204 protein-coding genes, 2 tRNA genes and 2 riboswitches (2 of these 208 cut by a window edge) are annotated in these 230,686 nt (G+C 51.3%); of the genes, 122 read left to right on the top strand and 84 right to left on the bottom strand.

The window, feature by feature from the left end; all coding sequences use genetic code 11:
• The 3 genes from argF to QUF18_RS04045 form a co-directional block, all read left to right on the top strand.
• Positions 1–483: the 3' portion of an ornithine carbamoyltransferase gene (argF, locus tag QUF18_RS04035; protein WP_289385449.1), read on the top strand. Its footprint begins 444 nt before the window's first position; 483 of the gene's 927 nt are visible here — the last part of the coding sequence; the start codon falls outside the window, past its left edge; the stop codon is at positions 481–483.
• A 274-nt stretch (positions 484–757) separates the two neighbouring features.
• Positions 758–1,756, top strand: coding sequence for an Hsp33 family molecular chaperone (locus QUF18_RS04040; protein ID WP_289386129.1), 999 nt, complete (start codon positions 758–760; stop codon positions 1,754–1,756).
• The gene (locus QUF18_RS04045) at positions 1,753–2,292 is read left to right on the top strand and encodes a GNAT family N-acetyltransferase (protein ID WP_289385451.1); all 540 of its coding nucleotides are present in this window, start codon (positions 1,753–1,755) and stop codon (positions 2,290–2,292) included. Before QUF18_RS04040 ends, QUF18_RS04045 begins: the two co-directional genes overlap by 4 nt.
• Here QUF18_RS04045 and apaG read toward each other — a convergent pair whose 3' ends face one another.
• Positions 2,293–2,703 carry a Co2+/Mg2+ efflux protein ApaG gene (apaG, locus tag QUF18_RS04050; RefSeq protein ID WP_289386130.1) on the bottom strand — a complete coding sequence of 137 codons (411 nt, stop codon included), beginning with the start codon at positions 2,701–2,703 and terminating at the stop codon, positions 2,293–2,295.
• A gap of 77 nt (positions 2,704–2,780) precedes the next feature.
• Positions 2,781–3,977 (bottom strand): O-succinylhomoserine sulfhydrylase, encoded by a 1,197-nt coding sequence (locus QUF18_RS04055; RefSeq protein ID WP_289385453.1) that lies wholly within the window; start codon positions 3,975–3,977, stop codon positions 2,781–2,783.
• 89 nt (positions 3,978–4,066) lie between these two features.
• A riboswitch (SAM riboswitch) is annotated at positions 4,067–4,145 on the bottom strand.
• 153 nt (positions 4,146–4,298) lie between these two features.
• Here QUF18_RS04055 and QUF18_RS04060 point away from each other — a divergent pair.
• From QUF18_RS04060 to QUF18_RS04110, 11 genes are all read left to right on the top strand, one after another.
• Positions 4,299–5,390 carry a 2'-deoxycytidine 5'-triphosphate deaminase gene (locus QUF18_RS04060; RefSeq protein WP_289386131.1) on the top strand — a complete coding sequence of 364 codons (1,092 nt, stop codon included), beginning with the start codon at positions 4,299–4,301 and terminating at the stop codon, positions 5,388–5,390.
• 138 nt (positions 5,391–5,528) lie between these two features.
• Positions 5,529–6,521 carry a GlxA family transcriptional regulator gene (locus QUF18_RS04065; RefSeq protein WP_289386132.1) on the top strand — a complete coding sequence of 331 codons (993 nt, stop codon included), beginning with the start codon at positions 5,529–5,531 and terminating at the stop codon, positions 6,519–6,521.
• Positions 6,522–6,600: 79 nt separating this feature from the next.
• Positions 6,601–6,867 carry a DUF6460 domain-containing protein gene (locus tag QUF18_RS04070; RefSeq protein ID WP_289385455.1) on the top strand — a complete coding sequence of 89 codons (267 nt, stop codon included), beginning with the start codon at positions 6,601–6,603 and terminating at the stop codon, positions 6,865–6,867.
• 28 nt (positions 6,868–6,895) lie between these two features.
• Entirely contained in the window at positions 6,896–7,390 is a 495-nt protein-coding gene (locus QUF18_RS04075; RefSeq protein ID WP_289385457.1) for a CAP domain-containing protein, read from the top strand.
• 187 nt (positions 7,391–7,577) lie between these two features.
• The gene (locus QUF18_RS04080) at positions 7,578–8,939 is read left to right on the top strand and encodes an MATE family efflux transporter (RefSeq protein WP_289385459.1); all 1,362 of its coding nucleotides are present in this window, start codon (positions 7,578–7,580) and stop codon (positions 8,937–8,939) included.
• A gap of 396 nt (positions 8,940–9,335) precedes the next feature.
• On the top strand, positions 9,336–10,634 hold the full coding sequence (locus QUF18_RS04085; RefSeq protein WP_289385461.1) for a cell wall hydrolase: 1,299 nt from the start codon (positions 9,336–9,338) through the stop codon (positions 10,632–10,634).
• Positions 10,635–10,845: 211 nt separating this feature from the next.
• Complete coding sequence (locus tag QUF18_RS04090; RefSeq protein ID WP_289385463.1) at positions 10,846–11,271, top strand: AtpZ/AtpI family protein; 426 nt, start codon at positions 10,846–10,848, stop codon at positions 11,269–11,271.
• A gap of 209 nt (positions 11,272–11,480) precedes the next feature.
• Positions 11,481–12,233: a F0F1 ATP synthase subunit A gene (locus QUF18_RS04095; RefSeq protein WP_289386133.1), complete on the top strand. Its 753-nt coding sequence runs from the start codon at positions 11,481–11,483 to the stop codon at positions 12,231–12,233.
• A 170-nt stretch (positions 12,234–12,403) separates the two neighbouring features.
• A complete protein-coding gene (locus QUF18_RS04100; protein ID WP_113942441.1) occupies positions 12,404–12,631 on the top strand; it encodes a F0F1 ATP synthase subunit C in 228 nt (75 codons plus the stop codon).
• A gap of 110 nt (positions 12,632–12,741) precedes the next feature.
• On the top strand, positions 12,742–13,353 hold the full coding sequence (locus QUF18_RS04105; protein ID WP_289385468.1) for a F0F1 ATP synthase subunit B: 612 nt from the start codon (positions 12,742–12,744) through the stop codon (positions 13,351–13,353).
• 11 nt (positions 13,354–13,364) lie between these two features.
• Positions 13,365–13,844 carry a F0F1 ATP synthase subunit B gene (locus QUF18_RS04110; protein ID WP_289385470.1) on the top strand — a complete coding sequence of 160 codons (480 nt, stop codon included), beginning with the start codon at positions 13,365–13,367 and terminating at the stop codon, positions 13,842–13,844.
• Positions 13,845–13,991: 147 nt separating this feature from the next.
• Here QUF18_RS04110 and rnhB read toward each other — a convergent pair whose 3' ends face one another.
• The 8 genes from rnhB to QUF18_RS04150 all read right to left on the bottom strand — a co-directional run bounded on the left by rnhB (position 13,992) and on the right by QUF18_RS04150 (position 21,354).
• On the bottom strand, positions 13,992–14,702 hold the full coding sequence (gene rnhB / locus QUF18_RS04115) for a ribonuclease HII (protein ID WP_289386134.1): 711 nt from the start codon (positions 14,700–14,702) through the stop codon (positions 13,992–13,994).
• Positions 14,703–14,899: 197 nt separating this feature from the next.
• Positions 14,900–16,084 carry a PA0069 family radical SAM protein gene (locus tag QUF18_RS04120; protein ID WP_289385472.1) on the bottom strand — a complete coding sequence of 395 codons (1,185 nt, stop codon included), beginning with the start codon at positions 16,082–16,084 and terminating at the stop codon, positions 14,900–14,902.
• 244 nt (positions 16,085–16,328) lie between these two features.
• Positions 16,329–16,877: a molybdenum cofactor biosynthesis protein B gene (gene moaB / locus QUF18_RS04125; protein WP_289385473.1), complete on the bottom strand. Its 549-nt coding sequence runs from the start codon at positions 16,875–16,877 to the stop codon at positions 16,329–16,331.
• Positions 16,878–16,889: 12 nt separating this feature from the next.
• A complete protein-coding gene (locus tag QUF18_RS04130) occupies positions 16,890–17,792 on the bottom strand; it encodes a 4-(cytidine 5'-diphospho)-2-C-methyl-D-erythritol kinase (RefSeq protein WP_289385475.1) in 903 nt (300 codons plus the stop codon).
• Between the two features lie 9 nt (positions 17,793–17,801).
• Positions 17,802–17,990, bottom strand: a complete 189-nt coding sequence (locus QUF18_RS04135) for a hypothetical protein (RefSeq protein ID WP_289385477.1) — start codon at positions 17,988–17,990, stop codon at positions 17,802–17,804.
• A gap of 312 nt (positions 17,991–18,302) precedes the next feature.
• Positions 18,303–19,157, bottom strand: a complete 855-nt coding sequence (locus tag QUF18_RS04140) for a S49 family peptidase (protein WP_289385480.1) — start codon at positions 19,155–19,157, stop codon at positions 18,303–18,305.
• A gap of 81 nt (positions 19,158–19,238) precedes the next feature.
• Positions 19,239–20,420, bottom strand: a complete 1,182-nt coding sequence (gene nhaA, locus QUF18_RS04145; protein WP_289385481.1) for a Na+/H+ antiporter NhaA — start codon at positions 20,418–20,420, stop codon at positions 19,239–19,241.
• Between the two features lie 151 nt (positions 20,421–20,571).
• A complete protein-coding gene (locus tag QUF18_RS04150) occupies positions 20,572–21,354 on the bottom strand; it encodes a tRNA1(Val) (adenine(37)-N6)-methyltransferase (protein WP_289386135.1) in 783 nt (260 codons plus the stop codon).
• A gap of 278 nt (positions 21,355–21,632) precedes the next feature.
• On the opposite strand from QUF18_RS04150, the gene QUF18_RS04155 reads away from it, so the two are divergent.
• The 4 genes from QUF18_RS04155 (at position 21,633) to glyS (ending at position 28,027) form a co-directional block, all read left to right on the top strand.
• Entirely contained in the window at positions 21,633–22,649 is a 1,017-nt protein-coding gene (locus QUF18_RS04155) for a polyprenyl synthetase family protein (RefSeq protein ID WP_289386136.1), read from the top strand.
• Positions 22,650–22,794: 145 nt separating this feature from the next.
• Positions 22,795–24,654 carry a tetratricopeptide repeat protein gene (locus tag QUF18_RS04160; protein WP_353074480.1) on the top strand — a complete coding sequence of 620 codons (1,860 nt, stop codon included), beginning with the start codon at positions 22,795–22,797 and terminating at the stop codon, positions 24,652–24,654.
• Between the two features lie 245 nt (positions 24,655–24,899).
• Complete coding sequence (locus tag QUF18_RS04165) at positions 24,900–25,856, top strand: glycine--tRNA ligase subunit alpha (protein WP_289386138.1); 957 nt, start codon at positions 24,900–24,902, stop codon at positions 25,854–25,856.
• Complete coding sequence (glyS, locus tag QUF18_RS04170; RefSeq protein ID WP_289385483.1) at positions 25,856–28,027, top strand: glycine--tRNA ligase subunit beta; 2,172 nt, start codon at positions 25,856–25,858, stop codon at positions 28,025–28,027. The genes QUF18_RS04165 and glyS overlap by 1 nt, the downstream gene beginning before the upstream one ends.
• 74 nt (positions 28,028–28,101) lie before the next feature.
• Here the strand turns inward: glyS and QUF18_RS04175 are convergent, their stop codons facing one another.
• Positions 28,102–29,202 (bottom strand): quinone-dependent dihydroorotate dehydrogenase, encoded by a 1,101-nt coding sequence (locus QUF18_RS04175; protein ID WP_289385485.1) that lies wholly within the window; start codon positions 29,200–29,202, stop codon positions 28,102–28,104.
• Complete coding sequence (locus QUF18_RS04180; protein WP_289385487.1) at positions 29,199–29,564, bottom strand: DUF952 domain-containing protein; 366 nt, start codon at positions 29,562–29,564, stop codon at positions 29,199–29,201. Before QUF18_RS04180 ends, QUF18_RS04175 begins: the two co-directional genes overlap by 4 nt.
• 258 nt (positions 29,565–29,822) lie before the next feature.
• Here QUF18_RS04180 and QUF18_RS04185 point away from each other — a divergent pair, with 258 nt between their 5' ends.
• Positions 29,823–30,299: a hypothetical protein gene (locus tag QUF18_RS04185; RefSeq protein ID WP_289385489.1), complete on the top strand. Its 477-nt coding sequence runs from the start codon at positions 29,823–29,825 to the stop codon at positions 30,297–30,299.
• A gap of 47 nt (positions 30,300–30,346) precedes the next feature.
• Here the strand turns inward: QUF18_RS04185 and pip are convergent, their stop codons facing one another.
• On the bottom strand, positions 30,347–31,303 hold the full coding sequence (gene pip, locus QUF18_RS04190) for a prolyl aminopeptidase (RefSeq protein WP_289385491.1): 957 nt from the start codon (positions 31,301–31,303) through the stop codon (positions 30,347–30,349).
• Between the two features lie 438 nt (positions 31,304–31,741).
• On the opposite strand from pip, the gene QUF18_RS04195 reads away from it, so the two are divergent.
• The gene (locus QUF18_RS04195; protein WP_374806430.1) at positions 31,742–32,392 is read left to right on the top strand and encodes a response regulator; all 651 of its coding nucleotides are present in this window, start codon (positions 31,742–31,744) and stop codon (positions 32,390–32,392) included.
• 269 nt (positions 32,393–32,661) lie between these two features.
• Here the strand turns inward: QUF18_RS04195 and QUF18_RS04200 are convergent, their stop codons facing one another.
• The gene (locus QUF18_RS04200) at positions 32,662–36,159 is read right to left on the bottom strand and encodes a PAS domain-containing hybrid sensor histidine kinase/response regulator (protein ID WP_289385492.1); all 3,498 of its coding nucleotides are present in this window, start codon (positions 36,157–36,159) and stop codon (positions 32,662–32,664) included.
• Positions 36,160–36,402: 243 nt separating this feature from the next.
• On the opposite strand from QUF18_RS04200, the gene mscL reads away from it, so the two are divergent.
• A complete protein-coding gene (mscL, locus tag QUF18_RS04205) occupies positions 36,403–36,819 on the top strand; it encodes a large conductance mechanosensitive channel protein MscL (RefSeq protein ID WP_289385494.1) in 417 nt (138 codons plus the stop codon).
• Between the two features lie 190 nt (positions 36,820–37,009).
• On the top strand, positions 37,010–38,095 hold the full coding sequence (locus tag QUF18_RS04210) for an AbrB family transcriptional regulator (protein WP_289385495.1): 1,086 nt from the start codon (positions 37,010–37,012) through the stop codon (positions 38,093–38,095).
• Between the two features lie 78 nt (positions 38,096–38,173).
• On the opposite strand, the gene hemA is transcribed toward QUF18_RS04210, so the two are convergent.
• The gene (gene hemA / locus QUF18_RS04215) at positions 38,174–39,418 is read right to left on the bottom strand and encodes a 5-aminolevulinate synthase (protein WP_289385498.1); all 1,245 of its coding nucleotides are present in this window, start codon (positions 39,416–39,418) and stop codon (positions 38,174–38,176) included.
• 307 nt (positions 39,419–39,725) lie between these two features.
• On the opposite strand from hemA, the gene QUF18_RS04220 reads away from it, so the two are divergent.
• On the top strand, positions 39,726–40,439 hold the full coding sequence (locus tag QUF18_RS04220; RefSeq protein WP_289385500.1) for a hypothetical protein: 714 nt from the start codon (positions 39,726–39,728) through the stop codon (positions 40,437–40,439).
• Between the two features lie 9 nt (positions 40,440–40,448).
• On the opposite strand, the gene QUF18_RS04225 is transcribed toward QUF18_RS04220, so the two are convergent.
• The 6 genes from QUF18_RS04225 to proC all read right to left on the bottom strand — a co-directional run bounded on the left by QUF18_RS04225 (position 40,449) and on the right by proC (position 46,100).
• Complete coding sequence (locus QUF18_RS04225) at positions 40,449–41,960, bottom strand: FAD/NAD(P)-binding protein (protein WP_289385503.1); 1,512 nt, start codon at positions 41,958–41,960, stop codon at positions 40,449–40,451.
• A gap of 132 nt (positions 41,961–42,092) precedes the next feature.
• Positions 42,093–42,803, bottom strand: coding sequence for a polysaccharide deacetylase family protein (locus tag QUF18_RS04230; protein WP_289385505.1), 711 nt, complete (start codon positions 42,801–42,803; stop codon positions 42,093–42,095).
• A gap of 81 nt (positions 42,804–42,884) precedes the next feature.
• Complete coding sequence (locus QUF18_RS04235; RefSeq protein ID WP_289385507.1) at positions 42,885–43,595, bottom strand: polysaccharide deacetylase family protein; 711 nt, start codon at positions 43,593–43,595, stop codon at positions 42,885–42,887.
• The gene (locus QUF18_RS04240) at positions 43,592–44,326 is read right to left on the bottom strand and encodes a glycosyltransferase family 25 protein (RefSeq protein WP_353074485.1); all 735 of its coding nucleotides are present in this window, start codon (positions 44,324–44,326) and stop codon (positions 43,592–43,594) included. Before QUF18_RS04240 ends, QUF18_RS04235 begins: the two co-directional genes overlap by 4 nt.
• Positions 44,327–44,559: 233 nt before the next feature.
• Positions 44,560–44,907 (bottom strand): BRA0787 family protein, encoded by a 348-nt coding sequence (locus QUF18_RS04245; RefSeq protein WP_289385511.1) that lies wholly within the window; start codon positions 44,905–44,907, stop codon positions 44,560–44,562.
• A 380-nt stretch (positions 44,908–45,287) separates the two neighbouring features.
• The gene (gene proC / locus QUF18_RS04250; RefSeq protein ID WP_289385513.1) at positions 45,288–46,100 is read right to left on the bottom strand and encodes a pyrroline-5-carboxylate reductase; all 813 of its coding nucleotides are present in this window, start codon (positions 46,098–46,100) and stop codon (positions 45,288–45,290) included.
• A 506-nt stretch (positions 46,101–46,606) separates the two neighbouring features.
• Here proC and QUF18_RS04255 point away from each other — a divergent pair.
• The 3 genes from QUF18_RS04255 (at position 46,607) to QUF18_RS04265 (ending at position 48,819) form a co-directional block, all read left to right on the top strand.
• Positions 46,607–47,233, top strand: a complete 627-nt coding sequence (locus QUF18_RS04255) for a hypothetical protein (protein ID WP_289385515.1) — start codon at positions 46,607–46,609, stop codon at positions 47,231–47,233.
• A gap of 138 nt (positions 47,234–47,371) precedes the next feature.
• Positions 47,372–48,289, top strand: a complete 918-nt coding sequence (folD, locus tag QUF18_RS04260; protein ID WP_289385517.1) for a bifunctional methylenetetrahydrofolate dehydrogenase/methenyltetrahydrofolate cyclohydrolase FolD — start codon at positions 47,372–47,374, stop codon at positions 48,287–48,289.
• A gap of 92 nt (positions 48,290–48,381) precedes the next feature.
• Positions 48,382–48,819, top strand: coding sequence for a GNAT family N-acetyltransferase (locus tag QUF18_RS04265; protein ID WP_289385519.1), 438 nt, complete (start codon positions 48,382–48,384; stop codon positions 48,817–48,819).
• On the opposite strand, the gene edd is transcribed toward QUF18_RS04265, so the two are convergent.
• From edd to zwf, 3 genes are all read right to left on the bottom strand, one after another.
• Entirely contained in the window at positions 48,820–50,634 is a 1,815-nt protein-coding gene (gene edd / locus QUF18_RS04270; protein ID WP_289385521.1) for a phosphogluconate dehydratase, read from the bottom strand.
• 397 nt (positions 50,635–51,031) lie between these two features.
• Positions 51,032–51,757 (bottom strand): 6-phosphogluconolactonase, encoded by a 726-nt coding sequence (pgl, locus tag QUF18_RS04275; RefSeq protein ID WP_289385523.1) that lies wholly within the window; start codon positions 51,755–51,757, stop codon positions 51,032–51,034.
• Between the two features lie 310 nt (positions 51,758–52,067).
• The gene (gene zwf, locus QUF18_RS04280; protein WP_289385525.1) at positions 52,068–53,543 is read right to left on the bottom strand and encodes a glucose-6-phosphate dehydrogenase; all 1,476 of its coding nucleotides are present in this window, start codon (positions 53,541–53,543) and stop codon (positions 52,068–52,070) included.
• 349 nt (positions 53,544–53,892) lie between these two features.
• On the opposite strand from zwf, the gene QUF18_RS04285 reads away from it, so the two are divergent.
• Complete coding sequence (locus QUF18_RS04285; RefSeq protein WP_289385527.1) at positions 53,893–54,642, top strand: glucose 1-dehydrogenase; 750 nt, start codon at positions 53,893–53,895, stop codon at positions 54,640–54,642.
• Positions 54,643–54,662: 20 nt separating this feature from the next.
• Here the strand turns inward: QUF18_RS04285 and QUF18_RS04290 are convergent, their stop codons facing one another.
• The 4 genes from QUF18_RS04290 to aceA form a co-directional block, all read right to left on the bottom strand.
• Positions 54,663–55,961 (bottom strand): NAD(P)/FAD-dependent oxidoreductase, encoded by a 1,299-nt coding sequence (locus QUF18_RS04290; protein ID WP_289385529.1) that lies wholly within the window; start codon positions 55,959–55,961, stop codon positions 54,663–54,665.
• A gap of 95 nt (positions 55,962–56,056) precedes the next feature.
• Positions 56,057–57,490 carry a glutamine synthetase family protein gene (locus QUF18_RS04295; RefSeq protein WP_289385531.1) on the bottom strand — a complete coding sequence of 478 codons (1,434 nt, stop codon included), beginning with the start codon at positions 57,488–57,490 and terminating at the stop codon, positions 56,057–56,059.
• Positions 57,491–58,027: 537 nt separating this feature from the next.
• Positions 58,028–58,261: an SMc00767 family acetate metabolism repressor gene (locus QUF18_RS04300; RefSeq protein WP_289385534.1), complete on the bottom strand. Its 234-nt coding sequence runs from the start codon at positions 58,259–58,261 to the stop codon at positions 58,028–58,030.
• A gap of 164 nt (positions 58,262–58,425) precedes the next feature.
• On the bottom strand, positions 58,426–59,715 hold the full coding sequence (gene aceA / locus QUF18_RS04305) for an isocitrate lyase (protein WP_289385536.1): 1,290 nt from the start codon (positions 59,713–59,715) through the stop codon (positions 58,426–58,428).
• A gap of 255 nt (positions 59,716–59,970) precedes the next feature.
• Between aceA and QUF18_RS04310 the strand changes: the two genes are divergently transcribed.
• The 5 genes from QUF18_RS04310 to QUF18_RS04330 all read left to right on the top strand — a co-directional run bounded on the left by QUF18_RS04310 (position 59,971) and on the right by QUF18_RS04330 (position 65,943).
• Entirely contained in the window at positions 59,971–61,398 is a 1,428-nt protein-coding gene (locus QUF18_RS04310; protein ID WP_289385537.1) for a helix-turn-helix domain-containing protein, read from the top strand.
• Positions 61,399–61,733: 335 nt separating this feature from the next.
• Positions 61,734–62,846, top strand: a complete 1,113-nt coding sequence (locus tag QUF18_RS04315; RefSeq protein WP_289385538.1) for a polyamine ABC transporter substrate-binding protein — start codon at positions 61,734–61,736, stop codon at positions 62,844–62,846.
• Between the two features lie 138 nt (positions 62,847–62,984).
• A complete protein-coding gene (locus QUF18_RS04320; protein ID WP_289385540.1) occupies positions 62,985–64,130 on the top strand; it encodes an ABC transporter ATP-binding protein in 1,146 nt (381 codons plus the stop codon).
• Between the two features lie 77 nt (positions 64,131–64,207).
• Complete coding sequence (locus QUF18_RS04325; protein WP_289385541.1) at positions 64,208–65,119, top strand: ABC transporter permease subunit; 912 nt, start codon at positions 64,208–64,210, stop codon at positions 65,117–65,119.
• Positions 65,119–65,943, top strand: a complete 825-nt coding sequence (locus QUF18_RS04330; RefSeq protein ID WP_289385543.1) for an ABC transporter permease — start codon at positions 65,119–65,121, stop codon at positions 65,941–65,943. The genes QUF18_RS04325 and QUF18_RS04330 overlap by 1 nt, the downstream gene beginning before the upstream one ends.
• Before the next feature lie 59 nt (positions 65,944–66,002).
• Here QUF18_RS04330 and QUF18_RS04335 read toward each other — a convergent pair whose 3' ends face one another.
• On the bottom strand, positions 66,003–67,982 hold the full coding sequence (locus QUF18_RS04335; RefSeq protein WP_289385546.1) for an AsmA family protein: 1,980 nt from the start codon (positions 67,980–67,982) through the stop codon (positions 66,003–66,005).
• 121 nt (positions 67,983–68,103) lie between these two features.
• Positions 68,104–71,304, bottom strand: a complete 3,201-nt coding sequence (locus QUF18_RS04340) for a PAS domain S-box protein (protein WP_289385548.1) — start codon at positions 71,302–71,304, stop codon at positions 68,104–68,106.
• 459 nt (positions 71,305–71,763) lie between these two features.
• Here QUF18_RS04340 and QUF18_RS04345 point away from each other — a divergent pair.
• Positions 71,764–71,840 (top strand) — tRNA-His (locus QUF18_RS04345).
• Positions 71,841–71,982: 142 nt separating this feature from the next.
• On the opposite strand, the gene xseA is transcribed toward QUF18_RS04345, so the two are convergent.
• From xseA to QUF18_RS04365, 4 genes are all read right to left on the bottom strand, one after another.
• Positions 71,983–73,578, bottom strand: coding sequence for an exodeoxyribonuclease VII large subunit (xseA, locus tag QUF18_RS04350; protein ID WP_289386140.1), 1,596 nt, complete (start codon positions 73,576–73,578; stop codon positions 71,983–71,985).
• 206 nt (positions 73,579–73,784) lie between these two features.
• Complete coding sequence (locus QUF18_RS04355; protein WP_289385550.1) at positions 73,785–74,657, bottom strand: LysR family transcriptional regulator; 873 nt, start codon at positions 74,655–74,657, stop codon at positions 73,785–73,787.
• A gap of 266 nt (positions 74,658–74,923) precedes the next feature.
• Positions 74,924–76,300 (bottom strand): glutamate--cysteine ligase, encoded by a 1,377-nt coding sequence (locus QUF18_RS04360; protein ID WP_289385552.1) that lies wholly within the window; start codon positions 76,298–76,300, stop codon positions 74,924–74,926.
• A gap of 194 nt (positions 76,301–76,494) precedes the next feature.
• Positions 76,495–77,229, bottom strand: coding sequence for a 16S rRNA (uracil(1498)-N(3))-methyltransferase (locus tag QUF18_RS04365; RefSeq protein WP_353074481.1), 735 nt, complete (start codon positions 77,227–77,229; stop codon positions 76,495–76,497).
• Positions 77,230–77,763: 534 nt separating this feature from the next.
• On the opposite strand from QUF18_RS04365, the gene QUF18_RS04370 reads away from it, so the two are divergent.
• Complete coding sequence (locus QUF18_RS04370; RefSeq protein ID WP_170137411.1) at positions 77,764–77,904, top strand: hypothetical protein; 141 nt, start codon at positions 77,764–77,766, stop codon at positions 77,902–77,904.
• A gap of 96 nt (positions 77,905–78,000) precedes the next feature.
• Here the strand turns inward: QUF18_RS04370 and QUF18_RS04375 are convergent, their stop codons facing one another.
• From QUF18_RS04375 to QUF18_RS04385, 3 genes are all read right to left on the bottom strand, one after another.
• Complete coding sequence (locus tag QUF18_RS04375; RefSeq protein WP_289385560.1) at positions 78,001–78,222, bottom strand: helix-turn-helix domain-containing protein; 222 nt, start codon at positions 78,220–78,222, stop codon at positions 78,001–78,003.
• Positions 78,223–78,745: 523 nt separating this feature from the next.
• Positions 78,746–79,570: an aldo/keto reductase gene (locus QUF18_RS04380; protein ID WP_289385562.1), complete on the bottom strand. Its 825-nt coding sequence runs from the start codon at positions 79,568–79,570 to the stop codon at positions 78,746–78,748.
• Positions 79,571–79,816: 246 nt separating this feature from the next.
• Entirely contained in the window at positions 79,817–80,653 is an 837-nt protein-coding gene (locus QUF18_RS04385) for a L,D-transpeptidase (RefSeq protein WP_289385565.1), read from the bottom strand.
• A gap of 302 nt (positions 80,654–80,955) precedes the next feature.
• Between QUF18_RS04385 and QUF18_RS04390 the strand changes: the two genes are divergently transcribed.
• The 4 genes from QUF18_RS04390 (at position 80,956) to hisG (ending at position 85,192) form a co-directional block, all read left to right on the top strand.
• Positions 80,956–81,606, top strand: a complete 651-nt coding sequence (locus tag QUF18_RS04390; RefSeq protein WP_289385566.1) for a DNA-3-methyladenine glycosylase I — start codon at positions 80,956–80,958, stop codon at positions 81,604–81,606.
• Between the two features lie 229 nt (positions 81,607–81,835).
• Positions 81,836–83,359, top strand: a complete 1,524-nt coding sequence (gene hisS / locus QUF18_RS04395) for a histidine--tRNA ligase (RefSeq protein ID WP_289385568.1) — start codon at positions 81,836–81,838, stop codon at positions 83,357–83,359.
• Between the two features lies 1 nt (position 83,360).
• The gene (locus tag QUF18_RS04400) at positions 83,361–84,503 is read left to right on the top strand and encodes an ATP phosphoribosyltransferase regulatory subunit (RefSeq protein ID WP_289385571.1); all 1,143 of its coding nucleotides are present in this window, start codon (positions 83,361–83,363) and stop codon (positions 84,501–84,503) included.
• Positions 84,500–85,192, top strand: a complete 693-nt coding sequence (gene hisG, locus QUF18_RS04405; protein WP_289385573.1) for an ATP phosphoribosyltransferase — start codon at positions 84,500–84,502, stop codon at positions 85,190–85,192. The genes QUF18_RS04400 and hisG overlap by 4 nt, the downstream gene beginning before the upstream one ends.
• A gap of 184 nt (positions 85,193–85,376) precedes the next feature.
• On the opposite strand, the gene QUF18_RS04410 is transcribed toward hisG, so the two are convergent.
• The 6 genes from QUF18_RS04410 to QUF18_RS04435 form a co-directional block, all read right to left on the bottom strand.
• Positions 85,377–85,778, bottom strand: a complete 402-nt coding sequence (locus QUF18_RS04410) for a DoxX family protein (RefSeq protein ID WP_289385574.1) — start codon at positions 85,776–85,778, stop codon at positions 85,377–85,379.
• A 357-nt stretch (positions 85,779–86,135) separates the two neighbouring features.
• Complete coding sequence (fumC, locus tag QUF18_RS04415; RefSeq protein WP_289385576.1) at positions 86,136–87,527, bottom strand: class II fumarate hydratase; 1,392 nt, start codon at positions 87,525–87,527, stop codon at positions 86,136–86,138.
• Positions 87,528–87,611: 84 nt separating this feature from the next.
• Positions 87,612–87,863, bottom strand: coding sequence for a hypothetical protein (locus tag QUF18_RS04420; RefSeq protein ID WP_289385578.1), 252 nt, complete (start codon positions 87,861–87,863; stop codon positions 87,612–87,614).
• 817 nt (positions 87,864–88,680) lie between these two features.
• Positions 88,681–90,324, bottom strand: coding sequence for a chaperonin GroEL (gene groL, locus QUF18_RS04425; protein WP_289385580.1), 1,644 nt, complete (start codon positions 90,322–90,324; stop codon positions 88,681–88,683).
• A gap of 108 nt (positions 90,325–90,432) precedes the next feature.
• The gene (groES, locus tag QUF18_RS04430) at positions 90,433–90,729 is read right to left on the bottom strand and encodes a co-chaperone GroES (RefSeq protein WP_289385582.1); all 297 of its coding nucleotides are present in this window, start codon (positions 90,727–90,729) and stop codon (positions 90,433–90,435) included.
• A 405-nt stretch (positions 90,730–91,134) separates the two neighbouring features.
• Positions 91,135–93,057 (bottom strand): TadE/TadG family type IV pilus assembly protein, encoded by a 1,923-nt coding sequence (locus tag QUF18_RS04435; RefSeq protein ID WP_289385584.1) that lies wholly within the window; start codon positions 93,055–93,057, stop codon positions 91,135–91,137.
• Positions 93,058–93,482: 425 nt separating this feature from the next.
• On the opposite strand from QUF18_RS04435, the gene QUF18_RS04440 reads away from it, so the two are divergent.
• From QUF18_RS04440 to QUF18_RS04460, 5 genes are all read left to right on the top strand, one after another.
• Positions 93,483–94,331 carry a TIGR01459 family HAD-type hydrolase gene (locus tag QUF18_RS04440; protein WP_289385585.1) on the top strand — a complete coding sequence of 283 codons (849 nt, stop codon included), beginning with the start codon at positions 93,483–93,485 and terminating at the stop codon, positions 94,329–94,331.
• A 60-nt stretch (positions 94,332–94,391) separates the two neighbouring features.
• Positions 94,392–95,426: a bifunctional riboflavin kinase/FAD synthetase gene (locus QUF18_RS04445; RefSeq protein ID WP_289386141.1), complete on the top strand. Its 1,035-nt coding sequence runs from the start codon at positions 94,392–94,394 to the stop codon at positions 95,424–95,426.
• Between the two features lie 190 nt (positions 95,427–95,616).
• Positions 95,617–96,447 (top strand): MipA/OmpV family protein, encoded by an 831-nt coding sequence (locus QUF18_RS04450; RefSeq protein WP_374806429.1) that lies wholly within the window; start codon positions 95,617–95,619, stop codon positions 96,445–96,447.
• A 467-nt stretch (positions 96,448–96,914) separates the two neighbouring features.
• A complete protein-coding gene (gene ileS / locus QUF18_RS04455) occupies positions 96,915–99,821 on the top strand; it encodes an isoleucine--tRNA ligase (RefSeq protein WP_289385587.1) in 2,907 nt (968 codons plus the stop codon).
• Between the two features lie 318 nt (positions 99,822–100,139).
• Positions 100,140–100,808, top strand: coding sequence for a hypothetical protein (locus QUF18_RS04460; protein WP_289385589.1), 669 nt, complete (start codon positions 100,140–100,142; stop codon positions 100,806–100,808).
• A gap of 48 nt (positions 100,809–100,856) precedes the next feature.
• On the opposite strand, the gene QUF18_RS04465 is transcribed toward QUF18_RS04460, so the two are convergent.
• Positions 100,857–101,351, bottom strand: coding sequence for a nucleoside deaminase (locus QUF18_RS04465; RefSeq protein ID WP_289385592.1), 495 nt, complete (start codon positions 101,349–101,351; stop codon positions 100,857–100,859).
• A gap of 332 nt (positions 101,352–101,683) precedes the next feature.
• On the opposite strand from QUF18_RS04465, the gene QUF18_RS04470 reads away from it, so the two are divergent.
• The 4 genes from QUF18_RS04470 to QUF18_RS04485 all read left to right on the top strand — a co-directional run bounded on the left by QUF18_RS04470 (position 101,684) and on the right by QUF18_RS04485 (position 107,458).
• On the top strand, positions 101,684–103,783 hold the full coding sequence (locus QUF18_RS04470; RefSeq protein ID WP_289385594.1) for a pseudouridine synthase: 2,100 nt from the start codon (positions 101,684–101,686) through the stop codon (positions 103,781–103,783).
• On the top strand, positions 103,783–104,337 hold the full coding sequence (gene rsmD / locus QUF18_RS04475) for a 16S rRNA (guanine(966)-N(2))-methyltransferase RsmD (protein WP_289385597.1): 555 nt from the start codon (positions 103,783–103,785) through the stop codon (positions 104,335–104,337). Before QUF18_RS04470 ends, rsmD begins: the two co-directional genes overlap by 1 nt.
• A 218-nt stretch (positions 104,338–104,555) precedes the next feature.
• Positions 104,556–106,097 (top strand): M16 family metallopeptidase, encoded by a 1,542-nt coding sequence (locus tag QUF18_RS04480; protein ID WP_289386143.1) that lies wholly within the window; start codon positions 104,556–104,558, stop codon positions 106,095–106,097.
• The gene (locus QUF18_RS04485; RefSeq protein ID WP_289385600.1) at positions 106,097–107,458 is read left to right on the top strand and encodes a M16 family metallopeptidase; all 1,362 of its coding nucleotides are present in this window, start codon (positions 106,097–106,099) and stop codon (positions 107,456–107,458) included. Before QUF18_RS04480 ends, QUF18_RS04485 begins: the two co-directional genes overlap by 1 nt.
• 74 nt (positions 107,459–107,532) lie before the next feature.
• Here the strand turns inward: QUF18_RS04485 and QUF18_RS04490 are convergent, their stop codons facing one another.
• A complete protein-coding gene (locus tag QUF18_RS04490) occupies positions 107,533–109,392 on the bottom strand; it encodes a monovalent cation:proton antiporter-2 (CPA2) family protein (protein WP_289385602.1) in 1,860 nt (619 codons plus the stop codon).
• A gap of 473 nt (positions 109,393–109,865) precedes the next feature.
• Here QUF18_RS04490 and QUF18_RS04495 point away from each other — a divergent pair, with 473 nt between their 5' ends.
• The 6 genes from QUF18_RS04495 (at position 109,866) to lpxK (ending at position 115,919) form a co-directional block, all read left to right on the top strand.
• Positions 109,866–111,215: a TldD/PmbA family protein gene (locus QUF18_RS04495; protein ID WP_289386144.1), complete on the top strand. Its 1,350-nt coding sequence runs from the start codon at positions 109,866–109,868 to the stop codon at positions 111,213–111,215.
• On the top strand, positions 111,202–112,050 hold the full coding sequence (locus tag QUF18_RS04500; RefSeq protein ID WP_289385605.1) for a 3'(2'),5'-bisphosphate nucleotidase CysQ: 849 nt from the start codon (positions 111,202–111,204) through the stop codon (positions 112,048–112,050). Before QUF18_RS04495 ends, QUF18_RS04500 begins: the two co-directional genes overlap by 14 nt.
• Before the next feature lie 168 nt (positions 112,051–112,218).
• A complete protein-coding gene (locus QUF18_RS04505; protein ID WP_289385608.1) occupies positions 112,219–112,488 on the top strand; it encodes a DUF4170 domain-containing protein in 270 nt (89 codons plus the stop codon).
• 9 nt (positions 112,489–112,497) lie between these two features.
• Positions 112,498–113,268, top strand: a complete 771-nt coding sequence (locus QUF18_RS04510; RefSeq protein ID WP_374806428.1) for a lysophospholipid acyltransferase family protein — start codon at positions 112,498–112,500, stop codon at positions 113,266–113,268.
• A gap of 240 nt (positions 113,269–113,508) precedes the next feature.
• Entirely contained in the window at positions 113,509–114,858 is a 1,350-nt protein-coding gene (gene waaA, locus QUF18_RS04515; protein ID WP_289385612.1) for a lipid IV(A) 3-deoxy-D-manno-octulosonic acid transferase, read from the top strand.
• Positions 114,858–115,919: a tetraacyldisaccharide 4'-kinase gene (gene lpxK, locus QUF18_RS04520; RefSeq protein WP_289385614.1), complete on the top strand. Its 1,062-nt coding sequence runs from the start codon at positions 114,858–114,860 to the stop codon at positions 115,917–115,919. Before waaA ends, lpxK begins: the two co-directional genes overlap by 1 nt.
• 88 nt (positions 115,920–116,007) lie before the next feature.
• On the opposite strand, the gene QUF18_RS04525 is transcribed toward lpxK, so the two are convergent.
• The 4 genes from QUF18_RS04525 to QUF18_RS04540 form a co-directional block, all read right to left on the bottom strand.
• Complete coding sequence (locus QUF18_RS04525) at positions 116,008–116,484, bottom strand: GNAT family N-acetyltransferase (RefSeq protein WP_289385616.1); 477 nt, start codon at positions 116,482–116,484, stop codon at positions 116,008–116,010.
• A gap of 11 nt (positions 116,485–116,495) precedes the next feature.
• Positions 116,496–116,732: a DUF2093 domain-containing protein gene (locus QUF18_RS04530; protein WP_122004971.1), complete on the bottom strand. Its 237-nt coding sequence runs from the start codon at positions 116,730–116,732 to the stop codon at positions 116,496–116,498.
• 35 nt (positions 116,733–116,767) lie between these two features.
• A complete protein-coding gene (mutL, locus tag QUF18_RS04535) occupies positions 116,768–118,687 on the bottom strand; it encodes a DNA mismatch repair endonuclease MutL (RefSeq protein ID WP_289385622.1) in 1,920 nt (639 codons plus the stop codon).
• Between the two features lie 69 nt (positions 118,688–118,756).
• Complete coding sequence (locus tag QUF18_RS04540; RefSeq protein WP_289385623.1) at positions 118,757–119,098, bottom strand: protein tyrosine phosphatase family protein; 342 nt, start codon at positions 119,096–119,098, stop codon at positions 118,757–118,759.
• Between the two features lie 209 nt (positions 119,099–119,307).
• Here QUF18_RS04540 and fdhD point away from each other — a divergent pair, with 209 nt between their 5' ends.
• Positions 119,308–120,171 carry a formate dehydrogenase accessory sulfurtransferase FdhD gene (fdhD, locus tag QUF18_RS04545; protein ID WP_289385626.1) on the top strand — a complete coding sequence of 288 codons (864 nt, stop codon included), beginning with the start codon at positions 119,308–119,310 and terminating at the stop codon, positions 120,169–120,171.
• Between the two features lie 36 nt (positions 120,172–120,207).
• Here fdhD and QUF18_RS04550 read toward each other — a convergent pair whose 3' ends face one another.
• Entirely contained in the window at positions 120,208–120,678 is a 471-nt protein-coding gene (locus tag QUF18_RS04550) for a 6,7-dimethyl-8-ribityllumazine synthase (protein ID WP_289385627.1), read from the bottom strand.
• 85 nt (positions 120,679–120,763) lie between these two features.
• Positions 120,764–120,916, bottom strand: a riboswitch (FMN riboswitch).
• A 264-nt stretch (positions 120,917–121,180) separates the two neighbouring features.
• On the opposite strand from QUF18_RS04550, the gene QUF18_RS04555 reads away from it, so the two are divergent.
• Together QUF18_RS04555 and QUF18_RS04560 are read left to right on the top strand one after the other, a co-directional pair.
• Positions 121,181–121,630 carry a GNAT family N-acetyltransferase gene (locus QUF18_RS04555; RefSeq protein WP_289385629.1) on the top strand — a complete coding sequence of 150 codons (450 nt, stop codon included), beginning with the start codon at positions 121,181–121,183 and terminating at the stop codon, positions 121,628–121,630.
• A gap of 733 nt (positions 121,631–122,363) precedes the next feature.
• Complete coding sequence (locus tag QUF18_RS04560; RefSeq protein WP_289385631.1) at positions 122,364–123,782, top strand: DHA2 family efflux MFS transporter permease subunit; 1,419 nt, start codon at positions 122,364–122,366, stop codon at positions 123,780–123,782.
• 52 nt (positions 123,783–123,834) lie between these two features.
• On the opposite strand, the gene QUF18_RS04565 is transcribed toward QUF18_RS04560, so the two are convergent.
• Entirely contained in the window at positions 123,835–124,593 is a 759-nt protein-coding gene (locus QUF18_RS04565; RefSeq protein ID WP_289385633.1) for an RlmE family RNA methyltransferase, read from the bottom strand.
• Positions 124,590–126,290 (bottom strand): Ppx/GppA phosphatase family protein, encoded by a 1,701-nt coding sequence (locus QUF18_RS04570; protein ID WP_289385635.1) that lies wholly within the window; start codon positions 126,288–126,290, stop codon positions 124,590–124,592. Before QUF18_RS04570 ends, QUF18_RS04565 begins: the two co-directional genes overlap by 4 nt.
• 260 nt (positions 126,291–126,550) lie before the next feature.
• On the opposite strand from QUF18_RS04570, the gene QUF18_RS04575 reads away from it, so the two are divergent.
• Positions 126,551–126,624, top strand: a tRNA-Gln gene (locus QUF18_RS04575).
• Positions 126,625–126,860: 236 nt separating this feature from the next.
• Here the strand turns inward: QUF18_RS04575 and QUF18_RS04580 are convergent.
• Positions 126,861–127,412 (bottom strand): invasion associated locus B family protein, encoded by a 552-nt coding sequence (locus QUF18_RS04580; RefSeq protein WP_289385637.1) that lies wholly within the window; start codon positions 127,410–127,412, stop codon positions 126,861–126,863.
• A 380-nt stretch (positions 127,413–127,792) separates the two neighbouring features.
• Between QUF18_RS04580 and QUF18_RS04585 the strand changes: the two genes are divergently transcribed.
• From QUF18_RS04585 to QUF18_RS04605, 5 genes are all read left to right on the top strand, one after another.
• On the top strand, positions 127,793–128,935 hold the full coding sequence (locus QUF18_RS04585) for an ABC transporter substrate-binding protein (RefSeq protein ID WP_289385639.1): 1,143 nt from the start codon (positions 127,793–127,795) through the stop codon (positions 128,933–128,935).
• 62 nt (positions 128,936–128,997) lie between these two features.
• The gene (locus QUF18_RS04590; RefSeq protein WP_289385641.1) at positions 128,998–129,876 is read left to right on the top strand and encodes a branched-chain amino acid ABC transporter permease; all 879 of its coding nucleotides are present in this window, start codon (positions 128,998–129,000) and stop codon (positions 129,874–129,876) included.
• Entirely contained in the window at positions 129,873–130,874 is a 1,002-nt protein-coding gene (locus QUF18_RS04595) for a branched-chain amino acid ABC transporter permease (RefSeq protein ID WP_289385643.1), read from the top strand. Before QUF18_RS04590 ends, QUF18_RS04595 begins: the two co-directional genes overlap by 4 nt.
• Positions 130,871–131,614, top strand: coding sequence for an ABC transporter ATP-binding protein (locus tag QUF18_RS04600; RefSeq protein WP_289385645.1), 744 nt, complete (start codon positions 130,871–130,873; stop codon positions 131,612–131,614). The genes QUF18_RS04595 and QUF18_RS04600 overlap by 4 nt, the downstream gene beginning before the upstream one ends.
• 2 nt (positions 131,615–131,616) lie before the next feature.
• Positions 131,617–132,336 carry an ABC transporter ATP-binding protein gene (locus QUF18_RS04605; RefSeq protein WP_289385647.1) on the top strand — a complete coding sequence of 240 codons (720 nt, stop codon included), beginning with the start codon at positions 131,617–131,619 and terminating at the stop codon, positions 132,334–132,336.
• 105 nt (positions 132,337–132,441) lie between these two features.
• Here QUF18_RS04605 and fdhA read toward each other — a convergent pair whose 3' ends face one another.
• Both fdhA and QUF18_RS04615 read right to left on the bottom strand, forming a co-directional pair.
• Positions 132,442–133,632 carry a formaldehyde dehydrogenase, glutathione-independent gene (fdhA, locus tag QUF18_RS04610; RefSeq protein ID WP_289385649.1) on the bottom strand — a complete coding sequence of 397 codons (1,191 nt, stop codon included), beginning with the start codon at positions 133,630–133,632 and terminating at the stop codon, positions 132,442–132,444.
• Positions 133,633–133,787: 155 nt separating this feature from the next.
• Complete coding sequence (locus QUF18_RS04615) at positions 133,788–134,147, bottom strand: antibiotic biosynthesis monooxygenase family protein (protein WP_289385650.1); 360 nt, start codon at positions 134,145–134,147, stop codon at positions 133,788–133,790.
• Between the two features lie 76 nt (positions 134,148–134,223).
• Here QUF18_RS04615 and QUF18_RS04620 point away from each other — a divergent pair, with 76 nt between their 5' ends.
• The 3 genes from QUF18_RS04620 (at position 134,224) to QUF18_RS04630 (ending at position 136,866) form a co-directional block, all read left to right on the top strand.
• Complete coding sequence (locus tag QUF18_RS04620) at positions 134,224–134,907, top strand: ArsR/SmtB family transcription factor (RefSeq protein ID WP_289385651.1); 684 nt, start codon at positions 134,224–134,226, stop codon at positions 134,905–134,907.
• Positions 134,908–135,092: 185 nt separating this feature from the next.
• Entirely contained in the window at positions 135,093–136,586 is a 1,494-nt protein-coding gene (gene guaB, locus QUF18_RS04625; RefSeq protein WP_289385654.1) for an IMP dehydrogenase, read from the top strand.
• A gap of 61 nt (positions 136,587–136,647) precedes the next feature.
• Entirely contained in the window at positions 136,648–136,866 is a 219-nt protein-coding gene (locus QUF18_RS04630; RefSeq protein ID WP_289385655.1) for a hypothetical protein, read from the top strand.
• 5 nt (positions 136,867–136,871) lie between these two features.
• Here the strand turns inward: QUF18_RS04630 and QUF18_RS04635 are convergent, their stop codons facing one another.
• On the bottom strand, positions 136,872–137,819 hold the full coding sequence (locus tag QUF18_RS04635) for a hydrogen peroxide-inducible genes activator (protein ID WP_289385658.1): 948 nt from the start codon (positions 137,817–137,819) through the stop codon (positions 136,872–136,874).
• A 269-nt stretch (positions 137,820–138,088) separates the two neighbouring features.
• Between QUF18_RS04635 and katA the strand changes: the two genes are divergently transcribed.
• From katA to QUF18_RS04675, 8 genes are all read left to right on the top strand, one after another.
• Positions 138,089–139,588 (top strand): catalase KatA, encoded by a 1,500-nt coding sequence (gene katA, locus QUF18_RS04640; RefSeq protein ID WP_289385660.1) that lies wholly within the window; start codon positions 138,089–138,091, stop codon positions 139,586–139,588.
• A gap of 127 nt (positions 139,589–139,715) precedes the next feature.
• A complete protein-coding gene (locus QUF18_RS04645) occupies positions 139,716–139,889 on the top strand; it encodes a hypothetical protein (RefSeq protein WP_289385663.1) in 174 nt (57 codons plus the stop codon).
• Positions 139,890–139,980: 91 nt separating this feature from the next.
• A complete protein-coding gene (locus tag QUF18_RS04650; protein ID WP_374806461.1) occupies positions 139,981–140,532 on the top strand; it encodes a disulfide bond formation protein B in 552 nt (183 codons plus the stop codon).
• A gap of 113 nt (positions 140,533–140,645) precedes the next feature.
• The gene (locus QUF18_RS04655; protein WP_289385668.1) at positions 140,646–141,938 is read left to right on the top strand and encodes an RsmB/NOP family class I SAM-dependent RNA methyltransferase; all 1,293 of its coding nucleotides are present in this window, start codon (positions 140,646–140,648) and stop codon (positions 141,936–141,938) included.
• A gap of 295 nt (positions 141,939–142,233) precedes the next feature.
• On the top strand, positions 142,234–142,689 hold the full coding sequence (locus QUF18_RS04660; protein WP_289385670.1) for a PaaI family thioesterase: 456 nt from the start codon (positions 142,234–142,236) through the stop codon (positions 142,687–142,689).
• A 214-nt stretch (positions 142,690–142,903) separates the two neighbouring features.
• Positions 142,904–143,620 carry a 5'-methylthioadenosine/S-adenosylhomocysteine nucleosidase gene (locus QUF18_RS04665; RefSeq protein ID WP_289386145.1) on the top strand — a complete coding sequence of 239 codons (717 nt, stop codon included), beginning with the start codon at positions 142,904–142,906 and terminating at the stop codon, positions 143,618–143,620.
• A gap of 88 nt (positions 143,621–143,708) precedes the next feature.
• Entirely contained in the window at positions 143,709–145,268 is a 1,560-nt protein-coding gene (gene guaA / locus QUF18_RS04670; protein WP_289385672.1) for a glutamine-hydrolyzing GMP synthase, read from the top strand.
• A gap of 181 nt (positions 145,269–145,449) precedes the next feature.
• Positions 145,450–146,160 carry a phosphoribosylaminoimidazolesuccinocarboxamide synthase gene (locus QUF18_RS04675; RefSeq protein ID WP_289385673.1) on the top strand — a complete coding sequence of 237 codons (711 nt, stop codon included), beginning with the start codon at positions 145,450–145,452 and terminating at the stop codon, positions 146,158–146,160.
• A gap of 158 nt (positions 146,161–146,318) precedes the next feature.
• Here the strand turns inward: QUF18_RS04675 and QUF18_RS04680 are convergent, their stop codons facing one another.
• Both QUF18_RS04680 and QUF18_RS04685 read right to left on the bottom strand, forming a co-directional pair.
• Positions 146,319–147,065, bottom strand: a complete 747-nt coding sequence (locus QUF18_RS04680; RefSeq protein ID WP_289385675.1) for a L,D-transpeptidase — start codon at positions 147,063–147,065, stop codon at positions 146,319–146,321.
• Positions 147,066–147,306: 241 nt separating this feature from the next.
• On the bottom strand, positions 147,307–148,875 hold the full coding sequence (locus QUF18_RS04685; RefSeq protein ID WP_289385677.1) for an EAL domain-containing protein: 1,569 nt from the start codon (positions 148,873–148,875) through the stop codon (positions 147,307–147,309).
• A 740-nt stretch (positions 148,876–149,615) separates the two neighbouring features.
• On the opposite strand from QUF18_RS04685, the gene ureB reads away from it, so the two are divergent.
• The 4 genes from ureB (at position 149,616) to QUF18_RS04705 (ending at position 155,487) form a co-directional block, all read left to right on the top strand.
• On the top strand, positions 149,616–150,377 hold the full coding sequence (ureB, locus tag QUF18_RS04690) for an urease subunit beta (RefSeq protein WP_289385680.1): 762 nt from the start codon (positions 149,616–149,618) through the stop codon (positions 150,375–150,377).
• Positions 150,378–150,467: 90 nt separating this feature from the next.
• Positions 150,468–152,183 (top strand): urease subunit alpha, encoded by a 1,716-nt coding sequence (gene ureC / locus QUF18_RS04695; protein ID WP_289385682.1) that lies wholly within the window; start codon positions 150,468–150,470, stop codon positions 152,181–152,183.
• 349 nt (positions 152,184–152,532) lie between these two features.
• Positions 152,533–153,822, top strand: coding sequence for an NCS2 family permease (locus QUF18_RS04700; RefSeq protein ID WP_289385684.1), 1,290 nt, complete (start codon positions 152,533–152,535; stop codon positions 153,820–153,822).
• A gap of 282 nt (positions 153,823–154,104) precedes the next feature.
• Entirely contained in the window at positions 154,105–155,487 is a 1,383-nt protein-coding gene (locus QUF18_RS04705; protein ID WP_289386147.1) for an MATE family efflux transporter, read from the top strand.
• Positions 155,488–155,537: 50 nt separating this feature from the next.
• Here the strand turns inward: QUF18_RS04705 and QUF18_RS04710 are convergent, their stop codons facing one another.
• Together QUF18_RS04710 and QUF18_RS04715 are read right to left on the bottom strand one after the other, a co-directional pair.
• Positions 155,538–156,227, bottom strand: coding sequence for a hydrolase (locus tag QUF18_RS04710; protein WP_289385686.1), 690 nt, complete (start codon positions 156,225–156,227; stop codon positions 155,538–155,540).
• Between the two features lie 101 nt (positions 156,228–156,328).
• Positions 156,329–157,210, bottom strand: coding sequence for a pirin family protein (locus tag QUF18_RS04715; RefSeq protein ID WP_289385688.1), 882 nt, complete (start codon positions 157,208–157,210; stop codon positions 156,329–156,331).
• 188 nt (positions 157,211–157,398) lie between these two features.
• On the opposite strand from QUF18_RS04715, the gene QUF18_RS04720 reads away from it, so the two are divergent.
• The gene (locus tag QUF18_RS04720) at positions 157,399–158,325 is read left to right on the top strand and encodes a LysR family transcriptional regulator (RefSeq protein WP_289385690.1); all 927 of its coding nucleotides are present in this window, start codon (positions 157,399–157,401) and stop codon (positions 158,323–158,325) included.
• Positions 158,326–158,383: 58 nt separating this feature from the next.
• Here QUF18_RS04720 and QUF18_RS04725 read toward each other — a convergent pair whose 3' ends face one another.
• Together QUF18_RS04725 and QUF18_RS04730 are read right to left on the bottom strand one after the other, a co-directional pair.
• Complete coding sequence (locus tag QUF18_RS04725) at positions 158,384–158,935, bottom strand: hypothetical protein (RefSeq protein ID WP_289385692.1); 552 nt, start codon at positions 158,933–158,935, stop codon at positions 158,384–158,386.
• A 233-nt stretch (positions 158,936–159,168) separates the two neighbouring features.
• Positions 159,169–161,478 (bottom strand): heavy metal translocating P-type ATPase, encoded by a 2,310-nt coding sequence (locus tag QUF18_RS04730; protein ID WP_289385693.1) that lies wholly within the window; start codon positions 161,476–161,478, stop codon positions 159,169–159,171.
• Between the two features lie 75 nt (positions 161,479–161,553).
• Here QUF18_RS04730 and QUF18_RS04735 point away from each other — a divergent pair, with 75 nt between their 5' ends.
• Both QUF18_RS04735 and QUF18_RS04740 read left to right on the top strand, forming a co-directional pair.
• The gene (locus QUF18_RS04735; protein ID WP_289385695.1) at positions 161,554–162,003 is read left to right on the top strand and encodes a MerR family transcriptional regulator; all 450 of its coding nucleotides are present in this window, start codon (positions 161,554–161,556) and stop codon (positions 162,001–162,003) included.
• Between the two features lie 25 nt (positions 162,004–162,028).
• Positions 162,029–162,376, top strand: a complete 348-nt coding sequence (locus QUF18_RS04740; protein WP_289386148.1) for an ArsC family reductase — start codon at positions 162,029–162,031, stop codon at positions 162,374–162,376.
• Positions 162,377–162,535: 159 nt separating this feature from the next.
• Here the strand turns inward: QUF18_RS04740 and QUF18_RS04745 are convergent, their stop codons facing one another.
• A complete protein-coding gene (locus QUF18_RS04745) occupies positions 162,536–163,555 on the bottom strand; it encodes a polysaccharide deacetylase family protein (RefSeq protein ID WP_289385698.1) in 1,020 nt (339 codons plus the stop codon).
• A 409-nt stretch (positions 163,556–163,964) separates the two neighbouring features.
• Between QUF18_RS04745 and QUF18_RS04750 the strand changes: the two genes are divergently transcribed.
• From QUF18_RS04750 to QUF18_RS04775, 6 genes are all read left to right on the top strand, one after another.
• Entirely contained in the window at positions 163,965–164,636 is a 672-nt protein-coding gene (locus QUF18_RS04750) for a tetratricopeptide repeat protein (RefSeq protein ID WP_289385699.1), read from the top strand.
• A gap of 87 nt (positions 164,637–164,723) precedes the next feature.
• Positions 164,724–166,163, top strand: a complete 1,440-nt coding sequence (gene der / locus QUF18_RS04755; protein WP_289385701.1) for a ribosome biogenesis GTPase Der — start codon at positions 164,724–164,726, stop codon at positions 166,161–166,163.
• Positions 166,164–166,298: 135 nt separating this feature from the next.
• Positions 166,299–166,826, top strand: a complete 528-nt coding sequence (locus QUF18_RS04760; RefSeq protein WP_289385703.1) for a histidine phosphatase family protein — start codon at positions 166,299–166,301, stop codon at positions 166,824–166,826.
• Between the two features lie 102 nt (positions 166,827–166,928).
• Positions 166,929–167,891, top strand: a complete 963-nt coding sequence (locus QUF18_RS04765; protein WP_289385706.1) for an L-threonylcarbamoyladenylate synthase — start codon at positions 166,929–166,931, stop codon at positions 167,889–167,891.
• Positions 167,892–167,948: 57 nt separating this feature from the next.
• The gene (locus QUF18_RS04770) at positions 167,949–169,358 is read left to right on the top strand and encodes an FAD-binding oxidoreductase (protein ID WP_374806460.1); all 1,410 of its coding nucleotides are present in this window, start codon (positions 167,949–167,951) and stop codon (positions 169,356–169,358) included.
• 588 nt (positions 169,359–169,946) lie between these two features.
• Positions 169,947–170,513: a DUF6101 family protein gene (locus QUF18_RS04775; protein ID WP_289386150.1), complete on the top strand. Its 567-nt coding sequence runs from the start codon at positions 169,947–169,949 to the stop codon at positions 170,511–170,513.
• 246 nt (positions 170,514–170,759) lie between these two features.
• Here QUF18_RS04775 and QUF18_RS04780 read toward each other — a convergent pair whose 3' ends face one another.
• The 5 genes from QUF18_RS04780 to purD all read right to left on the bottom strand — a co-directional run bounded on the left by QUF18_RS04780 (position 170,760) and on the right by purD (position 175,660).
• The gene (locus QUF18_RS04780; protein ID WP_289385708.1) at positions 170,760–171,512 is read right to left on the bottom strand and encodes a crotonase/enoyl-CoA hydratase family protein; all 753 of its coding nucleotides are present in this window, start codon (positions 171,510–171,512) and stop codon (positions 170,760–170,762) included.
• A 2-nt stretch (positions 171,513–171,514) separates the two neighbouring features.
• Complete coding sequence (locus QUF18_RS04785; protein WP_289385710.1) at positions 171,515–173,281, bottom strand: acyl-CoA dehydrogenase family protein; 1,767 nt, start codon at positions 173,279–173,281, stop codon at positions 171,515–171,517.
• Positions 173,282–173,389: 108 nt separating this feature from the next.
• The gene (locus QUF18_RS04790) at positions 173,390–173,824 is read right to left on the bottom strand and encodes a tautomerase family protein (RefSeq protein ID WP_289385713.1); all 435 of its coding nucleotides are present in this window, start codon (positions 173,822–173,824) and stop codon (positions 173,390–173,392) included.
• A 42-nt stretch (positions 173,825–173,866) separates the two neighbouring features.
• The gene (locus tag QUF18_RS04795) at positions 173,867–174,283 is read right to left on the bottom strand and encodes a MarR family winged helix-turn-helix transcriptional regulator (protein ID WP_289385715.1); all 417 of its coding nucleotides are present in this window, start codon (positions 174,281–174,283) and stop codon (positions 173,867–173,869) included.
• A 75-nt stretch (positions 174,284–174,358) separates the two neighbouring features.
• Positions 174,359–175,660, bottom strand: coding sequence for a phosphoribosylamine--glycine ligase (gene purD / locus QUF18_RS04800; RefSeq protein WP_289385717.1), 1,302 nt, complete (start codon positions 175,658–175,660; stop codon positions 174,359–174,361).
• 120 nt (positions 175,661–175,780) lie between these two features.
• Between purD and ubiA the strand changes: the two genes are divergently transcribed.
• Complete coding sequence (gene ubiA, locus QUF18_RS04805; RefSeq protein ID WP_289385719.1) at positions 175,781–176,764, top strand: 4-hydroxybenzoate octaprenyltransferase; 984 nt, start codon at positions 175,781–175,783, stop codon at positions 176,762–176,764.
• 56 nt (positions 176,765–176,820) lie between these two features.
• On the opposite strand, the gene pdxH is transcribed toward ubiA, so the two are convergent.
• On the bottom strand, positions 176,821–177,432 hold the full coding sequence (pdxH, locus tag QUF18_RS04810) for a pyridoxamine 5'-phosphate oxidase (protein WP_289385721.1): 612 nt from the start codon (positions 177,430–177,432) through the stop codon (positions 176,821–176,823).
• A gap of 460 nt (positions 177,433–177,892) precedes the next feature.
• On the opposite strand from pdxH, the gene QUF18_RS04815 reads away from it, so the two are divergent.
• The 4 genes from QUF18_RS04815 to QUF18_RS04830 all read left to right on the top strand — a co-directional run bounded on the left by QUF18_RS04815 (position 177,893) and on the right by QUF18_RS04830 (position 181,226).
• Positions 177,893–178,321 carry an RT0821/Lpp0805 family surface protein gene (locus QUF18_RS04815; protein WP_353074486.1) on the top strand — a complete coding sequence of 143 codons (429 nt, stop codon included), beginning with the start codon at positions 177,893–177,895 and terminating at the stop codon, positions 178,319–178,321.
• Positions 178,322–178,574: 253 nt separating this feature from the next.
• Positions 178,575–179,516, top strand: coding sequence for a DnaJ C-terminal domain-containing protein (locus QUF18_RS04820; RefSeq protein WP_289385725.1), 942 nt, complete (start codon positions 178,575–178,577; stop codon positions 179,514–179,516).
• A gap of 281 nt (positions 179,517–179,797) precedes the next feature.
• Positions 179,798–180,616: an enoyl-ACP reductase FabI gene (gene fabI / locus QUF18_RS04825; protein ID WP_289385728.1), complete on the top strand. Its 819-nt coding sequence runs from the start codon at positions 179,798–179,800 to the stop codon at positions 180,614–180,616.
• A gap of 10 nt (positions 180,617–180,626) precedes the next feature.
• Complete coding sequence (locus QUF18_RS04830; protein ID WP_289385730.1) at positions 180,627–181,226, top strand: histidine phosphatase family protein; 600 nt, start codon at positions 180,627–180,629, stop codon at positions 181,224–181,226.
• A 160-nt stretch (positions 181,227–181,386) separates the two neighbouring features.
• Here QUF18_RS04830 and QUF18_RS04835 read toward each other — a convergent pair whose 3' ends face one another.
• On the bottom strand, positions 181,387–181,644 hold the full coding sequence (locus tag QUF18_RS04835; protein WP_289385732.1) for a DUF1344 domain-containing protein: 258 nt from the start codon (positions 181,642–181,644) through the stop codon (positions 181,387–181,389).
• Between the two features lie 394 nt (positions 181,645–182,038).
• On the opposite strand from QUF18_RS04835, the gene aroC reads away from it, so the two are divergent.
• The 4 genes from aroC (at position 182,039) to QUF18_RS04855 (ending at position 185,630) form a co-directional block, all read left to right on the top strand.
• Entirely contained in the window at positions 182,039–183,130 is a 1,092-nt protein-coding gene (aroC, locus tag QUF18_RS04840) for a chorismate synthase (RefSeq protein ID WP_289385734.1), read from the top strand.
• A 118-nt stretch (positions 183,131–183,248) separates the two neighbouring features.
• The gene (gene ribB / locus QUF18_RS04845) at positions 183,249–184,355 is read left to right on the top strand and encodes a 3,4-dihydroxy-2-butanone-4-phosphate synthase (RefSeq protein WP_289385737.1); all 1,107 of its coding nucleotides are present in this window, start codon (positions 183,249–183,251) and stop codon (positions 184,353–184,355) included.
• Positions 184,356–184,394: 39 nt separating this feature from the next.
• Complete coding sequence (locus tag QUF18_RS04850; protein ID WP_289385739.1) at positions 184,395–185,357, top strand: histone deacetylase family protein; 963 nt, start codon at positions 184,395–184,397, stop codon at positions 185,355–185,357.
• A 3-nt stretch (positions 185,358–185,360) separates the two neighbouring features.
• On the top strand, positions 185,361–185,630 hold the full coding sequence (locus QUF18_RS04855) for an exodeoxyribonuclease VII small subunit (RefSeq protein ID WP_289385741.1): 270 nt from the start codon (positions 185,361–185,363) through the stop codon (positions 185,628–185,630).
• A gap of 59 nt (positions 185,631–185,689) precedes the next feature.
• Here QUF18_RS04855 and QUF18_RS04860 read toward each other — a convergent pair whose 3' ends face one another.
• The 3 genes from QUF18_RS04860 to QUF18_RS04870 are packed head-to-tail and all read right to left on the bottom strand — an operon-like array spanning position 185,690 to position 186,815.
• A complete protein-coding gene (locus tag QUF18_RS04860; RefSeq protein ID WP_289385742.1) occupies positions 185,690–186,028 on the bottom strand; it encodes an SH3 domain-containing protein in 339 nt (112 codons plus the stop codon).
• A gap of 10 nt (positions 186,029–186,038) precedes the next feature.
• Positions 186,039–186,536 carry a DedA family protein gene (locus QUF18_RS04865; protein ID WP_289385744.1) on the bottom strand — a complete coding sequence of 166 codons (498 nt, stop codon included), beginning with the start codon at positions 186,534–186,536 and terminating at the stop codon, positions 186,039–186,041.
• Between the two features lie 18 nt (positions 186,537–186,554).
• On the bottom strand, positions 186,555–186,815 hold the full coding sequence (locus QUF18_RS04870; protein WP_289385746.1) for a GlsB/YeaQ/YmgE family stress response membrane protein: 261 nt from the start codon (positions 186,813–186,815) through the stop codon (positions 186,555–186,557).
• A gap of 242 nt (positions 186,816–187,057) precedes the next feature.
• Here QUF18_RS04870 and QUF18_RS04875 point away from each other — a divergent pair, with 242 nt between their 5' ends.
• The 5 genes from QUF18_RS04875 (at position 187,058) to QUF18_RS04895 (ending at position 192,946) form a co-directional block, all read left to right on the top strand.
• Complete coding sequence (locus QUF18_RS04875) at positions 187,058–187,690, top strand: YidB family protein (RefSeq protein WP_289385748.1); 633 nt, start codon at positions 187,058–187,060, stop codon at positions 187,688–187,690.
• Positions 187,691–187,848: 158 nt separating this feature from the next.
• Entirely contained in the window at positions 187,849–188,784 is a 936-nt protein-coding gene (locus QUF18_RS04880; RefSeq protein ID WP_289385749.1) for a pirin family protein, read from the top strand.
• A 105-nt stretch (positions 188,785–188,889) separates the two neighbouring features.
• Positions 188,890–190,830, top strand: coding sequence for a 1-deoxy-D-xylulose-5-phosphate synthase (gene dxs / locus QUF18_RS04885; protein WP_289385750.1), 1,941 nt, complete (start codon positions 188,890–188,892; stop codon positions 190,828–190,830).
• A gap of 107 nt (positions 190,831–190,937) precedes the next feature.
• Positions 190,938–191,717, top strand: a complete 780-nt coding sequence (locus QUF18_RS04890) for a TlyA family RNA methyltransferase (RefSeq protein ID WP_289385751.1) — start codon at positions 190,938–190,940, stop codon at positions 191,715–191,717.
• The gene (locus tag QUF18_RS04895; RefSeq protein ID WP_289385753.1) at positions 191,717–192,946 is read left to right on the top strand and encodes a class I SAM-dependent RNA methyltransferase; all 1,230 of its coding nucleotides are present in this window, start codon (positions 191,717–191,719) and stop codon (positions 192,944–192,946) included. Before QUF18_RS04890 ends, QUF18_RS04895 begins: the two co-directional genes overlap by 1 nt.
• A gap of 18 nt (positions 192,947–192,964) precedes the next feature.
• Here the strand turns inward: QUF18_RS04895 and QUF18_RS04900 are convergent, their stop codons facing one another.
• The 3 genes from QUF18_RS04900 to QUF18_RS04910 all read right to left on the bottom strand — a co-directional run bounded on the left by QUF18_RS04900 (position 192,965) and on the right by QUF18_RS04910 (position 195,859).
• Positions 192,965–193,714 carry an SDR family oxidoreductase gene (locus QUF18_RS04900; RefSeq protein ID WP_289385755.1) on the bottom strand — a complete coding sequence of 250 codons (750 nt, stop codon included), beginning with the start codon at positions 193,712–193,714 and terminating at the stop codon, positions 192,965–192,967.
• A gap of 2 nt (positions 193,715–193,716) precedes the next feature.
• On the bottom strand, positions 193,717–195,144 hold the full coding sequence (tldD, locus tag QUF18_RS04905) for a metalloprotease TldD (protein WP_289385758.1): 1,428 nt from the start codon (positions 195,142–195,144) through the stop codon (positions 193,717–193,719).
• Positions 195,145–195,301: 157 nt separating this feature from the next.
• Positions 195,302–195,859: an invasion associated locus B family protein gene (locus tag QUF18_RS04910; protein WP_289385759.1), complete on the bottom strand. Its 558-nt coding sequence runs from the start codon at positions 195,857–195,859 to the stop codon at positions 195,302–195,304.
• An 829-nt stretch (positions 195,860–196,688) separates the two neighbouring features.
• On the opposite strand from QUF18_RS04910, the gene coxB reads away from it, so the two are divergent.
• The 12 genes from coxB to QUF18_RS04970 all read left to right on the top strand — a co-directional run bounded on the left by coxB (position 196,689) and on the right by QUF18_RS04970 (position 207,049).
• Positions 196,689–197,558, top strand: coding sequence for a cytochrome c oxidase subunit II (coxB, locus tag QUF18_RS04915; RefSeq protein WP_374806459.1), 870 nt, complete (start codon positions 196,689–196,691; stop codon positions 197,556–197,558).
• A 188-nt stretch (positions 197,559–197,746) separates the two neighbouring features.
• Positions 197,747–199,429: a cytochrome c oxidase subunit I gene (ctaD, locus tag QUF18_RS04920; protein WP_289385762.1), complete on the top strand. Its 1,683-nt coding sequence runs from the start codon at positions 197,747–197,749 to the stop codon at positions 199,427–199,429.
• Positions 199,430–199,772: 343 nt separating this feature from the next.
• Positions 199,773–200,726, top strand: coding sequence for a heme o synthase (locus QUF18_RS04925; RefSeq protein ID WP_289385764.1), 954 nt, complete (start codon positions 199,773–199,775; stop codon positions 200,724–200,726).
• A 14-nt stretch (positions 200,727–200,740) separates the two neighbouring features.
• A complete protein-coding gene (locus QUF18_RS04930) occupies positions 200,741–200,905 on the top strand; it encodes a cytochrome c oxidase system small membrane protein (protein WP_289385766.1) in 165 nt (54 codons plus the stop codon).
• A gap of 46 nt (positions 200,906–200,951) precedes the next feature.
• Positions 200,952–201,629 carry a cytochrome c oxidase assembly protein gene (locus tag QUF18_RS04935; RefSeq protein ID WP_289385769.1) on the top strand — a complete coding sequence of 226 codons (678 nt, stop codon included), beginning with the start codon at positions 200,952–200,954 and terminating at the stop codon, positions 201,627–201,629.
• Positions 201,630–201,851: 222 nt separating this feature from the next.
• Entirely contained in the window at positions 201,852–202,730 is an 879-nt protein-coding gene (locus tag QUF18_RS04940; RefSeq protein ID WP_289385772.1) for a cytochrome c oxidase subunit 3, read from the top strand.
• 134 nt (positions 202,731–202,864) lie between these two features.
• Positions 202,865–203,257 (top strand): DUF983 domain-containing protein, encoded by a 393-nt coding sequence (locus tag QUF18_RS04945; protein ID WP_289385774.1) that lies wholly within the window; start codon positions 202,865–202,867, stop codon positions 203,255–203,257.
• Positions 203,254–204,018, top strand: a complete 765-nt coding sequence (locus tag QUF18_RS04950) for an SURF1 family protein (protein WP_289385776.1) — start codon at positions 203,254–203,256, stop codon at positions 204,016–204,018. The genes QUF18_RS04945 and QUF18_RS04950 overlap by 4 nt, the downstream gene beginning before the upstream one ends.
• 111 nt (positions 204,019–204,129) lie before the next feature.
• Positions 204,130–205,131, top strand: coding sequence for a 4-hydroxy-3-methylbut-2-enyl diphosphate reductase (ispH, locus tag QUF18_RS04955; protein ID WP_289385779.1), 1,002 nt, complete (start codon positions 204,130–204,132; stop codon positions 205,129–205,131).
• Positions 205,132–205,188: 57 nt separating this feature from the next.
• A complete protein-coding gene (locus QUF18_RS04960; RefSeq protein ID WP_289385781.1) occupies positions 205,189–206,148 on the top strand; it encodes a homoserine kinase in 960 nt (319 codons plus the stop codon).
• A 47-nt stretch (positions 206,149–206,195) separates the two neighbouring features.
• A complete protein-coding gene (gene rnhA / locus QUF18_RS04965) occupies positions 206,196–206,636 on the top strand; it encodes a ribonuclease HI (RefSeq protein WP_289385783.1) in 441 nt (146 codons plus the stop codon).
• 11 nt (positions 206,637–206,647) lie between these two features.
• Positions 206,648–207,049 (top strand): DUF3995 domain-containing protein, encoded by a 402-nt coding sequence (locus QUF18_RS04970; protein WP_289385785.1) that lies wholly within the window; start codon positions 206,648–206,650, stop codon positions 207,047–207,049.
• Positions 207,050–207,097: 48 nt separating this feature from the next.
• Here the strand turns inward: QUF18_RS04970 and QUF18_RS04975 are convergent, their stop codons facing one another.
• Positions 207,098–207,583, bottom strand: a complete 486-nt coding sequence (locus tag QUF18_RS04975; RefSeq protein ID WP_289385786.1) for a peroxiredoxin — start codon at positions 207,581–207,583, stop codon at positions 207,098–207,100.
• A 394-nt stretch (positions 207,584–207,977) separates the two neighbouring features.
• Here QUF18_RS04975 and QUF18_RS04980 point away from each other — a divergent pair, with 394 nt between their 5' ends.
• The gene (locus QUF18_RS04980) at positions 207,978–208,559 is read left to right on the top strand and encodes a YqgE/AlgH family protein (protein ID WP_289385787.1); all 582 of its coding nucleotides are present in this window, start codon (positions 207,978–207,980) and stop codon (positions 208,557–208,559) included.
• Positions 208,560–208,670: 111 nt separating this feature from the next.
• On the opposite strand, the gene QUF18_RS04985 is transcribed toward QUF18_RS04980, so the two are convergent.
• From QUF18_RS04985 to thrC, 4 genes are all read right to left on the bottom strand, one after another.
• Positions 208,671–211,535, bottom strand: coding sequence for an EAL domain-containing protein (locus QUF18_RS04985; protein WP_289385790.1), 2,865 nt, complete (start codon positions 211,533–211,535; stop codon positions 208,671–208,673).
• A gap of 48 nt (positions 211,536–211,583) precedes the next feature.
• A complete protein-coding gene (locus QUF18_RS04990; RefSeq protein WP_289385791.1) occupies positions 211,584–212,219 on the bottom strand; it encodes a GNAT family N-acetyltransferase in 636 nt (211 codons plus the stop codon).
• Between the two features lie 137 nt (positions 212,220–212,356).
• Positions 212,357–213,655: a M16 family metallopeptidase gene (locus QUF18_RS04995; protein WP_289385792.1), complete on the bottom strand. Its 1,299-nt coding sequence runs from the start codon at positions 213,653–213,655 to the stop codon at positions 212,357–212,359.
• A 219-nt stretch (positions 213,656–213,874) separates the two neighbouring features.
• Positions 213,875–215,272: a threonine synthase gene (thrC, locus tag QUF18_RS05000; RefSeq protein ID WP_289385793.1), complete on the bottom strand. Its 1,398-nt coding sequence runs from the start codon at positions 215,270–215,272 to the stop codon at positions 213,875–213,877.
• A gap of 392 nt (positions 215,273–215,664) precedes the next feature.
• Here thrC and QUF18_RS05005 point away from each other — a divergent pair, with 392 nt between their 5' ends.
• Positions 215,665–216,237 (top strand): hypothetical protein, encoded by a 573-nt coding sequence (locus tag QUF18_RS05005; protein WP_289385794.1) that lies wholly within the window; start codon positions 215,665–215,667, stop codon positions 216,235–216,237.
• Positions 216,238–216,591: 354 nt separating this feature from the next.
• The gene (locus tag QUF18_RS05010; protein ID WP_289385795.1) at positions 216,592–216,774 is read left to right on the top strand and encodes a hypothetical protein; all 183 of its coding nucleotides are present in this window, start codon (positions 216,592–216,594) and stop codon (positions 216,772–216,774) included.
• Between the two features lie 126 nt (positions 216,775–216,900).
• Here the strand turns inward: QUF18_RS05010 and QUF18_RS05015 are convergent, their stop codons facing one another.
• Positions 216,901–217,590: an HAD family hydrolase gene (locus tag QUF18_RS05015; RefSeq protein ID WP_289385797.1), complete on the bottom strand. Its 690-nt coding sequence runs from the start codon at positions 217,588–217,590 to the stop codon at positions 216,901–216,903.
• Between the two features lie 393 nt (positions 217,591–217,983).
• Here QUF18_RS05015 and QUF18_RS05020 point away from each other — a divergent pair, with 393 nt between their 5' ends.
• Complete coding sequence (locus QUF18_RS05020; protein ID WP_289385800.1) at positions 217,984–219,117, top strand: site-specific DNA-methyltransferase; 1,134 nt, start codon at positions 217,984–217,986, stop codon at positions 219,115–219,117.
• 191 nt (positions 219,118–219,308) lie between these two features.
• Here the strand turns inward: QUF18_RS05020 and mutY are convergent, their stop codons facing one another.
• Positions 219,309–220,427 carry an A/G-specific adenine glycosylase gene (gene mutY, locus QUF18_RS05025; RefSeq protein ID WP_289385803.1) on the bottom strand — a complete coding sequence of 373 codons (1,119 nt, stop codon included), beginning with the start codon at positions 220,425–220,427 and terminating at the stop codon, positions 219,309–219,311.
• 275 nt (positions 220,428–220,702) lie between these two features.
• On the opposite strand from mutY, the gene QUF18_RS05030 reads away from it, so the two are divergent.
• The 5 genes from QUF18_RS05030 to QUF18_RS05050 all read left to right on the top strand — a co-directional run bounded on the left by QUF18_RS05030 (position 220,703) and on the right by QUF18_RS05050 (position 227,203).
• A complete protein-coding gene (locus QUF18_RS05030) occupies positions 220,703–221,470 on the top strand; it encodes a glycosyltransferase family 25 protein (RefSeq protein ID WP_289385805.1) in 768 nt (255 codons plus the stop codon).
• A gap of 43 nt (positions 221,471–221,513) precedes the next feature.
• Positions 221,514–222,023, top strand: a complete 510-nt coding sequence (locus QUF18_RS05035; protein ID WP_289385806.1) for a DUF721 domain-containing protein — start codon at positions 221,514–221,516, stop codon at positions 222,021–222,023.
• A 247-nt stretch (positions 222,024–222,270) separates the two neighbouring features.
• Entirely contained in the window at positions 222,271–222,933 is a 663-nt protein-coding gene (locus tag QUF18_RS05040; RefSeq protein WP_289385808.1) for a DsbA family protein, read from the top strand.
• A 147-nt stretch (positions 222,934–223,080) separates the two neighbouring features.
• Positions 223,081–226,545, top strand: a complete 3,465-nt coding sequence (smc, locus tag QUF18_RS05045; RefSeq protein ID WP_289385810.1) for a chromosome segregation protein SMC — start codon at positions 223,081–223,083, stop codon at positions 226,543–226,545.
• 19 nt (positions 226,546–226,564) lie between these two features.
• Positions 226,565–227,203 carry a chloramphenicol phosphotransferase CPT family protein gene (locus tag QUF18_RS05050; RefSeq protein WP_289385812.1) on the top strand — a complete coding sequence of 213 codons (639 nt, stop codon included), beginning with the start codon at positions 226,565–226,567 and terminating at the stop codon, positions 227,201–227,203.
• Between the two features lie 34 nt (positions 227,204–227,237).
• Here the strand turns inward: QUF18_RS05050 and QUF18_RS05055 are convergent, their stop codons facing one another.
• Complete coding sequence (locus tag QUF18_RS05055; protein ID WP_289385814.1) at positions 227,238–227,582, bottom strand: VOC family protein; 345 nt, start codon at positions 227,580–227,582, stop codon at positions 227,238–227,240.
• Between the two features lie 439 nt (positions 227,583–228,021).
• Between QUF18_RS05055 and ppdK the strand changes: the two genes are divergently transcribed.
• Positions 228,022–230,686, top strand: partial view of a pyruvate, phosphate dikinase gene (gene ppdK, locus QUF18_RS05060; protein ID WP_289385816.1) — the 5' portion only. The gene runs 2 nt beyond the window's last position; 2,665 of the gene's 2,667 nt are visible here — the first part of the coding sequence; its start codon is at positions 228,022–228,024; its stop codon straddles the right edge of the window (only 1 of its three bases is visible, at position 230,686).

Raw genomic sequence — 230,686 nt, forward strand, 5'->3', positions numbered from 1 at the left:
CATCGCGGGCCGATCAAAGGCCGCACGGTCACATGGAGCGGTGACGGCAATAATGTGCTGCATTCCTTCATCGAGGCCGCAGCACAGTTCGATTTCCGTCTGAATATTGCAACACCTTCAGGCAGTGAGCCACTGCCGCGTTTTCTCGACTGGGCAAACAAACACGGTGGTAAAATTTTCTCGACCACCAGTGCGGAAAAGGCTGTGGCCGGTTCTGACTGTATCGTGACCGATACCTGGGTTTCGATGGGGCAGGAAGATAATGCACGCGGCAATAATGTATTTATGCCGTATCAGGTGAATGCTGATCTGATGGCGAAAGCCAATAAAGATGCGCTGTTCATGCACTGTCTGCCGGCACATCGCGGTGAAGAAGTGACCGATGAAGTGATCGACGGCCCGCAATCGGTGGTCTTTGATGAAGCCGAAAACCGTATGCATGCGCAAAAGGCGATTTTGACCTGGTGCCTTGAAGGACGCTGATCGCTTCTTATCTATAGAGCAGAGCATTTCCAGCAAAAGTGTATAGCGGTTTTGCGTAGGATAATGCGACAAGCTAAAAAATAGAGAGCTTCCACTTAGGAAGCTCTCGGACTTCAGGATTGGTTTTCCGCTGATCCTGCCTTAAATATACATTTACGGCTTGCAGGTTTGTCAACAGCTTGCAGGCCGTATCTGATTTGTGGCGCAGTAATGCAGCCTCCGTGGCAGCCAATGAAAAGAGATCGTTATGAATAATCAGACCAGTACCGACCAGATGATCACCAATAGCCCGATGCTGGACCATATTCCTCTGTCCGGTGATGATGTTGTTGTGCCGTTTCAGGTTGAAGGTCTGGACGTGCGCGGCCGTACAGTGCAGCTCGGCGCGGCGCTCGATGCTATTTTGAAACGCCATAACTATCCGGAAGCCGTATCACGGCTGCTGGGTGAGGCGGCTGTGTTGACCGTGCTGCTTGGAACCTCGCTGAAATTCGATGGTAAATTCATTTTTCAGACTAAGTCTGACGGGCCGGTAGATATGCTGGTCGTGGATTTCCGCACGCCGGATGCAATCCGCGCCTATGCCCGTTTTGATGAAGAGCGTGTGGCTGAATTTGTGGCGAGCGGTAAGACCAAACCGGAAGAACTGCTTGGGCAGGGCACTTTGGCGCTGACCGTCGATCAGGGCGAATTCACCCAGCGCTATCAGGGTATTGTCGCATTGGACGGTTCTTCGCTGGAAGATATTGCGCGTAACTACTTCATGCAGTCTGAACAGATTGCAACAGAAGTGCAGCTGGCCGTGGCTCGTCTTTTTGAGCGCGGTGCCGATGGCAAGCCAACCGAACAATGGCGTGCCGGTGGTCTGATGGTGCAGTTTCTGCCGCAGTCCGAATTGCGTGCCCGCCATCGCGATCTGCACGGCGGTGATAATCCGAATGGTGCTGAAGCCGAACAAGCTCCGGTTGAGGATGAATGGCAGGAAGCCCGTTCATTGGTTTCGACCATTGACGATTCCGAACTGACTGATCCGCAGGTGCCGTCTGAGCGTCTGCTGTATCGTCTGTTCCATGAGCGCGGCGTCCGCGTTTATGAAGGCACCAAAGTGGTTGATCATTGCGCCTGTTCACGCGACAAGATTTTTGGTGTGCTGAAAGGTTTCTCGGCTGAGGAACTGGAACACAGTACTGAAAACGGCAAAATCTCCGTGACCTGTGAGTTCTGCTCCAGCCATTATGATTTTGATCCGTCTGAACTCGCCGCAGCGCAATGATTGCTAAGGCTGATAAATGTGCCTGCCTGATCCGGCAGGCACGCATCGCTGATGCAGATTTGCTGCCGGAGATTGAACGCTCGGCAGTGCAGACCTTTGTGGCTGATCCGTCTTTGCATTTTATTCTGGATATGCCGGTGATGTCTGCTGAACAGCATCGTGACTTTATGCAAAAAGGTCATGTGCTGGTGGCGGAGTGCGGTGATGTGCTGGGTGGATTTCTGGTGGCAGAAGCCATGCCGGATGAAAACCGCCTGCATTTCTGGGAACTGTCAGTCCATCAGGATTTTCAGCGCCGTGGTCTCGGTCGCAAATTGCTGGATGCGGCAGCTGATATTGCCAGAGCGCAGGGCTACGCAAGCCTCAGCCTGACAACATTTGGCGACGTGCCATGGAACCGGCCGTTTTATGAAAGCTGCGATTATCAGGTATTGCCGATATCCGAGTATAATGCACGCTTCCGCTCGATTGCCGAGCTGGAAGAGTCCATTGGCTTGCCGATTGAGCGCCGCGTGGCGATGATTAAAGCTTTATAATTAGTTCAGAACCGGTCTGTGCCCTGGTATGTCGAGCGAAAATGCCGGTATGGTAATGGCAAATAATTTGCCCTCATCAGGGCTGCCACTCTCATGATTTTGCATCATATAGCTGCCGGACATCATGCCGGATGAGGTTGTGAGCGGACAGCCGGATGAATACTGATAGCTGTCACCGGGGCTTAAAAATGGTTCTTCGCCCACGACGCCGGGGCCGCGCACTTCTTCAGTCCGTCCATGCGCATCGGTGATTTTCCATGTCCGCGATCGTAATTGCACCGGAATATCCGAGTGATTGATAATCGTTACCCGATAAGCCCAGACATAGCGGGATTCATCAGGAGCGGATTGCTCTTCCAGATAAAACGGCTCAACGGTGACTTCGATATTCTCGGTAATTGCACGATACATAGAGGCTACTCTGAAAAGCCATGGGAGCTGGCAGGACATGACGGCTGCTGACAAATCAACAGCCGTCTGATGTCAGTTTAGCCTTGAGCGGCTTTCAGTGCAAAGCCAATATCATCGATAAGATCATCCGCATCTTCCAGACCGATGGAAAGGCGCAGCAAGCTGTCGGTAATGCCGAGTTCCGCTTTGGCTTCATCGCTGAGGTTTTTATGCGTTGAGGTCGCCGGATGGGTAATCAGGCTCTTTGCATCGCCGAGATTGTTGGAAATGCTGATGACTTCCAGCGCATTTTCAAATGCAAAAGCTGCTTTCTTGCCGCCTTTGAGTTCCAGTGCGATCATGGTTGAACCGCCGGTCATCTGCTTGGCGATAATATCGGCCTGCGGGTGATCTTTACGACCCGGATAAATCACGCGGGCAATCCCATTCTGCTCGGCCAGAAAATCGGCGATCTTAGCGGCAGAACGGGTTTGCGCTTCCACACGCACGGCCAGCGTTTCCAGGCCTTTGAGCATTGTCCATGCATTAAACGGGCTAAGACCCGGGCCGGTATGGCGGAAATAATCCTGCAGAACGTCTGTAATCCACTCGCGATCAGACAGAACAACGCCGCCGAGGCAACGTCCCTGACCGTCAATATGTTTGGTGGCGGAATAGACGACAATATGGGCACCAAGCTCTAACGGGCGCTGATAAAGCGGGGTGGCGAATACGTTATCGACGATCAGTTTAGCGCCGATAGAGTTTGCAAGTCCCGCAATTCTGGCAATATCCATCACTTCGAGTGTCGGATTGGTCGGGCTTTCCAGAAACATCACTTTGGTATTCGGGCGAACGGCATTTTCCCAGTTTTCAAAATTCACACCGTCAATCAGGGTGAATTCTACGCCGTATTTCGGCAGCAGAGTTTCAATAATGTATCGACAGGAGCCAAACATTGCTTTGGCCGCCAGCACATGGTCACCGGCATGCACCTGACAGAGAATTGCAGCGGCAACTGCAGCCATGCCGGAGGCGGTAGCGCGTGCTTCTTCTGCACCCTCAATCGCGCACATGCGCTTTTCAAACATATCCGTCGTCGGATTGGCATAGCGGGAATAAATGAAACCCGGATCTTCGCCGGTAAAGCGTGCTTCGCAGGCTTCCGCACTGTCATAAACAAAGCCCTGCGTCAGAAACAGTGCTTCGGATGTTTCTCCATAAGGCGTGCGGGTTGTGCCGCTATGCACCAACTGTGTTGCGGGGCGAAGGGTACGGGTATGTATCTTTGTCATCGGTCCAACCTATATAAAAGGATGGTCGGCAGGGTTCGGGCCACACCGGCCAATAAAAAACCGGCCTATGCATGAAGACGCAAAAAGGCCGGTTCGGAACCGCGGCCATATTTAGCAACTTCTTTAACGTGGCTGCAAGCCGGCCGGCAAATCACCACGAGTGTTTTTTGTAGGACTGTTATCATCGCGCTGTCAAGGGCGGGATTTCACGGGACTTGACAGGAAGGAGTGAAATCTATCTGTAAAAGCACCCATTACAGTAGCCCTCTTTTAACCGTTAATGGTTAGGGTGCGGCAAAATATAATTTTATGACTGGACATATAATGACCCGAGATAGCGGAATTTTGGCAGACAGCGATATTGCGGCTCTGTTTGAAACCGGCGCGCTGATGTCAGCGCGCGCCTTGGATCATGATCAGATACAGCCGGCCAGTCTGGATTTGCGTTTGAGCAGCAAGGCCTATCGTGTGCGCGCCTCTTTTATGCCGGGGCCAAATACACCGGTTGCCAAGAAGCTTGAACGCCTGAAGCTCCATGAAATTGACCTGAGTGAAGGTGCGGTATTGGAAACCGGCTGTGTTTATATCGTGCCACTGCTGGAAGCTTTGGCGCTGCCGCAGGAATTATCGGCTTCCGCTAATCCGAAAAGCTCGACAGGTCGTCTGGATATTTTCACCCGTGTCATCACAGATAGTGCGCAGGAATTTGACAAGGTGCCTGCCGGTTATCACGGCCCGCTTTATCTGGAAGTCAGTCCGCGCACATTCCCGATTGTTGCCCGTACCGGTTCGCGCCTGTCGCAAATCCGTTTCCGCAAAGGTGGCGCGCAACTCAATGAAGCTGAACTCAGTGCATTGCACACGGCTGAAACACTGGTAGCTTCCGCAACGCCGAATGTTTCCAATGGTGGTATTGCGCTGTCGATTGATCTGAGCGGTGGTGAAAACGGCCTGATCGGCTATCGCGGTAAACATCATACATCCGTTGTCGATGTGGATAAGCGCGCGCAGCATGATGTGCTGGATTTCTGGGAGCCGATTTATGATCGCGGCCACCGTGAACTGGTGCTGGATCCGGATGAGTTCTACATTCTGGTTTCGCAGGAAGCCGTGCATGTGCCGCCGCTTTATGCTGCGGAAATGACCCCGTTTGATCCGCTGGTCGGTGAGTTCCGCGTGCATTATGCCGGTTTCTTTGATCCGGGCTTTGGCAATGTGTCTGCGGGCGGGCAGGGCAGCCGTGCGGTGCTCGAAGTGCGTAGCCATGAAGTGCCGTTTATTCTTGAACACGGACAGATCGTTGGTCGTCTGATTTACGAACATATGCTCAAACGTCCAAAAGCACTCTATGGCAGCGATCTCGGCTCGCATTATCAGGCGCAGGGTCTGAAGCTTTCTAAACATTTTCGCTGATTGAATGACACATATATAATACTCTAAGGCCGCAATATTTATATTGCGGCCTTTTTATATGGATTGTCCTGATGGTGTTTGACTGCGGCAGTTCTGCGCTCTAATTTCAGGTGAAGCTGGGGGAGAGCGTAATTGGACATGACGACAAAACAGGATGGGGCAAAATCTGACGGTTCACAGACACAGCGTCTGACGCTGGGGATTGTTGTTTTGCCCGGCTTTACGCTGTCGGCTCTCAGCCTGTTTCTCGATCCGTTTCGCCTCGCTGCTGATGATAAGGACAAGAGTCGTCAAATTCGCTGCGGCTGGAAAATTTGCACATTGAACGGCCTGCCGGTTGAATCCAGTTCCGGTATGACCGTGACGCCTACTGCACCAATCGGCGCACTGGACGATTGCGATTATATCGCCGTTGTCGGTGGTGTACTGCCGCATTACCGCCCGGGGCAGAGCGCATTAATTGAAGTGCTGAAACGTGCAGACCGGCAGAAAAAGAATGTTATCGGTCTGTGTACCGCTGCCTTTATTGTCGCTGAGGCAGGACTACTGGAAGATCGTAATTGCTGTGTGAACTGGTTCCATAAAGAAGATTTTCTCCAGCTTTTTGACGGTTTCACAGCGGATACAACCAGTCTGTTTCACCGTAGCGGCAGGCATTTTACCTGCGCGGGCGGGTTGGGGGCTGCATCACTGGCGCTCTCTATCATACAGGCGGAAATTTCCGAGGAACTGGCGCGTAAAAGCGCATCCATTCTGATGTTCCCTTATGAATTGCTTTCATCAGAGCAGCCTGCATTGAGCTTCAATGGTGTGCGGTCGCCGATGATCCGCAAAGCTATTCGTATTTTTGAAGAAACGCTGGAAGACCCGCTGGCAATGGCAGAAGTGGCGCGGCGTCTTGGTATTTCCACCCGCCAGATGGAGCGGGGCTTTCAGCTCGGGCTTGGCAAAACTGCTTTTCAGGTGCGCGAGGAGTTGCGGGTACAGCGCGCTAAAGAGTTGCTGACAACCAGCAATGCATCCTTGCTTGAGGTGGCGGTTGCGAGCGGTTTCACCGATACACGGAGCATGAATCGTTCTTTTATGCGTCAGAACCAGAACCTACCGCGCAGTTACAGAAATAATCGCTGAAAGATGAAGCGAAAATCGTGAAGGCTTGTCACGCCGGATATTCGCGCTTATTTGTCTGTCTCAACAAAGGAGTGCTTTTATGTCTGACCGTGCTACCCGTTTTCTGGGCGATACACCGGCTCGTGTGATCGTTAAATTGATTTTGGTGTCGCTGGTTGTCGGCGTTGTTATGCATGCCTTTAACTGGACGCCTTATGATATTCTCTGGAACATCCGCGATTTCTTTGTAAGAATCTGGAATATGGGCTTTTCGGCATTGTCGCGCTTTACTGATTATCTGCTGTTGGGTGCCGCAGTTGTAATCCCTGCCTTTATTTTGCTCAGAATTATCAATTACAGAAAATAACAGCGCTCATTTTTAAATTGTGGTTTTGATGATTGATACATTGCTGATTTCACGCCGCCGGTTGCTGGTTGCCGGTGGGGCACTCTTGTTAAGCCCTGCACTCATTCCGGTTGCTGATGCTTTTGCAGAGGATGATGTTGTGGAGATGGTCAATAAGGTGCGTCGCCAATATGGCGTGCCGCCGATGCAGCCGGAGGCAAGGCTTGAAAAAGCGGCGCTTCATCAGGCAAAGCTGATGGCTAATGCCGGTAAGATCGGCCATAGTATCGGCTGGGGCAATACATTTACCGGCCGCTTAAAACAGGCTGGCATTCGTGGACCTGCGGCAGAAAATGTTGCCTCCGGCCAGAAAGATGTGCCAGCAGCGCTGAATGCATGGCTGAATTCGGCAGGACATCGGAAAAACCTGCTTGATCCGATTTTCACCCGTTATGGTCTTGCTTATGCGGCACGGGCAGACAAGCCGCATTACCTTTATTGGGCGATGCTCTATGGCATTGAAGTGCCGCAAGTCATGCCATGAGCAGGCGCGACAAATTGCTGTGATGGTGCAGAATTATACTGACCATCATTGCAAAACAGGATATGTCTTTGCAGGAACTTCTGCACTGACCGATAAAAATATCCACGACTACTCATGAGTTAAGAGTAGTCAGCACGGCTGACAGCAGAGTCTTTTTATTTCTGCCTGCTTTCTATCGTGTGGTATTATGTTCAAGCCAGATAATGACGCGCTCGAAACGTCGCTCGTTCGTCCGTTTAACGTCACGCATCGTATGGTGCTGACGATTGCTATTCCTATGACGCTGGCCGGTATGACCACGCCTCTGCTGGGGCTGGTGGATACGGGTGTAATCGGACAGCTCGGCAATGCCGGTATGCTCGGTGGTCTGGCTATGGGCGCGCTGGTCTTCGATTGTCTGTTTTCGGTATTCGGCTTTTTGCGTTCCGGCACCACCGGACTGGTGGCGCAGGCGATGGGACGTGGTGACCAGAGCGAAGAAATCATGGTATTCTGGCGTGCGATCATTGTTGCGCTGGTGGCCGGTCTCTTGATGATCGCCATTCTGCCGCTGACCCTCTATGCGGCCAATGATATTCTTAAGCCTACATCCGATACAGCCAAGGCGCTGAACGAATATGTGTCGATCCGTATGCTCTCGGCACCGATGGCACTGGTCAATTTCTCGGTTTTGGGTTTGTTACTCGGGCGAGGCAAAGGCCTTTTTGGTCTGGCACTGCAATTCCTGCTCAATGGCATCAATATCATTTTGGCATTGGTGCTTGGTTTGGGATTAGGCTGGGAAGTCTATGGTGTGGCATGGGCGACCGTGACGGGTGAAACTGTCGCTGCAATCACTGGTATGAGTATTCTGATCTGGCGTGGCGGCGCATTGCGCAAGCTGGATATCAACCGCCTTTTCGACAAGGCCGGTATGTGGCGCATGATTGTCATCAGCCGTGATATTATGATCCGTTCATTATTGCTGATGTCGACTTATGTGTTCTTTGCCCGTGTCGGTAATGAAATGGGCACCATCACACTGGCCGCCAATGCTGTGTTGATGAACTTCTATCTGGTGGTCGGTTTCTTTCTGGAAGGTGTGACGATAGCTGCCGAGCAGCTGGCAGGACGTGCGGTCGGTGCGCGTTATAGTCCGGCTTTCCGCCGCTCCATCCAGTTGACCTTTTTCTGGGGAATGCTGATGGCGGTGGTTATGGGGCTGATCTTCCTCGCTTTTGGCGATCGTCTGGTCAATATTCTGACCACCGAGCCGGATGTACGCCAGATGGCGGTTTATTATCTGCCTTGGGTGTCGCTCACAGCACTAACCGGCCTTTATGCCTTCCAGATGGACAGCATTTTCATAGGCGCTTCCTGGTCAAAAGACATGCGCAATATGATGTTCCTGTCGCTGTTTGTCTTCTTCGGTGTGCTGTATGGCACGCGTGAATGGCTGGGCAATCACAGCCTGTGGTTGGCGCTGAATATGTTCCTGTTTATTCGCGGGGTGACTTTATCAGTGATGCTGCCACGGCGCTATCGTGGTGAATTTCCGGCGGGCTTATAAAGCAAATATGTTTTCAAAGAACCGGATGCGGCAGCGCATCCGGTTCATTTTTGTTGGATTTAAAGCATTTCCAGCAAAAGTGCGAAGCGGTTTTGCGTAGGATAATGCGTAACAACAAATGCTTAGAGCGGTTGCAACTATTCATTTCTGTAACCGCTTTAAGCATATTTTTTATAAAATCGCTTTGCGCATTGTTGGTGTGATTTTCGGATTTACATGGACTTGCGGCAGAATAATTTCAAGAAAACCAACCGCTTATGTTGTGTGCCAAGACAAACATTAATTAAAAATTAATAAATAAAATCAATAGCTAAACAGCTCCGCGTTAACGAAGCATCAAGGTTAATAGATCATTATCTGACTATAGTCGTCTTGTTGAGTGAGTGGAGTGTTCCGGTGCGTAGTAAAGCTTTGCAGGCCCTGTTTGGCCGATCCGGCAATGAGCCAGCACAAGCCTGGTATTATCCTTCAGAAGGTTATTGCCCTCAGGACGGCCGCTATTATCCGGTCGCCGTAACCGTTAAACAAAAACGCCGTTCCGCAACGCTGCCAAAGCTTCTGGCAGGGGTAGGGCTGTTTTTCTATTCCAGCAATGTCATCGCCTATCAGGATATGGCCAGTATGCTGAGCCTCAGTGAGCAGTCCGGCAATCGCTGGGCAACCTACATGGTCGATGCTCCTGCCGGTTCCATTCACAAGGCCGAAATGCCATTTGTTGATTCGTCTGTCGTGCCAGGCAGCCTGAGTGCTGCTGCGGATATTGAAGGCATCGGTCGCGTTGTGTTGAGCGGTCGTGTAGCCGGTGGCAAGCTTGGTATTGAAGATCCGAACCCGGATGAAAAACGTGTCAGCCGTTCCGACAAGCAGGCACGACTGGTGTCTGTGCAGACGAAGGCACCGGCACGCATGTTTAATGCAGGCTCATTGGCTGCTCAGGTTTCTCAGGTGAGTCCCAGGCTGATGCAGCCGGTTGCCGGCAAAAAAGAAGTTAAATCCACTTTTGTCAAAGGCCCTTTGCGCGGCAAAGAAATTGACATTGCACTCGCTTTTCATCGCCCTGAGATCAAGCAGACCATAGCTGTGCCGACGGCGTTGGCTTCCTTGATTACCAATGACACGCCGGATGTTCTGGCGCTGGGTTACGCGCCAGCCAAGCCGGATTATGCCAAGACGTCACCTTTTGAAAGCATTCTGGTGCCGGAAAAAGAAAGTGGCCGATTTATTCCGCCGATCAGTGCGAGAGATCATAATTGGGCGGCAACACCTTTGCCGCCACTCGTATTCAGTGCATCAGAGCAGAAATGTCTGGCTGAAGGTATTTATTTTGAGGCGCGTGGTGAGCCGGTCAAAGGGCAGGCGGCGGTTGGTCAGGTTATTCTCAATCGCGTGCGCAATCCGGCCTATCCGTCAACAATCTGCGGTGTTGTCTATCAGAATAAAGATTGGCACAACGCCTGCCAGTTTTCCTTTGCCTGTGACGGGCAAAAGCATCGTGTGACAGAGGCCGGTCATTGGCGCATGGCGCAGCAGGTTGCAAAAGCTGTTACCGACGGGCAAATCTGGTTGCCGGAAGTGGGCTCAGCCACGCATTATCACGCCACTTATGTGCGTCCTCGTTGGGCCTCAACGATGGAAAAAGTTAAGAAAATCGGCCTGCATGTTTTCTACCGTACTTACGGCGGCGGCTGGAGCTGATCTATCAGGGATTCGGTGCCCAAAAACGTGGCGTGAAGCGGGATTCGTAACCTGCTTCATGCTGAAACCTGTTAAGTATATGATTTAATAGTACAAAAAACCTTCAACTTCTATGCAGACAGTGCCTTGACGAATGACTTGGCTGTTAATATGTTGCGGCCGACTTCACAGTGGGGTGAAAACCTCGGTTTTCTTGCCAAAGGAGGCATGAATGGCAGTCGGGAATACACCCGAAAAGCCTCAGCATTCCGATGATGCGGCAAGCAAAGCTGATGCTCCGGCGCAGGCCGGAATTCAGCCCGATACTGACGGAAGTTTGGATGACCGTCTGCGCAAGCTTGAAAGCCATTTGGCTGCCAAAGGTGTGGGTGAAAAATCTAAAAAAGACGAACAGGCTGAGAAAAACGCAACATCTATGGCGCAAGCCATGAAATTATCCAGCGAATTTATTGCTGGTATCGTGGTTGGTGCGGTTTTAGGTTGGTTTTTTGATCGTATGTTAGGTACGAACCCGTGGGGATTGATTATCTTTCTCTTTTTGGGATTCGGAGCCGGTACCCTGAATGTTTTACGTGCCGCAGGATATGTTGCAGAAAGCGGCATTAATGTGGAGAGAAAGCAACAGGACAAAAAATAATGTGCATAAAGGCTATGCCGGATGTGCACAATAGTGAATAAGCCTGTAAAGGCAACGGTACGGCTCAAACACATTTGTTTGATTGTACTGAAAAAGCTGTGAGCTAGTGCTCACGGTTGAATGTTTTGTGAGCCGGTCGCTCACGGTTGAAAAAACGCCCTCGGGCATGAATGAAACGCCTTCGGGCATGGGTTACAGGTGAGGTTAAGGTGGCAAACGATCCGATCCATCAGTTTCAGGTTTCCAGATGGATTCCTATCGATGTCGGCGGTGTTGATCTGTCGTTCACGAACGTGTCCGCCTTTATGGTGCTGACTGTCGTATCCGCTTCCGCTTTTCTGTTTCTGACATCTGCTGGGCGTGGTCTTGTGCCAACAAGATTGCAGTCGGTTTCCGAAATGGCTTATGAATTTGTTGCATCCTCATTGCGGGATTCAGCCGGTTCTAAGGGAATGAAGTTTTTCCCGTTTGTGTTCTCACTGTTCACATTCATTCTTGTAGCAAACTTCATTGGCCTCTTCCCGTATTTCTATACAGTTACCAGTCAGATTATTGTTACTTTTGCGCTGGCGCTGCTGGTGATCGGTACCGTGATTATCTATGGTTTCTTCAAACACGGTGTGCGCTTCCTCAAGTTGTTCGTACCAAATGGTGTCCCGCTGGCCATCATCCCACTTGTGTCCGCGATCGAAATCATTTCTTTCCTGTCCCGTCCGATCAGCCTCTCTGTGCGTCTTTTCGCTAGTATGTTGGCTGGTCACATCACCGTAAAGATTTTCGCAGGCTTCGTGGTATCCATGGCTGCTCTGGGTCCGATCGGTGTGGGTGGCGCAATTCTGCCTCTGTTTATGACCGTTGCTATCACCGGTCTGGAATTCCTGGTCGCATTCCTGCAGGCCTACGTCTTCACCGTTCTGACCTGCATGTATATTAATGATGCAGTTCATCCGGACGGTCACTAACTGAAATTGCTACTGTCCGTTTCGCGGACAGTAGCCTTGTCTATCCAGAAATCAGGCTCTGTATTTCATTGTAATGAGTATCAATGTTCTATAGGTCGCTCTGAAATATCGCCGGCGGGTTTCCGCCAGAACTGAAATCCGCATTTATATCAATCCAGAAGGAGCTTAACATGGAAGCGGAAGCAGCAAAGTACATCGGCGCAGGTCTCGCCTGTTTCGGTCTGGCCGGTACGGCTCTCGGCCTCGGCAACATTTTCGGTAGCTTTCTTTCGGGCGCACTGCGCAATCCGTCTGCCGCTGACAGCCAGTTCGGCCGTCTGGTATTCGGCTTCGCCGTAACTGAAGCTCTGGGCATCTTCTCGCTGCTCATCGCGCTTCTGCTCCTGTTCGCAGTTTAATATTTAAGCTGCCGGATTAAATCGGCCGCATATGCAAATCTCCTTTAAAGGGCTAAAAGCATATGCGGCTGGTTATCTTTTATTAAGCCTGAGTGATAAGGGGAAAATGGATGTTCGTGTCCACGGCGTTTGCCCAAACCGCAACTGACTCTCAGCCGGCACCAGTGTCGGGAGCTGACAGTGGCAACTCTGTTGTGCACACTGAAACAGGTGTGGCGCATGATGCCGGTAAAGGCGTGTTTCCACCATTTGATTCCACCCATTATGCATCGCAGCTGCTTTGGCTCGCGATTACCTTCGGGCTGTTTTATCTGTTCATGTCGCGCGTTGTACTGCCACGTATCGGTGGTGTGATTGAAACGCGTCGTGACCGTATTGCACAGGACCTGGAACAGGCTGCACGTCTGAAAACTGATGCTGACAATGCGATTGCTGCTTACGAGCAGGAACTGGCTGAAGCCCGCAAGAGCGCGGCTGTGATTGGTCAGGAAGCCCGTGATAAGGCTAAAAATGATATTGATGCCGAGCGTAAAGCTATTGAAGCATCACTTGAAAAGAAATTAGCTGAAGCTGAAGACCGTATCGCTGCGATTAAAGCAAAAGCGATGAGCGATCTTGGTTCGATTGCTGAAGAAACAACCGCAGAAATCGTTGAGAAGCTGCTTGGCGGTAAGTCCGATAAAGCTGATATTGCTGCTGCTGTAAAAGCTGTTAGCGCTTAAGGGAGACCGTCATGGATGCAACGTTTTGGGCCCTCATTGGTCTGATCATTTTCCTCGCGATTTTGGCTTATCTTAAAGTTCCGGCTATGATGGGTCGTTCGCTTGATGAACGTGCTGCCAACATTGCCAAGGAACTGGACGAAGCACGTACACTGCGTGAAGAAGCTCAGGCTCTGCTTGCTGAATATCACCGCAAGCGCAAAGAAGCAGAAAAAGAAGCTGGCGAAATCGTCGCGAGCGCTCAGCGCGAAGCAGCCGCTCTGCTGACCGAAGCTAAAGAAAAGTCTGAAGAATATATCGTTCGTCGCAATAAGCTGGCTGAACAGAAGATTACACAGGCTGAAACTGATGCTGTTAATCAGGTTCGTGCATCTGCAGTGGAAATCGCTGTTGCTGCTGCAGGTACTCTGATTGCGAATAAGATGGATGCTAAAACCGCTGGTGAGATGTTCAAGTCTTCACTGGAACAGGTTAAAAGCAACCTGAACTAAGCATCATAATTGATGAATTGAAAAACGCCGCTTTATGCGGCGTTTTTTATTTGTCTTGAGATATGGAATTTGTGGTTGAGTGCAAAATTCTGAGGGAAAAGCAGGAGTATGAGCTCCCGCTCGGGCATGCTGTAAATGCGTTTGTGATTACTGGCCGGACTCCCAGCGCCCTTTAATCGGTGCGAAGCTGTAACGATGTAAACCTGATACGGGTCCTTGCTCTTCTATAGCCTGCCGGTGTGCTGCTGTGCCGTAACCTGCATGTTTTTCTAGCCCATAGGCAGGGTAAATGAGGCTAGTGCGCTCCATCATGCGGTCACGGGTCACTTTGGCAACAATAGAGGCAGCAGCAATGGTCAGAGAGCGCTGATCGCCTTTGACCAGCGTCATCGCTGGGCAGGGGAGACCGGCTGGCGTTTTGTTGCCGTCGATCAGAGCATAATCAGGCCGGATGGTCAGTGCATCGACACAGCGCTTCATCGCCAGCAGCGATGCCGCCAGAATGTTGCTCCGGTCAATCGTCTCTGCACTAAGGCTGCACAGGCTGATAGCCACTGCTTTATCCATGATATTATCAAAAAGCAGGTTGCGTTTTGCAGCGGTCAGCCTTTTGGAGTCATCAAGTCCCTCCGGCAGATTGTCCGGATCAAGAATAACGCAGGCAGCGACAACAGGGCCTGCGAGCGGGCCGCGCCCGACTTCATCAAGGCCGGCAATCAGATGAAAGCCTTGCGCTTGCAATTGTTGCTCATGACTGTAGTCAGGCGTGAAGACTACAGGTTTATCAGACGCAGATTTGGTTGAGGATTTGGGCTGCTTTTTAGAAAAAAGCGGAGAATCAGATGGTGCTTTGCTCATAGACTGAGATTGCATCCAATCTGAAACTCCGCAAGACCACATCGCAAGAGGGGGCGAACGATGTGGAAAGCTGCCGGCAAAAGGACGGGCAGCCTATATCTGCTGAAGCATTTCCGACGCATACGAAAATGCGTGAAAACAAAGAAAAAGAGCGGTTCCAACGTATCGATATTGATTGGAGTCGCTCTGAGGGCAGATCAGAAAAGCGAGAGCTGAACACCATTTGTTTGTGGGGGTGTGAAGAGATCGCTACGCAGGCGGAATTTATGCACGTTCAGTCCGTGCTTTTTACAGGCAATTTCAAAACGGCGGCCAATCTGCCATGCATAAGGGCCTTCGCCGCGCATGCGTTTGCCCCATTCGGCATCGTAGTCCTTACCGCCGCGCATCGAGCGCAGCAAAGACATGACATGGCGGTAGCGGTCGGGGAAATGCTGCAACAGCCAGTCCTTGAACAAGGGCGCTACTTCATAAGGCAGCCGCAGCAGCACATAACCGGCTTCACGCGCACCCATTGCATAGGCAGAATCGAGGATGCGCTCAATCTCATGATCATTGATACCGGGGATCACAGGGCCAAGTAGGACGGACACCGGAATCCCTGCTTCGGTGAGCTGACGTATAGCTTGCAGACGCAGTGTCGGTGTTGAGGCGCGTGGCTCCATATTGCGCGCCAGCTTGGCATCCAGAGTGGTGACGGAGACCGCGACTTTGACCAGACCGCGCTTAGCCATCGAGCTGAGAATATCAATGTCACGGGTTACAAGGGCGGATTTGGTGATAATACCGGCGGGATGATTGGCGGCATCCAGCACGCCGAGAATATCGCGCATGATGCGCCATTTCTTCTCAACGGGCTGATAAGGGTCTGTATTGCTGCCAATGGCAATGGTTTTCGGTACATAGCCGGATTTGGAAAGTTCTTTTTCCAAGAGACGTGCGGCATCCGGTTTGGCAAACAGCTTGGTTTCAAAATCCAGACCGGCGGACAGCCCCATATAGCTGTGCGACGGGCGGGCGAAACAATAGATGCAACCATGTTCGCAACCGCGATACGGATTAACGGAGCGGTCAAAACCAATATCCGGTGAGTCATTGCGCGTAATGATAGTGCGCGGTTTTTCGATCTGTACTTCGGTCTTGAAAGCTTCCAGTTCTTCAAGCGAGTTCCAGCCGTCGTCTTCAACGCTTCGGCTTTGGCTTTCAAAGCGACCGGATGGGTTAATCCCTGCACCACGCCCACGCCGGCGACTGTGGTCGATGCGCAAACCTGTACCGTCAATGATGGCATTGGCATGATCTGTACGCTCGGAACCGAAGACTGCTTTGCCGGAGAAAACAGCCTGATCAGCCGGTTCGAAAACCTCCTGTAAAATTGCCATAGCTTTCTCCTTGCCGGAAATGCAGGGGCATAACCGGAGCAAAATAATCGGGATCTAAGCATGTCGCGCTCAAATGGATTCATTTGAGCTATCGCGAACATGCGACAATGAAAAGAAACTAGAGCTAGCGCAGTGGACACGATTAAACGTGACACGCTCTAGGAATTTTATGCGACTCTGTTGCGCCGTTTGTGCTTTAAAATTTAATCCGAATTAAGGAACAAAGCAAGAACTTATTTGTGAGTCAGTTTTTTCGCTTCAGGTGTTCATCAAGGCGTGGCATGATTTCAACGAAATTACACGGGCGATGGCGATAATCGAGTTGCTGGGCAAGAATGCCCTCCCATGCATCGCGGCAGGCGCCGCCAGAACCCGGCAGTACAAACACAAAGGTCTGATTAATCAGACCGGCAGTGGCGCGTGACTGGATCGTTGATGTGCCGATTTTGGCATAGGACATCTGGTGAAAGATCACGGAGAACCCGTCCATCTTTTTGTCAAAGACCGGCTCCAGAGCATCGGGCGTCACATCGCGGCCGGTAAAGCCTGTGCCGCCGGTGGTGATCACCACATCAATCTCCGGATTTTTCGACCACTGCACAACCAACTCGCGGATTTGCTCTGCATCATCGACCACAATCTGACGGTCGCGCAGCTTATGACCTGCTTCCGTGATGCGGGATGCCAGATAGGCACCGGATGTATCAGTTGCCAGCGTGCGGCTGTCAGAGACTGTGAGAACGGCAATACCCACCGGAATAAACGGGCGCTCAAGTTTAACAGTATCAGACATAGCTGGCTCCTTCTAAGCTTTTAGAGTCACTGTCGTGCTGGCGCAGATAAACCAATGCGGCTTTTGGCGCTGAAGCTGTTCAGCGGCCTGTTGTGCTTCGGATAACGTGGCATAAATTCCAAAACAAGTCGCGCCTGATCCGGACATTTGCGCATATTGCGCTCCGCTATCCCGCAGCAGGCGCAGGATTTGTGATAATTGCGGTGCGATTTCTGCGGCAGGCTGAAACAGGTCATTACGGGTGGTTTTCAGATAATCGCACAATTCAGTATGACTGTGAGAGTCGCTAATTTCCGGCAAGACAGGATTATCGCGCTTATGAAGATGTTTAAAAATCTGCGGCGTTGAAATCGCTGTGCCGTCATTGATCAGAACCAGTGGCAGAACCGGCAGGTTCGGCAGAGTTTGTAACTCTTCGCCAATGCCTTTGGCGATTAATGCGCCGCCGTGCAGCTGACCATGCAGGCACATCGGTACATCGGCACCGAGTTGCAGGCAAATCTGCTCAAGCAATGATTGTTCCGGCTGGATATTCCATAATTTGATCAGCAGCGCCAAGACCGTGGCTGCATCGCTGGAACCGCCGCCGATGCCGGATGCGACAGGCAGTTTCTTTTTCAGATGGAGTGCAACAGGGGTGCTATGTTGCGGAAAGCGGGCGCGGAGCAGATCACGGGCTTTTAAGACAAGGTTATCACTACTGGCAGGCAGGCAGGCACCAAACCGACCCGAGAGTGTGAAACTGTCTTCCTGTACGTGCGAGACGCTGATTTCATCGCCGTAATCAGCAAAAGCGACCAAGGTATCCAGCAGATGATAACCGTCCGCTCGCTGACCGGTGACATGCAGCGCAAGATTGAGTTTGGCATAAGCCGTGGCTGTCAAAGCACTGTGCAAATTTGAAGTATCGGGCATACTCTGAAATCAGTCTTTATCTGCCGGACGATAAACACCGGTTTTCGGGTCACGCACCAACGTGCCGCTTGCACCCGTACGGGCTTCCTGCTCGGCTTGGCGGACTTTCTTGGAGACACGGGCGGCTTCCCGTTTAAAGGAGCGATAGCCATAGATTGCAGCTGCAACCAGAAGGATCAGAAAAATCAGCTGTGGCATACCGGCTCCTTTCAGGAGTGAGTTCAGAGTCCTGCTGATTTAAGCAGGATGTTTATATGTTTCAAGATAACACAGCACCATGATGTAATTATGATTGCACTAGAGCGTGTTGCGTTTAATCGTACCCACTGCGCTCGCTCTAGGTTCTTTAATTATCGCATGTTCGCGGTAGCTCAAATGAATACATTTGAGCGCGACATGCTTTAGAGCGCATTCCGAAAAGTGTGAAGCGGTTTTCGGTATAAAATGCGCGTAAAACAAAAAAATAGGGCGGTTTTAATGGTTAAACATTAACTAAAACCGCTCTAGCTATCAAAGGCCGTAGCGTGACCACAGGCTTTTTTCTTCCAGCACATTGATCAGACCTTCACCCGCCGCGCCAAGCAAATGGCCGTGAGAAATGCCGCCGGTATTCTTGCGCCCCAGCAAGCCGCGCGATGGCTGTATCAGATTGAGTTTGGTTTTATCGCCATAAACAGTACGTAAATGCGAGCGCATATCGCCTAAGCCGTCAACCAGCCCCAGTTGCAGACCGGTGATCGCTGTCCAGAACTGGCCGGTAAACAGATCGTCATTATCCTGTAATTTGGCACCGCGACGTGCTTTCACCATATCAATAAAGGTCTGGTGAATTTCCAGCTGCAGCGCTTTGATGTGGTCAATATCGGATGCTTTTTCCGGCTGAAACGGATCCATGGTGGCTTTGTTTTTGCCTGCCGTATGGACGCGGCGCTCCACGCCGATTTTCTTGATTAGCTCGGTAAAGCCGAAAGAGGCTGAGACAACACCGATAGAGCCGACAATCGAAGACGGATCAGCGATGATTTCATCTCCGGCAACGGCAATCATATAGCCGCCGGATGCGGCCACATCCTCAACGAAAACATGGACTTTCTTGTTGTTTTCTTCGGCGAGATCACGGATGCGCTTATAGATCAGCCGTGACTGCACAGGTGAGCCGCCGGGAGAATTAATGCTCAGCGCTACTGCAGGACTGTGTTTTGTCGTGAAGGCTTTTTCCAGCTGGTTAGCAATGCCTTCGAGAGACAGGTTTTGCCGTAACGGGCTGCCTCCGGTCATGATGGCGCCGCTAAGCCGGACAACCGGAATTTCAACGCTGGAAGATTTAAAACGGCGCGGAATAATACGGCTGATAAGTGACGGCACAGATAGTCTCCGGAGCAGAAAAGCAAATGAATGAGATATTTCACCCGCTGTTATAACGACAGCGGGTGAAAACAGAACCTGTTATTTCGCAATGCGATTGCGTGTGGTGATACGCAGTAACACATAGCCGCAAATTGCCGAGGCAACGGAGCCGAGCAAGACGCCAATTTTAGTTTCGCTGTGCAGCAGATCATTGTCGAAGGACAGCAGGCCGATAAACAGGCTCATGGTGAAGCCGATACCGCAAAGCAGAGCCACACCATAGAGATGAGCCCAGCTTGCCCCCATTGGCTTAGTGGCAATACCTGCACGGATTGCAAGCCATGCTGCGCCGAACACGCCAAGCTGTTTGCCGAGGAACAGACCAAGCGCAATGCCCAGTGTGAGAGTGTCGCCAAGGATCGACGGGCTCATACCGGCAAAGGAAACGCCCGCATTGGCAAAGCCGAAAATCGGCACGATGACAAAGCCGACCCATTTCGCCAGCGCATGTTCAAGTGTGTGCAGGGGCGAACTCATATCGTCCGGACGGCCAAAGGCAGGCTTGATCGGAATGGTCAGCGCCGCCAGTACACCGGCAACAGTTGCATGAACACCTGAACGCAGCACAAAGAACCACAGCACCACGGCGAGGATCAGATAAGGGGTCAGACGCATGACGCCCATCTTGTTGAGGATGAACATCAGCACAAACACACCGGCTGCACCGGCAAGATACAGAGTGGCAATATCAGACGTATAAAACACTGCAATAATTGCGACTGCAGCAAGGTCATCAAGAATGGCGAGTGTTGCCAGAAACACTTTCAGACTGGTCGGAACGCGAGGACCGAGCAACGACAATACACCGAGTGCAAAAGCAATATCGGTGGCAGAAGGAATAGCCCAGCCGCGAATGGTTTCAGGGTTTGACCAGTTGAAACCGGCAAAAATCAATGCTGGTACAATCACACCGCCAGCAGCGGCAATGCCCGGTAAAGCGCGGTTTGACCAGCTGGCAAGCTGGCCATCGAGAAACTCACGCTTGATCTCCAGTCCGACGAGCAGGAAGAAGATCGCCATCAGCGCATCATTGATCCAGTGCAATACGCTCATCGGGCCGATTTTGGTTTCCAGTAGCTGAAAATATCCGGCAGATAGCGGTGAATTAGCAACGAGCAGCGCCAGTGCTGCCGCGAACATCAGGGCGATACCGCTGGCGGATTCACTGTCGAGCCAATGGCGGAGCGTTGAGAAGGGGCGCTTGGTCTGGCTTTGTGTCATCCGGTATTGGCCTTTTTCTTTGCGGGCAGCGCTTGTACAGCGCTTACCCCTTATCTGTCCCTTGGGCTTCGCGTTTTAAATGACGCGTAAGGCCGTTGCAGACAATATTCGTTTGCGGGGAAATGCGTTCCGGCCTCCTGAGCACCAGCCTTTACAGGCTGTCGCAACCGTTAATGAGGCTTTCTGCGCGCGGCGTGAATTCATGACCGGAACTTTTATGCAAAATTATTGCTGGCGCAAGAAAAACCGGAGCGCGGCTGCCCTTTATGCCCGTAATCACGACACGAATGGCCGCTTCCTCAGGTCTCGCATGGATTGGCGTGATAGAAATACTGCCAAAACGGCGTTCCAGTGCGCTTAGCATTTCACTCAAATTGGCAGGACGCGCGATAATCGCAATCTGCCCGCGTGGGCGCAATATGCCGGAGGCGGTGCGTATCCAGCTTTCGAACATGCCTTCATGCATCACATGGGCTTGCGCTTTCAAAGCGTCAGGCGTGGCGCGGTCATGGCTCTGGTTGAAAGGCGGATTCATAATCACATAGTCAAAACTGTTATCGCTTAAGCCCGCTTCATGACGGGCAGGGCCTGCCATAGTCACGTCCGCCTGCAGACAAGTGAGGCGGCCATGCATATGGGCGTTTTCAGGCAAGGTGCTGGATTTATCCGCGTAGAGCAGCATTTCAGCTGAGCGTTCAATCAGTGTTACCTGAGCATTTACACAGCGCGAGGCAACGGCCAGTCCTGCCGCACCGGCACCGGCACCAAGATCAGCCACATTGCCTTGGAAACCGGCAGGCACGACACTTGCCAAAATCATGGCGTCAATTCCCGACCGGTGACCTTTCATGGAGGGCTGCACCAGATGGAACGCGCCGCGATGAAAAGCGTCCAGTGTTTCGCCGTAAGGCAGGGAATGAAGCGAGGAAGACATAGAGGCAGTGGTTTCCTGTCTGGCTGATATTGAGCTCATCAAACCGGCTTTAACCGATTCTGTATATGGGGCGTTCGGGACACAAATAGGTTTGCTGACAGTAATTTGACATCTTATATCAGCGGAATGTGCTTTATTGTGCTGTGTGGCAATAGGCAACTCTTGCCTTTGGCAGGGCTTTTAGTGCATTTGACTCTTGAGCATAAAGGCAGCGTTGAATAATGTGCTGCTATAAAAACGGGTCTCATTATCAGGCCGCGTGAACTGGAGATATGGCATTGGGTGTGGTTCTCAATCTCGATGAGAAAAAAAATCAGCAGGCGTCCATTCAGAAGCTGGTTGATCTGACGAAAGCGGATATGGGACGTGTCAATGCGCTTATCCTGTCCAAGGCCGGTTCTGATGTTGAGATGATACCGGAAGTGGCCAATCATCTGATCTCATCCGGTGGTAAGCGGTTGCGTCCGATGATGACGCTGGCTGCCGCAGCCATGTTTGGCTATGAGGGCGAAGGTCACGTGCAGCTCGCAACAAGCGTGGAATTCATGCATACGGCTACCCTGCTGCATGATGATGTGGTGGATGAGAGCGATCTGCGTCGCGGTAAAAGCACTGCACGCATGATCTGGGGCAATCAGGCCAGCGTTCTGGTTGGTGATTATCTGCTCGGTCAGGCTTTCAAAATGATGGTTGATGTCGGCTCGCTCGACGCGCTTGATGTGCTGGCAACCTCGGCTTCCGTGATTGCGGAAGGTGAAGTGATGCAGCTCGCCGCCGCCAAAAATATGGAAACCACGGAAGATGAATATCTGGCCGTGATCAAAGCCAAGACTGCTGCGCTGTTTTCGGCTGCAGCGGAAGTCGGCCCGATCATTGCTGATGCACCGCGTGCGCATCGTCTGGCACTGCGTTCCTATGGTCTCAATCTCGGTCTTGCTTTCCAGCTGATTGATGATGCGCTGGATTACGGCGGTTCGGCCGCTGATCTTGGCAAAAATGTCGGTGATGATTTCCGCGAAGGTAAAATCACCATGCCATTGCTGCTCAGCTATCGTCGTGGTTCTGAGAGCGAGCGTGTTTTCTGGAAATTATCCATTGAGCAGGGCAATAATGATGATGAGGCTTTGCAAAAAGCGATCGGCCTGATGACCAAGCATGGCTCCATTGCTGACACTGTGCAGCGTGCCCGTCATTTTGGTGAGATTGCCCGTGATGCATTAGCGCCATTGCCGCAGACAACACAAAAAGATGCTCTGATTGATGTTATTGATTTCTGCATCAGCCGCGTAAACTGATTATTGACTATTACCGGAACATGTTTCCGGTAATGGTGTTTTTTGAGAATACCCTCTTTTCCGGTCACATAAAAACCATGCCAGCGCCGGATAGTCTCTCTGTTTTAAAACAGGCCGGAAATTAAGAATTTAAGGGGAAGTGCCGATGCGGCGGAATACAGTTAAAGCTCGTGCTCTGGTTCTCGCACTGATGGCAGGCGTGGCTTTCGCCTCCGGTATGTCAGGAGCTGCCCGGGCTGCGACACCGGCAAAAGCGCCGGAACAGAATGAGCCGCTGATTATATCGCGTGCCGGTTCTTTCCCTGGTGCTTATCTGGCTGGCCGCATTGCCGAGATCGACAATAATCTTCCCGTCGCCATTGCCTATTATCGTCAGGCGCTGGTGTTTGATCCGTCAAACCAGCCGATGAAACGCGATCTGTTGCTCTCCTATCTGACTGATGGTCAGCTGGATGAGGCGCTGCCATTTGCCCGCGCATTGAAAAACGAGCCGGAAGTTGAACGCTTTTCCCGTGTTGTTCTGGCGATCAAAGCGTTTAACGATAAGCATTATCGCACAGCGCGTACCAATCTGAAACTGACCCAGCAGTCAGAAATGGATCGCTTGGCAACCGGCCTGATGAGTGCATGGACATTCGTCGGTGAAGGTCGCCCGAAAGATGCGCTGGCTGCTGTTTCCAAACTTGACGGGCCGGTCTGGTATGATCTGTTCAAGACATATACTTCGGCATTGATTGCCGATAATGCCGGTCAGACAAAGGAAGCGGATAAATTTTACGCGCAGGCCGTTGCCGACAAAGAAGGCGGTAGTGCTGCACCTGATACCTATGAGCGTATCATTTATTCCTATGCGGATTTCAAACAGCGTCAGGGCGATAAAGCCGGGGCCATCAAACTGGTGGAAGATGCCGAGCAGATTCTCAGCGGTCGCGTGATCCTGCGCGAAGTCCGCCAGAAGCTGGAAGACGGCGAGAAGCTTGATCCTCAGGTGCGTACGCCGCAGCACGGTGCTGCCGAGGTGCTCTATTCTCTGGGAACTGCGATCAATCGCGGTGGTGCCGAGGCTTTTGCGACGATCTATCTGCAAATGTCGAATGAGTTGCGCGCTAATAATGATGCTACATTATTCCAGCTCGGTGACATTGCTGCCAAATTGCGCCAACCGGAAAAAGCCATTAAATATTATGGGCGTGTGGCTGAAAAATCACCTTACAAGCGTGATGCGGAAATGCAGCAGGCGCTCAATCTGGCAGATACCGGCAAGCCGGATGAAGCGATTGAGCATCTGAAAAACAACCTGCGCAGCAATGATAAGGATAACCGTTCTTATCTCGCACTTGGCGGTGTTTATGCGCAGAAAGAAGACTGGGCGAATGCTGCAAAGACCTATGATCAGGCGGTTGCCGAGCTGAAAGAGCCTGGTCGTCAGGATTGGCCGTTATTCTATCAGCGCGGCATTGCCTATGAGCGTCTGAAAGAGTGGGATAAGGCAGAGCCGAATTTCCGCAAGGCGCTGGAACTGTTTCCAAACCAGCCGCAGGTGATGAATTATCTTGGTTATTCCTGGATTGATCGCGGTGAAAATCTCGAAGAAGCCATGCTGATGATCCGCAAAGCTGTCGAGATGCGTCCGCAGGACGGCTACATCGTCGATTCTCTCGGCTGGGCCTATTACAAGCTTGGTCGCTATAATGAGGCGGTTGTCGAGCTTGAGAAAGCTGTCAAGCTGCGTCCTGAAGACCCGACGATTAACGATCATCTGGGGGATGCCTATTGGCAGGCAGGGCGCGGGCTGGAAGCGACCTTCCAGTGGAACCACGCCATTGCCGGTAAACCGGAACCGGTTGAACTTGCCAAGATCGAGAAAAAGCTGAAACATGGTCTGACACAGACAGCAGAGGCAGATGTTAAAGATATTACGCCAGTAAAATCTGATGCTGTGCCGGATGCCAAGATTGAACCCAAAGTTGATGCCAAACCTGCAGACCCTGCTGCTAAACCGTAATCTCAGCGGATCTTTCAAAAAGGTCATAATTATTGAGATCAGGCTTTAAGTCTTGACCGTTTAACGCGGAATAATTAGGACAAACTATCTGTTTTTCGGCGGGGCTGAGCTGTCATGGCTCAGCTTTCACCGTTTTCACCACGCATGATTTGCAAGAAGATCAGTTTTGACAGCTGATCTCGCCAAGAATGCTCCAATGAGGCCTTCCCGTGACTCGTATCGTGACCAGCACATTGCCTGAACACCTGCATCCGACCCGCTCTTTTCAGGGCTTTATCATGGCGCTCCAGCATTATTGGGCGCAGCATGGCTGCACAATTTTGCAGCCTTACGATATGGAAGTCGGGGCGGGTACGCTGCATCCGTCCACCACTTTGCGCGCTCTGGGGCCAAAGCCGTGGAATGTTGCCTATGTGCAGCCGTCACGTCGACCGAAAGATGGCCGTTATGGTGAAAATCCGAACCGCATGCAGCATTATTACCAGTATCAGGTATTGCTGAAGCCAAGCCCGCCGAACCTGCAAGAGCTGTATCTCGGTTCCTTGAAGGCAATCGGCATCGACACTGAATTGCATGATATCCGCTTTGTTGAGGACGACTGGGAAAACCCGACTACCGGCTCTTGGGGCTTGGGTTGGGAATGCTGGTGCGATGGTATGGAAATCTCGCAGTTCACTTATTTCCAGCAGGTTTGTGGTATTGAATGTTCACCGGTTGCCGGTGAGCTGACCTATGGTCTGGAACGTCTCGCTATGTATGTGCAGGGCGTGGACAATGTTTATGACCTGAACTTCAATGGTCTCGAAGGCGAGGACAAAGTTACTTACGGTGACGTGTTCCTTCAGACCGAACAGGAATATTCGCGCTACAATTTCGAGATCGCCAATACCGATATGCTGCACCAGCATTTCATTGATGCGGAAGCTGAATGTAAAGCTGTACTAGCGGCTGGTGCTAAAGATATACAAGAGGCGGGGAGTGCCGGAGGCACGACAGGGAACTTACATAAGTGCGTTTTCCCTGCTTATGACCAAGCGATTAAAGCCTCGCATATTTTCAATCTGATGGATGCCCGCGGTGTTATCTCGGTAACCGAGCGCCAGAGCTATATCCTGCGTGTGCGCAATCTTGCGCGCCAATGCGGTGAAGCCTTCCTTCAGACCGATGCCGGTGGCGTCAACTACAAGAACGAGACACGCTGATGCCTGATTTACTGTTAGAATTGTTCTCTGAAGAGATTCCAGCCCGCATGCAGCGTAAAGCTGCCGGTGATTTGAAGAAAATGATCACTGATGGTCTGGTTGAAGCCGGTCTGACCTATGAGGCAGCAACGCCTTACTGGACACCGCGTCGTCTCACGCTGGATATTCGCGGTCTGACTGTGCGTTCAAAAGATGTGCATGAAGATATCAAAGGCCCGTCAATTTCTGCGCCTGAGGCCGCAATTCAGGGCTTTCTGCGTAAAGCTGGCTTGAGCGATATTGCGCAGGCACATTTGCATTCCGATCCGAAGAAGGGTGACTTCTACGTCGCGCATATCACCAAATCCGGCCGTGCTGCGGAAGAAATTATCGCGGAACTGGTGCCGAATGTGGTGCAGAACTTCCCGTGGCCGAAATCCATGCGTTGGGGCAAGGCTTCGGCACAGTCAGGTGCAATGCGCTGGGTACGTCCGCTGCAGTCGATTATTTGCCTGTTTGGTCCTGAAACCGAAGAAACCGTTGTGGTGGATTTTGAAGTCGGCGGCGTGCGCTCCGGTAACACCACTCATGGTCACCGTTTTATGAGCGATGGTCAGCCGATCACCGTGCGCCGGTTTGACGATTATGTCGAAAAGCTGGAAAAAGCGCATGTGGTGCTTGATGCTGAACGCCGCAAAGAAATTATTCTCACCGATGCCCGCAATCTGGCTTTTGCGTCCGGTCTGGAACTGGTTGAGGACGAAGGTCTGCTGGAAGAAGTTTCCGGTCTGGTTGAATGGCCGGTGGTGCTGATGGGCGAATTTGAGGAAGAATTCCTCTCCATTCCGCCGGAAGTGATCCGCCTGACCATCCGTGCCAATCAGAAATGCTTTGTCACCCGCAAGCAGGGCGAGACAGATGCACTTTCCAACAAGTTCATTCTGATCTCCAATATTGCTGCTCGTGACGGCGGCAAGGAGATCGCTTTCGGTAACGGCAAGGTCGTTCGTGCACGCCTGTCCGATGCGTTGTATTTCTGGCATACCGATCAGGCAGATATGCCGGATATGGACAAGCTGAAAGCTTCCGCTGCGAAATTCGCACTTGATTTGGCCAAGCCTTTAGATCAGCGCATGGCGCGTCTGGATGCACTGAATGTGACCTTCCATGCCAAGCTCGGCACACAGGGTGCGCGCGTGGCGCGTATCAAGGCGCTTGCAGAAGCAATTGCACCGCTGGTCGGCGCAGACGTTGCATTGACTGCCCGCGCAGCAGTGCTGGCGAAAGCAGATTTGCAGACTGAAGTTGTCGGCGAGTTCCCTGAACTACAGGGCGCAATGGGGCATAAATACGCTTTGCTTCAGGGCGAAGATGCTGCTGTCGCAACTGCGCTTGAAGATCATTACAAGCCGCAGGGCCCGTCAGACCGCGTTCCACGCGATCCGGTATCGGTTGCCGTTGCATTGGCTGATAAGATCGACACCCTTGTCGGTTTCTGGGCGATTGATGAAAAGCCGACAGGTTCTAAAGATCCTTATGCACTGCGTCGTGCAGCGCTTGGCGTTATTCGTCTGATTTTGGACAATGATATCCGTGCGGAACTGAAAGCGCTGATTGCACAGGCAGAAAAGCCGATGGCTTCGATTGAAGGCCTGGCATCAAAAGATGTTGGTGCTGATCTGCTGTCCTTCTTCCATGATCGTTTCAAAGTCTATCTGAAAGACGAAGGTGCGCGTCACGATGCGATTGATGCAGTCTTGTCAGCTGATGCCGACAATCTGCTGCTAGTTGCCCGTCGTCTTGAAGCACTGATTGTTTTCATCAATGAAGAAGATGGCAAGAACCTGCTGGCAGGCACCAAACGTGCAGCCAATATTCTCGGCGCAGAAGAGAAAAAAGGCACTGTCATTGCTGATAGCGTAGATGCCGCACTCTTCAACAATGAAGAGGAAAAGGCATTGTTCGCTGCGGTGCAGTCGGCAGAAACTAAAGCTGCTGCGGCCATTGCTAAAGAAGATTTCTCGGCAGCTATGTCAGCAATGGCTGAGCTGCGTGCGCCGGTTGATGCCTTCTTTGACAAGGTGATGGTCAATGATGAGGATGAAGCTATCCGCGCTAATCGCTTGGCATTGCTGGCTAAAATTCGTGTCGTAACCGGTCAGGTTGCTGATTTCTCAAAGATCAGCGGCTAATTAAAATAATCAATAAAAAAGCCGGAGTGGTTCTTGCCACTCCGGCTTTTTTGTATTCAGCTTTTTAAAAAAGATCAGGCCGGAATATCTTTGGCTGCCCAAACTGCCGTTTCCAGATCACGCAGCTCGGAGATATTGGCGACACCCGCCTGCTTCACCAATGCGGAAAGCTCTTTAACGATCTCTTTCGGCACGGTCGGGCCACGATAGATCATACCGGTATAAAGCTGTACCAGATCGGCACCGGCTTTAATTTTGGTGAGTGCGGTTGCGCCGCTGTCTACACCGCCCACGCCGATAAGCGGCATGGTTTTACCAATGTGCTGACGCATTTTGGCAAGCACAATAGTCGAGCGTTCAAAAATCGGAGCACCGGAAAGGCCTCCGGCCTCTTTTGCTTCCACCTGATTGACCAGATCGGTGCGTGACAAGGTTGTATTCGCAATGATCAGGCCATCCAGCGGATGAGCAAGTGCCACTTCGGCAATATCATCCAAGCCTTCCTCTGTCAGATCAGGTGCGATTTTCAGGAAAACAGGGCGTTTCAGGGTGCATTTTTCAGCTTCCTGATCGCGTGCTTCCAGCACTTTTTCCAGCAGAATATGCAGGCTGTCTTTGGCTTGCAGATCACGCAGACCCGGTGTGTTCGGGGAAGAGATATTCGCAGTGAAATATTTGGCAACGCTATAGAAACGATGAATACCAGCCACATAATCGGCCACGCGGTCTTCACTGTCTTTATTCGCGCCGATATTCACGCCTACAATGCCGCATGTGGTGCAGCTGTTGCGCTGACTGAGGCGCTTATAAGCGGCTTCATGACCTTCATTGTTGAAGCCGAGACGGTTGATCACCGCACGATCTTCAACAAGGCGGAAAATACGAGGCTTCGGATTGCCAGCCTGTGCGCGCGGCGTAATGGTGCCGACTTCTGCAAAACCAAAACCGAGTTTCAAAAGTGCGTCCGGCACTTCCGCATTCTTGTCAAAGCCAGCGGCCATGCCCAGCGGATTGGTAAACTTGAGACCGGCTACACATTGCTGCAATGCAGGATCAAGCGGGGCAGGGCTGGAGAGAACGCCGGTTTTCAGCGCTGCAATTGAAAGACCATGCGCCTGTTCCCCGTCCATCGCAAAAAGTGCACGACGGGCAATATTTTCAAAGAAACCGCTCATTGTTCAAGCTCCGGAAACTGATGCTTGCCGTCGCTGTCGAGCGGCAGGTCTTTCACCCAGCGCACGGCAGTGAGCTGGAGATTGGCATAAAGATGCGGGAAGGCTTTGCCGCCGCGGGAAATTTCATAGCGCAGATTATCATCCAGCGCTGAGGCATCAACCGCGACCAGCAGCAGATCGCTCTGACCGGCGAAATGCTTGGCCGCAGTTTCAGTAACCGTGTCAGCGGTAGAAAAATGGATATACCCATCCTGAAGATCGACAGGAGCGCCGGTAAAATATCCGGTCTGTTCTGCGGCTGCCCATTGAGCGCGCGTGGCTATCTTGTAGATGGTGGTATGTGACAGATCACTGTGTGACATGAAAAACGCTATTGTTGTGAACGGAAATGTTGTTCAGACATCATTATGTGTCTGGATATATCTGGCCGGTTTGGCGCATCCGGCAGCTTTTAGGACAAAATTAAGTCACAAGCTACTACTAAATTTTAATAAAGAGTTAACATCACTTTTGCAAAATTTCAAATGCAAGCAGGAGGATGTCTGTTTTTTGCGCTTTTGGTCTGGAAAATGGCGTTAAATCCACCATATTAGGACTATAATTTCCAAAGGAGATGGCAGATGAAAAACCGTTCCGGTCGTGCGATTGCTGTGGCGAGAGAGAATAAATCAAAACTCATCATGCGCAGTGCGATAATCTCCGCTCTTACAGGTTTGGCTTTGGTCTGGGGAATGAGTCCTTCTCCGGCGCAGGATATGCAGCGCTATTCGATGGAGAAAATAGAAGCCGGTATTATTCGGCTTGATCGCCAGACCGGTGAATTTGCTTTATGTAAAGAACAGGCCGGTAAGGTTGAATGCGCGGAGGCGAAACCTGCACAGCTGAGCAATGATGAGCGCACAATCTTGTTGGAAAAACAGGTCGCTGATTTGACCGCACGTATTGCCAAGCTTGAAAAAACAGGCGTTGCGAACAGCACATTGCCGAGTGAGGAAGAGTTTGAAAAAGGTTTGGGCTATATGGAACGCTTTATGCGCTCTTTTATGGGAGTGGCAAAGACCCTTGATGAGCCTGCCACAACACCAAATCGTACTTAAAGAAAAAGCGCCGGAGACGGCGCTTTTTTTATGGCTGTAAACCGAGTTTAGTGAATATTGGCAAAGCGGCGGGTTGCCTCAACCAGTTCATGTGTAATGCCCGGTTCTGAAACTGCATGTCCGGCATCTTCCACAATGCGCAGATCAGCTTCTGGCCAGACTTTTTTCAAGTGCCATGCGTTGATGAACGGTGTGCACATATCGTAGCGGCCGTGAATGATAACGCCCGGAATATGACGAATACGGTCAGCAAGACGCAGCAGCTGATCGTCGGTGTCGAAGAAGCCGCGGTTCTGGAAATAATGGCATTCGATACGGGCAAATGCGATGGCGAAATGATCCTGCCCGAAAGCGGCTTCACGTTCAGGATCGGGTAGCAGAGAAATCGCAGAGCCTTCCCAGCGTGCCCAGCGACGGGCAGCTTCAATCTGCACCTGCGGGTTAGGGTCAGTCAGGCGGCGGTAATAGGCGGCAACCATGTCGCCACGCTCGGCTTCCGGAATATGCAGCTGATAGGCTTCAAAACGATCCGGATAAATAATGCTGGCACCATTGCTGTAGAGCCAGTCGATTTCGAAACGGCGTGCCATGAAGATGCCGCGCAGAACCAGTTCGCTCACGCGCTCCGGATGGGTCTGGGCATAAGCGAGGCCAAGGGTGGAACCCCATGAGCCGCCGAAGACCTGCCATTTCTCAACGCCGAGATGGGTGCGCAGACGTTCCATATCCGCAACCAGATCCCATGTGGTGTTTTCACGCAATTCCGCATGCGGTGTGGAACGGCCGCAACCACGCTGATCAAACAGGATAATACGATAAACGGACGGATCATGCAGACGGCGCATGGTCGGTGAAATACCACCGCCCGGGCCGCCGTGAATCATAATGACCGGCTTGCCGTTCGGATTCCCGCATTCCTCAAAATAAATCCGGTGCAGGGCTGAGACCTGCAACATTTCTTCCCGATAGGGTTTAATGTCCGGATAGAGGCTGTGGCGTTTCATGGGTCGTCCTTTTTCATTATTTTATCTGCGATCAGATCCGTCCGCTGATTGTCCGGATTTTCTCTTACCTATAAAGCAGGCCTCACCCTAGCTGACAATACGGCACCATCACGGCAAGAGCACAAAACAGGCAGTAAAATCTTTCTTTCGGGGGCAAATTTATAACAAGGGAAACGTAATGTCCGTGACAAAGACGGTTTTCATATAGTCCGGTTTTGTCTTTTCTCGCTTTTCAACCGTGATATAGCTTGTAAAAAGGCGTAAGCAACTGATAGAGCGGCAAGTAGCGGGAAATGAAAGATAAGACATTTCGCATGTAAAGCATGATGAATGCATGTAATTTCGAACTTTATCTTTGGCTATATAAAGAGATAAGGTGCATTCGGGAGAATAGTTGCGGGGACTCTGCTGAGGGGGCAGGCAAGGGGTAAGAAATTTATGAATTTGAATTTTATCATTGCAGATGACCATCCGTTATTTCGCGGCGCATTGCGACAGATTTTACAGGATGGGTTCCGACCGGATAGTGTAACTGAGGCTGAAAATTATCAACAACTGGAACAGGTCGCAGAAGACGCACAGGATGTTGATTTGTTGTTTCTGGATCTGACTATGCCCGGCGTCAGCGGTTTGTCGGGTCTGATTAATCTTAAAGCACAATATCCGCAATTACCGGTCATGATTGTTTCTGCCACCGATGATGTGGCAACGATCCGTCGTGCCATGGAGCTTGGCGCTTCTGGTTTTGTTTCTAAATCGGCGGGTCTGGAAGAGATCGGCGAAGCCGTACGCACAGTCCTGGATGGCGGAGAATGGGTTTCCGGTGATATGGAACTCGGCGCTGAGAATGATGCCGAAATTGCTGATCTGATTGCCCGAATCCGCGCACTCACGCCGCAGCAGACACGCGTGCTTTCCATGCTCGGGCAGGGATTGTTGAATAAACAACTGGCCTATGAGCTGAAAATCTCCGAGGCAACGGTTAAAGCGCATGTTTCTGCAGTGTTGCAAAAGCTGGGTGTGGACAGCCGCACACAGGCGGTGATTTTGCTGTCCAAACTCGGACCCGGTTTTACACTGCTTGACTAAGATGCGTTGAGCACATTCCGAAAATTGTAAAACGGTTTTCGCAATGTGCTTCAAAACGGTTTCAGAGCATTTCACAGTCAAGTTGAATCAACTTGGACAGCCCGGGATAATGCGACAAACTAAGGAATTGAGATGCGAGCGCTGCGATCCAACATGAACGTAAACCGCTCTAAAGCATGTCGCAGCTAAATGTATTCATTTAGCTGCGACATGCGATAATGAAAAGAATCTAGAGCGAGCGCAGTGGGTACGATTAAACGCAACACGCTCTAGCGCAAATGATAATGTGCCAGCAGAGCCCGCAAAGCTGCGGGTTTCAGCGGCTTGTTCAGCACATGCACATTCTCTTCTTTTGCCTGTAGTTTGACTTCTTTGGAACGGTCTGCAGTGACCAAGACCGCAGGGATGCTGTGTCCCAATGTCTCGCGAATATAGCCGATCATATCCAGACCGTTTTCGCGGTTGAGGTGATAATCGGCCAGAATAATATCCGGCAATATCCGCACAGTGTCTTGCTTATGGGCAATCTGATGACACCAGTTTTTCAGTTGTGCACCGTTGCGTATTAGCGTCATGTCACAGCCCCAGCCACCGAGCAGCGTGTGCATACCGTCAAGGATCAGCGGATCATTATCAATGCAGAGGACGCGCATACCTTGCAGTGCATGACTGCGGCGTCTGGCTGGTACGTAATCATTTGCAGTCTCGGTCGCAGGTTCCTGCGATTGCGGAATGATGACACTGAAACAGGTGCCTTTGCCATGTTCTGAGCGCAGATGGATCGACAAATGCAGCACTCTGACAATCCGGTCGACGATAGACAAACCAAGTCCCAGCCCGTCTGCCTGGCTCATGCCTTCATCCAGCCGATAGAACTCACGGAAGACCAGTTCCTGTTTTTCCGGTGCAATGCCGATGCCGGTATCAGCAACTTTGATTTCGAGATTGCCGCCACGACGGCGCACCCCAATGAGAATTTTGCCCGAGCGGCTGTATTTGATGGAATTGGAAACCAGATTTTGTAGCAGGCGGCGCAGCAGAGTGCGGTCGCTGTAAACACTGAGCGAGCAGGGGACGATCCGCAGTTTCAAGCCCTTATCGGCTGCGAGCGGGGTAAAGTCTGTTGCCACTTGTTGCAGCAGGCGATCTAAACGGAACAGAGAGAGTTCCGGCTTGAGGGAGCCGGTATCAAGGCGCGAAATATCCAGCAAAGCGCTGAGAATACCTTCAACAGCTTCAAGCGAGGAATCAATATTGCGCGCGAGTTGCGCTTCCGATTCCCGCAATCTTTCACTGAGTGCCGTGCTGTAGAGGCGGGCAGCATTGAGTGGTTGCAGAATATCGTGCCCCGCTGCGGCCAAAAAACGGGTCTTGCCGAAATTAGCTTCCTCGGCCAGCTTCTGCGCCTGAACCAATTGCTGGTTCACTTCCAGCAATTCTGTGGTGCGGTCAGCCACACGCTGCTCCAGCGATTCATTGAGGCGCTTCATGGCATTGTCCGCTTCAACCGAGGCGGTGATGTCGGTATAACTGGCAACAATGCCGCCATCAGGCATCGGATTGGCGGCAATCTCAATAATTTTGCCTGTTGAATATAGCAAGATACGGCTCGGCTCATGGGTGCGCTCCAACGTGCGCATCAGCTTCGTAGCGTCGCCCTCGTGAATTTCCGCATTTTGCAACAGGCGGTCTAGCACTTCAGAAATGGGCTTGCCGACCTGCGCCAAGCCGTCCGGCAATTGCAGTAAATGACGGAAACGCCGGTTCCAGCAGGTCAGGCGGAAATCCTTGTCGAGAACCGTAATGCCTTGTTCCATTTGATCCAGCGCGGTTTGCAGCAGATCGCGATTGTGCTGCAAGGCTTCCGAGGCGTCATCCAGCAGCCGCAATGTGTCTGGTGCTTTATTATCTTTGCGTTGCAGCAGGAGTGACAGCACCAGCCGCGCAGAGGAGGAGCCAATGGCGCTGCCCAATATTTGCTCGGCAAAGCGGATCAGCGCTACGTCAGCAATGGCTTTATCATCGAGTGGCAGGTCGCCACCGTGATCGTAGCGACTGAAAGCGAGGGCAACGCGGTCTTCACCTAAATAACGGGCGATGGTGTTTTTAATCTCTCCGACGGTGACGCTGGTACGGAAACGGCGCAAGACCGGCACGGTTTTCAGGTTGCGCGGCATGAATGTGCTGGCCTGAATTCGCTCCAGCGGTGTGGATTGGCGGGAGAGTGAGCCAAGCACGAAGAACAGCGTATTAATCGCAAGGCTCCACAGCGCGCCATGGGTGAGGGGTAGCGCCTCGGTGCCGAACAGCGCTTGTGGGCGCAGATAAGACAGCCCCCATAAACCGTTTTGCAGAATGGGTGCATCGGAACTGGCGAGCGTTGGCAATAACAGGGTATAGCCCCAGACCGCAAAGCCGCAGACCATGCCTAAAACTGCGCCACGGGCATTGGCATTACGCCAGACCAAACCACCGATCAGTGGTGGTGCGAATTGGGCAATTGCAGCAAAAGACACCAGGCCGATGGAGGCCAGACCGAAAGTGCTGGAGCTGGCGCGGTAATAGCTGAAGGTAACCGCCAGAATAATCACGATGGTTGCGCGGCGGGTATAAAGAATAAGTCGTGTCAAATCCTTCTGCTGATATTTGCTACGCCGGTAAACATAGCGGATCAGCAATGGCAACAGCAAATGGTTGGAGATCATAATTGACAGGGCAACACAGGCCACAATGACCATAGCCGTTGCGGCAGACAGCCCGCCGACAAAGGCCAGCAAGGTTAGAAGATGGGAGCCTGCGGCGAGCGGCAAAGCCAGCACATAGAGATCGGCATTGGTTGACGGATCGAGATTGACCAGTCCTTGCAGCGCAATCGGCAACACAAATAGGTTGATCAGGATCAGATAGACCGGAAACAGCCAGCGGGCGGTGCGTAATTCCCGCTCGCTGCGATTTTCAACGACAGTAACGTGAAACTGGCGCGGCAACATCAGCACGGCTGCAGCACTTAGCATCGTATGCACAAGCCATGTGCTAACGCTGGTTTTGGAAAACATGCCCCAAAAATCGATATTCCGTTCCTGCAATTGCTGCGGCAGATCGAAAGGCGAGCCAAACAGAAAGAATGTGGTGGCAATACCCACAATCAAAAAGGCTGTAATCTTGATCGCGGATTCGAGTGCTACCGCGAGGATCAGCCCGTCCTGATGCTCTGTGGCATCTGTATGTCTGGTGCCGAAGAGAATGGCGAAAATTGCAAGCAATGCGGTGACGAATAAAGAAATATCGCCAAAGACATAGACAATCGGGTCATAGGAAGCCTGATATTGCGCCAGCACCATATCCACGCTGCCGGAAACGGCTTTTAGTTGCAGGGCGATATAAGGCATGGAGCCAACCACGGCGATACAGGTGCCAATCGTAGCAACACTGGTGCTTTTTCCGTAACGGGCTGCAAGAAAGTCGGCGATCGAGGTGATGCGTTCTGCTTTCGCCAGACGGACGATTTGCCGTAAAAATTTGTTGCCGAAAGTAAAGACCAGTATCGGGCCGATATAGATGCCTAAAAATTCAAGGCCACGGTCTGCCGCCAGCCCGACAGAGCCGAAAAATGTCCAGGAAGTACAATAGACTGCAAGGCTGAAAGCATAAATATAGGGTCTTGGCTTGGCACCGCGGCGTGATGCTTTACGATCGCCGATACTTGCAACAGCAAACAGCAGAATCAGGTAGAGAAATGCTATGCCGATAATGATCCAACCGTGCATTTTCCCCCCAATCTGAGCAATTAATTATAGCGTTACATAAAAAATACGGACATAGATACTGTATAGGGCAGCAAATCTTTGCCTTTTTGAAGCCGTGGCGGCTTTGTTCTTGGCTGCTATAGGCAAGAATTAACGATATTCAAGGGAATAGCAGAATTATTATCTTTAAAAGGTAATATTATTCTTTATTTTGAGTATTCATAATATATTAGAAATTAGCCCCCGTATTGAAAAGGACAGTCTATGTTAAAAGAGTTTCGCGAGTTCGCCCTGAAGGGCAACATGGTTGATTTGGCTATCGGTGTTATCATCGGTGGTGCATTTGGTGGTCTGGTGAATTCCATTGTGAATGACATCATCATGCCAATTATCGGTCTTGTCACCGGTGGTATCGACTTCTCGAACATGTACATCCAGCTGGCCGGTGAGCCAAAGGGTACGCTTGCTGCTGCGCGTGAAGCCGGTGCGACAATTGCTTATGGTAACTTCGTGACCTTGCTGATCAACTTCATGATTATTGCATGGGTTCTGTTTCTTGTTGTTAAGGGCATGAACCAGATGAAGAAAAAAGAAGAAGCTGCGCCAGCCGCAGTAGCAGAAATTCCTGCGGATCAGGCTTTGTTGACTGAAATCCGTGATCTTCTGGCTAAAAAAGCCTGATTTATACGATTGTGTATAACAAGCCCGGTAGCAGCAATGCTACCGGGCTTTTTTTATAAGCATAGTTTGGAAATCGGTTGCCGATAAAGAAAAAGTGAGGCGCTTTACATAGCTTGGTTTGTGGCTAAAATGCGGCCGCAGTTGCTTGTATATCCGGCATTATGCCGCCCTTCAGAATAAGAATAATCACATGCCCCGCCCGCGTTTTCTGAATAATCTTTCTGCATTTTTATTGACATTTTTGATTGCGGGGAGCGGAGCCGGCATTGCTTGGTTTATCGGGCTGCCAATTCCTTTCCTGCTTGGCTCCATGTGCAGTGTGATGATTGCTTCTTTGAGCGGTGTGAACATTTATTTGCCGGTGTGGCTGCGCAATCTGGTGTTTATTATGCTGGGTGTGCAGGCCGGTTCCGGCGTGCGTCCTGAGACCCTGAACCAGATTGGTGAATGGCCGCTCAGTTTTTTACTGCTTTTTGTTATGCTGGTTTCGGTCACCGGTTTCACATTTATGTTGCTGCGTTATGTATTCCGCTGGGATGCGCAGACAGCTTTTTTCTCTTCACTACCGGGTGCGCTCTCTTTTGTTATGGCAGTGGCGAGTGAGACCCGCGCCGATCTGGTGCGCATCAGCATGATCCAGACAGTGCGCTTGTTGCTGCTGATCGGTTTGCTGGCGCCGGTGTTGAATGTCTTGGGGCAGTCTGCGCCGCATATTGATTTGACAGCACTATCCGCAGCCCAGCCACAGGAATGGTTATGGCTGTTCGTAGCCGGTGCTATCGGTGCTTTGCTTGGTCATTACAGCCGTTTACCAGGCGGCATGATGCTCGGCGCATTGCTGGCTAGCGCGCTGGTCTATGTGACGGGCGTGGTGAGTGTGCGGGTGCCGCCGGAAATGGCCGATTTTGGCATGGTCATTCTCGGTGTGCTGATCGGCTCGCGCGTGAATAAACAACATCGCGGCATTATTATTGAATTGCTGCCAGTGGCTTTGATGGCCTTCATCATCGGAACCGGCAGTGCCGCTCTTGTTTGTGCTTTGGTCTGGCTGGTGACGGGGTTGCATCCGGCGCAAATCGCGCTGGCTTTTGCTCCGGGCGCATTGGAGGCGCTAACAGTGATTGCTTTCTCGCTAGGTGTCGATCCGGCCTATGTTGCCTCGCACCATGTCGTCCGTTTTATGTTGATCGCGCTGGTTGTGCCGTTTCTTGCGCGATCTCTGCGTCGGATGGATGCAAAACAAACAGCCGCTCAGGCAGAACCTGAACGGCTGTAAATACTATTCTCTGATTATTTGTTTCTACGCATGTCTTTGCCCCAAAACCGGTGTCCGCTTTTGGGAGACATGCTGTAATCAGGCAGTCTGTTTCAGCGGTTTGCCGTTGAAGTCAGTCGCATAGGGAATATTCAGTGTCTGCCAGACTTCAAGCAGCGCTTCTTTCAAACCGGCAATCAGATCTTCACCATGAACCGGTGTCGGCGTAATACGCAGGCGCTCGGTGCCGCGCGGCACGGTCGGGAAGTTGATCGGCTGAATATAAATGCTATGCACTTCCAGCAAGCGGTCGCAGGCCTTTTTGCAAAGATCAGCATCACCGACAAACAGCGGCACAATATGTGTCTCTGTCGGCATAACCGGCAGGCCAGCCCGTTTCAGCATGTCTTTGGTCAGCTGAGCATTTTTTTGCTGCAGCTCACGCTCGGTATTTGAGGTTTTGAGATGGCGGATGGCCGCGACTGTCGCATTGGCAATTGCCGGTGGTAAAGCGGATGTGAAGATAAAGCCCGGCGCATAGGAGCGCACGGCATCAACCACCAGTTTCGAGCCGGTAATATAGCCGCCGAGTGTACCAAAAGATTTGGCCAGCGTGCCTTCGATAATATCAATGCGATGGCTCAGACCTTCGCGCTCAGAAATGCCGCCGCCATGTGCGCCATACATGCCAACCGCATGGACTTCATCCAAGTAAGTCATGGCATTGTATTTTTCTGCCAGTTCCACGATCTCTTTAAGCGGAGCCACATCGCCGTCCATGGAATAGACGGATTCAAACACGATCAGCTTGGCGCGGTCTTTACCAGCTGCTTTCAGCAGCTCTTCAAGGTGACGGACATCATTGTGAAGGAAAATCTGCTTGTCAGCACCGGAATGACGGATACCGGCAATCATCGATGCATGATTAAGCTCATCGGACAGGATGAGACAATCCGGCAGCAATTTGGCAATTGTCGAGATAGAGGCATCGTTAGACACAAAGCCGGAGGTGAATACCAGACCGGCTTCCTGTCCGTGCAGACCGGCAAGCTCATGTTCCAGTTCAACCAGCGGATGATTGTTGCCGGAGATATTGCGCGTGCCGCCAGCACCTGACCCCTGCGTGATTGCGGCGTCAGTCATAGCCTTCAGAACATCGGGGTGTTGCCCCATGCCGAGATAATCGTTGGAACACCATACAGTGATTTCACGTGCCTGACCGTCATGGCGCCAGATTGCCTGCGGAAAGCGACCGACAATGCGCTCCAGATCAGCAAATACGCGGTAACGTTTTTCATTGTGAAGGCGGTCAATGGCCGCCTCAAAAAACTGGCTATAGTCCATGAGGCATGTTCCTTTTCTTCACAGTTACCTAATCCTTTAGGCGCGTGTCGTCTATAAGCATATGTGCGGTAAATAGACCTAGACCAGTTTGACGGCATTGATCTCAGTCAATCAGACCAGTGTTGTGCCGTTGATTTTCTCATGAAATTAACCCCGTTTGATCGAAAAGCGGTTGATAAGAGAATATTGCTTTCTTTTATTTAGTTACAGGATGTTGCAAATTAATTTCGCGTGGCCTAAATGACTTTGCAACAGATTGTTTCCATTCCATCTCTTTGAGGCGGAATGAGTGCAGGCGGGGACGGTAATGAAAAAAGATCTGACGGCTAAAAAATCGATTACAGTCGGTGCCCGTATCGGCCGCCCGGCCCGGACTTCTCATGAAGAAATTGCCCGCATTGCGCTGAAAATCGGTCTTGATGATGTGACGATGATTGCTGTCGGGCAGGCGCTGGGCGTCGATCATTCTTCGCTCTATCGCTATGTTAAAGGTCGCAAGGATTTGCTGCTGGCCGCTGCTGATCTGGCGATTGCGGAACTGGACTGGCGCGGCAATCCTGCCAATTGGTATGAATTCGCGCAGAATGTTGCCAATTCTTCATGGCTGCTGTTCGATCGCTATCCCGGGTTGGCAGATGCCATGCGTGAGCTTGAAGTTTCGCCGCCATCAGGTATCCGTGCTTTCGGTGAAATTGCCAACCGCTTTGTTGAATATGGTTTCTCGGCTGAAGAGGCTGTAGTTATTCTCGATAGTATATTCGATATGACTATGGATTGTTTTACCGGCTGGCGCAGGGCTTATAAGCCAGCACGCATTGGTGACTACAGCATTGAAAAGGTTGTGAAATCTTGGGAAGCTGAAGCAGCCCGTAATCCGGATACCGCGCGGCCAATCCTGATTATGAGCCGCATGATGAGTGATCCGCCGAAGGAATGGTGGAACAGAAAGCTGCACCTGATTTTGGAAGGTGCAGAAGCTGTTTTCACCAAACGTCAGTTGATTTATGAGGCAGCAGAATAAAACCTTACCTCAGACAAGTGGCTGTTGTACTGCCTGCCTGATAACCTCTGCCAATCTCTGCGTATAGCGTGCGACTTCTGGCGCACCCATCAATTCGCCGAAAGTGCCGCGTGCCAAAGGCCCCGCAATAAACAGATTATCGGTGATTGAGCCATCCTTGCTGATCGCACGCATGGTCTCAAGCACCTGTTCGTTTCGGCTGGTATGCAGGCCGAGACCTGTCGGGTCCATTTCAATCAGCCCATCCTGATGCAACATCGCCAATGGCGCGCATTGGCCGATAATATCGCCATGCGCAGGGCCGGTAGTGATAATAATGGCATCGAAATGCTGCTCGATGGTCATACTCTCACCACGCCGACGATAAGTGATCATGAAGCCTTTGCCATTATCCGCATAGCTTGCGCCGGTAACATGGGCGCTGAGAAAATCCAGCGTGTTGGCACGGCTACGCTGTTCCAACACATCGTCTGTCTGGGTCGCAAGACGAAAACGATGAGCATCCCAATAGGTGCGTAAATGCCGGACAATACGCTGGCGCTCGCTTAGCGGCAGGACATGCCAGATTGCATCGCCCTGATCGCGCAAGGCATCGATCACCGATTGCCACGGTATGGATTGCAGTGCTGCGTCACGGATTGTCTTGCGGATTTTACGCAATAATTGCGTTGCGGATGTTTCCGGCGGATTGAGAAAATCACCGAACAGCCGTGGTGGTTTCAGCTCGCCTGTTTTCAGGCGCAGATTAGGTCGCGAGCGCAGGCCATGACGGGACAGAACGGTAATCTTGCCGCTATGACCGTGCTGGGATAATCCGGCAACCATATCTGCAGAGGTCAGACCTGCGCCAATAATCAGCACAGAGCTGTCTGTTCCGGTTTCTTCAATCAGTTGTTTGAGTGCGTCACCTTGATACGGATTGGCGGTCAGTCCTGCTATGTGGCTTTGTCCTGAAGGGACAAGTGCGCGCAAAGGGGCGGGGAGTGCTGGCAGGGGATGGGAAGCCGCGATCACCAGAAAATCAGCCTCCAGTGTCGTGCCGTTATTCATGCTGACCGTGTAAGTGCCATCGCTGTTGCGGTTGGCGCCGGTGGCACTTGCAATCAGGTGTTGCACTTGTCCGCTGGCAAGCAGGGGCGCAAGCTGATCGGCCATATAGCTGCCAAACAGACTGCGGCGGGCATAGGTCTGACCATTTTCCGTTGTTGCTTCCGGATCGCTGTTCAGACTATGTGTTTCTTCTATCCAGCGGGCAAAATGCGGTTTATCGTCATAAAAAATGCTCATCCGGTCGGAGAGTACATTCAGACGAAACGCTTCTTCTTCTGTGGAATAAGCCAGTCCCGCACCCAGATGCTGGCGGGGTTCAATGATGGTGATTTTAAGCTTTGCCGGATCGGTGGTTGTGGCCAGATGATAGGCCAGTGTAGCACCGGAAAAGCCCCCTCCGATAATGATGACGGATTTTTGCGGGGCATGGTTATGCGAGTGGTCAGTGCTGGCAGAAGGCAATACAGTCAAAACATATATCCGGCTTCAGATAAGCGTGCCGTGATTGGGCACAAGACCGCACATGTATAGCAATAAAATCTTCGACTGCCAGTAATATGATAAAATAATTCTCTGCTTCGGGTGTTGTGCAGGTGTGTTTTATCAGAGACCAAAGAGCTTTTTCAGGAAGAGCAAACCGCCATCGGTGCGGCGGATATAGCGCCGTGGCAAGCCAAACGGATCATCCGATGCCCTTGCATGACCGCGTTTTGTGGTCGTTGCATATACGTAACCGGCTTGTTTGGTAATATCGCGGACGGCCTGTGTTTCGCCACCATATGGATAGCAAAAATTGGTGACTTCACTGCCCAGAATGTCTTCAAGAATTTTTTTGGAACCGGCAATCTGGCGCTCTGCCTCTGTTGAATCGGCATCTGGCAGATAGATGTGGTCAAGCGTATGGGCGCCGACTTCATGACCCTGTGCTGCCCAGTCGCGCAGCTGTTCGGCATTCATGCACGGAATCTCAATAGCGCCTTTAGGGATATCCCATTCATTGCGGCCGCCGATCTGATTGGCAACAAAGTAATTGGTGGCAGTAAAGCCGAGTTCGTTCAACACCGGCATGGCATGTTGGTAGACGTTGAGAAAGCCGTCATCGAAGGTAATAACAGCGACCTTGCCCTGCTTCTTGCCTTCGAGATAAGGCTGGGCATCACGCATGGACAGCCCTTGATAACCCAGTCGCTTCAGCCAGCGCATCTGAGAACGAAACCGATCCGGATGGACGTGCAGGCTGCGGAACGGTTTGTAACGCGCAGGCGGTACATCAATCGAATGATAAAGCAGGATCGGAATGGCAGAAGATTTCATTGGTTTTGTCCGGTTTGCAGGCATAGATCAGGCCTTCCACGCTATCGAGCGCAGATATTCAGTTCTTTATGCCATAATTATTCAGAAGCCGAAGAGCTTTTTTACAAAGAGCAGGCTGTTATCTGTCCTGCGGATAAACCGGCGCGGTAAGCCAAAAGGATCATCACTCGGACGGGCAAAACCGCGTTGTGTGGTGGTCGCGTGAACAAAACCGGCTTTCTCGGCGATTTTACGCAGTTCCGCACCTTCGCCACCATGAGGATAGCAGAAATTACTGACTTCAGTGCCGGTGATCGCTTCCAGTGCAGTTTTTGAACCGGCAATCTGTCTCTCTGCTTCTGCAGGGGATGCATCCGGTAAGAAGATATGGTCGAGTGTATGTGCGCCGACTTCATGACCATGGGCAGCCCAGTCCAACAGCTGCTCTTTGTTCATGCATTTGATTTCGACCGAGCCTTTCGGCAGATCCCAAGCATTGCAGCCGCCGATTTGGTTGGCAACAAAATAATTGGTGGCGGTAAAACCCAGCCTGTCGAGTACTGGCATGGCATGTTGGTAGACATTGAGATAACCGTCATCAAAAGTAATGACAGCAACTTTGCCTTGTTTTTTCCCCTCCAGATAAGGACGGGCATCGCGCATGGATAGTCCCTGATAGCCCAGTCGTTTCAGCCATTGCATCTGTTTTGCAAAGCGGTCGGGATGAACATGCAGGCTGCGGAAAGGCTTGTCACGCGGCGGCGCAACATCAATCGAGTGATAGGTGAAAATGGGTATTGCGGGAGATTTCATCGACCAGTTTCACTTTTACGAGAATAAGCAACAACGCTGCGCCGGTATAATGGGCGCATCAGTTCACGATGTAGCTTATGCCGCAAATTGCGTGGTGGTTTCAATGTGCTTCCGCCAAGGCTCGCGGAAATTTCATCAACACCGCCCGGAATAACAGCCAGCGGGGTGAGGCCCGTGATCCAGTTCATCTGCTCAAAAGTATCAACCGGACGGTCGAACTGAACGGTAATATCCAACAGCATTTGTGCGGCTTCTTTGCTGATGAGCTGTCCGATAGTGCCAAGACCAACCGGACAAGGGCGGATCACTTTTGCGCCTTCGCATTCCATAACGAGTGTCCCATGCTCTTTTTCAGGGCGGAACGGCAGGCGAATGAAGCTTTGTTTGCCAAGCACTTTGCAAGCCGCCGCAAAAGCTGCGGGGAAGTCGGGTGTCAGAGCCACATCATCTTCGAGTACGAGTGCAGCATCCAGATTTTGATCAATGATAGCCTGCCATGTTTTGCGATGCGACAGGAAACAAGCAACTTCATTGCGGCTTAAACGGAACGGGTAATAAGGTTTGTGCAGCCGTGGCTGATAGACCTGCGCGACTTGTTGATCACTCAGCTGCTTTGAATCAACTGCAACAATGATCTCAGACGGTATCGGTAGTTGTGCTATCAGTTCTGCCACTTGCGCACGGCGCTCAGTGGCGCGTTCAAGGTGGACGATGAAGGCTTTAATTTGCAGGTTTTCCATAAATAACCTTTTACCGGAACTGATAATCTGCAGGCCGATCACAACCTCGTGACCTGACATAAGCGATTTCTATAACAGCAAAAAGGTCATGTTGAAAATTGTTAAATATTTTGGTGGTAAATTGACAAAAAATCACAAAATACTGACTTTTCTTATAGTAATAGCAGAAGGCGTACAGATCAGCTGATCTGTACGCCTTCGGTCATGGATTGTGCAATCCGCATTTAATTGTAGATTGTTCCTGCAATTGGGCGCCGCACATAATTGCTTAGTGCCTGACGCAATAAGCCTGAAGCATCAGCATAGGTTGCCGGAAAATCCAATGGCTGATGTTGCATAATATGCGGTATTGCGGCTCTCAGAGATTGCAGAACATGCTGCGGGAGCTTGTCGGAACATTGTGTTAACCGGCGAAAAATCACACTGATGCGCACTGATTTTCCATAAACCGCAACTTGTGGTTCCTGATCGGTCATGTCCCAGTCTTCATAGGCGTGAACCGCTTCATGGAAGCCGTTCAGTAAATAAATTGAAGCATGTCCGTTATGGAGCGGTGGCAGCAAACTTGACATTCCTGTCTCCTTTTTCGGGCTGCTTACTGCGAAAAATCCTTGCATGGGGCTTCGCAGTAATCTTGTAAAGTTATTCGTATTTCCGTGTATGCCTGCCCGTTGAGGCAGGAATTGATGAGAACTGTTGTGAGGCAAGTATCGCCTGAATGTGTGACAGTTCTATAATGCCGGATAATTTTGCCAATGGGTTTGGCAGCAATTTAATTCGTTGATACAGCCATAAAACACGGCTGATGATATAAGATTAACTAAAAAGCAGCGCGGGTAAATCCCGATTTTATTGTACTTTCGGATAGGCCAGTAAAAAAGAAATATCTTTTAAAATCAGAAAAGGGAGAGGGTTGTTCGTCCTCTCCCTTGCGTTATTATAGTAATTTGTTTCAGCTTTTGCCGAGTTCGACAGAGCGTTTGTGTGCTGCTTCAACAGCCTCTGTAATAAGATTTTGCAACCGGTTATCGCCCATCAGAACATCAAGTGCTGCGGCTGTGGTGCCGTTCGGGCTGGTCACAATGATGCGCAATTGCGACGGGGTGTCGGTACTCGCTGCCGCCAGTGCTCCGGCACCATAGACGGTTTGCATTGCCAGCATGCCGGCAATATCCTGCGGCAGCCCGGCGGTCATGCCTGCTTGCGTCAGACATTCGATAAAGTGGAAAATATAAGCAGGCCCGGAACCGGAAACTGCGGTAACGGCATCCATCAGGCTTTCATCACTGACCTGCGCAACCTGACCGCTGGTTGCCAGCAGCTCCTCGGTAAAGTGCAGCATTTCCGGTCGCACATTGCTATTGGCGAAGCTGACCATCATGCCTTTACCAATCGCTGCCGGTGTATTGGGCATGCAGCGGATGACGGCGCTCTGGCTTCCTAAAATCTGCTCAAACAATGCAACAGGGGTTCCGGCGGCAACACTGAGAAATGTCGCTTCGGCGGCATAGGGTTTATATTCAGGCAAAATATCCTGAATAACCTGCGGTTTGACGGCAATGATCACGAGGCGTGGTGCATCTGAAATCTCTGCACTGCTTTTGACGGCTTTAACACCGAGTTTTGCAGCACGTTCACGCAAACTGTCCGCAGGCTCAACAACGGTTACGTCTGAAGGCTGCAACTTTCCGCTGGCGAGCCAGCCCTGCAGCATCGCGAAACCCATATTTCCGCAGCCAACCAAAACAGTATTATTATTTGTCATCAGTGCCTCTCCCGTCCGGCAGCATTTGCGTAGGCCAAATACTTTTGTGATTTGTTTGATAGATAGACCATTCAGCAGGGGGAGGGAAATAGCCGGTTGCGGATTATATCAATCATAAGTCATTGCCTGTTGAGGTGGTGGCGTGAGAGACTCTCGTCGACAAAAATCATAAAAATATGAAATTTATTCCTCAGAGTGGTTGCCAGAGACGTTAAGGTTTTGTTAACCATAGGGCAGAGTGATTTGCACCGGTTTCACCGTGCTGCAAAAGCGTAACGGGTACACGTGATTTACATCGTAAAATGCGTTGCTTCTGGCGTGTCGCTTTTCTGCGAACAGTTTTGAAGAATTCAATGATCATCCGGAATGGTGCCGTTTGATCAATTTCGGACGAGTCTCTTTGTCTGAAAGAAGATATTTCAAAGGCTGTATTTTCGGAAGCATTTGCATGTTTTCGGCCACATTATGAATTGCTGTGTAAATAAATTTTAAAACGGGGCGGCATTATGGATCGTGATAACAAATTTTCCGGCACATTACCGCTTTTGGCCTATGCACCTCGTGATTTCGGCCTGAACGCGCAACGTTCCCGTGCTTACCGCGCACGTGCTGCAATGGGGCGCACTGGTGTGCAGCCTTTACGCAGCCATGCACAGGCACCAGCCATGACCGTAAAAGCTGCGCCCGTTGAACAGAGTGATCCGGAGCCTTCATCGTCTCTGTTTAAAAAATTATGGCAGCGGGTTTCCGGCCGTCTGAAATCTGCAAAATCGGCCGAAAATACTGTTGAGCAACCTGCGGTACCGGTCTCAGTGCAGCAGAAAGTAACTACACGATCATTGCCTGTGCGCGACGTGGTTGCTGAAGTTCCGCCTGTTGTGTCCCGCGAAGTGCAGGCGGAAGTCACCGCTCACACAGTATCAGTGTCTGAAGATGTTGTGGTTGCCGAAGCCCGGCAGGCTGTTTCAAAAACCTATGCTGCAATGCGTAAAAGTCATTTAAATACTGCGGCGGACGACCAGTCTATTCCGCAGGCGCCTGATCTTTCCCATGCTCTGGCAGAAATCCGGCAGGCGCTGCGCGAACATGAAAAATTGGCTAATGCCAGACAAAGCGGAAATTCGCCGCTCTGATGCCGTTATTCAGATAGCGGAACCGTTTTTTGATTGTCATCATCTCTCAGGCAGATTATGCGAAGGCAGGATGTAAGCGCGGCTTGTAATCTCAGGTCTCAGTGCTTGCGTTATTTTTTGGTCTGACGGAGTTGTGAGATGACGACTGAAGCGAGCGGCGCAAAAGTAATCGACGGTAAATTATTGGCGGAAGATGTAGTGGCTGCGGTTAAAACTGCAACCGGCGAATTGGTGTCCGCTACCGGTGTGCAGCCGGGAATTGCTGTGGTTATTGTCGGGGAAGATCCGGCCAGTCAGGTCTATGTTGCCTCCAAAGGCCGCAAGGCGCGCGAATGCGGCTTTCACTCCGTTCAGCACACATTGACTGATGATACATCTGAAGCGGAGTTGCTGGCTGTGATTGACAGCCTGAATAATGATCCTGCTATTCATGGTATTCTCGTGCAGTTGCCGCTGCCGAAGCATATTGATGAAGGCCGCGTCATTCAGACTATCGCGCCGGACAAAGATGTGGACGGCTTTCATTATATTAATGTGGGTAAACTCGGCACCGGTGCTGTAGACAGTGCTTTTGTGCCATGCACGCCCGCTGGCAGCATGATTATGATTGAGCGCCAGCTTGGCCGCGATCTGTCCGGTCTGAACGCTGTTGTAATCGGTCGCTCCAATATTGTCGGCAAACCGATGGCCAATTTGCTGCTTGCTGCCAATGCGACTGTAACTATTGCCCATAGCCGTACTAAAGATTTGCCAGCCTTGGCACGAACCGCCGATATTCTGGTGGCCGCAGTTGGTCGCCCGCAGATGGTGAAGGGTGACTGGATCAAGCCGGGTGCCACAGTGATTGATGTGGGTATCAACCGCATTGATGCGCCGGAAAAAGGCGAGGGAAAAACCCGTCTGGTTGGCGATGTGGATTATGCAGAGGCTGCAAAAGTCGCTGGTGCGATTACGCCGGTTCCGGGCGGTGTTGGCCCGATGACGATTGCCATGCTGATGGCCAATACATTGGTTGCAGCTTGCCGTTCTGCCGGTACGAAAGCACCGAAATTCTGATTTGTGCGAAAGCACCGAAGTCTGATTAGCCATATGACTATAGCGGGCGTAGCAAAATGTTGTTGCGCCCGTAATTATGAGGAGTACCTGGAATGCTGAAAATCCTGCCTTTTACTCCGTTTCATGATGATTACACTGCTTTGCTTGATGAGAGTGTGACACAGGGGCAGCGCATGTTGCAACGCCTGCGTGATAACTGGGAAAGCGGCGCGAACCGGTTTGATCAGAATGGTGAAATCTTAATTGCCGGATTTATCAATGGTGAACTGGCTGGTGTGTGCGGCCGTAATATTGACCCGTATGGTGTTGATGCGGCGCAGGGACGTGTCCGCCATCTCTATGTAGCGCAGCGTTTCCGCAGGAACGGTGTTGGCTCTGCTCTTGTCCGTTCTATCTTGGATGGCGCCTCAGAGTATTTTTCCTGTCTGAACACGAATGCACCGGAAAGTGCTTATGTGTTTTATCAGGAGCTTGGTTTTGCGCGGGTCACAGACAATGCAACTGTGACCCATTGTTATCGCTTCTGTTAATCAGAATACGGATGCGCCCTGATCCGCATGACCGGCAATATGCCGGAAGGCGGAGAACAATTCGCGCCCCATACCAAATTGATTATGGGTAAGGTCAGGAGTTTGAACGCTGCGGGATTGTAGCTCTGCGTCACTCATCAAAACAGACAATGTACCTTGCGTTGCATCTACGCGGATGATGTCACCTTCCTGAATTCTAGCAATCATGCCATTGTCCAGCGCTTCCGGCGTGACATGAATGGCAGACGGCACTTTACCTGAGGCGCCGGAGAGGCGGCCATCGGTCACGAGAGCCACACGCTGTCCGCGATCCTGCAGAATGCCAAGCACAGTCATCAGCTTGTGCAGCTCCGGCATGCCATTGGCTTTCGGCCCCTGATAGCGGACAACGGCAATGAAATCGCCTTCGAGTTTACCTGCCTTAAAAGCATCCTGCATTTCTGCCTGATCGTGGAAGATTTTTGCCGGTGCTTCAATCACATGGCGATCTGGCTTGACAGCCGATACTTTGATGATCGCACTGCCGATATTGCCGCTCAGCACTTTGATACCGCCGTCAGGCTGGAAAGGTGCTTCAGCTTTTGCCAGAACTTTGGCATCTGCGCTTAACGCAGGCGCAGGGGTGCGGGCAATTGTACCATCTGCATTGAGCGCCGGTTCAATGGTATAATCGCGTAAGGTTTCACCCCAGACAGTACGCACATCTTCATGGAGCAGTCCGGCATCCAGCAATTCGCGGATCAGATAGCCCATGCCGCCTGCGGCGTGGAAATGGTTCACATCGGCCAGACCATTCGGATAAACGCGGGCAAGCAGCGGCACAGTTGCCGAAATATCGGAGATGTCCTGCCATGTCAGTTTGATGCCTGCCGCCGCAGCCATGGCGATAAGGTGGATCGTGTGATTGGTCGAGCCGCCGGTGGCATTCAGGCCGACAATACCGTTAACAAAAGAACGCTCATCCAGCATCGCGCCGACCGGCGTGTAATTATTGCCGCAGGCCGTAATTTCCAGAGCGCGTTTGGCTGCCTCTTTAGTCATGGCATCACGCAAAGGCGTGTTCGGGTTGATGAAAGATGAACCCGGTATATGCAGCCCCATAATCTCCATCAGCATCTGATTGGAATTGGCGGTGCCGTAGAAGGTGCAGGTGCCGGGGCCATGATAGGATTTGGACTCGGATTCCAAGAGTTCGTCACGGCCGACTTTACCTTCGGCATAAAGCTGACGGATGCGGGCTTTCTCATCATTTGGCAGGCCGGAGGTCATCGGACCAGCCGGAATGAAAATCGCAGGCAAATGACCGAAAGTGAGCGCGCCGATTACCAGACCCGGCACAATTTTATCGCACACACCGAGATAGACTGCGGCATCAAACATATCATGAGACAGGCCGACAGCGGTGGCCATGGCAATAACATCGCGGGAGAATAGCGACAGCTCCATACCGGCAAAGCCTTGGGTAACGCCGTCACACATCGCTGGTACGCCGCCTGCAACCTGTGCAACGCCACCTGCCTCACGCGCTGCCTGCTTGATCAGATGGGGAAAGGTTTCAAATGGCTGATGAGCTGACAACATATCATTATAGGCAGTGATAATGCCGATATTGAGCAATTGGTCGCCGGCAAGACCTGCTTTGTCGGACGGGCCGCAGGCGGCGAAACCATGAGCAAGATTGGCACAGCCCAGCGCTGAGCGCATTGGCTTGCGGCTGGCTGCTGCATTGATCCGTGCCAGATAGGCTTCGCGGGTCGGACGCGAACGCTCGATAATCCGGTTGGTAATGGCCTGCAGGGTGTGGTTCACGGTCATCTCAGTCTCCCATGGCTGCAAATGCAGCGCATATCACTTGCCTTTAAACCGATTTAATATACGGAAAAATAGTATAACGAAAGAGTGGAGTGCAGCTGATGCGTCTATAGAACGCAGAGCTTATGAAGCCGGATAAAATACTGTTCTGCCTTGGTGTTTTATAACAGAGCCAAGGCAGAAAATGCGTACTGAAATTGTAGCGCATCCCGAAAAGTGTGAAGCGGTTTTCGGAATAAGATGCGCGTAAAAACAAAGAAATAGAGCGGTTTCAATGATTCAGTATTAGAGCGCCGTGTGCCAGACTTGGCACACAAAGGTCGCTCTAACATTTTAAAATCAGAGCATAATTCCTTAAACTGATCCAAGTTTAAGGAATTATGCTCTAACTGGAACCGCTCTATGGTGCCCAGTAAAGCTGTACCGGATGTTTTGCATGGGCGAAAATGGCGCGAACCGGCATTAGATTGATGTCTTCATCGTTGAAATCGCTGGCCAGAGCTTCTTCAAGCACAGCCAGTTTTTTCTCTCCTTCAATATGGAGGATCAGCAGGTCAGCATTAGCAAGAACTGGCAAAGTGAGCGTCAGGCGCGGTTCACCGGCTCCTTCAGCCTGCATTGGCACAACAACGGCACGGGTTTGCGGGTCAAGTGCCTGATCCAGTCTGCTGCCGCCACGGAAAAATGATGCCGTATGCCCGTCATTGCCCATGCCGAGCACAACCACATCAAAAGGCTTTGGCAGGGCATCAATGCGATTGGCGGCCGTAACCGCGGCAACGCTTGCGGTTTGCGCAGGGCCATACAGACTCACAAATTGCGCGCCGGATGCTTTGTTTTGCAGCAGATGATCGCGTGCCAGCTTTTCGTTGGAACGCTCATTATCCGGCGCTACAAAACGTTCATCGACGAGAGTGATCGTAACCTGTTTCCATGTCACATCCTGCATGGAAAGCGCCTCAAACAATTGTACCGGCGTTGTACCGCCGGATACAGCAAGTACGGCATGTCCTTTGGCCGTGACTGCTTTATTCAGTTGATCCGCGATTGTTCCGGCTAATTGCAGCACCAAAGCGGATGGCTCTGCAAAATCATGCCTTTCAATATTGGTTATGTCAGTCTCCATCAATGTTCCTGCGCTTGAACGCCGGTTGAGAGCGTGCTGCGCAGGTATTTTGTATCTTTATACAGAATACCATATCAGATGGGTATTCTTGCTATGCCTTTTGAGAGGGCACACCTTTGTTTTGTTTAGGGCGATGATGTTCTGTCTCATCAGAGACTATCGTGCCCCGTCTCGTAAGAGACAAAGTGTATACGATGTCTCGTTAGTGACTATCGTGCCCCCGTCTCGTAAGAGACAAAGTGTACACGATGTCTCGTCAGAGACTATCGTGCCCCCGTCTCGTAAGAGACAAAGTGTACACGATGTCTCGTCAGAGACTATCGTGCCAAGTGCGGCCATCACGCTCGATCAGGGCAATTGAGCCGGAAGGGCCCCATGTGCCGGATGTATAGCCCTGAACTTTCTGTTCATTGCTTTCCCAGCCCTCAAGGATCGGATCAACCCAGCGCCATGCGGCTTCCACTTCGTCGCGGCGCATAAACAGGGTCTGGTTACCGCGCACAACATCCATAATCAGACGCTCATAGGCATCAGGATTACGCTCGTCAAATGAGGCGGCAAAGCTCATATCCAGCGGAATTTGGCGCAGACGCATACCACCCGGACCCGGATCTTTAATCATGATCCATTGCTTCACACCTTCATCCGGCTGCAAGCGAATGACCAGCTGATTGGCTGTGATGTGACCGGCGCTGCTCTCAAAAATCGAATGGGGAATGGGTTTGAAGGTCACCACAATTTCTGAAACGCGCTCAGCCAGTCTTTTGCCGGTACGTAAATAAAACGGTACATTCGCCCAGCGCCAATTGCCGATTTCGGCTTTGAGCGCCACGAAAGTCTCTGTGTTGCTGGTGCTGCTTCCGAGATCATCGGCATAGGATTTTACCGGCCCGCCCGCAGAAGCACCAGCGCGATATTGGCCGCGCACGGTATTTTCTTGTACATTCTCTGCGGTAATCGGCACGAGCGAACGTAGGACTTTGACCTTCTCATCATGGACAGCATCGGCTTCCAGCGATGCGGGAGCTTCCATAGCCACAAGGCAGAGCAATTGCAGCATATGGTTCTGCACCATATCGCGCAGTGCGCCAGCCGTGTCGTAATAGCCTGCACGACCTTCAAGACCGACAGATTCCGCAACCGTAATCTGCACATGATCAATATGGGCGGAGTTCCACAGCGGCTCATAAAGCGCATTGGCAAAGCGCAGTGCCATCAGGTTCTGCACGGTCTCTTTGCCGAGATAATGATCAATACGGAAAATCTGATCTTCGCGGAAAACACTGCCAATGGTGTCGTTGAGAATTTGTGCGGAAGCGAGATCGCGGCCGATCGGTTTTTCAACGACAATGCGGGTCTGGTCGGTAATCAGATCATTGCTTTTCAGCTGTTTCGCAATATCGCCAAACAGGCTCGGGCTGACAGCCAGATAGAAGGCACGAATATCTGCAGGCTTGTTTTTAATCAGCTTTTTAAGCTCAGCCCAACCCTGATCGGACTTGGCATCGACGGCCACATAGGAGATGCGCTGTAAAAACTCTTCGATTTGCTCTTCGTCAATCTCGTCTTTTTTGACGTGTTCATGAATCGCATTGCGGGCAAAGGTTTTATAATCCTCAACGCTCATTTCACTGCGCGAAGCACCTATAATGCGGGTTGGTTCGCTGAACTGTCCGGCACGCTGACGCTGGTAAAGGGCAGGGATCAGTTTGCGTTCGGCAAGGTCGCCCGAGCCGCCGAAAACGATGCAGTCAAAGGGCTCTACCGGAATTGTCTGGCTGGTCATGAACCTGTCTCTTTATTCGCTTGTGTCTGGACGCCTACGAGGGCGCCGTCAGGATATGGAGAGAAAGTGGTGGGATTGGGTCGGGTCGCGGTTTTCAACGAAGCAGTGATTTGTATTATAATCTAGCGAAATATCACAGTTGACAATAGCGGTTTTTTAAATCGATTTAAAAATCATGTAGAATACTGCTGTGTGGTGCGAGGCGTAAACATATCTGTGAGCAGGCTCAAGATTCCCTTCATCGTCGAAATGCTTTATGCATGGGAGTAACTGATTTGCATAGCAGCGTCAGGGGAACTGGAAGCCGGTTCTAAGTCTGAAGCTGCTTGATGAAGGCTTGGAGAGAATTATGGCACGTTTGAAGGATAAGGTTGCAATTGTTACCGGCGCCGGTTCAGGTTTTGGTGAGGCAATTGCCCGCCGCTTTGCGCAGGAAGGTGCAAAAGTTACCGTTGCCGATATTAATCCGAAACGCGCCAATGATGTTGCAAGCTCGATCGGTAAAAATGCTGTGCCGCTGGCCGTGGACGTGTCGCGTAAAGATGATGTTGAGCGGCTGATCGGTGTGACGCTGCAGCAATTTGGCCGACTGGATATTATGGTCAATAATGCCGGTTTTGCTTATAAAAATATGCTGCTGACCGATGTGCCGGAAGACAGTTTCGACCTCATCACCGCAGTAAATATGAAGGCGCTGTATCACTCCACACTGGCCGTGGTGCCTGTGATGCGTAAATTCGGCGGCGGCTCAATCATCAACACCGCGTCGATCAGTGCGAAACATCCGCGTAAAGGACTAACCTGGTACAATGCCTCAAAGGGCTGGGTGCTGAGCGCGACCAAATCAATGGCACTTGAGCTGGCCGAGTATAAAATCCGTGTCAATGCTATCTGTCCTGCAGAAAGCGAGACGGATACTTTGAAAATGATCCTCGGTATGGATAGTGATGAAGTCCGCGAGGAAATGAGAGCTTCGATCCCGCTTGGTCGTTTCTCCTTGCCGGAAGATATTGCCAATGCCGCGCTGTGGCTGGGCAGTGATGAGGCTTCGTTTGTCACCGGAACATCTGTTGATGTGGATGGCGGCTACAGCCTGTAAAACAGAAATGATGGATCGGATCAAATCCGATCCATCATGGCGAACCATGAGAGTGCGAGAAACAGCAGCGGTGCGCGAAAGGTGCGGCCACCCGGAAATGCTGGTACTTTGAGCGTTTCAAACCTGCGCAGGCGCTCGCGATTGCCGGTAACAGTCTCAGCATAGAGCTTGCCCATGAAATTGGCGAGCATAACGCCATGGCCGGAATAGCCACCGGCGCTGATCACATTGGGCATCACTTCGCGCACAAAGGGTTGCCGTGGCATGGTGATCCCAACCGAACCGCCCCAGCTATGCGTGATTTCAATATCTTTGAGCTGCGGATAGATTTCTGCAATCTGGCGGCGGATATGCGTAGCAATGTCGCGCGGATTATCTGCCGTATAAGCTTCCCGCCCGCCAAACAGCAGGCGACCATCTTTGGAACGGCGGAAATAGCGCACAACAAAACGGGAGTCGTCGACAGATTCACCACCGGATAACACACCATAAGAGGTATCCAGCGGAACCGTTGCGCCGATGAATGAGCGGATCGGCATGACATGCGCTGCGCTGACCGGTTCCAGATTACCGCCATAGGCGTTGACCGCAATCAGCGCTTTTTCCGCATTGATGATACCGCGCTCAGTTTTGACAATCACACGACCATTGGATGAGGTGATGCTGGTGGCTTTGCTGTTTTCATAGAGTTTCGCACCAGCCTGTGCTGCGGTTTTAGCCAGTCCGATCAGCAGTTTCATCGGGTGAATATGGCCGGTGCCGCTGTCATAGGTGCCGCCGAAATAACGCTTGGAGCCAAGCTTTTCCGCAACTTCATCGCGCTCCATGTAGCGTAAATGCGGATAGTTATAGCGCGTCGCCATAATTTCGCTATGAGCCTGATACTGTTTTTCATAGCGTTGTTTATGCGTCACGGACATATGTCCCTGCACATATTCCATATCGATATTATGCCGGACAGCGAAACTTAAGAGATGGTGCTTGGCTTCTTCAGCCAGATCAAAAAGCGCTTTAGCATGGTCAAAGCCGTATTGCTTTTCCAGATCTTCCGCACCGCAACGCTGGCCGGTATTCAACTGTCCGCCATTGCGGCCTGAGGCGCCGTCACCAAAACGGGCTTCATCAAGCAGCACGAGATCAACGCCGTGAGCCGCCAGATGATAAGCGGCAGACAGGCCGGTATAGCCGCCGCCGATAATCACGACATCAGTTTGTTGCGAGCCGTCAAATTGCGGATATTGCTGTCGCTCGCTGATACTTGCCTCATACCATGACAGTCCGGGAGAAATCGGGCTCTGGTATTGCTGTGACTGATGCATGGGATGCCTGTGCGTCGGAGGGCAAAATGATAAATGTATAGTCCGGCAAAAATTGCTCCGGCACATTGATCGAAAACAATATGCCGGAGAGGTATTTATACGTTAAGCAGCAGATATTCCCGCTCCCACGGGCTGATCACTTCCATGAAAGTTTCAAACTCTGCACGTTTAATCGCAGCGAAGGTGGTGGCGAAACTCTCGCCAAGCAATGCTTTGAGCTCATCATCCTGTTCAAACAGGTTCACAGCTTCAATCAGACCGCGCGGTAATTCAACCTCATTGCGGTTGACCGATGTGGTGACCGGTGCGTCCGGCATGATTTTATTTTTCAGCCCGAGCAGACCACAAGCGAGCGATGCAGCAAGCGCCAGATAGGGATTGGCATCCGATGACGGAATGCGATTTTCCACACGACGCGCCTGCGGGTCAGAACGCGGTACACGCAGAGCGGTGGTGCGGTTGTCGTAACCCCATTTCACATTGACAGGTGCTGATGCATCCGGTGTCAGGCGGCGATAGGAGTTCACATAAGGAGCGAACATCACCAGTGCATTCGGCACATGCTTCTGCATACCGCCGATGAAATGGTAGAAAGCCTCGCTCTCGGTGCCGTCTTCATTGCTGAAGATATTCTTGCCGGTCTTTTTATCAACGATCGACTGATGAATATGCATGGCTGAACCCGGCTGCCCCTGAATAGGCTTGGCCATAAAGGTCGCATACATATCATGCTTGAGTGCGGCTTCGCGGATGGTACGCTTGAACATGAAAGCCTGATCGGCAAGTTCAATCGGATCGCCGTGACGCAGGTTGATTTCCAGCTGACCTGCACCTTCTTCGTGGATCAGCGTATCAATCTCCAGTCCCTGCGCTTCGGAGAAATGATAAATATCATCGATCAGTTCGTCGAATTCGTTGACACCGGCAATGGAATAGCCCTGACCGCCGCCAATGGCGCGACCTGAACGGCCGACCGGTGGTGTCAGCGGATAATCCGGATCCGGGTTTTTGCGCACCAGATAAAATTCGATTTCAGGGGCAACAACCGGTTTGAGGCCGAGTTTGGCATATTCATCAACCACGCGTTTCAACACATTGCGCGGGGTGAATTCTGCAATGCGACCATCCTGATAAACGAGGTCGCAGAGAACCTGCGCGGTCGGATCCGTTTCCCACGGCACAACAGTGAGGGTGGAAAGATCAGCAACAAGACGCAGATCGCCGTCATCTTCCGGATAGACAAAGCCGTGGCCGTCATCAGGATAATCACCGGAAATAGTGACCATGAAGACAGCGGACGGCAATGCCAGCGTGGAATTGGAAATGAACTTCTTAGACGGCATCATCTTGCCGCGTGCAACCCCCGCCTGATCGGGGGTGATGCATTCAATATCTTCGATATCGCGCCATGCCAGCCATTCAGAAGCTTCTTTCCAGTTTTTGACGCCGCGCAGCGACTTGACATAGGCTGGTGTACCGCGACGTACAGCTTTGCGCGGTTTTTTCTTCTCAGTAGGTGTGACAGGCATTGTTCACCGGATATCTGTTTACGATTTGGCCACCATAGCTTTTGCAGTGACCTTTGACAAACAGAGTAGCATTTGTGCGCAGAAGCGTAAGTCCTGCTGTTAAAATATTTTTTGCCAATGAGCGTGGTGGAGGACGCAGGCTGCCCGAAACTGTCCGGTATGATTTGAGGATAATACAAGACAGTTAGTCATGATATCCGGACAGCCTGCGATTGTGCGGCTTCACAATAAATAACTGCCCCGAGAATGCGGGAGGGGGGGGTGTGGGGATGGAAGCCGAACCTGAGGAAATCGTGCTGCCCTGCTTTGAGAAAATGGCAGGACAGCAGGGAGGATGCTTGGTTTTAATTGTGGGTGACACTGATTGATGTCAGCCAATCGCCGGTAGTTGTGAAGTTTAGTTTCGTGTCAGAACAACTGGTGTCAGCAGATCACCCCACTGGCCTTCGCCTTCCCGCATTGCGTAGCATGCAAACCAAAAAGTACATTGCGTAGCATGCAAACAAAAAAAGCATGGTGGTGCAGGCCAGTGGAAACTTAGTTTCGTGTCAGGACTACCGGTGTCAGCAGATCACCCCACTGGCCTTCGCCGCCATGATGACGGGCAGAGCGCACCAGTTCAACGGATACGCCGGCTTCAACTGCTTTCATAACAGCATGGTTGAGGCGGTGAAGATCATTGGCCAGCATACGGATCGCAGCCTTCTGGTCTTCTGTCATAGCCGAAGCTTGTTCTTCGGCTCGTTCTTTAACCTGTGGTTTGGTCATCATGGTCTTTGTCCTTGGGTTAGAGCGAGATGGTGAGCTGAAGTTGGGGTTGAGATAAAATCCGTAACCGGAAGAGAGCCATATGGCCGGGTGAAGGAGAGTATCCGGTTACGGATGGCTATATGCAGAGTGTGACTGGAGTCCGGCTCTGCTGATCCGCCTTTTGCTTATTCGGCAGCAGGACGGAACTGGTCATGTTCGGTCGATTCACTCATGGCCGTTGTTGAAGACTGGCCGCCGGTGATCGCCATGGAGACGGCATCGAAATAGCCGGTGCCAACCTCGCGCTGATGTTTGGTTGCTGTGTAGCCGTTAATTTCAGCTGCAAATTCAGCTTCCTGCAATTCCGAATAGGCCGCCATCTGACGATCTTTGTAGCCGCGAGCCAGTTCGAACATGCCGAAATTGAGCTGGTGGAAACCGGCCAGCGTGATGAACTGGAACTTGTAGCCCATTGCCCCAAGCTCGCGCTGGAACTTGGCAATGGTGGCGTCGTCGAGATTCTTCTTCCAGTTGAACGACGGTGAGCAATTATAGGCCAGCAGTTTACCCGGATGCGCTTTATGTACGCCTTCGGCAAATTTACGCGCCTGTTCCAGATCGGGTTTCGAGGTTTCGCACCAGATCAGATCGCAATGCGGAGCATAGGCCACAGCGCGGGCAATACATGGCTCGAGACCGTTTTTCACATGGTAGAAACCTTCAACGGTGCGTCCCTTGTCATAATCAACAAATGGCTGATCGCGCTCATCAATATCCGAAGTCAGCAGCTTGGCGGCTTCAGCGTCAGTACGGGCGATAACTAATGTCGGCGTGCCCATAATGTCGGCTGCAAGACGCGCGGCATTCAGATTGCGGATATGGGCAGCCGTCGGGATCAGAACTTTGCCGCCGAGGTGGCCGCATTTCTTTTCCGAAGCCAGCTGGTCTTCAAAATGAACACCGGCGGCGCCAGCCTCAATGAAAGCCTTCATGATTTCAAAAGCATTCAGCGGGCCGCCGAAACCTGCTTCCGCATCGGCAACAATCGGCGCAAACCATGTATCTACGGAAAGGCCATTGCCTTCTGCAGTTTCAATCTGGTCGGCGCGCTGCAAAGTGCGGTTGATGCGCTTGGCCAGTTCCGGTGCTGCATTGGCCGGATAGAGTGACTGGTCCGGATACATCGCAGAAGCCGTATTGGCATCGGCTGCAACCTGCCATCCGGAGAGGTAAATGGCCTGCAAGCCTGCACGAACCATCTGCATCGCCTGATTGCCGGAGAGGGCACCCAGTGCATTGACGAAGTTTTCTTCATGAATGAGTTTCCACAGGCGGTTGGCACCCATTTCAGCCAGACTGTAGCGGATTTCAACCGAACCGCGCAGGCGCTTTACATCTTCAGCAGTATGTGAGCGCTGCAAGCCGTCGAAGCGGCCTTTTGGTGCGGATGGTACCAGATTGTAAAAATCAGTCATGATCAGATATCCTGTAAAACTATATCATCAGATTTTGTGTTGAGTGGTTGTTTTGTCTGTGACCAGATTTACAGATGCTGAGTTCTGTGGCTAGAAAAATGCATTATTTCAGCATTTTATTCGGGTTATGCTGTGTGTGTTTTGACAGGGTGGGTTTGTAAATTTGTAAATTTTGTAAATTTGACAAATCGCAAGAATTAGTCACATTCTTTACAGATCGGATAAATCCGGATGTTTCTTGAAGAGGGCAGGCCTGTGGCAGAACGTAAAATATTTGCCGGTGCGCGCATCCGGCGTATTCGCAATGAGCGGGCGCTGACACAGGTTGCGATGGCTGAGGATTTAGGGATCTCGCCGTCTTATCTTAATCTGATTGAGCGTAATCAGCGGCCGTTAACAGTGCAGCTGCTGCTGAAACTGGCCTCTGTTTATAAAGTTGATCTGGATCAGCTGCAGGAAGAAACCGGCTCGGTGCTGGCCGGATTAAAAGAAGTGTTTTCCGAGCCGCTTTTGGCCGGTGAATTACCGGGCGATCAGGAGCTGATTGATATTTGCGAAGCGGCACCGAATGCGGCGGCGGGGGTGCTGAAATTATTCCGCGCCTATCGTGAGCAGCAAAAGCGACTCACAGACTTGTCCGATATGATGGTGCGTGAGGGGAAGGCGCTGACACTCGCACCGACGCGCTTGCCACTGGATGAAGTGCGTGAAGTTCTGGCGCGCAGACCCAATTATTTTGACCGCATTGAAGCGGAGGCCGACAGTTTCAGCCGCCTGCTGAAGTCGGATGACGGGCTGGCTGTCGCGCTGAAGCAATGGCTGAAACGCGAGCAGTCAATTACTGTGCGCACATTGCCTGCCGCAACTATGCCGAATTGGCGGCGGCGTTATGACCGGCACTCATTGCGTTTGTTTATCTCCGAGCGCCTGTCTGTTTTCGATCAGTTGCGCGAGATTGCGATGGAGGCTGTTTCCATTCGCATGCAGGTGGTGATCGGCGCCGAGCTGGAAGACCTGAAATTAAGTTCAGCGGAGGCAAAGCGCATCGCGCGGTTTGAACTGTTGCGCTATGCAGCCCATGCTTTGATGATGCCCTATACGCCGTTTCGCGAGGCGGCTCAGCGCGCAAAATATGACATTGATGTGCTGCGATCGCGTTTCAACGTCTCTTTCGAGCAGGTGGCTTGCCGGTTGACGACGCTACAAAAACAAGGCGCTTCCGGTATTCCGTTCTTTTTACAGGAGATTGATCAGGCGGGTAATCGCTTGCGTCATTTCGGGGCACAAGGCTTTCCGCAAGCGCGATTTGGTGGTGCCTGTCCGAAGCTGCAGATTTACAATGCCTTTTCTCAACCACAGCATTATCTGGCTGAGCAGGTCGAAATGCCGGATAGATTGCAATATCTGACAATCAGCCGGACCGTTGAGGGGCCGATGACCGGTTTTGGCGAGCAACCGCGACGAACCGCGCTGATGCTGGGCTGTGAGGCATCTTTTGCTCTGGAAACAGTTTATGCGGCTTATCTGGCTGGTATGTCGTCCGGCAGTGCTGTCAGTCCGGTTGGAACCGCCTGCCGCCTGTGTGAGAGGCAGGCTTGTCTTGCGCGTGCCGAACCACCGCTAACACGCCCGCTGGCGCTGGATGAGATGGTCTCCGGTTTCTCTGCCTATGACTTTCAGTAAAGGACATTAAAAGCGGGGGAGATTCGGGCATTTTGTCAGTTATAGTTTCTGTGTGGCATATCTTTGAAAGATAAGGCTTATATCCGTATTGGTATGCCCCCGTCTGGAAGGTAAAAATCACCCCTTTGTGCGCCCTGAAGGACACACAAAGTTTAAAATTGTGTTCATTAAATTCAAATATATCCCGCTTTGGGCTTTAAGTGTCATCTTTCCGTTGACGAAAGCAAATTAATCTCAAAAGGTAACGGAGAATGCACATTGAAGGGCAATGTGCGGGGGACATTCTCGGCCTGAAGGGTTGTTTGTTCCGTGAAGCTTTCTGGACGGAGTGACTGATGAAGATCAAAGCCCATTTGCTTTCCTATGTATCGGCCAGTTGCGTGGCGCTTGCTGCACTGCTGCCGGCACTTCCTGCGGCTGCACAAGAGCGGGTGCTGAACATCTATAATTGGTCGGATTATATTGATGATTCCATCCTGAAAGACTTCACCAAGGAAACCGGCATTAAGATCGTCTATGACGTTTATGATTCCAACGAAATTCTTGAGACCAAATTGCTGGCCGGCGGTAGCGGCTACGATATCGTTGTACCTTCAGCTGAATTTATGGGACGTCAGATTCCGGCGGGTGTTTTCCAGAAACTGGATAAAGACAAACTGCCAAATCTGAAAAATATGTGGGACGAGATTTCAAGCCGCACCACTGTTTATGATCCGGGCAACGAATATTCGATCAACTATATGTGGGGCACCACAGGGATCGGCTACAACAAAGCGAAGATCAAAGCCGCTCTTGGCGTTGACGAGATCGATAGCTGGGATATTTTGTTCAAGCCCGAAAATTCTGCCAAGCTGAAAGATTGCGGCATTTACCTGCTGGATTCTGGCAGTGAAATGCTGCGTCCGGCGCTGCATTATCTGGGCTTCGATACCAATAATCCTACCGCTGAAAGCTTTGCCAAGGCAGAAGAGCTTTACCTGAGCATTCGTCCGAATATCCGTAAATTCCATTCTTCAGAATATATCAATGCGCTGGCCAATGGCGATATCTGTATGGCTGTCGGTTATTCCGGTGATATTTTTCAGGCGCGTGACCGTGCAGATGAAGCTAAGAACGGTGTAGAAATCGGCTATTCGATCCCGAAAGAAGGCGCTCTGATGTGGTTTGACCAGATGGTCATTCCGGCTGATGCCAAGCATGTGGAAGAAGCGCACGAGTTCATCAATTACATCATGCGCCCTGAAGTGATCGCCAAGGCTTCGGACTATGTGTTCTATGCCAATGGTAACAAGGCGTCTCAGGAATTCATCGATAAAGAACTGCTGAATGATCCGGCAGTTTATCCGAGCGAAGAAGTGATGAAACAACTTTTCGTGCCGATGCCTTACCCGCCAAAAATCAATCAGATGGCAACACGCACCTGGACCAAGATTGTGACAGGGCACTAAAATTGAGGAACAAACGGGGCATTTGCCCCGTTTGTTTTATTGTCTGAGAAACGGAACGGCAGATCGTTTCCGATACTTTCTTTTTGATGTTTAAAATTAGCTTCGAGACCGTTAAGCCCCGCAATAAGAGGGAACAGCATGAAATCTTTTGGTAGTTTTCGCCGTAAGTTCGCACCATGGAACGATCCGGCTGCCAAACCCTATATTTCCTTCGAGAATATCGTCAAAAAGTTTGATGATGTGACAGTGATTGATGATCTGTCGCTGAATATTTTTAATCGCGAATTTTTCGCTCTGCTCGGGGCTTCCGGTAGCGGTAAATCGACTTTGATGCGTATGCTGGCAGGTTTTGAAGAGCCGACTTCCGGCCGTATCATGCTGGACGGGCAGGATTTGCGTGGTATTCCGCCCTATAAGCGTCCTGTGAATATGATGTTCCAGTCCTATGCTTTGTTTCCGCATATGACCGTTGAGCAGAATATTGCTTTCGGCTTGAAGCAGGATGGCATGGCCAAGTCTGACATGGCCGATCGTGTGAATGATATGCTGAAGCTGGTGAAGCTGGAAAAATTCTCCAAGCGCAAGCCGCATCAGCTTTCCGGTGGTCAGCGACAGCGTGTGGCTTTGGCGCGCGCGGTTGCCAAGCGCCCGAAAGTCTTGCTGCTGGATGAGCCTTTGGGTGCGCTGGATAAAAAACTGCGTGAAGAAACTCAGTTCGAGCTGATGGATTTGCAGATGAATCTCGGCCTGACCTTTTTGATCGTGACACACGATCAGGAGGAGGCGATGACTATGGCGGATCGTATTGCGGTGCTGGACAAGGGGCAGATCATGCAGGTTGCGACACCGGCAGAAGTCTATGAAGCGCCAAGCAGCAAATTCGTTGCCGACTTCATCGGTAATATCAATATTATTGAGGGCGAAGTCAGCCATTTTGCCAATGGAGTGGCAGATATTGAAAGTGCTGTGAATAATGTGGCGATCCGCACCAAAACTGCCAAGCAGCTGACTACGGGGCAAAAGGTCTGGTATGCGATCCGTCCTGAAAAAATTACGCTCAGCCGTGAAAAGCCGGAAGACGCATCCGTCAATGCCTTACAGGGTGAGTTGTGGGATATCGCTTATTTCGGCGATATGAATGTGTTCCATGTTCGCCTTGCCAATGGCCGTACCATCAAAGCATCGAGTATGAACTCTGTACGCCGCACCGATGATCCGCTGGGTTATGACGAACAGGTCTGGGTGTCGTTTGAAGATGACGCCGGTATGGTTCTGGTTTCCTGATCACCCAAAGCGCATTCCGAAAAATGTGAACGGTTTTGGGATAAAATGCGCGTCATCAAAGAGTTAAGGAGTAGTCCATGCAAAAAATAATTGCAGCTATTGCTTCCAGAGCGGTGATCGCCGTGCCTTATATCTGGCTCGGTCTGTTTTTTCTGATCCCGTTCTTCATTGTCTTTAAGATTTCGCTGTCACAGGTAGCGATGGCGATACCGGCCTATGATCCGCGCTTCTTCTGGAGCGATGAATTAAGTGTCATGTGGCAGAAATTCCAGCAATTCTCTTTCGAGAATTATATCTGGCTGACGCAGGATTCGCTTTATTATAAGGCTTATTTGTCGAGCGTTAAGATCGCTGGCGTGTCGACCTTTTTGGCGCTGCTGATTGGTTTTCCACTGGCCTATGGCATGGCGCGTGCACCGCTGACACTGCGCCCGACATTGCTGATGCTGGTGATCCTGCCATTCTGGACATCATTCCTTATCCGCGTTTATGCGTGGATTGCTATTCTCAAGCCGGAAGGCCTGCTCAATCAGTTTCTGATGGGGCTGAATATTATTGATACACCGCTGACGATCCTGAACACCGATACAGCAATCTATATCGGGATTGTTTATTCTTATCTGCCATTCATGGTGCTGCCGATTTATTCCGCATTGGAAAAGATGGATCACTCGCTGATTGAAGCGGCGCAGGATTTGGGCTGCACACCGCTGAAAGCTTTCTGGAAAATTACATTCCCGCTGGCTTTGCCGGGTGTAATTGCCGGTTCGATGCTGGTATTTATTCCGGCAATCGGTGAATTCGTGATCCCTGACCTGCTTGGTGGTTCCAGCACTCTGATGATCGGCAAAACCTTGTGGAGCGAGTTCTTCTCCAACCGTGACTGGCCGGTATCGGCTGCTGTGGCGGTGGTGCTGCTGGTTATTCTGGTCATTCCCATTGTGCTGTTCCAGAAAATGCAGACCCGCGCCGAGGGAGGAGACAAATAATGAGTGCTACATCCTGGTCACGTTTTAATATTGTCTCCGTCGTGCTTGGCTTTGCCTTTCTCTATCTGCCGATTGTGTTGCTAGTGGTGTATTCTTTCAATGAATCGCGTCTGGTGACTGTATGGTCCGGCTTCTCGGTCAAATGGTATGTCGAGCTTTTCAAAAATCAGGGTCTGAAAGATGCCGCGTGGGTTACCTTGCGCGTTGGTGTGCTGTCAGCCACAATTGCTACGGTACTCGGCACTTTGGGTGCGCTTGCATTGACGCGCTATACGCGTTTTCGCGGGCGCACTCTGTTCTCCGGTATGATCTACGCACCACTGGTAATGCCGGAAGTGATTACCGGTCTGTCGCTGTTGCTGTTATTCGTGGCTGTCGGTTTTGATCGTGGCTTCTGGACAGTGACATTGGCACATATCACCTTTGCCATGTGTTTTGTTGCCGTTGTTGTGCAGTCGCGTCTGGTGAGCTTTGACCGCTCGTTGGAAGAAGCGGCGATGGATCTTGGCGCGCCGCCGGTGACAACTTTTATGAAGATCACGCTGCCGATTATCCTGCCTGCGGTTGTTTCTGGCTGGATGCTGGCTTTCACGCTGTCACTGGATGATCTGGTGATTGCGAGCTTCACATCAGGGCCGGGTGCGACCACATTGCCGATGAAAATCTATAGTCAGGTGCGTCTGGGTGTAACGCCGGAAATCAATGCGGTTTGTACGCTGCTGATCGCTCTGGTCGCTACCGGCGTGATTATAGCATCTGTGGTCAATAAGCGTCGCGTGGTACAGCGCCAGCGCGATGAACAGGCGGCGTTCCGCCTCGGCTGATATGCTTGCAAGCTGGGTTCAGCTGAAAAAGCCGGTGCATCAAATGCACCGGCTTTTGTTTATTTGGATGGTGAGATAAACGGTCTGTCCCAAGAGCCGCCGACGAAGAAATGCAAATTCTCTGTTTCGGGCTTTTGTGGTTCTGTGGGTGCCGGATCAGGTGTCTGCGCTTCGCCTGTCTGGTCGGCCGCTTCACCATTCTCTGCCGGTTTCTCCGCAGGCTCTTTTTCTGGTAGCGGCAGCGAGAGTGTGCCTGAGAGGGCAAGGCTGCGGTCGGTCAGCGGAATAATACCGGTCAGTGATAATGCACCCTGCATGGTTTCAACTTTGGTGGTTTCCAGTGTGGCCACACCATCACCCAGTGAGGCTTTAACATCCAGGCGCTTGAAATCAAGGCTGACTTTGTCGCGCCGTTGCAGGGCAAAAAAGCCCTCGCTCTTCATCTTGGCAATAAAATCATTGAGATCAAAACCCAGCATCCGGCCGTTATTCAACGTAAAGCTGATTTGGCCGCGGGCATTCTGCAACATGCTTTGCAGGTTTTGCGGTGAGGTTTCGGCTGTCACAGAGAGATTACCCTGACCGCTCAGAATAGGATCGCTTAAACCGAGGGCTGTCAGGAAAGCGGCACTGTCGATATTCGCGGCATTCAGGCGAATGCCGATCGTGTCTTGCCCGTTTTCCGTTTGCGCGAGTTTGATGCTGGTCTGGATCGAGCCTTTAAACGCTTTGGCATCACCAATATCGAAAATCGCCTGACCATCGCGGATCTGCAAGGCAGCGGCAAGGCCGGTCATTTGTGCGGCACCAATCGTGGCGTTTTGTGCAGAGAGGCGGATATCGAGATCGGCACTGTTGAGCAGGCGGGTGTCAATCATACGCGGCGGGGCATAATACCGATAATCGTCATAAAGCTTGCTCTGTTCATCCTCACTGACTTTGGTGACCAGTGTCGTCACAGTATGAAAGAACGAGACAGCATTGAGGGTCTGGAAAGCCAGCGTACCGGTAACGATTGGCCGTTGTTTGCCAAGGCCGATTTCTGCAGCACCTTTGGCAGGCATATTGTTCAGGTTCAGCGCAATGTCAGCGAGTTTAATACGCTGCGGGGTGGCGCTGATATTGGTCTCAATGCTGAAAGCATCTTCCGCCGTGGTGCGCAGTGAATAGCTGGCATCCGAGGACAGGCCAAGCCAATGCAGGCTTTCACTCAGCGAAGGGCTGGCGAGGCTGAAGGCGCCTTCGGTAAAGATATTCTCAGAAATATTGCTGCGCCCGTCAAAGCTGAGCGTCAGCGGCTTGCTGGAAACTTGTGCTGTAATCTGGCTCATGCCACGCGCCAGCAGCAGCAAAGGCTGGGCAACACTCAGATTATATTCGGCTGTTTCTTTTTGCCAGACCGCTTTGCCCTTTACTGTTGCCGCGCTGGTAGTTTGCGGCCAGTTGATTGTGGCATTGATCTCGGTGATTTCTTTTGGTTGCTCGGTATTGCGGGTGGTAAAACCAATGCTGCTATTTTCCAGAACCAGCCTGCCAAAAGGCATTGTCTGTAACTGACTATCAGCATTCTGGCCATTCTCAGATTTTTTGGCAGCGAGATTACGCGCCTGACGGATGGCAAGGCCAAGGCGACCGGAGGATGAAGCCAGTGTGTTGACGAATTGCGGCAGGTCTTCCACCGGTTCGCTTAAATTGAAGTGGGCATTAATCAGACGAGTTTCGGAAAATGCCACGCGTCCAAACAGGGCGTCGAGCGGCGACATTTCCACTTCGATACGCTCAGCCGCCATGAATGGTGCATTGGCATCGTTCATTTTGCTCAAGGTGACGTCGCTCAAAGACGCACGGAAAACCGGAAAGAAACTCATACGCGGCGGCTGGCGGATTTCTACACTATAGCCGGTCCATGCGCTGATATTTTGTGCCAGATGCAAGCGAATTGAATCGGAGGAGACTATGTAAGGCAAGGCGGCCAGCGCCCCGACAACCAAGAGTGCCAACAGAGTGATAACAGCCAGAACGGGGCGTATCAGTTTCATTGTGTTCCGATCACGTAACAAATTATATCAGGCTGTTTTGATTTAAACCAGGTGCAGCCTGTTGCAAAGAGCGGAGACATAAGAAAGCACGGCAGCATGGATAATACTGCCGTTTCACAACCTATTCAGCCAGTACACGGGTTGGCGGAAAAGTGATTTCCACAGTTGTGCCCTGTTCCGGAATGGATTCAATGGTGAACTGCGCACGATTGGCTTCTACCATTGCTTTGGTGAGCGGCAGGCCAAGGCCGGTTCCCTGCTGGCGCCAGTCTTTGGTGTCAGGATTTTTGACCTGCGTCTGGCTGTTGTGATTGCTGACCTGACGGAACGGTTTGAGTGCCTGCTCAAGTTCGCTCGGATTCATGCCAATGCCTGTATCACGCACACGCATCACCACATGGCCATCCGGTTCATAACTGGTTGAAACAATCACCTGACCGCCCTGACCGGTAAAGCGGATCGCATTGGACAGGAGATTGAGCGCAACCTGACGAATGGAACGCGCATCAGCAACAATATCCGGCAGGAAGGCCGAGAAACTGGAGCGAATGATCACGCGTTCACGGTTGGCCTGCGGCTGCATCAGCGCCACAGCCTCCGCCAATGCATCATTAAGAGCGACGGCCTCAAACTCCAGATCCAGCGCACCGGCCTCAATCTTGGAAATATCCAGCAGGTCATTCACGAGTGCCAGCACGTGGTTGCCGGAGCGGTGAATATCGCGCAGATATTCACGATAGCGTTCATTACCGATAGGGCCGAATTTTTCTTCGGCCATCAGTTCGGAAAAGCCGATAATCGCATTCAACGGTGTGCGGATTTCGTGGCTGATCCGCGCCAGAAATTCGGTTTTATGGGTTGAGGCGCGTTCGGCTTCTTGACGCGCTGAGGTCAGTTCTTCCTCCGCACGTTTCCACTGGGTAATATCGCGCAGCACAGCGCAATAACCTTTGGACGCAGGTAGTTTACCGATTGTCATAAATAGCGGAATAAAACGCCCCTGCGCCTCGCGACCGATGACTTCACGCCCGTCATTGAGCAGGCTGGCAACGCCGTCACCGGCCAGCCCCTGAATATAATCAATCGCAGCGCGCTGGCTCTCAATCGCAAACAGCACTGCAAAAGACTTGCCCGACAGTTCATTGGCGTCATAACCGAACAGCGCTGCGGCAGACTGGTTAAGCGAGCGGATTTTTCCGTCCTGACCGATAATAACCACGCCGTCTGTTGCAGTATCCAGAATGGAAGTCAGTTCATCAATCTGGGTCTGCATAGCCTGAAAATCAGGCTGAGCACGATAATCTGTAACTGGTGCTGCTTCATTCGGTGCTGGTTTTTCAGCGGACTGGAGAGCCAGTTCAGATTGCATCTGATGCACGGGATTGTCCTGCGAAGCAGCGTCAATATCGGTATTGGTTACAAGCTTTGGCCGGTTTGGCTGTGTGTCGATCTTGTCGTCATTGTCGGCTTTGAGCACCAGTTCCGGCAACAGGCTGAGCATTAATGCACGGGCACCCTGCCATGGAACAGATTGCAAATGCGCCTCAACAATTTTATGGCCGCCATCGGCAAGGCACAGGATCATGCCACTGAGATTGCTGTCATCGGATTGGGCAAACAGCGCGTCAATGCCACCGGCATGACGCAAATCATCCAATGACCCGTAGCCGGTCATGTCGAAAAAGGCCTGATTGGCAAAATGCAACCGGTCAGCACTATGGATCAGTACCGGCACTGGCAGGCCGCTCAGCACATGCAAATCTTCATCTTCCTGCGCTTTTGTCTCAACCGGTGCTGCGGATTTCTCCGCATGTTCATTGAAATTCGCTGGTTGCACATCATGCGGATAGGGAATTTCTGCCATTTTTTCCGGTGGCGCAGTCACTGCCTGTTCATTTGCAGATTCGGGTGTTTGCGCCGCAGGTTGCGTCTTCGGCGTTTTTTGCAAAACCTCACGACGCAAACGGTCAGCAATTTCTCGGAATGCGCTGCGTTCTGTCGGCGATAGACCGTTTTCGGAACGGGCAGGGCGAATTTCTGTAATATTATTGCTTGCCGGCAGTTCCGGTTCGGCTGGCTTTTGTTCCGCTTCGCTTGCAGCAGGATGTTGGCGTGACTGTGTGGCACGCAGTGCTTCCATCAGGATGATTTTCTCACTGACAGGTGCAGCAGGTGTGTCTTCGGTTACTGGTGTTGCGGGCTGGTTTTCATGTTTTGCAACAGGGCCGGAGACCAAAGCAATGCCGATCGCTTCCGGGTCTTTCTCAGCCAGAGACGGGTACAATACGCCAAAGCCGCTAAAACCGGAAAAAGCTTTGTCACGGCCAAAAGCAGGCAGGGCTGCAAGATCAACCGGAATGCGCTGATCTGTACCCTGCACAGGCCAGAAAATGCGTTTTCCTGACCATGTTTCCTGTTGTTTGAGCAGGGCGGTAATCACACCGTCATGATCGAAGCCAAAGACTTGTGCGACATCCGAGAATTTGCGCCCGATAATATCGGCAGCATTTTGGCCAACAATTTCGGCAAATTCCGGTGAGATTTCAGTGAAAACCGTGTCAGCATCCACTTTCCAGATAAACCGTGCCGGAGGTGTTTCCTCTGCAATAGTTGTTACAACATCATCTGTCAGGGCGCTTTCTTCAGCGACAGCGCTTTCAACCGAACGCACTGTTTCGACAGGCGCATTATTATCCTGCGCTTTTTGCACGATGAACAGATAAGGCGTTTGCGGATCGTCGAGACGGATCATCATGGCAGGCAACGTGACTTGACCGGCACGCACGCGCCGTCGCACGATGCCATCTGCTTCATCCTGCGTTTCAATAATCAGATCAGCTAAAGTGTTGCTGTTGATTTGCAGAGCATCAAATTGTGCATTGCTATTGAGCACTGTGCCGTCTGTTAAAAGCTGCATCGCATGATGATGCGGCAAAAATGGTGCTGCGCTGGCGGTCGCGGATTGATGCGGCGCATTAATCAGAAGAACCGGCTTTTCTGCACTATTTAATAACAGTGGTGTGACTGTGCATTGTTGAAGAGCACTACGCAACCCGCCACCAAGACGCAACATAACCGGTTGCGCAATCTCGTGCTGCAAATCGAGAGCTAAAATCTGGCGGCGTATTTGCGGGCTCAGATCAGCATTTTTGCCGATTGCTGAGGTCGCATTGTCTTCACCGAGAAGCTGCGCGCCGCTATCATTGGCCCATAATATGTTTTGCAGATCATCGGATAGCACCAGCATTGCATCTCCCTTGGCGAGAGCCGCACGGATGCCGGAAAGAGGGATCAGCTCCATGAAATCCAGATGCTGTTGCATATATTTTGGTCCGTACCCGATCACTGACGAAAGTCTGATCTGTCTTAAGCTGTTGTCTGTTATCGGAAATTGATTGTTCCGATATGAAATATCCAATCATTATCACCATAAAAGAGGCTGTCCTGACAAACACTTTCTTAACACTTAGTTAATGTCCCCAGCCTTGGATGTTCATCTGGACTCATAGTGATGAAATTCAGAATTTGATGCAGCAGAGTTTGTGGTCACTATGGTTAACCAGTGGTAAATACACAGTTTCCATGGCATAATCATGTCAGGCAGATAGGTTCTCTGCATGGAATTCCGGCTATTTCGCAGGGTGGGATGCGAATTCCGTGCATTAATCCGCTAAAGCATCATATTTTCACAAAGTTTTTTTGATATGTGCTTGCAATATGCGGGGAATTTCCGTATCTGACCCCTATCGGCGGTTTGATTGATTCATCGCCGGATTGGTACGCGGTCGTAGCTCAGTTGGTTAGAGCGCAGGATTGTGGCTCCTGAGGTCGGTGGTTCAACTCCACTCGACCGTACCATTCTTTCCATTCTCATAACAATATTGAATATTGTGCGGTTTCAGTTTTAATCCGCTGAAAACGATATGCTTTTTATGCTCTTACGGGCAGGAATATACGCGTGGTTCAGACGCAGCTATTCTGGCTTGCTGTCGGGATGTGTCTAAAATAGCGTTCCCTGATTATCTGTTTTAGGATTTGATGATTTGTTTTTCTTTTTAACCGCTGGGGCTTGTAAATTTTCGCCTGTAGCAATCGCAAAAACATCGCCGTCATTGAAACGCAGCGTCAGATTTTCTCCCGATTGTACCGCTGCGGCTGCCTTAACCGGTAACCCCTGATCGTTGAGAACAATTGCAAAACCGCGCTTGAGCACGCTGGTATGAGACAGAGTTTCCATCAAGCGAGCCAGTTCCTGAGCGCGATTGTGGTATTTCTCAAGCCTGTGGCGCATGGCCTGATCGCCACGCCGTTGCAGGAGCGCAAGATTAACCGTCCATTGGTGTGAGCGGCGTAAAATCAGATCACCATTCAGCCGCGCTGACATTTGCTGTAGCAGATTACGGCTGTGACGCGCTTTGAGAGCCAGTCCCCTTGGCAGGCGCTGATTGAGTTGCTGCAATTGCAATTTGCGCTCTCTGGTCTGCTGGTTGAGCAGACGCGGGGAGAGGTGGCGTTTGAGGCCGTCAAAGCGTGCGCGTTTTTGCACTGTGCTGGTGAGCAATGCCCGGCCTAATCTTGAAGACGCTTCATCAAAACGTCGTCTTGGCAAAGCAAGCAGCTGATCTGTGGATGGTAGCGCGCGTTGTAATCCACGGTATGCTTCACGCCGTCTGTCGATCAGGCGTGTCATGGCAGCGCTTAACCTTGCGCCATGCGAAGCGATTTGCGCTTGCAAATCCGCCCGTACCGGCACAGCCATTTCTGCCGCACCAGTCGGCGTTGGGGCGCGAATATCGGCTGCCAGATCAATCAGTGTCCAGTCTGTTTCATGGCCGACTGCGGAGATAACCGGAATATGGGAACCAGCCACCGCTCTGACGACGCTTTCATCATTAAAGCCCCAAAGGTCTTCCAGACTGCCGCCACCTCGGGCAACAATTATGACATCAGGCCTCGGTAAGTGCTGGCCAAAATAGTCTGAATTAAAGCCGTTAACTGCACGGGAGACTTCCTCGCCGGTCGTTTCACCCTGTACCCGCACCGGCCAGACCAGCACATGCAGCGGGAAGCGGTCGGTAATCCGGTGAATAATATCGCGAATAACAGCGCCGGTTGGTGAGGTCACAACACCGATGGTGCGCGGCATGAATGGCAGCAGTTGTTTGCGATCTGCATCAAACAGCCCTTCACGCCCAAGTCGTTGCTTGCGTTCTTCAAGCAAGGCCATCAGAGCGCCGGCACCGGCAGGCTCCATCTGCTCAATCACGATCTGATATTTGGATGAGCCAGGATAGGTGGTGAGTTTACCGGTGGCGATGACTTCCATGCCTTCTTCGGGGCGGAATTTAATCCGGCTCATAGAGCCGCGCCAGATCACTGCTTCGATGCGCGCACGCTCGTCTTTCAGTGCGAAATAGGCATGGCCGGAGGAGTGCGGGCCGCGATAGCCGGAGATTTCACCGCGCACGCGCACATGGCTGAACGTATCCTCAACGGTACGTTTCAGCGCGCCGGATATTTCCGAGACAGAATATTCCGCAACATTGGATGCGGTGTTTTCTGTCGAATGTGCGGGCGAATCTGAAAAAAAACTCATGGCTCTATTGGCCATTTTATGGGCTTGGCGGTCAAGCATCTTTGACGCCTCATCAGGTGAAGCGGCAGAATTGCAAAGGATTCTTGCCGGTAATGCCAAAACCCTATGAGTATGACTCATGGGGGTTTGGTTAAGCCCGAGTGGCGATTGAACTTTTCAAGACGTGATGCGTCAGCATCTTGAGCGTCTTGGTATAAGCAGTACCGTTAAATTGAAATTCGTATAGTTTTCCGGAAGCTTGCCTTGATCGCCGCCGCAATCAGATCAATCGCTGGTGCATGGATGCCCTGCGCTCGAATAAGAGAAAGCGAGCAGGCGGGCAGTTTTGGAAAACCATCCTCTTCCGTTAAGATGCGCATACCGCTCCCAACCATGTTTTCCGGTAATATGGTGATAGCGCTGCCTGAACGCACGGCCATAGCGATCGAGCGGGTTGAGGTCGTTGAGAGAGCAATGCGATATTCACGTTGCAGCGTGTTTAGAGCATCTGTGAGAATTTTACGCCAGCTACAATTCGGACGGTTCATCGCCAGTGGCAAAACAGCTTCCTCATGAGGAGAGTTTTCGGCTGAGGTGACCCATACAAAGCGGCTTGAATTCAACACTTCGGAACGTTTTTGACCCGCAGGCTGCACGATAAGCGCCAGATCAAGCGCACCACGCCGGATATGGTCAATCAGCGCATCAGTCGGCTCGCACTGGATGATTGTCTCAACCGCCGGATAATCACGGAAAATCGGATGTAGCGCATCTTCCACCATATGCTCCAGATACAGATCGGGAAGGCCAACGCGAATATTGGCCTGTAGTTTATCTGTACGGAACGAGGTTATCGTCTCATGGTTCAGTTCCAGCAGGCGACGCGCATAAGTTAATAATTTTTCACCATGCGGTGTCAGCTGAAGGGTGCGGCCATCGCGCGAAAAAAGCGGATTGCCGATACGCTCTTCAAGACGCCGGATTTGCATGGAAATAGCAGACTGGGTTCTGAAGACACTATCGGCTGTTTTGGTGAAGCTTCCGGTTTCGGCAATCAGCAGAAAAGTACGCAACTGATCCAGGTCAAGAAGTGTCTGCATGCCATGCTCCGGTTGAACTTTGATAAATATATGAATTATGCCGATGAAGGTAAATGACTATATTGTATATATTTATATGTTTCTACTAGGTGAAATGTGCAATTAGCAAACAATAATTTGTCAATACTGATGCATAAGTTTCTCTGCGGACAGATAGACATGTCAGTGAAGAAAAAACGCTTCACAGCCTGAGGGGCGTGAAGCGCTCAATTATTCTAATTTGTCCCAACTGCTTTCATGATGCTGGCTGGCATCACCGGTGCAGTTTATTTATAAGCATAGGCCTCAAAAACCGGCTCAACGGACTTGTTCCAGTCACTGTTGAATTGCGCCAGCATGGTTTCCGCCAAAGGTTTGCCGGACTTCACAATGGCTTCCAGTGGCTCCAGATAGATGCTTTCATCGCGACCATTTTCATCGGTCTGCTTGCGGTTTTTCAGACCCTGCACTGCAATCTCTACAGCCTGTGCAGCGATATCAGCAACTTTGCCCTTGCCGAATGGCGTATTGAAGCCCTGAGCCGGAACCGCATTACGCATATCCGCGACTTGTTCAAAGCTCCAGTCCTTGGTCAGATCAAGCGCTGCATTCAGTGCATCTTTGTCATAGAGCAGGCCGACCCAGAAAGCAGAAAGTGCTGCAATATGCTCCAGCGGGCCACCATCTGCACCACGCATTTCAAGAAAGCGCTTGAGGCGCACTTCCGGAAACAGTGTGGAAATATGATTTGCCCAATCGCCCATATTCGGCTGTCCGGCGGTTGGGTGATCTTTCATCGCGCCATTGAGGAACTGGCGGAATGTAATATGAGTGCAATCAATATAGTGGCCGTCGCGCATGATGAAATACATCGGCACATCCAGCGCCCAGTCAACATAATCCGCAAAGCCGAAGCGTTCTGAAAACACAAATGGCAGCACGCCAGAGCGACGATTATCCGTATCGCGCCAGATATCGGAGCGCCATGATTGCAGGCCGTTCAGCTTACCTTCAGTGAAAGGGGACGAGGCGAACAGAGCGGTTGCAATGGATTGCAGCTTCATGCTGACCTGCATTTTATGGCGCATATCGGTCTCTGAGCCGAAGTCCAGATTAACCTGAATGGTTGATGTGCGATACATCATATCCAATCCCTGAGTGCCGACTTTCGGCATATAGGCGGTCATAATGGCATAGCGGGACTTTGGCATCACCGGCGTCTCAGCGCGTGTCCATTTCGGACTGCCGCCCATGCCGAGAAAACGGATGCCCATTGGCGTGCTGATTGCCTGCACATCTTTAAGATGCTGGCTCGCTTCCGCAAAAGTCTGATGGATGGTTTGCAGCGGCGCACCGGACAGCTCGAACTGGCCACCGGGCTCCAGAGAAATCGCACCCTGTCCCTGCGGGCTGACGAGGCCGATCAGCTTGCCTTCGTCAACAATCGGATCCCAGCTCAGGCGCTGTTGCATCGCTTCCAGAATGGCGCGGATGCCCTGTGCGCCCTCATAGGGAACCGGACTATGATCTTTGGTGAAATAGGGGAATTTCTCATGCTCAGTGCCGATACGCCACTGATCTTGTGGCTTACAGCCTTCTGCGAGATATTCAGCCAGTTCCTCAATGCCGGAAATGACTGTTTCGTCTGTTGTATCCCGAGCCATGCTCTGCATTACCCTATTTTGTAGTTGTCACTATTCATATATGTGATTGGCGTTTTTTTATCCAACACGCAAGCAGAATTATTTCTTATAATAATAAGATATAGCAGTGTGTCTTGTCCTGTTGCGAAGAACACAGCGAAAAATACGCTATAAATGCAATAATCAGCTTTGTGTAACGCAAAGAGCGCAGATTATCACCAGTCGCCAATTGTAGCTTGTATCACAGCCATTGCGGCAACGGCTGCCGTATCGGCCCGCAAAATTCTGGGGCCTAACGGAATCACTGTGACAAAAGATTGCTGGCGCAAAGTGCTGCGTTCATCTTCCGAAAAGCCGCCTTCGGGTCCGATAAAGACACCGGCGGGTTTGCCTTTCAGTGGCGTTAGAAGAGGAAGCGGGTTGTTGCTTTCCGCTGCTTCATCACAAAAGATCAAAGTGCGGGAATGATCCCATTGTTCCATGAATTTATCAAAACGCAACGGTTCTCTATATTCCGGCAATGACAGAATTCCGCATTGTTCCGCGGCTTCGCGCAGATTGGCTTGCATACGCTCGCTGTTGAGCTTTGGCATCTGGCAATGCTGGGTGATAACCGGTTGCAGAACGGATGCCCCCATCTCGACAGCTTTTTGGATGATATAGTCCATTCGACCCGTTTTGAGCGGCGCAAAGCAGTAATGGAAGTTTGATGGTACCGGTTGTGGTCTAACCTGTTCAACAGGATGAAGCGTGGCGCGTTTTTTGCCGATTTGCTCAATCCTGGCCAGCCATTCACCATCCTGTCCGTTAAATAGCAAAATTTGGTCGCCATCACGCATCCGCAGCACATTGAGCAGATAATGTGCGGTTTCAGCTGGCGCCTCAACGGGGTGATCCGGTTGCAGGGGAAGCTCGGTCAGTAATCTTTGCATTCTGTAATTTGCGCGCATTGCCAACGGATGGCAGAGGGGAGGGCGGCAGGTCAAGCGAAAAGCAGCATCTCGCGGATGCCGGTAGCCGGATTACAGCATAGTTCCTTAAACTTGAATCAGTTTAAGGTAAAATTATGCTGTAAATATAAAGTGTTAGAGCGACCTTTGTGCGCCAAAGAGGGCGCACGGCGCTCTAAAAGAAACGGCCTTATCTTTGTGTGAAACCGGAGAGACTCACCTCGTGTGTTCGTGGCAAATTTCATCATTTTTTGGCTTCAGATATCAGCCGTGAAAGGCCTATGGTTAATATTTGGTTTATCTAATTCAGATTTTCTTGATGTAGCTGGGCGATTTAGTTGCTGTTCTGCCACAATGGATAGCAAAGTGAATATTCTGTGTGTTTTTAGCTGATAACTGCGCCATGTTTTATTGCTGTTAAGGACGCCTGCTTATATCTGGAAGCACCCTTTAACTGTGCAGGTTCCGTCTTTGACATCATCGCTATGTCGCGGATCAGGCCGAAGATAGTCCGTTTCCAGGAGAGTTGATTCCATGTCCGCAAAGAGCGCCACGCTCCTGACCGTCCTTATGTTGTCTGCAATCCTGTTTACCGGACTTGGTTTGCTGTCGGTTGAAACGGGTGACAGCGCTGTTGCCAGCGATGGCTATGGAATTTCTGAATTCCACCAATAATTCGTTTTTGATTGAGGCCGGTTAGTGAACCGGAAGAGATATGAAATAAAAGCCGCGTCAGTTGATCACTGCGCGGCTTTTTTGTTTCTGCTGTTTTTAATGTGGCGCACGTACCTCGTCGCGAAATTCCAGTATGTCACCTGGTTGGCAATCAAGTACGCGGCAAATTTTTGCCAGAGTTTCGAAGCGAATACCGCGCACTTTGCCGGATTTCAGCAGGGAAACATTTGGCTCCGTAATGCCAATATCAGCGGCCAGCTGGCGGGAGCGGATTTTTTTACGTGCTAATACGACGTCAAGATTAACAATAATGGACATTTTTCACCTTAAAATTGAATAAATATAATTATACTTAGCGTTATTGAAAAATTAAAAATTGCATGGATTTTTCACTTCAGTAATTGGATGAGTTATAATTAATTAAAAAGAGGGGTGAATTCGCCCTTTCTCTATTGGAAATTTATAACTCATCATATGAAAAAACCCATAAATGGATACTGCAATAAAATGCAGGTAATAAAAAGGGATTTAGATATATTCCAATATAGTCTTGATTTTATAGTTAATTGATTTTGTATTGTTATTTGTCCATTTTATAAGGACATTTGATAATTATTTTATATTCAGTGATTTATAAATATTAATTGAGTAATAAATTACGTATTTTCATATATTATTTTATATTTGCTTTGTTTTTATCTGTTTATATGCAATCTGCATGGGAAAATGAAACACCCGCATAATCATTATGCGGGTGTAATCAATAAACCTGTAATTTTTATCTGGTTTATAGTGCAATTTCGCGTATCCGTCGTGACGGGTGACGAAAAAATTGCTGCAATTAGCCAAAGGTCGTTGGATCAGGGCCGATGCGACCGTTCTGGGAATCCAGCTTGTCGATTTCGTCATGCTCTGTGCCCAGCAGCTTGAAATCTGTGACCGCAAAGTTCTCTTTGATGCGGGCAGGTGTGGTTGATTTCGGGATGACGATATTACCAATATCAAGATGCCAGCGCAGAATAATCTGAGCGACGGATTTTCCGTGGTTTTCCGCAATTTCTTTCAAAACCGGATTGTCGAGAATTTTTCCCTGACCGAGCGGGCTCCATGCCTCAGTTGCAATATTATGCTGCTGGTGGAACTGGCGCAGATTGTCTTGCTGGAAATAAGGATGCAATTCAATCTGGTTGATCGCCGGTATAACATCTGTCTCGCGCTGCATGCGCTGCAGATCGGATGTACGGAAGTTGGAAACGCCAATCGATTTCACGCGGCCTTCTTCACGCAATTTGATAAGTGCACGCCATGTATCGAGAAACTTGTCTTTATTCGGCATCGGCCAATGAATGAGATACAGGTCGAAATAATCTGTTCCGAGGCGTTCGGCAGAAGCATCAAAAGCTTTGAGGGTTGAATCATAGCCCTGATCGTCATTCCATACTTTTGTGGTGAGGAAGATGTCTTTGCGCGCAATGCCTGAATTACGGATGGCTTGACCTACGCCGGTTTCATTCTTGTAAATTGCGGCTGTATCAATATGGCGATAACCGATTTCAAGTGCAGTGGATACGCTTGAGACGGCCTCTTCATCGCTGATCTGCCATACACCGAAACCCAGTTGCGGAATGGAGTTGCCGTCGTTCAGTTTGATCGCAGCTACGGTCATGTCCTTATTCCTTTTCTGTTTTTGCGCCGGTTTTTGGGTGCCCCTTATTGAGAGTTTCCGGCGAAGCACTTTTACAGAATGTAATCTAGAATCGGTTCTTACCGTTTTTGCAAGACCGGCTTATGTCAAAAACGATAAAATATTAGGGATTATAATTCGGGGAGGCAGTGATCCTGTACATCATATGGCATAAAAAAGCCCTGCATCATGAATATGATGCAGGGCTTTTGCTTGGATTGACTTCTGTCAGAGTACGACGACTTTTGTACCAACAGGAATGCGCTCATAAAGCTCTTCCACGTCCTGATTGCGCATTCGGATACAGCCGGAGGAAACAGCCTTACCGATGGTTGCAGGGGCGTTAGTGCCGTGAATTCTGTAGAGTGTATTGCCGAGATAGAGTGCGCGTGCGCCAAGCGGGTTGGCAATGCCGCCTTCCATTCTGACCGGCAGAATGCGGCCTTTCTTACGCTCGCGGGCAATCATTTCTTTCGGCGGGTGCCATGAAGGCCATTCGGCTTTGCGGCTCACGGTTTCGGTGCCTTTCCAGCCGAAGCCTTCTTTGCCGACACCTACGCCATAGCGGCGGGCTTTGCCATTCTCACCGACGAGATACAAAAACTTACCTTTTGTATCAATAATGATCGTACCGGTTTTGTGAGCGGTGGTGTAATCAACTTCCTGAGGCAGAAAGATCGGGTTCATGCCACCAGCGCTTTTCGCAGGGTTCTGCGGAGCAATCGCGCTGGCACGGATGAAAGAGCCCTGTTGACTGGCAGCACTCTGGCGCAGAACCTTATCTTGCCTTTTGCGCGCTTGTTGTGCATTTTCAGGGCGTTGCGCGGTGGTTGCGCGCGTCTGTGATCTGGTGCTGTTTTGATAAATGCGCGGGGCAGTTGGAACCAGCGCACCGGCAGAGCGCTGCGGTTGCAACTGCGTGACCCATGGCGCACTCAGATCAGGACTGAGTACCAGTGGCGGCGGCGTGGCATAACGATCATTGGCAAATGCACCGCCGGCAGAAATGGCGGATAAGGCAAAAGCAGCAATGGATGCGATCAGCAGCAGATGACGTGGTTTCATCAGATCGTCCTGTTTTGTAGTTATGCCTTAAGCTGCGATGCATTGTTCATCAGTCTCGGCATGAAGATTCCTTTGCCTTTGACTGTGATGCCTGACCCTTTTGAAAAAGTGAATCACTGCTCGTATCCGTCAGAAATGCAGTGAAAACTTACCGTCTTGGTTATCAGCGGGTAAATATTTCTCACCTTTGTTTATAGTTCTGCTCCGTATGCAATAAAACATATGTTCTTTTTTTGTTCCATGTCAAATAAAATATGCTATAGAAAGACTCAATGGATCTGCAGATGGCAAACGGGTGAAAAATGACGCAGGAGATACCGGTTCTGGAAGCAGGGCTGCATTGGGGTGAGGACGGAAAAGTGCGCTGCGGCTGGCATGGAGGCTTGCCGGATTATCTGCATTATCATGATACGGAGTGGGGCTTCCCCGTTGAGAATGACCGCCGCCTTTTTGAGAAGATTTGTCTGGAAGGATTTCAGTCCGGCCTGTCATGGCTGACGATCTTGAGAAAGCGTGAAAATTTTCGTCGTGCCTTTGCGGAATTTGACTATCATAAAATGACTTTGTTTACAGATGAAGACGTCGAGCGCCTGATGCAGGATAAGGGCATTGTGCGCCATCGCGGTAAAATCAAATCAGCCATTCATAATGCGGGTCGTGCCATTGATCTGATTGCGGAGAAAGGCTCATTGGCCGCTTATTTCTGGAGTTTTGAGCCGCAATCTGAAGACCGGCCTGCACGGTTTGATCTGTCTGCTTATACAGACAATCCTTTCACGGAAATTTCCACCCGTATCAGCAAAGATTTGAAAAAGCGTGGCTGGTCTTTTGTCGGGCCGACAACTGTCTATGCCTTTATGCAAGCAATGGGATTGGTGAATGATCATCTGGAAGGCTGTTATTGCCGCCCTGTGATTGAACGCCTGCGTCAGGATTTTGTGCGTCCTAAATAATCGGTACAAGCTGCAATTGCGGCAACAGAAATGTTTTAAGCGTTGTTTCTAGAGTGTTTTAATTGTCGCATGTTCGCGGTAGCTCAAATGAATTCATTTGAGCGCGACATGCTCTAGGCTGATCTTGCTCTTGCCGCACGCAAACCGATCAGTTAGGAAACATACGCGCCTTACAAGAATATTGAGGCACTTAATCTTTAAGATAACTCGAGTTTAGCGGATCAGGATCATGGCAAATAAAGCGGAAAAGATGAAAGCGCGGCTGCCGCGTGGCTTTGTGGACCGTGAGCCTCATGATCTGCGTGCAGCTGAGAAAATGCTGGCGACCATTCGCGAGGTTTACGAGCGTTATGGGTTCGACCCGATTGAAACACCGCTCGTTGAATATACTGACGCATTGGGCAAGTTTCTGCCGGATCAGGATCGTCCGAATGAAGGTGTGTTCTCTTTGCAGGACGATGATGAGCAGTGGCTGTCACTGCGTTATGATCTGACTGCACCGCTGGCGCGTCACGTTGCAGAGAATTTCAATGAAATTCAGTTGCCGTTCCGTAGCTACCGTAATGGCTGGGTGTTCCGTAACGAAAAGCCGGGCCCTGGTCGTTTCCGTCAGTTCATGCAGTTTGATGCCGATACAGTTGGTGCGCCGGGTGTGTCTGCCGATGCGGAAATGTGCATGATGGCTGCCGATACGCTGGAGCGTCTCGGTATTCAGCGCGGCGATTATATGATCCGGGTCAATAATCGTAAGGTTCTCGACGGTGTGCTGGAATCGATTGGTCTGGCCGGTGATGAAAATACCGGACGCCGCCTGAATGTGTTGCGCGCTATCGACAAGCTCGACAAGTTTGGCGAGGAGGGCGTGAAGCTGCTGCTTGGTGCAGGCCGTCGTGATGAATCCGGTGATTTCACCAAAGGCGCAGGTCTTGATGAAACCGCGATTGCTAAGGTGCTTGATTTTACAGCGGCAGGTTCAGAGGATGGTTCGCAGACCATTGCCAATCTGCATGCGGTTATTGAAGGCAATGCCCGTGGTGCGGAAGGCGTTGAAGAACTGGCGCAGATGCAAATCTTGTTTGATGCGGGCGGCTATGCCGGTCGCGTCAAAATCGATCCGTCGGTTGTACGCGGCCTCGAATATTACACTGGTCCTGTTTATGAAGCCGAATTGCAATTCGACGTCACCAATGAAAAAGGTGAAAAAGTCGTATTCGGTTCTGTTGGTGGTGGTGGTCGCTATGACGGTCTGGTATCGCGGTTCCGCGGCCAACCGGTTCCGGCAACCGGCTTTTCCATTGGTGTTTCCCGTCTGATGACGGCATTGAAAAACCTTGGCAAACTGGGAACTGAAGAAACACTGGCACCGGTTGTAATTACCGTCATGGATGGTGATGCCGTTAGCCTTGGTCGTTACCAGAAATTTACGCAGGATTTGCGTGATGCCGGTATCCGCGCCGAGATGTATCAGGGTAACTGGAAGAAATTCGGTAATCAGCTGAAATATGCAGACCGCCGTGATGCGCCGCTGGCGATTATTCAGGGTGGCGACGAGCGTGCCAATGGCGAAGTTCAGATCAAAGACCTGATTGAAGGCAAACGTCTGTCCGGTGAGATCGAAAGCAATGAAGAATGGCGTGCCAGCCGTCCCGCGCAGGTCACTGTGAAAGAGGCTGATCTGGTTGCTGAAGTGCAGCGTATTCTTAACCAGCAGGCCGAGGATCGGTTGCAGGAAAAAAGCAGGCAGGCGAAGTAAGATGAGTACGCGTCAAACAGCAGATATAGCCGCTGATCTGGCGGCTTATTTTGCAACCACCTCAAGCGAGGCAGTCAATATTCCGATCCTGCAGCCTGCCGATCCGTTTCTGGATATGGCAGGGGAGGATCTGCGCAGCCGCATTTTCCTGACAGAGAATGAAAACGGCGACAGCCTGTGCCTGCGACCGGAATTTACTATTCCCGTCTGCCGTAATCACATTGCGTTGAACGCGGCAACGCCAAAGCGCTATTCTTATATTGGCGAGGTTTTCCGCCAGCGTCGTGAGGGCGGCACCAGCTTTCATCAGGCCGGTATTGAAGATCTCGGTGGTGATAATGAACCGGCTTCCGATGCGCGATCGCTGAGCGATGCTTTGAATGCAGTGCGTCAGGCCGCGCCTAACGCATCTTTTCAGATGCTACTCGGTGATCAGTCGGTGTTTGAAGCTGTGTTGGCATCTCTTGGACTGCCACGGGGCTGGCAGAAAAAACTGGCACGCACCTTTGGTAATGCCGCGCAACTGGAACTGGCTTTGCAAGATTTGGCATCGCCGCGCACCGGCAATGTCGTGCCGGAGCCTTTGCGCCAATTGGTCAATGAGCAGAATGAAGAGGAGCTGATTGCTGCTCTTCAAAAAGAAATGCAAGTTGCAGGGATTTCACCTGTTGCTGGCCGCACGCCTGCGGAAATTGCACGGCGTCTGATGGAAAAGCAATTGCTGGCTGCGGTGCAACTGGCAGATCGTGTGCTGACATCACTGAAAACATTCTTGTCCATTCGCGTGCCGCTAGATCAGGCAGCCGAACAATTGACCGATTTTGCCGTGCAGAACGGGCTTGATCTTGGTTCTGCCTTGCTGGGCTTCGGTAAGCGGGTTGAAGAAATGCGTGCTGCGGGTGCCGATCTGAGTATCATTACTTATGATGCCGGTTTTGGGCGTCCGCTCGATTACTATACCGGTCTTGTTTATGAGATTACCAGCAGCGATGCTGATTGCGGTGTGATTGTCGGTGGCGGTCGTTATGATCGCTTGCTGACCATGCTGGGTGCTAAAGAGCGTATTTCCGGCGTTGGCTTCTCGGTCTGGCTGGATCGTTTGCAAAAATGTGCCGATGCCACACGGACAGGAGCGCAGTTATGATCGTTACTCTGGCACTGCCTTCCAAAGGTCGTTTGAAAGAGCAGACGATTGCAGTCATGGCCAAAGCAGGCCTCAATGTTGTGTTGCCGGAAGATGATCGCAATTACCGCGCGACCATTGAAGGCGTGGATGATGTTGATATCCTGTTCTTATCGGCTTCTGAAATCGCGCGTGAACTTGGTTATGGCTCGGTTGATCTTGGCGTAACAGGTGAGGATCTGATCCGTGAGACATTGGCGCAAGCCGATGAGAAGGTGCAGATTGAAACGCAACTTGGCTTTGGTCATGCGGATGTGATTGTGGCTGTGCCTGAAGTCTGGCACGATGTTGCAACGATGGCGGATCTGGATGATGTTGCTGCGGATTTTCGCCAGCGTCATGGCCGCCGGTTGCGGATTGCCACTAAATATTGGCGGTTGACGCAGCAGTTCTTCTCTCAGAAGCATGGTATTCAGGTTTATCGCATTGTGGAAAGTCTGGGTGCGACTGAGGGCGCGCCGGCAGCAGGTTCGGCAGATATTATTGTTGATATTACATCGACCGGTTCAACACTGCGTGCCAATAGGCTGAAAATTCTTGATGACGGTATTATGCTGAAATCACAGGCTTGTCTGGTTTCTGCGCGACGCAGTCTGGATAATCCGCGTGTGGCGGAAATTATCAGCCGTATCTGTAATAGTCTGAAATAAATTGCATATTAGAGCGCCGTGCGCCCTTTTGGGCGCACAAAGGTCGCTCTAACACTATATATATACAGCATAATTTTACTTAAACTGATTCAAGTTTAAGGAATTATGCTGTAAAACTTGAATAGGAAAAGGCCGCAATTCTTATGAATTGCGGCCTTTTTGATAGGTCAAAAATGCTCAGTTATTAGCGACCGCGACGGTCAACCGAATATGCACCGGCACCGGTGATTGCGAGGAGCAGCAGACCACCTGCAATTGCGAGGTTCTTCTGCGCCATCATTGCGTTCATGCCTTCTGCAAAGTCCATATGGGCAACCAGTGTCGCGCCGATGGTGAACAGGGCAACAATGACCGCTGCGATACGGGTCTGGAAGCCGATCAGAATGGCAAGACCGCCGACAAACTCAACCAGACCAACGAGAACTGCAGTCACCGATGGCATTGGCAAGCCGATTGCGCCGAAATACTGAGCAGTGCCTTCAAGGCCTGTCAGTTTTCCCCAACCTGCAAGAATGAAAAGAATCGAAAGAAATACACGGGCAATCAGGATAACGATTGAATTCTGGGAGGCAGAAACATTGCTCATTATGAGGCTCCGGTGAGCATGTTGCGGAAGTGCTTGATGCAGATTTCCCGAGGCAACATGTGTTGAAATAAAACGAGGATAAATGCTGTGCGACTGGTGTCCCGCAACATGAATGGTTGTTGACAGAACGGATAAACAAAAACGACTGTTACGTAAATATAGACGTATATTGACATATTGTTCATCAAAGGTGAACTGCAAATTTCAGCGGTAGATTATAAAGGCAATGTTGTTATTGCGTGGCTACCCGTAAATGTCTCCGAGACTGGTATTCATGTATAACTACCCTCTAAAACGCACACAGCCCGAAACAGAGGGCTGTCTCGGGCTGTGTTTATTAGTCTGTGTCAGAACAGTTTATGATGGCTGCAGCATCAGTTCCGGACGTACCAGAGCTTCATATTCTGCTTCAGTGACAAGGCCGCTTTTCAGTGCTTCTTCGCGAAGCGTTGTGCCATTGTGATGGGCAGTCTTGGCAATCTTTGCAGCTGCATCATAGCCGATCTGCGGAGCCAGTGCAGTCACCAGCATCAGCGAGTTTTCCATCAACTCATGAATACGGGCTTCATTGGCTTCAATGCCGTCAATACAATGATCGACAAAGGAATTCATACCGTCAGCGAGCAAACGGATAGACTGCAGCACATTGACAGCAATGACCGGTTTGAAGACGTTGAGTTCAAAATGCCCCTGACTGGAAGCAACAGTGACAGTCGTGTGGTTGCCAAAAACTTGTGTGGCAACCATTGTCAAAGCTTCTGCCTGAGTAGGGTTTACTTTGCCTGGCATGATCGATGAGCCTGGTTCGTTTTCCGGCAATTGCAACTCGCCAAGGCCGGAGCGTGGGCCTGAGCCGAGGAAGCGAATATCATTGGCAACTTTAAACAGGTCTGCGGCAAGTGCATTCAGACTGCCATGCAGATTGAGCAGGGCGCCATGGGAGGCGAGTGCTTCAAACTTGTTCGGCGCTGTTTTAAATGGCAGGCCGGTAATATTGGCAACAGCTTCCGCGAAGCCGGTATCAAAACCTTTAGCGGAATTCAGGCCGGTGCCGACCGCTGTGCCGCCTTGTGCCAGCAAATAGACATCGGTGAGGCTCTGTACGATACGGTGCTTGCCATATTCAATGGCTGCGCGATAACCGGAAAATTCCTGACCCAGCGTGACAGGCGTGGCATCCTGTGTATGGGTGCGTCCGATCTTGATCAGATGCGCGAATTTCTCTTCCTTCGCTTTGAGCGCAGTAGTCAGATGGTCAAGGGCAGGGAGCAGGCGGGATGTCACTTCAATTGCTGTGGCAATATGCATGGCTGTCGGGAAGCTGTCATTGGATGACTGTCCCATATTCACATGATCATTCGGGTGAACCGGCTTTTTGCTGCCGATTGTACCTCCCAACATCTCAATCGCACGGTTGGAGATCACTTCGTTGACATTCATATTCGACTGGGTACCGGAGCCGGTCTGGTAAATCACCAGTGGAAAATGATCATCCAGTTTGCCTTCAACAACTTCTGCTGCGGCGACAGTAATTGCACGGCCTAACACCGGATCAAGTTTACCAAGTGCAATATTGGTCTCTGCAGCGGCCTGTTTAACAATGCCGAGCGCATGGATGAGCGGGAGCGGCTGACGATCCGTGCCGATTTTGAAGTTCTGTAGCGAGCGCTGGGTCTGTGCACCCCAATAGCGATCATTATCAACGGCGATAGGGCCGAAACTGTCGGCTTCGGTGCGTTGGTCGGACATGGGTAGCTCCTGAAATTCTGTATTCTGGGAAGATATCGGCAAAGGGATTTTGTGGATGAGGCTATTACTCAGTCTGCAGACGCTTTAGGTGTCTTCAGCCTCATCATCAGGATTTTCAATCCATGCAGTCGGGGTGACTTTTTTCTGCGTCGTGCTGTCAATAAACACCCACCAGCCGCTGTCATTCTCATCCCAGTCGCCGCCTGCTTTTTGAAGCTGGGCAAGCTGGCGATAACGCGCCGGAGTTTCATTGATCTGACCGTCAAAATCCGTCCAGATAACAGTTACAGTGCGCCCGTCTTGCGGAGCCGTTGAGATTGGATGTTCTTTACGCATAGTGCTTCTCTCCCGTGCTGTGACAGCGTTGATCGTGTCAGAGCAGTATGAAGGTAACTGCACTAAACCTAAGCTGCTTCAACAGAAATTCAAGCAGAGAAATGTAAAATATGTGTCACATTGTCGCGATAGGGGAGGTAAAAGGTGGGAAGACGGGGGTTGCCCGTCTTCCCGTCGCTCCGGTCCGCAACACCTTCAAAGCGGGGGCAATAGGATCGCCTGACCGAAGCAAGCTGCAATCACTAGAGCGCCGTGCGCACGCTTGGGCGCATATAGGCCGCTCTAACATTTTATATTTACGCATAATTCCTTAAACTGATTCAAGTTTAAGGAATTATGCTGCAGAATGTTTTGTATCTCTACATTAGAGAATCTCTAAAATAAAGATTATCTACTTGTCCGTACAGTAAAATAAAGGGCGCCGCATTTTTATATGATGTTATGGTTTATGTGTTTGATACAATTTGCACCGGAATGGTACCCCTCATTATAGGTCGCAACTATAAATATTGATTTTTTATGATTAATATATCAATGAATGATGTCTGGTAAATCTGACAAGATCAGTAATATTAATTACCCCTGAATGAATTTAATGTTTCTAATATTAAAATTTGTGTTCATGCTTTCTTATTTAAACACGAGTATATTATAATTTAAAATCAGGAGAAGTTTTTCCTGATGACTGAAAACACTTTTTTCCGACATGCTTAATTCCGTAGCGAGAATATATCTCGTCCGGATTTTGGCTGCTGCTCATAAAAAAACCTCCGGTGATGAACCGGAGGTTTTCTTTAAGTGAGGCTTTACAGGCTTCTTAGAAGTCCATGCCGCCCATGCCACCCATGCCGCCACCTGGCATTGCAGGCATGCCGCCGTCTTTTTTCGGCAGTTCAGCAATCATGGCTTCAGTCGTGATCATCAGACCAGCGATCGAAGCTGCGTTCTGCAGAGCAGTACGAACAACCTTAACCGGATCAACAACACCAGCTTTGATCAGATCGCCATATTCGTTGGTTGCAGTGTTGTAACCAAAGGTTTCTGACGCGTTTTCGAGGATTTTACCAACGATAACAGAAGCTTCTTCACCAGCGTTTGTCGTGATCTGACGAGCAGGAGCCTGTAGAGCGCGACGGATGATGTTGATGCCGGCTTCCTGATCGGAATTGATGCCTTTTGCAGTGATGTTGGCAGAAGCGCGCAGGAGTGCAGTACCACCACCAGCAACGATACCTTCTTCAACCGCAGCACGGGTTGCGTTCAGAGCATCGTCAACGCGGTCTTTGCGTTCTTTCACTTCAACTTCAGTTGCACCGCCAACGCGGATAACTGCAACGCCGCCAGCGAGCTTAGCAAGACGTTCCTGCAGCTTTTCGCGGTCGTAGTCGGAAGAAGTTTCATCGATCTGCTGCTTGATCTGGCCAACGCGGGCTTCGATTTCAGCTTTCTGACCAGCGCCATCAACGATAGTTGTGGTTTCTTTGCTGATTGCAACTTTCTTCGCACGGCCGAGCATGTCGAGGGTCACGGATTCCAGCTTGATGCCGAGGTCTTCGGAGATAACCTGACCACCGGTAAGGATCGCGATATCTTCAAGCATTGCCTTACGACGATCGCCAAAGCCCGGAGCCTTAACAGCAGCAATTTTCAGACCGCCGCGCAGCTTGTTAACAACCAGAGTTGCCAGTGCTTCGCCTTCTACGTCTTCAGCAATGATGACGAGTGGCTTGGAGGTCTGAACAACAGCTTCGAGAACCGGCAGAAGAGCCTGCAGGTTGGAAAGCTTCTTTTCGTGCAGAAGAATATAAGCGTCTTCCAGATCAGCAACCATCTTTTCAGGATTGGTTACGAAATATGGCGACAGGTAGCCGCGGTCAAACTGCATACCTTCAACAACTTCGAGTTCTGTTTCAGCAGTTTTAGCTTCTTCAACAGTGATAACGCCTTCGTTGCCAACTTTCTGCATGGCTTCAGCAATCATCTGACCGATGGAAGCTTCGCCGTTAGCGGAGATCGTGCCAACCTGAGCAACTTCTTCAGAAGTGTTGATCTTCTTGGCTTTGCCGAGGAGATTTGCAACAACTTCGGTCACTGCGAGGTCGATACCGCGCTTCAGATCCATCGGGTTCATGCCGGCAGCAACAGCTTTTGCGCCTTCCTGAACGATAGCCTGACCGAGAACAGTAGCGGTTGTTGTACCATCACCAGCAGTGTCGTTTGTCTTGGAGGCTACTTCGCGCAGCATCTGCGCGCCCATGTTTTCGAACTTGTCTTCAAGTTCTACTTCTTTAGCAACCGATACACCGTCTTTGGTGATGCGTGGAGCACCGAAAGATTTGTCGATAACAACGTTACGGCCTTTAGGGCCGAGCGTTACTTTAACAGCATCTGCAAGGATATCGACGCCGCGCAGCATTTTTTCGCGCGCTGAACGACCGAACTTTACTTCTTTAGCAGCCATTTTTCTCTCCTGGAGCCTGAGGTCTGGCCTTCAAGGCTTCCCGATTTGAACTGTTGAAAAGGAATAATGAATAACCTGAGGCATAAACCGCCCAGGCTAAATCAAGAATTAGGCAATGATTCCGAGAATGTCGGATTCTTTCATGATCAGCAGGTCTTCGCCGCTGATCTTCACTTCTGTGCCGGACCATTTGCCGAACAGAACGCGGTCGCCTGCTTTAACATCCAGAGCAACCAGCTTGCCGCTTTCGTCGCGGTTGCCGGAACCAACGGCGACAACTTCGCCTTCAGACGGCTTTTCTTTGGCGGAATCAGGAATAATGATGCCACCGGCTGTCTTTGCTTCCGATTCTACACGACGAACGACAACGCGGTCATGAAGAGGGCGGAAATTGATCTCTGCCATGGTTATAACCCTTGAAAATACGCCTTGAAATAAGGCAGCAAAATGAACGATGGGCATTATTGCCCGTTGATTATTAGCACTCTCAAGTGGTGAGTGCTAACGTGCCTCTGATATAGGAAATAGCGTTTTCGGAGTCAAGGTTTCGGGCTGGCATAAAAGATAATATTGCCGGTGATAAGCCCTGTAAAAACTCGCTGGTTTGCTTTGAGCCTTTAGTGGAAAAGGTGCATGTAGGGTGCACACAATGCCATTATAAGTGTTTAGCAAAAACAATTTTATATCTGCCGAAATGAAGTGCCGGACAGGCTTATTATGCAGAGCGAATATGAAGCCCATATGAAATTTTTTGCCGACGTAATTTGCAAAAACACCGGCCTGTTTCTCAGGCCGGTGTTTGCTGGTGGATTATTTGACAACGCGCAGGTTGGATAATTCGTCGGCAATCTCGCGGAAGGTTTGCTCCAACTCACTACCCGTTGTATTCCAGAATAGTTTGGCACGTTTGGTTGGCGCATCTGGATCAAAGCGCACGCGAGAATCCGATGCGCATTCTTTCATGATTTCCATTTGTTTTCGGTCTGCCGCATTATTTGAACGCAAATCGAGCGCAACTGTCATGATCATGATATTATCGCTTTTGGCCAAGGTGCAGAGATTTTTGAAGCGCGAGTTCAGCGCCTCAGTGTAATTGGCATTGTTTCTTGATGATGTGTTTATGCCTGTTGTTTGCTGGAAAATACGAGGCAGTGGGTAGCCTAGAGTATTCACCGCAACATAGCCGAGTGTGGAATAATAGGAGACGTCACCGGCATTGTCAGAGGGTGTTTGCTTTTCCAAATTACTCACATTATTATATTGGTAGTAAGTATTAGCGCCGTCAGTCAGCACGATAACGACTTTATCATTGCCACGCTCTGTTGCGGCTCTGCCGCCTGTAAAAGGCGCATTTGCAACAAGTGTCCGCCAACCCCATACCATCCCTTCAGGCACATTTGTGCCACCTGAAGGTATCATGGCTTTAATGTTATCCTGCACTCTTTTCATGCCAGTTGTGGTGGTTATGTCAGTCAGTTCAGTAAGAGGGGCAGTTGTGCAGCTGTAATTAGGGCCTCTTTTTGAAGGGTTTATTGATGCAATATCTTCTGCGCTTGAGGAGGTGTTGGTGTAGTAGCGTGTTATGTCTTTCTGGCGGGTCAGATAGTTGGCTGTTGATCGTCCTGCCATCGTGCCTGATATCGAATTATTATCGACCCACCAGCTGTTGTGCGCTCGTGTTCCGCTCGTAACCGCATATTCACTTGGTCCGAACATCGGCACATACATGCTTTCCGGACGTGCGACAGTCGCTGGAGCCGCATTGATACCATAGATTCCAGGACGCGCTTCAACGCATCCTTGCCAATAGGTGTAGGCCTTGCCATTGGTTAGTTTCATGTCGTTGTAAAGGCTAAACCGTGTAAACATAGTGCCGTTTTGAGCACCCCAGGCAGAGCCTGTTTTATAGTAAACGTTATTCTTGTTGGTAATCTGTTTGTTTGTTGCAAGTGTTAGCGGTGTGCTTTGCGTCGGCATGGTGAAATTTTCATAGTGAACGGGTGAGATGCCGGTTTGATCCATCCACAAAGCATCTTTATTGTTGGGGCCGATATTGACTGAGCCAGCAAACGGCACAAGCGAAAACTGTATAGGGTTTTCAAGGTGCGTGATAAGCTTGGCTTGATCGGCCATATTATTAACAAGTTTACTGGCGGCATCTTTTAACAAGTCAATGCGCTTACTGCCGGAACCGGAGCCTCGTTCATCCATCGAGCCGGAGTTGTCCAGCACCAAAGCCACTTCCAGTGTGTTTTTCAGGCGCACGGTTGCAGCCATTGTGTAAGTATATTTATCCCAGTCTGTTTCCCCTTTCGACAAGGCTTTTACAGCTTTGCCAAAAAACGAGACATAACGAAATGAGGCGCTGGCAACGATCTGCTGATCGACATTGGAACCTTGCGGAAAGTTCAAATCAAACTTTGTCGCAGGGGGCTCAATCGCACGGAGATTTGCGTCAAATATCCTTTTTCCGAAGGCGCGCATTTCATTTTCTGTGGAGGCGACAGTGTAGCGTCTGCCCACAGCCAACGCCGCGGCATCCAGCGATTGTTGCACATTCCCGCGCACGCGCATCAGATTGGCAGTATCAATTGCTAGCATCATGGCAAACAAAATCGGCGGCAGCATGAGCGCAAATATCGGGGCGATCGCACCATTCTGGTTTTGACGGAAATGGCGCAAAAACACCCGAATACGGCCAGAGGATTGTCCGGAAGATTGAACGCTGCTCATAGTCTCTCCTGCCGGCTTTGCCGGAATAAGGTCTTCTTATTGTTCGCTGTTTTTCTAATATTCTACATAATGTGCAATGCAGTCAGATGAAAAACGGAAGTCAATTATCTGTTGGCTGAGAAGGTAACGGATTGGTTCTAATAAGCCGTCACGAAACACGGTAAAGAAACTGGGTAACCGGCAGGGTTAATAAAATCTAAGCATTGGGTAAGGGTTGGGCTTGGCGCTTATTATACATATAAACAGGGATGTGATGGTGCTGCTCGCGCAAAACGGGTGACATATGCTGCTTGTTGGTTTAGAGCATTTATAAAATCCGGCGCCCGAAGCAAGTCTTCATCTGTGCCATAAATTCAGGACTGTTTGCGCATAGCGCAACACTTACTTCGCCAATGGTGTGGGGTAAATGATTTAAGGATAGTGTTATGCTGCATCCGGCAAAGCTTGATGATCTTTTCGACAAATATGATGTGATCTTCAGTGATGTGTGGGGCGTATTGCATAATGGTGTGGAAGCTTATCGTCCGGCTGCGGATGCTCTGAAGCGTGCCCGCGAGGCCGGTGTGAAAGTGGTGCTGATTACCAATTCACCGCGCCCGTTCCCTGGCGTTGCCGCACAAATGGAAATGATGGGCATTACCAATGAGAGCTATGATCAGATCGTGACCTCCGGCGATGTCACCCGTGATCTGATCGCTGCGGGACCACGTAAAATCTTTCACCTGGGGCCTGAACGCGAGCTGGCAATCTATGACGGGCTCGATGTGGAGCTTGTTGAAGAATATGAAGCCTCAGCGGTCGTTTGCACCGGTTTGGTTGATGATGAAGTTGAAAAACCGGAAGATTATGCAGAAATGCTGCAGCGTTTCCGCTCGCGCAATCTGCCGTTTATCTGTGCTAATCCTGACCTTATCGTTGAGCGTGGCACCCGTTTGATCTGGTGTGCCGGTGCATTGGCGCGTGACTACGGCCAGCTTGGTGGGCGCACATTGATTGCCGGCAAGCCGCATAATCCGATTTACGCCGCTGCCATGCAGGCCGCAGAAAAGCTTGGCAGTAAAGAGGTCGATAAATCACGTATTCTTGCGATTGGTGATGGTATGCTGACAGACGTGAAGGGCGCGCAGAATTACGGCCTTGATGTGCTGTATATTTCCGGCGGTATTCACGCGGCGGAATATGTGGCTAAAGGTGAAATCGATCACGATAAGCTGCTGACATTCCTTGGCCGTCATGGTGAGGCACCTGCCGCGGTTATGCGCTACTTGGTATAAAAACGCATACGCCGTGTAATTACCCTGAAACAAGTATCCTGAAACAGATTCATGACCGCGATGCCTTCAGATTTTGCTGCACAATCCGCTATTCTCCGTCTCACCTGTGGTGCAAACGGCAGTGAGACCTTGCCCGCACATTTGCGTGGCGGTGTTGTGGCGATCGGCAATTTTGATGGTGTGCACAGTGGTCATCAGGCTGTGCTTGAAAAAACCTTGCAGCTGGCAAAAGAGCGTAATTGCGCTGCCGTGGTGCTGACATTTGAACCGCATCCGCGCAGTTTTTTTAATCCGGAGCAACCGGTTGACCGTTTGACTGACGCGCAGGAAAAAGCCGCGCTTTTAGGTCTTCTCGGTTTTGATGTCGTTGTAGAGCAGGGCTTTGACGCAGATTTCTCCGGTTTGTCAGCACAGGAATTTATCGATCAGGTGCTGATTGAGCGTCTGGGCGCATCTGAAGTTATCACCGGTGTCGACTTTCACTTTGGTAAGAAGCGTCAGGGTAATCCCGCGTTTTTAAAACAGGCCGGTGAAGCGTATGGTTTCGGCGTTACGCTGATTGAACCGTTCACCGATGAAGGCGGGGCGGTCGTTTCTTCTTCACGCATTCGCTCTTATCTGGCAGAAGGTGATGTCGCCGGTGCTGCAGGATTACTCGGTTATCGCTACACGCTGGCCAATACGGTCATTCATGGCAAGCAACTGGGGCGCACGCTCGGTTTTCCGACTGCCAATATGGCGCTGCCGGAGCAGACCAGCCTGAAACATGGTATTTATGCTGTCCGCTTTCGGCGTGCAGATGGTGCGCTATATGATGGTGTGGCCAGCTTTGGTCGTCGTCCGACCGTTGATAGTGACGGTTGCGCGCTGCTGGAAACTTTCGTGTTTGATTTCTCTGCCGATCTCTATGGGGAATTCTGCTCGGTTTCCTTCTTCGCCTATTTGCGCGGCGAAGAGAAATTTGATTCGCTGGATGCACTGATGGTGCAGATGCGGCAGGATGAGGCCGAAGCCCGTGCGATATTGTCTGCTGTGCAGCCGCTTTCACTGCTGGATTCTTATCTGACTTTCTCTAGAGCGCCGTGCGCCCTCTAGGGCGCATAAAGGTCGCTCTAACATTTTATATTTACAGCATAATTTTATCTTAAATTAATCAAAATTTGAGGTAAAATTATGCTGTGGAACCTGAATAAACGCGCTTCTTTAGAATATATTTACTGCTTTACTTGAAAAATAAGCGTCTGTTTATTTGCTCATCTGTGATTGGGGGCAGGAAGTGCGTTTGGTGAAGAGTTCTAATTGGTTGCGTTTTGCTGGCCTGGCATTTTTGCCAGCTGCTTTTACCTTTATTCATCCGGCTTTGGCTGAGACCGGCGAAAAGTCATCCGGTCGTTATTTCTGGTCGGGCGACTGGTCTTTGACTGTTGGTGGCGACTTTTATCGCCAGCCGCGTTTTACCGGCTCAAGCAAATATATTCTCAGTGCGCAGCCTTTGATCTCTTTCGGAAAGACTGGTGTTGCTGAGCGCTTTTCTTCCCGTAATGATAATATTTCCTTCGCGCTGATGGATATGGAAGATTTCCGTGTCGGGGTCACTGGTGAGTTTTTGATGGCGCGTGGCGGCAGTCAGGCCGATGGCCTGAAAGATGTGCCGTGGGGCGGTGAAGTCGGCGGCTTTATGGAATTTTACCCGACAGACTGGTTCCGTCTGCGTACCGAACTGCGCCATGGTATTCGTGCGCATAAAGGCATTGTCGGCGAAGTGGCCGGTGATGCGTTTTATGATGTGACACCGGCGATCCGCGTTTCCGGCGGGCCAAGGGTGAATTTCGCTTCTAAGAAATATTTCGACACCTATTACGGCATTAATGCGCAAGAATCAGTCGCCAGTGGCCTGTCGGTCTATGATCCTGACGGCGGTGGTATTTCTTCGGTCGGGCTGGGTGGTGCTGTTACATGGATGACGACTGATAAAATCACGACCAGCCTTTATGCGGAATATTCCAATCTGCAAGGCAAAGCAGCGCGTTCCAGTCTGGTCAAAGAGCGTGGCTCGCGCAATCAGCTGACAGTGGGTGTTTCGGCAACCTATCGTTTTGATTTCACACTGGACTGATCTTACAGCAAACCCCCATGAGTGTGATTCATGGGGGTTTGGTTAAGCCCGAGTGGTGATTGAACTTTTTCAAGGCGTGATGCGTCAGCATCTTGAGCCGCCTTGGTATTACGCAAAAATCCGGCAGTTTTGTAAAAGCATTGGCTTGTTTGCTTTGAAAATCTGCCGGAAGGGCAAAGTTTATCTGTCTTGCCCCTTTATTCCGCGCGCGTGCATTGATAAAAGCACTGTCATGATGAGACGATACTCAATATTTATAATGCCGCACTATGCTGGCCGAATTATTGGCCCGGCCTTTTCTTGAAGCCTGAATCAACGTTCAGGGGGAAAGGTCCGGGAAGAATAGCTGACATCCTGAGATGCCGGAAGCATGGCTGACGCCTCAGGGATTATTTTTCGAGACTGCCTGCCTGAGTGCAGCATAATGCCGTGATATGCTCCGGCAGTCCAACTGATAGCTTAAGATAATGACCGCTGAAAAAATCGACTATTCAAAAACGCTGAATCTGCCGCAGACCGATTTTCCGATGCGTGCGAGCTTGCCGCAGCGCGAGCCGTTGCTGGTTGCCCGCTGGGAAGAGATGAATCTCTATAAAAAGCTGCGTGAAGATGCCAAAGATCGTCCGCTTTGGGTGCTGCATGACGGCCCTCCTTATGCCAACGGCAATATTCATATCGGCCATGCGCTGAATAAGACCATCAAGGACGTGATCACCCGTTCATTCCAGATGCGCGGTTACAACTCCAATTATGTTCCGGGCTGGGATTGCCACGGTCTGCCGATTGAGTGGAAGATCGAAGAAAAATACCGCGCGCAGGGCAAGAATAAAGACGAAGTGCCGGTCAATGAATTCCGCAAGGAATGCCGCGATTTCGCTGAAGGCTGGATCAAGGTACAGACTGAAGAGTTCAAGCGTCTGGCAATCACCGGTGATTTTGAACAGCCATACACCACAATGAATTTCCGTGCGGAAGCCCGTATTGCCGGTGAACTGCTGAAATTCGCCCGTAGCGGTCAGTTGTATCGCGGCTCCAAGCCGGTGATGTGGTCGGTCGTTGAGCGTACCGCTCTGGCTGAAGCCGAAGTCGAATATCACGATGTTGAATCGGATATGATCTGGGTAAAATTCCCTGTCACATCTGTGCCGGAACTGGCTGATGCTCATGTGGTGATCTGGACGACGACCCCTTGGACAATTCCGGGCAACCGCGCGATCGCTTATTCGCCGAAGGTTTCTTATGGCCTGTATGAAGTTACCGGTGCGGAAAATGACTTTGGTCCCCAAGCTGGTGAAAAGCTGATCTTCGCTGATAAACTGGCAGAAGATTGCTTCAAGAAAGCCAAGCTGACTTTCAAGCGCTTAGCTGATGTGTCAGCCGAACAGCTTCATGGCATGACCGCTGCTCACCCACTGAAAGGCTTTGGCGGGGGGTATGAATTTGTGGTGCCGCTGGTTTCCGGTGAGCATGTGACTGATGATGCCGGTACTGGCTTCGTTCATACTGCGCCAAGCCATGGTCGCGAAGACTTTGAAGCATGGATGGATGCGGCACGCGAGCTTGAAGCACGTGGTATTAATCCGGCGATCCCTTTCCCTGTAGATGATGCAGGTTTCTATACATCCGATGCGCCGGGCTTTGGCCCTGACCGTGACGGTGGTGCAGCGCGTGTTATCGATGATAACGGCAAGAAGGGCGATGCCAACGAGGCCGTGATTAAAGAGCTGATCGCGCGTGGTTTGCTGTTTGCCCGTGGCCGCATGAAGCATTCATATCCGCATTCATGGCGCTCAAAGAAGCCGATCATTTTCCGCAATACGCCACAGTGGTTTGTCTATATGGACAAAGAACTTGGTGACGGCACCACTTTGCGCTCGCGTGCATTGAACGCGATTGATGATACGCGTTTTGTTCCGTCAGGCGGCCAGAACCGTCTGCGTGCAATGATCGAAAACCGTCCTGACTGGGTGCTGTCACGTCAGCGCGCATGGGGCGTACCGATCTGTGTCTTCGCTGCCGAAGATGGCACAGTGCTGATCGATGAAGCGGTGAATGAACGTATTATCACTGCATTTGAAGCTGAAGGTGCGGATGCATGGTTTGCTGAGGGCGCACGTGAGCGTTTCCTCGGAAATCGCACAAATGAAGCGTGGGAACAGGTCTCAGACATTCTTGATGTCTGGTTCGACTCAGGTTGTACCCATGTGTTCACGCTTGAAGATCGCCCTGATATGAAATGGCCTGCCGATCTTTACATGGAAGGCTCGGATCAGCATCGCGGCTGGTTCCACTCCTCCCTGCTGGAGAGCTGCGGCACCCGTGGCCGTGCGCCGTATAATGCAGTGCTGACCCATGGTTTCACCATGGATGAGCATGGCAAGAAAATGTCGAAATCGCTTGGCAATACTGTGACACCACAGGAAATCATCAAGGATTCCGGTGCTGACATTCTGCGTCTCTGGGTGATGACTTCGGATTATTGGGAAGATCAGCGTCTGGGCAAGAGCATTATCCAGACCAATATCGACGCCTATCGCAAGCTGCGTAATACTATCCGCTGGATGCTTGGAACGCTTTCCCATGATACTGGCGAAGAAGTGGCTTATGCCGATCTGCCTGAGCTTGAAAAACTGATGCTGCATCGACTGAGCGAGCTGGATGAAGTGGTGCGCAATGGTTACGATGCATTTGAATTCAAACGCATTACCCGTGCTTTGATCGACTTCACCAATATCGAGCTGTCGGCTTTCTATTTCGATATCCGCAAAGACGCGCTCTATTGCGATGCACCTTCGAGCCTGCGCCGTAAAGCAGCGCTTCAGACAGTGCGTCACCTGTTTGATACGATCGTAACGTGGCTTGCGCCAATGCTGCCTTTCACCACGGAAGAAGCATGGCTTGATCGTTACAAAGATGCGGTCTCGGTGCATCTGGAACAGTTCCGCACTATTCCGGCAGAATGGAATAATCCGGTTCTCGCTGCCAAGTGGGACAAGGTGCGTGATGTCCGTCGCGTTGTCACCGGCGCTCTGGAGCTGGAACGTGCAGATAAGCGCATCGGTTCTTCGCTGGAAGCCGCACCTGTCGTGCATATTACGGATGCATCGCTGATGTCTGCGGTTGAAGGTCTGGATCTGGCTGAAATCTGCATCACCAGCGATATCACAATCAGCGACCAGCCAGCTGCTGGCGAAGCCTTTGTGCTGGGCGATGTGAAGGGCGTTGCTGTTGTGCCTGCCAAGGCAAATGGTGAAAAATGTGCCCGTTCATGGCGTTATACGCAGGATGTTGGTAGTGATTCTGCCTATCCGGATGTATCTGCGCGTGATGCAGCGGCATTGCATGAGCTGAAAGCGCTCGGACGTCTGGATTAAGAATGAATCTGCGGCAATCACCGTTAGAGCGCCGTGCGCGTCCTTAAAGACGCACAAAGGTCGCTCTTAACTATTGAATCTACGTATCGGTCCAAAAATCGATTCCGATTTTTGGACCGATACGGTAACAAACAATTATCAGTGATTGCCGCATATTTTCTGCCGTGCTAAGGCACTGCATTGAAATATTTTGTCGGCAGTTAAAATCTGCGGTCATGCCTTGGAGTTGCCGGAAAGAGCGGATAACGCCATAATGGTGTGAAGTTTATTGTAGTTGTGGTTGGGTAATCTGGCCGAATACGGATAAAAGTGGTGCTCATGAAGATTGAAGGACGCATTCTCGCTTTCGCAACAGTGCTGGCCAGTTTAGGGCTTGCCGGTTGCGTGTCCGATCCGACCTATGGAACAGGCAAGTCAGCCAGCTCGCAATTGCTGGATGATATGTCGTCGATTGCTACAATCGGCCCGAAAACGAAAAGCGGTATTGAGTATAAGCCGCGTCCTGATCTGGTGAAGCCGGTTGCAGGACAGAAAGAAAACCTGCCGCAGCCACAGCAGAGTGTTGCCAGTGCCGGTGATCCTTCATGGCCGGAATCACCGGAAGAGCGCCGCAAGCGTCTGCGTTCGGAAATTGAAGCGAACCGCGATAATCCGAACTTTGTTTCGCCGATTGCGCCGGATAGCCCGAGCGATTTCACACCGCGCCGTCAGATTTTGCCAAGCGGTTCGAGCCGTCGTGAAGAATATGCAGCGCGCGATTCCGTTGCAAATCCGGCTGCTGTTGCTGCTGCCAAGCAGGCACAGAAAGATCGCTCCGGCGGTTCTGCGACACAGCGTAAATATCTGAGTGAGCCGCCAATCAGCTATCGTAAGCCTGAAGCTTCTGCAACTGCCGGTGACTTGGGTGAAGATGAGGCGAAAAAAGAACGTCGCCGTAAGGCCGAGGCTACCGGTTCAAAGAGCTGGCGCGATAAGCTGGGTCTCTGATTTTCTAAATATTGTGAAGATGCCGCAGTTGATAAAACTGCGGCATTTTTATTTGCGCTTCTCTTTGAAAAAATCGCGGAGCAGGGCGCTCGCTTCCGCTTCACCGATGCCTGAATACACATCCGGTGCATGATGACAGGTTGGCTGGTTGTAAAAACGGGAGCCATATTCCACACCGCCGCCTTTTGGATCGCTGGATGCATAATAAAGACGGCGGATGCGGGCAAAGGAAATCGCTGCCGCACACATAGTGCAGGGTTCCAGCGTTACGTAGAGATCACAGTCGCCCAGCCGCTCATTTGCCAATGTTTCGCAGGCGATGCGAATGGCAAGAATCTCGGCATGTGCGGTCGGATCATTCATTTCGCGGGTACGATTACCGGCGCGGGCGATGATTTGATTTTTGTGGGTGATGACAGCGCCAATCGGCACCTCACCTCGGGCACCGGCAGCACGCGCTTCATCCATGGCAATTTGCATGGGGGATTGTGGATTTTGACGGTTCAGACCACCAGAATGACTGCCAGTTGCGTTTTTTTGCATATTGTGCGGCAGCCTTTCAGATATTTTGCTCGCAAGCTTGAAGATGATTTGTTAGAGCGTAACTTTAATAAGGTGTGTAGCATAAGAGCTGCGCTGCAATAATGTCAGCTTTATCCTAAATTTTGCCAAACCGGAATGGTTTAGCATGGCGCATATCCGGTGAAATTGCATAGCGGTTTTGCAGGAGGCAATGCATAAGAGTAAAGAGATGGAGCAATTCGGGCGATACCGTTTTTAACGGAATTGCTCTGATTTTGCGGCAGGGCTTTCCGCAACCTGATTTTCTATATTTGATTGCCGGGCACAAATGCCGGTGAAAGGCTGATATTCTGATGACCCGTGATGATCACGATAATGAACGTGGCAAACGTCCTTTTGTAAAACGCGAAGGTTCGCGTGATGACAGAGGTTCTGACCGCCCGCGCCGTTTTGATGGTGACAAGCCGCGCAACTTTGAATCCCGCGGCGACAAACCACGCAGTTTCGAACCTTGTGGTGATAAGCCACGTAATTTCGAACCAAGAGGCGATAAGTCCCGTGGTTTTGAATCCAGAGGCGATAAGCCCCGTAACTTTGAATCCAGAGGCGATAAGCCTCAGGGCTTTGCTTCTCGTTCAGACAAGCCTCGTGGTTTTGATATGACTGCCCAAGGTGATGAAGGTGAACGTATTGCCAAGCGTTTGGCACGCGTTGGTATTGCTTCGCGTCGTGAAGCGGAAAGCATGATCGCTGCCGGTCGCGTTGCCGTAAACGGCAAAGTGCTGACCAGCCCTGCGGTCAATGTTCAGCGTTCAGACAGAATTACTGTTGATAATAAAGTACTCCAGCAGGCAGAGCGTACACGTTTGTGGCTCTATCATAAGCCTGCCGGTCTGGTGACTACCAATCGTGATCCGGAAGGTCGCCCGACAGTGTTTGATGCGCTGCCGGAAGAATTACCGCGCGTTCTCTCGGTTGGTCGTCTTGATATTAATACAGAAGGCCTGCTGCTGCTGACCAATGATGGCGGCCTGTCCCGCGTGCTGGAATTGCCTGCAACAGGCTGGCTGCGCCGTTACCGCGTGCGCGCTCATGGTTCCGTCACACAGGCGCAGCTTGATGAATTGAAGAATGGTATTGCCGTTGACGGCGTATTCTATGGCTCGATTGAAGCAACGCTTGAGCGTGAGCAGGGCTCCAATGTTTGGCTGAATATCGGTCTGCGCGAAGGTAAAAACCGCGAAGTTAAAAATATTCTCGGTGCCCTCGGTCTAGCAGTATCCCGTCTGATCCGCGTTTCTTTCGGACCTTTCCAGCTCGGAGATCTCGAAGAAGGTGCAGTGCGCGAAATTCGCGGCCGCACGCTGCGCGATCAGCTGGGTGAGAAACTGGTGGAAGATTCCGGTGCGGATTTTGATGCGCCGATTTACAATGAATTCTCCAATGTTGCTGTACAGGGCGAGTTGCCGCATCGTATGCAGCGTTTTGATGCCTATGAGGATCGCAGCAGCGAACCGGTTGAAGAAGCACGTCCGCGTTATAAATCAGACTGGATTTCCAGCAGCGGCGAGGGTGACAAAAAAGGCCGTGGCGGTAAGGGCGGTTTCCGCGGTGCTCCGCGTGGCGAAGATCGCGGTGCGTTCCGTAGCGAGCGTCGCGCTGCTTCGGGTGGTGAAGATGGCCGCAGTGAGTCGCGTGGCGCTCCTCGTGAAGAAGGTCGCGGTGAATTCCGCAGTGCGCCTCGTGATGGTGAACGTAAACCTTTCCAGCGCGACCGCGATGGTAAAAACTGGCGCGAAGACGGTCTTGCCCGTCTCAGCACATCAGCACCACGCTCCGGTGGTTTTGACAAGCCGCGCGGTGGTCGTTCTGATAAGGGCGAAGATAAATTCGGCTCACAGCCGCAGCGTCCGCGTGGCGTAAATGTGTGGATGGCACCGGGCGCAAAAGCCTATAATTCGTCATCCAAACCTACACCTGGTGAAGATCGCCGTCATGGTCGTGATGGTGAAGACCGTCCGCAGCGTTCAGAAGGTGGCCGTGGTTATCAGGAGCGCTCCGGCGGTCGTGGCGATGGCCGTAATGATAGTCGTGGTGAAGATCGTTCCGGCTATAAGCGTCAGGGTTTCCGTCGTGACGATGAAGGCCGTGATGGTTTCAAGCGTGAAGGTTTCCGCTCAGACAATCGTCGTTCCAATGATGCCGGTGATCGCCCGGCACGCGAAGAACGCCGTTTCTCCGGCGAACGTTCTTACGACAAAAAGCCGTTTGGCGAACGTACAGGCGGCGACAAACCATTCCGTGGCAAGCCTGAGGGCGGTCGTGGTGGCAAGCCGTTTGGCAAAGGCCCGCAAGGTGGCAGGCCATCGGGTGGCCGTCCTTCGACACCTCGCGGTGATGGCCCCCGCGGTGCAGGCCCTCGTGGCAACGGACCACGCGGAGATAAGCGTTAATGCGCATTGTTGGCGGCAAATTCCGCGGTCGTGCACTGGTAACGCCGGAAAGCTCTGCAATCCGGCCAACCAGTGACCGGACACGCGAAAGCCTGTTCAATATTATCTCTCATGGTTTTCGTGAGAAGCTGGACAATACACGGGTGCTGGACTTGTTTGCCGGCACTGGTGCTTTGGGTCTTGAGGCAATGTCGCGTGGTTGCCGCTATACGGTTTTCGTCGAGGAATCGGTCGAAGGTCGCGGGCTTCTGCGTCAGAATGTTGAAGCCTTCGGTCTTCAGGGGCATACAAAAGTGTTTCGCCGTAATGCCACGGCATTGGGTCCGACCGGCACAATGGGCGATTTTGATCTGGTTTTTGCCGATCCGCCTTATGGCAAAGGTTTGGGCGAGCAGGCCTTTATTTCCGCACTTGAGGGCGGCTGGCTCAAGCCGGATTCGCTGCTGGTGCTGGAAGAAGTGTCAGAAGCCGTCATTACATTGGATGACCGGTTTATTCTGCGGGATGAGCGGAATTACGGGATCACAACAATAAGATTGTATGAACTGGCCTGAAAAACATCTGATTAAAATGTAAAATGCCCGCTGTATAGCGGGCATTTTTCGTTATAGGGCGACACTCCCAATTCAGTGGGGTCTATTGTTAAATTATTGTCATGATGACATAATTTTTGATGGAAGGTTGCGAATTCGCCGCAATCTCGTTTAATTAAGGGTGTTTTGCAAAACAGGAAGGGACACTTTTCGTGCCATATCTATCCTTTTGCCGGCAGATGGTCAGCACTTCCATGCTGGCGCTGCTTGTCAGTTCTGCGGCTGTGGGCGCTACTCACGCGCAAGCTGCCAAACCGGCTGTTGCGCCTGTTACCACAACGCAGGAAAAACCGGCCAATGATAACCAGCCGGATGCTTTGCCCGAAATTAAAACGCAGACCGGTGTCAGCAGCTTTCAGCTCGCCAATGGTCTGGATGTTGTGGTGATACCCGATCATCGCGCACCTGTGGTCACGCAGATGGTGTGGTACCGTGTGGGTGCTGCTGATGAGCAGGAGGGTGTTTCCGGTATTGCCCATTTTCTTGAACACCTGATGTTCAAAGGCACCAAGAATGTTCCGGCAGGTGAGTTCTCTGCAAAAGTTGCAGCGATAGGCGGACAGGAAAACGCTTTCACCTCTTCAGATTATACCGGCTATTACCAGCAGATCGCTCCCGATGCGCTGGAAATGGTGATGAAATATGAATCTGATCGCATGGCCAATCTGGTGCTGACGGATGAGGTCATCAAACCGGAACGGGATGTGATCCTTGAAGAACGCCGCATGCGCGTGGACAGCAATCCTTCAGCGATGCTGCGTGAAGAAGTCAGTGCCACAACTTTCTATAATCATCCTTATCGTCGCCCGATTATCGGCTGGCAGCAGGAAATGGAAAAACTAAGCCTTAATGATGCGATTGGTTTTTACGAGCGTTACTACACGCCGAATAACGCCATTCTCGTGGTCGCCGGTGATGTGACACCGGAGCGGGTGCGCGATCTGGCGTTGAGCACCTATGGTAAACTGCCGAAGCGCTTTGAAGTAGCGCCGCGTATTCGCCCGCAGGAACCTGAAAAGCATACAGCACGGACTGTCATTTTGCGCGATGCGCGTGTAAACCAGCCATCCTATAATTCCACATGGGTGGTGCCGTCTTATATCAATGCCAAGGCTAAGGGCCGTGAAGGTGATGCCGAAGCGCTTGATCTGCTTGGTGAAATTCTTGGTGGCGGTATTCGCAGCCGTCTTTATCAGGAACTGGTGGTTGAACAGGGGCTTGCCGCCAGCGCCGGTGCTTATTATGCCGGTGATGCGTTGGATGACGGCACGTTCATGATCTATGGCTCACCGCGTGGTGATGCCACACTGGAAGACGTGCAGACGGCCGCGAATGTGGAAGTTGACCGTCTTATCGCAGAAGGTGTGACTGAAACTGAGCTTAATCAGGCGCGTAACCGCTTCCTCAAGGCAATGATTTTTGCCCGTGACAGCCAGACCGGCATGGCGCGGATTTATGGTTCTTCGCTGGCGACTGGTCAGACCGTGGATGATGTTCTGGGCTGGCCGGATAAAATCCGCGCCGTGAAACCGGAGCAAATCCGCGACGTGGCACAACGCTATCTGAAACCTTCTATTGAAGTGACCGGCTATTTGTTGCCATCGGCTGAGCAGAAAACAACCGAAACCCAGCCAGCGGCAAAACCGGCTGCGGGCGGTAAGGCTGAGGCAGGTGCTGCTGAAGGTAAGCCGAAAGATGCAAAATCAGAGGTGAAAAAATAATGGTCTATTCTCTTCACTCTGAAACAGGGTTCAGCAAAGCTGCCCCTGTTCGCGGCAAGACTGTGTTCGGCCTTAAAGCGGCTCTTGCCGGTGCTTTCGCACTGTTGGCAACGCTACCGGCCTTTGCGCTGGATATTCAGGAAGTGACTTCACCAAAGGGTATCAAAGCGTGGCTGGTGGAAGATGGCAGCGTGCCGCTGATTTCCATACGCTTTTCTTTCAAAGGCGGCAGCGCACAGGACCCTGTGGGCAAAGAAGGACTGGCTAATCTGATGACCGGCCTGTTCGATGAAGGTGCGGGCGATATGCCATCCGATGCCTATCAGGAGCGGCTGGATAATATTGGTGCGGAGATGAGCTTCAGCGCCAGTCAGGACAATATTTCCGGCGGCATGCGTATGCTGAAGGAAAACAGTCCTGCGGCTTTCGACATGCTGGCGCTGGCAATCCAGAAGCCACGTTTTGATCAGGTTGCGATTGACCGTATTCGTTCGCAGATTGTTACCGGTATCAAAGCATCTCAGAATGACCCGTCAACCATTGCAGCACAGAAGTTTGCGGAAGTGCTCTATGGCAAGCATCCTTATGCACGCCGTGACGAGGGCACAGTGCAGACGCTGGAAGCAATTACCCGCGAAGATTTGCTGGATGCCCATAAGAAACTGTTTGGCAAAGACCAGCTGAAAATCGGCGTGGTTGGTGCCATCAGCGCCAAAGAACTGGCACCGTTGCTGGATAAATTATTCGGTGACTTGCAGGATAAAGCCGATCTCAAGCCGGTCGAAATGGCCAAGCTGGCATTGGGTGCTACAACCTCTGTGACCTATGATCTGCCACAGACAACGGTTAGTCTGGTTTATCCGGGTGTTAAGCGCAGCGATAAAGACTTCTTCGCGGCCTATCTGATGAATCAGGTGCTGGGCGTTGGCTTCACATCGCGTCTTTATAATGAAGTGCGTGAAAAACGTGGTCTGGCCTATACGGTTGGTTCCGGTCTTAGCGGACAAGATTATTCCAACAGCCTCAATATCTCGACCGGCACACGCCCGGACCGCGCGCAGCAAAGTCTGGATGTGATCCGTGCGGAAGTCGCCCGCATGGCAAAATCCGGCGTGACTGAGGAAGAGCTGGCATCAGCCAAGAGCTTTGCAATCGGTGCCTACGCGATCAACAATCTGGATTCGTCCGTAGCTGTTGCCCGCACTTTGGTTGGCTTGCAGGAGCAAAATCTCGGGCGCGACTATATTGATCGTCGTGGTGATCTCATCAATGCTGTGACAGTTGATGACGTGAAAGCCGTTGCCGCAAAACTGCTCAAGGCTGATCCGGCTATTTTGATGGTTGGACCCAGCCTGAATTAATAGGGTTGATAGCTTCACAAGAAAACGGCGCGGTGGTCATCCACCGCGCCGTTTTTTTGATCTATCCCTAATGTTTAGTTCGTTGCCGGTGCGGTTGATAAATCCGCAACCGGATAAGTTTCCGCAGGGGCAATGGTTTCTTCCGTTGCCTTGTCGAGCGGAACCGCAGAGCGGGTTGGCTTGATCAGTGGCTCTGGTGTAACCGGCTTATTGAACAGCAGGTGACGACCGGCCAAAATACCTTCCGAGGCTTGCACATAGAGGCGGTCTTCATCGCGCTGGCGCACATCATCAGCGATAGCGTGGGCTTCATCTTCGCCCATACCAAGTGCTTCCAGTGTTTTACGTCCAAATAGCAGGCCGGATTCAAAGGTTTCACGCAGCTCGTAATCCACGCCTTTGGCGCGCAGTTGCAGCGTATGCTCACGGTCAAAAGAGCGGACATAAAGTTTCACGTCCGGAAACTCAGTCTGAATGAGGTCGACGATACGATCAGTGATCTCTTTTTTCTCCGTACAGATCGCGACCAGTTTGGCTTTGCGGATACCTGCCATTTCCAGCACGTCTTTACGCTGTCCGTCACCGAAATAGATACGGAAACCGAAACGACCCGCCGCGCGGATTTTATTGGCGGAATTATCAATCACCGTCACATCTGAACCACCGGCGAGCAAAATTTGCGAGGCAATCTGCCCGTAACGGGAAAAGCCGATCATCAGGACATCGGAACCGGCACCCTCAAAATCTTCATCAATGCCGTCCTCTTGTTTCGAGGCTGATAGCAAGCGGTTGCCTATGGAAACCGAGAGCGGTGTCAGCGCCATAGAAATGGTGATGGCAGCAATCAGTTCTGATGCCAGCGCATCGGTGATAACAGCGGCGGCACTGGCAGCGGAGAACAGCACGAATGCAAATTCACCACCCTGCGGTAGCAGGAAGGCGACTTTAATCGCATCATTATGCGTGCTGCGGAAAATACGGCATAGAATGTATATCACCGCGATTTTGGTGACGATGATCACCGGTACCGAGAGCAGGATCATCAGCCAGTTGTCGAGAATGACAACCAGATTGAGCGACAGACCGACCGCAACAAAGAACAGGCCGAGGAAAATACCACGGAACGGCTCAACGTCTGCGGCCAGTTCGTGACGGTAAGACGAATCTGCCAGCAGAACACCGGCAATGAAGGCACCCATCGCCATGGAAAGTCCTGCGGCTTCCATCAGCGTTGCCGAGCCTAGAACCACAAACAGCGCGGCGGCGATCATCACTTCACGCGCACCGGTATTGCCGATGATGCGGAACATCGGGTTCAGCAGGTAGCGACCTGCAATAATCAGAATGATAATGGCACCAAGGGCAGCGGCAACATGGAAATTGGCGGCACTCTGCGAACCTTCACCCGGAGACAATGCGGGTATCAGTGCCAGAATAGGGACGATGGCCAGATCCTGAAAAAGCAGAATGGCAAAAGCTTTTTGGCCGTATTTCTGACTGGTCTCGCCTTTGTCTTCCAGAATTTGCATGGCAAATGCAGTTGAGGAAAGGGCAAAGCCGCAACCGACAATAATTGCAGCCGGTACCGGCAGGCCTGCAACATAAATGCCGAGAAAGGCGAGCGCGACAGCACAAAGCGTTACTTGTGCCAGACCAAGGCCAAAAATCGCATGGCGCATCGACCAGAGACGGGATGGTTTCAGGTCAAGGCCGATGATGAATAGCAGAAACACAACGCCCAGTTCAGAGAAGTGCAGCAGTTCTTCGCCATCCGTAATAAAACGGGCAATCGGGCCGATAATCACACCGGCAGCCAGATAGCCGAGGACTGTTCCCAGCCCCAGTCGTTTAAACAGCGGAGCGGCAATGATCGCTCCGGCGAGGATCATCAGAGTTTGCAGATAAAGACTGCCGATGGAAATATTGTTTTCCATAATTGAAACATCACATATCTAGAGCATTTCCAAGCCAAAAATCTATAGTGGTTTTGCATGGAATAATGCGACAAAACAAAGAGCTAGAGCAGTTTCGACGTTTCCGTTTTTACCGGAACCACTCTCGTTTGCAGGGGGCGGGTACAAAACAAGCCATAGGCAGCACATCGTCAGACATGATGCTGCAGCAAATCATGTGGAACATAATACGGAATAAACTGCGCAGATAACGGTTTTTTAAAGAAAATCATCACGTTTATGACTTCAGCGTTGTTAAATATGAAGACATATGGACATTTCAACCTGTCAGATAAGTGTTTTGGCTCTGTGATGACAAGCCGGTTCTTTTCTCCTCCGTATATAAAGCCTATATAGGCAAAACAGGTTGATATTCTACAATTTGCAGATCACGAAACACGGAGCATTTCAATTGTTTGCTATGTTCCGGCAAAGTATAAATGACAGGAAAAATGATGGACGCACAAAGCTCTGCTCAAAAACTCGCCGATCAGGCTCGTTTTCTCGTGGCTGCGGCCAAAAAGGCCGGCGCAGATCATGCAGATGCAGTGGTCGTGCGCAGTCGTTCCAGTAATGTCAGCGTGCGTCTCGGCAAGGTAGAAGCGACAGAAGCATCGGAAAGTGATGACTTCTCCTTACGCGTTTTTGTCGGCAAGCGTATTGCCAGTATCTCGGCGAGCGCCAATAAAGGCGCTGATCCGGTTGCATTGGCAGAACGCGCTGTTGCAATGGCAAAAGTCTCACCGGAAGACGCCTATGAAGGGCTTGCCGATCCGGCAAGGCTGGCAAAAAAGATTGCTGATCTTGATCTGTTCGATCCGACACAGATTGATGCCAAGCGCATGACAGCAGATGCTCTGGCCATGGAAGAGGCTGCGCGTGCGGTTTCCGGTGTCACCAATTCCGGCGGTGCAACTGCCTCAGCGGGGCTGGGCGGTATGGTGCTGGTGACCTCCGGTGGTTTTGAAGGTTTTTACACGCTGAGCCGTTTTGGTCGCTCTGTCAGCGCGATTGCTGGTGAGGGTACGGCAATGGAGCGCGATTATGACATGCGCGTACGCCTGCATTTCGCCGATTTGCCTGAACTGCAAGACCTTGGCCGCACGGCCGGTGAACGGGCTGTGCGCCGTCTCAATGCGCGTAAACTCAAAACCGGCACTGTGAATGTGATGTTTGATCCGCGTATTGCCCGCGGTATGGCCGGTCATATCGCCGGTGCAATCAATGGTGCATCGGTTGCGCGTAAAAGCAGCTTCCTCAAAGATAAAATGGGGCAGCAGGTTCTGAGCAAAGGTATCAGCATCACCGATGATCCGCTGCGTTTGCGCGGCTCTTCTTCCCGCCCGTTTGATGGTGAAGGTATTGCCGGTGAAAAACTGACTATGATTGAAAATGGTGTATTGAAACATTGGTTCTTGTCCGGCTCGACGGCGCGTGAACTGGGAATGGAGACCAATGGTCGTGGTGTGCGTTCCGGCTCAACTGTTGTGCCGTCTTCAACCAACTTGGTACTTGAGGCAGGTGATCGGACACCGGAAGAGCTGATGAAAGAACTCGGCAGCGGTTTTTATGTCACCGAGGTTTTCGGGCAAGGCGTGGATATGATCACCGGACAATATAGCCGCGGTGCATCCGGTTTCTGGATTGAAAACGGTGAGCTGACCTATCCGGTAAGTGAAGTGACTATCGCTTCCAATCTCAAAGATATGTTTATGAATATGACAGCCGCCAATGATCTGGATCGCTCTTATGGCACTGCCGCGCCAACATTGGTAATTGAAGGAATGACGCTTGCCGGAGAGTAAAACCGATAAACTGACTGATACGGCTGACCTGCAACTCATCCGTGAGGCGGCGGCTGAGGCTGGCAAAATTGCCTTGCGCTATTACGGCAAAGATCCTGAAGTCTGGCTGAAAAACGGCCAGTCTCCGGTGAGTGAAGCAGATCTGGCGGTTGACCGTTTTCTGCAAGAGTTTTTGTTACAGGCACGGCCGGATTATGGCTGGATTTCTGAGGAGACAGCGACAGACGAACAGCGCACAGGCCGCAAACGGGCTTTTGTGGTTGACCCGATTGATGGCACCCGTGCTTTTCTCGCCGGCGATAACCAGTGGTGTGTGAGCATTGCTGTGATTGAAGACGCTAAGCCGCGCTGTGGTGTGCTGGACGTGCCGGTACGCAAAGAGGTTCTGACTGCCGTTCGCGGGCAGGGTGCTTTTCAAAACGGCAAGGCGATCAGTGCGCAATTGCCGGATGATGGCAGCAGCTATCCGGTGGCAATGTCCCGATCACATTTTAATGAGCTGCCGGAAGGTTTTCGCAGCAAGGTCGCTTTTGCATCTTATGTGCCGTCTCTGGCCTATCGTATCGCCAAGGTCGGGCGGAGTGAGCTGGCGGGTACATTTGTGCGCGGTGGCGCGCATGACTGGGACTTGGCGGCTGCGGATTTGCTGCTTTCAGAGGCTGGCGGCAAGCTTTTGACCCTTGAAGGTCAGGCACTTAGCTATGGTATCGTGAATGGTCCGGCAATGAGCCAAAAACCATTCAGCCATGATGTGCTGGTTGCGGCTGTTGCAGGTTTCGACAATGAGATGCTGAGCGTTGTGCGGCAGTTATTATCAGGCCATAGCAACGCCTGATTAAGCATCTGCAACTGGCACCTGAAAAATGCGATAAATTAAAGAGTGCGCAGTGATCGCTCAGGTTGAACTTGAACGTAAACCACTCTAAAGAAGGCGCTAACAAGGGCTGTGCCGCGATTGGTGCTGCCTTTTTGGCAACGTAATCTCAGTGACAGGATTAGACCCATGACCGTATCTGGTGAAAACAAACAGCTGCTGCATTTGGTATTCGGCGGTGAATTGAAGACATTGAACTCGATGGAGTTCCGTGATCTGAAAAATCTGGATATCGTCGGCATCTATCCGAATTACGAAACAGCTAAAACAGCTTGGAAATCCAAAGCTCAGGCGACTGTTGATAACGCACATATGCGTTATTTCATCGTTCATATGCACCGCCTGCTGGACCCTGCAAGCGCGATTGCTGAAGCTGTCAATTCTGCTGATAAAGCCTGATAGCGCATTTTGACCGTGGCAGGTGATAATGTGCAGCAAGACGGATTTCTGAAACGCGTTTGGCAGCGTATTCGCGAGCCTTTGGCGCGTTCAGAAATGCTGAAGACGGTACTGGTCAATTTGATTTCAGGCTATCTCCGGCTGGTCTATGCCACCAATAAACGCCTGCCCGGTTTTGATGAAACCATTGCATCGCAAAAAAAACATACCCCTTATATTGTCACTTTCTGGCATGGCCAGCATTTGATGGGCACCTTTGTGCGTGAAAAATCTGTGCCGGTTGTGGCCATGTTTTCACGTAGTGCCGATGCGGAGCTGAATGCGCGTGTGGCGGAAAAACTCGGCCTGCAAACGGTGCGTGGTTCCGGCGGACGCGCAGGCAGTGACAATAGCGGCAAGGGCGGTGCGCGTGCTTTGATCACCCTGAAACGGGCATTGGATCAGGGTATCAGCACCGGCATGATTGCCGATGTGGCACATAGTCCGGTGCGTGAGGCAGGGCAGGGCATTATTTTGCTGGCCAAGCTGTCCGGCCGCCCGATCCTGCCTGTTGCTTACGCTTTTTCCCGTTCAGTTGTTTTGCAGAGAAGCTGGGATAAAACATCTATCCCGTTGCCATTCGGCCGTTCGGCTGCGGTAACAACTGAGCCGGTCTGGGTGCCTGTCGATGCTGACGAGATTCTGCTTGAAGAAAAGCGTCAGGAATTGACCCGCAAACTCGATGCAGCAACAGATGCAGCCTATAAACAATTGGGATTGCAAACACCTCCCGCCCGCTGACAATAGTGCGATGACAATAAATTGTGATAGCGTCCGGCATTCTTTTGTATAATGACGGGGTTATCAGTTATTGGTGTATAAGTTTAAGATAGGCTTGGTGTGCTGAGCATCTTGGTGCAAGATTTCAACAGTTTGCATCCGAGCGCAACAGTTTCGGTATTCCGCGTTTTTCCGGCATTTCAAATTCAGATAAGGCAACAATAGGCTTTTCTGATCGTGCTATCCGGTATGGAGATAAGAATGAGTGAAAAATGGGCCCGCACTGTTCTTAAAATTTATAAGGCTGCCGGTTGTGCGGCCTATCCGCTGATCGGGCCCTATATCAGCTATCGTGTTTCCAAAGGCAAAGAAGACCGCAGCCGCCGTTCCGAGCGCTATGGCCGTAGCCCGATTGCACGTCCTGAAGGACCACTGGTCTGGATGCATGCCGCAAGTGTCGGTGAATTTATTGCTATTCTGCCGCTGGTTGAGCATTTTCTCGGGCAGGATATCCGTATTTTGCTCACCACCGGCACCCGCACCTCGGCGGCACTGGTGGCGGAACGTCTGGGTGACCGCGTTATTCACCAATATGTGCCGCTTGATCTTTTGCCTGCTGTGCGCCGTTTCCTCGATCACTGGCAGCCGGATGTAGCGATTAAGTGTGAATCTGAAATCTGGCCGATGACCATTCTGGAACTCGGAAAACGCCATATTCCGCAAATTCTGATTAACGGGCGCATGTCCGACCGTTCTTATGCGAAGTGGAAAAAGCGCAGCTCGGTTGCTGAAGCTTTGTTTGAAAATTTTGCCCATGTGGTTGCCCAGTCCGATGCGGATGGCGAGCGTTTTCGCCAGCTTGGTGCGCGTCCGGTCACAATTTCCGGCAATCTCAAAGTGGATACAGATGCGCCGCCGGTGGATACACAGGAACTGGCACGCCTGCAGCAACAGATTGGTAAGCGTAAAGTCTGGGCTGCGATTTCCACTCATGATGGTGAAGAAGAAATAGCTGCAAATGTGCATACTATGCTCAGCACGCGCCACCCTGATCTGCTGACAATGATTGTCCCGCGCCATCCGGATCGCGCAAATGCCATTCGTGCAATGATTGAAGCCAAAGGGCTGGTGGTTGCGCAGCGCAGTCGCAATGAAGACATTACCCCGCAAACAGCGGTGTATCTTGGTGATACTATCGGTGAAATGGGCTTATATCTGCGTTTGTCGCAAATTGCTTTTGTCGGCAAATCACTGACCGGTGAGGGTGGCCAAAACCCGTTAGAACCGGCAATGCTTGGCACAGCCGTTCTGTCTGGTCGCAATGTGCAGAATTTCAGAGAATCCTATCAGCGCCTGATTAAAAACGGCGGTGCGAAACTGGTCAGCGATCACAATATGCTGGCCGGTGCCGTGAATTTCCTGTTCAATAATCCGGAAAAACTGGAAGCCATGACCGAAGCCGGTAAGCGTACTGTCGGCGATATGCGCGGTGCATTGGAACGTACACTGACTGCGCTTGAACCATTTATCCGGCCGCTGGCGGTGAAATCACGCCTCTATGCGACTGTCTCTGAGGGTGCATCGGAGACTGATACACCGGAGCAGCCATAATGGCTATCGGCAAATCACAGCGGGATGCTTCATCTTTCTGGTGGGGAAAAGCCGGATGGCAGTCCTGTTTACTGTCACCGCTGGCGAAAATTTATGGTTCCGTTGCTAAAAAACGTATGATGAAGGCCGAACCGCCGCAGGTGAGCCTGCCGGTTTTATGTATCGGTAATTTCACCGTTGGCGGCGCGGGCAAAACACCGACCTGTATTGCTTTTGCGGAAGCTGCGAAAGCGGAAGGCCTGAAACCTGGTATTGTTTCCCGTGGGTATGGCGGTTCTTTCAAGGGCGTGCATTTGGTTGATCCTACACGCGATACAGCAAAGCATACCGGTGATGAACCTTTGCTATTGGCAAGACATGCGATGGTTGCTGTGTGCGCTAACCGTCTGGAAGCCGCGCAACTGCTGCAACAGCTGGGCTGCAACTTCATCATCATGGATGATGGTTTTCAGAGTGCGCGTTTGTTTTATGATTATGCATTGCTGGTTGTCGATGCGGCGCGGGGGGTCGGCAATGGCCGGATTATTCCAGCGGGGCCGTTGCGTGCGCCACTGGCAGCACAAATGCAGCAGGCATCAGCACTTCTGCGTATCACGCCGAACCATTTGAAGGGTGCGGATGCATCGGAAGAGGTGATCCGCATGGCTGCTCGCAGCAATAAGCCGTTTTTTGATGCGCGTCTGGTCTCGGTTGCAGAGCAGCCGGCAGAGGGTAAAAGCTTTCTCGCTTTTGCCGGTATCGGCAATCCGCAGAAGTTTTATGATAGTGTGACAGAGCTTGGCGGGGACGTGGTGATCAGCCGCTCTTTCGGCGATCATTATAGCTATAGACCGGAAGATATCCGTCAGCTTTTGGCAGAGGCGCGTGAGGCCAATCTTATCTTGGCAACAACAGCCAAAGATTATGTGCGCCTGCGTGAAATGCAATCAGCTATCGAGGGTGACTGGCTGCGCCAGATTGCGGTTTTTGATGTGCGACTTGATTTTGGCCGCGAGAAAATTTTGCAGCGCATTATTAAAACAACACGGCAAAACTTTCTCGAACGCAATCTGGAGCTTTAATTAAAGCATTTCCAGCAAAAGTGCGAAGCGGTTTTGCGTTGGATAATGCGTAAAAACAAACAGTTACAGCGGTTCCAACGATTCAGTCTTAACTGGAGCCGCTGTAAAATGCGATGCGGTAAATATTGAGATCGTCAATATTCTCTTCAATCAGCACCCAGTCGCGTGCCGCATAATAGTCATGCTTATCGGCTTCCGCACAGAGATAAATTTCCGGAAAACCTTGTTCACGGGCTTTTTCAATCGCCGCTTTAATCAGCGCGCTGCCGATACCATGGGAGCGCTGTTGTTCATCAACCCACAATGCCGCTACCCATGGGGTATATTGCGGGCGGGCTTCCATGTCGCTGTCGATCAGTGACACAGTGCCGAGAAACTCCGCATTGTCATGGGCGATAAAAGCAACCGGCGTGGTCTCCGCAGTGAGACCTTCCTCGAACAAACCTTTGATAAAGCCCAGTTCATGACCATCCTGCCGCCACCATGCATTCCAGACACGATCAGCTGCATCATCCAGAAATTGCGGGCGGGCTTTAAGGACTGATATTTCGTAAGTTTTTGTCATTTTAACTCAGATTAATTCTTGCTGCGTTGGCGCAGCTCTGGGTTGCTTTCGAGCTCACGCTGATAGGAAACGAGGCCGTTTACATAGGCTTCCTGACGGGCAACGCTCCAGTAACGTAGATCATCCAGCTCGATTTTCTCGGCTGTCACGGCGCAAATCACATAGGAGCCCGGCTCAAGAACCTGATAGTCACCATCGAGGTAACGCAATTTGGCTTCACCGCTGCGATTGCTGGAAAACATAGTCATCACTCTTTCTTGTCTTCAGTGTCTTTTGGTAATCTTTACCTGCGTCCGAACAGACGTTCAATATCACTGAGTTTTAATTCTATATATGTCGGGCGCCCGTGATTACAGGTGCCGGAACCGGGGGTAGCTTCCATCTGGCGCAGCAGGGCGTTCATTTCTTCGCCTTTCATGCGGCGACCGGAGCGAACAGAGCCATGGCAAGCCATCGTTGCAGCCACATGATTGAGCATATCTTTAAGCCCGTTGGCGGTATCATGCTCGGCAATTTCATCCGCAAGATCGCGGATCAGCTGCTGCACATCCATCTCGCCGAGCATAGAGGGCGTTTCACGCACCGCCACAGCGCCGGGGCCAAAACGCTCAACACTCAGGCCAAAGCGCTCCAGCGTTTCCGCATGGGCGACAACACGCTCCGCATCTTCTTCCGGCAGGTCAACAATCTCGGGGATCAGCAGCATTTGCGCGGCCATCGGCTTGGCTTCAAGTGCAGTTTTCAGCGCCTCATAAACCAGTCGCTCATGAGCGGCATGCTGATCCACAATTACCAGACTGTCTTCTGTCTGGGCGACAATATAATTGGCGTGAATCTGTGCCCGTGCAGCACCGAGCGGTGCGCGCAATAATTCTGCGGGCGCTTCAATCTCTGCTGCCCGGCTGTCAGCACTGGGCGCTGTGAATTGTGAAATTGTTGCCTGCATCGCTTCGCCAAAACCGGCCTGTTCATAACGCGGCGCTGGCTGGTTATCGAGATGCAGCGGGCGTTGAGCCGGATGAGCCGTTTGCGGTGACCATTCCTGTCGCGGTGGTTCAGGGCGATAATTGGTGGCAGATTGCCAGTTACGGGCAGGAGATGATGTGTAGGATGAGGGTGAGCGATCCGGTGTTTCAAAACCTTGCGCCTGAAAGGCTTTCAGCATGGCTTCTGCACCACTGGTAGCTGGGCGGATGCCGGATTGTGCCAAGGCATGACGGATCGTTCCGACAATCAGACCACGCACCAGTCCCGGATCGCGAAAGCGCACATCGGCCTTGGCCGGATGCACATTGACATCGACATAAGCCGGATCAAGCTGGAGAAACAACACGCCGACCGGATGGCGGTCACGGGCGATCACATCGGAATAGGCACCGCGCAGCGCACCAAACACCTGTTTGTCACGCACCGGACGACCGTTAATATAGGCAAACTGATGCAGAGAGTTGGCACGGTTGAAGGACGGAATAGCGGTAAAGCCGGTCAGGCGCACACCTTCACGCTCGCTGTCGAGCGCTAAAGCGTTCTCAGAGAAGTCAGCGCCAAGCACCTGCGAAATGCGCTCGAGCATGGCGGCTTCGCTCACCGTTTCTCCGGCATTGCAGGAGGCAGGCAGTTCCAGTGGGCTGCGATCAGTCCCTGCAATAGAAAAACGAACTTGCGGGAAGGAAATCGCAATGCGCTTCACGACTTCCGTAATGGCTGTGGATTCCGCACGGTCGGTTTTCATAAATTTCAAACGGGCAGGGGTCGCATAGAACAGATCGCTGACTTCAACAATCGTCCCGCGATTGATGGCTGTCGGGCGCGGGCCTTCCAGATGACCGCCGCGGACAACCACTTCATAGCCCGAGTCTGCATCTGCAGTACGCGATTTGATGCTGAGGCGTGCAACAGAGCCGATAGACGGCAGTGCTTCACCACGAAAACCGAGCGCACGGATATCATGCACATCATCGGTGAGTTTCGAGGTGCAATGGCGGGAAACAGCCAGAGCCAGTTCATCAGCCGGAATACCGCCGCCATTATCAGTCACACGGATCAGGTTCTTGCCACCACCAGCAGTAACAATTTCAATGCGTGTGGCACCGGCGTCAATCGCATTTTCCACCAGTTCTTTCACCACGCTGGCAGGGCGTTCAATAACCTCACCGGCAGCAATCTGGTTGATAATGGTTTCGCTCAGGAGCCTGATAGACATATGAATGATCCAGTGAGGTGATGATGTTGGCTTGTGTGCGGATTGTCTCCGCACACAATATTAGATTGATCAGCGCTGTTTCTGCTGCTGAACAATGCCGTAAAGATTGGTGCAACGGGTACCGGAACGGCAATAAGCCAGAATTGGAGTTGGTGCATTTTCCACAGCTGCGGCCATCTCATCCAGATTTTCCTGTGTGATCTGACCGCCCGCTACAGGAATGAAATAGGTTTGCAGACCCGCAGCTGTTGCAGCCTGTGCAACGGCATCATAGAGCGGTTGGCCGTCGGATTCATGATCCGGACGGTTGCAGATCAGGGTTTTGAAGCCCTGTGCCACAACTCCGGCAATATCTTCCGGTGCCAGCTGGCCGGTAACAGCAAAATTTTCATCAATCAGACGAATGTCCATAAGTCAGAACCTCTTTGGTGGATTTGTTATTCAGAATATACCATCGTGATGCGCTTACCACCCCGAAAACGTTTATTGCCTGTTGAAACTACCATGCAAGAACGGAAACATCTTCTGACCGGCGATATTATTAAGTGCCGTATAAGCGCTGGTATATGCTTTCAGTAAAAGCATATAGTTATGCTGTGATGGGGATGGAAGGGAAAACCATGGATAAAACCTGTAGCCTTGAGAGAGACGGCGCGGATATACCGCCTGCCACGTCTGAGGTCAGTAATATTATCCGCCGTCAGGGCAGGCTGAAAGCCTCGCACCGGCAGGTCGCGGAAGAGGTGCCGGTGGCTTTTTCCTATGGCGGTACTACCCATGCGGTGATGATGGCCAGCCCGCAGGATATTGAAGATTTTGCTGTTGGGTTCAGCCTCTGTGAGGGCATCATTGCACAGGCCGCAGAAATTGAAGCGATGGCGATTCAGAGTTTTCCTGCCGGTATTGATGTGCAGATACAATTATCCGATCAGCAGCGCGATGCACTGACTGCCCGTCGCAGGCATATGGCGGGGCCAGTTGGTTGCGGCCTATGCGGCATTGAATCAATCACCGAGGCAGTACGGGAGTTTCCGCCGGTTGCGGATAGCGAGTTTACACTGCGCTCTGAGCAGATTGTGCAAGCGGCTGAGCAGATGTGGAATTTGCAGGTCTTGCATCGTGCGACCGGAGCCGTTCATGCGGCCGGTTATTATCAGGCGCGTCAGCGTGATGGCGAAATACTGGCCGTGCGCGAAGATGTCGGGCGGCATAATGCGCTGGACAAGCTCGCAGGTTTTTTGCTGCGCGGCGAGGGCAAAGCTGAAGGCGCTAATCCTGCACGCGGTGCTGTGGTTGTCACCAGTCGCGTCTCATTGGAAATGGTGCAAAAAACTGCGGCTATCCGCTCACCGGTCATCTTGGCGATTTCTGCGCCGACTGCTCTGGCGATCCGCACGGCTGAAGCGCTGAATATTACGCTGGTTGCGCTGGTGCGCGGTGCGGAGTTTGACGTTTATACGCATCCGCACAGGATTGTGGAGTAAAAAGCGGCCTGCGTAAGCAAGCCGCTTTCTTTAATTTTACGCTTCGATTTTGCTGTAAGTATTCAAAATCTGTACGGTTGCATGGGCAGCTTCGCGGCCTTTGACCACAAAATGCGCATGGAAGAAATCATGATGCTCTTTGCTGTCATGATAATGATGCGGGGTCAGTACAACACTTAAGACCGGCACATCAGTATCCATCTGCGACTGCATCAGGCCTTTGATTACGGCATCGGAAACGAAGTCATGGCGATAAATGCCGCCATCGACAACAAAACCTGCTGCAACAACAGCGGCATATTTGCCTGTGCCAGCCAGCGTGCGGGCAAGCAGCGGTGCTTCAAACACACCCGGCACGTCAAAAACTTCAACGGCAATGCCGTTATTAGTCAGTTTAGCCAGTTCTTCAATATAGGATTTGCGTGCTTCATCCACGATATCGGCGTGCCAGCGCGCCTGAATGAATGCAACTTTGAGGGAAGATGGGTTGGTCAAGCTCTGGTTCATAGTTTCATCTCTTGATACTAGAATCAGGGCGCAAATTCACAAATAGACAGATCACACGCGCAATACGTGTGCCGTTTAACCGTGTCTTTGCTCTCTTTCATCCGGACTATACCGTCGGCTCCGGCATCGCACCGGATCTGCTGACTCTGAATAAAAGGCTTATTCAGACGCTCGCGGGCTCAAAGAGTTTCCTCTTCATACCGCCGGTGGGGAATCGCACCCCGCCCCGAGAACAACATCGCGCACTATTGCGCGACGCAACTTTCATACAATCAGTTGTATGAGAAGTCGAGTGGACAATGCGTTTCTGTTTTGCATAGTAATCTTGTCTGACGATCGGGCAAATGATAAGAAGCAGCGTCTAATCAGGAGATTTATGCGCAGCAACTCAGTGTGAATATTTTACCAGCGGCCTTTTTAAAAAAGAGCTGATGGTTGAGTTGCGCCATTTTGTAAGTGGCATCGCGGCGCATATTAAACGTCTCAATGGACAAAAACTATCATGATACAGATACATAATGAAATTCGCCCGATCCGTGATGAGGATACGGAAACTCTGGTCAATATCTGGCTGGAGGCTTCACGCTTCGCCCATGGTTTTCTGGGTGAAGAACGCCTGCAACTCCAATCGGAGCAGGTGCGGGACATTTACCTGAAGCAGGCAGAAAACTGGGTCATTATCCATGACGGGAAACCAGCTGGTTTTATCGGTCTGGTGGGGCAGTTTATTGGCGGGCTTTTTATTGATCCGCACATTCATGGCAAAGGCCTTGGTCGCCAATTGCTGGTTCATGCGCTGGATTTAAAAAAGTCGCTGGAATTAGAAGTCTATGCCCTGAATACACAGGCGCATGGTTTCTATCTGCGGAACGGTTTTGTGGAAATCGCACGTTTTGCTGAGGACGATGAAGGACTGCCTTTTGCCGTCATTCATATGCGCCGTGATGCATAATCAATAAAAAAGGTTTGCCGGAACACTTCCGGCAGACCTTTTGTAAAATCTGCGATATGGGAAATCATCCCATTTTAAACAGGCTATAAATCATTATCGCTTCGCTGCTTATCAGCAGACGTGCTCAATTGCAGAGATGATTATGGCAGGAAGTCCAGCCCGACAACACTGATGGCGATAGCCGTGTTCAGCGTGATAATCATCATAGTATAAAGTATTGCGCTTTTGGTGATCTCAGTCATCTCACACCTCTACGCATCGGCCCCTTATCGATGCTCTGCTGGAGCATGCCGCAGCAAAATAAATTCATTTAGCGTCTGCGAACATGCGACAATATAAAAATCTAAAGCCAGTCTGTTGGGTACAATTTATTGCGACACGCTTTAGGTTCTGTTTACTCACCAAATGTAACAGCGTGTAACCGAGCATGCAACCCGAAAGCGCTGATTAATCGCTCAAAAGACGCCCGTTAGTGTCATCCAACCCTTGTTTTGCGGGTTTTTAAATGGTTTTTCATGTGAGGTGCTTTTATAATTGTCTCATCACAATCCATTGTTTTTTAAGCCGAAATTTACCATGAGTGCACATCTTTTGTTGCCCGTGTTAAGTTTGTGACCGTTAAATCGCACCTCTCAAAAAACTTTGCAGGCACGGTCATTTCTACGTGTAATCCGGTCAGGCTGGGTTATATAATGTTTGAAATATAAGATATCTGGCATTTAGGATTCGTATTGTGAATCGTATTATTCCGCTGGTTTTGGCTGTCGCGCTTTTTATGGAACAGATGGATTCGAATGTGATTTCGACATCTCTGGCTGCCATTGCAAGAGATATCGGTACCAGCCCCATTGCTCTGAAATTGGCTCTTACGTCTTATCTTGTTTCACTGGCCGTGTTTATTCCGGTAAGCGGCTGGATGGCGGATCGGTATGGTGCGCGCAATGTGTTTCGTGCGGCAATCGCCGTTTTCGTTATCGGGTCTGTGGCCTGCGCGGCATCCAACTCTCTGATGAGTTTTGTAGTTGCCCGTTTCCTGCAAGGGGCAGGCGGGGCAATGATGACGCCGGTTGGTCGTCTGGTTTTGCTGCGCTCGACACCGCGTAATCAACTGGTCAACGCTATGGCATGGCTGGCAATCCCGAGCATGGTGGGGCCCTTGGTTGGCCCTCCCGTTGGAGGTTTCATCACGACCTATTTTAGCTGGCACTGGATCTTCCTGATCAATGTGCCGATTGGTCTGGCCGGGATTTGGTTTGCAACCAAATATCTGCCGGTGCTGGATGTGCCAATGCCGCGCAAACTCGATGTAACCGGTTTCATCTTGTCAGGTCTGGCAATGTCCGGCGTGGTGTTCGGCCTCTCTGTCGTCAGTCTTCCGGCACTGCCGCCAGCGATTGGTATTATTACATTGTCTGTCGGTGTGATTTCGACGGTACTTTATATTCGTCATGCAAAACGGGTTGAAAATCCGCTGCTGGATCTATCGCTGTTTAAGAATGATGTATTCCGTATATCTGTTACCGGCGGCAGTCTGTTCCGCTTAGGTATCGGTGCAATGCCGTTTCTGCTGCCGCTGATGTTGCAGCTGGGTTTCGGAATGGATCCGTTTCAATCCGGTATGATTACTTTTGTTTCGGCAATCGGCGCGCTGCTGATGAAATTCGGCGCATCGCGGATATTTGCCCGTTTCGGCTTCCGTACTCTGTTGATGCTCGGATCACTGGCTTCTGCATGTTTTATCATTTTGAACGGCTTCTTCACGCCGCAAACGCCAATGATATTGATCCTGACTGCGCTGCTCTTTGGCGGCTTTTTGCGCTCAATGTTCTTTACCGGTGTGAATGCGCTAGGTTTTGCCGAAATTCCTGATGATAAAACCAGTCAGGCTACACCGATCTCTGCGGTTGCCCAGCAGGTCTCCATCGCGATGGGCGTCGCATTAGCGGGTGTTATTCTGGAGCTGAGCACAATCATTCGTGGCTCCGCATTGCAGATTGAAGATTTCCACATCGCCTTCTTCGTGGTTGGCGGTATTTCTACTCTGGCATTCTTCTCATTCGTCAAGTTGAAACCGGAGGCAGGGCAGGAGCTTTACGAGAAGAAATTCGCGCCAAAGCAGAAGAAAATACAAGAAGTCTCGGATGCATTGTGAAACAAAAAAAGCGCGGCTAAACCGTGCTTTTTTATTGAACTTTGTAGTAATCTCACTCGTCGCTGTCGTCGTCCTTGCGGCCTTTGAAATCACGGGCAAGCAAGTAAAGTTCTACGGATTCCGCACGTGATGCGGGTGGTTTGACGTGATGCACCGAGCGGAAATTTTTCTTCAGCATGGTCAGCAGGTCATTCTCGGTGCCACCCTGAAAGGTCTTGGTGAGAAAATGACCGCCGGGTTTCAGCACGGAAACCGCAAAATGCGCAGCGACTTCACACAAATGCGCGGTGCGCAGATGGTCGGTGCGGCGATGGCCGGTGGTTGGTGCTGCCATGTCTGAAATCACCAAATCCGGTTCGTCACCAAGCGCTGTCATAATCGCATTTGGCGCGTCATCATCCAGAAAGTCCATTTTCAGCAGGGCAACGCCCGGCAACGGATCAACATCGAGATAGTCGATGCCAACGACATGCGGCTGCTCATCATTGGAGCCAACGATTTTCGCTGCAATCTGGCTCCAGCCGCCAGGTGCTGCGCCAAGATCGATGATCTTCTGGCCTTTTTTCAGGATATTATAGCGCTCATTGATCTCGATCAGCTTATAGGCCGCGCGCGAACGATAGCCGTCTGCTTTAGATTGCTGCACATAAGGATCGTTGAGGTGGCGCTCCAGCCAGCGACGCGATGTTTCTTTAATCGTGCCGGCCTTTTTCTTGACGCGCACATGCATGGCGCGTGTGCCTGCGCCGCCACGGCCGCCGGTGGTGTTTCCGAATTTAGATTTACCGGACTTGCTTCCAGAGCCGCTCATATCGACTGTCTGCCTTTTATCTGAGTGTCCCTGCCGGAACCGTTCTTAATATAAGTTTCTTTTGCCTGATGAGGGCGGCGGTGGCGCCATGCGCCATCGCGGGACATCAATTCTGTCAGGATGCCTTCGCGCAAACCGCGATCGGCAACCAGCAATCTCTCACTTGGCCAGATCTGGCGAATAGCATCCAGAATAGCACAACCCGCCAGAACCAGATCGGCACGGTCTGCACCGATGCACGGATTGGCGACGCGGGTTTTAAAATCCCATGACAGCAGCTTGGTTGTCATGTCGGTCACATCCTGCGAACCCATCCACATACCGTCTACACGGCGGCGGTCATAGCGTTCAAGCCCAAGATGAATACCCGCCAGCGTAGTGACGGTGCCGGATGTGCCCAGCAAATGGAAATGCGTGCTTTGTGCCAACTCACCTAATTTATGGCGCTCACTGAAATCATTCAGCATAGCAGCAACATACGCAACCATTTCCGCATAATTTTCCGGTGTCACATCACGGCCGCCGAATTTCTCTGCCAGTGTCACAACACCCACCGGCAAGGAGGTCCATGCGGTAATATGTTCTGCAAGGCGTGAGGAACGACGGCAAGTCACGTCAATGAGGGCGATTTCCGAAGAGCCGCCACCAATATCGAACAGTACAAGCGCATCGGTTTCGCGGTTGACGAGGGTGCCGCAACCGGAAACTGCCAGACTGGCTTCGGTTTGCCGGTCGACAATTTCAAGCTCCAGACCTGCTTCTTCGCGCACGCGCTGCAAAAACTCAGGGCCATTGCTAGCCGAGCGGCAGGCTTCAGTTGCGATCAAACGTCTGCGACGGATATTCTTGCTTTCCAGCTTATCGCGGCAGACTTTCAACGCTTCAATCGCGCGATTCATCGCCGGTTCACTGAGGCGGCCACTGGTGCCGAACCCTTCGCCAAGTCGCACAATACGCGAGAAGGAATCAACGACACGGAACTGGCCGGGTCTGCTCGGCGTGGCAATCAGCAAGCGACAATTATTGGTGCCGAGATCAAGCGCCGCATAAAGTGGTGGCTCATACGCGCGCGGCTGTGCAGCCTGCGGAGCGCGGTGGTCGCCTGCATTATGATGATTGTGATCGGCTTTGGCTGGCGCTGACCGGTGGTTATGTCTGTGAGTTGTCTGAGCCGCATGTCCGTGTTTAGCGGGCTGCGGCTGGATCGCAGGCTGTGCAGCTGTTGCCGTAACAGCACCCTGAACAGTGGCTGGATTGTCCTGTGTTTTTTTGCGGCGCGAGCGTCTGCGACGGTTAGAGAGTTTCTTTCCGTTTTTTTGGCCGTTCTTCTGACCGCTTTTATTTTCGCCTTTTGGGGTACCGTTACCGGAATTATGATCTGCGCGCGCAGACCTTTGGCCTGTAGCTGTATCGCTGCCAGCAAGATTCCGCTCAGCAGAAGGAGGTGTCCCTTGTGCACCGGGCAAAACGCCTTCCGCACCACTATTTTTTCCGGCTTTACGCCGGCGGGCACGTTTGCGTTGTTTTTTATCGAAGCGTCCCGATTCATCTGCCACGGGCTTTGGTGACAATGAGCCGACAGAAGAACGGTTTTGCCGTTGCCCTGTTTTTGGCGGTTCAGGAGAAGCTTGTTTACTTTCCTTGCCGCCAGACGCCCCGTTGATTGACACCCTTTGGGTGTGCAGATCAGGGTTCATCAAATTTTTGTCCTTTTGGCACCGCGCGAACCCCGAAGGGACGCAGGCATGGTGCAGACTATTTCACGTTGCCCTTAATGTAACAGTCCTTTGTCAATTTACCAAGGGGCGCAAATTACGAAGAGAACGTAGAAAATTGTGATTTGTGAAAAAATATATTGAAAACAGTGCAAAGAGGGTTTGCATTTGTGAAAATATCAATTATATGACCACCACGACGCCGCAAGCGTCACCGCTTCGCTCTCTCAGGGCAGCGTTGCTGGGGAATAGTTTAATGGTAGAACGACGGACTCTGACTCCGTTAGTCTTGGTTCGAATCCAGGTTCCCCAGCCAATCTTTCTTTCATCAGTATAAAATCATCTCAAAAAGAACATCTGGTCGGTTTGCTGGCACTCAGCATGTTGATTTGCATGCTTCATCTATGTTGCATGAGTGATTCTGTGCACGCGAATAAGTTTCTGAAAACTCTGATCGCATATAGAATCAGTTTTATTTTCCTGTTTCTGCGACGCAAAAGAAAAAAGCTCCGAATGACCGGAGCTTTTTCGCAGATAAAAATATCAATTTATTTATTTTAACAATTCTCTGGTGCGTTTCAGCGCTGCCGCAAAGCCGTCAAGTGGCACATTGAGTTTGATCTGATTTCCATCCACAGCCTGAGCGAGTACGGACAGGTTTTGACCTTTGCCTAATGCATCGGCTTTGGCGGAATCAAAATTGACGGGCACAATACAACCGGCTGGAAGGCAAGTTGTAAAACCGATCGGTTTATCAGCAGGCAGTTCATCAATTTGCAGGGCGGCACCAGACGCAAGGTTCAGGCCAAACGGCAGGACAAATGCCCCTGTTGCGGCGTTTTTATCTGACGGGCTAATTTCGATGGCTAATGCACGTTGACGCTTATCATCCACCTGTTGCTGTGACATGGAGCAGAGAACTTTTTGGGCTTCTCCCTGTTTTTGAGCAAGGCAGGATACTGTCCAGTTGCCATAGGTTTCTGTGAGAGATGAAGCGCCGCCTGGCAGGCCGGCAGCTGACCATGCAGCAGTGGCGCTGCCAAGTGTGAGCGCCATACTGATTGTGGCAACAGCACGGAGTATTGGCTGTCTTGATTTGTGCATTCAAAGGCTCTCCCTAATTAAGCATTTTCTGTATGATATACATGTTTGAACAAGAACTACAAAATAGTCAGTTTTACGTGATAACACACTGACAATTATATCGTGTTCTGTATTGGAGGATATAAATTCATCCGGTGTTTTCATTCCATGGCGGCCGGTGTTCTGTAATATATCGTGCGGGATATGCTTGTGCATAGTTGTGCATGCTTGCAACGGGTTAAACAAGCCGCTAAATCAGATTCTGATGGGCTGAACTCCGGCCATTTCCTATCCCCTTTATGAATTGCAGAACATTTGTTATTCCTGCATTTCGCGGGAGCGGGGATGGCTGTGCAGACAGAATGAAATCCCATCCGGTTGGGGAGCCTTGGGAGGGGTTTATGAAAAGAAGACATTTATTGGCATTAACTGCAGCAGCTGCTTTATCCGTTGCATTGCCGAAAATCAGTTTTGCTGCTGAAACCATCAAAATCGCGGACGTGATTGAATTGTCAGGCGCAGGCGCGACCGTTGGCACCAATTGGCGTGATGGTCTGAAGCTGGCGGTTGAGGAAATCAACGCTGCCGGTGGTATTCTCGGTCAGCAGGTTGAAGTGACTGATTATGACACGCAGACCGATGCTACGACCTCACGCGCGATGGTGCAGAAGGCAATTGATGACGATGCCTATGTCATCATGGGGCCGATTTATTCCGGTTCGGTTAAAGTTAATATGATGGTTGCGATGCAAAATGGTGTGCCGCAGCTGACCGGTGCCGAAGCGCCATTTATTACCGGTCTTGGGAATCCTTATATATTCCGCACATCTTTCGGTGCGCAGCAATCTATGCCGAAACTGATCAAATACCTGACCAGCGAACTGAGTGCCAAAACCGTGGCTGTCGCATGGGTCAATAATGATTTTGGCAAAGGCGGACGCGATGCTTTTGTTGCCGAGCTGGAACAGCATGGCATTAAACTGGTTGGTGATGTTTCCAGTGAGGTTGGTCAGGCAGATTTTGCTGCTGATGTGGTCAAGCTGAAAGACAGCAATGCTGATGTGATATTCGCCTATCTGCATGAAGAAGAAAGCGCACGTCTGCTGAAAGAAATGCAGAAACAGGGCGTTAAGCAGGCAATCTTTGGTGAAACCACGCTGATGAACCAGAAGGTCATTGATCTGGCCGGTGAAGCGGTGAATGGCGTGCGTGGCCATGTTGGTCTGACCGCCGATGCACCTGTGCAAGCTGTACAGGATTTCGCCAAAAAGTTTGAAGCGAAATACGGTTACAAGCCGGATCACAATGCGATCAAAGCCTATATGGGCGCTTATGTGGTGAAATATGTGACCACCAAAAACGGCAAAGTTGACCGTCAGGCTTTTGCCGATACGCTCCACGGACTGACCATTACACCGGCCGATGAGCCGGGCATTCTGATGGAAACCACATGGGATGATAAAGGTGAAGTCAACCGCGAGAGCTTTCTTGTGGAAGTGAAAGACGGCAAACAGTCTGTCGTTTCCACGCTGCCTAAGCTTTAAGCTGATAGTGCATTCCGGCGGGGATTACCGCCGGATTATGCCCGCAAAACGGACTTTTCCTGATGGCTACTTTCTTTCAGTTGCTGGTGTCGGGGCTGGCAACAGGCTCGATCTATGCCCTTGTGGCAATCGGCTTTACTTTGCTCTGGCAGGCCTCGCAGACGATAAACTTTGCGCAGGGCGAATTTGTCATGCTGCCAGCATTTTTTGTGCTGGCTGGTACGCAAATTTTAGGTCTAAGCTTTCCGGTCGCTATTCTACTGGCGCTGGTTCTGACCCTGCTGTTTCTGGGCTATGGCTTTAAACGGATTATTATTGATCCGTTGCTGCCGCATGGTGTGCTGCCGATTGTTATTGCGACAATCGCGCTCGGCATTTTGCTGAAAGAAGGCGTCAAGCAATTCTATACAGCGGAAGCCATGCCGTTTCCGGCACTGTTTACCGATCGTATCCTGAATATTTTTGGTGCTGCCATTTCGGTGCAGGATATCGCAGTTCTGGTGATTTCGCTTGGCACTGTGGCATTGCTGCAATTCTTTCTTAACGGCACCAAAACCGGACGCTGTATGCAGGCGACGGCGCAGAATCCGCAAGTGGCAGAAATTCTTGGCGTGCCGGTCAAGCGCATGATCCTTTATACATTTCTGATTAATGGCGCGCTGGCTCTGCTGGCATCCATTCTGATTTCACCGGTTTATCTGGCGAAGTTCTCCAATGGTGAAACGCTGGGGCTGATCGCCTTTATCGCGGCGATTGTCGGGGGCTTTAACCAGATTCGCGGAGCGCTGGCCGGTGGGCTGCTGATTGGTGTTATCGACAATCTTTCAGCGGCCTATATTTCCGCATCTTACCGCTCGGCAGTACCGCTGATCCTGTTGATTGTTATTATTCTGGTGCGTCCGCAGGGGCTGCTCGGTAAGGCGGAGGGACGTACAATATGAGCCTTCGCAAAATATCTCTTTTGCTCGCCGGTCTGGCGCTGCTGATTGCTTTACCGTTTTCGCAGAGCAATTACGGACTGCTGGTGCTGTCGTCATGGCTAATCTATTCCATCGCTGCGATGGGTCTTAATCTGACACTTGGTTATGCGGGGCAAATTTCGCTGGCACAGGCCGGTTTTATGGCGCTTGGTGCCTATACGGTGGCACTGATGACCATGGCGGGTATTGCATGGCCATTCGCATTGATTGTGGCAATGCTGCTGTGCTTTGTACTGGGGCTGTTACTTGGTTATCCGGCTTTGCGGGTGCAGCATCATTTTCTGGCTTTTGTGACGCTGGCTTTCAACGCGCTGGTTATTCTTGTGCTACGCAATGAAGAATGGCTGACAGGTGGTACCTATGGTCTGACAGGCGTTCCGCGTCCGGAAGTCTTTGGTCTTAAAACCATGATGGCCACGCCGTTCTATTATTTCGTACTGGCTTTGTTTGTTGTGATGGCACTGGTACTTTATGGCATTATCCGCTCACCATGGGGGCGGGCATTTAAAGGTCTGCGGGAGAACCCGATCCGCGCCAATAGCCTTGGTGTTGATATCCGCAAAATGACCTTGCTGGCCTTTGCAATTGGTGCTGCCTATGGCGGTTTGGCCGGCGGGTTGATTGCACAACTCACGCAATATATCGAGCCGCATTCTTTTGGTCTGCCGATCTCGCTTAAAATCCTGCTGATGGTGATTGTCGGCGGCGCTGGCTTCTTCTTCGGGCCGGTATTGGGCGCTTTCCTGATCGTGCTGGCACCGGAATTCCTGCGCTTTACCGAGGGGTATTATCTGATGCTCTATGCGGTGCTGGTGATTGTGCTGATGGTGTTTTGCCCGGCCGGATTGCTTGGGCTGGCGGATCGCGCAAAAAATGCGCTGAAACAGCGACGCAATCCGCAGGCAACCGCGTGGACAGCAAAAGCTGCACTCGACAATAACGGGGAGAAAAACCAATGAACCCCGTATTGTCCGTGCGCAATGTCAGTAAAAACTTCGGCGGGCTGACAGCCGTTGATGATGTGTCCTTCGATGTGCATGAAGGGGAGATTTTAGGACTGATCGGCCCTAATGGCAGCGGCAAATCCACATTGTTTAACTGCATACTCGGGCAGTTGCCTGCCACAAGCGGCACTGTGCTGGTGGATGGTCAGGATGTGGCGGGAAAACGCCCGTGCGATCTGAACAAGCTCGGTGTTGGCCGTACCTTCCAGATGTTGCAGGTGTTTCCGGATATGAGTGTGCTGGATAATATTATTCTGGCCGGTCAGGAGCATAAAGGCTCGATGCTCTCGCGTTTGTTTAGTCGCTCCGATGCGGGGCTGATGGACGAGGCGAAGACGATGATTGAGTTTTTCCGCCTTTCACACCAGACGCATGAGAAGGCAGGGTCATTGTCCTACGGGCAGCAGAAGCTGCTTGATGCGGCTATGGCCTTTATGGCGGGACCGAAACTGGTAATGCTGGATGAACCGGCAGGCGGCGTGAACCTCACCATGCTGGCCGATCTCAAAGAGCGGCTTAAGGCATTTAACCGCGAGCGTGGCGCCACTTTTGTGGTGATTGAGCATAATATGGAATTTGTTATGTCGCTTTGCACGCGCATTATTGTGTTGGCAAACGGGCGTATTATTGCCGAAGGCGATCCGGAGACTGTGCGTAACAATCCGGACGTCATTGAAGCCTATCTGGGAGGCTGAGCATGCTGGAACTGAAACAGGTCTTTGGCGGCTATGGCAAAATGACCATTCTCAACGGTACGTCTTTCCGTATTGAAAAAGGCACGATCACAACAGTGATCGGCCCTAACGGTGCGGGTAAGTCTACGGTTTTTAAAGCGATTTTCGGCTTGCTGAATATCCGCTCAGGGCAGGTTTTGCTCAATGGCAAAGACGTGACAGGGCAGGCACCTGCGAAAATGCTGGCACATGGCGTGAGCTATGTACCACAGGGGCGCAATTTGTTTCCGATGCTGTCGGTGAAGCACAATCTGGAAATTGGTGGTATTTCCGCGCCGGATCAGAGCAGGGTTGCAAAGCGGATTGATGAGGTGATGGAACAATTCCCGATGCTTAAAGAGAAGGCCAACCAGCAGGCGATTACGCTCTCCGGTGGTCAGCAGAAGCAGCTGGAGATTGCCCGCGCTTTGCTGCTTGATCCGAAGCTGATCCTGATTGATGAACCGTCCATTGGCTTGTCCCCGCAAATGGTGAGTGAGACGTTCCGAACACTGATACACTTGCGCGATGAAGGTGTGACTATTCTGATGATTGAGCAGAATGCTAAGGCAGCATTGGCAATGTCTGATGACGGACTGGTGCTGGAGCAGGGGCAAACGCGGATGCACGACAAGGCAGATGCATTGCTTGCTGACCCGCGTGTCGGGCAGTTGTTTCTTGGTGCCAGCCTCGAAGAGGCGTGAAACAATAATGGCTCGCAGAGGCGTGAAACAGAAAAAGGCTCGCAGAGGCGTAAACAAAGCCCCGCATGAGCATTCATGCGGGGCTATTTTTGTTTCATATTACATTCAGGCTGATTTCAGCAGATCGCCATGCGGGTCGATGACGAATTTCTTCGCTGCGCCCTGATCAAAGCTTTCATAGCCTTTTGGAGCATCGTCCAGCGAGATCAGCTGAGCATTGACAATTTCCGCAATGTTCAGCCGGTCGTGGAGAATAGCCTGCATCAGCTGGCGGTTATATTTCAGTACAGGTGTCTGGCCGGTGTGGAAACTCTGTGCTTTTGCCCAACCGAGACCAAAACGCAAAGACAGGCTGCCGACTTTCGCTGCCTTGTCCACGGCACCCGGATCTTCGGTTACATAAAGCCCCGGAATGCCGATATTTCCCGCTGCGCGGGTAATCTCCATCATCTGATTGAGGACGATTGCCGGTTGCTCGCCGCCTGCATGGCCGCGTGCTTCAAAGCCCACGGCATCAATGGCACTGTCGACTTCATTGCTGCCGGTAATATCGGCAATCAGATCACCAAGACGGTCAGAAGCAGAGAGATCGACCGGCTCAAAACCGACTTTCTTGGCATGTGCCAGACGTTCTTTGTTAAAGTCACCGATCATCACCACGGCTGCACCGAGAATACGGGCAGAAGCTGCAGCTGCCAGACCAACAGGGCCTGCACCAGCCACATAAACGATCGAGCCAACGCCGACACCGGCTTTAACTGCGCCGTGGAAGCCGGTTGGCAGAATGTCGGACAGCATGGTCAGATCACGGATTTTGGCCAGCGCGCGGTCACGATCCGGAATTTTCAGCAGGTTAAAATCTGCATAAGGAATGGTGACATATTTGGCCTGACCACCGATCCAGCCGCCCATATCCACATAGCCATAGGCACCACCCGCGCGCGACGGATTAACGGTGAGGCACACGCCGGTATCCTGTGCGCGGCAGGTGCGGCAGCGGCCGCAGGCCACGTTGAACGGAACGGAGACGATATCGCCCACTTCCAGCATCTCAACATCCGAGCCTTTTTCAATCACTTCGCCGGTGATTTCATGGCCGAGAACCAGCCCTGCTTCTGCGCTGGTGCGGCCGCGCACCATATGCTGATCGGAGCCGCAAATATTGGTGGTAATGACTTTGAGGATGACCGCATGTTCGATCTTGCGCCCTGACGGGTCGGCAAAAACCGGATCTGCGATATTCTGTACTTCAACCTGTCCCGGACCCGTATAAACGACACCACGGTTACTGCGCATGGATTTTCCTCCCAGATAAATCACCAGATGAATAAATATGTGAATGCTGTGCTGAAGATGAAGGCAATGCTATGCAAAGCATATGCCAAGTTTGTCGAGATGTCGTTCTGGACGCGACATCTGTTGTGGTGAATGGGCAGGCTGATGATTTGAAGTCAAGCCAGCACGCGTTCATGATGAAACACGCGACTATCCTGTGGTGCCTGTATGCGGTCATTCAATCCGTAATCGCGGATGACGCTCGCCACACGCAACCGGTAATCGGCGAAAACACCACTGCGCCCTGCCGCCTGTGCTGAGCGATGCATGAAAAGCGTACGCCAGTTTTTCACAGCCTCTTCATCACGGAAAAAGGAGAGAGACAGGATTTTGTCCGGATCACTCAGGCTCTGAAAACGCTCAACGGATATAAAGCCGTCAATTTTATGCAGTTCTGCTTTCAGATCAGCGGCAATGTCCAGATAGGTGTTTTTCTGCCCGCGAGCGGGAAGAACTTCAAAGATAACGGCGATCATGGGGAGGCTCCTTATTCTGTTTCAGAGCAGGAGATAGTCTATTGTGATGCGGCAATGTTTCGGTTATCATCGAACTATGAAAGATGGCCCTGTCATAGCTTCTGTCGCCGCGCTGATCGGTGACCCCGCCCGCGCAAATATCCTCACTGCGCTGATGGATGGTCGTGCTTTGACGGTCAGTGAACTGGCAGGTGTGGCCGGTGTTACTGTGCAGACCGCCAGCGGACATCTCACCAAATTAAGTGAAGCCGGATTGCTCATTGCAGAAAAACAGGGGCGGCATCGTTATTTCCGCCTGTCTGGTGCGGATGTAGCGCAGGTGCTGGAAGCCCTGATGGGGCTGGCACAACGCACCGGTGCAGTACGTGTTCGCACGGGGCCTAAAGATGTGGCGATGCGTGAGGCGCGGATTTGCTACGATCATCTGGCAGGCGAGGCGGGTGTTGCGCTGTTCAACGGGCTGACAACGCGCAATTACCTCGAAGTTTCAGAGCAGGATGCACTTCAGCTGACCTCAGAGGGGCGGGAATTTTTCAATGGAATCGGACTTGATCCGCAGCCACTGGAAAACAAGCGCCGTCCGCTGTGTTTGCATTGTCTGGACTGGAGCGAGCGCCGCCATCATCTCGGTGGTGCGCTTGGTGCGGCACTATTGGATATGATGCTGGAGCAGCAATGGCTGCGCCGCGAACAAGGCCGTGCCTTGCACTTTACACCGGCTGGACGGCAGGCGTTTAACCATCACTTTAGCTGTCAGTGACTTTTGCAAGATAAGATTTGGGGCATTTGTAAATCAAAATCCGGTAAAATTTACGCGATTTTTACGAATGGCCTTTTCAAAAAGTCATATCCATGTTACCAGCCGCTGCCAATTCAATTGAAACGATAAGAGTCGTTGCACCCTCTGCTCCCACAGGGTGTTTTACCTGTTTAAAGGAATTGGCCATGGCGAAAATTGTTGAATCATCCACCGGCGCATATGCGCTGACTTTTGATGATGTCCTGCTGCAACCCGGTCATTCCGAGGTTATGCCCGGTCAGGTCGATCTGCGCACAACCATTGCTGAAGGTATTGAACTGAACCTGCCCCTGCTGTCCGCAGCGATGGATACAGTGACTGAGTCCCGCTTGGCAATTGCTATGGCGCAGGCTGGTGGTATCGGCGTTATTCACCGCAACCTGACACCGGAATTGCAGGCAGAAGCTGTTCTGCGCGTTAAGAAATTCGAATCCGGCATGGTTGTAAACCCTGTTACCATCGGCCCGGATGCAACGCTTGCTGATGCACAGGCTCTGATGCGTATGCACGGTATTTCCGGTATTCCGGTTGTTGAAAATGCTACGAAGGGTCCGGGTCGTCTCGTTGGTATTCTGACCAACCGTGATGTGCGTTTTGCCTCTGATCCGACACAGAAAATCTACGAACTGATGACCCGTGAAAATCTGGTCACTGTGCGTGAAAGCGTTAATCAGGAAGAAGCCAAGCGCCTTCTGCATCAACATCGCATTGAAAAACTGCTGGTTGTTGATGCGCAGGGCCGTTGTACTGGTCTGATCACCGTTAAAGATATGGAAAAATCGCAGCTTAACCCGAACGCCGCTAAAGATGCGCAGGGTCGTCTGCGTGCAGCTGCTGCAACTTCCGTGGGTGATGACGGTTTTGAACGTGCGGAACGTCTGATCGAAGCCGGTGTTGATCTGCTTGTTGTTGATACGGCTCACGGCCATTCGCAGCGCGTGCTTGATGCGGTTACCCGCATGAAGAAACTGTCTTCCAATGTGCGTATTCTTGCCGGTAACGTGGCAACCGGTGCCGCAACGCAGGCTTTGATTGATGCCGGTGCCGATGCGGTTAAAGTCGGGATCGGACCTGGTTCCATCTGCACCACCCGTATCGTTGCCGGTGTTGGTGTGCCGCAGCTTTCCGCGATTATGGGCGCTGTTGAAGTTGCACAGAAAGCCGGTATTCCTGTTATCGCTGATGGTGGTATCAAATTCTCCGGCGACTTCGCCAAGGCGCTGGCTGCCGGTGCATCAGCTGCTATGGCCGGTTCGCTGCTGGCCGGTACAGAAGAAAGCCCGGGTGAAGTTTATCTGCATCAGGGCCGTTCTTATAAGTCCTATCGCGGCATGGGTTCCGTCGGTGCGATGGCACGCGGTTCCGCTGACCGTTACTTCCAGGCAGAAGTGCGCGATGAGCTGAAACTGGTACCGGAAGGTATTGAAGGTCAGGTTGCCTATAAGGGCCCTGTTGCCAATATTCTGCATCAGCTGGCTGGTGGTCTGCGTGCTTCGATGGGTTATGTCGGTGCCAAGACGCTGCCGGAATTTCGCGAAAAGGCAACTTTTGTCCGTATCACCAATGCGGGTCTGCGTGAAAGTCACTCACACGGCGTGACCATCACCCGTGAAAGCCCGAACTATCCGGGCAGCGTATAAGACGAATAAAAAAGGCCGGTTTAACCGGCCTTTTTTATTGCCCGCAATAGAGGAGGAGTTGATGGCAATTGTTCCTGATCTGCTCCAGATCAAAGCGACTGTTGAGCGCATGGAGAAACGGTATTCTGCTCAGAATGGTGATGTAGCTCAGGTGTTGTGGGCGGCTTATGTAAAGGTTAAGGTACGTTTTGAAACTGATCTCTCTGATGAGCGCGATATATGGCTGAGCAGAGCTGCGGCACTGATGCTGCTTAAATATCAATTGGAGGTATCGAAGTAGGCAGTTCAGTTGAAATCTCTATTGTTATTGAGCAATTTATCAAGCTCATCGGATTGGAGCATAATTTTTTCTGCACTCTGCTGCACACAAGAGGCCAATGCTTTGAAATCAGCAAGTCTCAGGCTCTGCTTGCGCCAGAACAGGCCGATCTGACGTTTAGGCGAACCATCCGAAAACGGCACGATACGAATATTCTTGTGCGGAACTTCTGAGCGGATGGCGATTTCCGGTATCAGCGTCAGCCCCATATCATTGCTGACCATTTGCAGCAGCGTGGCCATGCTGGTCGCGCCGAAATTTACTAATGTTCGTTCTCGCGGAATAGCGCAGACTTCCAGCGCCTGATCGCGCAGGCAGTGGCCTTCTTCCAGCAGCAATAGTTTTTCCAATGCCGCATTGCCTTGTGTGAGTGGTGAGGGCAGCACATCATTATTATTAGCGGATGTTGCGATCAAAAACCGGTCATCAAAAAGATGCTGGCCGGTCAGATAAGGGTCATGCACCGGCATAGCGGCAATCACCGCATCCAGTTCACCATTGCGCAACTCTTCCAGCAGTCTGTCAGTCAGGGCTTCCCGCAGTTCCAGCGTCAGAACTGGATATTGCTTTTTGAGCGCCTGTATCAGATCGGGCAGCAAATAGGGGGCAATGGTTGGGATGATGCCAAGTCGCAGTCGGGATTGTAAAATACCGCTTTTTTGCTCGGTCAGTTCTTCCAGCGCTCGGATTTCCTGCAAAATTATCTTGATGCGCGGCCAGAGAATATGCCCGAGTTCAGTTAGCAGAACTGTTTTATTGGCGCGCTCGAACAGTGGGCTGCCTGCAAGGTTTTCCATTTCCGCAATCTGTGCGGACAAAGCAGGTTGAGAGACAAACACACTTTCCGCGGCTTTGCGGAAGTGCAGATGAGTGGCGAGCGCATCAAAATAGCGCATTTGCTTGACTGTAAACATGATAAGAAAAACCTATCAATAATCTCAAGAAATACAATTGGAAATTATAGTTAGAATAGTTCTATTCTGAAGTCAGGGCATGAATGTGCAATTTCAAAGCCGCTCAGTTGAATGTCTACAGGCAGAATTAACGGCTTGAAATTGCAGCATAAACGCATGTTATGACTGGTTCCGGCGCCTCGTGGCAATTCTGAACTCGTCATCATTTTGTCATGCCGAATTTTTTATAATGGCTCAAACCAGAGCCTATAATTCAAGGGAGTGCTAAAATGGCCGATCGTCCGATTATGACTACCAGTGCCGGTTCACCGATACCGGATAATCAGAATTCCCTGACCGCCGGTGAGCGCGGTCCGGTCTTAATGACCGATTATCAGCTGATTGAAAAGCTGGCGCATCAGAACCGCGAGCGTATTCCGGAGCGTGCAGTGCATGCCAAAGGCTGGGGCGCTCATGGTACGCTGACCATCACCGGTGATATTTCCAAATATACCAAAGCCAAAGCCTTACAGCCGGGTGCCAAGACCCCGATGATCGCTCGTTTTTCCACTGTTGCCGGTGAGGCCGGTGCGGCAGATGCTGAGCGTGACGTGCGCGGCTTCTCGCTCAAATTCTATACAGAGGAAGGCAACTGGGATCTGGTTGGTAATAATACGCCGGTCTTCTTCGTGCGTGATCCGGTGAAGTTCCCGGACTTCATTCATACCCAGAAACGCCACCCGAAAACCAATATGCGTTCCGCCACAGCAATGTGGGATTTCTGGTCGCTGTCACCGGAAAGCCTGCATCAGGTGACTATTCTGATGTCTGACCGTGGCCTCCCAACCGATGTGCGCCACATTAATGGTTACGGTTCGCATACTTATTCGTTCTGGAATGATGCCGGTGAGCGTTACTGGGTGAAGTTCCACTTCAAGACCCTGCAGGGTCATAAGCACTGGACGAATGCAGAGGCCGAAAAAATTGTCGGTCAGACTCGTGAATCGACACAGGCTGACCTGTTTGGCGCGATTGAAAAAGGTGAGTTCCCGCGCTGGAAGGTGCAGGTTCAGATCATGCCTGAACTTGATGCTGATAAGACAACCTATAACCCGTTCGATCTGACCAAAGTCTGGCCGCATGCGGATTATCCGGTGATGGATATCGGTATTCTGGAACTGAACCGTAATGCTGATAATTACTTTGCGGAAATCGAACAGGCTGCATTCTCGCCGTCGAATATCGTGCCGGGTATCGGCTATTCTCCTGACAAGATGTTGCAGGCACGTGTGTTCTCTTATGCGGATGCGCATCGCCATCGTCTCGGTACGCATTATGAGCAAATTCCGGTCAATAAGCCTACTTGCCCTGTGCATCACTACCATCGCGATGGTCAGATGAACACATTTGGCGGTATCGCAACCGGTAATTCTGATGCTTATTACGAGCCGAATTCCTTCAATGGTCCGGTTGAGCAGCCATCAGCCAAAGAGCCGCCATTGCGTCTTTCCGGTGATGCAGCGCGTTTTGACCATCGTATCGGCAATGATGATTATTCACAGCCACGCGCTTTGTTTAATCTGTTTGATGCTGGTGAGAAAAGCCGTTTATTCTCGAATATTGCTGCGGCAATGGGTGGGGTTCCGGGCTTTATCATCGAGCGCCAGCTTGGCCACTTCAAACTGATCCATCCGGATTATGAAGCCGGTGTGCGTGCGGCGCTCAAAGCTGCCCATGGCTATGAGGCGAATACAATTTCCAACGAGGAAAAACAGACTGCTGCCGAGTAAATAATTATAATAAAAGAACAAATGCCGCCGGATGTCATGTCCGGCGGCATTTGATTTATTTGCCGTAGAATTGACCTTTACAGCCAGTGTGCTGAAATGCCGGACAATAAAGCAGAGGTCAAACCCTATGATGTTCGTAATCTTTCTTTTTATGTTCCTTGCATTAGCTCTGGGATTGTTCGGCTGGCGGACACTCGCGCTGATCTGTGTTGCTCTCAGTCTGGGATTGGCGGCCAAAGAGTTCCTTTGGGAAATTCACAGCGCTGAATATGGCTACAGCATGCCGTGGCTCGACCTGTAAAATACGCTTTTGCTGAATTTTTAGGAGACTTTGCATGGTCAGTCATACGCAGCAAACAATAATACCAGATCCATCGCAGCGGCTGTTGTGGATGCAACTGCATTTTCTATATCTGCTGGCAATGATGGCGATGATTGCCACTATTTTGACAACGGCAATGGTCTATCAATATGCCGATGGCGAATTGCCGTGTCCGCTATGTTTGTTGCAGCGCCTTGCGATGTTCGGTGTTTGCTTTGGTCTGGTTCTGCAATTTCGCTATGGGGCTAGTTTTCAAAACTCCGGTATCAGTTTGTTCTTCGCTATTTTTCTGCTGATTGTTTCTGTGCGCCAGACTTTACTCGATATTTATACCCGAGCGGGACATGAATATATCGGCTCTACAGTTTTCGGGCTGCATATGCCGGTCTGGTCGGTGCTGATCGCATTGGCGCTGATTACTGCTTTTGCTGCCCAGATGTTGCTTTGGGGCGATACGCGCCATAACAGGCGCGTATCACTGAGAAAATTTCCTGTGTTGCGTTCCGTAGCTGTTGTTTTAAGCCTCTATGTTGTGCTGATCGTTGCGATCAATACCGTTTCAGTTGCTGTGCAGTGCGGTCTGGGGCAATGCCATACAACGGGCTATGCCCTGTTGAAATAAGCTGTTTTTTGCAGCCAAATCTGGTCGTGCCTTTGTGTCGCGTGTGATTTATGTTGCCATTTGCTGTCGCACAGGGTTATGCGATGCAGAACAGTTATGGCAAAGGAATGATAATGCGGGTTGGCGGACGGTTGCAGGCAGCAATAGAAGTGCTGGAAGATATTGAGCGCCAGAGCCGTGCTGCTTCCGATGCGTTGAAAGACTGGGGCGCTGCGCACCGCTTTGCGGGGGCTGGCGACCGCGCCGTGATCGGCAATATTGTTTATGATGTACTGCGTCGAAAATTATCACTTGGCTGGCGCATGGATGCGCAAGATGCCCATGCGCTGGTTCACGCCTCGGTTTTGAGCGATCCGGATATGGGTGCTGAATGGCTGGAAGCCAATCTCGCCGGTGATAAATTCGCACCTGCGCCTATGAGCGCTGAGCAGTTGCAGGCATGGGAAAGCCGCGATCTGGCTGATGCGCCGGATTATGTCCGCGCTGATATTGCCGAGAGCTGGGTGCCGGAGTTTTCAGAATTGTTCGGCGAGGGCTGGGTCGAGCAGGCGGCAGCTCTTGCGACGCGCCCGCCGGTTGATTTGCGCGTTAATACACTGAAAACCAATCGCGATAAGGTATTAGCCGCGCTCGAAGGTCTGAAAAATGCCGGGGCAGAAGCCGCGCCTTATCTGACGGATGCTGTGCGTATTCCGCCTTTGCGCGCTCTTGGCCGCCATCCGAATGTGCAGACGGAGCAGGCCTTTCTCGATGGCTGGTATGAGGTTCAGGATTTAGGTTCGCAACTGGCTGCCAAGTTAGTCGGCGCACAGCCTGGTCTTCAGGTGATGGATTATTGCGCCGGTGCGGGTGGTAAGACACTGGCACTTGCCGCTGCGATGCAGAATAAAGGGCAGATTCATGCCTATGATGCCGAGCGTTCGCGCCTCAACCCGATCCATGAGCGTTTGAGCCGCGCCGGTGTGCGTAATACACAGGTGCATAACCGACCGGAAAATCTGGAGCCTTACAAAGATCTGATGGATATTGTGCTGACCGATGCGCCTTGCACCGGCTCCGGTACATGGCGCCGTCGCCCTGATGCTAAATGGCGCTTGACGGATGTGCAGCTTGAGCGTCGTGTGGCCGATCAGCAGGACGTACTGGAAGCGGCAAAACATTATGTCAAACCTGGCGGTCGTCTGGTTTATGTGACCTGTTCGCTGTTTGCTTCTGAGAATAACCGTCAGATTTCCCGTTTTCTGGAAGAGAATCCTGACTATACAGCACTGCCAATGGCAGAGCTGTGGAACGGCATAACCGATCAGGCGCAACCGCATTATCCTGATTTTGGCGCCGTGTTCTCGCCGCTTTCCACCGATACAGACGGGTTTTATATTGCTGTGTTGCAAAATCAGGCGGTTTAAAACATTTGCGAGCCAAAAGTGGTAATCGCTCTAAGCGCGCTGTTTTTCTGATTCCGATAACAATGTTGAAAATTTACCGGCTTTAGAGGCTTTAAAGCTGGTATTTTTTTCTGTTTGCGCTATTAGCTAAGCTTGAAAAGCAGTATCCGATATAAATATATGTCTATGAGCGCATATCTGCCAATCTGTTTAGTATAGTCCATGCTTTATGCAGGTCGGTGGTTGGAATAGGTTCGCAAGACTGTTATGCAGGCGCCATAAAACTGACATTCAGTGTACAAGGCTGAGGGATATTATGGCAGTACCGAGAATAGCAGAACCGGACTTCAAAGAACGGGTTGAGCAAAGTTTCGCACGTCAGGCTGTGATGAAACTGATTGGCGCGCAATTGACCCGTTGCGAACCGGGGGTGGTTGAAGTGGAGCTGCCGTTTCGCGCAGACCTGACGCAGCAGCATGGCTTTTTGCATGCGGGTATTGTGTCAACGGCGCTGGATTCGGTTTGTGCCTATTCTGCGCTGACAATGATGCCAGCGGATGCAGCGGTTTTGACTATTGAGTTCAAGGTCAATCTGCTTGCGCCCGGTAAAGGCGACCATTTTCTGTTCCTCGGTAATGTGACCAAGCAGGGACGCACGATTATGGTGAGCGACGGACAGGCATTTGCCGTCGGCGAAACCGAAGTGAAACTGATCGCCACGATGACAGCGACGCTGATGGTGGTCAAAGATCGCGAAGATTTGCAGGACTAGGTTATTCTCTGAGCACCTGTCCTGAATGTGCTGTTTATAGAACGTCTTCTGTAAGCAGCTTTTTGATTTGAACCTCGCGCGGATTTATTCCAAGGCTCCGCGCAAGTCCGAATAAAAGGGTGTGCCACATTACTTAGTATGGGTGGCCTCAGGTGTTAGAATGACCAAGATTATGTCCACGCCGGTACAGGGTGCTTCTGAAGATGCGATGTCGATGCTGCAATATGTGCATGATTTCGGCGGCAAAAAAGTGCTGTTTGTTATGGCGTCGCCTTCGGAATACGGCCCGCATTTGAAAGCTATGTTCAATCCGCTGATCACCGGTATCGGCCCTGTTGAGGCGGCGATTGTTGTCTCCGCTGTGCTGGCAGATTTGTCGATGCGCGGTGCTTTACCGGATCTGGTTGTGTCGCTTGGCTCTGCCGGTTCGGCGAAGCTGGTGCAAACCGAGATTTATCAGGCTGTCAATGTCGGCTATCGTGATATGGATGCATCGGCTCTGGGCTATGCCAAAGGGCAGACGCCATCAGCAGATTTCCCGATCATTATTCCGCTGCCTTACCATGTGCCGGGCATTGCCAGCGCTTCTTTATCCACAGGTGCCAATATCGTTACCGGTTCGGCCTATGATGCTATTGATGCGGATATGGTGGATATGGAGAGCTTTGCAATCCTGCGTACCTGCCAGCGCTTTGCAGTGCCGTTGATTGGTCTGCGTGGTATTTCTGACGGTGACGAAGCAGTTAAGCAAGTGTCTGACTGGACACGCTATCTGCATATTATTGATGAGAAACTTGCGCAGTCGGTACGCCTGATTGAGGCTGCTTTGTTGCAGGGCAATCTGGTTAAAACCACCGGTCATCCTGATCCGGGGCTTTACAAGGCTGATCTGGAGCGTACAGTGCCGCTGACGGTAAAGTCTGGCGACTAATCGCTCTCCACTATTTTGTGCCCTAATATATTGTCGCGGGTTTCGATTCCGGCTTGCAACGATCAACATAATTCTTTAGATGCTGCCCATGAGCACCACCCATCCCGATACTATCCTTATCATTGACTTTGGCAGTCAGGTCACGCAGCTGATAGCGCGGCGTGTGCGTGAGGCCGGCGTCTATTCCGAAATCGTACCGTTCCAGCTGGCGGATGAAGCGTTTAAACGCATCAATCCTAAAGCAGTGATCTTGTCCGGCAGCCCGCATTCGACCACCGATATCGGTAGTCCGCGCGCACCACAGGCAGTGTTTGAAGCCGGTATTCCGGTTATGGGCATTTGCTACGGTCAGCAGACCATGTGCGAGCAGCTGGGCGGCAAGGTCGAGAGCGGTCATGACCGTGAATTCGGCCGTGCATTCCTTGAAGTAAACGAAGACAGCGCCCTGTTTGCCGGCGTCTGGGCCAAAGGCACCCGCCATCAGGTCTGGATGAGCCACGGCGACCGTGTAACCGCGCTGCCTGAAGGCTTCAAAGTTGTCGGTACATCACCGAATGCACCATTCGCAGCGATTGCTGATGAAAAGCGCAAATATTTTGCAGTGCAGTTTCATCCGGAAGTGGTTCACACGCCGGATGGTGCAAAGCTTCTGCAGAATTTCGTCCATAATATTGCCGGTATCAAACCGGACTGGACAATGTCCGCTTACCGCGAACAGGCTGTTGAAGCGATCCGTAAACAGGTCGGCAAAGGCAAAGTTATTTGCGCGCTTTCCGGCGGTGTGGATTCTTCAGTTGCAGCATTGCTTATCCATGAAGCCGTTGGCGATCAGCTGACCTGTATTCTGGTTGATCACGGTCTGATGCGCAAAGATGAAGCAGCTCAGGTTGTTACAATGTTCAAAGAACATTACAATCTGCCGCTGATCCTCGTGAATGCACAGGATCGTTTTATCGGCGCTCTTGAAGGTGAAACTGATCCTGAGAAGAAGCGTAAGACCATTGGCCGTCTCTTCATTGAAGTATTTGAAGAAGAAGCAGCTAAGCTCGGTGGTGCAGACTTCCTCGCACAGGGTACACTCTATCCTGACGTGATCGAAAGTGTGTCTTTCACCGGAGGCCCTTCGGTGACAATCAAGTCGCACCACAATGTGGGCGGTCTGCCTGAGCGCATGAATATGCAGCTGGTGGAACCATTGCGCGAACTCTTCAAAGATGAAGTGCGCGTACTGGGTAAAGAACTCGGTCTGCCGGATTCATTCATCGGCCGTCATCCGTTCCCGGGTCCAGGTCTGGCAATTCGTTGCCCGGGTGGTATCACCCGTGAGAAACTGGAAATCCTGCGTGAAGCTGATGCCGTCTATCTGGACGAAATCCGTAAAGCCGGTCTCTATGATGTGATCTGGCAGGCATTCGCAGTATTGCTACCGGTACAGACCGTTGGTGTTATGGGCGATGGCCGTACATATGAATTTGTATGTGCGCTGCGTGCGGTAACATCTGTTGACGGTATGACCGCTGATTTCTACCATTACGATATGGACTTCCTTGCCAAGGCAGCGACCCGTATTATCAATGAAGTGCGCGGCATCAATCGCGTGGTCTATGATATTACCTCGAAGCCTCCGGGCACCATTGAGTGGGAATAAGTTGAAGATCAATGCGCCAATCGGCGCATTGTTTTTTCTGGAGCATTTCACAGTCAAGTTGGAATGGTTTGACGTCGGGATAATGCGACAAACTAAAGAATCCAGAGCGAGCACTGCGACCCAGATGAACGTAAGCCGCTCTAGAGATATAATCAGCGCATAAGCTTTAGCGAGTAAACGAATGAACAGCAGCGAAAAGATTTATTCCGGCAAGACAAAAGACCTCTATGCCTTGGCCAATGGCAACATTCTTTTGGTGTTCAAGGACGACGTGACTGGTGCTGACGGCATTATCGATCCGGGTGCAAATACCGTTATCGGTCAGGTTGAAGGCAAGGGTCGCAAATCTCTTGGCATGACGGATTACTTCTTCAAGCGTCTTCACTCTGCCGGTGTTCCTACCCACTTGGTCAATCTTGATCTTGAAAAGGGCACGATGGAAGTTCGTCGCGGCGAGCCGCTGGGCAAGGATATTAACGGCGCAGGCGGCTTTGAGTTTGTCTGCCGCACTCGTCCTTGGGGCAGTTTCATCCGCCGTTACCAGCAATACATTCGTGACGCCGAGCAAAAGCTCGACTATCTCGTTGAGATCACTGTTAAAGACGATGAGCGTGGCGACCCGCTTATCAATGATGATAGCATCGTTACCCTTGGTCTGCTAACTCCGGCTCACCTTGAGCAGGCAAAGCAACTTACCCGCCATGTGTGCCGCATTGTAGAAGCCGACCTATCTGAGAAGGGTCTTACCCTGATCGATATGAAGATCGAAATCGGCCTTGTCGACGGAGAGATTGTTGTCATCGATGAAATCTCCGCTGATGCAATGCGTGTCATGGATGATGCGGGAAAAGTGCTGGAACATAGCACTGTGTATGAAAGACTGGTCGGTTAGTACGTTCTGGCAAAGCTTCGTAAAGCGGCCATGGTACTTTCTAGGTTGTTAAGATAAAAAAGGCCGCCGCAGTTTTGAAGACTGCGGCGGTCTTTTTATTTGGAATATTCAATTCAGCCCCGAAGATATTTGGTCTTCGGGGCTGAATTACAGAAGGTTTATTTCACAACGATGCGTGCGCCCGGCTTAACACGGGAATGCAGGTCGATAATGTCCTGATTGATCAGGCGGATGCAACCGGCAGAAACACCCTTGCCGATAGAGGACGGGTTGTTCGTTCCATGCACGCGGTAATAGGTATCAATACCATCTTTATGCATATAAAGCGCACGGGCACCCATCGGATTGCGCGGGCCACCGTCAACGCCGTCTTTGCTGCGCAGATATTGTGCAGGATTACGCTTGATCATGCTTGGCGTCGGTGTCCAGCGTGGCCATGAAGCCTTGCGGGCAATCACTGCGTCACCACCATTAAAGCCGCGCGCTGCCGGACCAACGCCAACAGCGTAGCGGATGGCTTTGCCTTCCGGTTGTACCAGATAGAGATAGCGGGCAGGCTGATCGACAATGATAGTACCCGGTTTTTCGCTGGTCTTGTAGTTGACGACTTTACGGCGATGTTCCGGCTTGAGTTTTGCCAGATCAATTGCAGGGATCTGGAAATTCTGGTCGCTCATTGCGCGATACATATAAGTGGCATCGCCATCAATCGAAGCGGTTTCTACTACAGCTGGCTCTGCTTTGGCGACCGGCTCGGGGGCGAGGGCAGGGGCTGGTTCGGCAACAGTTGTATTAATAACCGGAACAGAATTTTGAACAGTCGTACAGGCTGAAAGGGCGAGGGCAAAACCTGCAAATAATGCTGATTTCAGCAGCGGGGCATATAGTGGGGGTAAGACAGACAAAGCCGGCTCCAGTTTCTGGCGGATGAAGACTGTTTGCTCACCCGCGATGCTTAAGGTTTTCTTAAGCGTCTACAAAGAGTTTGCCGTTTGATCAATTATCTTTACAGAGAGTGTCGAATTGTCAGGGTGATGGTGTCTTTTTGGCAACGGTTATGGTTAACGGAGCGCGACTTTGAGGGGCTTGCTGATTTCAAGCAGGTGTCGTGCCAAGGAAAATCCCCGAACTTTTGCAATCATTAGACTACTGTGCGTTAGACGGTTGCTCAGGGTGTTTATTGATTATGGCTTCAAACACATCAATCGGTTGTGGCTTTGAAAAACAATAGCCTTGCAGATATTCCACGCCTTTTTCCTGCAAATAATTGGCTTGCGCAAGTGTCTCGATCCCCTCGGCAATAACCTTGAGTTTCAGCTGTCTGGCGAGGTCAATGATGCTCTGTAAAACATGGCAGGACAAATCATTGTTACCGATACCGGTGATGAAACCACGGTCGATTTTGAGAATATCTGCCTGAAATTCTTGCAGATAGTTGAGATTGGAATGTCCGACGCCGAAATCATCCAGTGCGATTAATATACCTTCCTGACGCAGCGTCCGGATTTGCTCCAGCAGCGCTTCCGTCGGTACAATTGCTTCACGTTCGGTCAGCTCCAGCACCAACCGGATTTTACCAGTTGCGAATTGCTGAAAGAATTGTTTGCATGTTGCAATGAGTTCCGGATCAGCGAGAAAATCTGCCGAAATATTGATGCTGACGTGAAAATTATCCGGCAGAATATCCTGCAATGGTACCAGTTCTCTGGCGGCGCGCCGGATCAATGCGGTTGTCATCGGAATGATGAGGCCGGAACGCTCCATAAAAGGAATGAAACTATTAGGCGGAATCAATCCTTCTAACGGATGTTCCCAGCGGCTTAAAACTTCTGCGCCCACGCATTGATGTGTATCAGCACGGATAATCGGTTGATAATAGGGAACAAACTCGTCATTTTTGATCGCGCGCCTGCTCTCAGCAGAAATATTGCGCGCATTCATGGCCATGCGATGCGTTGCGAAAGCACTGATGCCGCCGAAGACCAGCAGCAGGCCGAAGATCGGCGTATAGCGCGCAAAGACATAGTCGCGCAGATCCCCTGGCTCAAAACCGGTCTCAACTTTGAACGGATATTTGGTTGAAGTATCGACGGTGCAGACCTTGCCTTTTTCATCTGTGTCATTGGCTCTGATCAGACCGTTGCGCCCGATACGCTGATCGCCGATAACAACCGTTGAAATGGGCGTCATCTCAATATTGTTGAGCAGCTGCGTGATATATTCGCCATTGATGCTGGCCAAAATTGAAGCCGAGTTTTTCTCTGTGCGATACATTAGAACCGGACGATCAGGAAGAATGCTGTTGCCTTGCACTAGCGCCAGCTTGTCCTGATAGAAATTCGGTATATCCAGCGGTTTCGGACTGTTGCCGTAAATCGTGCTGCATCGCACAATATCGCGGTCAGAGACGGCCAGCGATTGCACAAAAGAGGTGGACGCCGTCTGCAGGCGCAATTTTTCGATGATCTCTGAACACGGCCTGTCGACCATTGTCGCCGTTTCATCGGTCAATGTTTTGGCATCATCAAGGATGGTGTTGAGCTGGTCGATGATCGTGCGACTGGCGGCATCAGATTTTTTATAAAGGGTTTTTTCCGCCTGCCAGAATATCAGTGGCGTGCCTAACAGCAGGGGGGTAAAAAATGCCAGTAGGACAATTAAAACATGACCTGCTGTATACTTCTTTTTCCGAAATTTAAATTTATGGTGCCACATTGCCGAGACAGGTTTTCACAAAGGAGTTGTTATCTATTCCTTACATGTAAAGCTGGTAGATGCAGTATAAGAATTGGTCTTTAAAATTAACATATTCTGATATTCTTACTTATATAGACAGTAAAACCGGACAAACGCATAATTTGCAGATGAAAAAACAAAAATTGCAATTTTTTGATCAGGTTTCAGCACTTATAAAAATGACAAGAAGCAAGTGCGTTTGAGGAAGGTTGTGTAGTCTTTCAACATGTTAAAATGCCTTGAATATGGGCTCTTGACTTCAACTGAGGGTGCTGTCTTTATCAGTATTGCGGCGACGCTGAAAAACAGATTCCGCCGCGCTTTTTTCGTTACAAAGTTGATATGACAGGGCCGAGATTGCTGACTTTTTTTGTCGTTAATCACATGATGGAACATTTCTCAGGACTCGACATCGGCTAGTTTTTCCGATGCGGGGCTGATGCCCTTTCTGCACGTTTAATTCTCAATCATTCTGCTATGCCGCCAGAGCGTTTTTTGGCCACAGGCGCATTGCGTCCTGATTTTATCCGGTTGTCCGTTTTGCTGACGGATTGCCGGACTGAATGGTTTTGATCCCGTGCCGTCTGCAGCAGAGGCTTAGCCCGCAGTCATCGTTATTTTTCAAACAGGCTCACTGTATTCCTCACTGGTTTACCGATGCATCGGTATGCCGTGCGATTTGCTGCGCCTGTGTTTTCCCAAAATCCAAGGAGCAAAAATTGCATCTTACACCTCATGAAACTGACAAGCTGATGCTTGTTACCACCGGTCAGCTGGCGCAGCGTCGTCTCGCCCGCGGCTTGCGTCTGAATTATCCGGAAGCCGTGGCTCTGATCTCACTGGTGATGTTGGAGCTGATCCGCGATGGTCAGCATTCAGTTGCGCAGCTGATGCATCTTGGCGGAACAATTCTCGGCAAACGCGAAGTGATGTCCGGCGTGGCTGAGATGATTGAAGATGTGCAGATTGAAGGCACCTTTAGAGATGGCACAAAACTGGTTGCCGTACGTACGCCAATCAGCGCTGACAAAGGCGACATGAAACTTGCACTCTATGGCAGCTTTCTGCCGGTTCCGGAGAAAATGCAGGATGATGAAGAGATCGGTATTGCCGGTCAGGTTGTCTGTGCAGAGGGTGATATTGCGCTCAATGAAGGGCGGGAAACTGTTACGATCAGCGTTACCAATACCGACAGCCGTCCGGTACAGATCGGCAGTCACTTCAATTTTGTTGAAACCAATCCGCGCCTGAAATTCGACCGTGAAGCAGCCTATGGCAAGCGTCTGGATATTCCGGCGGGACTGGCTGTGCGCTTTGAGCCGGGTGAAACAAAGGACGTTACACTGGTTGCAATTTCCGGCAATCAGATCATTCGCGGCGGCAATAATCTGGTCGATGGTGCTGTGGATGCAGGCAATAAAGCACGCACGCTTTCCCGCGTGAATGAGCGGGCTTTTGCCGACAGCCGCAACGCTGAGTGAGCGTGTTTCTCACAGGTTTCAAACAATAATTTAAGCTTGCAGAGTGCCGGATATGCTTTTCGCATCGCGCTCTGCCGATAAGGATAAAACATGGTCTATAAAATAACCCGTGCAGATTACGCCAAGTTTTTCGGCCCGACCAAGGGCGATAAAGTTCGTCTGGGCGATACCAATCTCTATGCGGAAGTCGAGCATGATTACACGGTCTATGGTGATGAGTGCATCTTCGGCTCCGGTAAGGTCATCCGTGATGGTATGGGGCAGGCCACCGGTGTCAGCAGTGACAAGGCGCTGGATTGCATCATCACAAATGCGCTGATCATTGATTATACCGGCATTGTTAAAGCCGATATTGGTATCAAGGACGGTAAAATCGCCGGTATCGGCAAAGCCGGTAATCCGGATGTTATGGCTGGTGTGCATCCTGATCTGGTGATCGGGGTCAATACAGAGGTGATCTCGGCTGAGGGGTGTATCATCACCGCTGGTGGTATTGATACCCACTTCCATTATATCACGCCGTCACAGCCGATTACCTCGATTGCCAGCGGGCTGACCACTGTGCTTGGCGGCGGTACCGGACCTGCAACCGGCTCAATGGCAACAACCTGCACGCCAAACCCGAATTATCTGCATAATATGATGCAGGCGACCGATGATCTACCACTCAATGTGATCTTCACCGGTCGCGGCAGCTCTTCCCGTCCTGAAGGTATGCGCGAGCAGGTGCTGGCCGGTGCGGCAGGCTTGAAGCTCCATGAAGACTGGGGCACAACACCGGCTGCCATTGCAACCTGTATGGACATGGCCGACGAATATGACATTCAGGTCACCATTCATATGGATTCAGTCAATGAAAGCTGCACGGTGGAAGATTCCATCAAAGCTTTTGGCGGTCGCTCTATCCATGCCTATCATGCAGAAGGTGCGGGCGGCGGTCATGCACCCGATCTGATGCGTATCTGTGCTGAAGCCAATGTGCTGACCAGTTCCACCACGCCCACGCTGCCTTACACTGTGAATACGGTGGAAGAGCATCTCGATATGCTGATGGTTTGCCATCATCTGGATAAGAATATCCCGGAAGATGTGGCGTTCGCGGCAAGCCGTATCCGCGCCAATACGATTGCTGCGGAAGGCGTATTGCATGATATCGGTGCGATTTCCATGATGACCTCTGACAGTCAGGCAATGGGACGTGGTGGTGAGGTGATTATGCGGACATGGCAGGTCGCCGATCAGATGAAAGCGCAGCGCGGAAGCTTGCCGCAGGATGGTGCAGGAAATGATAATTTCCGTATCAAGCGCTATATCGCCAAATATACCATCAATCCGGCAATTGCCCATGGTATCAGCCATCTCATCGGTTCGGTTGAGGCCGGAAAAGTTGCTGATCTGGTGCTGTGGAAGCCGGCATTCTTCGGCCAGCGTCCTGAGCTGGTGATGAAAAGCGGTTTCATTGCTTATGCTCAGATCGGCGATGCCAATGCATCTATCCCGACACCGCAGCCGGTGATTATGCGTCCGATGTTCGGTGCCCTGTCTTCCGGTATTGGCAAGACTTCAATCCTGTTCGTCAGTCAGGCATCGCTCAATGATGGCAATGTGCTGAATCTCGGTCTGAGGAAGCGCATTGAGCCGGTGGTTAAATGCCGTGGTCTGACCAAGGCCGATATGAAGCTCAATGATGCATTGCCGCAAATCACCGTTGATCCGAAGACTTATAAAGTCAGCGTTGATGGTGCGGAAATCGGGGCAGAGCCGGTTTCAGTCGTGCCGCTTGCACAGCGTTATAATCTGTTCTGATCCTCTCAAAACACACGCGTCGCATCTTCTTATGCGGCGTGTGCCCCGACTTGTCTTGTGCCTTATTTGCCCGCAATCGGTTGTGATCTGTTCGGCGAAAATAGTTTTTCCTGCGAGATTCAGTGCATAAAACCTATGGAATGTGGGAAAACCGGGCTGGTGGATTTACGCCAGCCCGCTAATCTGATAATGGCAAAAATGTGGCATTGTTATGAATCGTCTGAATGGCGATCAATAACAGGTCGTCTCCCGCAGCCTGTCACCGCTTTTGGGTGTCGGAATTTGTGAGGGGGCAATTTATCTGCAGACGTCAGGACGCCTTCTCAAAAAAGACTGACAGGGAGCAACCATGCTGGAAAAATTCTTCAAGTTACAGGAACACAAAACCAATGTGCGCACAGAAGTGCTCGCTGGTCTGACAACGTTCCTGACGATGTCCTATATCATTTTTGTTAATCCGGACATTCTGTCCTCCACCGGTATGGACCGGAATGCGATTTTCGTCGCAACCTGTCTTGCCGCTGCGCTCGGTTCAATCGTCATGGCATTTGTTGCCAACTGGCCGATTGGTATGGCGCCGGGTATGGGCCTGAATGCGTTTTTCGCTTTCACCGTTGTTGGTGCCATGGGCTTTACATGGCAACAAGCGCTGGGTGCGGTTTTCATCTCCGGCGTTATCTTCTTCATCCTGACAGTTTCCGGCATCCGCAGCTGGCTGGTTGATGGCATTCCGAGATCCCTGCGCAGTGCAATTGCCGTCGGTATCGGCATGTTCCTCGCGCTGGTCGGCATGAAAAGCTCCGGCATTATTGTCGGTAGCGAAGCAACCTTCATCACCCTCGGCGATCTGACCAAAACCGGTCCGCTGCTGGCGATTTTCGGTTTCTTCATCATGGCTGTTCTGGATGCGCTGAAAGTTCGCGGTTCGATCCTGATCGGTATTCTGGTTGTGACCGTTCTGTCGATTATGCTCGGCGTAAGCCAGTTTCAGGGCGTATTCTCCGCACCGCCAAGCCTGATGCCAACATTTATGCAGCTCGATGTTATGGGCGCTCTGCATGTGGGCTTCCTGCAGGTTATTCTGGTTTTCGTGCTGGTTGAAGTTTTCGATGCGACCGGTACACTGATCGGTGTGAGCAAGCGCGCAGGTCTTATTCCTGAAGGCAAGCCAAACCGTCTGAACCGCGCTTTGTTTGCAGACAGCACCGCGATTATCGGTGGCTCCATCATCGGTACCAGCTCGACAACTGCTTATGTTGAAAGCGCTTCGGGTGTACAGGCCGGTGGTCGTACAGGTTTGACAGCTCTGGTTGTTGCACTCCTGTTCCTCGCAGCTCTGTTCATTGCACCGCTGGCTGGTTCCGTACCTGCTTATGCTACTGCACCGGCTCTGATTTACGTCGCTTGTCTGATGATGCGCGAAATGTCGGAAATCGAGTGGGATGATGTAACCGAAGCTGCACCGGCTGCGCTGACTGCACTCGGCATTCCGTTCACCTATTCGATCGCAAACGGTCTGGCATTCGGCTTTATCAGCTATGTTGTTCTGAAAGCTGGTTCGGGTAAATGGCGCGTCATTCATCCGGCAACGTGGATTGTTGCGGCTCTGTTTGTCATCCGCTTTGCTTATGTTCACTAAGGACTAAGTAGCGTTCAATAAAGATCTGGTTGAGCCGCGAAGCAGAACAGCTTCGCGGCTCAACTCATTTTATTGTCATATGAGATCACACTCGATCTTCATCAATGGTCATGATACAGCATGGTATTGACTTACAGACAGCGGCTTTATTCGTCCGGCTTTCGTCTGATCTTATACCACATCAAAATAAGAGTGTTTTCCTGAGGTTTCAGGCCGGAAAATACTTTGTACACGCCGGTTCGCTGGTGAAAAGCTGTCGGGAGGCGGCTGATTATGACTGCAATGACGCAGACACAAACGGGTAGTCGCTGGGGCAGGGAGATTGTCTCTTCTTTCAAGCTTGGCTGGCCGCTGATCTTTACTAATCTTTCGCAGGCTGCACTGACCGCCACGGACGTGATCCTGATTGGCCGTCTTGGCGCCGATACGCTGGCGGCTGCCGTGCTGACCACCAGTTTTTATCATTCGATGATGATCTTCTGTATGGGGCTGGTTTCTGCGACATTGCCGATGATGGCGATGGCGCTTGGCCGCAACCGTCACTCGGTACGCGATGTGCGTCGCACAGTGCGTCAGGGTTTCTGGACAGCGATCATTATCTGTATTCCGTTCTGGATATTGCTCTGGAACGCGGAATCCGTTTTCCTGTTTATGGGGCAGAGGCCGGACATTGCCGCGCATTCCGTGCAGATGATGCATACGCTGCAATGGGCAATGCTGCCATATCTCGGCTATATTGGTCTGCGTTCATTTTTGGCGGCAATGGAGCGTCCGCTCTGGACATTGCTGATTGCGGCTTTCGCCATCGTGTTCAATGCGATTGCTGCTTATGGCCTGATTTTCGGTAAGTTTGGTTTGCCGGAACTGGGCATTCGCGGTGCGGGTATTGCAACAACAGCCTCCAGCTGGATGATGTTTATCGGTCTGGTTGTGGTTGTCTGTACCCATAAGAAATTCCGCCGCTATCGCCTTTTCGGTCGCTTCTGGCGTCCTGACTGGCCGCGCTTTATCGAGCTGTGGCGCATTGGTCTGCCAATGGCACTGACCTTCGCGTTTGAAACCACGATTTTCTACGCGGCTGTGCTGATGATGGGTAAAATCAGCCCGACATCGCTCGCGGCTCATGCCGTTGCAATGCAGATCGCGTCTCTGAGTTTCATGGTGCCGCTCGGCTTCGGGCAGGTAGCGACGGTGCGTGTTGGTCGTGCTTATGGCGCGGGTAATCGTGAGGCAGTCGCCTATGCCGGTTGGAGTGCCTATGCGCTGGGTGTTGGTTTCATGGGCTTTATGGGCTTGATGATGATCCTGATGCCGAAGGTCTTTATCAGTGCGTTTCTGGATATTAACGATCCGGCCAATGCCGAGGTAATCGGGCTTTGCGTATCATTCCTCGCTTTTGCCGCGCTGTTTCAGATTGTTGACGGGGCGCAGGCCGTGGCTGCCGGTATGTTGCGTGGTTTACGCGATACGCGCATCCCGATGTTCTTGGCTCTGCTCGGCTATTGGGGCGTTGGTCTGCCGCTTGGTGCGCTGCTTGCCTTTACCTTTAAATTTGAGGGCGTTGGCGTGTGGATCGGTCTGGCCAGCGGTCTGGCGATTGTTGCGGTGCTGATGACGCAGCGCTGGCTGCGGCGCGATAAACTCAGCAATGTGATCTATGTCTGATAAAAAGGCCGCGGAACGTATCAGTTCCGCGGTCTTCTCATTTTTAATAATTATTTACGCATTGAGTCCAAAACTTCGTGATTAGTCGCAACGTCCTGTGCTTTCGCATAGCTTTCCATCAGCAACTGGTAGTGCGGGAAAATAAGAGTGTAGACTTTCGCCCATTCAAGCGCATCTTCGCGGTTCCATGTGCGCTGGATTTCCGAGGCAACGGCTGCGGTATCCATAGGGATAACACCTGCCTGAGTGATACGAGCCAGCGTGATTTCCTGCGCCATTTTGGAATAAGTGCCGGAAGCATCAACAACGGCAAAAACTTTATAACCGTCATATACAGCGGAGATCGACGGGAAGGCCATGCAAACGCTGGTGATTGTACCGGCGATAATCAGGGTTTTGCGGCCTGTTCCCTTAACCGCGGCAACAAAATCCGGATTGTCCCATGCATTGATCTCGCCTTTACGGGCAACATATTGAGCATGCGGTGCACTTTCATGAATTTCCGGAATCAGCGGGCCGTTCGGGCCCTGCGGCACGGATGCCGTGGTGATAACCGGAATTTTGGCCAGTGTCGCAATTTTGGCGAGTGCTGTGGCACGGGCACGCAGTTCCGTCATTGGCATGTCGCCAACTGTCTGGAACAGGCCGCTCTGATGATCAATCAGCAGCATAACCGCATCTTCCGGATCAATAACCGGACGCTGGCCACCAAAATTCGCAATCGTTGTTGGAATATTCATTGCATGTCTCCTTGAGGTTAAGAGGGGGGTATTCAACTCAACTGCCGGTTCCACAATGCTGGGGGCGATGTGAAACCGGCAGCGCATGGCCGGTCATCCGGTCATGAAACTGGTATGGTTCCGAAGCGTCCGCTCTGAAAGTCACGCAGAGCGGCGCTGATTTCCTGTGTGGTATTCATGACGAACGGACCATGTATAACGACCGGCTCGTTAATCGGCTCTCCGCTGAGCACCAGAAATGAAGCATCATTGGCAGCTTCAATCCGTACATCGTCACCTTCGCGGTTCAGCAAGACGAGCTGAGCCTCGGTGGCCTGCTTGTCATTGTTGATTGTGATTGTTCCGCTGAGCACGACCAGCATAGCTGTGTGGCCTTCCGGAATATTCAGAGTGGTATTGCCGTTTTGTTTGAGCCACACATCCCAGAGATTAATAGGCGTGAAGGTGCGGGCAGGACCTTTGATCTTGCCAAACTGACCGGCGATGACCCGTAAACAGCCTGCTTTATCTGCCAGATCAACGACAGGAATGTCCGATTTGAGCAGGCTTTGATAACCGGGCTCTGCATTCTTGTTTTTGGCCGGAAGATTGACCCAGAGCTGAACCATTTGCAGGGTTCCTCCGGATTGCGTGAAGGCACGGGAGTGAAATTCTTCGTGCAATATGCCTTTGGCAGCCGTCATCCACTGCACATCACCGGCACCGATAATCCCGCCGTTGCCTGTTGAATCGCGGTGTTCTACTTCACCCTGATAAACAATGGTGACGGTTTCAAAACCACGATGTGGATGGATGCCGACGCCGCGCCGGTGATCGGAACCTTTCTCGGCTGGTGGGAATTTCGCAGGGCCTGCATAGTCCAGCAGCAGAAACGGACTGACATGCTCGCCGTGGCTGGCATGGGAAAACATCGAGCGCACAGGAAAGCCGTCGCCGACCCAGTGCGGGCGGGGGCTGCTGTAAACACCTAATACCTTTCTCATTGTCTGTCTCCTGTTGTCGCTTGCAGCAAATGCTGTGTGCGTGTTGATGACAGGAAGATATGAGTGAGACAAAAAATGCGGTAGTCAGCAAAAATGCACTACAATGTCTGAAATATGAGACAATCATGTAGCGCTTTACGATAATACGATTATATTCCATTTCATGAATGATGACACAGGGAGTTTCCATGCAGGATCTGAATGATCTGAGATTTTTTGTTGTTGTGGTCGAGCAGGGCGGGTTTGCTGCTGCCGCGCGTAAGCTGAATATGCCGCGCTCCCGTCTCAGCCGCCGTATCGGCCTGCTGGAAGAAAGTCTCGGCGTACGGCTAATTCAGCGCACCACCCGCCATTTCGCGGTTACAGATATTGGGCAGGAATATTATCGCCATTGTGTCGCCATGCTGGTGGAGGCGGAGGCCGCGCAGGAAGTCATCGACCGGATGCGCTCTGAACCACAGGGCGTGGTACGGGTGAGCTGCCCGTCATCAATGATCTATTTCCAGATCGGTGATTTGATAGCCCGCTTCATGAAAGAAAACCCCAAAGTTGATGTGCTGCTGGAAAGCACCAATCGTCGTGTGGATGTGTTGCGCGAAGGATTTGATCTGGCAATCCGTGTCCGCTTCCCGCCGCTCGACGACAGTGATCTGGTGATCCGCAAACTGGCAGAAAGTCCGCAGCGGCTTGTCGCCAGCCCTTCGGTGATTGCTGATATCAACCGGCCATTGGTGCCTGCCGATCTGGCAGAATTGCCAAGTTTGGCGTGGGATCCGCAGCGTGCCGATCATGAATGGTGTCTTGAAAAAGCAGATGGTGCGACTGCCAGAGTGCATCACAAACCGCGCCTGATTACGGAAGACATGGTGGCATTGCGCATGGCCGCACTGCATGGCGTTGGTGTGTGCCAGTTGCCGACAATGGTCATCCGTGAGGATTTACGCGAGGGACGCCTGGTGGATGTGCTGCCGGAATGGGCGCCGCGTACCGGTATTCTTCATGCGGCTTTTCCGTCGCGTCGCGGCTTGTTGCCATCAGTGCGTTCGTTGCTGGATTTCCTTGGAAATGAATATACGAAACTGGCGCGGGAAGAAACCGATTACAGCCTGACTTAAGCTCTCTGCGGAGCTAAAGATCATAGCTGATGCTGCCCGGAAAACGGCTGGGCAGCAATCATATAGAAAGCAATTGGCGGGAGATGTAGATCAACACGATGGCGATCTGAATCTTAGGATGTTTAAAGAAGGCCGCAAGCGCACATAAACTCAGTGTAACTGATGCGTGAAGCAGCAGAGTTGAGCTGATATTACCTCCGGCAACAATGGCTTTGGAAATATCTATAATCCAGGTCAGAGCCAGAAGCGTAAAAAACCAATATCGGCGTTGAATGAAAAAGTCCTGATAGCCTTTATATTCTGCAATATCGTCAGGAAATAACAGTGCAGTCATCAGAAACAGCGTAATCGCATAACTAATTTGGAATGCAAACGCTACGAAAGTCCATTCAACGTCTTTACCAAGCCGGACACCCCACCACCAAAACAAAATAAGTTCCAGCAGCATGGAAAAGACCCACAGCAAATGAAGTACTGAAATTCGATTTCGCTTTGGATGCTGTAGAAATCTGGCTACGCCGGATAAGATACGCGCTATTGAGAGACTTATGATCATCGCAATCAGAATGCGGACATGCGTGAAGATCTCAATAAACTGCGTTGCTTCCATTAAAAGATATCTAACCTTCTGAGGCCATTTGAATGTATTTAGGCAGCCGTTTTAAAGGCAATATTAAAAGCGTTGATCGCTATAGCCTAAATCAAATGATTGCCAAACGCCAATACTGAATAAGCGTTATCCATTGAGTATTCTTTGTTGCAGAAACCGCGCTGCCATGATGCAAGTTGCAGAGGTTCATAATAAAAAAAGGGCACCATATGATGCCCTTTTCGTCCTCAAAGTTATGCCGGTTTCCATCGCAGCAGGCGCATGGCATTGGCGGTTACCAGAACTGTCGCACCGGTATCTGCCAGAATGGCTGGCCACAGACCGGTAATGCCAAGAATTGTGGTGATGAGGAACACCACTTTCAGACCAATGGCGAGCGTAATATTCTGCTTGATATTCGCCATCGTGCTTTTCGACAGGTCAATCATATTGGCGACATCGGTTACGCGGCCATGCATGATCGCAGCATCTGCAGTTTCCAGCGCCACATCAGTGCCGCCGCCCATAGCGATGCCAAGATCAGCTGCGGCGAGAGCAGGAGCATCATTGATGCCATCGCCGATCTTGGCAACGATTTGCTTATTCGCCTTCAGTTCACCAACCACACGGCGTTTGTCTTCTGGCATCATTTCCGCATGGACTTCCATGCCGAGATCACGGCCGATTGCTTCAGCAGTGCGGCGGTTATCACCGGTCAGCATGATGGTGCGGATACCCTGCGCTTGCAAAGCTTTGATACCCTGACGTGCATCTTCACGCGGCTCATCTCGCATGGCGATACCACCGGCAAGCTGCTCGCCGATCATCAGCAGGGAGACAGTCTTGCCCTGATCATTCATATCGGCAATGCGCTTCTGGTCAGCATCCGATATGCTGGTCTTGGCGGCAATTGCTTTCGGCGAGGCCAACAAAATGGCTTTACCGTCAACGGTGCCGGATACGCCTTTACCGCCAAGTGCTGCGCCGTCATGCATTTGCGGCAGGGCGATTTTGCGATCTTCCGCAGCCTTGAGAATGGCAACAGCGAGCGGATGGCTTGAGCCCTGTTCAACGGCTGCCGCATAGCGCAGAACGTCTTCTTCCGTGCTTCCAAAGGCAATAATGTCTGTGACAACTGGCTTGCCTTCTGTCAGCGTGCCGGTTTTGTCAAAAGCAGCCGCGGTCACATGGCCTGCACTTTCCAGCACTGCGCCACCCTTCATCAGCAGGCCGCGGCGCGCACCGGAAGAAAGACCGGCAGCAATCGCGGCAGGTGTCGAAATAACCAGAGCGCAAGGACAGCCGATCAGCAGAATAGCAAGACCTTTATAGACCCACTCATTCCAGTCACCACCGGCAACAAGCGGCGGGATGACTGCCACCAAAGCGGCGAGAACCATGACCGCTGGCGTGTACCAGACCGAGAACCGGTCGATAAAACGCTCAGTCGGGGCTTTGGATTCCTGTGCTTCTTCAACCTGCGCGATAATGCGGGCAATGGTGTTGTTCTGCGCCGTGGCCGTGACCTTAACGCGTAGCACCGCATCAGCATTGATGGTGCCTGCAAAAACCTTGTCGCCCGGTTCTTTGTTTTTCGGTGTACTTTCACCGGTCACAGGAGCCTCATCAACCGCACTGTTGCCGCTGATCACTTCACCATCCGCTGCAATCCGGTCACCCGGACGCACCAGAATAATCGCACCAAGGGCAACACTTGCCGCATCCTGTTCAATAATCTGACCGTCTTTTTCGACGCGGGCAGTTTTTGGTACCAGATCAGCAAGACCACGAATGGAGTTGCGCGCACGCCGCGCTGCAACACCTTCGAGAAGCTCACCGATCAGAAACAGGAAGACAACCATCGCGGCTTCTTCCACCGCACCGATAAACAGCGCGCCAACAGCGGCAACGGTCATCAGTGTTTCAATAGAGAATGGCGTGCCGAAACGGGCGCCGGCCAAAGCGCGGCGGGCAATCGGCACCAGCCCCACCAACATCGCAGCGGAGAAAATATAGAGCGCATATTGCGGTACGAAATGACCGATAATATAGGCGGCAACCAGTGCCGTACCTGCCGCAATGGTCAGCTTGGCCTTGCCCTGCTGCCACCATGGCTTGTTGTCTTCATCGGTGCCGTGATCATGCATATGCAGCGGTGAGGTTTCTTTGATTTTCTCTTGCTTCTGCTCGTGCGAATGATCGTGGCTGTGGGTTTTATGATCATGTGCGCTGTGGTCATGTCCTGCATGGTCATGGTTGTGATGGCTATGATCGTGGTCATGATCGCCGGAGCAGGCATGAGCCTCGGTTTCCGGTTCTGCAACTGCTGCGCCTTGACTGGCACCCATATAGCTGGATTTATAACCGAGTTTCTTCAACTGGCCGGTAATGGCATCGGCCTCTATACCATTATGGGTAACAGTCATCGTGCCTTTGGTCACAGAGACACTGACGTCACTGATCTGGTTGCCAAGGCGGCGCACGGCTGTATCAATTTTCATGGCGCAGGAGGCGCAATCCATGCCTTCAACGCGGAATTTATCCTGACGGACGGGACCGGACATCACCAATTTCCTTTTCACTTGCATCTTTTAAAAAACACCCTAAATGCTCTAGTGGCTATAGGAGCAAGCGGTTAAATGGATAAAAAAGGTTATACGATTGGCAAGGTTGCGGAACGCAGCGGTGTTAAAGTGCCAACCATCCGTTTTTATGAGCAAATCGGGCTGATACGCGAGCCGGAACGCACGGAGAATCAGCGGCGGGAATATGGCGCGGAAGATATTAAGCGCCTGTCCTTTATCCGTCATGCACGCGATCTCGGCTTTGAAATTAATGATATCCGTGAATTGCTGGCTATGACCGAGACGCCTAACGCCTCCTGTCACGAGGCAGATTCGATTGCGCGACGTCACCTTGATGAGATTGAAGACAGGATTGAGCGGCTGTCAGCCTTGCGTGATGAATTGCGCCGCATGGTGAGTGAGTGCGATCACGGGCGCTTATGTGAATGCAGGGTCATTCAGATTCTGGAAGATCACGGTCAGTGCGGCCACGATCACGATCATCCGGTGACAACGCTTAAATAACGAATTGAATGAGAGAGGAATGGACGTGACTGTAACCATTTACGGCATTAAAAATTGTGACACTATGCGTAAAGCGCAGGACTGGCTGAGCGAACAGAATATCGCTTTCGATTTTCATGATTATAAGAAGGTTGGTCTGGATCGTGCCAAGCTGGAAAACTGGTGCGAAAAGCTGGGCTGGGAAACGGTGATTAATCGCGCAGGCCAGACATTCCGCAAACTTGATGATGCACAGAAACAGGATCTGACAGAAGCCAAGGCCATTGAGCTGATGCTCGGCAATCTGTCGATGATCAAACGCCCGGTTTTGGAAAAAGACGGCAAATTACTGGCTGGTTTTAAACCGGAGATTTATGCTGAATTTTTTGCATGAATTTTATTGAGCACAGGTAAGGGTCTGAAAAGAAAAGTCTCAGACCGTGGCGAAAATGGTGATTTTGAGAACCGGAACGCAATGTACTTATAGGTACGTGAGTACCGGAAGCGCAGAAACTGCCATTTGTAGCCCGGTATGTGGCTTTTAGTTCAGAGCTTATAGAGCAGCTGGCCGCTTGTTCAGCTCCGGCTCCGCCAGATAATCATGATAGCTGACGCAGCGCACGTCATTGCGCTTGCAGACATCACGGGCAAAGCGCTCCAGTGCATTCCAGTAAGCGCCATTATTCATCAGCACAAAATGAAAGCCCATTTGGAGCGGAATACGCTGGCCGTTATATTGCTTGTTGAAGGCATTGATAAAGGCATCATAGCTGCGTTGTTCAAAAAGCGCAGCCTGTTCCGGTTTCTCTTTGCCGCCTGAATGGCGCACATAGAGATTGTAATCCATCGCAATCACCGGCCGTGCGGAAGGGCCTTCCGGTATCAGCGGCAGACCAAAGCTTTTTAATCCGGCGAAATTTTTCGGCAATTCAGGGCCTGAGGTCACGCCGCTGGCCTGATAGGTGAAGCCGCTGTCGCGCAAAGCTGTTTGCACCGGTTTATCATCAGAGAGATAGGGCGCGCGAAAACCGGTGATCTTGTTGTAAACAAGGTTTTTCCAGCCTTCCGGTTCGCCGTCGATTTTATTGGCCTTCCAGGCATTACCGACAATATTGCGGAACGCCTGAATTTCCTGCGCCCATTCTTTTGCCGTCCAGCTTTTGCCATCGAAATGGCCGCAGCCGTGACTGGCGATTTCATGACCTTCCAGATTGGCTTTCCACACCTGATCGAGGCGTGTGGCAATTTCTGCTTTATCCTGTGCAAAGCCGACATTGGAGCGGCCTGCTTTCATCCGTGGTGGCTGATATTGCGTGCGGTCTGCGCGTTCCAGATAAAAGACGCAGGAGAGAAAATAGGTAAAACGCGCACCGGTTTCCTGCCCCAAGGCGCGGCTACGCTGCCAAAGCTTATTATCATGTGCCCCGTCGAAAGAGATTATCACCACCTGTTTCGGGCGGCTGTCATTTGTCTCTGTTCTTTGAGGCTGAGACGTTGCCAGATCCGGCATAGCCTGTGCAGTCGTTGCAAAGCACAGAAAAGCGGCAAAACCGGCGGCAATAAGTTTTTGCATAAAGACAGGCTCATGTGGTGGTGGGAAGGGGTGGAAGTACAGTGATTAGAGCATTTCCAGTAAAAGTGCGAAGCACCTCCGCAGGGAAATCAGTTCGCCGGACTGATTTCTTTTCCTGCTGCGATACGCCGGATAATGCGTAAAACAAACAATTACAGGGGTTCCAACGATTTAGTCTTAACTGGAACCGCTGTAAGGATGAAATGTGGCAAAGGACAGGCATATTATCGTAATAAATCCGCTGTTCAGGTGCAGGATTAAGGAATTATGCAGGAAATCACAATCGGGGCTACCATCTGCCGCCGATTCCGACTAAAAGCCGGATAGGTGTTTTTAATGGCTGGTCAGCTCGTGCTGTCAGGTCTATTGATGCATATTCAATTTTGTTACAGGGTTTCACAGGGTATCCATGACAGACGACAGCTTTATCCGCGAAGTCAACGAAGAGCTCCGCTCCGAACAGGTGCGCGCTGTATGGCGGCGTTTCGGTCCGATTTTGATCGGCGGCGCGGTGGCAGTTGTTATCGGTACGGCCGGTTATGTCGGTTATGAATACTGGCGTGAGAGCAAGGCAGCCGTGTCGGGCGACCAGTTTCTGGCAGCGCTTGATTTGGCTGGCGAAAATAAAAATGATGAAGCTCTGAGCGCTTTGAAGACACTGGAAACAGAAGGTGCCGGTGCTTATCCTTTGCTGGCACAGTTGCGCTCTGCCACCTTGCTTGAGCAGAAGAAAGACATGGCCGGTGCAGTCAGCGCTTTTGATGCTGTTGCGGAAGATAGCAAAGCACCTGCTGCGCTGCGTGATGTTGCAAAGCTGCGTGCGGCCTATATTCTGGTTGATACCGGTTCCTATGACGATGTTGCCAAACGCGCAGAAACACTGAGCGCCGATGGTAATCCGATGCGCGGTTCTGCCCGTGAAGTGCTGGGGCTGGCTGCTTACAAAGCAGGGCGTGCAGATGATGCCCGCAAACTGTTCCAGCAAAATGCAGACGATGCGGCAATTCCTGCCAATCTTCGTCAGCGTGCCAATACAATGCTCGATCTGATGCGCAGCACTGAGGCTGCCGCAAAGAATTAAGACGTTTCATTCTGAAACGCATAAAAACAAAAAGATAGAGCGTTTTCCGCCTTCGGAGACTGCTCTATAAGACGGAAAACAAGCTGAATGAGCTTTACACTCGCAATTATCGGACGTCCGAATGTCGGCAAGTCCACACTGTTTAACCGTATTGTCGGGCGCAAACTGGCGCTGGTCGATGATACGCCGGGTGTTACCCGTGACCGCCGTATTCACGACGGCAAGCTCTATGATCTGCACTTCAAAGTTATTGATACTGCGGGGCTGGAAATTGCCGAAGCCAGTACGCTGGAAGGCCGTATGCGCGCGCAGACCGAAGCCGCGATTGACGAGGCCGATGCGGTTCTGTTCGTGATTGATGCCAAAGCCGGTCTGACACCGACAGATATTGAATTCGCGCAATTGGTGCGCAAATTCAGCAAGCCGATTATATTGGTTGCCAATAAATCGGAAGCGCGTGGCTCCGATGCCGGTTTGTATGATGCATACCGCTTAGGTCTTGGCGAGCCTTGCCCGATTTCCGCCGAGCATGGTCAGGGTCTGCCTGATCTGCGCGATGCGATTGTGGAAGTGATCGGGAAGGAAAAAGCTTTCGCGGAAGAAGAGGCTTCGGAAGCCTTCACGCCGGAAACGATTGGCGCGCTGGTTGGTGAAGATGTAAGTGATGAGGATGATGAAGTCATTCCGGCTTACGACGACACCAAGCCTTTGCAGATTGCCATTGTGGGTCGCCCGAATGCTGGTAAATCCACTCTGATCAATACTATGCTCGGTCAGGATCGTCTGCTGACAGGGCCTGAAGCCGGTATCACGCGTGATTCTATTTCCGTTGAGTGGGAATGGCGTGGCCGCAGCGTGAAATTGTTTGATACTGCTGGTCTGCGCCGTAAAGCACGCGTGCAGGAAAAGCTGGAAAAGCTCTCCGTTGCTGATGGTCTGCGTGCTATTCGCTTTGCGGAAGTGGTGATTATCGTTCTTGATGCAACGATTCCTTTTGAAAAGCAGGATTTGCAGATCATTGATCTGATTATTCGTGAAGGCCGTGCGCCGATCATTGCTTTCAATAAATGGGATCTGATCGAAGACCGTCAGGCATTGCTGGCGGATCTGCGTGAAAAGACCGAGCGCTTGCTACCGCAGGTTCGTGGTATCCGTGCTGTGCCGATTTCCGGTGAAACCGGCCACGGTATTGATAAGCTGATGGAAAGCGTTGAGCTGACACATCGTATCTGGAATTCGCGTATTTCCACAGGACGCCTGAATCGTTGGCTCGAAGGTGTGATTACCCATCATCCGCCGCCGGCTGTTTCCGGTCGTCGCCTTAAAGTCAAATATATGACACAGGTTAAGACACGTCCGCCGGGCTTTATGGTGTCCTGCTCGCGTCCTGATGTGATGCCGCAATCTTATGTGCGTTATCTCATCAATGGTCTGCGTGAGACATTCGAAATGCCGGGCGTGCCAATTCGCTTGTCGCTGCGCACTTCGGAAAATCCTTTTGCCGGTCGTGCAAAAAAGAAGCGCTGATGTCATCTTAATGATGTAGTCTCAAAACCCTGCCGGAAGTGTTTCGGCAGGGTTTTTTTGTTATGCATGAGTAAGTTGAGATGCAGTTGATCTTCCTCAGTCATCCGCAGGTTATTATCGATCCGGCAGTGCCGGTTGAACGCTGGTGTTTATCTCCGCTGGGCAGGGCGACATTACAGTGCTTTCTTGAGCGCGGTATCTGGCCGGCTCCGGATGTTATCTGGAGTAGCATGGAAACCAAAGCGCAGGAGACAGCTGAGTTGCTGGTTGCGCATTTTAACTGCACTGCACAAAGCGACATTCGGCTGGGCGAAAATGACCGTTCAGCAACAGGGTTTTTACCTGTTGCTGAATTTGAAAACGTTGCTGATCAGTTTTTTTGCGCAACCGGATTGTTCTGTACGTGGTTGGGAAAGTGCGGCAGATGCACAAGCGAGAATTTGTGCTGTTATGAATGAAATTATAGCGGAGAGCGCCAAGGCTCAGCATAAAACAGTGGTAATTTGCGGTCATGGAGCAACCGGAACGCTGCTTTATTGTGCATTGGCGGGTGTGCCAATCTCCCGTCATTACGATCAGTCTTCGCAAGGCCATTATTGGTGCTATGACACTGTGAGAAAACAGATGTTGCACCATTGGCGGAACATCGCCGAATTCACTTGATAATGATTACAGTCTTGCATCACCTTTCATGGTTCTGTAGTCAGAGGATATGCAGGTCCTGACAGTGCTGCCAGCTTGCAGAAAATTGCAGGAGAGTGCGGCATGGCACAAATTATTTCCACGGATGTTTCTTCTTTAAAACTGGCTGCTGAGGTATTGGGCGCAGGCAAACTTGCTGCCTTGCCGACAGAGACTGTCTACGGGCTGGCGGCGGATGCCACCAATGGCAGTGCGGTTGCCGGTATTTTTTCTGCCAAGGGACGGCCGCATTTCAATCCGCTGATTGCCCATATGGCGACACTTGATATGGCTGAGCGCTATGTGGTGTTTGATGATCTCTCCCGTAAACTTGCAGAGAAATTCTGGCCGGGGCCGCTGACACTGGTATTACCTCTGCGTGAAGGCGCTGCAATTCATCCGCTGGTAACCGCGGGTCTCACAACTCTCGCCATTCGTATGCCGCGCGGGCCGATTGCTGAAATCATTGCCGCGCTTGATCGCCCGCTGGCAGCACCGAGCGCCAATAGCTCTGGTCGTATCAGTGCCACTTCGGCACAGGCGGTGCAGGATGATCTGGGCGCTAAGCTTGATCTGATTGTTGATGGCGGTGCTTGTGTTGTCGGGCTGGAATCCACCATTGTTAAAATTGAAAATGGTCAGGCCTATCTGCTGCGTCCGGGCGGGTTGGCGGCAGAAGAGATTGAGGCTTTCATTGGTGAGCCGCTGCATCGTCTGGATCAGCGTGCGGCTATTCAGGCGCCGGGGATGATGGCGTCACATTATGCACCAGATGCCGCGATGCGGTTGAATATTTCGGAAGTGTATGAAGGCGAAGCGCTACTTGCCTTTGGAGCGCAGCGAGCAACCGGTGCTGACAAAGCCGTTGCTGTTTTGAATTTAAGTCCTTCGGGCGATCTGCATGAAGCTGCCGTGCATTTGTTCGATTATATGAAGCGGCTGGATGCAGCAGGCGCGAAAACAATCGCCGTTGAGCCGGTGCCGCATCATGGCTTGGGCGAAGCAATTAATGATCGACTATCGCGCGCGGCTGCGCCGCGCGATTAGTTGAATTTGGGCGGCTGCACCGCGTGACTAATTAGATTTGGACGGAAACAGATGATGATGTCAGATGATTTGATTGCGCGTTTCACGGCAATTGTCGGTGAGAGAAACGCACTGCACGATCCGGTCGATCAGATTTCCTATTTGAGCGAGCCGCGTGATCTGTTTCATGGCCGCGCCGCTTTGGTTCTGCGCCCTGCAACGGTGGAGGAAGTCTCTGCCATTATGAAGCTGGCCTATGAGACAGCAACACCTGTGGTGCCGCAGGGCGGCAATACCGGACTTGTCGGTGCGCAGCAGCCGGATACCAGCGGACGAGCCGTTATTCTCTCGCTGTCGCGGCTCAATCAAATCCGCAATATTGACACGACCGGCAATCTCGTCACGGTTGAAGCCGGTGTTATCCTGCAAAATTTGCAAGATGCTGTGCAGGATGCAGGACGGTTGTTTCCGTTGTCCTTGGGTGCAGAAGGTTCCTGCCAGATTGGCGGTAATCTCTCATCCAATGCGGGAGGCACGGCTGTGCTTGCCTATGGCAATATGCGCGAATTATGCCTTGGTCTCGAAGTGGTGTTGCCTGACGGTCAGGTGCTGAACGACTTGCGCCGCGTGAAAAAAGACAATACCGGCTATGACCTGCGTGATCTGTTTATCGGAGCAGAAGGCACGCTTGGTGTTATCACTGCGGCGGTGCTGAAAATTCATCCGCAGCCGAAAGGCAAGGCGGTCGCCTATGTTGGATTGCAGTCGGTGCAAGATGTGGTGCAGCTTTTCCGTTTGGCGACCGATCAGGCAGGGCAGGCACTGACCGGTTTTGAACTGATGCCGCGTATTGGTATGGAATTTATTCTGCGCCATATTGCGGAAGCACGTGACCCGCTGGAAAAGACCTATCCTTGGTATGTGCTGGCGGAGATTTCTTCTGCTCGTTCTGAGGCAGACGCACTGGAAATGCTGGAAGCAATCCTGAGTGAAGGTTTCGAGAGCGGAATGGTGCAAGATGCCGCCATTGCACAAAATGGTGCGCAGGCTGATCTGTTCTGGAAAATGCGCGAAGAGATGTCTCCGGCTCAGAAGCCGGAAGGCGGCTCAATCAAACATGATATCTCGGTACCTGTTGCCTCCATCCCTGCTTTCATTGCAGAAGCCGCAGTGGCGGTTGAAGAGATGATCCCGTCGGCGCGTGTCGTTTGTTTCGGCCATATTGGCGATGGCAATTTGCATTATAATGTTTCGCAGCCGGTTGGTGCGGATAAGCAGGCTTTTCTGGGACGCTGGCACGAGCTGAACCACCGTATCCATACTATTGTCATGCGCTATAATGGCTCGATCTCCGCGGAGCATGGCATCGGCGCGTTAAAGCGTGAAGAATTGCGCGCGTTTAAACAGCCGCTGGCATTAGAACTGATGCGCCGTATTAAACAGGCTTTTGACCCGAAGAATATTATGAATCCGGACAAGCTGCTTTGAGCTGAGCCTTGTTTCGATCTTTAAGATTTTAAACGCTGAGCCGTCGTTTCGTTAAGAAGCGGCGGCTCAATTGTTAAGATGAGCCCGTGTTACGCACCGCTCATCATAAACGAGCGGTAAATATCCACATTTTGAACCGGAAAATTGCGGTTAGCAAAAGATTGATACGCAACAAGCGTGTTTAATGCGGATTTAATGTCCACAGGCGCAGCCTTAACAACTGGTTGCTGGGCTACAGCGAATTTCAGAGAATATTCAGAAATGAGAGCCTTTGCCTAAGTAAAAAGGCTCTGAAAAGGTACAAGCACCTCAGTTTGTTTAGCTCTTGTTAAAAATCATAAATATTTACCGGTTTGGTACGGTTAAGCTGTGTTTACCGGCCTTGCTGAAGTCTTAACTGTGGTTGGAATCTGTAAACCATTTTGCCAAAGACCGAAGTATTAACCCTGTCATTTAAGCAGATTGGTGACTTGCATCAGCTATTCTTGCATTCAACGAGACCACAAAGGTCCGATAGAAAAAAAGAACCGACAGTAAAACAATAACAGCGGTTCTCAGAAGGTACAGGGCAAGAAAATGATGAACCAGATGCTGGAAAAACAGGACAAACCAGTTTGGGCGAGCAGAGAGATCCGTCTCGATCCTTCGCAGTTCCCGCAGAGCATTTCTTATGCTTCAACGGGCGAGCAGGACGATGTGACCTTCACGATCAATGAACGTGGCGCAGTATTGCGACGTGTTCTGCCATCAAGCGGTTTGCCAATGTCTGTAGCGCTGCCAGCGCATGTATTTCTGGGCGTAACAGCGCGTGCAGTTGAGGATGAGAACGGTTTGATTACCGTGACACTGGAACTGATGCACGAAGACCCGCAAATGTCTGTGCCGCTGCTGGTTGCACATGATCTGGATGATGTGGCCGCAGATTGGCATGCATGGGCAAATGCCTACAAACTGCCGATGCTGCTGGTTGAAGCTGATGGTGTTGCGCGTCCGGTGCATGACACAATCGGCGGTGTGGCAGCTTCGGCCAGCACAGAGCGTCGTCAGGGACAGGAGCAGCGCCGTCGTCGCCCGCGCTTTCTGGCGCGACGTAAAACCGGTTCGCTGGGCGTGACTTTAAAGATTTCCGGCCGTGAGATTATCTCACGTGTTTAATAAACCGGAGATTATTGCTCGCGTTTGAAAAAAAGCTGAGATTATTGCGCGGGTTTGAAAAAGCGGAATAATTGTTCGCGGGTGAACGACATTGAAATCACTGCTCGCGGGAATGTGAATGGCCGTAATAGTGCTGCAGGTATAAAAATTAAGAATATTACGCGAAAGTGCGAATTGAATATGTGATCTCCAGTCACAGAACATGCGAAGACCGTATATCTGCGAAGATATACGGTCTTTTTTTATTCATTTTTTGCGGGAGAGGAATGCGCCGACGGCCTGCGCGGTTTCTGCTGATTTCAGACGTTCTGCAAAAATCTGCGCTTCACGATCAATACGCTCGGTTAGCGGTTCAGGCTGGCTTTTCAGCAATTTACGGGTCAGTTGCAGAGCTGTTGGCGGGCGTGCTGCCAGCTTCTGCGCAGCGTTCAACACTTCAGATTCCAGCGCATCTTCCGCCACAATACGCCAGACAAGACCGGCTTCAAGCGCCTGTTCAGCGCTCATAGCTTCTCCCATTGCCAGCAGAGCAAAGGCACGCTGATGACCCATGATTCCGGGAGCAAGCAGTGTTGAACCTGCCTCCGGTACCAGTCCGAGATCAACAAACGGGGTGTGGAAAACAGCGCGCGGCGTAGCAAAAGTCAGGTCGCAATGCAGATTTAGCGTCGTGCCAACGCCAATCGCCAGACCATCAACGCCTGAAATCAGAGGTTTGCGGGATTGGGATAATGTGTGCAGGAAGTCGACAATTTCGCCGCCGAGACTACCCTGAGACAAAGCCGCAGTCATAAAGTCCTGCATATCATTACCGGATGAGAATGCACCGGGCAGACCGAAAATTACGTTGACGCGGATATTGTCATCGCTGTCAGCCTGTTTCAAAGCCTCGGCAATGCCGTGATACATGTCACGTGTGATGGCGTTTTTCTTATCCGGACGGTTCATACGGATAATCTGCACGGCATCGTGGCGTTCTGTTTTAATAAAGTCGCTCATCGTCAAATATCCTGCAGAAGCTTGGTTGCATATGTGAGGTTGGCCGCGCCATCAAGAACAACCTGTTTCAGCCCTGCTGTTTCCTGCAAGGTATTTTGCGCAAAGAAGGCAGCCAGTGCGGCTGAATTATCGTCATGCAATCCTGCTTTGGTCAGATAGAGTGCGCCGACAGTGAGTGAAAGCAGACGTTGATAGGCTGTGGCACCGCAAAGCGCCGTCTGATTGTCACCTTTGACAATGCAGTCCTGCAAGAAGCGTGTGGCTTCTTCTGCTGTGTTCAAGGCGAGTTCAAGCTGCGGTGCGATAATCTTGAGTGTATCGGATGCTTTTGCCTGTTCGGTAATGTCTCGTAATTCTTGCAAAAATCCATGAATATGACCGCCATTTTCCAATGGCAGTTTACGCATCACCAGATCAATGGCCTGAATGCCGTTGGTGCCTTCATAAATCGGGAGGATACGAGCGTCGCGCAGTAATTGGGCAGCGCCGGTTTCTTCAATATAGCCCATGCCGCCATGCACCTGAATGCCGAGTGAGGCGACATCTACGCCGCTATCGGTAGAGAAAGCTTTGGCGAGCGGGGTCAGCAGGCTGGCGCGGTTTGCCCAGAATGTGCCATTGGCATGATCGGCCTTTGCCATATCGAGTGCCTGTGCGGTCGCATAGCAGATAGAGCGCGAGGCTTGTGTCAGTCCCTTCATGGTCAGCAACATGCGCGCTACATCCGGATGCTCGATGATCGGGCTCATCCCTGCACCTTTGGCTGCATTTAAAGAACGCCCTTGTCGGCGTTCTGCTGCATAGGCGCGGGCTTTTTGATAGGCTGCTTCTGCTACAGCCACACCCTGAATGCCAACCAGCAGGCGGGCATTGTTCATCATGGTGAACATGCAGGCGAGACCCTTATGCTCTTCGCCGATCAGATAGCCGACAGCGCCTTTTTCACCGGTATCACCAAAGCCGTCACCATAAATCATGGTGCAGGTTGGTGAAGCGTGAAGACCGAGCTTTTCTTCCAGCCCTGCGCAAAACACATCATTGCGTGCGCCAAGTGAACCATCTTCATTGACCAGATATTTCGGCACCAGAAACAATGAAATTCCCTTAGTACCTGCCGGTGCATCGGGTAGACGTGCCAGTACCAGATGCACGATATTGTCGGTCAGATCATGCTCACCATAGGTGATGAAAATTTTCTGCCCGAAAATCCGGTAGCTGCCGTCATCTGCCCGTTCAGCGCGGCTGCGCAAAGCACCAAGATCAGAACCGGCTTGCGGCTCGGTGAGGTTCATGGTGCCGGACCATTCACCGGAGATCAGTTTCTCAAGATAGGTGTTTTTCAGCGCATCACTGGCATGGTGCTCCAGTGCTTCCACTGCACCCATGGTCAGGGTGGAGGCAATGGCAAAACCGAGTGAGCCGGAATTCCACATTTCCGCAACAGCAACCGAAAGTAAGGTTGGTAACCCCTGACCACCATAGGCGGTATCGCCGGTCAGCGCGTTCCATCCGCCATCTGTCCAGTCTTTATAGAGCGCCTTCCAGCCCTCTGTCGTTGTAACTTCTGCATTTTTGAGTGTGGCGCCTTGCTGGTCGCCTTTGGTGCGTAGCGGCGTGATGCGCGTCTCACTGAATCTGGCAGCTTCCTGCAAAATCGCGTCGATAATATCCGGTGAAAGCTCAGAGAAAAGCTCTGTTTTTAAAAGCTCCGGCAGGCCTGCAACCTGATTGAGTGTCTGGCTGATCTGATTCAGTGGTGCGCGATACATTGTTCCTCCACATTCTGACCGTGAAAGGTCATCTCCCAAAGCTTGCCCATGTGCTGTCAGTACTGAGCAGGGCTCTTCCGGTTGTTTGGATTAAAAGCTATCGGCTTATTACGTAAACGTCAATCTTTCTTGATGTTTTTCCTTTGGCTGCTGAGAATGATGATATCTCCATTCTTGCGTGAAGCCACCATATCCATATGCATCAGCGCGTACGTCGAAAATATGAATATAACTTTCTTCATGCAAGTTGCTGAAAAGCTTAGAAAAGCCTTCAAAAGCTTTATGGATATAAAGCGCTTTTTCGTCTTTAGTGTTCGTCTCATCAGTTATTCTGATGTCAAAATAGATGCTTGTTTTGTTTATTTCATGCAGTGACATGCCAGCGATATACCAGTCTTGTGGATGCACGTAATCAATAGCAATAGATGTTAATGAGGGGTCTTTTTTAAGAATTTTGCTCGTCAAACTGAGTAATAAAGTAACGATTTTACGGGTCAGTTCTTCAGATCTTGGAGCGCTGACTTTGACATTGAGAATGGGCATATTCTTCTCCTTAGTTAGCTATGCAACTATTTAATTTGAAAATTAATCAAGTTTATCGGCAATTATTCTGGCTTGAGTTACAAAAGACGAAAACTCCTGCGAGCCGAGTTTGGCTTTCAAGGCCGCAGTGACGTCTTGACTGGCTTGGTTTAGTCTGTCTTTCAACAACTGTGCAGCGGCAGTTGGATGGATTTCGCATTCGCGCCCGTCCTTAGGAGAGCTGCGTCGTTCCAGAAATTTACGTGTTTCCAGCGTATCAATTGTACGGGTAGCCGTTGCCCGTGCAATATTCAAAGTTGCGGCAAGCTCACTTTGTAATATCGCTGGACGCGCAAGAGTGACACGCAGCATAAAGGCTTGAGATGGCGTCAGATCAAATGGTTTGAATGCCTTTGACCAAATGCGATCCAGCTGTCTACTCAGTGCTGCTGTGTTGAAATAAATACAGCTATCAAACATGATATATACGCTAACACAACCTAGTTGCGTATGCAACTAGGTTGTGTTCTATCATTCAGTTACGGTTATATGAAATTATTGCCGTTCACGCTCAATGGCACGCCAGCCGATATCTTTACGGCAGAAGCCTTCCGGCCAGTCGATTTTGGAAACAGCCTGATAGGCTTTTGCCTGTGCCTCGGAAACTGTTTTACCGGTGGCGGTAACATTGAGAACGCGACCGCCATTGGCTAGCAAGTCGCCGTCTTTATGCTCGGTTCCGGCGTGAAACACCTTCACATCCGGCAGAGCATCGGCCTCTTCAACACCCTTGATGACTGTGCCTTTGCGCGGGGAGGCCGGATAGCCTTCTGCTGCCATAACAACAGTGAGGGCTGCCTCATCGCTCCAGCGGATTGAAAGCTGGTTCAGCATATTATTGGCCGCTGCCAGCATAATCACCAGCAGGTCGTCTTTGAGGCGGGTCATCAGCACCTGACATTCAGGGTCGCCGAAACGTGTGTTATATTCGATGAGTTTCGGGCCGTCTTTGCCGATCATAAGGCCGGCAAACAACACGCCGCTGAAAGGTGCGCCGATTTCAGCCATGCCACGCATGGTTGGCTCAATCAGTTCCCTCATCACGCGTGCCGTCATGGCTTCATCCATGATCGGGGCAGGGGAATAGGCGCCCATACCGCCGGTATTGGCGCCGGTATCGCCGTCGCCGACACGCTTGTGATCCTGTGCGCTGCCGAAAGGCAAAGCGGTTGTGCCATCGCAAATGCAGAAGAAGCTGGCTTCTTCACCATCGAGAAACTCTTCAACCACAACTTCGGCACCGGCATCGCCGAAATGACCTTCGAAACAGGCATCCACGGCATCCAGCGCGTCTTCCAAAGTCATAGCAACAACCACGCCTTTGCCTGCGGCCAGACCATCGGCTTTAACGACAATCGGCGCACCCTGTTCACGGATATAAGCCTTGGCCTTTGGGGCATTGTTGAAGCGACCATAGCTGCCGGTCGGAATATCAAAGCGGGCGCAAAGATCTTTGGTGAAGCCTTTGGAGCCTTCCAGCTGTGCGGCGGCCTGTGAAGGGCCGAAGACTTTAATGCCGGCTTTCAGCAACGGGTCGGTAATGCCGGCGACCAGTGGTGCTTCAGGGCCGACAACGACCAGATCGATTTCAAAGCTGTGGCAGAAAGCAATCACGGCGTCATGATCGTCAATGTCGAGATCAATCAGTGTGGCATGATCTGCAATGCCCGGATTGCCCGGTGTGCAGTAGAGTGTGCCGAGCAGCGGGGAAGCTGCCAGTTTCCAGCTAAGAGCGTGTTCGCGGCCACCGGAGCCGATGAGCAGAACTTTAAGAGCTTCTGAGGAAGACGTGGTCACAGGCATTTCTCCATGATGTACTTCAGGCTTGGATGTGCTTCAGGCTTGCTCCTCCTTTACGAAATCGTTAGAGAATTTGAAAGCATTTATAAGAATGCAACTGCGAAAGGTTTGCATAAAATGGTTCAGGTTCAGGCACGCGGCCAAACAGGCAAAGTTATGGACGCTCCGTCCGGCCATTGGGTCTATCGTTTGCTGCCGCCGAGCCTGTGGCCTTATGCACAGCTTGCGCGTTGGGATCGGCCGATTGGCTGGCAATTGCTGCTCTGGCCATGTCTGTGGTCTGCGGCGATGGTTGCGAGTGCCGGTGCGAAAGCAGGCGATGATGTCTGGACGGTTTTACCGTCCCTTTGGCATTTGCTGCTATTTCTGATTGGTGCCATTGCCATGCGCGGTGCAGGCTGCACGCTCAATGATCTGGCCGATCAGGATATTGACGATCAGGTTGCGCGTACGCGTTCCCGTCCGCTGCCGTCCGGTCAGGTGAGCCGCAAACAGGCATGGGTGTTTTTAGGTCTGCAATGTCTGGTCGGGCTTGCTGTAGTGTTGCAATTCAACTGGTTCACGGTTGCGTTGAGCTTTGCATCGCTGGTGATTGTTGCTGCCTATCCGTTTATGAAGCGCATTACCGACTGGCCACAACTGGTGCTGGGCATGGCTTTCTCATGGGGTGCATTGGTGGCATGGTCGGCGCAGGCTGGTTCTTTGTCGCTGGCGCCGGTGCTGCTCTATGTTGGCGCGATCATGTGGACGATTGGCTATGACACGATCTATGCACATCAGGACAAAGAAGACGATGCGCTGGTTGGTGTGCGCTCAACGGCGCGGCTATTCGGCTCGAAAACCAAACCGGCACTGATGCTGCTCTATGGCGGCGCGTTGATTTGTTTTGCTTGGGCCTTTGCTTCAGCTGAAGTGCCGATGCCGGCACTCGCTGGTTTGCTGGCCGCCGGTGTGCATCTGTATCGCCAGATCATCGTGCTGGATATTGATAATCCTGAACAGTGCCTGCGTCTGTTCCGCTCTAACAATATTGTCGGCTGGCTGATTTTTGCCGGTCTGGTGCTTGGCTCCCTGTGGGTGGTAATCAAACCAGTGATTTGATCCAAGTCATATTCGCAAATAAAAAAGCCGCGTCTCAGACGCGGCTTTTTTATTATTTATGGATAGAATTTCTGAGTTGTCCAATCGCCTTCCGGCGTATCGCGCTTGAAGATCAGGCGATCATGCAGACGGAACGGACGATCGTGCCAGAACTCAATATAGGTTGGCTTGATGCGGAAACCCGACCAGTGATCAGGACGGGGAATTTCACCGATTGCAAAGCGCGCAGTATATTCGGCAACAGCTTTTTCCAGTGCGAAGCGGCTTTCCAGCGGACGGGATTGTTTGGATGCCCATGCACCAATGCGGCTACCACGCGGGCGCGACTGGTAATAGACATCAGCTTCTTCAGCGCTTACCTGCTCAACTGGGCCGCGCACACGGATTTGACGGCGCAGGGATTTCCAATGGAAACACATGGCCGCTTTTCCGGCAGACAGAATTTCCTGCCCCTTCTGGCTTTCATAATTGGTATAGAAAACAAAGCCGTGTTCGTCGAAATCTTTCAGCAGAACCATACGCACATTTGGCAGGCCGCTTTCGTCGACTGTGGCAACAGCAACGGCATTCGGGTCGTTTGGTTCGGATTTGGTTGCATCCTGCATCCATTCTGCAAACAGGCGGAAAGGTTCGGTCGCAGCGGTGAAATCATCAGCGGATGTTGTCATATCGGTCTGTTCACTTGAATTTTAAAAGCAGAAGGCTTCGTCCGGTTTGGCCAAAGCGCTGCTATGATAGCCATCATTATAACATGCACACCTTACATGGCTGTCCGTGCTTGTGAAGTCCCGCAAATTTAATATTCTGCGAAAAACTGGCATAGAGTATCCGTTGTCGACTTCAGAAATATCTGCAAAAAACGCGAAAAATTATACTGCGATGCAAAGGATATGCGTAAACGCTCTGAATTGCTGTGCAACTGCTGGCCGGAGCCTTTGACGATGGGTAATGATTTGTTTACCCTTTGCACACACTGCTTGTTAACGCGGATTAGTTCATAACAAATGTCTGATTTACATTAATACGGGATGATCTTATACGATAGTTCCGTTTCCAGCCGGTCAGGACGATCATTTGCCAGTCACGAAGACGACAACAGAATTACGGAAAAATCACTTCTTGCAGTTGATGCAGGGTGTTTCATGCCGGTTTCTGGTGGTTGTTGGCACAGTTGCGCTATTGTCCGGTTGTGCAATGTCCGGCTTTGATCTTCAAAAAGCTGCGCCGGATAAAAATACCATTACCGGTTCGGTGAATAAGCAGCCTGCTGTTACTGAAGTCACGGATAGCAGCAGAGTGTCGGATCAGAATACGATCCGCAATGTCGTCTCGGCATTGAATTTTACCCAATGGGGCAAGACGCCTATTCCTTGGGCTAATCCCGATACTGGTAGCCAGGGCACAATCACCACGGTTGCTGAGAAGCAGACTGATGCCGGTCTTTGTCGCGAATTTCAAACCTCGCGTGAGGCTTTTGACGGCGCAGCGCTCTATCGCGGACAAGCCTGTATGGCGCAGGGTGGCGCGTGGGCGCTGACCTCTTTTGCCCAGCTCTGAGTGCCCAAACTGGTCTGAACCCTCTGATTTATAAAACTATTGTACTATTTCGCTGCGCGTCTCTGGAAAAATTGCGTGCTGATACGCATATTGCATAGGAACAGCATGCCGGTATCTATCCCAGATGGCTGTCGCTTTTCATAAAGCAGATCAGTTATTTAATCTTTCGGATAAGTGCGCCGGATGCGCTATGATTTGGTACAATTGACTGGTGATTCCCGTTTTGCAATCACCACAACGATAAAGGAATACTATGCGCGATCCCTACAGCGTATTGGGCGTCGCTAAAACGGCGAAGCCTGAAGAAATAAAATCTGCTTTTCGTAAACTGGCCAAGAAATATCACCCTGACCAAAATCAGGATGATCCGAAGGCGCAGGAGAAATTTGCCGAAATTAATCAGGCCTATGAAATCGTCGGTGACAAAGACAAACGCGGCCAGTTCGACCGTGGTGAAATTGATGCGGAAGGTAAGCCTGCAGGTTTTGGCGGCCATGGATTTGGCGGGCATGGATTTGGCGGGCAGGGCTATGGCGGCCAGCAAGGTGATCCTTTCGCTGGTTTCCGGCGTGGTGGTTCCGGTGGCGGACAGGCTGGCGGTTTCCAGCAGGGTGGCTTTGATGGTGCAGAAGATATTCTGAGCAGCATTTTTGGTGGTAGTTTTGCAGGCGGCGGTCGTACACGCAGTCGCGCACCATCCAAAGCGCCGGATCTGAAGGCATCAATCGCTGTGACGCTCGAACAGGCTGCCGGTGCTGAAAAAGTTGAAGCTGTTTTTCCGAACGGTAAGAAACTGTCGATCAAACTGCCAGCCTATGTTGAAGACGGCCAGACCATTCGGCTCAAGGGGCAGGGGGAGACAATTCCCGGCGCCGTTGACGGCGATGCACTGGTGACGATCAACTTCAGGAAGCATCCGCGTTTCCGTTTGGACGGGCGCGATCTGCATCTTGATCTGCCGGTGCAGCTGAGCGATGCCGTGCTGGGTTCCCGTGCGGAAATTGAGACTTTGAACGGACGCGTGGCCGTGCGTATTCCGGCATGGTCAAGTTCGGATAAAATCCTGCGTCTGAAAGGCAAGGGCTTGCCGAATAAAACCGGAGATGCCGGCGATCTGTTTGTTCATATCCAGATTATGTTGCCGGAAGAAGGGGATGAGCAGCTCGAATCACTGCTGCGTTCCCGCGCTGGGTGATCTGCTATATTCGCGGATTGGCTGCGATTTTGTGCGCGCATAAAGGGCATGATTTGCATTGAAGAGCAAAATAAGGTGATTTGCGGGTGGAATCGCGCCCGCAAATACTGCTTCCTATTCTCGGGCAGAACCGTTACATAATAGAAACAATCAGCTTATATCTGCATTGAAACAGCCGCTTTCAAGGGGACGGAAGACAAAATTTACCGTCCTTGCTTGAAGCTGCCGCTGTGCTATGCGATAGGCAGCTATTCAGATGATATTTTTATGAGGTATGGTGCATGACCACCAAATCCGGTTTGTTGCAAGGAAAACGCGGGCTGATCTTGGGTCTGGCCAACAACCGCTCAATCGCTTGGGGTATTGCCAAGTCTGCACGGGATGCCGGCGCAGAGATTGCTTTGACCTATCAGGGCGATGCAATGAAAAAACGCGTCGAGCCACTCGCCGCTGAATTGGACGCACTGCTTTGCGGCCATTGCGATGTGACTGATGATGCGTCCATGGATGCAGTTTTTGCTTTGATCGAAAAAGAATGGGGCAAGCTGGACTTCCTCGTTCACGCCATTGGTTTCTCCGATAAGGATGAACTGACCGGCCGTTATGTCGATACGTCGGCAGAAAATTTCACCAATACAATGCTGATCTCGGTTTATTCCTTTACAGCGCTGGCCAAGCGCGCGGAAAAACTGATGACAGATGGCGGCTCTATGCTGACGCTCACCTATTATGGTGCAGAAAAAGTTATGCCGAACTACAATGTCATGGGCGTTGCTAAGGCTGCTCTTGAAGCCAGCGTTAAATATCTGGCCGTTGATCTTGGTCCGCAGAATATTCGTGTTAACGCGATTTCCGCTGGTCCGATCAAGACTTTGGCAGCTTCAGGCATCGGCGATTTCCGCTATATTCTGAAATGGAATGAGTATAACGCACCACTGCGTCGCACTGTGACCATTGATGAGGTTGGTGATTCCGGCCTGTATTTCCTCTCTGACCTGTCCCGCTCTGTAACCGGTGAAGTGCATCACGTTGACAGCGGCTATCATACGATTGGTATGAAGGCTGTGGATGCGCCGGATATTTCGGTCATTAAGGACTAAGGTGAATAATATGGCACGGGAAATCATTTACTTCTCGCGTCATGGCGAGACTGACTGGAATGTCTCGCAGCGTGTGCAGGGGCAGATGGACATTGATATCAATGCCCATGGCCGCACACAGGCTGACCGCAATGGCGATATGCTGAAATCGCTGATCGGAACCGCAGAAGGATTTGACTTTGTTGCAAGCCCTCTGCGCCGTACCCGTGAGACGATGGAGCGTATCCGCACCCGTATGGGGCTTGATCCGCTGGCCTACCGCACCGACCCTTTATTGATGGAAGTGCATTTTGGCGACTGGCAAGGTCACATGATGGAAGAGTTCGCTGCTGCCGGTGTCGGTAATGCAGGGCTCTTGCAGCAGCGTGAGTGTGATAAGTGGAATTTTATACCGCCGGGTGAACATGCTGAAAGCTATATGGGACTTTCAAAACGTATTGCTCAATGGCTTGAAACGGTTCAGGGCAAGACGGTTTGCGTTACCCATGGCGGTTGTATCCGTACGCTGTTCTATCTGATTGAGGGTATGAGCGGTCAGGATGCAGCGCATCTCTCTGTGCCGCAGGACAAGCTCTTAAAGCTTGAAAATAATCGCCTTGAGTGGGTTTAACTCAATTAGAGCGCCGTGCGCCCTCTTGGGCGCACAAAGGTCGCTCTAAAATTTTATATTTACAGCATAATTTCACCTTAAACTGATTCAAGTTTAAGGAATTATGCTGTAAAAAAAGCGCCGTTTCCGGCGCTTTTTTTATGCTTGCAATCGGGGCAGATCAGCCACCGTCTGCTTCGTCTATATTGCTGATATAGCGAACATTATCAACGAGGTCATAGGTGATAATAACCTTCATGCCTTTTTCGATGGCGCTATAGTCGAACTCTCCGGGCAAACGGTAATCCTTGCCGTTATCCAGCGTAATGGATTCTGCATCTTCATTGATTTTTGTGATTTTGCCCTCAGCATCATCTGCCAGAGCGGTTCCGGCAAAAAATGGTGTGAGTAACAATGTAAGAATGGCCAAAATACGCATGAGAGATCCTTGTGCGTGGTAAAATCCGTTGCTCAAAGCTGCAGGTTAATTATGGCATTTGAACGGCCTGCATAGCGAAAGCTGCTTTAGATGAAGGCTACAGCATAATTCCTTAAACTTGAAACAGTTTAAGGTAAAATCACGCTGTAAATATAAAATGTTAGAGCAACCTTTGTGCGCTCAAGAGGGCGCGCGGTGCTCTAGAACATATCAACGGATTTGTGCAGTATTTCAAACTTCGCGGCGCAGTTAAGCGGAATAGCGTTAATTGCGTTGGTTTTTTGTGTGCCGGTCTCTCTGCTGTTTGACCACTGCTTAAAAGACGAATAGAAACAGATCACCAATTTGAAATTAAAATGAACCGCACAGAACCGGTTCAATCTTGGGGTTTTCTATGTCGCATAACAGCTTTGGCCATCTTTTCCGTGTGACGACCTGGGGCGAAAGTCACGGTCCGGCACTCGGTTGCATTATTGATGGCTGCCCTCCGGGTATTCAATTCACCGAAGCTGAAATTCAGACCTATCTTGATAAGCGCAAGCCAGGTCAGTCGAAATATACCACGCAGCGTCGCGAACCGGATCAGGTACGGGTGCTGTCCGGTGTGCTCACCAGTGAAGATGGTGTGATGACCACGACCGGTACGCCGATTTCTATGATGATTGAGAACGTCGATCAGCGTTCCAAGGACTATGGCGAGATTGCCCGCCAATATCGTCCGGGTCATGCGGATTATGCTTACGATGTGAAATACGGCCTGCGTGATTATCGCGGCGGTGGTCGTTCTTCCGCGCGTGAGACCGCTGCTCGTGTGGCTGCCGGTGCCATTGCCCGCAAAGTTGTGCCGGGTCTGACCGTGCGCGCTGCATTGGTGGGGATGGGTATTCACAAGATTGATCGTTCCCGCTGGGATTGGGCAGAAGTGGATAATAATCCGTTCTTCACGCCGGATGCCGGTTCGGTCGAACTGTTTGCAGAATATCTGGATGGTATCCGCAAAAGCGGTTCATCTATCGGTGCGGTTATTGAGGTTGTGGTCGAAGGTGTGCCTGCCGGTATCGGTGCGCCGCTTTATGCCAAGCTGGATCAGGATATTGCTTCACATCTGATGTCGATCCCCGCCGTTAAAGGCGTGGAAATCGGCAATGGTTTTGAGGCTGCAACGCTGACCGGTGAGCAGAATGCCGATGAAATGCGCATTGATGCGGATGGTAATCCGGTGTTTCTGTCGAATAATGCCGGTGGTATTCTCGGCGGTATCGCAACCGGTGCGCCGATTGTTGCGCGTTTTGCCGTGAAGCCGACCTCGTCCATTCTCACCACGCGCCGTTCGATTGATGTGGATAAAAACGAGGTGGATGTGATGACCAAAGGCCGTCATGACCCTTGCGTTGGCATTCGCGCTGTGCCGATCGGCGAAGCTATGCTGGCCTGCGCGATTGCAGACCACTACCTCAGGCACCGCGGCCAAACTGGCCGCGTCTAAAATAATACGGTCAGACTGGCCGCGTCTGAGAGTTATCATCTAAGCTGGCCGCGTCTGATATTGGTGCGGCCAGACCAGTTATATGCGATGTCCATTCGGTAATATTATGGAGTGAAGCATGAGCTATAATCAGAAGCAGGTTGTTGATGCACTGCGCGCTTTTGAGCGCGGCGAAATCGTTGTTGTTATGGACGATGACGGGCGCGAAAATGAAGGCGATCTGATTGTGGCGGCGGTGCATTGCACGGCGGAGAAAATGGCGTTTATCGTGCGCTATACATCCGGCATTGTTTGCACACCGATGCCGAAAGAAGAGGCCAAGCGCCTTAACCTGACAGCAATGGTGGCAGAAAATGATGCGCCGCATTCTACTGCTTTCACTATTACCGTTGATTACAAACACGGCACGACAACCGGCATCTCTGCTGATGACCGCACGCTGACTGTGCGCAATCTTGCAAACCCGAATGCAGGGCCTGCCGATTTTGTGCGGCCAGGTCATATTTTTCCGCTCGTTGCCCGTGAAGGCGGGGTGCTGATGCGCTCCGGCCATACGGAAGCCGCTGTTGATTTGTGCAAGCTCGCCAATCTGCCGCCGGTTGGCGTGATCTGCGAACTGGTGAATGATGACGGCACCGTCATGCGCGGCCCTCAGGTTACCGATTTTGCCGAGAAACATGGCCTGCATCGCATTACTGTGGCTGATCTGATTGCCTATCGTCAGCGCAAGGAAACGCTGATTGTGCGCATGGGAGAAACTGAGGTGGAAACACTGGCCGGTCAGGCGCAGGCTTACACCTATCAGTTGCCATGGGAGCCGATGCAGCATGTGGCTCTAGTGTTCGGTGATATTCGCGATGGTGAGGATGTGCCGGTGCGTCTGCATCGTGAAGATGTACTGGCCGATACATTCGGCGCGAATTCCGGTCTTGATGCGGTTCTGAAGCGAATGGCCTCCGAGAAGCGTGGTGTGCTGGTTTATCTGCGTGAAGGCTCTGTGGGTGTGGGCAAAAGTGACAAGTCACGTCGCCATACCGAAAACCACGACAGGGAAGAGCATAAGGAAGCACAGGCGCGCGATGAAGAATGGCGCCAGATTGGGCTGGGCGCGCAGATTTTGAAAGATCTGGGTATCAGTTCCATCCGCCTGCTGGCTTCCAAAGAGCGCCATTATGTCGGGCTGGAAGGTTTCGGTATTAATATTCTTAAAACTGAAATCTTGTAACTTTATCCTGTTTGAATAAGCAGGCAGATACAGAGCACTATGGCAACCAGACTTTATTCGCATCCGGTTTTTCTTGAGCATCTCACACCAGCCGGACACCCTGAGCGTCCGGATCGGTTGCGCGCTTTATTCAGCGTGTTGGAAGGCTATGATTATTATGCGCTGGATCAGGTGGAAGCACCTGTTGCTGATGAGGGCGCTTTAAGTCTGGTGCATCCGGCATCCTATCTCAACCGGATTAAAGCACAGATTCCCGAGCCTCTGGATGAAGAACAACTGGCCTCAGGTGTGGTACAGCCAATTGTTAATGTCGGGCAAGATACCTATGTCAGCCCGCAAAGCTGGCAGGCCGTTCTCACTGCAACCGGCGCTGCACTGGCAGCGGTAGAGGGTGTTTTTAAAGGGCAGGCGGATAATATTTTCATCGCTTCTCGTCCACCCGGTCATCATGCGACGGCAGATACTGCGATGGGCTTTTGCATTGCCAATACTGCCGCCGTTGCTGCCCGCTATGCGCAGAGCCATTTTGGTGCGGAGCGTGTGGCGATTATTGATTGGGATGTTCATCACGGTAACGGCACACAGGATATTTTTGCTGCAGATAAGAGCGTATTCTTTGGCTCAACGCATCAGGCGCAACTTTATCCGGGTACCGGTTTGGTGAAGGAGACCGGTGTTGGTAATATTGTCAATGCGCCTTTGCTGGCCGATAGCGGCAGTCGCGAATTTCGTGAAGCATTTTCAACGCGTATTTTACCGGCGCTGGATAATTTTCGTCCCGATCTGATCTTGATTTCAGCGGGCTTTGATGGTCATTATCTTGACCCGTTAGCTCAACTTAATTTGACCGAAGCCGACTATGATTGGGCGACAGGGCAGGTGATGGAGCGCGCCGACCGGTTCTGCAATAACCGGCTGATCAGTTTTCTTGAAGGCGGATATGATTTGCAGGGCTTGTCCTTTTCCGCCGCAGCGCATATTACGCGTTTGATGAAAGGATAAATTATGACCGAGCCGAACACCACCGGACAAGCTTCCAATGACGATATTGCTGTGATGAGCTTTGAGCAGGCACTCAAACAGCTGGAAACAATTGTTGATGATCTGGAACGCGGTGATGTGCCTCTGGAAAAATCGATCATGATTTATGAGCGTGGCGAAGCACTGAAAAATCATTGCGAGAAATTGCTGCAATCGGCAGAGGATAAGGTTGAGAAGATCAAGCTCAACCGCGATGGTCAGCCAACCGGCACAGAGCCGCTCGATCCGGAATAAATCTTTTCAAAATGGTTTCATTTCTCATGCCTCATCCTCACCGATGAGGCATTGTTGTCTTATGAGAGATTTTTAAGAGGGACCCAGCCTTCATTGCCATCCTGCGAGCGGCACCATGCCCAGCCATGGGTGGTGTCAAAACTCTCCAGCACTTGTCCTGTCACACAGGATAGCTCCATTGCTGAATAATCTTTCTTGGCGAAACAACCTTCAGCTGTACGGCTGGCCAATGTTTCGGGAATCCAGCCGGTTTTGCCTTGTGTATTGATTGCCCAGAGCCACAAATGCCCGTCCCAATCATATTCTTCCCCAGATAGCTCCAAGACATCGCCTTGTTTAACGCTGATCGGATCAGGATAGCTGGCTTCGTGGTCTGCGGTCACGGTTCTGCGGATCATGATTGTTTACTTATAAAAGAGAGCGGAAAAAAGCGCTGAAATAATAAGGTCCTGCCCCCCAAACCAGTGTCCAGAGCGCTGCGCCGATAATATTGGCGGTGACAAATTTGAGCCAGTGCATTTTTAAAGTACCGGCCATTATACCGTTTAATTGCCGCAGAATGGCAAAAAACCGCGCGGTGATGACAATGCCGCTGCCGTATTTCTCAAACAGAGCTTCAAATCGCTCTAACCGCTCTGGCGTGAGTTTCATGTAAGGGCCAAAGCGGAGCAGGATTTTACGCCCGCCGAAGTGACCAATCAGATAGCCGGTGCTGTCGCCGAGAATAGCGGCGAGAAAAACAGCAATAAGCATCATCGGTAAAGATAAGGTTCCCTGCTGCGCCAGCAGTGAAGCGGCAATCAGAAGAGACTCTCCGGGCACCGGTGCGCCGAAGCTTTCAAAATAAATAATGATAAACAGCGCAATTGAGCCATAGGTGGCAATATATGGCTCAATCCAATGCATGCTGCTGGTCGCTTTGTTCTATCGTATTTGCTTTTTGCCACTGACTGCGTGGTACAAAAACAGTACCACCACAGCGCCGATAACAGAAACAATCAGGCTGTAAATATTGAGGCCGGTGACACCAGCCGCGCCGAAGAAATTAAAAATAACGCCGCCGATAACGGCGCCGACAATGCCGAGGACAATATCCATCAACATGCCCTGACCGCTTTTATTGACAATTTTGCTGCCGATAAAACCGGCAATGAGACCGAGAATAATCCAGCTGATCACTGACATTGTTGTTTCTCCGTGTCGCAAAAGCATTTTACAGTCTGGTGCAGATTTGAAGACTGCAAACATGCATAAATGATAAGGAACAGAGCAAATACTGCCGGTAAATATCTGACGTTTCGCTCTGGAAACTCTGCAAAACGCTCCCATATCAATGCATATTTGGCAAGTGGCAATCTTGCCAAGATGCTCTTTTTACGTAAAGCTGAGTATTATCCGGCATTTTGCAGGTTTGGAGGAAGTATAAAATGGGCCTTTTTGGTGGTGACTCTTCTAATAACGAACCGGTACCGGGCGGCAGCCTGACCAAACCGGTTCTCATTGCATTGGGTGCATTGCTTGTCGGTCGCATGTTTAGCGGCAAATCCGATGAAAAAGAGCAGGCACAGGTACCGGATCAGGCATCAACCGGTGGCGGTCTTGGCGATCTGCTGGGCGGATTGCTTGGCGGCGGACAGGCTGCAAATCATCAGCAGGATAATGCACAGGCCGGTGGCCTTGGCGGCTTAGGCGGCGTACTGGGTGGTTTGTTGGGCGGCGTATTGAGCGGCAGCTCTGCCGGACAAGCGGCACCAAATGCCGGTAGTGGTGGTTTGGGCGGCGGCTTGGGTGGCTTGCTTGAGCAGCTGACACAGGCCGGCCATGCCGATAAGGTTGAAAGCTGGGTAGGCGGTGGCAACAATGCGCCGATTGAACCGGATCAGCTCGGCAATGCGATCGGCAAAAACACAATTTCGGATATTGCCCGTCAAACGGGTGTCAATGAACAGGATTTGCTGGCGGAACTTTCTGCGGCGCTCCCGGGCATTGTGGATAAGCTGACCGCTAATGGTCAGGTGCCTGATATGCAGCAATTGCTGAAAATGCTCGGCCAGAAATAAGCATTCAGTGACGGCTGACTGATTTGTGATGGGATGTTGGGAAGCAAAGTTCCGAACATCCCATTTTTATGATATGTTGGTTTACGTTATTAGAGCGCTATGTGCCAGACTTGGGCGCACGGCGCTCTGGTGTCGGATATTTCTGAAAGGGCAGCTTTGTGAGTTTTTTTCCTGGTCAGGATCCGGTTCCCGGTGATCTTCAGTCAATTGATGCCATTGAGACTTTGATTATTCCGCGCACCAGCGAAGTGGGCGGTTTGCAAGTTCGCCGTGCTTTGCCGACGTCCAAGCGCCGTCTTGTCGGGCCTTTCATTTTCTTTGACCGGATGGGGCCTGCTTTATTACGAGCAGGCGAGGCGCTGGATGTTGCACCGCATCCGCATATCGGTCTTTCAACAGTAACGTATTTGCTGGATGGGAATATTCGTCATCGCGATAGTCTCGGCACTGAGCAGGTGATTAATCCGGGTGAAGTCAATCTGATGACAGCGGGGCGCGGGATTGTGCACTCAGAGCGCACACCAGAGGAAATGCGTGGGTCACCGCTTGGAATTTCCGGTGTGCAGACATGGGTTGCATTGCCGGAGCGTTATGAAAATATGGCGCCGGAGTTCAGCAATCATACGGTGCAGAAACTGCCGTGGCTGCAGGAAAAAGAATTCCGCATGCGCCTGATGATTGGCGACATGCACGGGCTGAAGTCCAATGTGCCGGCTTATAGTGACACGCTTTATGCGGATGTTTTCATCGAGGCTGGCGGGAAGTTTTATTTACCTGCCGTGCAGGAAGAACGCGCGATTTATATCTTAAGCGGTGCAGTTCGTATTGCCGGTGAAGTGTTTACAGATAATCAGTTGCTGGCCTTCCGGCAGGGCGATGATATTGTGATTGAAGCTGTGCCGCAGAATTTTGCCGGTGAGGGCGCACAGATCATGGTTTTCGGTGGTGAGACAATGGATAGCCGCCGCTATATCTGGTGGAATTTCGTTTCATCATCAAAAGAACGTATTGAACAGGCAAAAGAAGAGTGGCGTAGCCGCCGCTTTGATATTGTTCCGGGGGATGCGGAGGAATTTATCCCGCTCCCTGAATAACTATTTGAAATAGTTGATTGCAAAACACAGGCGGATGGGAAACAAAGCCTTTTATATATGTTTCCGTCTGCACTGAACTGTCCATAGAATAATAAGGTTTTCCAGATGACCGGTTTTAATAACAAGCTGCACACGCCGTTGCTGGATCAGGTGCATTTACCGGAAGATTTGCGAAAGCTTGCGCCTGCACAATTACCGCAACTGGCTGATGAATTGCGCGCCGATCTGATTGATGTCGTGTCCCGCACCGGTGGCCATCTTGGTTCAAGTCTTGGTGTGGTCGAATTGACCGTGGCACTGCATTATCTGTTTGATACCCCGAATGATCGACTGATCTGGGATGTCGGCCATCAGACCTATCCGCATAAAATTCTGACCGGTCGCCGTGAGCGTATGCCGACCATCCGTCAGGAAGGCGGTCTGTCCGGTTTTACCAAGCGTGCTGAAAGTGAATATGATGATTTTGGCACCGGCCATGCATCGACTTCGATTTCGGCTGGTCTTGGCATGTCGGTTGCGAGTGAACTCAAAGGCGAGAAGCGCAATGTGATTGCGGTGATCGGTGATGGTTCCATGTCTGCTGGTATGGCCTATGAGGCCATGAATAATGCCGGTGCGCTGGATGCCCGTCTGATCGTTATTCTCAATGATAATGATATGTCGATTGCACCGCCGACCGGTGCAATGAGTGCCTATCTGGCGCGTCTCGTGTCGGGGCCGACATACCGTAATTTGCGAAGTGCTGCCAAACAGGTCAGCAAAAAATTGCCAAAATTCTTTCAGGATAAAGCCCGTAAGACGGAAGAGTTTGCCCGTGGCTTTTGGGCTGGCGGCACTATGTTTGAAGAACTGGGCATGTATTATGTCGGCCCTGTGGACGGTCATAATCTCGATCATCTTTTGCCTGTGCTGACGAATATCCGCGATAATGTCGACGGGCCTGTTCTGGTGCATGTGGTGACCCAGAAGGGCAAAGGCTATGCCCCTGCGGAAGCCGCGGCAGATAAGTATCACGGCGTCAATAAATTCGATGTTATTACCGGCAAGCAGTCAAAGCCACCGGCAAATGCACCGAGCTATACAAAAGTTTTTGCCAATGCGCTGATTGAAGAAGCGCGTCATGACGAAAAGGTTGTGGCTGTGACTGCCGCTATGCCGGACGGAACCGGTCTGAACCTCTTTGGGCAGGCATTTCCAAAACGGACTTTCGATGTCGGCATGGCAGAGCAACATGCGGTGACTTTTGCTGCTGGTCTGGCTGCAGAAGGTTTGAAGCCGTTTGCAGCGATTTATTCCACCTTTCTGCAACGCGCTTATGATCAGGTAGTGCATGATGTGGCGATTCAGCATCTGCCGGTACGCTTTGCAATTGACCGTGCCGGTGTCGTGGGTGCGGATGGTGCTACCCATGCGGGCAGTTTTGACACTGCCTTCCTGAGCAATTTGCCGGGCTTTGTGGTTATGGCCGCATCGGATGAAGCAGAACTGGTGCATATGGTGCGCACCGCCGCGGAATATGAAGAAGGGCCGATCTCGTTCCGCTATCCGCGCGGTGACGGTGTGGGCGTGGATCTGCCGGAGCGCGGCACTGTGCTGGAAATCGGCAAAGGCCGGATTGTTCGCGAAGGCAGCAAGATCGCGATTTTGAGCTTCGGTGCGCGTTTGCAGGAATGTCTGGCAGCAGCGGATGAGCTGGACGCAGCCGGTCTTTCCACCACTGTTGCAGATGCACGTTTTGCCAAGCCGCTGGATCATGATCTGATCCGTCGTCTTGCCAAAGAGCATCAGGTACTTCTCACAATTGAAGAGGGGGCTACCGGTGGCTTTGGTGCTCAGGTGCTGCATTATCTCAGCAATGAAGGGGCGCTGGATCATGGTCTGCGTGTTCGCACGCTGACTTTGCCGGATGCATTTCTGGATCATGCCAAACCTGAGGCTATGTATGCCGGTGCTGGTTTGGATAGTGCAGGGATTGTGCGGGCGGCCTTTGCAGCGCTTGGCCGTGATGTGCTGACCGGTGAGGCGGGTGGCGGCCTGCGTGCCTGATATCATCTGATAGATTGCTTTAAAATGTCGGAGCGCACGTGTCATTATGGATATGTGCGCTCTAATTACATCTTGCGCTCAAGCGCTGTCTCCTTCATTGAGGCAGCATGAATGAAAAGACAGATAAGATACGCCTAGATCAGGCGCTGGTGGAGCGCGGGCTGTTTGCCTCGCGTTCACGTGCCCGCGATGCGGTGGCGCGTGGTACTGTGCGCGTGAATGGTCAGGTGGTCACGAAAGCCGGTCAGATCGTGACGACACAGGCTGAACTGGCGGTGGATGATCCGGCGAGCCGTTTTGTCTCCCGTGCGGCGCTGAAACTGACGGCTGCGCTCGATCATTTCGGATTTGATGTGGCAGGCAAGACAGCACTGGATATCGGTGCATCTACCGGTGGTTTCACGCAAGTATTGCTGGAGCGCGGCGCAGAGCATGTGATCTGCGTGGATGTAGGTCATGACCAGTTGCATGAGACTTTGCGTGGTGACAAGCGCGTTACCAATCTCGAGGGGCTGAATGCTCGTGTGCTGGATGTAAGCCATCTGCAGGAACGCAAGATTGAGATTGTTGTCTCGGATGTCAGCTTTATCTCGTTGAAACTGGCGCTGCCCAATGCGCTTGCCTTTTGTGCGGATGGTGGCGGGTGTCTGCTGCTGGTGAAGCCGCAATTCGAGGCTGGACGCGAGGCAATCGGCAAAGGCGGCATTCTCAAAAACCCGTCGCAGGGTGAGAAGATTGCGCAGGATTTGCAGGCTTGGCTGAATGCTCAGTCCGGCTGGCAGGCTTTAGGATTTTGTGCCTCACCGATTACCGGTGGCGATGGCAATCAGGAATATATTTTAGCAGGCAGGAAAAACGAAATTTCTGCCGTGAAGGACGATGTTTGATGAGTTTGCGTGTCACAATCAATGCGATGGGTGCCGGTGGTGATGGTGTTGCCCAGTTGCCGGATGGTCAGGTTTTTGTGCCATTTACCCTTCCGGGTGAAGTTGCCAATGTTGCGCGGGATAAGAACCGCGCCAGCCTGATGGCGCTGCTGGAAACATCGGAGCAGCGTGTGGAACCTGCATGCAAGCATTTCGAAGATTGCGGTGGCTGTGCTTTGCAGCATTGGGAAATGTCTGCCTATCAGGAGTGGAAGCGTTCATTGGTCGCTAGCAGCCTTGATGGTCGCGGCTTGAAATATGAAATGGCTCCCCTGGTGCCTTGCGCGCCGCAGAGCCGCCGCCGAGCGACATTTGCCATCCGCAAAACCGAAGCCGGTTTGCTGCTTGGTTTTAACCGTCATCAGAGCCATGAGCTGATTAATATTTCTGAATGTGCAGTGACCGTCCCGGCGATTATCTCGCGTCTGGATGACCTGCGCAAAGTCGCCATTCATCTGGCTGATGGTGCAAAGCCGTTCAAGCTGACTGTTACTGATACGGAATCCGGTCTTGATCTGGCCGCGAGCGGTTGCCCGAAACCTGAGGATGCAGCCCGTCGTATTCTTACACCTTTGATGATGGATCTGGGCTTTGCCCGTCTTAGCATTGATGGTGAAATCATTCTGGAGCCAAAAAAGCCGCTGATTACGTTCGGCAAAGTGCCGGTGAATATTCCGTCCGGGAGTTTCTTGCAGGCTACCATTGAAGCTGAAGAAGCTATGGTTGCGCTGGTAATCGGGCATTTCAAAAAAGTCAAAAAAGCGGCTGACCTGTTTAGCGGTGTTGGTACTTTTGCTCTGCGTATTGCGGAGACAATGGCTGTCCATGCCGTAGAAAACGACGCACCGGCATTGGCTGCACTGGATCGTGGTATCCGCCATGTGCAGGGGCTGAAACCGGTCACACATGAGCGACGCGATCTGTTCCGCCGTCCGATCCTTTATAAAGATCTCAATGCCTATCAGGGCGTGGTTTTCGATCCGCCGCGTGCGGGTGCTGAAGAGCAGGCGATGCAGATTGCGAAATCATCTGTGCCTAAAGTCGCTGCCGTTTCCTGTAATCCGGTAACGCTGGCACGCGACCTCGCCATTCTGGTGAAGGGCGGCTACAAGATCGACAAGATCATCCCTGTCGATCAGTTCCTGTGGTCATCCCATGTGGAAACCGTGGCGCTGTTGTCGAAGAAATAATCAAGAGAGGGCGGGTGTTCAGCCGAACAACCCGCCTTCATCCGTATCAATGGTGATTGAAGACAGAGTGATATGGCGCGGTCGGGTGATCGCAAACATCACCGCTTCACAAACATCGCGATTGGTTGCGCGCTCACCCTTGGCGCGCTCCGGAATGGCATCCCATTCCGCATCCGCTGGTGAAATATCGTCGAGATAGGGCGGGTGCACGCAGAGTGAGCGCACAGGTGTGCCGCGCAGCATTTGCTGCAAGCCTGTTGCTATCGCTGCCTGTGCATGTTTCGCAGCATAAAACGGTACCGCCACACTATGCAGCGGCGCGTTTGGCAATGCGCTGATAGAACCGATGGTCACAATATCCGGTCTTGCGGAGCGTTTCAGCAGTGGCAGCATGCCTTGCGTGAACAGAAAACTGCCGGTGACAGCGGCATTGATGGTGCCGAACACTTCCTGCTCGCTATGGGGCTCATCACTGGCCTCCAGCCACATTGCGCCATTATTAATCAGCAGATCAATCGTGTCATATTTTTCAGTGATCTGTGCGATCGCGCGGCCGATACTCGCATTATCGGCGAGATCAACCACAACCTGATCAGGGCGCTGGCCAACGCGCTCTTCAATCTGACCGGCAACATCATTGAGTGCAGATTGATTGCGGGCGCAGAGCACAGTTTTGGAACCGGCATCGGCCAGTATAATTGCCATTGCAGCGCCAAGACCACGGCCGGAACCGGTGATAACAGCGGTTAACCCATTCAAATTTTTCATGTTTAAACAGCCGTGCCGCCAACAGTCATCTGATCCATCCGCAGATGCGGCTGACCAACGCCAACCGGCACCCACTGGCCGCCTTTACCGCAATTGCCCGAGCCATTATCGAGCTTGCTGTCATTGCCGATCATCGACACGCGATGCATGGCATCAGGACCATTGCCGATCAGCATCGCACCTTTAACCGGTGCGCCGACTTTGCCGTCTTCGATCATATAAGCTTCGGTGCAACCAAACACGAATTTACCGGAGGTAATGTCCACCTGACCGCCGCCGAAAGACACCGCATAGATGCCTTTTTTAACAGAAGCGATGATTTCTTCCGGTGTTTTGTCGCCGGAGAGCATCATCGTATTGGTCATGCGCGGCATTGGTGCATGGGCATAAGATTCACGACGACCATTGCCGGTCGGCTGCATACCCATCAGACGGGCATTCTGGCGATCCTGCATATAATTGACCAGCTTGCCATCGTCGATCAGCACGGTGCTGTTGGTCGGCGTGCCTTCATCATCAATGGTCAATGAGCCGCGACGGTCAGTAATGGTGCCGTCATCAACCACGGTTACGCCCTTGGCGGCAACCTGTTGCCCCAGCAATCCCGCGAAAGCCGAAAGTTTCTTGCGGTTGAAGTCCCCTTCAAGACCATGGCCGACAGCTTCATGCAGCATGACACCCGGCCAGCCATTGGATAGCACAATATCAAATGTACCTGCAGGGGCAGGGATAGCTTCGAGATTAACCAGAGCCTGACGCAGGGCTTCATCTGCCGCGTGCTGCCATGAACCGGTGGCGATAAAATCTTCAAACAGACGGCGGCCGCCCATGGAGTAAGATCCGGATTCCTGACGGTCGCCCTGACCAGCCATCACGGAAATCGAGAGGCGCACCATCGGACGAATATCACGGACGAAGTGGCCGTCTGCACGCAGAATTTCAACCTGCTGCCATGAGCCGCCAATACTGACACTGACCTGACGCACTTTGGTATCTTTGGCGCGCAAATATCCGTCAATCTGCTGGAGCAGCACGACTTTTTCATCGAAAGTCGGTGAGCCAAGCGGGTTCACATCGGTATAGAGATGGCGGTTTGTGCCATGCGGAGCCGCACTATAGCTGCCTGTCGAGTTACGCGAAATCGCAGAGGCCGCATCAGCCGCACGCAATAAGGCGCTATGGGTCAACTCGCCTGAATGGGCGTAGCCGACCGTCTCACCGGACACACAACGCAGGCCAAAACCTTGTCCCTGATTGAAGGCACCGTTTTTCAATCGGCCATCATCAAAAACCAGAGATTCAGATTCCGCATATTCCAGATAAAGTTCACCGTCTTCACTGCCGTGGAGCGACTGAGCTACCAATTTTTCAACCTGGTCACGGCTGATATCAAATTCATCAATCAGGCTTCGGGAAGTCGTGGAACTCATAAAATTACTCCGGAACAGCGGCTGCGTCCTTAATCAGGACGATTATTGTTCTTTGTATATGGCGAGTTTGCGGCTTTGGGACAAGCCGAGCAGCGGGATAAAATAAAAACGCCGCCGTCAAAACATGAGCGGCGGCGTTTTAATCAGATGAAACAGCTTATGGCAGCTTGTTGAAACCGTCGCTGAAACCCTGCAATTCCACAGGAATACCAACGCCTTCTTCTGGTGTCTGGAACACGATGAAGGTCGCGGCTTTGCCTTTGCGCAGTGTTTCGATCAGCGCGTCATCAAGGATAACCTCTGCATAGCAACCATCTTCAAAACAACGCACGAAATAAGCGCGGCCGATATCTTTGCCGTCCACATTGAGGCCGAGACCGTTTGGCAGCAGCACGCCGAGCGGTGCAAGAACACGCAGGATACGGGCTTTATTGTCAGCTGTTTTCAAAACCACAACCGAAAGGCCAAGCTCTGGGCGATCAGCGGCGATCACATTCTGGATCAGCGCGCATTGTTCAGTTTTCGCGCCGGCTGGCTTGTCGCATAGGATCGACCATGCGCCATGCTGTGAGCGCAGAGTGCCGTTTTTCTGTGATGCACCGGCCGCTGGCTGCGGAGCAGATTGAGCAAAACCAGCAGAAGCGGTTACAGCCATAAGGCCTGCACCGAGCAGAGCAGCGGCAATTTTACGGCTGACAGAGGAGAAGTGGCGCATATTTATGGTACCTTTGGCGGCTCGGTAAACACTTCCGGCATACAGCCGCAAATATTCTTTGAAAGCAATGATAAAGAGAAAGGCTTCACTGAAATTCCGGCATGCGGCAAATCAGAAGGCCATGCTTTGCAATCTGTGTACATGGAAAATGGCGGAATTTGAACCGCATAAGGTAAAGTTTTAGTACAAATCAAATTGTAAACAGCATTCTGCGCTGTCTGCCTGTGGTCGAAGCGGCGTTTCCCGCGCTGATCTGTGAACGATTTTCATAAGGTGAATTTTTTATTCAAAGTGCCGGTATGTCTCATAGGCAGAGCTGGGCAGCTATCAAACTCATGGCTTGGTTTATTTGATCATGATCAATGCAAATATGATGAGCCTATGAACTGATTCTCTTTTGCGTCGTAAAAACAGGCGACTAGCTGCATATTTTAAATCTTGCTCAGCAGTAGCGATTTTCAATCATTTTTGAACTTTCAAAAAGGACAATTAAGATCAATAGAGGTGTATGAATTTCAACTCATTGATTTCAAATAATTATCTCGTTTTAGCTTTTTGAAGGACTCAGTTTTTGCCTTGCTTCTTGTAAAAAGCTGCAGGCATTTCCGGTTGAATTACGCGCAAAAATGCCGCACGGGAAAACCTTCGCCTTCTTGGTCTGGTATTATACTGTGGGGTGAGTGCGGTGGGGGAACCGGACATTGGCTAGGGAAGAGCAATGTCTGAAATGAACCGGCAAGACTATAATCGGGAGAAGATGCTGGTGGATAGGGTTATTGCCACAAATAAAGCCGTTGCAGGCAAGGATTCTGCGATGAAAAAACATATTATGACCGGCAGCGCGGTGGTATTCGGCGCAATGTCCGGTCTTTTGGCGTCTGTAGCAGGCGCTTTGGCTGATAAGCCGGTTGACTGGCAGTTGAGCTGGCAGGATCCTGCAACAAAAATTGCTGATCAGATTCATTGGTTTGAACAATATTCTCTGTTGTTCATCATTCCGGTGACAGTTCTTGTGATGGTGCTGTTGTTGTGGTGTATTGTCCGTTTTCGTAAGAGTGCCAATCCGGTAGCCTCGAAAACCAGCCATAATACAACAATTGAAGTCATCTGGACGCTGGGGCCGGTGATTATCCTGCTGTTTCTGGCGATCCCGTCTTTCCAGTTGCTGACTGCGCAATATTCGCCTGATGATCCGAAGATAACTGTCAAAGCGACAGGCTATCAGTGGTATTGGGGCTATGAATATCAGACAGATGATCCGCTTTCTTTTGATGCACTTTTGCTGAAGGATGAAGACCGCGCGAGCGCCGGTAAGGAAGATTTAGCGGCTTATCCGCGTCTTCTGGCCGTCGATAATGAAGTTGTAGTTCCGGTAGATACGACTGTGCGTCTGCTTGTTACTGCTGCCGATGTTATCCATTCATGGGCTATGCCTGCATTCGGTGTTAAGATGGATGGTATTCCGGGACGCAATAACGAGACATGGTTTAAAGCTGCCCGTGAAGGGCTGTATTACGGCCAGTGTTCAGAATTGTGCGGTAAAGATCATGCTTTCATGCCGATTGCTGTGCGTGTCGTTTCTCAGGAGCGTTACGATGCATGGTTTGCAGCGGCAAAATCTGATGTTAGCGGTGCGAATAAAGCGCTGATGGCAGCCATCGAAAATGACAGTAAAACCGTGACTGTTGCCGGAAACTGACTATAAGCCTGACGCAGGCAATAAATCTTCGTCAGGCGTTTAAGTTTTTGCAGGTCATGCACCGCAGGGTCTCTTAAAAATCAAATATGATTTAAGATGATGCTCATGTGGTAATTCAATGTTTCAGAATACCCGTTTGGGTTCCCGATGAGGAACATCCGGTATTCATTGAGAACGGGAGCAATCTTATGGCTGGGACTTCAGCTCACGATACCCGAAAGGGCGCCTCTCATAGCGAGGCAGACCACGATGACCACAAGCCACATGGCTGGGTTCGTTGGGTATATTCGACCAATCACAAAGATATCGGTACGCTCTATCTGATCTTTGCGATTATTTCCGGTATTATCGGTGGCGCATTGTCGATTGCAATGCGTGCCGAGCTGCAAGAGCCTGGCATCCAGATTTTTCATGGTCTGGCGGCAATGGTTTATGGCGTTGAAGGCGATGCGGCATTGGATGCCGGTAAGCATATGTTCAACGTGTTTACCTCTATGCATGCGCTGATTATGATCTTCTTCATGGTAATGCCGGCGCTGATCGGCGGCTTTGCCAACTGGATGATCCCACTGATGATTGGTGCGCCGGATATGGCGTTCCCGCGTATGAACAATATTTCGTTCTGGCTGTTGCCTCCGGCATTATTGTTGCTGCTGATTTCCTTCTTCGTGCCGGGTCCAGCCGGTGGCTGGGGCGCAGGTGGCGGCTGGACGCTTTATCCGCCGCTATCCACATCCGGTCAGCCGGGACCTGCTGTTGATTTCGCGATCCTGTCGATCCATATTTCCGGTGCGTCATCAATTCTCGGTGCAATCAACTTCATCACCACCATTCTGAATATGCGTGCGCCGGGCATGACTCTGCATAAAATGCCGCTTTTCGCTTGGTCGGTATTGGTTACTGCATTCCTGCTGCTGTTGTCGCTGCCGGTTCTCGCTGGTGCTATCACCATGCTGCTGACTGACCGCAACTTTGCGACCGCATTCTTCGCACCGGAAGGCGGCGGTGATCCGATCCTGTATCAGCATCTGTTCTGGTTCTTCGGTCACCCTGAAGTGTATATTCTGATCCTGCCGGGCTTTGGTATTGTCAGCCATGTTATTTCGACCTTCTCCAAGAAGCCGATCTTTGGTTATCTCGGCATGGCCTATGCTATGGTTGCGATCGGCGTGGTCGGTTTCGTGGTCTGGGCGCACCATATGTATACGGTGGGTCTGTCGCTCGATACACAGCGCTATTTCGTATTCGCAACTATGGTGATTGCGGTGCCGACCGGCATTAAGATCTTCTCATGGATCGCGACAATGTGGGGTGGATCGATTGATTTCCGCACACCAATGATGTGGGCAATCGGCTTCATCTTCATGTTTACCATTGGTGGTATGACTGGTGTGCAGCTGGCTAATGCTGGTCTCGACCGCGCATTACACGATACTTATTATGTGGTTGCACACTTCCATTATGTGCTGTCGCTGGGTGCTGTCTTCGCTATTTTTGCGGGCTGGTATTACTGGTTCCCGAAAATGTTCGGCTATATGTACAATGAGACAATCGGTAAAATTCACTTCTGGCTCACATTTATCGGTGTGAATCTGGTGTTTTTCCCGCAGCATTTCCTTGGCCTTGCCGGTATGCCGCGTCGCTATATCGATTATCCTGATGCCTATACAGGCTGGAACATGGTGTCGTCTTACGGCTCTTATATTTCCGGTTTTGCGGTGCTGGTTTTCCTCTATGGCGTGTTCGAGGCTTTTGCGAAAAAGCGCGTTGCCAGTGCTAATCCTTGGGGTGAAGGCGCGACGACACTGGAATGGCAGCTGTCATCCCCGCCGCCTTATCACCAGTGGGAACAGCTTCCGCACGTGAAGTAATATTCTGCGGGCGGCGACAATAGTGCCGCCGCCCGCAAAGCCTACCAAGCATGGCTTATGAAATTGATAGGGCTGTTCACTTTTCAGCTATTTATGAATTTCCTAAACTATGACGGATGTGCATCAGGGGATTTGGGTGTATAGAGGCAGCATTAGCGCTTCACGCACCAAGAGTGTTGCAAAAGTTGCGCGGGCAAATAGACCGTATTGTTGAGATATCGGGCGTTAATGCCTGTCTCAGCAATTTCTGAAGCAGAGTGCGACATTCGTTTTAAAAGAATTACCGGTCTTGAGACTGGTACCGGTTTGAGCCGGAATAATTGAATAAGGGCAGATACAGATAATGTCTCTGGTTGAGAAAAATAATATTTCCGGTTCGTCCGGCCAGCAAATACACCTGTCGGAAGCCAGCGCGGCTGATTATATCGCGCTGCTGAAACCGCGTGTGATGTCGCTGGTGGTGTTCACAGGTTTTGTCGGGTTGATTGTAGCGCCTGGCCATATGAATCCGATTTTGGCGGCAATTGCTATTCTTTGTATTGCAATCGGCGGCGGTGCGTCCGGCGCATTGAATATGTGGTATGATGCGGATATTGACCGGATCATGAAGCGTACGAAAAACCGGCCGATCCCTGCGGGTCTGGTTCGTGAAGAAACAGTGCTGGCCTATGGTATTACGCTGTCTGTTTTCTCGGTGATGACCCTCGGGTTGCTGATTAACTGGCTCTCCGCCGCGCTGCTGGCCTTTACGATTTTCTTCTACAGCGTTGTCTACACGATGTGGCTGAAACGCTCGACACCGCAGAATATTGTGATCGGTGGTGCTGCCGGTGCCTTCCCGCCTATGATCGGCTGGGCTGCGGCAACCGGTTCGGTTTCGATTGAAAGCGTTGTGCTGTTTCTGATCATCTTCCTGTGGACACCGCCGCATTTTTGGGCGTTGTCACTGTTTATGTCCGGTGATTATGAAGCGGCGAATGTGCCGATGATGCCGAATGTGAAGGGTGAAAAGTCCACACGCTTGCAGATTGTGGTCTATTCGCTGATCGTGGCGCCGGTTGGCGTATTGCCTTGGTTTCTCGGTTTTGGCGGCCATGTCTATGGTGTACTTTCGACTTTGCTTGGCGCGATTTTTATCTGGCGCGCGGTGCAATTGTGGATGGCACCGCAGCATGAAGAGCAGATGCGCGCTGCACGTGCATTGTTTAAATTTTCGCTGGTCTATTTGTCTGCCTTGTTCTGCATCTTGCTTGCAGAAGCACTGGTTGCCAAAATACTGCCTGTGATAGGGGGATGATGATGGCGGAAAAAATGCCAAATACCGATATCGAACTGATTACGCAGACGGAAAAGCAGAAGAAAGCACAGCGCAGTCGCTCGGTTGCTTTGGCGCTGGCTTTAGCGGCATTCGTGCTGATTGTTTATATCGCTACATGGGTTAAACTTGGACCCGGAGTGTTGGTTCGTCCGATGTAATCGGAGGGATATCTGCGTTTTAAGCTGCGGGGAGGCGGCATAGGCAATGATAGAGAAGCCAGAGAAAACGGAAACAATACAGGAAAATACAGCTGCAAATTCTGCTGCTGAAAAAGCACGCGACCAGCGTTCCAATCGTATTGTCGCTTTATCCTGCGCGAGTTTCTTTGTTGCAATGATCGGTGTGGCCTATGCGGCCGTGCCGCTCTATCAGATGTTCTGTCAGGTGACCGGTTATGGCGGCACAACGCAGCGCGTTGAGCAGATGTCCGACACCATCCTCGATCAGACGGTTAAAGTACGCTTTGATGCGAATGTCTCCGGTGGTTTGCCGTGGGATTTCAAGCCGGTGCAGCGCGAAGTCACTGTGCGTATCGGCGAGACGACAATTATCAATTATGAAGCGAAAAATCTTTCAGATCGTCCGACCGCAGGACGTGCAACTTTTAATGTCTCGCCTGATCTGACGGGTTCTTACTTCAACAAGGTTCAGTGTTTCTGCTTTACCGACACAACACTTGCTGCCGGTGAAACCATGGAAATGCCGGTGATGTTCTTTGTCGATCCGGATATTGTTAAAGAAAAAGACCTGAAAGGTCTGAAGACGATCACTTTGTCCTATACTTTTTTCCCGCTTGATAAAGAGCCTGCCAATGCGGCGATCAAGCCGGTTGATGTGCAGAAAAAAGCTGAACTCGTATCGCCTTTAAAACCGCAGGGGTAATATCCCGCGACAACATGCTGCGGTGCGCGGAAAAGTGAACTGCATCAAGACTATGGTTACAAGAATTATGCTTCCTACACACGAATGCGCGTTAAGTTAAAAACAGAGCGTTTGATGTGCTGAATAAAACAAGGCGGGGTGTTTGCCGGAGTTAAGTCCGGTCGCAACCTGAACAAAAATAAACAGAGGAGCCTTGGGGCATAAACCTTAAGGGGGAATGACATGGCAGATACTCATCAGAAGAACCACGACTACCATATTATAGCGCCCAGTCCGTGGCCGTTTCTGAGTTCAGTTGGTGCATTCGTGCTGGCTATTGGTGGTATTGCTTATATGCGTTACCTCAATGCCGGTGAGCTGCACTTGTTTGGGATTAATTTTGTAACGCCATGGCTGTTCTTCATCGGCCTCGCGATCATTCTCTACTGCATGTATGGCTGGTGGTCAGACACGATCCGTGAAGGCAAAGAAGGCCATCACACGCGCGTGGTTTCCATCCATCTGCGCTATGGCATGATCATGTTCATTGCCTCTGAGGTGATGTTCTTCGTGGCCTGGTTTTGGGCGTTTTTCGATGCCAGCCTGTTCCCGAATGAAGTGCATCAGGTGATGCGTGCGGAATTCACCGGCGGTCAGTGGCCTCCAAAAGGCATGGAAGTTCTCGATCCGCTGCACCTGCCATTGTATAATACAGTAATCTTGCTGCTCTCCGGTACAACATTGACATGGGCACATCATGCTCTGCTGCATAATGATCGCAAAGGTCTGGTCTGGGGACTGGCGCTGACCGTTGCTCTCGGTGTGCTGTTTTCCTGCGTGCAGGCCTATGAATATGTTTATGCACCATTTGCATTCAAAGATTCCGTTTATGGTGCAACATTCTTCATGGCGACCGGTTTTCATGGTTTCCATGTTATAATTGGCACAATCTTTCTTGCGGTCTGTCTGATCCGTTCCATTCGCGGAGATTTCACACCAAAGAACCATTTCGGTCTGGAAGCCGCCGCATGGTACTGGCATTTTGTGGACGTTGTTTGGTTGTTCCTGTTCTTCAGCATTTATGTTTGGGGTTCATGGGGCGCACCGATTGCCGTGCATTGATTACGCTTCGGGAGAGCCGTGCTATGCCGGTGTTCCCGAGTTGAGGTAAGAATAAAAGCGTCGCGGGAACGAAAGCCAGCGGCGCTTTTTCTATCCTACTGGTATGGCATCAGATCGAGCAGAAAGGATATAATATGCGTAATGAAGACAGTTTGTATCCTCCTGTGGAGCCGATCGCAGCCGGCATCAAAGCGCGTTGTCCGCGTTGCGGGCAGGGCGCATTGTTCAATGGTTATCTGAAACTGGCAAAGCGCTGTGAGGTCTGCGAACTGGATTACGGTTTCGCGGATTCCGGCGACGGGCCGGTGGTATTCGTGCTGCTGCTGGATGGTTTTATTGTAACGGCTTTGGCGCTCTGGGCTGAAGTGAACTATCAGCTGCCGCTGTGGTTGCATTTTATCATCTGGATTCCGCTGGCAATTCTGATTGGTCTGGTGCTGACGCGCTGGATGAAAGGCGTTTTGATTACTTTGCAATATAAGCATAAGGCGGCATCAGGGCAGCTTGATAAACGGGGGCGGGAATGAGTAAGGCGCAGAATATTTCGGCGCAATCCGTGAAACGCTTCCCATGGCTGTTGTTGCTTTGCAGTGGTATTGTCTTTGCCATCCTTGTCACATTAGGTATTTGGCAGACACAGCGCCTGTTCTGGAAAGAGCAGCTGATTGCACAGATCGAAGCACGAACGCATTCTGCACCATGGGCTTTGTCTGAAATTGAAGCCGAATTCGCACAAGGCAATAGTGTAGATTATCTGCCGGTGAAACTGAGCGGCATGTTCCGTCATGATGAGGAGCAGTATTTTTTCACCACCTTTAAAGGTGCGCCCGGCTATGCGGTCTATACGCCGCTGCTGCTTGATGATGGTCGGGCTATTTTAGTCAATCGTGGTTTTGTGCCCTATGAGAAACAAAACCCAGCGACGCGCACTGAGGGGCAAGTGACTGGCGAGGTTACCATCACCGGTCTGGCGCGTGATCCGCTGCTTACCAAGCCTTCTTTCTATCTGCCGGATAATGAGCCTGCGAAAAAGCTCTATTACTGGAAAGACTGGGGCATGATGATGGAGAACAGCCCGCTTTCCAAAGAGCATGATTTTGTCGGTTTTTTTGTGGATGCAGATGCTGCACCGAATGCAGGCGGCTTGCCAGTTGGTGGCATCACCATTTTGGAACAGCCTAATAATCATCTACAATATGCGGGTACATGGTTCGGCTTGGCTCTGGTTTTGCTGGTGGTGACCTTTATTTATATTTTCCGTCAACGACGCGGCAGTGATGTGCAATAGCTGTTGACATTGCATGGCGCGAAGCCCAATTGCTAATGCAGGATTGTTTTATAGCGCATTGCCGGTTTATGGTCGCGATGCCGCTTTGAAGACAGGAAAATTCGTAGTTCAATGACTGATAAACCTAAGTTGACCATCCGCCTGTGCGGTCCTCGTGGATTTTGTGCCGGTGTTGATCGTGCCATTCAGATCGTTGTGCTGGCACTGAAGAAATACGGCGCTCCGGTTTATGTCCGCCATGAGATCGTGCATAACCGCTATGTGGTTGAAGGCCTTCAGGCACGTGGTGCGATTTTCGTAGAAGAACTTGATGAAATTCCGATGGAGCATCGCGATCAGCCGGTGGTCTTTTCTGCTCATGGCGTGCCGAAATCCGTGCCGGAAGATGCAGATGCGAAGAACCTGTTTTATCTGGATGCAACATGCCCGCTGGTATCGAAAGTCCACAAGCAGGCCATGCGTCATCAGCGTCTCGGCCGTCATGTCATTTTGATCGGCCATTCCGGTCATCCTGAGGTTATCGGCACTATGGGGCAACTGCCGGAAGGCACAGTCTCACTCATTGAGACCGTTGAAGACGCTGAAAAATATCAGCCGGAAGATGCTGAAAACCTCGGTTTTGTGACCCAAACAACCCTGTCCGTTGATGATACTGCCGGTATTATTGCCAAGCTGCAGGAGCGTTTTCCGCAACTGACGGCTCCTGCTGCTGAATCCATCTGTTATGCCACGACCAATCGTCAGGAAGCGGTGAAAGAAGCTGCACCCGGCTGTGACCTGTTCCTGATCGTCGGGGCGCCAAATTCTTCCAATTCCAAACGCCTTGTGGAAGTCGCGGAACGCTCGGGGTCTCGTCATTCACTGCTCGTGCAGCGCGCAGAAGAGATCGACTGGGATAATCTTGGCGATCTTTCGGTGCTTGGTATTTCCGCAGGTGCATCCGCACCGGAAATCATTGTTGATGAGATCATTGATGCATTCTCACAGCGCTTTGATGTCACCATTGATCTGGCCATTACCACCGTTGAAACAGAGAACTTCCTCGTTAATCGTCAGATCCGTGATGTGGAATTGACGGCGCAGGATATGGCTTTTGTGAACGGCGATCATTAAAACACAAAAATAAACAAACTGCCGCGATTTCGCAGATGACGGCAGGGGGAGGCCAGCATGGCTGTCTATACGGATATTAACGAAATTGAACTGGCAGCCTATCTGGAAAATTACGACATAGGTACTTTGCTGTCTTTCAAGGGCATTGCTGAGGGCGTTGAGAATTCCAATTTTCTGCTGCGCACAACAGCAGGTACATTCATTTTGACCCTTTATGAAAAGCGTGTTGATCGCGATGATTTGCCGTTTTTCATCAAGCTGATGCAGCATCTTGCTGCCAATGGCATTGAGTGCCCGCAGCCTGTTGTGCAGAACAATGGTGAAGCGATTGGCGAACTGGCCGGTCGTCCTTCTGCAATTGTGACTTTTCTGGAAGGCATGTGGTTGCGCAAACCGGCAACAGAACATTGCTATGCGCTTGGTGTGGCTATGGCGCAGATGCATGTCGCGGGTCAGAGCTTTGCTATGGAGCGTGAAAACAGCCTGACCATGAAAGACTGGCGACCGCTTTGGGAAAAATGCATGGCGGATGCCGATGCAGTGGAAGCGGGTTTACGCGTACAGACAGAAGCAGATTTGGCCTATCTGGAAAAGAACTGGCCTTCGGATTTGCCGCGTGGTGTTATTCATGCGGATATGTTTCCCGACAACGTATTCTTCATTGGCAAAGACCTGTCAGGGATTATCGACTTCTATTTCGCCTGTACAGATATGCTGGCCTATGATCTGGCAATCTGCCTGAATGCATGGTGTTTTGAGCGCGACTTTTCGTATAACCTGACCAAAGGTACAGCATTGCTGCGCGGTTATAATTCTGTTCGCCCGCTTGAAGCTGCTGAACAGCAGGCTTTACCGTTATTATGTCACGGCTCAGCGATGCGCTTTATGCTGACAAGGCTCTATGACTGGATTAATACGCCGGCTGATAGCTTTGTTACCAAGAAAGACCCGATGGAATATTTACGCCGTATGCGTTTTCATCGTGAAGTGCGCTCGGCCAGTGAATACGGGCAATAACTCTGCCTCAGCAACTAAATAAATATAAAGTAATGTGAGTAATCCGCTTGAAGACAATTAAAGCCTATACGGACGGTGCCTGTTCAGGAAATCCGGGTCCCGGAGGATGGGGGGCTATACTGGATTATAATGGCACGCGAAAAGAATTGAATGGCGGTGAGGCGGACACCACCAATAATCGTATGGAATTGATGGCAGCTATATCTGCGCTACAGGCGCTGAAGGAGCCATGTCAGGTCGATCTCTATACGGATTCTGTTTATGTGCGTGACGGGATTTCTAAATGGATTGAGGGCTGGAAGCGCAATGGCTGGAAAACCGCTGCGAAACAACCCGTGAAAAATACGGAACTGTGGCAGGCGCTCGATGCAGCCCGCAAAAGTCACAAGGTGACGTGGCACTGGGTCAAAGGCCATGCGGGGCATCCGGAGAACGAGCGTGCAGATGAACTTGCGCGTGAAGGTATGGCACCTTACAAAAAACGCTGAAAGCAGAAACAATGATTATTCTTGCACTGCTGCTGAGCGCGATTTTTCTTATTCTGTCTGCCATCCATATTTATTGGGCGTTGGGTGGTGACGCAGGCAAAACGGCTGCAATTCCGGTCAAGGATGACGGGCAAAGATCGTTCACGCCATCTAAAACCGGTACATTGGCTGTGGCCTTGGCATTGTTCTGCTTTGCGGTGCTGGTTTTCTGCATCGGGGTGCAGAATATCACTGTGCTGCGCCCGCTTGGCTGGCTGTTGGCACTGGTGTTGTTTTTACGGGCAATCGGAGATTTTAAACTGATTGGTTTTTTCAAACGCCCGTCAGCATCCGTGTTTGCAAGAAACGACAGCCGGTTCTATTCGCCGCTTTGTCTGCTGCTGGCAGCAGGTATTTTATATATTTCACTCTAATTCAGAGTATAAAAAAAGCCCGCACGAAGCGGGCTTTTCTATATATAATCAGAGCTTTTCCAGCATGGCTTCTGCGGAAGAAACCGTGGCAACGCCCGGATTTTCTTCAATGTCGAGGCTCTTAACAACGCCGTTTTCAATCAGCGCGGAATAGCGCTTGGAGCGCACGCCGAGACCACCGCCGGACAGGTCGATATCAAGACCGGCTGCTTTAGTGAATGCGCCGATGCCATCGGAGAGATAGACGATCTTGCCTTCGCCCTCAGTTGCCTTTGCCCATGCGCCCATGACATGCACATCGTTGACGGAAACGACGGCTACTGTGTCTACGCCTTTGGCGATCAGAGCATCGTAATTAGCCAGATAGCCTGGCAGATGGTTCAGCGTGCATGTCGGGGTAAAGGCACCCGGAACAGCGAAGAGAACAACTTTTTTACCCTGAAAAACGTCATCGGTGGTGACGTCTTTAACGCCGTCAGCAGTTTTAACTTTGAAGCTTGCTGCTGGCAGTTTATCTCCGATCTGAATGGCCATGTCTGTTCTCCTTCATACAGATTATCAATAATCGATAGTCGCATTATACATAGCCTCAGTGCTGCTTTTACGAAAGCGCTATTTGTTGAAACCGCGGCCGCTGTATAGGATGTTTTCGTTATAGTAACAGTTGATATGTTTTTATATGTGGCTTTTCTTAAATAAAGTTTTATCGTAATTTGCTGTTATTATTGTCTAATTTGTCCCTCACTTTGCGGACAGGTCAAAAACTTACCATTTGCAGCTTGGCTGATGCTGCCACTGTGTTATCTTATTTTAATCAGTGCCGTGACTATATAAAAATGAAGAGCACATTCTTCTGCAATGAACTGCCAAATGCGTATCTGTTCCTGATCAGTCTGTGTGATTGGTCTAATTGTGTTGAAAGAGGTGCATGGTGAAGAACGGTTTCCTAAACGGACGATTTCTGCTTGCAATGCCTGGCATGACAGATGAGCGGTTTGCCCGCACTGTTATCTATATCTGTGCGCATTCAGAGCAGGGCACCATGGGCTTTATTATCAATCAGCCCCAACCGCTTGGTTTTTCTGACTTGCTGGTACGGCTTGGCATTATTACGCAGGCGCAGAGTATTCTGATGCCGGAGAAAAACCGCTCGCTGGTTGTACGCCACGGTGGGCCGGTTGAAACCGGTCGCGGGTTTGTTTTGCATAGTGATGATTTTATGGTCAAAACCAGTATGCCGGTGACAGATGATATCTGCATGACCGCAACGCTGGATATTCTTCATGCTATTTCTGACGGAACAGGTCCTGAAAAAACGCTAATGACGCTGGGCTATGCCGGCTGGGATGCCGGACAAATTGAGCGGGAAATCACCAGTAATGACTGGCTGATTTGTGAGGCGACGCCGGAACTGCTGTTCGACGATGATCTTCTAGGCAAGTATGATCGCGTGATGGCGCAAATGGGTGTCGATCCCGCCCGTCTTGTTGTACAGGCGGGACATGCTTGAACTAACACTTGGCCTGAATGAGAAACTGAATTTGATGGCAGAATAAAAAAACACCGCGTTTCGTCCGGTAAGATGAAACGCGGTGTTTTGATGTTTGATGGGGTGTGGCCTTTATTCGCTCGACTGGCCGCTCAGCAGTTGTGCGGCGCTGTCTGCACTCATCGGCTGACCGAACAGGAAGCTCTGGACATATTCACAGCCCATTTCACGCAGCTGCATGGCATCCTGTTCGCTTTCAACGCCTTCCGCAACGACCTTCAGCTCAAGATCCTGCGCCATACGGATGATGGAGCGAAGCAGCGTGGCTTTCTGCGGCTTGTCGCCTTTGACGAATGATCGGTCAATTTTGATCATATCAATCGGGAAGCGTGTGAGATAGGCGAGGGAAGAGTAACCGGTACCAAAATCATCCAGCGACAGGCCGACGCCCATCGATTTCAGCTCGCTCAGCATATGGGCAGACTGTTCAGGATTTTCCATCAGCACGGATTCAGTCAGCTCCAGTTTCAGGGAGCCTTTGGTGACATGGGTACGCGACAGGATCGCGCGCACATCACTGAGCAGATCTTGACGGATCAGCTGTGTGCTGGACAGGTTGACGGAAACAAACAGGTTCGGACGTGACAGGTTTTCCTGCCAGTTGAACAGGTCATTGGCGGATTGCTGCATGGCAAACAGGCCGAGCGGGACGATCAGGCCGGAATTTTCTGCAATCGGAATAAATTCAGACGGTGATATAGGACCACGACGCGGATGTTCCCATCGCATCAGGGCTTCAAAACCGGCAATGGTGCCGTCCTGCAGGTTCACAATCGGCTGATAGGCAATTGTAATTTCCTTGCGCTCAATGGCGCGGCGCAGATCGGATTCCAGCTGTAACTTATCGCTGCCAATAGCGCGGAAAGACGGACGGAACGGCTCAATACGATCACCGCCAAAGCGCTTGGCCTGATACATCGCCAGTTCTGCGTCTTTAATCATATCTTCTGCATTGGCGGCATTGGCTGTCCATGTCAGCAGGCCAACCGATGCTGTCAGCACAATCTCGCGTTTGGCATAGGAGATCGGCGCGCGGATGGCTTGACGCAGGGCTTCCGCAAAAGCGGCAACTTTCGCCGGATCGGATTCTGAGGCTAAGATCAGGCCGAACTGGTCGGAAGCCAGTCTGGAAAGCGTATCCTGCGGCTTCATCAGGCGGAAAAGGCGGCGCGAGATGGTGAGCAGGATCGTATCGCCAGCCGACATGCCGAGACTGTCATTGACCTGTTTAAACCGGTCAATATCAATCACAAAGACAGTCGGTTTCAGCCGGCTCTCATTATAGGACATGCTCATGACATTGGCGAGGCGGTCAAGGAACAGCTCGCGGTTGGGCAATCCGGTGAGATTGTCATGTACAGCATCATGCAGCAGGCGCTCTTCGGCTTTTTTCTGCTCGGTCACATTATGCAGCGTGCCGACGCAGCGCACAATCTCACCATCCGAGCCGATAACCGGACGCGCGCGCAAGTGATACCAATGGTAATGACCGTCATTGGCACGCAGGCGGAAAGTCTGATGAATACGTCCGCGACGATTTTCCAGAATAGTATCAAGCGTTGTGCGGAAACGATCGCGATCATCACCGTGCATCACCGGCAGCCAGTTGCGCACAGGGCCGAGAAGGCTGGAGGCAGCGGTGCCGAGATAGGTTGAAATATCCGGTGTGGTCACAACGCGGTCACGCGGCACATCCCAGTCCCAAACAATATCGCCGGAGCCGATAACGGCCAAAGCCTGACGTTCCATGTCGGAGAACAGACCAACGCGCAGAACACCACCCGCAAAAGCATGTTGCATGACTGTAAAGCCGATCAGCAAAACAATCAGAACCAGACCGCCGCCAAGTGCGGGCTGCACAATATCATTGTCGAGGCGGCCGGAAACGGTGAGCCATGCGCCGGTCATCCATATCGCGATCAGCAACCACGTGGGGATCAGCATAATCGCGCGGTCATAACTGCGCAGTGACAGAATGCCGATAATGACGATGCCGCAGATAACGGTGAGGGCAAAAGAAATACGGGCAATACCGGCGGCAACCGGCGGATCAAAAATCGCTACGCCGCTCAGCATCATCAGGCCGAGAACCCATGCCACGGCACCATAGGAGAAGTGGTCGTGCCAGCGGTTGAGGTTGAGATAAGTGAACAGGAAGATCAGGAAACTGGCAGCCAGTGCCACTTCCGTACCCGCCCGCCACATTTGCTCATTTCCTGGGGTGATGGCGATCAGCTTGTTCCAGAAGCCGAAATCCACACAGATATAGGCGAGTACTGCCCATGCCAATGCCGCAGCGGCAGGGAACAGGGATGTTCCGCGCACGACAAAAAGAATGGTCAGGAACAATGCCAGCAGGCCGGAAATACCCAGCAAAATGCCGCGATAAAGCGTATAGGCGTTGATCGTGTCTTTATAGGAATCCGGCTCCCACAGATAAAGCTGCGGCAGGTTCGGCGAGGCCATTTCGGCAACCAGCGTAATAACCGAACCCGGATTGATGGTAATCAGAAACACATCCGCATCGGGGCTAACTTGACGATCAAGCGCAAAGCCCTCACTCGGCGTGATGGAAGAAATGCGTTGCGAGCCGAGATCTGGCCAGACAAAACCTGATTTTACGAGACGGTAATGCGGGGCAACAATCAGACGGTCAATCTGCTCATCTGTCGGGTTGGCAATAGCAAAAGCTGCCCAATTGCCGCTGGAGCGTTTGTTTTTATCTGCCTGCACTTCAATACGACGGACAATACCATCCGCACCCGGGGCAGTTGAAACCTGAACATTGTCGCCCTGATCGTGCATGATCTGCACGGCGCCGGTCAGGTCAAGGGCGGTGTCTTCTTTGGATATTTTAATCGGCTCAACTGCGGATGCAGGAGCTGTGAACTGGAATAAGGCAGCCAGAAAGGCAAACACACAGAAAAACGTTTTCAATCGGCTCTGAAAGTTTTCTGTCACTATCTTTACATCCTGTCATTTGTATCAGTAGTGCTGTGCGTTGAGCGGGCGTCCGCTTCCCGCTTTTATTGTTAAGCCTCTGTGCTGCTCTTCTCCCTCAATCAGGCTGTAAAGCAGATGATCCTGCCAGATGCCGTTTATTTTGAGATAGGAGCGCAAAGTGCCTTCCCGTAAAAATCCGGCTTTTTCAAGAAGCCTGACTGAACGCAGATTAGATGGAATACAGGCTGCTTCAAGTCTGTGCAACCGTAGTTCATGGAATGCGAAGGGGATAACCAGTCTCACTGCGTCATACATATACCCCTGACCCGCATGTGGTGCACCGCACCAGTAGCCGATTTGCCCCGATTGGGTGACACCGCGACGAATATTGCCGAGAGTGATTCCCCCCAGCAAAACAGTGTCGGACTTGCGGAACAGGAACAAAGTCCATGCATTGCCGCTGCGTGCTTCTTCGGAATAATGGCGTAATCGCATACGAAAACTGGATTTCTCCAACTCGTCATCACGCCATGTCGGCTCCCATGGTGTCAAAAATGCGCGACTTTTTTCACGCAAATTCGCCCATGAGCGATAATCAGACCATTGCGGCTCACGCAAAAATAAACGCTCTCCCCTCAGAGAAACAGATGGTGTCTTGCTGAAGGGAAAGCTGATCATGATACCCTGCCTGTCTGGAGAGCCATAGATAGTTTTAGAGCGGTTTGCATTTAGATTGAACCACGACGCCCGCTCTAAATTCTTTGTTTGGTCGCATTATCACGACGTCAGGTGATACCACCTGACTGTGAAATGCTTTAGATAGCCAGTGCCGGACGTTTATTCGCTGCGAAACCACGCAATGTGTTATGAATTTCATCATAACCCATCATCTGACTGACAGGGCCGACAGCGGCAATGGTTGGCTTGCTGTCGAGGAACATGCGGCCTGAAAGATCGGTCAGGCGTTCTGGCGTAATCAGGCTCAGGCGCTCCAACAGTTCTTCATTAGGAACCGGACGACCATAGAGCAGCATCTGCCGGGCAATCTGCCCTGCGCGGCTTGCTGCACTTTCCTGAGACATCAGAAGACCGGCGCGATATTGCGCACGGGCACGGTCAACTTCCTGAATATTGATATTGGTGGATGCCTCATAAAGCTCGTTGAGGACAACCGGAACCAGTTCTTCGAGGTTTTCGCGCCCTGTTGCGGCATGAATTCCGAACAGACCGGTATCGGAAAAGCCCCAATGGAAGGCATAAACGGAATAGCATAGCCCGCGCTTTTCACGCACCTGCTGGAACAGGCGGGAAGACATGCCGCCGCCAAGAACCGTTGCCAGCAACTGCGAAGCGTAGAAATCGCGCACATGATAGGCGCGACCTTCAAAGCCGATCAGAACCTGTGCATCCATCAGATCGCGTTCTTCGCGGTAGTCGCCGCCAAGATAAGACGCTTTAACAGGTGCAACAGCATTGGTTGTCGCGCGGAAACCACCAAGACGGCTTTCCACTTCACGCACGAAAGATGCATGATCAACGGCACCCGCAGCGACAACAACCATACGGTCGGCGCTGTACTGCTCGTTGATATAGGTACGCAGATCATCCGGTGTGAAAGATTGGACTGTATCCGGTGTGCCGAGAATAGAACGGCCAAGCTGCTGGTTTAAGTAAGCTGTTTCGGAAAAACGGTCGAAAACAATATCGTCGGGCGTATCATGCGCCGCGCCGATTTCCTGCATGATCACGTTTTTCTCGCGCTCAAGCTCATCTTCGTCAAATTTGGAACTGGTCAGAATATCGGCCAGAATATCAATCGCCAGCGGCAGATCATTGCGCAATACGCGGGCATAATAAGAGGTGGTTTCGACGCTGGTCGCCGCATTGATTTCACCGCCGACATTTTCAATGTCGGCCGCAATCTGCCATGCGCTGCGGTTCTCGGTGCCTTTAAAGGCCATATGTTCGAGAAAATGTGCAATGCCGTGGCGGTTATGCGCTTCATTGCGGGAGCCTGCCTTGACCCAGATGCCCAGTGCCACGCTCTCAATCAACGGCATGGTTTCGGTGGCAATCGTTAGTCCGTTGGACAGAACACTTACTTCTACACCCATTCTAGGCATACTCCCCTGAGTATTTCACCATCAGCCTCAAAGAGGCCGACAGGTATGATAATGCAACAAATAAAGAAACCTGAAACAGTCGTCTGATTGTTTGCCAATGTTCCAGATTGCTCCGTCTGCCTCTTATGTTTTTTGCAGCATATAAAGGCAGAGTGAAAACTATGCAAATTTGCAGCCATATTACAATATATGGCTGCAACTGTGCTTTAATTATTTCGCAGCTCTTGAATGACTGCGTATATGGTCTTCTACAATTTTCAGGTCATTTTGAAGGCGCGAAAAGTGTTCTTTACGTTCCATCAAATCGCTCAGCCATGCAGGCAGAGCTGGAGAAACGCCACAGGCATCTTTCACTGCATCAGGAAATTTGGCCGGATGGGCTGTTGCCAGCACAACCATTGGTGAGGCCGTGTCTGCATATTCGCGCGCAACTTTAACGCCGATTGCTGAATGCGGGTCGAGCAGATAGCCATCCTGTTTCAGCACAGAGTCAATGGTTGCAGCGGTTTCCGCAACGGTAGAACGACCGGCGGTGAATTGCTCGCGGATGGTTTTGAGCGGTGCATCGGCAATCGTGAACTCACCGGACTGGCCAAGGCTGCGCATCAGGCCGCGAACGGCTGCCGCATCACGATCATAGCTCTCAAACAGCAGGCGTTCGAAATTCGAGGAAATCTGAATATCCATTGACGGGGATGAGGTTTGCTCAACACCGCGCATGGCATAGGAGCCGGTCGCAATGGTGCGCGACAGAATGTCATTGTCATTGGTGGCAATGATCAGGCGGTCGATCGGCAGACCCATCTGCTTGGCAACAAAGCCTGCAAAAATATCGCCGAAATTGCCGGTCGGCACAGTGAAAGACACTTTGCGATCCGGTGCGCCGAGGCTGAGCGCCGATGTGAAATAATAGACGATCTGCGGCATGATCCGTGCCCAGTTGATCGAATTGACACCGGAGAGCGAAAGCGTGTCACGGAAGCTCAGATCATTGAACATGCCTTTGACGAGGTTCTGACAATCGTCAAAATTACCGTCAATGGAGAGTGCATGCACGTTGCTGGCTGCGGATGATGTCATCTGACGCTGCTGCACAGGCGATACGCGACCATGCGGGAACAGGATGAAAATATCGGTGTTGTCACGACCGGCAAAAGCCTCAATCGCCGCGCCGCCGGTATCACCGGATGTCGCGCCGACGATGGTTGCACGCTGGCCGCGTTGTGCCAGCAGATAATCCATCATGCGCGAAAGCAGCTGCATCGCCACATCTTTAAACGCCAGCGTCGGACCGTGGAAAAGCTCCAGCACATATTCATTCGCGCCGGTTTGAACCAGCGGGCAAACGGCATCATGGCGGAATGCGCCATAAGATTCGCGCACCATTTTTTCAAATTCGGCAGCTGGAATCTCACCATTCACAAAAGGAGAGAGGACAGCGAGGGCGATTTCCACATAGGATTTGCCACGCAGATTGCGGATGTCTTCAGCGGAAAATTGCGGGTAGCTTTCCGGCAGATAAAGACCGCCATCACGCGCCAGACCTGCCAAAAGTGCATCAGAAAAGCCTAAAACCGGCGCTTCGCCACGGGTGCTGACATATTTCATAGGGTTTCAGGCCTCATTTATTCAATGCAATTTTGTTCCGGCGACGCGCCGGTTTTGGTTGATCTGTGTGTGTTTTCTGTTCGCATCCCTTGTGCCATATGCAAGTCTGTCGGGATAGAGCTTGCCCTATGCACAAAAAACGTGAAAATATTACCTCATAATGCATGTTAAGCGCCGTGCGTCCATATGGAAACGCATTCTGAAAGTGAGAAACAGTTTGGCTGAAACTGTGAAACAGCTTTTGGACAAAATGTGCAGCAATAGTTAAAGCTGCATAGCTGAGACTGCAAAAAACATTGCAGCGCATATGCAGAATAACAGGACAGAGCGGCTGCGGTGGTAGTTTACCGGAGCGGCTCGAAAACAGGTTCAATATTCAGGAAGACCGGTTTATGCAGAATTTTACCTTCGGACGTTTAAATCCTCTTTCAACGCGGTTTGCCCGTCTGGGTGGTGCTGCTTTGCTCGGCCTGATCGTGGCCGGTTGTTCAACCAGCAATCAGGAGCCAACGGTTTCAACATCGGGTGAGCAGCGTGTAACACAGGCCGATTTGCAGGCCTTTTGTCCGCGCATCAGCCTGCGTGAAGGAACATCCTTCTTCAGTACCTATGAAAAAGGCGGCAATGGTGACAGCGCCCGTGTGATCTATCAGGCTTCTATTGCTGATGTGACGCGTGATTGTCGCAGAGATAACGGTAATTTGGTCATTACTGCGGCGGCTGCCGGTCGCGTTGTTCCGGGGCCAAAGTTCCGCAATGGCACAATCAGCATGCCAATCCGCGTTGTGGTGATGGAAGGGGATAAGGTTCTGTCCAGCAACCTGCATAAGCAGGCCGTGTCAATGACCAGCTCTGACTCTGCAACACAGTTCGTCTTCACAGCCCCGCTGGTGACTGTATCGGAAGCGACTGCCCGTCAGGTGCAGATCTTTATCGGCTTTGATGAAGGCCCGCAGAAGAAATAATGGGTTAGGGCATATTCACTGCACTATGCGTTAATAAAAATACCGCGTCTGTTTTAAATCAGGCGCGGTATTTTCGTATTTGCTTACGCATATTTGCAAATAGTCTAAAATTATTGCATAAAATATTAACTATAGCTTCATCCAGCCGTGAATTTTGTCAGCTGTTTAAACTGATTTCATTCAAGGTAAATAAAGAATTTCGTTTAAAATATTATTTATTATCAGTTATTTAGAAGATTAAATTGCGTAGTTTTGCCCGATTTGGGGCCTATTGACTGTGGAATGCCGCATATTCATCATTAAGACGATGAAACAATGAAACTATTTGTAATCTCTAACGATTAGACTGTTGCCATGATGACAGCATATGAACTCATTCAGGAACCAACCGACACCTGGGCCATTTTTGAAATGGATTCCGGTGAACCGGTTATGATCGAAGGCCGTCCGATGATTGGTCTGACCGAGACAGAAGCGCAGCAGGTCTATGCTGCACTGACTGCTCCCGTGAAAGACGCTAAGAAATCAGCGGCCTGATATCAGGCATTTGGCTTAAGCCATAATGCATCAATCAAGGGCGATGATATTGTTTAATATCATCTGCACCAAGCAAAAGGGCGTGCTGTGGCACGCCCTTTTGCTTTTCTGTTCACAGCAGTTGAATCAGAAACCTTCGTCCCATTCGGCCATTGCTTCGATCACAGCAGGCAGATCGCGATGGCGGTTAATCACGGTTTCCGCACCGGCTTCAGTCAGTTTGTCTGCGTGCCCCGGATAAGTATGGGCACCGCCGGTAAAACCGATCACACGCATGCCTGCAGCGCGTGCTGCATGCACGCCATGGCTTGAATCCTCAATCACAAAACAATGTTTCGGATCGGCGTTGAACTGCTGTGCTGCATAGGTGTAAACATTCGGAGCCGGTTTCGGCTCTTTATTGCCAACTTCACGGGCGGCATAAATATGCGGGGCAAACGCATCGTAAAGCGTTGAACGCTTGAGCATCAGTTGCAGGGAGTCCGTGTTGGAATTCGAGCAGATTGCTTTCGGATATGGAAGCTGGCTCACCACATCTTCGATACCGTCAACTGTCAGCAGTTCTTTGGTAATCCGCTCTTTCATAATCTTGCGCGATTTTTCAATCAGCGATGCAGAGATCGGAATGGAGGATTCCCGTTCAATTTCCATCAGAATGCTCGGCCATGTCAGACCGGCAAAACGCTCGGCAATTTCCTCCGGTGAAATCGGATAACCGGCATCGGTCAGAAGTTCGGATTCGACCTGTGCGGCAATATACTCGGAGTCGACCAGAACACCGTCACAGTCGAAGAGGATCAGCTGGGGTTTAGACATGAAAAATCCGTAAATGTTCAGAAGCTGCAAAAGCCGGAACAAGGCTCGCAACAAAGGAGAGGGAGGACAAGCCCTGTTTATACTTAAAACGATTGAGGGTCAAAATGATAAAAGAAATTGCCCGCTTCAATATTTGACCAAAGGCCAAATCAGTTGGCGCGAAGCAGGTGATTTGCCGGCATCATATTTTAAGCTTTTACCCTGTAAAATTCGGTAATCGTTAAAAAATGTAAACATTTACAGTGGCTTGCGACCTCGATTTTACGGCTATTTTAAAGAAATATGACGATTTTTGACATTCAAAGTGGTTTTTAACAATTCTCTTAACCCCATGTTTACCCTGTTCGGTAACCATAAGGACAGTAAAGCGTTCCTATGTTTAGCGAGTATCAGATGTCCGTTGTTCGTCTTGTGAAAGATCTGCCAGAAGCTGCACCGCGCTCGGTCTGGCTTGATACAATTCTTAAGGGTGACTGCGTAGCTGCACTTGATCGTTTGCCTGATCATTCAGTGGACGTGATCTTTGCTGATCCCCCTTACAATCTTCAGCTTGAGGGTGCATTGCACCGCCCCGATCAGACCAAGGTCAATGCCGTGGACGATCATTGGGATCAGTTCGACAGCTTTCAGGCTTACGATGCCTTTACCCGTGCGTGGTTGATGGCATGCCGTCGCGTGCTGAAACCAAATGGTACAATCTGGGTTATCGGCTCCTACCACAATATCTTCCGTGTTGGTGCATCCTTGCAGGATCTGGGCTTCTGGATGCTGAATGATGTGATCTGGCGCAAAACCAATCCGATGCCGAACTTCCGTGGCCGTCGTTTTCAGAATGCCCATGAAACGCTGATCTGGGCGTCCCGCGACCAGAAGAGTAAAGGCTATACGTTTAACTACGAAGCCATGAAAGCCGCTAATGATGATGTGCAGATGCGCTCTGACTGGCTGTTTCCGATTTGCACCGGTAATGAACGTCTGAAAGACGAGAATGGTGACAAGGTTCATCCGACCCAGAAACCGGAAGCACTGCTTGCGCGTATTCTGATGTCGTCATCCAAACCGGGTGATGTGATCCTTGATCCTTTCTTCGGCTCCGGCACCACCGGCGCAGTTGCCAAGCGTCTCGGCCGTCACTTTGTCGGTATTGAGCGTGAGCAGTCTTATATTGATGCGGCGACTGCCCGTATCGCTGCGGTTGATCCGCTGGGTAAGACTGAACTGAAAGTGATGAGCGGCAAGCGTGCAGAACCACGTGTGGCATTCATCAGTGTGATTGAGGCTGGTTTGCTGCGTCCGGGTACAGTTCTGACTGATACCAAGCGCCGTTATGCTGCAATCGTGCGTGCAGACGGAACTCTGGCCGTCAATGGCGATGCCGGTTCCATTCACCGTATGGGTGCCAAAGTACAGGGCTTCGATGCGTGCAATGGCTGGACATTCTGGCACTATGAAGAAGAAGGCACTCTGAAGTCCATTGATGCGCTGCGTGCAGAAATTCGTGTCAACATGGCTCAGGCCGGTTCATAAACCAAATGAGACAATTGCCAGTCATTTCATGCTGGTAATTTCTACAGCATTCTGCGCGGATTTGATGTGTTACTCACAAGCCGCGCATAACTATCGGACTGACCTCCAGAGATGTCTGAGCCTTAAAGCGCCGGTGTTACACCGGCGCTTTTTTTCATGCGCTGAAATAAAACTAATAAAGAGCAATTTGCTTATTTAAAGGTATCGGGAAGTGCTGCGCCGATCGCTTTTTTCATGACTGTTGGCAATGCTTCTTCACCAAGGTTTTGTTGTGCAACCCACCAGCCATTATTACTTGGTGGGATAGATGTCACATCCGCTTTGTAAACACTGAGACGCAGTTCAAAATGCGTGAAAATATGGGTGATGCTGCCGCTTGGCAGCCACTGTGCCGCAAAAGGTGCGCGTTCTGCACTGGTGAGCTGCATAATATGCTCTGGCGTTGCGCACTCATTAGCCGCGATCCAGTCGCTGTTGGGCACTTCGCTCATACCGGCAAGCAGACCTTTGTCGGCGCGCTTGCGCAAATAGACCTCACCCTGCGGCGATACAATAATAAATGCTGCACCATAGCGGACGGGTCTGGCTTTTTTCGGAGCTTTCACAGGATAAAGCTCCGGTTCCCCCTCAGACAACGCCGCGCAATTATCGTTCAACGGGCAGAGAATACAGGCTGGTTTTTTGGGCGTGCAGATGGTGGCGCCAAGATCCATCATCGCTTGCGCAAAATCACCGGGGCGGTTCTGCGGCGTAAGCTGCTCTGTAAATTTGCGGATTTCAACCTTGGCCTGTGGCATCACGGTTTTGATCGCAAACAGGCGGCTGACCACGCGCTCGACATTGCCGTCAACGACAGCGGCCGGAATATCAAAAGCAATCGCGGCAATGGCGGCAGAAGTGTAATCGCCAATACCGGGCAATTGTTTGAGACCGTCCACGCTTTGCGGAAACTGCCCGTCATATTGCATGGCAATCATGTCCGCGCATTTTTTTAAATTGCGGGCACGAGAATAATAGCCAAGTCCTGCCCAACCACGCAACACATCGTCTTCCGTGGCATCGGCAAGTGCCTGCACAGTTGGCCAGAGGCCGGTAAATTTAAGGAAATAGGCCTTAACCGCTTCAACTGTGGTTTGTTGCAGCATGACTTCGGACAACCAGATACGATAGGGATCAGGTCGAACACCCTGCCGGTAGTCATCCGGTGTCACGCGCCACGGCAGCACACGGTGATGACGGTCATACCATGCCAATAGTTTTTCTGCAGGGGTGTGGCTGGTTTCTGAGGAGAGGGGGCGCTGTTTCGTCATAGTGTTTCCATAAAGGATATACGGACGGAATGCACCGGAATTTACTGAAATTCACCAGCCGTCTTCGCAAGGCATAAAGAGCCGCGGTAAAATAATCGGCATCTTGTTGCTAACTGCCGCGGTTTCCAATATTCCATAGGTATCGTGAAATACTAGAGCGTGTCGCATTTAATGAAACTTATAGTGCTGGCTCTGGATTGTTTTAATTATCGCATGTTCGCGGTAGCTCAAATGAATAAATTTGAGCCAGACATGCTTTATTGCAGGGCTTGATATTGCTGAACAAACAAAGTTTTCCCGTTTATGCTCTTAATCTTGATCGTTCCAAGGATCGGTGGGAGAGTTTGTTGGCGCATGCGCAGGAAGCTGGTGTGGCGGTTCAGCGTGTGCCTGCTGTTGACGGAAAATTACTTCGGCCTGAAGATAAAAAGAATTTTGATGATGCGGGATTTCGCAGAGATCACGGAAAAATCGCTTCTGCTGCGGAGATCGGTTGCTATCTCAGCCATATGAAGGCGCTGCAAATTATCGCTGATGGTGATGCCGTCGGCGGCGTTGTCATTGAAGATGATATTCGTTTTTCAGATGAATTCTTGCCCGTGGTTGAGGCTGCAATGACCTTGCAGGGCTGGGATGTAATCAAACTCATTCATAATCGTCTGGTCGGCTTTCGGCCTGTTGAGCAATTGACGGTAGGCGTGGCTATCGGGCGTACAACGCACGGGCCGCTTGGTAATGCCGGTGCTTATATTGTGTCGAAAGAAGGCGCTGCGAAACTCTTGCAAGCCTTGCAGATTATGCATCTGCCTTATGATGTGGCACTGGAGCGTGGCTGGACAGGCTCTTATAATTTCTTCACTGCCAGCAAGGCTGTGGTGAGCAATCCCAATGAGAGCGCTTCCACAATTTCGGAAGGCGCGAACAGCTATTCAAAAGCCAAGCTTCCGACTTATAAGCGCATCAGCACTTTGTTTTTCCGCGTTAAAGACTATCTGTACCGGATGTTTTATAGTTTTAAAAAGGCTAATCTTCGCCATAGATAACAGGCAATGTGATTATGCTGTTTTCAGCGTTTAAAGGAATAAAATGAGCAGAGAGGAAAAATCGGGTTTTAAACCGCTGGCAGATACGGCCGGTAGTGTGCTCGATCCTGTTTTGCGTAAACGCGCCGGTATTAATCTTTCGCTGATACAGGCGTGGGAAGATGTTGTCGGGCCGCAGATTGGTGCGCAATCGCGCCCGTTGCGGATCGTCTGGCCGCGTCGCGCCCATGAGGATGATCCGTTCCAACCTGCAACGCTGGTTATCGGTTGTGAAGGCATGGCGGCGATGCGTATCCAGCATTCCACCGGCGAGATCATCAACCGTGTAAATTCTTTTCTGGGCTTTGCGGCCATTGCCCGTATTCGTATTGAGCAAAAATCTGTAGCGCCTGTTGCGCAACGCAAAGTCAAACCGCTAATGCCGGTGGGTGCGCCTGCCGAGAAGAAGCTCGCACAGGCGACAAATGGTATTGAAGACGAGGCTTTGCGGGCTTCACTGATGCAGCTTGGCCGCAATATTCTCGCAGAGAAGGCCAATAAAAAGCCACGTTAGAGCGCCGTGCGCCCATTTGGGCGCACAAAACTCGCTCTAACACTTTATATTTTCAGCATAATTTTAACTTAAACTGATTCAAGTTTAAGGAATTATGCTGTAATAACGGTGTTCAAGAGCTAATCATTGCACGTTAAGTCTCTGTAGACGCACTGTTTATTAAAAACTCTTAAGCTGCCTGACAAAATTCGGGCATTTTGCTCTATTATCGAAACTCTATAGCAACGTGAATAAACGGGTGATTCGTATGATATCTCAACTGAACCGCAGACAGCTCCTGGGTAGTGCAGCACTTGCAACTGCGGCATTGTCAGTCTCTGCGGCTGGAAGTGCTATGGCACAGTCCGGTGTTCCGAAATCAGACGGCACCGTTGATATGGCGAAGCTGCTTGAAAAAGGCTCGCTTGAAGATAAGGTTCTGGGTCAGGCCGATGCGCCGGTAACAATCGTTGAATATGCTTCAATGACCTGCTCACATTGCGCGACATTCGCTGTGAATACGTTGCCAGTAATTGAAGAAAAATACATCAAGACCGGCAAAGTCCGTCTGATTTTCCGCGAATTCCCGTTTGATCCGCGTGCAACAGCTGCTTTCATGCTGGCACGTTGTGCGCCGGATGACCGTTATTTCCCGATGGTTGATGTGCTGTTCAAACAGCAGATGCAGTGGGCTGCGGCCGATGATGCACAGGCTGCATTGCTGCAAATCTCGAAATTGGCCGGTTTTACACAGGAGACATTCAATGCCTGCTTGACGAACCAGCAGCTTCTCGATGATGTGAATGCTGTTCGTGAACGTGGCGCTGAGTTCGGTGTGAATGCAACGCCTACCTTCTTTATCAATGGCAAGAAATATTCCGGGGCTCTTTCGGTTGAACAGATGTCGGCAGTTATCGACTCTATGCTCTGATCCTGATGCATTTTTATGCAGCGGGCGCTTGGACGTGTCCGCTGCATTGTCATATTCTACGCTTTTCGTGTTTACCCTCAAATTATTCTTTAGTCGTTTTTTTGTACCGCATTCGGCTTTGCAGAGCTTTGAGCGGAGTGCTGGCTAATGCGTTTTACCAAGCTGCGCCTTCTCGGATTTAAATCTTTCGTCGAGCCGATGGAATTCGTTATTGAAGGCGGATTGACCGGTGTCGTCGGGCCGAATGGTTGCGGCAAGTCCAATCTCGTTGAAGCATTGCGCTGGGTTATGGGAGAAAATTCCTATAAAAACATGCGCGCTTCCGGCATGGACGATGTTATTTTTTCCGGTTCCGGCACGCGCCCTGCACGTAACAGTGCGGAAGTCACATTGTTTCTCGACAATAGCGACCGGTCTGCGCCGCCATCCTACAATAATGTTGATGAGTTGCAGGTCTCACGCAGGATTGAGCGTGAATCAGGTTCCGTTTATCGCATCAATGGCAAAGAAGTCCGTGCCAAAGATGTACAGCTGCTGTTTGCCGACCAGTCTACCGGTGCGCGCTCACCGTCTATGGTCGGGCAGGGACGTATTGGTGAGTTGATTCAGGCCAAACCACAGGCACGGCGTGCGCTGCTGGAAGAGGCTGCCGGTATTTCCGGTTTGCATTCGCGCCGTCATGAAGCCGAATTGCGGCTGCGTGCTGCTGAAACCAATCTTGAGCGGCTGGAAGATGTTGTTGGCGAGCTTGGCACGCAGATTGAAAGTCTGAAGCGTCAGTCCCGTCAGGCCAATCGCTTCCGCTCGCTATCGGCTGATATTCGTGCGGCTGAAGCAATTTTGCTGCATCTGCGCTGGTCGCAGGCCAAAGCCCATGAGGGAGAGGCTCAAACTGCGTTGTCCACAGCAACATCCCATGTTGGCGCGATGGCGCAGGCACAGATGATTGCAGCCAAGGAACAGGCCATTGCTGCGCAACATTTGCCGGAATTGCGCGATCAGCAGGCATCTGCCGCCGCAGCCTTGCAGCGTTTGACCATTGCCGTTTCACAGCTCGATGAAGAAGCGGCGCGTCTGACCCAGCGCCGTTCCGAGCTGTTAAAGCGGCTTGAACAACTGAGTTCTGATATCGCCCGTGAAGAGCAGATGTTGCAGGAACATGCTGCTGTGCTTGAGCGTCTGGACGAAGAAGAACAAGATCTGCGTGAGCAGAATGAGGCTTCCGGCGACCGTGCGATTGAAGCGGAAGAATTATTGTCTGCCGCACAAGAGCAACTGCAGGGGCATGAAGCCGAACTGGCACAAATTACCTCGGTTCGTGCGGAAGCTGCGGCAGAGCGCACGCAGAGTGAACGCTTGGTGCGTGATATTGCCGAGCGTAGTGAGAAGCTCTCCGCGCAGTTGCGTACCGTTGAACAGGATATTGCTGCGCTGGAAAACCAGCTGAAGCTTCTGGCCGGCACAGAAGAAAAAGCCGCCAGAGTAGCGCTGGCTGAAGAGGCGGTGCAGGCTGCGGAAGAACAGGCACTAGCTTGCGAGGAAATGGTAGAGCAAGCGCGGGAAGCTGAAACCGGCCACCGCCAGCCATTGATCCAAGCGCGGGAAGAACTGAACCGGATTGAAACCGAAGCCCGCACTCTGGCTAGCATTCTCAATAGTGGCCAGTCGTCCACCTATATTGCTGTTGTTGAGCAGATGCAGGTGAAAAAGGGCTATGAGACTGCGCTTGGTGCTGCTTTGGGGGATGATCTCGAAGCACCGGTTAATCCGCAGGCACCGGTTTTCTGGACGGATATTGAAGGCCAGAATAATCGCGATTTTGGTCAGCTGCCGCAAGGGGCGGTACCGCTCAGTACTGTGGTTGATGCGCCTCCGGCATTGCAGGCACGTTTGTCTCAGATTGGTCTGGTGGACGACAGTGAAGGCGCAAATCTTCAGACACAATTGCAAAGCGGTCAGCGTTTGGTGAGCCGTGAAGGCAGCGTCTGGCGCTGGGATGGTTTTACGGCGCGTTCCGATGCGCCGACTGCCGCTGCACAGCGACTGGCACAGAAGAACCGTTTGGCAGAACTTGAAGCCGCCGCTGTCACTGCACGTAATCGTGTAATGCTGGCAGAAACGGCTTTGCGTCAGGCTGAGGCGGCTTTGCGCGAGGCAGTTGAGCGTGAGCGCAGCCTGCGCGATCATTGGCGTGCCGCACAGCGTGAACTGGCACAGGCGCGGGATACCTTGGCTGAGGCCGAGCGTGTTGCCGGACAATTGTCCAGCAAGCGTGCCGCATTGGATGAGGCGAAGACCCGCCTCAGCGATAGTCTGGAAGAAAACACCATTCAGTTGGAAGAGGCGCAGATCAGGCTTGATGATCTGCCGGATCTGGCTGCATTGAACCTGCAACTCACCAGTTTGACCACGCAGGTCATGGCTGATCGTGCCGCGATGACAGAAGCCCGTGCAGCGCACGATAATCTGCGCCGCGATGCAGAAAACCGTTTGCGTCGGCTGGAAATGATTGTCCATGAGCGTAAAAGCTGGCAGTCGCGGGCGGAAAATGCCCGCAGACAGATAACAGCACTGACAGAACGCAGAGATGAAACCGGTGATGAAGCGGAAGATCTGGCAGAAGCACCGGCAGATATTGAAGAGCGCCGCCGTGAGTTGCAAAGTGCTGTAGAAGATGCGGATACGCAGCGCAAGGAAACGTCCGACCGCTTGAGTATTGCTGAAACCGAACAGGCCAAGCTGGACAAGCGTGCGACACTGGCTATTCAGGAGCTGGCCTCATCGCGGGAAATGCGTGCGCGTGCAGAAGAGCGTCTGGCCGCAGCAGAAGAGCGCCGCAAAGATACAGAAGCACGTATTGTCGAAGTACTGAATTGTGCGCCGCATGAAGCCTTCCGTCACACGGGACTCAATACCGGTGATCCGCTACCGGATATGGATCAGACCGATCGCCAGCTTGACCGCTTGAAGATTGAGCGCGAACGCCTCGGCGCAGTGAATTTGCGTGCCGAAGAAGAACAGCGTGAATTGTCCGACCGGCAGGATGCGATCATTAACGAGCGCGAAGATGTTATTGAAGCGATCAAAAAACTGCGTCAGGCTATTCAGAGCCTGAACAAAGAAGGGCGTGAGCGTCTTCTGGCTGCGTTTGATGTGGTCAATGAGCAGTTCCAGCGTCTGTTTACGCATCTTTTTGGCGGCGGTACGGCAGAGTTGCAATTGATTGAATCCGAAGACCCGCTTGATGCGGGGCTGGAAATTCTGGCACGCCCTCCGGGCAAGAAGCCGCAGACCATGACATTGCTGTCCGGCGGCGAGCAGGCTCTGACGGCAATGGCGCTGATCTTTGCTGTGTTCCTCACCAATCCGGCGCCAATCTGTGTGCTGGACGAGGTGGATGCACCGCTCGACGATCACAATGTGGAGCGCTATTGTAATCTGATGGATGAAATGGCTGCGTCAACAAAAACGCGCTTTGTCATCATCACACACAATCCGATTACCATGGCGCGTATGGATCGTTTGTTTGGCGTGACTATGGGCGAGCAGGGCGTGAGCCAGTTGGTTTCTGTTGATCTGCAAACGGCTTCTGCTATGCGTGAGGCTGTCTGATTTCATTGAAGAGGGGCTTATGGAATCTCATCATCAGGCGGGACAGATTATTATTTTAAACGGTGCGCCACGCGCCGGAAAATCCACGATTGCGAAAGCCATCCAGCAGAGTTTTACAGGCATATGGGTCAATCTGGGTGTTGATCTCTATGTCCGCGATATTGTGCCGGAAAATTTGCGTCCGGCTATCGGGTTACGACCCGATGCGGCGAGGCCGGATATTGAAACCTGTATTCCGGTATTTTATGCGGCACTCTATGAGACGATCGCAGCGCATAGCAGGTTGGGTTTGAACGTTGTTGTTGATGTCGGCCATCATGATGCCTATTCCGTACCGCAAAATATCTTGCCGCAATGCGCTCGCCGTTTACATGGTTTGCCCGTGCTGTTTGTCGGCGTGCATTGTTCACTTGAAGTGATTATGCAACGGCGCAATGCCGGACAGGCAGGGCGTGAGGGTGAATATGTAACCGGTACGCCGGATGCTGCTATCCCTTTGCCGGTAAAGCTTTGGCAAGAGGCCGTGCATCGTCACGGCATCTATGATCTGGAAGTTGATACATCCTTCAATAGCGCACAGGCCTGTGCCGAAATGATCCGGCAAAGGCTTGTTGATTTTGAAGGCCAGTCAGCGTTTCAACGTCTGGAGGAATTGTAATTAAAGCATTTGCGAGCCAAAAGTGGAAACCGCTCTATTCACTCCATACGGCCAGTTCATTGCCGGACGGGTCGGTGAAATGAAAACGGCGGCCACCGGGGAAGCTGAAAATTGGTTTGACGATTGTGCCGCCGGCTTTTTCAACATCAATCAGTGTCTGTTCCAGATTGTCAGAGTAGAGCACCGGCAGCGGCTTGGCATTTTTTGCCTCGTCACCCTGATAAAAACCGCCATCCAAGCCTTCAGAATGGGCAGCATAATCGGGGCCGTAATCAATAAACTTCCAGCCAAAAGCGCTGCTATAAAATGCTTTGACTTCGTTTAAGCCGCTCGTACCGGCAGGCATTTCAAGATAATCGAGTTTTCCGGTTTTACGCATGATAGCCTCAATATATAGCATTTCCAGCAAAAGTGCGAAGCGGTTTTGCGTTGGATAATGCGTAAGAACAAATAATTACAGCGGTTCCAACGATTCAGTCTTAACTGGAACCGCTGTAAGGTTGGTAATTCTGGCCGGTCAAGCCGGTGGGAGATCAGATTGGCGCAAGCGGAATCAAACTATCAACTGATTCCGTTAAGTTGCGGAAATGCAGATGAAATCGCTTTTATCTTCTGCGAAACATTCATTATGCCGGATAATAGACTGAAATCAAATTCTGCAAAATCGATTTAAACAAATATACCGGCGTTACGTTGCGCTTTGTTACCGGTTTTCTGCATTTTTCAGTAGCCCGCTTCCGAGCTATCGCTTAAGCAGGATGCGTGTATCCGGTATCGGCTATCATCTGCCTGTGACCGGTCATGATCAGGAGGACGGAATGGACAAGTGGGTATATCACTTCGGTGACGGCAAAGCTGATGGCGCTGCAAGTGATCGTAATCTTCTGGGCGGCAAAGGTGCGAACCTTGCTGAAATGAGCAGTCTCGGATTGCCGGTGCCGCCGGGCTTTACCATTACCACCGATGTCTGCACCTATTATTACGACCATGACCGTTCCTATCCTGAAATTCTTAAAAATCAGGTTATGCAAGCGCTGGAAAATATTGCAGCGCTCACCGGTCGCCGTTTGGGCGATGCGGAGCGTCCGCTGCTGGTGTCTGTGCGTTCCGGTTCCCGTGCATCCATGCCGGGTATGATGGATACCGTTCTTAATCTCGGTCTTAATGATGCGACCGTTGCGGCAATTGCAGCCGAGGCCAAAGACGAGCGTTTTGCCTATGACAGCTACCGTCGTTTCATCCAGATGTATTCTGATGTGGTGCTGGGCGTTGACCATTCCTTCTTTGAAGAAATTCTCGATGATGCCAAAGCCAGCCTTGATCTGGATGTTGATACTGATCTGACCGCCGATGACTGGCGCGGTGTGATCGACCAATACAAAGCCAAAGTTGAAGAAGAACTGGGCGAGCCTTTCCCGCAAGAGCCGGAAGCGCAGCTTTGGGGCGCGATTTCTGCCGTGTTTTCCTCATGGATGAATGCCCGCGCGATTACCTATCGCCGCTTGCATAATATTCCGGAAAACTGGGGTACTGCGGTCAATGTGCAGGCCATGGTATTCGGTAATATGGGTGATACATCGGCAACCGGTGTGGCCTTTACCCGTAACCCTTCAACCGGTGAGCGCAAGCTCTATGGCGAGTTCCTCGTCAATGCACAGGGTGAGGATGTGGTGGCCGGTATCCGCACACCACAGAACATTACCGAAGAAGCCCGCATTGAGGCCGGTTCCGAGCGTCCTTCGCTTGAGAAAATCATGCCGGAAGCTTTTGCTGAATTCCTGAAAATTGCTGATCGTCTGGAGCAGCATTACCGCGATATGCAGGATCTGGAATTCACTATCGAGCGCGGCAAGCTCTGGATGCTGCAAACCCGTTCGGGCAAGCGGACAGCCAAAGCCGCGCTGAAAATGGCCGTGGAAATGGTTGAAGAAGGCCTGATCGGCAAACATGAAGCGGTGAACCGTATTGATCCGGCATCGCTGGATCAGCTGTTGCATCCGACCATTGATCCGAGAGCAGAACGTCATGTCGTTGGTATCGGCCTGCCTGCGTCTCCGGGTGCTGCAACCGGTGAGATCGTTTTCACCTCGGAAGATGCGGAACAGCTGAAATCCGAAGGCCGCAAGGCTATTCTGGTGCGTATTGAAACCAGCCCTGAAGATATTCACGGTATGCATGCCTCGGAAGGTATTTTGACCTCGCGCGGTGGTATGACCAGCCATGCGGCGGTTGTTGCCCGTGGTATGGGCAAGCCGTGTGTTTCCGGCGCGGGGACGCTGCGTATTGATTACCGCAACGGCACAATGCTGACAGCTGGTGGCACCTTCAAAAAAGGCGACATCATCACCATTGATGGCGGTAGCGGTCAGGTGCTGAAAGGCACAGTTGCTATGCAGCAGCCTGAGCTTTCCGGTGATTTTGGCAAGCTGATGGTTTGGGCTGATGAAGCCCGCCGCATGAAAGTACGCACCAATGCGGAAACACCGGCTGATGCCCGTGCAGCACGTTCTTTCGGCGCGGAAGGTATTGGTCTGTGCCGCACAGAACATATGTTCTTTGAAGGCCCGCGCATTCTCGCAATGCGTGAGATGATTTTGGCATCGGATGAAAAAGGCCGCCGTGTAGCGCTGGATAAACTCCTGCCGATGCAGCGTGATGATTTTACCGAATTGTTTGAAATCATGCAGGGGCTGCCGGTTACCATTCGTCTGCTTGATCCGCCATTGCATGAATTCCTGCCAAAGACTGCTTCAGAAATCGCCGAAGTCGCCAATGTGATGGGCGTTGATGCGGATAAGCTGCGTGAACGGGCAGAGAGCCTGCATGAGTTCAACCCGATGCTCGGCCATCGTGGTTGCCGCCTGGCGATTTCCTATCCGGAAATTGCGGAAATGCAGACCCGCGCGATTATAGAAGCAGCGATTGCAGCAGCTAAGATAACTGGCGAAGCGGTTATTCCGGAAATCATGGTACCGCTGGTTGGTATCAAAGCCGAGTTGGATTTTGTGAAGGCGCGGATTGATAAGGTTGCGGCACAGATCATCGCTGAAAGCGGTGTGCAGGTCGATTATATGGTTGGTACCATGATTGAGCTGCCGCGTGCCGCGTTGCGGGCAGGGGAACTGGCAGAGACTGCCGAATTCTTCTCCTTCGGCACCAATGACCTGACACAGACCACCTTTGGTGTCTCGCGTGATGATGCTTCATCCTTCCTGACCCAATATCAGGCGCTGGGCATTATCGAACAGGATCCGTTTGTGACGGTGGATTTCGATGGTGTGGGTGAACTAGTGCAGCTGGCAGCTGAGCGTGGTCGCAAACAGCGGGCGGATATCAAGCTCGGCGTTTGCGGTGAGCATGGCGGTGATCCGGCATCGATCGGCTTCTATGAAAAGACCGGTCTGGATTATGTGTCCTGCTCGCCTTTCCGCGTGCCGATTGCACGACTGGCTGCGGCGCAGGCAGCCATTGCAGCCACTAAAT

Source organism: Pseudochrobactrum kiredjianiae, assembly GCF_030362795.1.
GTDB classification, from domain to species: domain Bacteria; phylum Pseudomonadota; class Alphaproteobacteria; order Rhizobiales; family Rhizobiaceae; genus Pseudochrobactrum; species Pseudochrobactrum kiredjianiae.

What these genes read in the sequence shown, in the direction of transcription:
- QUF18_RS04195 (WP_374806430.1), top strand. Translation starts at nt 31,742, where the DNA reads ATGAATTTGAATTTTATCATTGCAGATGACCATCCGTTATTTCGCGGC.
- QUF18_RS04775 (WP_289386150.1), top strand. Translation starts at nt 169,947, where the DNA reads ATGCTGGAAAAACAGGACAAACCAGTTTGGGCGAGCAGAGAGATCCGT.
- nhaA (WP_289385481.1), bottom strand. Translation starts at nt 20,420, where the DNA reads ATGACACAAAGCCAGACCAAGCGCCCCTTCTCAACGCTCCGCCATTGG.
- QUF18_RS04795 (WP_289385715.1), bottom strand. Translation starts at nt 174,283, where the DNA reads ATGTTTGATAGCTGTATTTATTTCAACACAGCAGCACTGAGTAGACAG.
- QUF18_RS04420 (WP_289385578.1), bottom strand. Translation starts at nt 87,863, where the DNA reads ATGCGTAAAGAACATCCAATCTCAACGGCTCCGCAAGACGGGCGCACT.
- QUF18_RS05020 (WP_289385800.1), top strand. Translation starts at nt 217,984, where the DNA reads ATGTCCGTTGTTCGTCTTGTGAAAGATCTGCCAGAAGCTGCACCGCGC.
- QUF18_RS04090 (WP_289385463.1), top strand. Translation starts at nt 10,846, where the DNA reads ATGGCAGTCGGGAATACACCCGAAAAGCCTCAGCATTCCGATGATGCG.
- QUF18_RS04325 (WP_289385541.1), top strand. Translation starts at nt 64,208, where the DNA reads ATGCAAAAAATAATTGCAGCTATTGCTTCCAGAGCGGTGATCGCCGTG.
- QUF18_RS04655 (WP_289385668.1), top strand. Translation starts at nt 140,646, where the DNA reads ATGCGGGTTGGCGGACGGTTGCAGGCAGCAATAGAAGTGCTGGAAGAT.
- QUF18_RS04925 (WP_289385764.1), top strand. Translation starts at nt 199,773, where the DNA reads ATGTCTCTGGTTGAGAAAAATAATATTTCCGGTTCGTCCGGCCAGCAA.
- QUF18_RS04505 (WP_289385608.1), top strand. Translation starts at nt 112,219, where the DNA reads ATGACCGTATCTGGTGAAAACAAACAGCTGCTGCATTTGGTATTCGGC.
- QUF18_RS04385 (WP_289385565.1), bottom strand. Translation starts at nt 80,653, where the DNA reads ATGAAACCACGTCATCTGCTGCTGATCGCATCCATTGCTGCTTTTGCC.
- QUF18_RS04245 (WP_289385511.1), bottom strand. Translation starts at nt 44,907, where the DNA reads ATGTCAAGTTTGCTGCCACCGCTCCATAACGGACATGCTTCAATTTAT.
- tldD (WP_289385758.1), bottom strand. Translation starts at nt 195,144, where the DNA reads ATGAGTTCCACGACTTCCCGAAGCCTGATTGATGAATTTGATATCAGC.
- QUF18_RS04220 (WP_289385500.1), top strand. Translation starts at nt 39,726, where the DNA reads ATGAAAAAAGATCTGACGGCTAAAAAATCGATTACAGTCGGTGCCCGT.
- hisS (WP_289385568.1), top strand. Translation starts at nt 81,836, where the DNA reads ATGGCAAATAAAGCGGAAAAGATGAAAGCGCGGCTGCCGCGTGGCTTT.
- pip (WP_289385491.1), bottom strand. Translation starts at nt 31,303, where the DNA reads ATGAAACGCCACAGCCTCTATCCGGACATTAAACCCTATCGGGAAGAA.
- QUF18_RS04750 (WP_289385699.1), top strand. Translation starts at nt 163,965, where the DNA reads ATGACAGACGACAGCTTTATCCGCGAAGTCAACGAAGAGCTCCGCTCC.
- QUF18_RS04995 (WP_289385792.1), bottom strand. Translation starts at nt 213,655, where the DNA reads ATGGGTGTAGAAGTAAGTGTTCTGTCCAACGGACTAACGATTGCCACC.
- zwf (WP_289385525.1), bottom strand. Translation starts at nt 53,543, where the DNA reads ATGACCAGCCAGACAATTCCGGTAGAGCCCTTTGACTGCATCGTTTTC.
- fabI (WP_289385728.1), top strand. Translation starts at nt 179,798, where the DNA reads ATGACCACCAAATCCGGTTTGTTGCAAGGAAAACGCGGGCTGATCTTG.
- QUF18_RS04130 (WP_289385475.1), bottom strand. Translation starts at nt 17,792, where the DNA reads ATGCCCGATACTTCAAATTTGCACAGTGCTTTGACAGCCACGGCTTAT.
- groL (WP_289385580.1), bottom strand. Translation starts at nt 90,324, where the DNA reads ATGGCTGCTAAAGAAGTAAAGTTCGGTCGTTCAGCGCGCGAAAAAATG.
- QUF18_RS04330 (WP_289385543.1), top strand. Translation starts at nt 65,119, where the DNA reads ATGAGTGCTACATCCTGGTCACGTTTTAATATTGTCTCCGTCGTGCTT.
- moaB (WP_289385473.1), bottom strand. Translation starts at nt 16,877, where the DNA reads ATGTCTGATACTGTTAAACTTGAGCGCCCGTTTATTCCGGTGGGTATT.
- QUF18_RS04875 (WP_289385748.1), top strand. Translation starts at nt 187,058, where the DNA reads ATGGGCCTTTTTGGTGGTGACTCTTCTAATAACGAACCGGTACCGGGC.
- mutL (WP_289385622.1), bottom strand. Translation starts at nt 118,687, where the DNA reads ATGTCTATCAGGCTCCTGAGCGAAACCATTATCAACCAGATTGCTGCC.
- lpxK (WP_289385614.1), top strand. Translation starts at nt 114,858, where the DNA reads ATGGCTATCGGCAAATCACAGCGGGATGCTTCATCTTTCTGGTGGGGA.
- QUF18_RS04730 (WP_289385693.1), bottom strand. Translation starts at nt 161,478, where the DNA reads ATGTCCGGTCCCGTCCGTCAGGATAAATTCCGCGTTGAAGGCATGGAT.
- QUF18_RS04460 (WP_289385589.1), top strand. Translation starts at nt 100,140, where the DNA reads ATGAAGATTGAAGGACGCATTCTCGCTTTCGCAACAGTGCTGGCCAGT.
- QUF18_RS04615 (WP_289385650.1), bottom strand. Translation starts at nt 134,147, where the DNA reads ATGATCGCCGTTATCTTTGAAGTTCTTCCCGCTCGCGGGCAGAAAAAC.
- QUF18_RS04465 (WP_289385592.1), bottom strand. Translation starts at nt 101,351, where the DNA reads ATGCAAAAAAACGCAACTGGCAGTCATTCTGGTGGTCTGAACCGTCAA.
- pdxH (WP_289385721.1), bottom strand. Translation starts at nt 177,432, where the DNA reads ATGACAACATCCGCTGATGATTTCACCGCTGCGACCGAACCTTTCCGC.
- QUF18_RS04525 (WP_289385616.1), bottom strand. Translation starts at nt 116,484, where the DNA reads ATGACAAAAACTTACGAAATATCAGTCCTTAAAGCCCGCCCGCAATTT.
- fdhD (WP_289385626.1), top strand. Translation starts at nt 119,308, where the DNA reads ATGGATAAAACCTGTAGCCTTGAGAGAGACGGCGCGGATATACCGCCT.
- edd (WP_289385521.1), bottom strand. Translation starts at nt 50,634, where the DNA reads ATGACCGTGAACCACACCCTGCAGGCCATTACCAACCGGATTATCGAG.
- hemA (WP_289385498.1), bottom strand. Translation starts at nt 39,418, where the DNA reads ATGGACTATAGCCAGTTTTTTGAGGCGGCCATTGACCGCCTTCACAAT.
- QUF18_RS04900 (WP_289385755.1), bottom strand. Translation starts at nt 193,714, where the DNA reads ATGAAAAATTTGAATGGGTTAACCGCTGTTATCACCGGTTCCGGCCGT.
- QUF18_RS04320 (WP_289385540.1), top strand. Translation starts at nt 62,985, where the DNA reads ATGAAATCTTTTGGTAGTTTTCGCCGTAAGTTCGCACCATGGAACGAT.
- QUF18_RS04565 (WP_289385633.1), bottom strand. Translation starts at nt 124,593, where the DNA reads ATGAGCGGCTCTGGAAGCAAGTCCGGTAAATCTAAATTCGGAAACACC.
- QUF18_RS05055 (WP_289385814.1), bottom strand. Translation starts at nt 227,582, where the DNA reads ATGCGTAAAACCGGAAAACTCGATTATCTTGAAATGCCTGCCGGTACG.
- QUF18_RS05050 (WP_289385812.1), top strand. Translation starts at nt 226,565, where the DNA reads ATGGAATCTCATCATCAGGCGGGACAGATTATTATTTTAAACGGTGCG.
- QUF18_RS04370 (WP_170137411.1), top strand. Translation starts at nt 77,764, where the DNA reads ATGTCCGCAAAGAGCGCCACGCTCCTGACCGTCCTTATGTTGTCTGCA.
- rsmD (WP_289385597.1), top strand. Translation starts at nt 103,783, where the DNA reads ATGCGCATTGTTGGCGGCAAATTCCGCGGTCGTGCACTGGTAACGCCG.
- QUF18_RS04705 (WP_289386147.1), top strand. Translation starts at nt 154,105, where the DNA reads ATGACGCAGACACAAACGGGTAGTCGCTGGGGCAGGGAGATTGTCTCT.
- QUF18_RS04265 (WP_289385519.1), top strand. Translation starts at nt 48,382, where the DNA reads ATGCTGAAAATCCTGCCTTTTACTCCGTTTCATGATGATTACACTGCT.
- ileS (WP_289385587.1), top strand. Translation starts at nt 96,915, where the DNA reads ATGACCGCTGAAAAAATCGACTATTCAAAAACGCTGAATCTGCCGCAG.
- QUF18_RS04105 (WP_289385468.1), top strand. Translation starts at nt 12,742, where the DNA reads ATGTTCGTGTCCACGGCGTTTGCCCAAACCGCAACTGACTCTCAGCCG.
- QUF18_RS04200 (WP_289385492.1), bottom strand. Translation starts at nt 36,159, where the DNA reads ATGCACGGTTGGATCATTATCGGCATAGCATTTCTCTACCTGATTCTG.
- QUF18_RS04300 (WP_289385534.1), bottom strand. Translation starts at nt 58,261, where the DNA reads ATGATGACCAAACCACAGGTTAAAGAACGAGCCGAAGAACAAGCTTCG.
- QUF18_RS04605 (WP_289385647.1), top strand. Translation starts at nt 131,617, where the DNA reads ATGCTGGAACTGAAACAGGTCTTTGGCGGCTATGGCAAAATGACCATT.
- fumC (WP_289385576.1), bottom strand. Translation starts at nt 87,527, where the DNA reads ATGTCCGACCAACGCACCGAAGCCGACAGTTTCGGCCCTATCGCCGTT.
- QUF18_RS04970 (WP_289385785.1), top strand. Translation starts at nt 206,648, where the DNA reads ATGATTATTCTTGCACTGCTGCTGAGCGCGATTTTTCTTATTCTGTCT.
- mutY (WP_289385803.1), bottom strand. Translation starts at nt 220,427, where the DNA reads ATGACGAAACAGCGCCCCCTCTCCTCAGAAACCAGCCACACCCCTGCA.
- QUF18_RS04365 (WP_353074481.1), bottom strand. Translation starts at nt 77,229, where the DNA reads ATGCGCGCAAATTACAGAATGCAAAGATTACTGACCGAGCTTCCCCTG.
- QUF18_RS04375 (WP_289385560.1), bottom strand. Translation starts at nt 78,222, where the DNA reads ATGTCCATTATTGTTAATCTTGACGTCGTATTAGCACGTAAAAAAATC.
- QUF18_RS04815 (WP_353074486.1), top strand. Translation starts at nt 177,893, where the DNA reads ATGCAGGGTGTTTCATGCCGGTTTCTGGTGGTTGTTGGCACAGTTGCG.
- QUF18_RS04960 (WP_289385781.1), top strand. Translation starts at nt 205,189, where the DNA reads ATGGCTGTCTATACGGATATTAACGAAATTGAACTGGCAGCCTATCTG.
- QUF18_RS04040 (WP_289386129.1), top strand. Translation starts at nt 758, where the DNA reads ATGATCACCAATAGCCCGATGCTGGACCATATTCCTCTGTCCGGTGAT.
- QUF18_RS04550 (WP_289385627.1), bottom strand. Translation starts at nt 120,678, where the DNA reads ATGAACCAGAGCTTGACCAACCCATCTTCCCTCAAAGTTGCATTCATT.
- QUF18_RS04765 (WP_289385706.1), top strand. Translation starts at nt 166,929, where the DNA reads ATGGCACAAATTATTTCCACGGATGTTTCTTCTTTAAAACTGGCTGCT.
- QUF18_RS04335 (WP_289385546.1), bottom strand. Translation starts at nt 67,982, where the DNA reads ATGAAACTGATACGCCCCGTTCTGGCTGTTATCACTCTGTTGGCACTC.
- fdhA (WP_289385649.1), bottom strand. Translation starts at nt 133,632, where the DNA reads ATGCGCAGTAACCGTGGTGTCGTTTATACGGGTCCGGGACAGGTTGAA.
- QUF18_RS04735 (WP_289385695.1), top strand. Translation starts at nt 161,554, where the DNA reads ATGGATAAAAAAGGTTATACGATTGGCAAGGTTGCGGAACGCAGCGGT.
- QUF18_RS04495 (WP_289386144.1), top strand. Translation starts at nt 109,866, where the DNA reads ATGGACGCACAAAGCTCTGCTCAAAAACTCGCCGATCAGGCTCGTTTT.
- xseA (WP_289386140.1), bottom strand. Translation starts at nt 73,578, where the DNA reads ATGAGTTTTTTTTCAGATTCGCCCGCACATTCGACAGAAAACACCGCA.
- QUF18_RS04715 (WP_289385688.1), bottom strand. Translation starts at nt 157,210, where the DNA reads ATGAGAAAGGTATTAGGTGTTTACAGCAGCCCCCGCCCGCACTGGGTC.
- QUF18_RS04315 (WP_289385538.1), top strand. Translation starts at nt 61,734, where the DNA reads ATGAAGATCAAAGCCCATTTGCTTTCCTATGTATCGGCCAGTTGCGTG.
- pgl (WP_289385523.1), bottom strand. Translation starts at nt 51,757, where the DNA reads ATGGAGACTGACATAACCAATATTGAAAGGCATGATTTTGCAGAGCCA.
- QUF18_RS04555 (WP_289385629.1), top strand. Translation starts at nt 121,181, where the DNA reads ATGATACAGATACATAATGAAATTCGCCCGATCCGTGATGAGGATACG.
- QUF18_RS04400 (WP_289385571.1), top strand. Translation starts at nt 83,361, where the DNA reads ATGAGTACGCGTCAAACAGCAGATATAGCCGCTGATCTGGCGGCTTAT.
- QUF18_RS04945 (WP_289385774.1), top strand. Translation starts at nt 202,865, where the DNA reads ATGCGTAATGAAGACAGTTTGTATCCTCCTGTGGAGCCGATCGCAGCC.
- QUF18_RS05005 (WP_289385794.1), top strand. Translation starts at nt 215,665, where the DNA reads ATGCAGAATTTTACCTTCGGACGTTTAAATCCTCTTTCAACGCGGTTT.
- guaA (WP_289385672.1), top strand. Translation starts at nt 143,709, where the DNA reads ATGAGCACCACCCATCCCGATACTATCCTTATCATTGACTTTGGCAGT.
- QUF18_RS04890 (WP_289385751.1), top strand. Translation starts at nt 190,938, where the DNA reads ATGAATGAAAAGACAGATAAGATACGCCTAGATCAGGCGCTGGTGGAG.
- QUF18_RS04120 (WP_289385472.1), bottom strand. Translation starts at nt 16,084, where the DNA reads ATGGCAATTTTACAGGAGGTTTTCGAACCGGCTGATCAGGCTGTTTTC.
- QUF18_RS04910 (WP_289385759.1), bottom strand. Translation starts at nt 195,859, where the DNA reads ATGCGCCACTTCTCCTCTGTCAGCCGTAAAATTGCCGCTGCTCTGCTC.
- QUF18_RS04360 (WP_289385552.1), bottom strand. Translation starts at nt 76,300, where the DNA reads ATGGCTCGGGATACAACAGACGAAACAGTCATTTCCGGCATTGAGGAA.
- QUF18_RS04235 (WP_289385507.1), bottom strand. Translation starts at nt 43,595, where the DNA reads ATGAAATCTCCCGCAATACCCATTTTCACCTATCACTCGATTGATGTT.
- QUF18_RS04150 (WP_289386135.1), bottom strand. Translation starts at nt 21,354, where the DNA reads ATGTCTTCCTCGCTTCATTCCCTGCCTTACGGCGAAACACTGGACGCT.
- QUF18_RS05035 (WP_289385806.1), top strand. Translation starts at nt 221,514, where the DNA reads ATGAGCAGAGAGGAAAAATCGGGTTTTAAACCGCTGGCAGATACGGCC.
- QUF18_RS04990 (WP_289385791.1), bottom strand. Translation starts at nt 212,219, where the DNA reads ATGATCAGCTTTCCCTTCAGCAAGACACCATCTGTTTCTCTGAGGGGA.
- QUF18_RS04380 (WP_289385562.1), bottom strand. Translation starts at nt 79,570, where the DNA reads ATGACCGTAGCTGCGATCAAACTGAACGACGGCAACTCCATTCCGCAA.
- QUF18_RS04950 (WP_289385776.1), top strand. Translation starts at nt 203,254, where the DNA reads ATGAGTAAGGCGCAGAATATTTCGGCGCAATCCGTGAAACGCTTCCCA.
- ctaD (WP_289385762.1), top strand. Translation starts at nt 197,747, where the DNA reads ATGGCTGGGACTTCAGCTCACGATACCCGAAAGGGCGCCTCTCATAGC.
- QUF18_RS04230 (WP_289385505.1), bottom strand. Translation starts at nt 42,803, where the DNA reads ATGAAATCTTCTGCCATTCCGATCCTGCTTTATCATTCGATTGATGTA.
- QUF18_RS05010 (WP_289385795.1), top strand. Translation starts at nt 216,592, where the DNA reads ATGATGACAGCATATGAACTCATTCAGGAACCAACCGACACCTGGGCC.
- QUF18_RS04895 (WP_289385753.1), top strand. Translation starts at nt 191,717, where the DNA reads ATGAGTTTGCGTGTCACAATCAATGCGATGGGTGCCGGTGGTGATGGT.
- QUF18_RS04855 (WP_289385741.1), top strand. Translation starts at nt 185,361, where the DNA reads ATGACCGAGCCGAACACCACCGGACAAGCTTCCAATGACGATATTGCT.
- QUF18_RS04480 (WP_289386143.1), top strand. Translation starts at nt 104,556, where the DNA reads ATGGTCAGCACTTCCATGCTGGCGCTGCTTGTCAGTTCTGCGGCTGTG.
- QUF18_RS04530 (WP_122004971.1), bottom strand. Translation starts at nt 116,732, where the DNA reads ATGACTATGTTTTCCAGCAATCGCAGCGGTGAAGCCAAATTGCGTTAC.
- QUF18_RS04940 (WP_289385772.1), top strand. Translation starts at nt 201,852, where the DNA reads ATGGCAGATACTCATCAGAAGAACCACGACTACCATATTATAGCGCCC.
- QUF18_RS05015 (WP_289385797.1), bottom strand. Translation starts at nt 217,590, where the DNA reads ATGTCTAAACCCCAGCTGATCCTCTTCGACTGTGACGGTGTTCTGGTC.
- QUF18_RS04070 (WP_289385455.1), top strand. Translation starts at nt 6,601, where the DNA reads ATGTCTGACCGTGCTACCCGTTTTCTGGGCGATACACCGGCTCGTGTG.
- QUF18_RS04055 (WP_289385453.1), bottom strand. Translation starts at nt 3,977, where the DNA reads ATGACAAAGATACATACCCGTACCCTTCGCCCCGCAACACAGTTGGTG.
- QUF18_RS04635 (WP_289385658.1), bottom strand. Translation starts at nt 137,819, where the DNA reads ATGTTTACAGTCAAGCAAATGCGCTATTTTGATGCGCTCGCCACTCAT.
- QUF18_RS04210 (WP_289385495.1), top strand. Translation starts at nt 37,010, where the DNA reads ATGCCCCGCCCGCGTTTTCTGAATAATCTTTCTGCATTTTTATTGACA.
- QUF18_RS04650 (WP_374806461.1), top strand. Translation starts at nt 139,981, where the DNA reads ATGCAACTGCATTTTCTATATCTGCTGGCAATGATGGCGATGATTGCC.
- QUF18_RS04630 (WP_289385655.1), top strand. Translation starts at nt 136,648, where the DNA reads ATGGCAATTGTTCCTGATCTGCTCCAGATCAAAGCGACTGTTGAGCGC.
- QUF18_RS04710 (WP_289385686.1), bottom strand. Translation starts at nt 156,227, where the DNA reads ATGAATATTCCAACAACGATTGCGAATTTTGGTGGCCAGCGTCCGGTT.
- waaA (WP_289385612.1), top strand. Translation starts at nt 113,509, where the DNA reads ATGAGTGAAAAATGGGCCCGCACTGTTCTTAAAATTTATAAGGCTGCC.
- QUF18_RS04100 (WP_113942441.1), top strand. Translation starts at nt 12,404, where the DNA reads ATGGAAGCGGAAGCAGCAAAGTACATCGGCGCAGGTCTCGCCTGTTTC.
- QUF18_RS04660 (WP_289385670.1), top strand. Translation starts at nt 142,234, where the DNA reads ATGGCAGTACCGAGAATAGCAGAACCGGACTTCAAAGAACGGGTTGAG.
- QUF18_RS04595 (WP_289385643.1), top strand. Translation starts at nt 129,873, where the DNA reads ATGAGCCTTCGCAAAATATCTCTTTTGCTCGCCGGTCTGGCGCTGCTG.
- hisG (WP_289385573.1), top strand. Translation starts at nt 84,500, where the DNA reads ATGATCGTTACTCTGGCACTGCCTTCCAAAGGTCGTTTGAAAGAGCAG.
- QUF18_RS04830 (WP_289385730.1), top strand. Translation starts at nt 180,627, where the DNA reads ATGGCACGGGAAATCATTTACTTCTCGCGTCATGGCGAGACTGACTGG.
- QUF18_RS04620 (WP_289385651.1), top strand. Translation starts at nt 134,224, where the DNA reads ATGAAAGATGGCCCTGTCATAGCTTCTGTCGCCGCGCTGATCGGTGAC.
- QUF18_RS04390 (WP_289385566.1), top strand. Translation starts at nt 80,956, where the DNA reads ATGACGCAGGAGATACCGGTTCTGGAAGCAGGGCTGCATTGGGGTGAG.
- QUF18_RS04980 (WP_289385787.1), top strand. Translation starts at nt 207,978, where the DNA reads ATGGTGAAGAACGGTTTCCTAAACGGACGATTTCTGCTTGCAATGCCT.
- QUF18_RS04135 (WP_289385477.1), bottom strand. Translation starts at nt 17,990, where the DNA reads ATGCCACAGCTGATTTTTCTGATCCTTCTGGTTGCAGCTGCAATCTAT.
- ribB (WP_289385737.1), top strand. Translation starts at nt 183,249, where the DNA reads ATGAGCTATAATCAGAAGCAGGTTGTTGATGCACTGCGCGCTTTTGAG.
- QUF18_RS04445 (WP_289386141.1), top strand. Translation starts at nt 94,392, where the DNA reads ATGCCTTCAGATTTTGCTGCACAATCCGCTATTCTCCGTCTCACCTGT.
- QUF18_RS05040 (WP_289385808.1), top strand. Translation starts at nt 222,271, where the DNA reads ATGATATCTCAACTGAACCGCAGACAGCTCCTGGGTAGTGCAGCACTT.
- folD (WP_289385517.1), top strand. Translation starts at nt 47,372, where the DNA reads ATGACGACTGAAGCGAGCGGCGCAAAAGTAATCGACGGTAAATTATTG.
- glyS (WP_289385483.1), top strand. Translation starts at nt 25,856, where the DNA reads ATGCCTGATTTACTGTTAGAATTGTTCTCTGAAGAGATTCCAGCCCGC.
- QUF18_RS04410 (WP_289385574.1), bottom strand. Translation starts at nt 85,778, where the DNA reads ATGAGCAATGTTTCTGCCTCCCAGAATTCAATCGTTATCCTGATTGCC.
- QUF18_RS04285 (WP_289385527.1), top strand. Translation starts at nt 53,893, where the DNA reads ATGGCACGTTTGAAGGATAAGGTTGCAATTGTTACCGGCGCCGGTTCA.
- QUF18_RS04185 (WP_289385489.1), top strand. Translation starts at nt 29,823, where the DNA reads ATGAAAAACCGTTCCGGTCGTGCGATTGCTGTGGCGAGAGAGAATAAA.
- QUF18_RS04850 (WP_289385739.1), top strand. Translation starts at nt 184,395, where the DNA reads ATGGCAACCAGACTTTATTCGCATCCGGTTTTTCTTGAGCATCTCACA.
- QUF18_RS04255 (WP_289385515.1), top strand. Translation starts at nt 46,607, where the DNA reads ATGGATCGTGATAACAAATTTTCCGGCACATTACCGCTTTTGGCCTAT.
- QUF18_RS04065 (WP_289386132.1), top strand. Translation starts at nt 5,529, where the DNA reads ATGACGACAAAACAGGATGGGGCAAAATCTGACGGTTCACAGACACAG.
- dxs (WP_289385750.1), top strand. Translation starts at nt 188,890, where the DNA reads ATGACCGGTTTTAATAACAAGCTGCACACGCCGTTGCTGGATCAGGTG.
- QUF18_RS04470 (WP_289385594.1), top strand. Translation starts at nt 101,684, where the DNA reads ATGACCCGTGATGATCACGATAATGAACGTGGCAAACGTCCTTTTGTA.
- QUF18_RS04780 (WP_289385708.1), bottom strand. Translation starts at nt 171,512, where the DNA reads ATGAGCGACTTTATTAAAACAGAACGCCACGATGCCGTGCAGATTATC.
- QUF18_RS04790 (WP_289385713.1), bottom strand. Translation starts at nt 173,824, where the DNA reads ATGCCCATTCTCAATGTCAAAGTCAGCGCTCCAAGATCTGAAGAACTG.
- QUF18_RS04160 (WP_353074480.1), top strand. Translation starts at nt 22,795, where the DNA reads ATGCGGCGGAATACAGTTAAAGCTCGTGCTCTGGTTCTCGCACTGATG.
- aceA (WP_289385536.1), bottom strand. Translation starts at nt 59,715, where the DNA reads ATGACTGATTTTTACAATCTGGTACCATCCGCACCAAAAGGCCGCTTC.
- QUF18_RS04870 (WP_289385746.1), bottom strand. Translation starts at nt 186,815, where the DNA reads ATGTCAGTGATCAGCTGGATTATTCTCGGTCTCATTGCCGGTTTTATC.
- QUF18_RS04355 (WP_289385550.1), bottom strand. Translation starts at nt 74,657, where the DNA reads ATGCAGACACTTCTTGACCTGGATCAGTTGCGTACTTTTCTGCTGATT.
- QUF18_RS04080 (WP_289385459.1), top strand. Translation starts at nt 7,578, where the DNA reads ATGTTCAAGCCAGATAATGACGCGCTCGAAACGTCGCTCGTTCGTCCG.
- QUF18_RS04725 (WP_289385692.1), bottom strand. Translation starts at nt 158,935, where the DNA reads ATGGAAGCAACGCAGTTTATTGAGATCTTCACGCATGTCCGCATTCTG.
- QUF18_RS04975 (WP_289385786.1), bottom strand. Translation starts at nt 207,583, where the DNA reads ATGGCCATTCAGATCGGAGATAAACTGCCAGCAGCAAGCTTCAAAGTT.
- katA (WP_289385660.1), top strand. Translation starts at nt 138,089, where the DNA reads ATGGCCGATCGTCCGATTATGACTACCAGTGCCGGTTCACCGATACCG.
- QUF18_RS04570 (WP_289385635.1), bottom strand. Translation starts at nt 126,290, where the DNA reads ATGAACCCTGATCTGCACACCCAAAGGGTGTCAATCAACGGGGCGTCT.
- QUF18_RS04585 (WP_289385639.1), top strand. Translation starts at nt 127,793, where the DNA reads ATGAAAAGAAGACATTTATTGGCATTAACTGCAGCAGCTGCTTTATCC.
- QUF18_RS04600 (WP_289385645.1), top strand. Translation starts at nt 130,871, where the DNA reads ATGAACCCCGTATTGTCCGTGCGCAATGTCAGTAAAAACTTCGGCGGG.
- der (WP_289385701.1), top strand. Translation starts at nt 164,724, where the DNA reads ATGAGCTTTACACTCGCAATTATCGGACGTCCGAATGTCGGCAAGTCC.
- mscL (WP_289385494.1), top strand. Translation starts at nt 36,403, where the DNA reads ATGTTAAAAGAGTTTCGCGAGTTCGCCCTGAAGGGCAACATGGTTGAT.
- QUF18_RS04580 (WP_289385637.1), bottom strand. Translation starts at nt 127,412, where the DNA reads ATGCACAAATCAAGACAGCCAATACTCCGTGCTGTTGCCACAATCAGT.
- QUF18_RS04485 (WP_289385600.1), top strand. Translation starts at nt 106,097, where the DNA reads ATGGTCTATTCTCTTCACTCTGAAACAGGGTTCAGCAAAGCTGCCCCT.
- QUF18_RS04785 (WP_289385710.1), bottom strand. Translation starts at nt 173,281, where the DNA reads ATGTATCGCGCACCACTGAATCAGATCAGCCAGACACTCAATCAGGTT.
- aroC (WP_289385734.1), top strand. Translation starts at nt 182,039, where the DNA reads ATGTCGCATAACAGCTTTGGCCATCTTTTCCGTGTGACGACCTGGGGC.
- QUF18_RS04700 (WP_289385684.1), top strand. Translation starts at nt 152,533, where the DNA reads ATGCTGGAAAAATTCTTCAAGTTACAGGAACACAAAACCAATGTGCGC.
- QUF18_RS04590 (WP_289385641.1), top strand. Translation starts at nt 128,998, where the DNA reads ATGGCTACTTTCTTTCAGTTGCTGGTGTCGGGGCTGGCAACAGGCTCG.
- QUF18_RS04180 (WP_289385487.1), bottom strand. Translation starts at nt 29,564, where the DNA reads ATGTCACACAGTGATCTGTCACATACCACCATCTACAAGATAGCCACG.
- thrC (WP_289385793.1), bottom strand. Translation starts at nt 215,272, where the DNA reads ATGAAATATGTCAGCACCCGTGGCGAAGCGCCGGTTTTAGGCTTTTCT.
- QUF18_RS04435 (WP_289385584.1), bottom strand. Translation starts at nt 93,057, where the DNA reads ATGAGCAGCGTTCAATCTTCCGGACAATCCTCTGGCCGTATTCGGGTG.
- QUF18_RS04720 (WP_289385690.1), top strand. Translation starts at nt 157,399, where the DNA reads ATGCAGGATCTGAATGATCTGAGATTTTTTGTTGTTGTGGTCGAGCAG.
- QUF18_RS04820 (WP_289385725.1), top strand. Translation starts at nt 178,575, where the DNA reads ATGCGCGATCCCTACAGCGTATTGGGCGTCGCTAAAACGGCGAAGCCT.
- guaB (WP_289385654.1), top strand. Translation starts at nt 135,093, where the DNA reads ATGGCGAAAATTGTTGAATCATCCACCGGCGCATATGCGCTGACTTTT.
- QUF18_RS04490 (WP_289385602.1), bottom strand. Translation starts at nt 109,392, where the DNA reads ATGGAAAACAATATTTCCATCGGCAGTCTTTATCTGCAAACTCTGATG.
- QUF18_RS04295 (WP_289385531.1), bottom strand. Translation starts at nt 57,490, where the DNA reads ATGCCTGTCACACCTACTGAGAAGAAAAAACCGCGCAAAGCTGTACGT.
- ureC (WP_289385682.1), top strand. Translation starts at nt 150,468, where the DNA reads ATGGTCTATAAAATAACCCGTGCAGATTACGCCAAGTTTTTCGGCCCG.
- QUF18_RS04075 (WP_289385457.1), top strand. Translation starts at nt 6,896, where the DNA reads ATGATTGATACATTGCTGATTTCACGCCGCCGGTTGCTGGTTGCCGGT.
- QUF18_RS04745 (WP_289385698.1), bottom strand. Translation starts at nt 163,555, where the DNA reads ATGCAAAAACTTATTGCCGCCGGTTTTGCCGCTTTTCTGTGCTTTGCA.
- groES (WP_289385582.1), bottom strand. Translation starts at nt 90,729, where the DNA reads ATGGCAGAGATCAATTTCCGCCCTCTTCATGACCGCGTTGTCGTTCGT.
- QUF18_RS04440 (WP_289385585.1), top strand. Translation starts at nt 93,483, where the DNA reads ATGCTGCATCCGGCAAAGCTTGATGATCTTTTCGACAAATATGATGTG.
- QUF18_RS04675 (WP_289385673.1), top strand. Translation starts at nt 145,450, where the DNA reads ATGAACAGCAGCGAAAAGATTTATTCCGGCAAGACAAAAGACCTCTAT.
- QUF18_RS04540 (WP_289385623.1), bottom strand. Translation starts at nt 119,098, where the DNA reads ATGGACATTCGTCTGATTGATGAAAATTTTGCTGTTACCGGCCAGCTG.
- QUF18_RS04045 (WP_289385451.1), top strand. Translation starts at nt 1,753, where the DNA reads ATGATTGCTAAGGCTGATAAATGTGCCTGCCTGATCCGGCAGGCACGC.
- coxB (WP_374806459.1), top strand. Translation starts at nt 196,689, where the DNA reads ATGACCGGCAGCGCGGTGGTATTCGGCGCAATGTCCGGTCTTTTGGCG.
- QUF18_RS04930 (WP_289385766.1), top strand. Translation starts at nt 200,741, where the DNA reads ATGCCAAATACCGATATCGAACTGATTACGCAGACGGAAAAGCAGAAG.
- rnhB (WP_289386134.1), bottom strand. Translation starts at nt 14,702, where the DNA reads ATGAGCAAAGCACCATCTGATTCTCCGCTTTTTTCTAAAAAGCAGCCC.
- QUF18_RS04935 (WP_289385769.1), top strand. Translation starts at nt 200,952, where the DNA reads ATGATAGAGAAGCCAGAGAAAACGGAAACAATACAGGAAAATACAGCT.
- proC (WP_289385513.1), bottom strand. Translation starts at nt 46,100, where the DNA reads ATGACAAATAATAATACTGTTTTGGTTGGCTGCGGAAATATGGGTTTC.
- QUF18_RS04645 (WP_289385663.1), top strand. Translation starts at nt 139,716, where the DNA reads ATGATGTTCGTAATCTTTCTTTTTATGTTCCTTGCATTAGCTCTGGGA.
- QUF18_RS04340 (WP_289385548.1), bottom strand. Translation starts at nt 71,304, where the DNA reads ATGCAACAGCATCTGGATTTCATGGAGCTGATCCCTCTTTCCGGCATC.
- QUF18_RS04665 (WP_289386145.1), top strand. Translation starts at nt 142,904, where the DNA reads ATGCTGCAATATGTGCATGATTTCGGCGGCAAAAAAGTGCTGTTTGTT.
- QUF18_RS04175 (WP_289385485.1), bottom strand. Translation starts at nt 29,202, where the DNA reads ATGAGCGGTTTCTTTGAAAATATTGCCCGTCGTGCACTTTTTGCGATG.
- QUF18_RS04835 (WP_289385732.1), bottom strand. Translation starts at nt 181,644, where the DNA reads ATGCGTATTTTGGCCATTCTTACATTGTTACTCACACCATTTTTTGCC.
- QUF18_RS04110 (WP_289385470.1), top strand. Translation starts at nt 13,365, where the DNA reads ATGGATGCAACGTTTTGGGCCCTCATTGGTCTGATCATTTTCCTCGCG.
- QUF18_RS04290 (WP_289385529.1), bottom strand. Translation starts at nt 55,961, where the DNA reads ATGCATCAGTCACAGCAATACCAGAGCCCGATTTCTCCCGGACTGTCA.
- QUF18_RS04685 (WP_289385677.1), bottom strand. Translation starts at nt 148,875, where the DNA reads ATGTGGCACCATAAATTTAAATTTCGGAAAAAGAAGTATACAGCAGGT.
- apaG (WP_289386130.1), bottom strand. Translation starts at nt 2,703, where the DNA reads ATGTATCGTGCAATTACCGAGAATATCGAAGTCACCGTTGAGCCGTTT.
- smc (WP_289385810.1), top strand. Translation starts at nt 223,081, where the DNA reads ATGCGTTTTACCAAGCTGCGCCTTCTCGGATTTAAATCTTTCGTCGAG.
- ispH (WP_289385779.1), top strand. Translation starts at nt 204,130, where the DNA reads ATGACTGATAAACCTAAGTTGACCATCCGCCTGTGCGGTCCTCGTGGA.
- QUF18_RS04865 (WP_289385744.1), bottom strand. Translation starts at nt 186,536, where the DNA reads ATGCATTGGATTGAGCCATATATTGCCACCTATGGCTCAATTGCGCTG.
- ubiA (WP_289385719.1), top strand. Translation starts at nt 175,781, where the DNA reads ATGGTTCAGGTTCAGGCACGCGGCCAAACAGGCAAAGTTATGGACGCT.
- QUF18_RS04770 (WP_374806460.1), top strand. Translation starts at nt 167,949, where the DNA reads ATGTCAGATGATTTGATTGCGCGTTTCACGGCAATTGTCGGTGAGAGA.
- QUF18_RS04860 (WP_289385742.1), bottom strand. Translation starts at nt 186,028, where the DNA reads ATGATCCGCAGAACCGTGACCGCAGACCACGAAGCCAGCTATCCTGAT.